Genomic DNA, 230,686 nt, shown 5'->3' with positions numbered 1-230,686 from the left:
CAGCCCTGGCGGCTCAGAGCGGTCCGGAGCGAGTTCGCCGAGCTGCTGGCCGACCCCGACCGGCGGCTCCGGGTCAGCGACCCCCGCGGGCGCTCACTGCACGTAAGCTGTGGCGCCGCCCTCTTCAACCTCCGGCTCGCCCTGCGGACGGCCGGTCACCGGCCGGTGATCTGGCTGCCGAACACCGCGGCGGAACCCCGGCTCCTGGCCGCCGTCCGGGTGTCGCCGGGCGGCCCCGCCTCCTCGCGGACTCGGGAACTGTACGACTCCATCGGCGTGCGCCGGACCAACCGGGAGCCGTTCGGCGAGCGCCCGCTGTCCCGGTACGTGCTCGCCGACCTGCGCCGCGCGGCCGCCGCCGAGGGAGCCGGCCTGGTCCTGCCAGATCCGCGTGCCTCGGCGGACCTCCTGGAGTGCGTCGCCGTCGCCGACGACGAGCTGTCCAAGGACAGCGACTACCGGGCCGAGCTGCGAGCGTGGACGACGGGCGGAAACCGCCACGACGGCCTGCCGTCCTACGCACAGGGGCCTCGCTGCGCCGACGACCCGGCGCCGGTCCGCGACTTCGGACAGCACGGGGAGCGCGGGCCGGTCCACTTCGAGGCCAGTCCGCGGCTGGCGGTGCTCACCACCGCGGGCGACCGCCCCGTCGACTGGCTGCGCGCCGGCCAGGCGTTGCAACGCCTGCTGCTGACCGCGACCCTCCACGGGGTCTCGGCCTCGTTCCTCAACCAGCCGCTCGACCTGCGCGACATGCGTCATCGCAGCGATCCCCGCCACCGGCGCGGGCACATCCAGATGATCATGCGACTCGGGTACGGCCCCACGGTCCCCCGCGCCCCCCGCCGTTCCATCGCGGAACCGGTGTGACCTCGCACCAGCCGGTGGTACGGTGCCAATCCGCGACTGCGAAAAGCAGCGCCCGGGGGCGCGCCGGTTATCCGGTCAGGCGTTCCAGCCACTTGGCGACGCCGTCGTCGTCGTTGGACGCGGTCACCTCGTCGGCCGAGGCGAGCACCGCCGGATGCGCGTTCGCGACGGCTACCGCCGTGCCCGCCCAGGTCAGCATGGGAAGGTCGTTCGGCATGTCGCCGAAGGCGATCACGTCGCCGAAGGCGAAACCGAGGCTCCCCGCCATCAGTTCCAGGGCGGCCGCCTTGGTGACACCGGCGCGCATCACCTCGCAGAACACGTCCGCCGAGATCGTGACCTCGCAGCCGCCGAGCAGTCCGCGCACGCTTTCGTAGTAGTGGCGGGCGGTCCCGTCCAGCTGCACCATGAGTTTGCCGACGGCGCGCCGGTCGAGTGCCTCCTCCAGGCGTGGCACCCGCCGCGCGGTCCACGACAGGGCCGGAGGCACGTAGAACGACTCCTCCAGGACCAGCTCCAGCCGGCACTCCGCCCCCAGGCGGACTCCGGGGAACCGATCGCGCAGAACCGCCAGCGCCTCCACGACATGCGCCTCGGTCAGAGGGCGGAAGGCGACCACCTCGTCCCGGACGAAGTCGAAGGTGATGGAGCCGTTCCCGCAGATCGCGATCGGCGTGCCGCCGAGGGCCATGGCCACGTGCCGGGTGTCCCGCACCGGCCGCGCCGTCGCGATGACGAACACGTGCCCCGCGCCGTGCAGGCGGCGCACCGCCAGGCGGGTGCGTTCCGAGACCAGGCCGTGGGAGTCCAGCAGCGTCCCGTCGAGGTCGCACACGATCATCCGGCGCTCCACGCCCTGAATCCTCCTTCACGGTCCGCATGACGCGCACGGGACGCCTCGGCTTTCGTAAGCGTCCCCGCGCCCGGGGACGGCGGCAAGTGAACCATGGAGGTGGCCGAAGGTGTACTTCGCAGAATCGACCGGGCTCGCATAATGAAAGGGTTCGTCCGGCGGACGACGTCGCCCTCGGATCCGGCGCGGACGTGCGCCGTCCTTCCCGTCGGTTCACGACGCGCCGTGGCGGACAGCCGCTTCCCTCCCCCCGGCGGTCGCGGCCGGCCCTGCCGAGACTCCCCCGAGGTGCCCGAATGCCTGCGCAGTGCCTGGAACTGCTTCCCGCCGTCGACATCCGAGACGGCCAGGCCGTACGCCTGGTACGCGGCGTCTCCGGGTCGGAGACCTGGTACGGCGATCCGCTGGACGCGGCGCTCGCCTGGCAGGAGGCGGGCGCCGAGTGGGTGCACATCGTCGACCTCGACGCGGCGTTCGGCACCGGGACCAACAGGGAGCGGATCGCGGAGGTGATCGCGGCCCTCGACGTCAAGGTCGAACTGTGCGGCGGCATCCGCGGCGACGAGGCTCTGGCCGCGGCGCTCGCCACCGGCTGCGCCCGTGTGGTCCTGGGTACGGGCGCTCTGGAGAGTCCCGAGTGGGTGGCCGACGTCGTCGCCCGGCACGGCGATCGCGTCGCCGTCGAGCTGGACGTCCACGGCACCACCCTGCGGAGCCACGGCTGGACCCGCGACGCCGGCGAGCTCTACGAGACCCTGGCCCGGCTGGACTCGGCGGGATGCGCGCGGTACATCGTCACCGACATCGCCAGGGACGGCACGCTGCGGGGCCCCAATCTGGACCTGCTGAAGAACGTCTGCGCCGCCACCGGCAGACCCGTCGTGGCCTCCGGTGGGGTGTCCAGCCTCGACGACCTCCGTGCCATCGCCTCGCTGGTGCCGCTCGGCGTCGAGGGGGCCATCGTGGGGAAGGCGCTGTACGCGGGGCGGTTCACCCTGCGGGAAGCACTCGGCTCGGTACGCGGCCGGAATCCGTGGCCCGCCGTATCCCCGATGCCGTCTCCGCGCCGGCCGACCGATTGACGAGACCCTGTTCATTGACTAGCGTCAGCTAGCAGTAAAAAACTATGTAAATCAGGCTAATCCGTATTGTTACGGTTGAACTCTAATCAGAGTTATATATCATCCACGGACGGGCACGGATTCTCGTCCCAACGGCGCCGCACCACTTCTCCCGGTACGCCCGCGACAACGTCGACCGACGATGTGACAGAGAGGATGAGGCGATGAGTACCGGCGTCGCGAAGGCCGGAAAGCGGATTCCCGACTTCCGGTCCGGCCGGCCGGCCGGGGACCGCGGCGCGCGACGCCCCGCCGTCTCCGTCCTGTGGATCGCCGAGGACGACGTTTCCTATCACGGGATCCCGGTGCTGCTCATGAAGGTGCCTAATGTGTCCGGGATCGCGGTCGGGCGGGACGTCGCCGAGGCCGGGTCGCTGTACGACGCCGAGCGCTTCGACCTGGTGGTGACGCCGCTCGCCGTACTGCCCGAGTTCCTGGAGCGCGTCGCGCTCAGGATTCGCCAGAAGATACTGGTCACGGTGCGGAAAGAGGAGGTGAGGACCGCCTCGTCGGCCATCCAGACGTACGGCGTGGACGGCTGTCTCCTGTGGGACGAGATCAACGTCGCACGGTTGACCGGAACCTTCGAGCAGGTGATCAGCGGCGACGTGCCCGTACCGTCCTCCGTGCCGCGCGGACCGCTGGCCGCGGGCGAACGCCGCGGGCCGGACCGGAGCGCGCACCCGGCGAGGGTGACGGAACGCGAGCACGCCGTGCTGGCCCTTCTGCTGCAGGGCATGAGCAACAACCAGATCGCCCGGGCCATGGGGATATCCATTCACGGCGTCAAACGCCATGTCTCCAACCTGCTCGTGAAGTTCGGCTGCGCCAACCGCACAGAGGTCGCCCTGGCCGCGCAACGGCTGGGCATGGACGCTCCTTCCCGCGTCCGCCGAACCCGGCGCCGGGCCACCTGAGAACGGTCCTCCGCGTCGGCGGCGCCGTACGGACGGCGATCGCCGCGTCAGGCGCGGCCGTCCGCACATATTCATTCGAAACCCTCGGATAAGCACCATGACCGCGACTCCTTGACCACATCAGTCAAGCCGACAGGACGCCGGAATTCCGGCCGACGAGGAATCGGAGCGACAATGGACGTCACCCCCATGGAACTCAGTGGTCGTGTCCCCAGCATCAGGCTGCACGAACTGGACGCGGATATGCAGTCCGCCGCCGAAGACATCGGGCTCCAATTGACCAAATGGGGCTTCATGGCCGCGGAGGTCCCGGGCATCGGGGAACGCGTCGAGACGATGATGAACCAGTTCGCGTCGGCCTGCGCGTCCACCGAGCCGAGCCTGGCCGATTACGCGTTCGAGGCCGTGCCGCAGTTGTCCGTCGGCGGCACACACGGATTCTTCCCGTACAACTCGGAGATCCCCCGCCTGGCGAACGGCGTGCCCGACCCCAAGGAGTTCATCCACGTCAGCGGAGCGATGATCTCCGATCAGCCGCCCGGGGCGGGAGACGTCCTGCGCGCCTTCCCGGAGTTCGGGGCCTCCGCCACCGAGGTCTTCGGCATCGCCTTCCGGCTGATCTCGCTCTTCGGCGAGGTCGTCCGCGGGATGATGCCTCCCGGGACGCCCGAGCTCGACCTCTCGCGCGACGCGACGAACCTGCGTGTGATCCACTACAGGGACATCGGGGACCGCGAGGTGCTGGCGCACGAGCACTCGGGAATCCAGATGCTCGGTCTCCAGCTTCCCCCCTCCGACCAGGGCCTGCAGTACGTCCTGCACGACGGCACCTGGGTCGAGCCGGTGATCGCCAAGAGCGACGTGGTCCTGTGCAACATCGGCCGCATGCTGACGAGCGCCTCCGACGGACGCTTCCGGCCGTCCACGCACCGCGTGCACACCAAGCCCATGCCCCCCGGCTACAAGCGGCTGTCGTCGGTGCTCTTCGCCTACCCGCCGCACAAGGCCCGGCAGTGGAAGATGGTGGACGGCGAGCTGACGACGTTGAACGCGACGTGGGGCGACTTCATCAACAACAGGTTCCAGGGCCTGGGTAAGCAGGAGCCACAGGAGGCCTGAGCACCCGAATCCGCTTCGGACGACCGCCCGGGGCGAAGACGGCAGGGAGCAGGACGGCGGCGGCGCCGATCAGCCGGAGGCTGGGCGCCGCGCCGCTCTGCTCACCAGCAGCAGCGCGCCGACGGCCGCGAGCGCCCCGACAGCGATGACCAGCACGAGGGCCTGGAAACCGAACCCGCCGGCCACCAGGCCGAACAGCGGAGGGCCGAGCAGCGACCCGAGGCTGCCCGCCTGGGCGACCACGCCGTTGCCGACGTCGGCGTGGTCGAGTCGCTCCAGGACAAGCGGAAGGGCGGCGAAGACGAGCGCCCCCAGAAAACCGTTCTCCAGCGCGATGACCCCCGCGCCCGCCACGGTGGCGGCCAGAGAGGCGCCCGCGGAGTAGGTGAGCCAGGCGGCCGGCACGACCAGCAGCCCGGAGGACGCCATCAGCGCGAGAGGCGCGCCTCGCCGGAACAGGACGCCGACGGCCAGCCCCCCGAGCACGCCGAGCAGAGAGATCACCGAGGTTATGGCGCCCGCGCCGGCGACCGAGCGCCCGTGCTGCTCGATGAGGAGCGTGGGCAGGAGTACGACGACCGGGATCGTCACCAGAGCGGTGAGACAGAAGGCCGCGGCGAGCACTGTCGGCCAGGTCAGCGCCCGCGCCCTGGGGACGGGCCCAGCCGCCGTCTGCCGGGCGGACCCGCGCGGCAGACGCATCCAGACGGCCGGGACCATCGCGAACGTCAGTGCCGCGATCAGCCCGATCCAGCCGCGCCAGCCCAGAGCGGAGCCGAGGGCGCCGCCGGCCAGTGTGCTCGCCCCGAGGCCCACCGGCACGAACGTGGCCCAGAGCGACAGGGCCGCGCCCCGGTCCCGCTCCTGCGCGAGACGGAGGATCAGCGCCGGACAGGAGATCGTGACCAGGAGGTATCCGACGCCTTCCGCTATCCGGGCGGCCAGCAGCCAGCCGAAGTCACCCGCCGTCACACTCGCCGCGCTCGCCGCCGCGATGAGGCCGAGGCCGACGACCAGCGATCTCTCCGTGCCGTAACGGCGGATCAGGTACCCGGCGGGCAGCCCGGCGACCGCTCCGACACCGACAACCGCCGAGATCACCCAGCCCAGTTGCGCCAGCGAAAGGCCGAGCCGCGCCGCCACCTCCGGCCCGACCGAGGAGAACTTGCCGAGGCTCATCGCCGCGACGACCCCGCTGAGGTAGACGACGACGATCGTCCCCCACTGCGAGCGTGGCCGGAGCTGCTCGCCCGGCTCGGAGATGCCTGACAGCGGTCGGGGGTTCAAGAGAACCTTCCTTTCGTACGACGCCGGCGGTCCACCGGATCGATCATGAACGCGGTGATGGCCTGGCGCAAACGATCAGCTCTCCGACTCGGGCAGGCGGGCCCGGATGGCCGCGAGCCGCTCACCCGCGAAGGAGAAGCGCACGATCGCGGGTTGCCGGTGCCGGTGGGCGCGCCGGCCGTCCTGGACGTGGATCCACAGCCACGCCGCGTCCAGGTCGAGTGCGACGGGGTCGCGGCCGCACGACGGGTGCGGGGAGACGGCGTAGCGGCTGAGCGGGGTCAGCAGTTCGGCGGGCAGCCCGATGACGTCGATGTCGAGCACGCGGGAGTGGTCGTCCAGGTCGACGGCGAGCAGGGCGCGGGCCACCGCCTGGACGGGGTCGCCGGGGACCTGCCCGGCGAGACGCAGTTCGAGCGCCCCGGAGGACGCGCGCCAGCCCGCCTCTCGCGCCGGGACGAGCCGGTCGTCCACGGAACGGATCAGCATCATGCCCGCGCCGTGTCCGAGGCGAGCATGCCGACGCCCGACTCGGTCACGTCGAGCGCTCCCGCCGACAGCAGCGCGCCGATCGTCGCCGGCACGTCCTTCTTCTGCAGCACCCCCTGCAGGACGACGGTGTTCTCGTCGGCCAGGCTCGACCCGGCTCGCCACGAGTCCGCCGGCATGGCGAGGGCCGCCTCGGGCAGGCGTTCCGCCGGGACGCGGACCGTGAGCAGGACGTGGGCGGGCCCGACCCAGGCGGCCCGGAGCAGCCGGGCGACATTCCGGATCACATCGCGTTTGCCCTTGTCCTCGTAGGCGACCGGGTTGGCGATCAGCTGGGCACCGCAGGTCTTGATCGTCTCGATGACCCGCAGGTTGTTCTGCCGGAGCGAATGGCCCGTCTCCACGACGTCCACCATCACGTCCGCCAGCTCCGGGATCTTGGCCTCGGTCACGCCGTAGGACACCACCACCTCGGCCCGCCGCCCCGCGGCCTCCAGGAAGCGGCGGCTGGTGTTCGGATACTCGGTGGCCACGCGGACACCGTCGACGAGGTCCGTCACGCAGGTGGCGGCGTGGTCGGTGGGCACCGCCAGCACCAGACGCCACGGCTTCTCACTGTGCCTGGAGTAGTCGAAGGCCTCCACCACCTCGACCTTGGCGCCGCTCTCCTCCACCCAGTCGGCACCGGTCAGCCCCAGGTCGAACGACCCGCTCTCGATCAGCGACGGGATCTCGCGCGGCTTGTAGAACGCCACCCGCGTCATGTTCCCGTAGTCGATGGTGCCGCGGTAGGAACTCTCCGACGGTCGTCGTACGCGGAGCCCCGCGGCCTCGAAGAGCTGCAGGGCCCGCCGCTCCAGCGACCCCTTCGGCAGTGCGAGAGAGATCATTACTCCTCCTTGCAGGCGTGATGAGCCGGCACTCGGTACGCATCCGTGCAGGTGATGGTTTCGATCCGCATCGGGTGGCCGGACTCCGCCGGCAGGAGCATCGTCACGGTACGGTTCCTCCGTGGCGCGCTATACGTGCAGCAGCCGGTCGATGCCGGTGATGGGCGGTTCGGCCAGGTGGGCCGGGCGCACCTCGATCTCTCCCACGACGAGGTCCCTCGGCCAGGAGTCGATGATGGTGCAGACGCAGCGGGCGACCGACCGGGTGCTCATCTTGTACCGCGACTCGTCGCCGTCCAGGTTCGCTATCGCACCGGGCGAGACGAGGCAGGCCCGGACGCCGTTGCGCCGCTCTTCCAGCAGCAGCGTTTCGACCAGCGCCTTCAGCCCTGCCTTGGTGGCGCTGTAGGCGGCGCCGCCCTCGAAGTACCGGGAACCTGCGTGGCTGCCCATCGCGACGAAGATGCCGCGGGCGGCTCTCAGCGCCGGCAGGACGGCCTTTATAAGGTGGAAGGCGGCACTGAGGTTGATCGAGACCAACCGGTCCCAGTCCGCCTCGTCCAGTTCGGCGATCGGGTCGAGGACCCGGTCGACCGCGTTGGAGACGCACACGTCGAGACGCCCGGCCTCCTCCAGCACCTCGCCGACCGCCTTCCTGATCTGGCGGGGGTCGGCCAGGTCGCAGCGGCGCTCCCCGAGCCGGTCCTCCCCTGCCAGAGAGCGGTTCAACGAGAAGACGCGGTAGCCGCGGCAGCGCAGATCCTCCGCGATCGCCTTGCCGCTGCCGCGATTGGTGCCCGTGATCAGGGCGACCGGGGCCTCAGTCGATGACATCGAGGATGCGGCTCCACTGGTTCACGATCTCGTCTCCCTCGACACCGCCACGGAACAGGTCCTTGTCCAGAGGAGAGCCGTCCTGGTGCCGCAACCGCATGCAGTCCTGGGAGATCTCGGAGATGACGCTCAGCTCGCCGTCCTCCGTCTGCCCGAAGATGAGGCAGAAGTCCCAGAGGTCCACCGGGTGCAGCCAGGATCGCAGCACGTCGTTGACCACGAGGGCGCGCTCGCGCATCTCGTCGACCGGCAGCCCGAGGACCCTGAGGTAGTCCTCGCCGATCGGCTGGTCCTCGGGATCGCACCGGTAGTCGAACTTCACCACAGGGCGGGGCAGGGGCGTGCCGTCCTCGAACAGGCCCGGGTACTTCCGCGTGGTCGATCCGGTGGCCCTGTTCTTCACGATGACCTCGAAGGGCGGCGCCGGGACGTAGTCGGCGAGGTACAGGTCGTCGGAGACCCGCTCCCTGAACGCGCACGGAACGCCGGCGGCCGCGACCCGGGCCGCGGCCTTTTCGTAGAATTCGAGACGCAGCGGGCCCGTGCGTTCGACGATTTCGTCACGCTGGTAGGTGAAGCTGCGCAGGCTGGGGATTATCTGCACGAGGCACAGCCCGTCGGGCAGTAGCCACAGACGCTTACTACGCCCGACGATATCGGGTTCTATCCTCGCGGTTAGCTCAAGGACCGGGATTCCTCGCCTGGACTCGTAATCCACATCGCCCCCATATTGGCGCTAGCAGTCCGCCTGGGGCAGACCCGTGACCAATGGCCTCACACACCTTTCTATGCGGATGCAAGGTTGTCAAGACGCCGTGAACGGGCCGAAAATCCGCTTGACTGCCTCAAAACCCACGAGTACGGTCTGTGAAATTAAGCGCAAGATCCGTTATTCCGGACAGGGAGGATCTTTGTCGAAACAAGAGCGGATAGCACACTCTAAGATCACCCGCAAGTTCAAGTCCGCAGGGCAGCAGCTCCTGTTCTCGCAGGGCAAGGGGGGTGAGGTCTCCGACGCGAACGGCGTGACGTACACCGACTTCGTCATGGGTTACGGACCGGTGATTCTCGGTCACTCGGATGACCAATTCAGTGAGATCCTGAGCCGTTATCTGGTCAACGGCGTCATGATGCCGGGCTACACGACCTTTCACCAGGAGTACCTGGAGCGGCTGCTCGGCGACCGTCCGAAAGATCGCGGCGCGTACTTCAAGACCGCTTCCGAGGCCGTAACCGCGGCTTTCCGGCTGGCCGCAATGCGGACCGGACGGCTCGGCGTCGTCCGCAGCGGGTATATCGGCTGGCACGACGCGCAGATCGCCAATTCCCTGAAATGGCACGAGCCGCTGCATTCCCCACTGCGGGAAAAGCTCCGGTACACCGACGCGATGCGCGGGATCGGCGAGACCGAGCCCGCGGCCAACTGGGTCGACCTGCGTCTGGAGTCTCTCGCCGAACTGCTGGACCGGCACAAGGGCCTGCTGGGGTGTTTCGTCTTCGACGCCTATCTGGCGTCGTTCACCACCCCCGAGGTGCTGCGCCAGGCCGTCGCGATGTGCCGCGAGGCCGGCCTGCTCACGGTCTTCGACGAGACCAAGACCGGGGGCCGGATCTCACCGCTCGGCTACGACCACGACAACCGCCTCGGCTCCGATCTGATCGTGATCGGCAAGGCGCTGGCCAACGGGGCTCCGCTGAGCCTTCTGGTGGGCGACGCGGAACTGCTCGCGCAGGCGGAGCGGGCGCGGCTCAGCGGCACCTTCTCCAAGGAGATGATCGCCGTCTACGCCGCGCTGGCGACCAGGGACATCCTCGAGAAGCCGGTCGGGGACTCGCCGGACGGCTGGGCCGAGATCGGCAGGATCGGCACGCAGGTGGCGTCCGTCTTCACCGCGGCCGCGCAGGACGCCGGGGTGGGCTCGCTGGTCGGCGCCCGTCCGGTGCTCGGCGGCGGGATGTTCGAGCTGGTGTACCACGACGACGCGCTCCTCGGCGACAAGGAGCGGCGTGAGGCGCTGCTCGCCGCCCTCACCGGGGCCGGCATCCTCCTGCTCGAAGGCCACCCCTCCTTCGTGAGCCTCGCACACCGCGACACCGACTGGGCCGACCTGCACGACCGTGCCCGCCAGGCATTCGAGGAGTGGAACGCCTCGGCCGGAGCCGGCCGTGGCTGACGCCCTCCGCCTCGCTCTGGTGGGGTGCGGCCGCCAGATGCGACAGAACCTCCTTCCCTTCCTGCAGCGCATCCCCGGCCACCGGGTGGTCGCCTGCGTGGACCCCGACCGGTCCCTCGCCGCGGAGCTCGCGTCCCTGGCCGGCGGTGTGGTCCACGCCGAGTCGGTCGAGGCTCTCGATCTCGAGAACGTGGACGCGGCGGTGCTCGCCGTGCCGCCCGAGCCGTCCTACGTGCTCACCCGCTACCTGGTGGAGCACGGAGTCGACTGCTTCGTGGAGAAGCCCGCCGGGCCGTCCACCGCCGCCCTGCAGGACCTGGACAAGGTGGTGCACAACACCGGCCGGCACGTCCAGGTGGGGTTCAACTTCCGCTACGCCGAAACCCTTCAGCGGCTGCACGAGCTGAGCCGGGACGTCCGGGCCACTCCGTGCTCGGTCACGATCGACTTCTACAGCCGCCACCCGTCGGCTCCCCAGTGGGGTGTCGACACGACGCTGGAGGCCTGGATCCGGCACAACGGGGTGCACGCGCTCGACCTGGCGCGCTGGTTCGTGCCCTCCCCCGTCGTCCAGGTGGACGCGCACGCCATCACCGGCGACGCCGACCGCTTCCAGGGGACCGTCTTCCTGCGTCATGACGACGGATCGCTCTCGACCCTCCGGATGGGCAACCACGTCAGGCGCTTCCTGGTGGGCGTCACCGTGCAGGGCATGGACGGCAGCCGCTACAGCGCCCCGTCCCTCGAACGGGTGACCCTCGACCTGTCCGAGGGCCTGCCGTTCGGCCAGGAACTGCACAGCACGCGCAACCTCGACCACGGCTGGACGCGCAGCGGGTTCGGGCCGGAGCTGGAGGCCTTCCTGGACGCCTGCCGCCGGAAGCCGGCCGGGCACCCCGTGAACGGGAACGGGAACGGGAACGGCCACTCCCCCATGTGGGAGGCGCCGACGGTCGCCGACGCGCTCGCGGCGTCGAAGCTGTGCGACCAGACGATGGACGAGTTGCACGCCACCGGCGGGAGCGGCTTCGGCTCCCTGACGGATCCGGTCCCGGCGTCGGCAGAGGTCGGCTAGTTGACCACGGGAACCAGTCAGGCACCCGAAGACCCCGCGGCCGAGGGGACGCGCCCAGCAGGAGAGCCCGGCGACGGGCCGGGCGCGTCCCCGCGGGTGGGCGGGTGGATCTCCGTCCACCTGCGACGGCACCGGCGCCTGCTGCTGTCGTTCACCGTCGCGGCGGTGGCGGCGAACCTCTGCTCCACCCTGGTTCCCGTCCAGATCGGCTCGGCGTTCGCCGAGGCCGGCGGCGCCCACCCGGACCTCGGCGTGGTCGCGGCCGCGGCGCTCGCCGCCGGTCTGCTGGCGGTCGGCAGGTTCGCCGCCGACCTGCTGTCCAACGGCTCGATGGAGATCATCGCCCAGCGGGTCAAACGGGACCTGCGCGACGATCTGTACCGCAGCCTGCTGAGCAAGCGCATGTCCTTCCACGACCAGCAGCGCATCGGCGACATCCTGGCCCGCGCCATCAACGACGCGAGACTCGTCGACTACATGCTCAGCCCCGGGGTCTCCACCGCGTTCAACGGGATCCTGGCCCTGCTGGTCCCGACCCTGTTCATCGCCTCGCTGCACGGCCGGCTGCTGCTGGCCCCCGGCGTGATGATCCTGGTGTTCGCCTGCGCGCTGAGCTACCACCTGCGGCGGCTGCATCCGCTGACCATGCGGGCCCGGGAGTCCTTCGCGGACCTCAACGAGCGTTTCTCCACCACGCTGTCCGGCATCGCCACGGTCAAGGCGTGCACCCAGGAGGAGCACGAGCGGCTCGCGTTCAGGAGCGCCGCGGCCGCGTACCGGGACGCCTTCGTCAGGCGGGGCCGGGCGCAGGCCGTCTACCTGCCCGCGCTGAGTTTCGCGCTCGGCATGGCGATCGGCTCCATCCACTCCCTCTACCTGTACGCGCAGGGCGAGCTGACCCTCGCCCAGGTCGTCACCTATCTCGGCTGGCTGGTGTTGTTCGCCCAGCCGGTCAGCATGTCCGAGCAGGCCGTACCGGTCATCCAGGAGGGCGTCGTCGCCGCCACCCGGATGAGGCAGATCATCGAGGGCGACCCGGGCGAGCGGGAGGACGTCGAGGGCACCACGGCGGCCATCACCGGCTCGATCACCTTCGACCACGTGACCTTCCGCGCCAACGGCAGGGACGTCCTGCACGACGTCTCCTTCCATGTTCCCGCCGGCCGCACCCTCGCCGTCGTCGGCCCCACCGGCAGCGGCAAGAGCATGCTCGTCAAGCTGGTCAACCGGATGTACGACGCCGCCGAGGGACGGGTGCTGATCGACGGACGGGACGTACGCGACTGGGAGCCGGGCGCGCTTCGCCGCCAGATCGGCCACGTGGACCAGGAGACCTTCCTGTTCTCCAAGAGCGTGCTGGACAACATCGCCTTCGGCTCGCCGGACGGCGCCGGGTACGAGGACGTCCTGCGCGTGTCCAAGCAGGCGTGCGCGGACGAGTTCGTGCAGACGATGGAGAACGGCTACGCCACGGTCCTCAACGAGGGCGGGACGACGCTGTCCGGCGGGCAACGGCAGCGGCTGGCCATCGCGAGGGCGCTGCTCACCGACCCCCGCATCCTCACCCTCGACGACGCGACCAGCGCGGTCGACGCCCGGACCGAGACGACCATCACCGAGGCGATCGAGCGCGCGGCCACCGGCCGTACCACGGTGCTGATCTCGCACCGCCCCGGCCAGATCCGGCGCGCCGACCTGATCCTGCTGCTGGACGCGGGGCGGGTCGTCGACCAGGGAACGCACGAGGAGCTGATGGCGCGCTGCGCGCTCTACCGGGAGATCTACAGTGGCTGACACCCGTACCGCCGAGACGGACCGGCGGCCGTCGTGAGCGACCTGTTCGCGGGCCTGAGCGGCGACACCTACGACCGCGTCTACGGCAACCGCCGCCTCCTCGGCCGCATTCTCCGCTACCTGCGGGCACAGCGCGGCGCGATGCTCGGCTCCGCCGCCCTCGTCGTGGGATCCGCCCTGCTGACCGCCGCGGTGCCGGTGGTCATCTCCCGCATGATCGACCAGGTCGGGGACGGGACCGGGCTGGGCGTGCGGCTGAGCCTGTTCGTCGTCGCGGCCGCGGTGCTGGCCTGGGGCATGAACTGGGCGCGCCAGGCCCTGGCGGCGTGGCTGGTGGGTGGGGTCGTGTACCGGCTGCAGTGCGAGGCCGCCGACGCCGCGCTCGCCAAGGACGTCGCCTTCTACGACGACAACTCGGTCGGGAAGGTGCTCAGCCGGGTCACCGGCGACACCGAGGGCTTCAGCTCGGTCATGACCCTCACCCTGAACCTGATCAGCCAGATGTTCCTGGTGCTGCTGCTCGGCGGCGTGGTGTTCTGGATCGACGTGGACCTCGGCCTGATCATCCTGGCCACGCTTCCGCTCCTGCTCGCCGCGGCGCTGGCCTTCCGCAGGCTCGCCAGGATGGCGGCGTCCGCCACGCGGCGGGTGATGGCCAAGGTCAACGCGACCGTGCACGAGTCGATGCTGGGCATCTCGGTCGCCAAGAGCTTCGGCCGGGAGAAGGCCGTCTACCGCGACTTCGACGAGGTGAACCGCCTGTCCTACGCGGTCTACGTGCGGCAGGGCCTCATCTACGCGGTCATCCTCCCGGTCCTGACGCTGCTGGCCGGTCTGGCGACGGCGGTCGTCGTCTACCAGGGCGGACGCTTCGCGGTGCTCGGCAGGCTCTCCCCCGGCGAGTGGTACTTCGCCCTTCAGGCGCTCGGCATGCTGTGGCAGCCGGTCACCCAGGCGGCGTCCTTCTGGAGCCTGTTCCAGCAGGGTCTCGCCGCCGCCGAGCGGGTCTTCGCGCTCATCGACAGCGACCACGCCGTCGTCCAGCACGGAAACGAGCCGGTGACGCGGCTGGACGGCGAGATCGAGGCGCGCGGACTGCGCTTCGGCTACGCGGCCGGGACCGCCGTGTTCCACGATTTCGACCTGCGGATCGCCGCCCGGGAGACCGTGGCCGTCGTCGGGCACACGGGCGGCGGGAAGTCCACCCTGGCCAAGCTGATCGCCCGCGCCTACGACTTCCAGGGAGGCGAGCTGCTGGTCGACGGCCGCGACGTGCGCTCACTCGACCTCGGGGCGTACCGGGGGCGCGTCGGCGTCGTCCCGCAGCACCCGTTCGTCTTCGCGGGCACGCTCGCGGACAACATCGCCTACGGCAGGCCGGGAGCCGGCCACGCGGACGTCGAACGCGCCATCGAGAGGATCGGTCCCCAGGTGTGGTCCCGCAGTATGCCCATGTCCCTGCACGACACGCTGAGCGCCGGCGGCCAAGGGGTGTCGGTGGGGCAGCGGCAGCTCATCGCTCTCGCCCGGATGTTCCTCAGGGAGCCGGACATCGTGATCCTGGACGAGCCGACGGCCAGCGTCGACCCGCTGACCGAGCGGGACATCCAGAACGCGCTGTCCCGGCTGTTCACCGGCCGCACTGTGCTGGTGATCGCGCACCGGCTCTCCACGATCCGGCGGGCCGACCGCGTCCTGGTCATGCACGAGGGCCGGGTCGCCGAGGACGGCGGATTCGACGAGCTGCTGCGCCGCGGCGGCCGCTTCGCCGGCCTGTACGCGACGTACTACGCCCATCAGGAGCCGGCGTGACCGGGCGGGCGGCCGGCGGCTGCGCTCCGCACCCTCCGGACTTCGAGCGGATCCAGCGGGAGGCGTCGGCCGCGGGCGCGCGGTGCGTCGTCGGCGCCGTCCTCGTCAACCCGCTCGGCGAGGTGTTCCTGCAACGGCGGGCTCCCCACGTACGGCTCTACCCCGACTGCTGGGACATCGTCGGAGGGCACGTCGAAGAGGGCGAGACGCTGTGCACGGCGCTCGCCCGCGAGGTCGAGGAGGAGACGGGCTGGCACCTGCTCCGGGCGGACCGGGTGGTGGACGTCTTCGACTGGAGCGGCGGCGGCGACGGCGAGCGCAGACGCGAGATCGACGTGCTCGCCACGGTCGCGGGTGACCTGGCCCGCCCCCGTATGGAGCGGGACAAGTTCGTCGAGGCACGCTGGCTGGACAAAGCGGCGCTGCGCCGTCTGGCGTCGTCCTCCCGGGAGACCGGCATGATCGACCTCGCGCTGCGGGCCCTCGCCATGTGCGAGCCGCCGCCTTCGTAGAACCCCGCGCGTTCAGGCGGGTGGCAACCCGGGCCCGCCCGGGGCGAGCGTACCGAGGAAGTGCCGGTAGAACCGGTCGGCGTCGACCGTACGAGCACACCTGACGGCGCGGCCGCGGCTGTCCCTGACGGTGCGCCCCTGGCTCTCGCCCTGCGCGACCACGTCGCAGCGCACCGTCTCGAAGGCGCAGATGCCGGGCTCGGCGAGGTAGGAGGCGGTGAGACTGTCCCAGAGGCAGTAGGCCAGCCCGGTGGTCTCCAGCGTTCCGAACGTCAGGGCGAGCAGCGATCCGGCCAGATCGCTGAGGTGGTCGCCGTAACTGCGGCCGAAGGTCCGGGCGAGCTCCGCGGTGACCGGCACGCGGTTGGTCACGTCCAGGGGGAACATCGTGATGGGGACGGCGGAGTCGAAGACGCGTTTGGCGGCGCCGGGGTCCCAGAAGAGGTTCCACTCGGCGGTGCCGTCGTGACCCGGTTGCCTGACGTTGCCGTCGACATCGAGGGCTCCACCCATGAACACCACCTCCTCGATGCGGGACTCGACCTCCGGGTGGTGCTCAAGGCACCAGGCGAGGTTGGTCAGCGGGCCGGTGGCGAGCACGGTGACCGGGTCCGGAGCCCGCGTCAGCCAGGCGGCGAGCTGCTCGTGTGCCGGAGGACCCTCCGCTCCGGCGGTCGTGTGGTCCTTCTGGTTGAGCACGGGTAAGGCGTCCGCCCGCAGGGCGTCGATGCGCCAGGCGAGCGGGAACGGGTTGCGCCCCGGCAGCACTCCCACGGCCGTCGGCACGTCCTCGCCCGTCAGGTCGAGGATCTTGCGGGTGGCCGACAGGGCCGGTGCGGGGAGGCAGTCGGCCGGGGTCACGGCGATTCCCCGCAGGTCGACGTTGTCGTACTGGGTCAGCAGGAGAAGGGCGAGCAGGTCGTCCGGAGCGCCGTCGTGGTCGAACAGGACCCGGCGGGCGCGGGGGGTGGTGTCAGTCACGGCGCCTCACGAGATGGAAGGAGAAGTCGGTGCCCCTGTGGTAGTCCTCCGAATACAGCAGCGGCCGCCCGGCGCTGTCGTGGTGGGTCTGGACCAGCAGCAGCCAGGCGCCGTCGCGGGGGCTCGCGACGCGTTCCGCCTGCGTCTCGTCGAGCGTGACGGCGCGGACCTGGGCGACCGCGTAGGCGACGTTGTGCCCGTGCTCGGCGAGCAGCCGGAACAGCGACCCGGTCCAGTCCACCTCGTCGAGCGGACGGGCGATGAGGGACCGGGGGAACAGGTCGACCGAGTAGAGCAGCGCGTCGTCCTCGTGGCGGCGCAACCGCTCCAGCCGTACGACGGCCTCGCCGGGCGGGAGCTGGAGCAGCTCGCGCTGGTGCCGGTCCGGCTCCGCCGCCGTGATGTCGAGGACCGTGTTGTCGGCCGTGTGCCCCCGGCTGGCCAGCATCTCCGTCACTCCCTCCAGGCGGGTCAGCGGACGGTCGAGGCTGGGCTGGGACGTGAGGTAGCGGCCGTCGCCGTGGCGGGCCTGGATGAGGCCCTCCTGCTCCAGCAGTTTGAGCGCCTCCCTGATGCTGGTGCGGCCGACCTCGAACAGGACGATGAGCTCGTTCTCCGACGGCAGCCGGTCCCCGGGACGCAGTCCCCGTTCGGCGATCAGGGCACGCAGCCGGTCACGTACCTGGACTGCCAGGGTGGGGTGTCGTCTCACCGGGGTTCTCCTGCCCGGACGAGCCTTGGAGCGGGGCGATGCCGAGCTCTGAGGCGGATGGGTAGCTGGGAGCGCAGAAGCGGCGCGTGACCGACACCGCCGCCACCCGGCAGGCGAGCCTGACTCCCTGCGCCACGCTCGCGCCGGCACGCAGCGCCGCCGCCAGGGCTCCGGTGAAGGCGTCACCCGCTCCGGTGGTGTCCACGACGTTCACGCGCGGCACGCCGATCAGCATAGTGCCGTGGTCTCCGGCGATCTCGGCGCCCCGTTCACCAAGGGTGACGACCACGGTCCGCCCTCTGGTCCTGGGCAGCAGGGACTCGGCCGGAGAAACGCCCTCGTCACTCTCTGCAGCCGCCGGGCGCGCCTCGTCCGCGGGCCCGGTCAGCGCGGCCAGCTCGCCGTCGTTCAGCACCAGCACGTCGGCCCGGCGGAGCAGCTCCTCCCCGATCTCGCTGAGGAACGGCCCTGCCGGGCTCGGGTTGAGCAGGACGCGTACGCCGGGCGGGGCCGCGGCGGCCGCCGCGGCGGAGGTCGCCACGGGAATCTCGCCCTGGAGCACGAGCACCGAACCGGGCCGCAGTCCGGCGGCCGCGTCGGCCGCCCGGGAGGGGGGAAGCAGGTCCGCGGCCCCCGGCCACGTCATGACGATCTGCCCGCCCCGCTTGTCGACGTAGACGAAGCTGCGCCCGGTCGCGACGCCGTCGATCGCGGCGCAACCGCCGGTCTCGATCCCGTCTGCCCGCAGCGCGGCCAGCGCCGCCAGGCTGTCGGCGTCGTCTCCCAGGCCGCCGACGAACCTGGTTGGAGCTCCCAGCCGGGCCGACGCGACGGCCACGTTCGCCGCCTTGCCGCCGTGCGCGGTGGCGTAGCCGGAGGCGCCGACGCTCTCGCCCGGCGCCGGCAGGTGGTCGCCGAACATGTAGAGGTCCACGGTGTAGGCGCCGACTGCCAGCACGGTCACGAGCCGAGGCCCAGCGCACAGGGTGCGATGCTGTCGGCGTCCACGGTGACGTGCACGTCGGGATGGCGGTGTGCGAGGGTGACCGGCAGCAGCACGTCGGGCTCGGTGGTGAGCAGCAGGACCCGCACGATGTACCGCTTCCAGGCTCCGCCGTCGGTGACGAGGTGCAGCCTCCGGGCGGAGAGGATCTCCGCCATGCCGACGGTGATGGCCATACGCGGGATGGCCTGGGTGTAGCCGCCGGTCACGCGGTGGGAGTGCGCCACGATCGTGTCCTCCAGCAGCGGGACGATCCGGGTGGTGGAGGCGGCGAACTCCTCCAGGCTGTAGTGGTGCCAGCGGGTCGTGGGGGGTTCGTTGAAGGCCAGGTGCCCGCGGTATCCGAATCCGGCGAAGCAGGTGTCGGCCCCGCCCACCTGTCGCAGCCGTTCGGCGTAGGCGTCGGGGTCGAACACGTCGGGGTAGACGACGTTGCCGGGGTCCGGCCTCAGCTCGGGATCCAGCAACTGGTAGAGGTTGCGGTCGCAATAGCCGCGGAAGCTGAAGGGGTGGGACGGATCCACCGGCCGGCCCTGCCAGTCGAGGAACTCGTCCATGTGGAAGGCGAACACGTCGGCCCAGCTGATGCGTTCCTGGTTGCAGATTTCGGCGAGGATCGGGTAGTGCGCCTTCGGGCCGACGGGGAGGATCCAGCGGGTCGGCTCCCCGCGCAGGTTGTTCTCCCGCAGTTCGTCGGCCATCTGGCGGGCAAGCCGGTGGTAGAGCTCGGTGGTGTCCTTGTACACCGTCAACGGGTGACGGGCGATGGCCGTGAGATCGTCGGCAGGCATGGTCAGTTGCTCGTCGGTCAGCTCGCCGGAGGTGCGGGGGTACGGATAGTCGTCGCGGCGGGCGCTCGCGGCCATGTCGCTGCTCCTCACAAGACGTCGGAAAGCAGGAATCGGGACAGGACGTTCCGGGTGATGCGGCTGATGTCGCCCTCGCGGGCGGCGAGGCTGGCGACCCAGTTGACGGAGCCCACGGAGAAGACCGCGCCGCCGCCGCCGAGCCTGCGCAGGGTCATGTCCGCGCGTACGGTGTCCCCGTCCGGGGAGGCGTCCTCCGCGGCCGGCTGGTAGTAGTGGCCGTGCCCGCCCGCGGACGTGGCGAGCACCAGGGTGCCGGGAGGGGTCCCGAGTTCCGGCGCGGCGCGGTCGATCTCGTCTCCGGCGGCGCCGCCGAGCGCGAGCCCGTAGGCGCCCACGACCTCCGTATCGACACCGTCGAAGATCCAGGCCGCCTCGTCGCGGTAGCTGTCGGGCAGGCGGGTGTATCCGGGCGCCGGGCCCCAGCCCTGGGCGGCGAAGCCCACGCCGAGAAGTTCCTGCGGCGGGAGTCCCTGGAGGCGCCAGAGCCCGCCGGGCTCGCCATTTGAGGTCAGGACGTCCTCGCCGGGCTCGTTGTCCCACCAGTCACCCGTGCCGCGGCGGCGGACCTCGATGGCGTACGGGTAGCGGGGGTCCACGCCCGTGACCCAGTAGAACCCGTTGCCTCCGAGGTACATGAGCCGCCCGCCCCCGGACACGTACGCGCCGACTGCCGCGCGCTCCGGAGCGCTGATGTATTCGGGGTGGCTGCCGGTCATCACCACGCGATAGCCCGCGAGGAGGTCGGCTCCGCCCGCGTGCACGTCCTCGTCGGCGAGGACGTCGAAGGCGAACCCTTCGGACCGCAGCCAGCGCAGCAGCAGGATGTCGGCGGAGAAGTGGCGTGGCGCCCCCGTCATCCACCAGACGTAGTCGGCGGTGTAGTTCAGCACGGGGCGGCGCCTGGAGGAGTAGTAGACGGCCCCGCCCTCCAGCCTGCTGTCGTACAGGGACAGCCCGAGCTCCCGGTGCCGGTTGAGGTAGGCGTCCACCGGGGAGAGCGTGATCCGGCGGGTGGTCACCCGCGAGTAGTCGCCGAAGTACTCGGCCTCGCTGGACTGCCGGTGGTTGGCGTAGGCCGTGTAGGTGAAGGTGGGCAGGACCACCGCGAGCGGGCGGGACGCCGGCTCGTGCGGCGGCCCGGGAGGACGGACGATCAGCGGGGCGACGAACGACCGGCTCCCGCCCCGCAGCCGGATGCCGAGCACGGTCGAGGCGGTGTCGCCGGGGACGGTCAGCGCGCAGGTCTCCGGCCAGCGTGCGTCGTCGAGGTCTTCGGGGCTCAGCTGCACGGCGGTGTGGGCGGGTTTCCCGGCGTCGCCTTCCGGGCCGGCCAGCCCGGCGAGCGGCCGGTTGACCGCCCGGGCGTGGTGCCCGTTCCCGCTGACGTCGGGCACGAGGGGGGCGCCGGGATCCGCGGAGGGGTCCCAGAGAGCCACCACGTCGTCGCCGGCATGCCCGAGCAGGCCGGCTCCCGTGGTCAGGCCGAGCAGGGAAGCGCACGCCTCCCCGGTGAGGAGGCTCCTCGTCAGCAGGGGGAGGGCGATGCGTCCGATGTAGGGCGAGTCGCGCCCGGGGCCCGCGCCGAGCCGGAGCGCCCCGGTCCCGGCGGGCGGAGGCGGTGCGTGTCCCGTCGCGCGCACACTCTCCCCTCCCCCGCCGACGGTGAGATGGACGGTCGTCGTGGCCGGCGTCGCCTCCCAGGCCGCCGCCACCAGGAACCACGAACCCTCCCGGACGCCCGAGGGCGCGCGGCCGTGAAGGCGGCCGGACGGCGTGCCGACGCTCACCTCGGCCCTTCCCTCCTCGTCCAGGGCGAGGAGCAGCCGCCATTCCCCGGCGGTCAGGTCCGCCAGGACCTGCCTCGTGCCCAGCCGGTGCGGGCGGATCCACAGCGCCAGGCTTCCCCTGGCCGGCGTAGGCACGGAGGGGATCTCCAGGTGCGAACCGATCTCCAGGGGCCGCGGCTCGACGGAGACCGGCGAGGCCGGGGTGAGGACGGCGTCCGTGACGAGGTCGACGAGGTCGACGTCCACGGTTCCCCGCGGGCCGCTGCCGTACACGGACACGGTCTGCCCGGGCACGGCCGACCAGACGTCGGCGTACGCCATCAGGTGGGGTTCCGGCTCTTCCGTCATGGGTCAGGCACCTCCTCGTCGGTAGGGGACACCGACGTAGGCCGGCATCCGGAGTCGCTGGGCGGTCGTGACCAGGACCAGGAGGGTGGCGAGGTAGGGCGTGGCGTAGACGAGCTGGGTGGGGACCGCGTCGGTCGTCTGGAAGACCGCGAAGGCGGTCATGCCGAGCAGCGCCATCACCCCCGACAGACGGGGACGGCGGCGCAGGCCGACGATCGCCGCCATCCACAGCAGCACGGCGGCGAGCAGGATCAGCACGTGCACGGCGGTCGACTGGCGCAGTTGCAGGGCGTCGGCGTACCCGAACAGCAGCGCTCCGCCGACGGTGCCCGCCGGCCGCCAGTTGCCGAAGATCATGGCGGCGAGCCCGATGAAGCCCCGGCCGCCGGTCTGACCCTCCCGGTAGACGTTGGAGGCGACGGTGACCAGGTAGGACCCGGCGAGACCGGCGAGCCCCCCGGACACCAGCACCGCCCAGTACCGCATCCGCTGGACCGGGACCCCGAGGGAGTCGGCCGCGGCGGGATGCTCCCCGGCCGCGCGCAACCGCAGCCCGAAGGCGGTGTGCCACAGCACCAGCACGCTGCACAGGACCAGCGCGACGGCGAGCACAGTGAACCAGGAGACGTCGTGGAGGAACCCCCGCAGAATGCCGCCGGCATCGGAGAGCAGGAACCAGTGCGTCTGTTCGAGCCGTCCGAGGAGGTCCGGCGTGCCCCAGCCGCCCGCCAGGACCGGCAGGCTGATCGTGCCGATCGCCCCCCGGACGGGAGGCGACTGGGTGGCGCCCGCCCCGGGCAGGCCGTTGAAGGCGACGACGCACAGGAACCGCGCGACCCCCACCGCCAGGATGTTGACGGCGACTCCGCAGACCACCTGGTCCACGCCGAAGGTCACGGTGACGACGGCGTGGAGCAGGCCGGCCAGCACGCCGCCCACCACGCCGGCCAGGACGCCGGCCCAGACGCCGTACGCGTAACCGGCCCAGGCCCCGCAGACGGTCCCGATGATCATCATGCCCTCGATGCCGAGGTTGGCCACGCCCGCGCGCTCACTCCACAGGCCGCTCAGACCGGCGAGCCCGATCGGAACCGCCAGGCGGAGTGTGGCGCCGACGACGCCGGATCCGGTGAGGGCCTCGGTTCCGGTTAGGGTCCTGACCATCGATACCGCGAGCAGGACGGCGACCACGGCGAGCACCGGGCCCACCACATGAGGGCGGCGCCACCAGGGCCGCGGCGTCGCCGCCCTCATGCGGCGGGTCCGGCCGGCGTGGCGGGGGCGGTCGGCGTGGCGGGGGCGGGGGCCCCTTCGCGGACGAGTCGCGCGGTGCGCCTGCGGTCCATGCGGCGCGCCAGTTCGTGGGCGACCACGACGCTGATCACGATGACGCCTTGCATGATCGTGACGATCTCCTTCGGGATGCCCTCGATGTCGAGGATCAGTGCCGAACGCTCCAGGAACCCGAAGAGCAGGGCGGACAGCGCGATGCCCAGAGGGCTGTTGCGGCCGAGCAGCGCCACGGCGATGCCGGTGAACCCGGCGCCGGAGGGGAAGTCCACGCCGTAGCGATAGGTGTTGCCCAGCAGGTCCGGCAGGCCGGCCAGCCCGGCGAGCCCGCCCGACACGAGCATCGTGATGATGATCATGCGGCGTGGGTCGATGCCGTGGGCGTGGGCCGCCGCCGGGTTCAGTCCGCTCATCCTCAGGTCGTAGCCGTACAGGGTGCGGGTGAGCACCAGGTGCACGCCGACGCCGAGGACGACCGCTCCCAGCACGGCCCCGCCGAGGTGCGCGCCCGCGGGAAGCGAGACCCCGAGAAGGGCGAGCAGCCCGTCGAGTTCGGGCAGGCGCGCCGAGGGCGGCAGCTCAGGGGTCGATCCGGTGGCGCTGCCCGCCGCGAACACCTCGGCCAGCAGGAAGGCGATGACGGCGGTGGCGACGTAGTTCAGCAGGAGCGTGGACAGCACCTCGGAGACGCCGCGCCATGTCTTGAGCACGGCGGCGATGCCGGCCCACAGGGCGCCGGCGAGCACGGCGACCAGGCAGACGACGGCGAGGTGCAGCGGCCCCGGCAGATCGAAGGACGTGCCGGCCGCGGCCGCGAGCAGCGCCGCGAAGCGGTACTGCCCTTCGACGCCGATGTTGAAGAGGTTCATGCGGAAGGAGACGGCGACGGCGAGACCGGCGAAGAAGTAGATGGCCGACCGGTTGACCGCGGAGACGAGCGAGTCAGGCCGTACGCCGAACTCCAGCATCGTCAGGTACGTCCGCGACGGCGAGGCGCCGACCGCGGCGAGAACGGCCGTCGAGACGGTGAGCGCGATCAGCAGTGCGAGCGCGGGGGCGGCGAGCGTGCTCGCCACTCCCCAGCCCGTCCGGGCGGGCCTCATCGGTTCTCCGCGGCCGAGTCGACGGGCTCCGGTTCGGCGCCCGTCATCATCCGGCCGAGGCGCTCCACGGTCAGCTCCCCGACGGGGACGGCGGGGCTCAGCCTGCCGCGCAGCATCACCTGCACCCGGTCGCTCAGGCCGAGCAGCTCGTCGAGATCGGCGCCGACCAGCAGCACCGCCAGACCGTCGTCCCTGGCGTCGCGCAGCCGTTCCCAGATGACGGCCTGGGCACCGACGTCCACGCCGCGGGTGGGGTGGGCGGCCAGCAGCACCTTGGGCCGGCCCCCGAGCTCCCTGCCGACGACCAGCTTCTGCTGGTTGCCTCCCGACAGCGCGGCGGCGGGTACGTCGACAGAGGGCGACCTGATGCCGAACCCGGCGACGAGCCGGCCGGTCGCGTCCCGGGCCGCCTTCCTGTCGACCCGCCACCGGCTGCGCCGGCGCAGATCCTCGCTGCCGAGCATGGCGTTCTCCCAGAGCGTCGCGGGCAGCGCGAGCGCCTGGCGGTGGCGGTCCTCCGGGATGCAGGCGAGCCCCAGCCGGCGGCGGCCCCGCGTGCCGAGGTGGGTCGCCTCCCGGCCCGCAATGTGCAGCGAGCCTCCCGACACCGCGCGGATTCCCATGATCGCCTCGATCAGCTCGGTCTGCCCGTTGCCCTGGACCCCCGCGATGCCGAGGATCTCCCCCTGCGCCACCTCCAGCGTCGCGTCCGCGACGGCGTCGGCCCGCAGGCCGCGCAGCCGCAGGACGACCTCCCCGCCTCCGCCGCGCCGCCGCGCCGCCGGCGCCGGCAGCTCCCCGCCGACGATGAGCCGGGACAGGCGGCGGGGATCGGCCTCCGCGGTCGCGAAGGATCCCACCGAGGTGCCCGCGCGGATGACGGTGATGTGGTCGGAGACGGCGAGCACCTCGTCGAGCTTGTGCGAGATGAAGACGACGGCCAGTCCCTGCGCGCGCAGTCCGGCGAGGCTGCCGAACAGGGCCCGCACCTCGCCGGGCACGAGCACCGCGGTGGGCTCATCGAAGATCAGCACGCGGGCGCCGCGGTAGAGGACCTTGAGGATCTCGACGCGCTGCCGCTGCCCCACGCCCAGGTGCTCGACGGTGGCGTCGGGATCCACGTCGAGGCCGTAGCGCTCGCTCACCTCCCGCACCGCACGCCGGCCTGAGCGTCGGTCGAGCAGGCCCCAGCGGGTGTTCTCGGCTCCGAGGATCACGTTCTCCAGCACGGTCAGGTTCTCGGCGAGCATGAAGTGCTGGTGGACCATGCCGATCCCGGCCGCGATGGCGTCGGCGGGTGACCGCAGCCGGACCGTCTCGCCGTCCAGCAGGAGCTCGCCTTCGTCGGGCTGCTCCTCTCCGTACAGGATCCTCATGAGCGTCGACTTGCCCGCGCCGTTCTCCCCCACCACCGCGTGGATCTGGCCAGGGTGGACGGCGAGGTTCACGTCACGGTTGGCGACGACGCCCGGATAGCGCTTGCCGATGCCGCGGAGCTCGACGAGCGGAGGTGGTTCGTGGATGGCGTGCGGGGACATCGGACCTCCAGACTCGCCCCGTCGCGGTGTCGCCGGCGCGGACGTCAGCTGGGCGAGACGGGCACGGTGATCTCGCCCGCGATGATCTGCTTGCGGAGCTCCTCGATTCGCGGCTCGGCGTCGCCGAGCTCGCCGCCGGTCGTGGTGTAGCCCACTCCGCCTTCCTTGAGCCCGAACTCCTGCAGCCCGTAGACCGGCTTGCCCGCCGCCGCGTCCTCGATGATGCGCAGCACCGCGACGTCGAGCTGTTTGGTGGCGCTGGTGAGGATCACGTCGGCCAGCCCCTGGCCGACCGTCTTGCGCTGGTCCACGTCGACCCCGATCGCCCACTTGCCTGCCGCCTTCGCCGCCTGGAAGACGCCGAGCCCGGACGCGCCGGCGGCGTGGTAGACGATGTCGGCGCCGTCGTCGTACATCCCGCGGGCCGCCTCCTGCGCCTTGTCCGGCGAGGAGAACCCGCTGAAGTCGGGCGGCTGGGAGAGGAACACGCTGGAGATGTGGATGCCGGGTTTGATCTTCCGGGCGCCGGCCGTGTATCCGGCGATGAACTTCTCCTGGGGAGGTGTCTGCACGCCGCCGACGAAGCCGATCCGCCCGGTGGACGACTTGAGGGCCGCCGCGGCTCCCACCAGGTAGCTCGCCTGCTCTTCCCGGAAGGTCACGTTGGTGACGTTGGGCAGCTTCACCGTCGCGTCGTCGATGATGACGAACTGGGTGTGGGGGAAGGCGGGCGCGACCTTCGCCAGCGGCTGGGCGTAGAAGAAGCCGACGGCCAGGACGGGATTGTGTCCTGTTTCGGCCAGCAGGCGCAGGACCTCCTCCAGGTCCGACCCGGCCGCGTTCGGACTGAGCTCCTTGGCGGACACGCCCAGCTTCGCCTTGGCCTGGTCGACTCCGGCCCCGACCGAGTCGTTGAAGGACTTGTCTCCGCGCCCGCCCCGGCTGTAGGCGACCCCGACAGTGATCTTCGCGGCGCCGGCCCGGCTCTCGCCGGAGGCCGGGCCCGCGGTGGTGCCGCCGCCCGTGGCCCCGCAGGCCGCGACCACGGACAACGTCAGACAGGTGGTGAGCAGTCGAGCGGCGAACAGTCGGGGCATGCGTCACCTCATATGTCGTTGCGCCCGCGCCGGGCCACGGGCCCCGGGCCCTGCCTCCCGGGGCGCAAAGGATCTCGACTCCGGCGACACCATGATGGGCACTCGTCAGACAAGCGTCAATACTCATCAGACAAGCCGGAACGCCCTTCGTTCACGCGCAGCTGGGTTGCGCCGGTGCGGGGCGACCTGTCCTCGACGACCCTTCGTTCGGGGTACACGATCCGCAGCAGGACACCGGTCATGGCGGTCGTGACCAGGGCCATCAGGATCATCAGGGAGTACAGCCGCGGCGTCAGCACGCCGAGCTCGAGCCCGACGATCAGCACGATCAGCTCGGTCAGGCCGCGAGTGTTCATCAGGATGCCGAGGACCGCCGAGTGGCGGGGACGTACGCCGGTGATCCGCGCGCCGAGGTACGCACCTCCGAACTTGCCGGTGACCGCCACGAGCAGGATCAGCGCCAGCTCGCCGAACGCGACCGTGTCCAGCCGGGACAGATCGACCTTGAGACCGGCGGCCATGAAGAAGACCGGCAGCAGCATGACGGCGCAGATTCGCTCGATCCACGGCAGGACCCGCTCACGCAGCGCCGAGACGCCCTCACGCGGCATGGCGACGCCGAAGAGGAACGCGCCGAAGATGGCGTGCAGGCCCATCCAGCTGGTCGCCTGAGCCGACAGCAGCAGCCCGGCCGCCCCGGCGACCAGCACGACGCCGGTCAGCGGACCGGACACCGGACGGCGGGCGGCCAGCCGGGCCAGCAGCGGTCGTACCACCCCCAGCAGCACGGCGGCGAAGGGCACCACGAACAGGACGCGCCACGGGTGACCACCGCCACCCGCCAGCGCCGCCACGACGGCGAGGAGCGCCCACGCGAGCACGTCGCCCACCGCTGCGCAGGCCAGTGCCAGCCCGCCGATCGGCGTGTCGATCAGGCCTTTGTCGGTGAGGATCCGGGCCAGGACCGGGAACGCGGTGACCGCCATCGCGACGCCCATGAACAGCACGAACGCGACCCGGTCGCCGGTGCCGCCACCGCCGGCGAGGTAGAGCGCCAGCAGGGCGCCGAGACCGAACGGCAGCAGCATCGCGCATACCGACACGACGGAGGCCGTACGACTCTGGCCGCGCAGCAGCGTGTGGTCCAGGTGCAGGCCGATGAGGAACATGAACAGGCAGACGCCGATGTCGGCCAGCAGGGTCAGCGACGGCCGCACCTCGGCGGGAAAGATCGTCCTGGATACCGCGCCGCCGAACAGCGTCGGCCCGAGCAGGATGCCGCCCACGATCTCGCCGATGACTGCGGGCTGGCCGAGCCGGCGGGCGAGCATGCCGAGCAGCCACGCCGTCACGACGATCACCGCGAGGCCGAGAAGCAGCGGCGCGACGGTGTGCGGGCTCATAGGACCACTTCCTTCCGGGTGTGGGCGCCGTCGAGCACGGCCGTGTCGCCGTGACGAGTACGGCGCGAGCGTGCGGTGCGCGGTGACGCGCACCTGGTCCCCCGTCCGGTCCGGGCGAGGAGTGGAACGTGGCCTGGAACGTGGACTGGAACGCGGACTGGAACGCGCGCGAGACGGAACCGGCGCCCGAGGCCGCGCACATCACCGCGCGTCCGTATCAGGCGCCCCGGACGACCCGGGCGTCGGTTCGACGGGTGACGGGTCGACGGGCAGAGGTTCGACGGGCAGCGGTTCAACGGAGGGCGGTTCGACGCGTGGGAAAGGAGCCGCGAGAGCATTCCCGACCCATTCAGACGGCGGCCTGCCCCTTGGTCGGGTCAGCGGTGCCGGCGGCCGCGGAGAACGGAATGTCCTGGAACTTCCGGTGCACCGGGGTCCCGGCCGGATGGTCCCCGAACGACAGCGTCGTGGTCATGCTTCTCGCTCCTTACTGCCGGATCGATCCAGGGTGCAGTAGCGATACAGCTCGATGACGTGCGGCAGAACGGCCGGGTTCGCGCAGGTGACGGCGAGCTTGGTCAGCGTGCCAAGCGAAGTACTCGCCGCCGTTTCACCCGGAAGTGCGGTTCGATGATGATGCTGAAGTCTTTTGCGGAGATTGTCCATGGCCTGGGGGCGGCGTCGTCCCGTCTCGTCCGGAAGGGGCGAGCGGGCTTTTCACACGAGGCGCCGAAAGTTTCATACGGGGAGAGTTCTCCGCCGGCCGCCGTCGCACGGCTGACCTGAAACGCGACGACTTCCCCTTCAAATGGACTGCACATGCAGTCAGAGCGTGTTTGACGCCTTTACGTGCGCTTTTCTAGCGTCTCGTGACGTCCGGCCCCACCGGTCCCCACCAGATTGGACGCTGCATGAGACGGATCGGCATGAAGCTCATTCGCCTGGCCGTCGCCGCCGGCACCGTCGTCGCCGCGGTCGCGCTCGCGACGCCACCCGGAGCGCAGGCCGCCGCCGGAGACGGGACACCGACCGACCCCAACATCCGCTTCGTCGGCCGCTGGGACACCCGCGACAGCGCCGCCTACGTCCCCGGCTGGGCCGGCGCCTACCTCACCACCGGGTTCACCGGCACCACGGTCAAGCTCAAGCAGCGCAACACCATCGACCTCTACTACAGCATCGACGGCCGCCCCGACGTCTACCTGCAGAACGTACGGGGCACGGTCAACCTCACCGCCACCCCGCTTTCGGCGGGCAACCACACCCTGCGCGTGTCCTACCGGGTGGTGGCCGGCTCCTATCACGGCGACGCGGTGTTCCAGGGGCTGGTGCTCGACTCAGGCGCACGCACCCTGCCCGCCCAACCTGCCAAGGGCATGGTCGAGTTCGTCGGCGACTCGATCACCGTCGGCACCACCACCTCGAAGAACGCCCTCACCGCGTACGGATGGCTGGTCGGCGAGCAGCTCGGACTGGACCACATGCAGGTCGCCGAGGGGGGCGCCTGCCTGGTCAGCACCGCCGACGGCTGCGTCGGCCTGGACCGCCGCTTCGTGAAGGTCAGCGCCGCGGACGGCGCCGTCGACCACGACTTCACCCGATACCAGGCGGACGTCGTCGTGATCAACCTCGGTACCAACGACGCCGGTCACGGGGTGTCCACGACGCAGTTCCAGGACTCCTACGTCGGCCTGCTGCGCACCATCCGGAGCAAATACCCGAAGGCCGCGATCCTGGCCCTGCAGACCTTCCGCGGGCGGTTCGTCCCGCAGACCCAGGCCGCGGTGCAGACCGTCAACAACGCCGGCGACCGCAACGTCTTCTTCGTCGCCACCGACGGATGGGTGCCCTCCGACGGCCTGTCCGACAGCGTCCACCCCAACGACGCCGGACACCGCGCGATCGCGGCCAAACTCGCGCCGATCGTCGCCGCCCACCTCGCTCCGCCCACCTCCCCCACCCCGACGCCGAGCCCGAGCCGGTCGCCGAGCCCGACGCCCTCCGTGTCGCCCAGCCGCACGCCCACTTCCACGCCCTCGGCGACGCCCAGCGCCACCCCGAGCGGCCCGGCCGGCGCGTGCGCCGTGCACTACACCGTGACCAACCAGTGGCCCGGTGGCTTCCAGAGCGAGGTACAGGTGACCAACACCGGCGGCAGCACCCTGAACGGGTGGGCGCTCGGCTGGAGGTTCTCCGACGGCCAGCAGATCAGCCAGGGCTGGAACGGCACATTCACCCAGACCGGCGCGGCCGTCACCGTCACGAACCCCACATGGAGCCCCGCTCTCGCGCCCGGCGCCTCCGCGACGGTCGGCTTCACCGGCACCTCGACCGGCGCCAACTCCACACCGGCCTCCTTCACCCTCAACGGCGCCGCATGCGCGCTGACCTGACGCGACCCGGCTGATCATGCGGCGGCCGTACGACCTCGTTGCAGTCGCCGGCCCGCTGAGAAGCACCCTCGCCCGCTGACCGACCGAGCGCCCGCCCGCCCGAGAAGGAGAGAACCGCAGATGACCATGTTCCGACGGCGCGCCGCCACGGCGATCGCAGCAGCGGTAGCCGCGCTGACGGGGGCGCTGACCTTCGCGGCGGCGCCGAGCGCCGGCGCCGCCACCGGCTGCGCTGTCACCTACCGGATCACCAACCAGTGGACGGGTGGTTTCGGCGCGGACGTCACCGTGACGAACCTCGGCGACACGATCAACGGGTGGACGCTGACCTGGACCTTCTCCACGGGCCAGCAGGTCACCCAGGCCTGGAACGCGACGGTCACGCAGACCGGGGCGAACGTCACCGCCAAGAACGTCGACTACAACCGCACCATCCCGGGCAACGGGTCGGCCAACTTCGGGTTCAACGGGTCGTGGAGCTCCGCCAACCCGGTGCCGGCGAGCTTCGCGCTCAACGGCGTCACCTGCACCGGCGGGGTCACCAGCAGCCCCAGCGCCTCCCCGACCCGCTTCCCCAGCCCGAGCCCCAGTCCGAGCCCCAGCGCGACGCCGAGCGCGAGCCCGAGCGCGACACCCAGCACCACCCCGACCCCCGGGAAGATCACAGTCTGGCTGGCCGGCGACTCCACCGTCGCCAACAGCTCCGGCGACCCCATCGTCGGCTGGGGCCGCGAACTCGGCCAGTACCTCACCGCCAACGCCACCGTGGCGAACAACGCCGTCGGCGGCCGCAGCATCCAGACCTGGCTCTACGAGTCGGCCGTCACCAGCAGCACCAACTCCTCGGGCGAATGCGTCCTCAGCTCGACCGCCTACGCAGCCCGCTGGCAGTCCATGCTCGACGCCTCCACGGGAATGAAGACCGGCGACTACCTCTTCATCCAGTTCGGCATCAACGACGGCTCCCCCACCTGCCCCAGGCACGTCGGCTCCGCCCGCTATCGCGAACTCCTCACCGCCATGGTCCGCGCCGCGAAGCAGCGTGGCGCCAACCCCGTGCTGGTGACTCCCGTTGCCGCCCTGACCTGCAGCGGAAGCACCGCCACGCCCAACCGCGGCTACCTGACCGAGACCTTCGACGTCGGCTCCGCCACCGGCACTCCGGTCATCGACCTGCACAAGCTGAGCTACACCCTCTACAACAGCCTGCGCTTCTGTCCGTACAGCGGCGACTACACCTCGGGCCCGGTGGGCGCGTTCTTCGCCAACGACCACACCCACTTCGAGGCGTACGGCGCCCGGCAGATCGCCGGTCTCGTCGCCGGAGCCGTACGCGACCAACGCCTCGGCCTCGCGGCATACCTCCGGTAACAGCCCGAGCTAGCCAGAACAGCCCGGCGCCGCCACCAACCAGGCGGCGCCGGCTCGTACCGCCCGGACAGGGGCACGGTACAGCCGTACTTCACACCATCGAGGCCGTCGCTGACGTCATCCGCGACTGGGCGGCCAGTTTCGTGATGCCGGTCAGATGGAACACGGCGCGCTCTTCGACGCGCCCGACGAGTATGCGCCGATACTCCGATCGAGCGCCATGCGAGGTGGGGAGGATCAGGTGGTCAGCTCAGGTCGTCGAACTCGCCGTCCTTGACCCCGCCGACGAAGGCATCCCATTCGGACGGCGTAAACGCCAGAACCGGACCGTCCGGATTCTTCGAGTCGCGGACCAGAAACAACCGCCGGGCGTCCGCTTTGTGTTCCGTACCCGCCTCGGCAGCGTCGGCGACGGCGATCTCGACACAGTTCGAGCCGTTGCCGCTACGACGACTCTTTCGCCACGTGACGCGAGACAGGTACACGGACAACCCCTTGGCTTTCTCTCGGCAGGATCGCTCTCAGGACCCCTCGGCCAGCCGCGCGATGAGCCGCCTCGACTCGTCGGGGTCGAGCGCCATCGCTCGAAGATGGTCGAAGGCCAGCGAATACCGGTAGATCTCGGCATCGCTCTCGACGTACAGGTTACTTGTCGTGCCCTCGACGTACACCACATTTGGATCGTAGGTTTCACGGAATTCGAGCAGAGCGAAAGTCCCGGCTGTCGCGGGATGCGCGCCCTTGGCGAAGGGCAGCACCTGGATCGTGACGTTGTCCCGATCCGCGAACTCCAGAAGCCTCGCGTGCTGCTCGCGCATGATCACCTCGGAACCGACCCTGCGGGTGAGCGCGGCCTCGTCGACGACCGTCCAGAACCGCAGCGGGCTCTCGTCCCGGAGCAGCAGCCGCTGCCGGGTCATGCGCACCTCCACCCGTCGCTCGACCTCGGCCGGGGAGGACAGGCCCATCAGGGCGGCGCGGATGATCTCCCGGGCATACTCGTCGGTCTGCAGCAGTCCGTGCACGATCATGCCGTCGTAGCTGCGGATGAACGCCGCGTCGGCTTCGAGCTGGATGTAGGCCGAGTAGTCGCTCGGCAGCGAGTCAGCGTAGGCGTCCCACCAGCCCCGGGTGCGGGCGGTCCTGGCCAGCGCGTGCAGGCCGGCCCGCCTGTCGTCGGCCAGTTCGTACAGGTCGAGCATGCGGGTGAGGTCCGGCGAGGTGATCCCGACGCGAGCCGTCTCGATCCTGGACACCTTCGCCGCCGACCAGCCGAGGCGCTCGGCGGCGTCCTCCAGGGTCAGCTCTTTGCGTTCGCGCAGCCTGCGCAGTTCGCCGGCCAGCCGTCTGCGCCGGACCGTGGGCCCACGCCCGTTCGTCACGGAAACCTCCCTGATCGTCACGCACAGTGTGCCGCCCTAGGAGGGACCACATCAGGGAAACCAACGAAGACGTCACATGGAGCAAATTTGCAATTTCGCTTGCCCCGTCGCTTCCGAAGGATGACCATCAAAGCGAGCCACTCACGTTGCGTTATCTATCGATGACCGAGTGCGCTCAAACGGGTGCCAAGCTGGCGAGAAGGGGTCGAAGATGCGGACGGGCGACCATGGACATCAGGCTGTGAGGTCGGCCTCGTCCCGGCCTTCCACGGGCAGCTGGGTGGCGCCTGAGCCGTACGCCGATCCCGGCTGTGCGGGTCTCCCGCAGCACGCGACGAAGGCGGTGGAACTGCTGGGACAGATCGACCTGCCCGGTGAGGCCGCGTCGGTGCGGAAGGCGCGTCACTACCTCCGGGTGCTCCTGGCCGAGACCGGCCACCCGCAGGCCGACTACGCCGTGCTGCTGGTCAGCGAACTCGTCGCCAACGCCGTACGGCACTCCGACTCGCGCCTGCCCCGCGGACAGGTGACCGTGACCGTCGCCCGACGCTCCGGAACACTCCACGTCGACGTCATCGACGCGGGCTCGGCCACCAGCGCACCCCGCGTACAGGTCGGCACCGACCCGGAGATGTGCACGGGCCGTGGGCTGTGGCTGGTCCAGGAGCTGGCGGTGGCCTGGGGATGGCATGAGAGCAAGGCGGGGCGGGTGGTCTGGTTCCAGCTCGCGCTATCCAACCCCTCGACGCCTTCGTAGCTCTTGACGCGAAAGAAAGTCCGCCTTGCGAATCGCCTCCGGGAGGCGGAATTCACGGCTCAGCTTGAGTGTCAACTCGGTCGCCTGGTCCAGGCCGACTCGATGCCCAACGGATACGAACACCGGTTTGATGCCGTCCTGTGTACGGAGCGCACGACCAAGCACCTCGCCATCGTCAACGATCGGCGACCAGTCACCCCGTCGTGGCCCAGGATCGACAAATTCCATGCCGAAGGGCGACTTCGCCACACCGAACGACGGTAAGCCAGTTGCCACACCTATGTGACAGGCCAATCCAAAGCGCCTCGGATGAGCGACTCCGTAACCATCGCAAACAAGCACATCCGGCTGGCCCGACAGTTTTCCAAGCGCTTCCCGAAGAATAGGAACCTCACGAAACGCCAGCAGCCCTGGGACATAAGGAAAAGTCACCTCACCGTAGGCGATGGCAGTCTCCCTGACCTCAAGTGACCGCAGCTCTATCAGGACCGCCGCAGCGGCAGCGTACCGGCTGTCAACTTCGTATGAGACATCCAACCCTGCCACGAATTCAGGAGCAGTCGGCAGACTGTTGGTCAAGTCGAGTTGATCTCGGAGTGCCGACTGCGCGCGTACGGCTTCGGCGACATCTGGGAACGTCTCATAGAGTTCCATTTCACTCCAGCACAATCCAACCGGCCAGTTCGACCTGCCATGCTCGCGAAGCGCTGAAGTTGCACAGGGACAGAAAGGAACCGCCGAGATGACGTTCGAGGGCCGATTCATCCCCTACCTCATCCTCCCATCGCTCCAGCTTGCGCACGTGATCGAACGCATTCGCACGCCAGACGCCATAGAGGCCCGGCGTCGGTCGCCGCAGTGTGAGAGAGATATTCAATTCCTGCAACCGCATGGTACCGGCCGACCTGCTCCCGGCTCCTCTCTGACCGGCACGGGCCCGTACTGCCCGAGGTCGGTCCTGTTCTCTCCCGAGCCGAGCCCGATTCAGGCCACTTGATCACATAGATGCTGAGCGGCTACGCCTCATTTTCCGGCAATATCTTGTTGATTGCACTAGCCACCGACACTGGCGTTGACTCATCATAAGGATCGTCCATTCCAAGCAGTGGAAGATCGAGAATAACAGAGCAAGAATCCCCGAGATTTTGAAGTATCACTTTCAGGGATTCAAGAATCCCGAAATGAGCCGGACTCATATCCTTGAAATCGGAACGGATCTCGAATTGACCATCCCGCTCAACGACTGGACGGAATGGCGGAATGACAACCCACTCCGGCAGCCTGTCATTACGTATGTTCGGTCGAATCTGAGCGGTTTGCCTATTGGGCACCCCTCCATATCTATCGAAGGCCCATTTACCAGAGACTACGATGACGTCAGCCTGAACCGCCCTCCCGGCTTCATTTACGAGCTCGACACCGAGCGATTGGGGCAGCAGGCGTGCCCATACATCTAGGGTTGCCTGACTACGGGAGGTCACATAGATCTTCATAAACCACCTAAGGAATCGGCATGTATGGCATAATACGGACCCTGCCAATAGCGTTCATTGCATCCTCTCCGAGAGCAAAATCATCGATACCGCCTCCCCCGTCCGCAAGGCTTTCAATCCTACTCTCGGCCGGGATAGCATCCGAGCGGATAACTCCGCGAGTCAGAGTATACGGACCCTCTTGAGGAAACTTCCCATAGGCAGCCTTAGCGTACTGAGCCGCCCCTTCTGGCGTTGACGAGAAATATTTCGATTCAATTCCAGGCACATTCTCATAACGGCGAGTTTTGTGAATCTGCCGACGTTCCTTCTCTTGCACGGCCCGATACACGTGCTGCTCTCCAGGCTTCAGACCGCAGTTGTGAACGAGGACCGGCGTGACACCTGCGAGTACATAATAGGTGTGGAGGTCCGCGACGGTGAGGTTGTGGACCTCTTGCTGCTGACTGGTCCAGGTCTTGATGGCGGAGATCTGGACCCAGGTGCCGGCGGATGTGCGCAACCACATGCCGGGTTGGAGCCGTCCGGCCTGCAGCCAGGCGTGCCGGTTCTGCACCCAGAACGGGTGGTTGTCGGTCGCGGTGATGGTGTCACCGTTCCCGGCCTTGGCTGACTTGGGCTTGATCGAGATCTCGACCATGTGCTTGTCGGCTTTGTAGCCGGTGGTAGCGGTGACCGCATGGGCGCCTTCGACGGAGGTCACCGGATCGGTCGCAAGGACCTTGTCGCCGACCTTGAGCTGTTCGATCGGACGACGTGAGCCGTCCGCCATCAGCACCAAGGTCCCTGGCGGGAAGCTGCAGCGGCTTCCGGAACGCGATTTCGAGCCTCCACGGGTCGACGCGCTGCTCTTGTGGGTGCCCCCGCGCGATCGGGTGGCCTTGCTGGTCGCCTTCGCCTCGGCTCTGGCCTTGCGCCTCGCCGCCGCGGCCGCTCGTCGTTCGGAGGCCGCAGCAGCCGCCTCCGCTCGTCTGGCCGCGGCCTTCTGGGCCGCCTTTCTCGCCGCCAGCTTCTCCGCTTGCTGGGCGGCAAGCCGCTTGGATAGAAACTCCGCTCCTTCCTTGAGCCCCTTCCCGAGGAGGTTCATGACACCGCCGACTCCGGCCCAGGAGATGATCGTCGCAGCGACGCTGCCGACCTTGTAGGCGGTGGAGTTGCGGTTGACGCCGAAGATTCCTTCCAGCTGGGACATCCAGTCCAGCGGGCCGCCCACGCCGAACGCCTGCAGCGCCAGCTGGGCGGCGATCACCGCGGTGTTGTTCTCCAGGAACGACCGCACCGCGCCGAAGAAGCCGTCGATCGCCCACTGGGGGATTGAGTTGAGCATGGTGCACAGCGCCGCCGGCAGCCAGGACGGGCACCGCACCGACAGGCCGGTCGGGTCCGCGAAGGTCTCCGGGTTGTTCCCCGCGTACCCGTACGGGTTGGCCAGCTGCGGCTCGCTCAGCTCCAGGATGGGGTCGGGCGAGAGGAACTTCCCGATCGACGGGTCGTAGAACCGGGCGTCCAGCAGCACGAGGTCGGTGGAGGAGTCCTCGGTCTTGCCGAGGAAACCGCGGTCGGTGACAGAGATGTCGTGCGGTCTGCCGTCGGCGCCAGGGGTCATCGCGCAGAGCTGATCGTTGATGGCCGGTCCCCAACCGACGTGGTAGTAGGCACCTTGGTATGGGGCGAGCTGGCCGATGGTGCCGTAGCACCGCTACAGCAACGCCGACAACCCGCTTCTGCGAGTGGGCTACCTCAACTCCGTCATCAGCCGGGTGCGCGATACCGACGGAAACCAGCGATACGACACCTGGACCGGGCCATGGCGACACCAAGTACCTGTACGACCTGGCCGCCGCCCGCTGGAGTCCCTGAGATCGATCTCGACTCAGCCCGACCGATAGGTGATTGAAGTTCACCCTTGCTATCGACTCAGTCGTGAAATCCCAGATGCCTGGTTGCAGCGGTTGAATGCACAAACGTGTTGATCACAACAAAGCAGCTAGCATAAGCCGGGACTCAACGATCGCGGCGAACGCACAGCTGATTGGGCTTCGCCCTGACCGCCGTGAGCTGCAGAGGAGATGACCGAACTGATCGCGCGCGATGCCCTGCCTCTGGTCCGCCGCGCGTCGTCCGGGGACGCCGGGCACATCGGCGACGTGTTCCTCGCCGCTCGGGCCGGGATGACCTACCTGCCACGCCTGCACTCCGACGAGGAGACCCGGGCCTGGATCACCGACGTTATGCTCCCGGCCTCGCAGGTGTGGGTCGTCGAGCTACACGGTCGGATCGCGGGCTTCGCCTGCCTGAACGGCGACTGGCTGGACCACCTGTACGTCACGCCCGCCGCCCAGGGGCGCGGCATCGGCGCCGCGCTGCTCGACCACGCCAAGGCGGCGCACCCCCACGTGCTCGACCTCCATGTGTTCCAGCAGAATGACGGCGCCCGCCGCTTCTACGAACGGCACGGCTTCGCCCTCATCGAGGAACGGGACGGGAACGACAACGGGGAGAACCTCCCGGACGCCCACTACCGATGGTCTCGGTTTCAGCTGACGTGAACGGCGGCTCATAAATCAGCAGCAGCGACTCAGCAGGCCCGCCGGAGCGAATTCATGCAGCCGATCCACTTCGAACAGCAGCCGCACCTCGATGGCTTCGTGTACGTCTATCTCCCCGCTGACGCTGTTCCGGTCGAGACTCACTGGGCGGGGCTGTACCAGGATTGGCCTGACCACGACCACACGCCCTTCACCGAGTTCGCGATCAACAACAGCGAGCAGGAGGAGATGGCCGTCTACTTCGGGCTCGCCTGGCATCTCACGCGAGGGCTCACCCGCTACGCCGTCCCCCTTTGGCACCGCGATGATGCGGCTCGCGCGATCGGCGGGCAACCCGAGCTCGTCGACTGGGAGTACGTTGTCGACAGCGAGATCCCTGCCGTCGGCGAACGGGTCGTCGGCTTCAGCCGGTCGCAGGTCGCCGATCGCGACCAGCGCCTCTCCGCCGGCCTGTTCGAAGTCCATGCCTTCCGTGACCTCGTCCTGCTGCAACAGGCGCTCTAGGATACGTCCTCGGCGATCAACCTTTTCGCCGTCCGGCCCGGCGTCGGCCGAAAGCGTCGCCTCCTCCACGCGTTGCGATCACCGTCGCCTCCACGCCTCACTGACGTGCTGGACACGGGCGAGGTGCTGATCGACGTCACCATCGGTATGGACCTCGGCACCTGGAGCTCGCTGACCGTCGCCTCACTGTCCGGCCTGCGCGAGCGGCTCGACGAACTCAGCTCCGCCTTCGAAGGCCGCGTCACCGAGTACGAGAACAAGGTGCCGGCGATAGGAGATGTCACCGGCTTCCTCAGCGCGATGCGCGAACTCGCCGCCCTCGATTGACGACCATCACGCCACGGCCTCTGGCGGGCGGGGCGCGCGCGACCATGGTCGCGCGCGCCCCGCAGGCTCTGGCTGCGGCGGGTTCAGCGGAAGCGGCGGAGCCTGAGGCTGTTGCTGACGACGAAGACGCTGGAGAACGCCATCGCCGCACCGGCGATCATCGGGTTGAGCAGGCCCGCGGCGGCCAGCGGCAGGGCCGCCACGTTGTAGGCGAAGGCCCAGAACAGGTTGCCCTTGATCGTGCGCAGCGTGCGCCGCGAGAGCCGGATCGCGTCGGCCGCCACCCGCAGATCGCCCCGCACCAACGTCAGGTCGGCGGCCTCGATGGCCACGTCGGTGCCCGTACCCATGGCGAGCCCCAGGTCGGCCTGCGCCAGCGCCGCAGCGTCGTTGACGCCGTCGCCGACCATCGCGACCGTCCGGCCCTCGGCCTGCAGCCTCTTCACCACGTCGACCTTGCCGGCGGGCAGCACCTCGGCGATCACCTCGTCGATCCCGACCTCACCCGCGACCGTACGCGCGACGGCCTCGTTGTCGCCGGTCAGCAGCACCGGCGTCAGCCCGAGCGCGCGCAGTTCGGCGACGGCGTCGGCGCTGGTGGGCTTGACGACGTCGGCCACCACCAGCACCGCACGTGCCCGGCCGTCCCAGCCGATTGCCACCGCCGTACGGCCCGCGGCCTGTTCCTCCCCCAGTCTCTTCTCCAGCTCCGCGGGAAGATGCTGGGACCATTCCTCCAGCAGGCGGGGCCGTCCGACGAGTACGGCGTGGCCGTCCACGATGCCCTGCACGCCGAGGCCCTCGACGTTCGCGAAGTCCTCCGGCGACGGCAGTGCGCCCACCCGCTCGGCCGCGCCCCGGGCGATCGCCTGCGCGATCGGGTGCTCGGAGGCATGCTCCAGGGCCCCGGCCAGCCGGAGCACCTCGTCGTGGTCCTCCCCTTCGGCCAGGTGGACCCCGGCCAGGGTCATCCTGCCCTCGGTGACAGTGCCGGTCTTGTCGAGCACGACCGTGTCGATCGCGCGGGTCGACTCCAGCACCTCGGGGCCCTTGATCAGGATGCCGAGCTGGGCGCCGCGGCCGGTGCCGACCAGCAGCGCGGTCGGGGTGGCCAGGCCCAGCGCGCAGGGGCAGGCGATGATCAGCACCGCGACCGCGGCGGTGAAGGCCGCCCCTGCCCCCTCCCCCGTACCGAGCCAGTAGCCCAGGGTGGCGACCGACAGGGCGATGACGATCGGCACGAAGATGCCGGAGATGCGGTCGGCGAGGCGCTGCACCTGGGCCTTGCCGGTCTGCGCCTCCTCGACCAGCCGCGCCATCTGGGCGAGCTGGGTGCCGGAGCCGACCCGGGTGGCCCGGACGACCAGCCGGCCGCCCGCGTTGACCGTGGCCCCGGTGACGGCGTCGCCGGGCCGCACCTCGACGGGGACCGACTCGCCGGTGAGCATCGAGGCGTCGACCGCGGAGGCGCCCTCCTCGATCACGCCGTCGGTGGCGATCTTCTCCCCCGGCCGTACGACGAAGTGGTCGCCGGCCTTCAGCTCGCCGACGGGGACGCGCACCTCGCGGCCGTCGCGCAGCACGGCGACGTCCTTGGCGCCCAGTTCCAGCAGGGCCCGCAGCGCCGCGCCGGCGCGCCGCTTGGAACGGGCCTCGAAGTAACGCCCGGCCAGGATGAACGCGGTGACCCCGGCCGCGGCCTCCAGGTAGATGTCACCCGAGCCGTCGCTGCGGGAGATGGTCAGGTCGAAGCCGTGGGTCATGCCGGGCACCCCGGCGTCGCCGAGGAACAGCGCCCACAGCGACCAGCCCAGTGCGGCGATCGTGCCGAGCGACACGAGCGTGTCCATCGTGGCCGTGCCGTGCCGCAGGTTGGCCCAGGCGGCTTTGTGGAACGGCAGGCCGCCCCACACGACGACCGGGGCCGCGAGCGTCAGCGACAGCCACTGCCAGTAGGTGAACTGCAGCACCGGGATCATCGCCAGCGCGATCACCGGCACCGCGAGCACCACGGAGACCAGCAGCCGGGTCCGCAGGGCGGCGAGCTCGTCCGGCTCCGGGGGCGCCTGCTCCGGCCTGAGCGGCTCGGGGAGCTTGGCGGTGTATCCGGCCTTCTCCACCTCCGCCACCAGCGCCTGGGGATCCAGGTCTTCGGGGAAGGTCACCTTCGCCTTCTCCGTGGCGTAGTTGACCGTCGCGGTCACGCCGTCCATCTTGTTGAGCTTGCGCTCGATCCGGTTGGCGCACGACGCGCAGGTCATGCCGCCGATCGAGAGTTCGACCGCGCCTGTCGGCCGGTCACCGGTGATGGAGGCCATCACCCCTCCTTTCCGCGTCATGCCCGGCATCAGTGGCCGGAGTGGGCGTGTTCGGATCCATGGTCCGCCGTGGCGGCGGGAGCGGCCGCCGAGGGTTGCTCCGCCCGTACGGTGAAGGCGGCGGTGTGCACGGTCCCGTCGTGCTTGAAGTCGAGGAAGAGCCGGTAGTCGCCGCGGCTGGGCACCTCGGCGTAGAAGGTGATGCCCGGCCCGGCCGTGGTGACGCCGTCGCCGGGGGCGCCGTCGGGGTGGACGTGCAGGTAGGCCAGGTCGCCCACGCGCAGCGCGACCAGGTGGCCGTAGGCCGCGAGGTACGGCTGCAGGTCGGTCACGGGCCTGCCGTCCTTGCTGATCTCGGCGACGAGCCTGCTCGCCGCGCCCGGAATGAGGGTGCCGTCGAGCCGGACGGTGTATCCGTCCACCGTCACCGTACGGCCGGGCGCCGGCAGCGGCCGGGGCGCGTAGTCGCCGGAGGCGTACAGGTCGGCGCCGAGGGTCAGGCCTTCCCCGCCCTGGGGGACGAAGTCGGCGAAGACCCGGTAGGCGCCGGCCTCGGGCAGCGTCAGCGGCACCGACCAGGTTCCGTCACCGGCGAGCTCGGGGTGCACGTGCCGGAAGACCGTCGCGTCGCGGCTGACCACGATGAGGTGCAGCTTCTTGTCGTGCTGCGTCTCGTAGGCGGTCACCGGGCGGCCGTCCGGGCCGTCCACGGTGAACCGGAACTCGGTCCGCTCGCCGGGAGTGATCGTCGTGGTCCGCGGGGTGAGGGTGTAGCCGTTCTGGGACACCTGGAGCCCTCCCGGCACGTGGTCCGTCTTCGGCGCGGCCTGTGCCGGCGTCGCGTGGCCTCCGTGTCCATTGTTCACGGGCGCCGAGGGTGGAGTCGCGCCGACCGCACCGCCGATGCCGAACGCTCCCGCGAAGACCACGGCGAGGCCGAGGACGTAGGCGCCCATCCGGGCCGGTGTGTTCATGGGTGGTCCACCACTTCGTATCCGGCCTCCTCGACGGCGGCCCTGATCGTGGCCGTGTCGAGGGGGTTGTCGCTTTCCACGGTCAGGAGCCCGGTGGCCAGATCGACCTCGACACCGGTGACACCGGTGACCTCGCCGACCTCTTCCTTCACGGAGCTGACGCAGTGACCGCAGGTCATGCCGCTGACAGTGTAGGTGGCGGTCGTCATGACGCTTCTCCTTCTGTTGTCGATCGATCAGGAACGAACGAGACGGGCGACGGCGCCGGAGGCTTCCTTGACCTTGAAGTCGGCCTCGGCGCCGCCTTGCTCGGAGGTCCGTTGTCCTTCTTGAACACCCTACCCCCCTAGGGTATTTCGCCTTGTCCAGGGTGGACCCGCTCGACCGTCTCACACCTGCACGGACGTCGCTTCGGCGCCCACGGCGGCGGGGGTGGCCGGCTTCGGCCTGCGCATGAGCAGCAGGGTCAGTACGGCCCCTGTCGCCGCCAGGACCGCCGCGCCGACGAATGCGGCCTGGAAGCCGCCGGTGAGCGCGGCCGGGCTGTCGGCACCTCCAGTCGCGGCGAGCGCGGTCGTCACGGCCAGGCCGAGGGCCGAGCCGATCTGGTAGGTGGTGTTGACGATTCCCGAGGCCAGCCCGCTCTCCTCGGGCCGCGCGCCGGAAATCGCCGACATCATCGCGGGGATGTAGGCCAGGGACATGCCGACCGCCGCGGCCAGCGAGGCGGGCAGCACATCGGCGGTGAAAGTGCCGTCCGGCCGGACCAGGGACAGCCAGGCCACCCCCGCCGCCAGCACGGCGAGCCCGATGACGATCAGGGGCTTGGCGCCGAACCGGCCGAGCAGCCGGGCAGTGATCCCGATCATGAAGATCATGATCGCTATCGTCATCGGGAGCAGGGCCGCTCCGCTGGGGAAGGCGCTGTAGCCCAGGACCTGCTGCAGATAGAGGTTGAGGAAGTACCACATCGGGATCCAGGCGGCGCCCAGCAGCGCCATCGCCAGGTTGGCGACGGCCAGCCCGGGGGTGCGCCAGACGGCCGGCGGCATGAGCGGCTCCCGGATCACGCGCTGCACGAGCAGGAACACCGTGAGCAGCACGACCGCCCCCGCCAGTTCCAGCAGCGTGGCGGCCGAGCCCCAGCCCTGCTCTGGCGCCCGGACGATGGCGAACACGGCCAGGGCGATCCCGGCGGTGACGACGAGGCCGCCGAGCACGTCCACCGATCCGCGCCGGCCGGCGACCGCGGGCAACAGCGCGGGCACGGCCAGCAGGGTGGCGATGCCGATCGGGATGTAGACGACGAAGACCCATGGCCAGCTCAGATACTCGATGACGACCCCGCCGAGGAACACTCCGGCGGTGCCGCCGGCCGGCGCGGCCGCGCCGTACAGGGCCATGGCCTTGCCGAGCTCCCGGGAATCGTGGGAGAAGAGCATCATGAGCAGGGTCATCGAGGCGGGGGCGATGAGCGCGCCGCCGACGCCCTGCACGCCCCGGCCGAGGATCTCCACCCAGGGGCTGTTCGCCACGGCGGCCACGGCCGACCCGGCGATCAGGATCAGCCAGCCGGCCGTGAAGATCCTGCGTGCTCCGAAGATGTCGGACAGGCGGCCGCCGAGCAGCAGCAGGCCGCCGAATGCGATGACGTAGGCGTTGAACACCCACTGCAGCGCGCCCGGGGAGAAACCCAGGTCGCGCTGCATGTCGGGCAACGCGACACCGATGATCGAGGTGTCCATGATGACCATGAACTGGGCGGTGGCGAGCACGACCAGTGCCCGCCACCTGGGCGGATTGACGGCGTTCATGCCGCACTCCTGTTCTTCGCATCCGCCCCTCGATGGGAGGATGCGGTAAGGGGGTTGGGTGTGATGCGTGATCGGACCGGCCCCACGGGTGGGCGTGCATGCCGGTGCACGCCCACCGCTCTCTTCCGGGGCCCGGTCGCCTGGGCCTAACTCACCAGCGTGTAGCCGGCCTCTTCCACCGCGGCCCGGATCTCCTCGTCGGTGAACCCAGAGCCGCTGACGGTGACCGCGCCGGTCGGCAGATCGACCGTCACGCCGGCGACGCCGCCGACCTTGCCCATCTCCCCCGACACCGACGAGACGCAGTGACCGCAGGTCATCCCGCTCACCCAATAGACCTTGCCGTCCGCCGTTCCCGTCTCGGTGTCCGTCTCGGCGGCCACCTCGGCCTGAGCCGCCTCCGTGCCGCACGCGCATACCGTGCACATGTCCGCCATCCCTTCGTTTAGTACCCCCAGGGGGTATCGACGCGAGGACCGTAGCATACCCCCTGGGGGTTTGTCTGCCCGGTTCGCTCCCGTAGAGAACCGGGTGGTACGCCCGTCGGCGCGGTGAACCCCGGCGGCAGGGACGGCTCGGGGCTGTCGCCCACCCGCAGGTCAGGTCCAGAAACGATCCATGGGAAAGCCATGGGATGACGTCGCGAGGCGATGCGGGGAACCCACGGATCGCTGGGTAATGTCGCCACTGTCACTACGGGGGTGTGCGCGCAGGCTCGCTCCGCGACTCTTGTGATCCGGGTGTAGAAGACGCGTGCTCGACGGCCGTCCGTCGTCGAGCTTCAGCGAGATGCCCGCACCTGCACACGGAGAGTGTTCAGCCATGAAGCGTCTTGCCGTTCCCGTCGCCGTGCTCTCGACCGGTCTGCTGGCCGGTGCCTGCGGCTCCACAGACACCGCAACTCATGACATGTCGTCGATGTCGTCCATGTCAGCGACGCCGGCTGAATCGCGGGCTCCTGTCACCAGCTCGGCCGCGGATCACAACGAGCGGGACATCTGGTTCGCGCGGATGATGATCCCGCACCACCGCCAGGCCCTGGAGATGGCCAGGCTTGTTGAGGGGCGCGCCGCCGGCGGCAAGGTCAAGGAGCTGGCCAGGAAGATCGAAGCCGCCCAGGATCCCGAGATCCGGACGATGACCGGTTGGCTGGAGAGCTGGGGCGTTCAGGTCCCCGGCGAAGGCGTGCCGATGGACCATATGGACCACGACATGCCCGGAATGATGTCCGGCGAGGACACGAACAAACTCAAGGGCCTCGAAGGCGCCGCCTTCGACAGGGCGTTCCTGACGATGATGATCCAGCACCACGAGGGCGCCGTCACCATGGCCGAGGAGGAGCAGGGCGCCGGCGTCTACGAGCCGGCCAGGCGGCTCGCCGGCTCCATCATCACCAGTCAGTCTGCGGAGATCAGCACCATGAGGAAGCTCCTGAAGTAGGACTTCCGGGCGGGTGGGCGATGATTTCGTCGCCCATCCACCTCTGGTGTCAGCTCGACGTGGGGCACTGCCTGCCGAGCTTGGCGACCTTCTTGGAGAAGGCCTTCGCGTGCCTCAGTTCGTCCTTCGCGGTGCCGTTGAGCACTTCGGCCACCTCGGAGTCACCGGCCGCCGAGGCCTGGCGGGCGTACTCGGGATACATCCGCGTGCCCTCGTACGTCTCCCCCTTGATGGTCGCGCACAGGTTCGTCCCGGTGTCGCGGACCGCGCCGGCGAGGCTCGCGTGCTCGGCGAAATGCTCGGTGCGCTCGACGGCGGCGGTGCGGTGGAACAGCCTGGCGAGCCTGGGCTGCCCGGTCTCTCGCGCCCTGTCTCCGTAGAGGGTGTATTTGGCGTAGGCGAAGGCCTCGCCCTTCATCGCCGCCCGGAGGTTCTCCAGGGTCCTGGACGAGGAGACCTTGGACGGGCCGGCCTGGATCTCCACCGGCTTGGCCCGTACGTCGGTCGGGATCGTCGCCCCCGATGACGGGTCGGTGAGAGCCTTCTGCGCCTGGAGGAACTTCTCCCGGTGCCTGGCCTCGTCCTTGCCCACCTCGGAGAAGAGCCTGGCGGCCTCCCGGTCGCCGTCCGCCCCGGCCTGCTTGGCGAACTTCCGGTACATCGTCGTCGCCTCGTACGACTCACCGCTGACGCTGTCGCGGAGATTCGCCGCGTTGTCGCCGACCAGGCCGATCAACTCCGCCTGCTCGGTGAAGTGCTCGCGTAACTCACTGTGTGCGGTGTGCCGGTACAGGTTCGCGACATCGGGCAGGTTCTCCCGATCGGCCTGCTCGGCATAGGCGCGGTAGGTGACGTTCGCCAGCGCCTCGCCCTTCATCGACTTCGTGACGTTGGTACGCGTGGACGGGTCGACGTCGTCCGAACGAGGAGCGGACGCCGCCCTCGCGCTCCCGGCTCCCACGGACAGGAGGACGACCGTGCCCGCGATCGTGAGAGAGACCTTCCAGCAGACGAGACCTCGGGATTCCATGTGACCCCCCGATGTGCGCGCGGTCGGCATGAGCGGAGCGGTTTCCGCGCGGTCACCGAAGTCGCGACGGAACACCAGCCCTTCTGACGGTGATACCCCGCCGGCCGAATCCCCGGGGCTGGCGGTGGTCAAGGAATCGGACGCCGGTCAGGGCCGCCGGCCGCCGGCGGCGTGTCTCGGGAGGTAGGCGGTGTAGCCGGTGCCCCGGAGCCGGTGGGCCTTCCACGCCTGGGCGTAACCGGGAGGTGGGGAGCGTCTGTCGGCCAGCGCCGCGGTGGGTTCGGTGGCGGCGCGGCGCAGCAGCGCGGCTTCGGTGATGTTCCGGTTGTTGCCGCTGACGTCGGCGGAGGCGCAGCCGGCGTAGTAGCCGATCGGCTGCGAGTGACTGCCGGTGACCAGGCAGGGCGGGTGCAGGCCGAGACGGCGCAGGCCGTCCGCGACAGCCCGGTAGCGGTCGGCGGTGGCCCGCGCACCGGCGGCCCTCTCCTGGAGCACCTGGAACTGCACCGTCAGGTGCGCGACGAGCAGCCCGGCCAGGACACCCGCGACGACGACACGGCCGGGGGCCGGACGGACGGCTCGCACCGTACCCGCCGCCAGCGTGGCGACGGGCAGGGCCAGCAGGGCGTAGACGGGCAGGAAGAAGCGCGGCGCGGAGTAGCCGACGAGGACGAGGTAAGGAACGCTCAGTGCGGCGGCGCAGACAACGGGCAGCACGGTCCCGGCCACCCGCCCGGTACGCAGGGCCACCGCGCACGCCGTCAGCGCGAGCACGGGAAGGGCCAGCCACCACAGCGTGAGCTCCGGGTGCGTCAGCGGGACCGTGCAGGGGCGGCACAGCAGGGGCCCGTTGAGGCTGCGCCAGGCGTCTCCGCCGGCCCAGTGCAGGCCCATGCCGCCCTCGGTCGCGCTGGACGCGTGCAGGCGGGCGCCGATGCCGCCCCATCGCCCGTACGCCTCGGCGATCCACTGGGCGCCACCGGCGGCGAGGCCGCCCGCGACGGCGAGGGCCGGGGCCGGACGCCGCCAGGCGGGCACCACGCCGCAGGCGGCCAGCAGCGGCGCCGCGAGCCAGACGCCGTCGGAGAAGCGGAAGAGCGTGGCCGCCGCGACGGAGCCGCCCAGGCCGAGGAGCACGACTCCGGAGGCGCCGGGCCGCTGGGCGCGCAGGAACCAGCCGGTCGCCGCCACCGCCGGCAGCGCCACCCACAGGTTGGGCATGGCCTGAGGTCCGTACAGCACGGTGACCCACAGGCCCGCGAACAGCAGGGTGGCGAGCGCGGTCCGGCCGGGCCCGAGCAGCGGGCGCCAGACGCGGTACGCCGCATAGAGCGCGACGGCCGACAGCAGCGCCAGAACGACCCTGATCACCGGGGTGGCGCCGGTGACGGCCATCAGGGGGGCCGCCAGGAAGCCGATCCCCCGCGATCGCGGCGCGCTGAAGTAGGCGGCCGGATTGCGTGGATCGACCTGGGACAGGTACACCGTCTCGTCCCAGCCCAGCCCGAGGAGAGGCGTGACGACAGCCAGCTGGACCGCCGCGTAGCCGGCGGCCACGAGGGCGAGCCACGGGATCCGCCCGCGCGCCCGGCCCTCCGCCCCCTCCTGCGGCCGGACCGCGGCCCGGATGGTCATGCGCCGATCACTTCGCCGTACGACCGCCGGATGGCCCCGGCCGGCCACAGGAGAAGGGAAGTGGACATCGTCCCCCCGGAACGCGGGCCCATTCGGATCACAGCAGCCTACCGACCGGCCATGCTTGCCGAGTGGTGACTGTTCGGGGGCCGTTCGGCACTGTCGGCCCGCACGTCGGGGCTGTCGTATGGAGGCGACACTTCCGTGCGTTGGAGGCTCGACATGCCGCGTCCTCTCGGTCAGGCACTGGCCGGTCCCCTCGGCGGAGGAGAGGCGACCGAGACCGTGAGCCGGGAGCACAGCGAGATCGACCGCCTGGCCCGCCGGATCGGCACACACGTGAGAGTCGCCGGCGCCGCCGGCCGGTTGCGGCCCGAGCAGCTGGAGGACCTACGCGCCTGCCTGTACGGGCTGCACTCGGTGCTGCGGCTGCATTTCGTCCAGGAGGAGGAGAAGTACTTCTCCCTCGCCCCCTGACCGTCGGGGCCGTGATTCTTTCATGGAAGGAGAGCCGTCCGACCAGGCCATAGAAAGTTTCGTTTATGCGGTGTTCTTGTTCTCCCCGAAAACGGGTCACTAGTCTCGCGGCAGCGTAGAAGCGCTTCGACGACCTCGAAGGGGACGGCCCCCACCGTGAGACCCGAGCTGAACCGCAGAAGCTTCGTCGCCCTCGCCGCGGCGACTCCCCTGCTCGCCGCCTGCGGCGGCGCGGCGCGGCAGAAGGCCGCCACGAACACCGGGGCGGGCCTGCGAGCGGCGTTGCCGTCCTACGTGCCCAGCGGCTCGGTCAGGCCGGACATCCCGTCCGTGGCGGGCGGAGCCGGAGCCGCCACCGATCCCGCCTTCCTGGCCTACCCCTCCGGCCGGGTCGCCACCGTCCACGGGACTCCGGGCAGGGGCGGGAGCTACACCGCCGTCACACCGCTGTGGGGCACGGTGCCCCCGGCGGGGAACTCCTTCTACGAGGCCGTGAACAAGGCCCTGGGCGTCACCCTCACCATGAAGCCGGCGGACGGCAACAACTACAACACCATCGTCCCGACGATGACGGCCGCCAGGCGCCTGCCCGACTGGATCCAGCTGCCGACCTGGTGGAACGCCGTCTTCGACGTCGGCGGGCTGGCGGGGACACAACTCGCCGACCTCACGCCCCACCTGGCGGGCGACAAGATCAAGAAGTATCCGAACCTCGCCGCCATCCCCACCGGCGCCTGGCAGACCGGGGCGTGGGGCGACAGGTTGTACGGCATTCCCTCCTTCTCCAGCGGCTTCGTCGTCGCCGGCGCGGTCTTCCACCGCCGGGACATCCTGGAGGCGAAGGGGATCACCGCCGGCCAGGTGCGGTCGGCCGACGACCTGATGAACCTGGGCAAGGAGCTGACCGACGCCAGACGCGGCGTCTGGGCCTTCGACGACGTGTGGACCTATCTCTTCCCCGCCTGGAACGTCCCTCTCACCTGGGATGTCCAGGACGGCAGGCTGATCCACAAGTACGAGATGCCACAGTTCTTCGAGGCGCTCGACTGGCACCACCGCATGGCGCGGGCCGGCTACCTGCACCCGGACGCCGCCGCCGGTCAGAACGCGAACGCCGACGCCCGCTTCTACTCCGGAAAGGTGCTGATCAGCGGTGGTGGCACCGGCGCCTGGAGCCTCGCCGACCACCAGTCCGGCACGGCCACCGACAGGGACTACCGCCGCGGCGCGTTCGACTTCTTCGCCGCCGACGGCACGAGCCCGCCTCGCGTCGCCATGGGGCCCTCCACGAACGTCGTCAGCTACCTCAGCAACAGGCTGAAGCCGGACCAGATCGAGGAACTGCTGGCGGTGGCCGACTATCTGGCCGCCCCCTTCGGCTCGGCCGAGTACACGATGGTGAACTTCGGGGTCGAGGGCGTCCACTTCACGATGGAGGACGGGGTTCCGACCGCGACCGAGGACGGCAGGAAGTTCGTCCAGGCGATGACCTTCCCGTTCCTGGCCTCGCCGCCCGCCGTGATCAGCAACCCCGGCGCCGAGGTCGTCACCAGGGACTACGCCGCCTGGCAGACCGCCAACGTCGGGGCGCTCTACAAGCCGGTCTTCTGGAACATGAACATCAGCCTGCCCCGGTCGCTGTCGGCGGCCAGCGCCGCGCAGGCCGTCGAGGACGCCGTCAAGGACTGCTACCACGGGAGAACGAAGGTCTCCGAGGTCCAGGCCGCCGTCTCCACGTGGAAGACCGGCGGCGGGGGCGACCGGCTCAAGCAGTGGATGACCGACAACGTGCTGGACAGGTACGGCACGGGTCGGTGAGCACATCGCACACGCGGCAGGAGCGTCCGGGCCTGCGGATCAGGCTGCGGCGCGACCGCTCTCTGCTGATCATGGTGGTCCCCGCGGTCGTCCTGCTGCTGGTCTTCAACTACGCACCGCTCTTCGGACTGCTCACCGCGTTCCAGTACTACGACCCGCCGGCCGGGGTCTGGAACAGCGAATGGGCGGGCGTCGAGCAGTTCCGCCGGCTGTTCGCCGACCCACTGTTCTGGGGCGCGCTGCGGAACACGCTTTACCTCAGCCTGGTCCAGCTCGTCCTGTTCTTCCCCATCCCGATCGCGCTGGCGCTCCTGCTTAACTCGGTGCTCGGCGTGCGGGTGCGCAACTTCGTCCAGTCCGTCGTCTACCTGCCGCACTTCTTCTCGTGGGTGCTGGTGATCACGATTTTCCAGCAGATGCTGGGCGGTGCGGGCGCGCTCAACCAGTTCCTCCGCTCCCACGACCTGCAGACATGGGACATCACCACCAATCCGGGCACCTTCGTGCTGCTGGTCACCTCTCAGGTGGTCTGGAAGGAGGCCGGCTGGGGGATCGTCGTCTTCCTGGCCGCTCTGTCCGCCATGAATCCCGGGCTCTACGAGGCGGCGGCCGTGGACGGCGCCGGGCCCTTCCGCCGGATGTGGCACATCACCCTTCCGGGCCTGCGCGGAGTGATCGTGCTGATGCTGGTGCTCCGCCTCGGCGGCGCGCTCTCGGTCGGCTTCGAGCAGTTCCTGATCCAGCGCGACGCCGTCGGCCACGAGACCGCGGAGGTGCTCGACACCTACGCCTTCTACTACGGCATCGCCACGGGCGACTACAGCCTGGGTGCGGCGGCCGGGCTCTTCAAGAGCGTGATCTCGCTCCTGCTCATCTGGGGCGCCAACAGGATCGCGCATTCCTTCGGCGAGGACGGGCTGTACCGGAGATGACCAAGGCGTTCACAACCGGCATGAGTGCGGCGACGGCACCGCGGGCGCGGACGGAACGCCCGCCCTGGCAGGAGCGGCCGACCGTCGCCGGCCGGTCCGCGAAGGGCGGCGCCATCGGCGGTGTGCTGGCGGTCATGCTGGTCCCGCTGTGGATCGTCGTGGTGACCAGCCTGTCCGCTCCCGATGTCGTCAACCGGGCCGGCGGCCTCGTCGTCTGGCCGGACGGCCTCACCTTCCAGGCCTACCGGGAGATTCTCACCGACCCGACCGTACGCACCGCGCTGTCGGTCAGCCTGGGCGTCGCCGTCGTCGGCACGGCGCTGTCCATGGTCGTCTCGGTCCTGTGCGCCTACGGGCTGTCGCGGCCGGGTTCGCCCGGGCACCGCCTCATCCTGGTGCTGCTGATCGTCACGATGTTCGTCGGCGGCGGGCTCATCCCCACCTTCCTGGTGGTGACGGGCCTCGGCGGCTACGGGCAGTGGTGGGCGCTGGTCCTCCCGAGCGCGGTCTCGGTCTTCAACATCCTGGTGCTCCGCTCCTTCTACGCGAAGACCTCCGGCGAGCTGATCGACGCGGCGCGGATGGACGGCGCGGGCGACTGGCGCATCCTCTGGTCCGTCGTCCTGCCCACCTCACGCGCGGTGACCGCGGTGATCGCCCTCTTCTACGCCGTCGGCTACTGGAACTCCTTCTTCAACGTCATGCTCTACCTGCCGACCGACAGCGAGAAGTGGCCGCTGCAGTACGTGCTGCTCACCTATGTCAACCGCGGGGCCGGGATGCCGGGATCGGTCAACGCGGGCTTCGGCATGGCGTACGCGCGGACCGCTCCCCTGTCGACGCAGATGGCGGTAGTGGTGCTGACCCTGGTGCCGCTCCTGGTCGTCTACCCGTTCGTCCAGAAGCACCTGCGCACGGGAGTTCTCACGGGCGCCGTCAAGGGGTGAACCACCCGGCCACCATGGGTGCCAGAATGGCTCCAGACCGTCGAAAGGCCGGGTGATCCAGGCGGCCGCCGTGGCGGACGCGCCGTTGACGAGGAAGGGTGAACGTGACGGACAACCGATCGGACGGGCCTGCGGCCGACGAGCAGAGCTCGCAGGGCGGCGGGCCGGGATCGGTCACCATCGCCTATATCGCCGAGTCGGCCGGGGTCTCGATCCCCACCGTGTCGAAAGTGATCAATGGGCGCTCGGGCGTGTCGGCCCAGACGCGCGCCCGGATCGAGGAACTGGTCAACCAGTACGGATACCGCAAGCCGACCGGCAACCGGAGCAACATCGTGGAACTGGTGTTCCGCGAGCTCGAGAGCATGTGGGCCGTGGAGATCATCCGTGGGGTCGAGCGGGTGGCCCGCAAGAACCGCGTCGGAGTCATGGTCTCGGAGTTCGGCCTCCGCGACTCGGTGGGCATGTCCATCGACGACACGGTCGGACGCCGCCCTCAGTGCGTCCTTTCGGTGGCGCAGCTCGCGCAGGCCGAGCGCGACCAGCTGACCGCGAAGGGCATCCCGTTCGTCGTCTTCGACCCGATCGACGAACTGCCGGACGACGTGCCGTTCGTGGGCGCCACCAACTGGAGGGGCGGCCAGGCGGCGACCCGGCACCTGATCGAGCTGGGACACCGCCGCATCGCCATGATCAGCGGCCCTGATCACCCGTTCTGCCGTGCCCGGCTGGCCGGCTACCTCTCCGCGATGGCCGAGGCCGAGCTGCCCGCGGACCCCGGCCTCGTGGTCCGCACCCTGCTGACGCGCGAGCACGGCTACGCCGCAGCGCGCGACCTGCTCTCCCGGCCCGACCGGCCCAGCGCCGTCTTCACCGCGAACGACCTGCAGGCGCTCGGCGTCTACCAGGCCGCTCGCGAGATGGGACTGTCCATCCCCCGGGACCTGAGCGTGGTGGGTTTCGACGATCTGCCGGTCGTGGCCTGGGTCGACCCGCCTCTGACCACGGTCCACCAGCCGTTGAACGAGATGGCGGCGGCCGCGACCGAGCTGGCGCTGGCCCTCGGGCGTGGCGAGGAGATCACCCAGGTCGGACTGGAGATCGCGACCACCCTCACCGTACGGGAGAGCACGGCGCCCCCGAAGGCCTGAGCACCAGGCGCCGGCCGGACGTGTCGTGCACGTCCGGCCGGCGTGGGTGACCCGCGCGCTCGCCGGTCGAAGCGTCAGCTTCGGGTCCACTTCTGGTTGTTCGCGCCGGTGCAGGACCAGATCTGGACCTTCGTGCCGTTGGCGGTGCCGAACGCCGAGACGTCCAGGCACTTGCCGGCGCCGACGGCGGTGACGGTGCCGTCGGAGTTGAGCCGCCACTTCTGGTTGTTCTGGCCGTTGCATTCCCAGATGATCACGCTGGTGCCGTCGGCCGTGCCGGCGCCGTTGACGTCCAGGCACTTGTTGCCGTAGACGCGCAGCTCGCTCGCGCCGGTGGTCGCCCACCGCTGGTTGACGCCACCGTTGCAGTCCCAGATCTGCGTCTGGGCGCCGTTGGTCTGGGAGACGTTGGCGACGTCGAGGCACCTGCCGGAGTTGACGTCGCGCAAGGCGCCGCTCGTCGTGCTGGGAGAGTTCTTCATCGGACCGTTGAAGGTCAGCTTCACCACGTACGCGAGCGCCGAGTACGGCTGGCCGGGCAGGGTGATGCGCAGGCCGGAGGAGTCCTGGGTGCGGGTGGGCAGGTTGACGTAGGTGCCTGCGGTGTCACCGATCAGCTCGGCCTTGCTCAGGTTGGACAGGTCCATCTTCCCGGTGGCCAGCGAGGCGAGGTTGAGGGTGGAGCCGGGCCAGCCGAGCACGGTCGCGTACAGGACGGTGTTGTCCTTGCTGCGGGTGTAGCGGATGTCCTGCGGCGTGCCGGCCCGCGGTTCGACGAAGCTGCCGCCGCCCATCTTGGTCGGGCCCTCGCCGTAGGTGGTCCAGGCGCGGGTGGCGTAGATCGACTCGCCGTTGCGCTTGAGGTAGGCGCCGATGGCGTTCAGCAGGTCCTTCTGGACCTGCGGGATCGAGCCGTCGGCCCTGGGCGAGATGTTGAGCAGCATGTTGCCGTTCTTGCTCACCCGGTCGATCAGCGCGTGGACCAGCGCGGCCGAGCTGTAGTACGTGAGTGTCGGGGTGTAGGACCATGAGGGGTTGCTGACGGAGTCGTCGGTCAGCCAGTAGGGGGAGCGGATGTCGGCGGGGCCGCCGCGCTCGTAGTCGTACACCTCACCGTTGGTGTTGAAGCCGTCCTTGTACGCCGCGACGACCTCCTTACCCCATGAGTTGGCCTGGTTGTAGTAGTACGACAGGAAGTTGAGCCGCTTGGCCTCGTCGACGAGGTAGAGGCCGCCGTCCTGCCAGATCATGTCCGGCCGGTACCTGTCGACGACCTCCTTCAGCTTGTCGTACCAGAGCTGCTGCTCCTGGGCGTTGGGGAGCTGCCCGTACAGCTTCTTCAGCGTGGTGGTCGACTGGGCGGGCACGTGGTCGTAGTAGCCGGTGAAGTTGTACAGGTGGTGCAGCGAGACCATGAACTTCAGGTTCTTGGCGCGGATCGCGTCGGCGAACAGGCCGACCAGGTCGAGCTTGGGCCCGCGGGCGACCGAGTTCCACTCGTTCACCTGGCTGTTCCACATGGAGAAGCCGTCGTGGTGCTCGGCCACGGGACCGGCGAACTTCGCGCCGGAGTCGGAGACCAGTTGCGCGAATTCCGCGGGGTCGAAGTTGCCGCCGGCGGACTTGAGCTTGGGCGTGAACTGCACCCAGTTGCCCGCCTTGTCGCGCGCGCCGTCGATAAAGTTGTGGTACGGCCACGCCGAGGGGTCGCCGTAGACGCTCTTGTGGTGGTTGTTCTCACTTGAGCCGTTGAGGTACATCGTGCGGGGGTACCACTCGGTGCCGTACTCCGGGGTGGCGAAGGCGCCCCAGTGCCAGTAGACGCCGAACTTGGCGTCCTGGAACCACTCCGGAGCGGCCGGGTGCTGGTCCACCGACGCCCAGGTCGGCTCGTAGACGGAGGGGGCGGCCGCGGCCGTGCCGCTCAGAGACGGAGCGGTGAGCAGGGCTCCGGCGAGCAGCGCGGCACCGGCGAGAGCGGTTCGCCGGCGCAGCCCGGGCAGCTTCGAGGGGGGCATGTCGTCTCCTGTCGTGAGAGGGTCGTATCGATTCGATGACGGCGACGCGCGCCGATCGCGAGCGGACAGGTGTTCCTCGTACGGCCATGGGGTGCGGACCGGACGGCCCGCACCCCGGGCGTGTCAGTACGAGTAGGTCGTGGTGCAGACGGTCCCGTTCAGGGTGAAGGAGGCGGGCGGCGGGTTGGCGCCGGTCTGGTCGCCGACGAACCCGAGGCTGACCGTGTTGCCGCCGTTCGGGGCGAGGTAGGTGTTCGAGCCGGCCGGGGTGACGACCACGTGCCGGCCGTCCGTCGAGAAGGTGCCGTTCCAGGTGCTGCCGGAGACGGATTCGGTCGCGGCCGGGAAGGTGAACGCCAGCGTCCATCCCGTGATGGGAGTGGGACCGGTGTTGGTGACGCCGATGTTCGCCACGAAACCGCTGCCCCAGCCCGTGGCGAGGTCGTAGGTGACGGCGCAGGTGCTGTCGCGCGGCGTGCCCGTGACGAAGGTGACCGGCTCCGAGGGCATCGAGAGATGGCCCCTCTGGTCGACGGCGAGCACGTTCAGCGTGTAGGAGGTGCCGGGGACCAGGTTCCGCGCGGTGAACGAGGTCGAGGTCGACTCGCCGAGCAGCACGCTGTTGGTGCCGAACTGCTGGTAGACCGCGTAGCGGGTGATGGCGCCGCCGGTGGACGGCCGCCAGGAGACGGTCGCGGTGTCGGCGGTGACGTCGCTCGCCGCCGGGCTGCCGGGCGCGGTCAGGGTGGTGCTGACCGGGTTGGTGGCCGACGGCGTGAGCTTGAGCGTCACGATCGAGTACGGCGGGATGACCTGCGTGCTCGCGGTGCCCTGCTTCGAGGTGGCTATCGAGGTGTACCCGGAGCCGAGGGTGTGGACCGTCGGCGTGGCGCCGCTGGGAGTCCAGCCGTCGTAGCCGAGATGCACGGTGTAAGCGTTGCCGGGGTCCTGGTTGATCAGCTCGACGCTGAGCCCGCCGTCGGCGCCCCGGGCCGCGTGCACGGTGACGAGCCGGTTGTCGGAGGCGGCCCTGACCAGCGTGTCGCCGGGCAGTGCCACCCTGCTGAGCATCTGCAGCGCGTAGTAGGGCGCGAACGGCGTGTTCAGCGGGGGTTCGCAGACGTTTTCACTGTTGCAGTTGCCGCTCGACAGCAGGCCTCCGTCGCCGTACGACGTCGTCCCATCGGGCGCGGTGGTGACCTCGCCCATCCCGTTGCGGGTGTCCCAGTAATCCACTGTGAAGACGCCGTTCTCCAGCGCGGCGAAGTAGACGTCCGCGGTGAACAGGCCGCCGACCTGGGTGTCCGACTGGTAGTTGGACGAGGTCTCGGTCAGCGCGATGCCGATGTGCGGGCCGTTCCGGCCGGCGTACTGGTCGATCTGCCGCCGCACCTGCTCCAGCTCGCCGGGAAGCAGCCGCACCTGCTGGAGGACGTCCGCGGCGGTGGTGTGGTTCGGGTAGTAGTGCATGATCACGAAGTCGATGTACGGTCCCGCGATCGACAGCACCGTCTGGTTCCAGGCCGCGCTGTCTCCGTCCCCGACGACGCCGTCCGGCCAGTTGCCCGGATCGGTGACCACGGCCCCGATCTTGATCGTGGGGTCGACCGCCTTCATCGCCCGGGCGTACTCCACCACGTTGTTCGCGTACGTGGCCGGCGTCTTGCTCTCGTGGTAGTCGAGTTCCCAGTCGGCGCCGTAGTGACCGTTGCCGAAGATCTCGTTGCCGATCTCCCAGTACTTGACGCCGTAGCCCTTGGTGACGTTCGCGTACTTCACCCAGTCGGCGGCCTCCTGGGCCGTGCCGGAGCCGTAGTTCGCGATGAGGATCGCCTGCGCGTCGATGGCCTTGACCGTGCCCATGAACGAGTCGAAGTCCGTCCCCGGCGCGACGTACCCGCCGCCGGAGACGGTGCTGGTCTTCCAGTGGAAGCCGTCGCCGTACGAGCCGCCGGGATACCGCATCATCCGCACACCGGCCTTGCCGAGAAGGTCCACCGACGCCGGGGTGTTCATGTTTCCGTCCCACACCGCCTGGTTGAGGCCGTACGCGGTGTCGGGCACCGTGCCGAGTCCCTCACGGGCGTTGACGGTGACCTCGACGGCCGGGGTCGCCGCCTGGGCCCCGGTGCCCGGGGTGGTGAGGACGGCCCCGGCGAGCGCCACCGCCACGACCATGGCGAGCCGGCGCCGACGGCCCCGGCCGCGGAGAAACGACAGGTCCACTGGTTCTCGCTTTCTGGAGTTCGCCCGCGCTGGGGACGGGGGCCGCGGCCGATGTGGCCGCGGCCCCCGTGTCGGTGTGGTCAGGTGGTGCTGCCGGTCACGTTGGCGCCGGACTTGGTGATGTAGTAGGTGATCTTCGTTCCACTCCAGAAGTGGAAGGTGAGGGTGACGCGGCCGTCGTTGACCTCGGCGAAGAACTCGGGTTTCAGGATGATGGTGTTCGCGGTGTAGTCGGGCTGGAAGCTCGCCCAGAACTCCTTGTACGAGGTCCAGTTGGCCGGTCCGGCGGGGCTGCCGTCGGCGTACTTGGCCTCCATCGTGGCGAGCTGGTCACCGCGGAACTGTGTGGGGATGGAGAACGAGGAGGTCGTGCCGGTGGCGGCGGCCTGGGTCGGCGGGTCAGAGGTGATGATGCTGATCTGCCAGGGCGCGCCCTGGGAGAAGCGGGCCTCGATGGTGGCGTTCACGCCGTACGCCCGGTTGCCGGCCAGCCGGGTGAGGGCGGCCGCGGTGAGGGTCAGCGTGGTGCCGGACACGGTGTAGTCCGTGCCGTTCGCGAGGTTGGTGCCGCCCTGCCGCAGGCCCTGGAACGAGGTGCCGTTGAGGTTGAGCGTGAGCGACCTGGCGGTGATCGTGCCGCTGCGCGGGAGATACACCTGGTCGGAGGAGGCCGTGCCGGATCGCATGGTCCAGCTGGCCTTCATCATCTCGTAGACGCCCTGGTCCCGCCATCGCAGCTCGTTGCGTTCCAGGAACGAACCCGCGTCCCAGAGCATGGTGGTGAGCTTGCGGATGCGGGCGTTGTAGCCGACGGCCTCGATGTACTTCAGGAACTCGCCGCGTTCGATGATGCCGGGCCGGGTGTAGTCGTAGGCGAGCAGCGCCCACTCTCCGATGATCACCGGGATCCCCCGGGACACGAACGTGTTGTACACCCGGTCGAAGCCGCCGACCAGGTCGCTTTCGACGTTGCTGTCGTAGCGGGTGCCACCGGCGATGTTGGCGCTGAACGGCCACCACCCGTAGAAGTGCACCGTCGCGGCGAGGTTGGGATCGTGCAGCTGGTTGAAGGTGCCCGTCAGCGCGTCCAGCCGGGCCTGCTCGGAGCTGGTGTACAGGGTGGGCAGCACGAGCAGCCGGGTGGCGTTGCCGCCGCCGGACGCGCGCACCAGGCGGACGAACGCGGTGTTGAGCTCGTTCAGCACCTGATCGCTCTCGCCGTCTCCCGAGGTGCCGGTGAACTGCGGCTCGTTGATGCTCTCGAACACCAGCTTCTGCGAGTGGTCACGGAACGCGCCGGCGAGCTGCCGCCACAGCGCGTTGTACCGGTTCATCACGGTCGTACGGTCGCCCGGGTACCCGTTGATCCACTGCCAGGAGTCGTGATGGAGGTTGATCATCACGTAGAAGCCCTCGGCGAGCGACCAGTCGACCACCTGGCGCACGCGGCTCAGCCAGGCGGCGTCGAGGGTGTAGTCCGGCGCCGGGCCGTGGTGGTCGCTCCAGGTGATCGGGATCCGGATGCTGTTGTATCCCTGGGACCGCACGTAGTGCAGCATGGCCTGGGTCGTCGGCGGGTTGCCCCATGACGTCTCGTCGGGGATCGCGTCGAAGGTGTTGCCCAGGTTCCAGCCAGGCTGCATGGCGGCCACCCTGGCCATCGCGTCGCCCGGCTGCGGAGACGCCGACGGCGAGGGGGACGGCGACGGGCTGGGCGACGGAGAGGGAGAGGGTGACGGCGACGGGGACCGCGACGGGCTCGCCGACGGCGACGGCGAGCCGACGTTCCCGGTGCACGTGACGCCGTTGAGCGTGAAGGTGCTCGGCGCGGTGTTGGCACCCGACCACGACCCGTTGAAGCCGAAGGAGACCGACGCGTTGGTCGCGATGGCCGCGTTCCAGCTCACGTTGACGGCAGTGACCTGCGCGCCCGACGAGGTGATCGTGCTGTTCCACGGCTGGGTGACCTGCTGCCCCGAGGGGAACGTCCAGGCGAGCCTCCAGCCGTTGATCGGGTCACCGAGGTTGGTGACGCCCACGTCGGCGGTGAAACCGCCCGGCCACTGGGAGGTGACCGCGTACGCCACGCGGCAGCCCGCGGCCGCCTGGGCGTTGACGGCCGTCATCACCCCCGCCGGCAGCAGCACGGCCAGGGCGCCGGCGACCATGCTCACCCACAGCCGCGCTCTGCGTAAGAGCCGCAGATTCAAGAGTGGCCTCCTTCGTCTTCTTTCACAGGTCCTTGTCGTGGCGGACGGAGGGCCCGCGCTGCGTGGAACCGCTCTCGCCGGTCGCATCAGGACGCACTGATGAACGGTGGAACATGGGTGGAACATTGGTGCGCTACCGTCGAACCGATTCGGATACTTCGGCAACCGAAAGTAGAGCCGTCTTATCTACGCAACAACAACTAAATATGGCGCGAAACATAGCATTGCGCCCTGCGGGAGTCGCCCTCCACCGCATCGACCCCGGGTGGGCACACAGACATCCGCATCAGGGTGATCCATGCGGGAAGGGTCTTACTCCCTCCCGCTCCACGTCAGCGACATGATCGCCACTTCCCTGCCAGTTGTTCGCACGTACTGGAGATAGGGAGCCGGAAAGTTTCGAGGACCGGAAGCTGAAAGTTTCAGTCCAAGGACACCGCGCGGCGAACGACGAACCGGTCCCGCCGCAAACCATCCGCGACGCTCGGGAACGCACCGGCGACGGGTTCCTTCCCTGCCCCGGGCCGCCGCCTAAGATCGGCGGAGTGACCGTTCCCGCCGTGCGGGCCAGCGCCCGCGTTCTGCTGGTCGACCGCGACGATCGGCTCCTGTTGTTCCGTTTCCGGGCCTCCGACGATCTGCCCGCCTCCCACTTCTGGGCCACGCCCGGCGGTGGTGTCGAAGACGGGGAAACCCTCTCTCAGGCGGCGGTGCGCGAACTGTTCGAGGAGACCGGTCACCTCCTCGCTCCGCAGCGGCTGAGTCCGGTGGTGGCGGTCTCCTCCGGTCCTGCCCGATTCGGCGAGTTCACCCTGCACGCTGTCGACTCGTTCTTCTTCACCCGCCTCGACCATCTGACCTTGGCTCCCTCGGACCTGGAGGCCCACGAACTCGAGGCGATCGCCGCACACCGCTGGTGGACCGTCCACGAACTTCAGACCACCTCCGACCTCGTCTTCCCCGTCGGCATCGGCGCGCTTCTGCCCCGGCTGCTCGCCGGTGACCTCCCCGCCGAACCGGTGCACCTGCCCTGGCGGCCGGCCGCTGCCCAGTGAGGTCAGGCGAAGCACCCTCGACCGTCCTGGCGCTATTGCCGTCGGAGAGATGAACAGCGATCATGAACTTCAGGTGACGAAAGGATGAACGCCGAGCAGGCGGCGGCGCCCGATGCGTCGGCTCCGAGAATCGCTCTTCCTTCTGACGTGTAGTCCGGCCCGGCCTTACCTGTTGCCGCGCGCGCTTTCACTCACGAGCACCACTACCCCCGGAGGCAGACGCATGGAAGTGCTCGTACTCTTGCTCGTGCTCCTGCTGGCCGCCGCCAACGGAGCGAACGACGTGCCGAAGGGCGTCGCCACGCTCGCCGGCGCGGGTGTGACGAAGATCCGCACGGCCATCGCATGGGGCACGGTGGCCACCGCCCTCGGCTGCCTCGTCTCGCTGACGTTGGCTTCGAAGATGACCCAGCTCTTCTCCAAAGGCATCGTCTCCGCCACGCCCACCCCGGCTTTCACGGTCGCGGTGCTGATCGGAACCATCTTCTGGGTCGTCCTGGCCACGATCCTGAAACTGCCCGTCTCCACCACCCATGCCCTGGTGGGCTCGCTGCTCGGCGCCGGGAGCCTGTTCGCCGGCTCTGCCGTCGAGTGGGGTGGACTGCTCGGGAAGGTCGTGCAGCCGCTGCTGCTGAGCATCCTGGTGGCCTACGCCATCTCGGCCGTACTGGGAATCCTCACCCGGAAGGTCGTGACGATCCGTACCGCGAGAAGGGAAAGGACCCCGGCTCCGGTCCCGGACCGTGATGCGGCGCAGGTCGCGACCGTGACGGCACAGGTCGAGCCGACCAAGGCGCAGAAAGCCATCGGGGTCGCCCACTGGGCGACAAGCGGGCTGGCGAGCTTCGCCCGAGGCCTCAACGACGCACCCAAGATCGTTGCTATCGGCTCCTTCGCACTGGTGGGCGGGATGACCCCGACCGGCCTGCTGCTCGCCGTGACCGCGGCCATGGCCGTCGGAGGCGTCGTGGCGGGCTCCCGCATCGCCGACCGGCTCGCGTACTCCGTGATCAAGATTCCGCACGTCGAAGGTTTCACCGCCAACCTCACGACCGCGGGCCTCGTCGGACTGGGCGCCATCCTGGGACTGCCCATGTCGACCACCCAGGTGTCGGCGGGGGCCATCTCCGGCATCGCGGCCAACGATCTGTCCAGGCTCAACAAGAAGACGGTCCGCGACCTCCTGATCGCATGGCTGTGCACGCCGCCCGTCGCCGCCGCCGTGGCCGCCGGGGCGTATCTTCTTCTCTCGTGACGGGGGCCGGTCCGCCCCGCTCCCCGACCGATCGAAGGGACCAGCCATGCCCCCGATACCCAGTGTCCTGTTCGTGTGCGTGCACAACGCCGGCCGTTCCCAGATGGCGGCCGGTTGGCTCGCGCATCTGGCCGGCGACCGCGTCCAGGTCCGTTCAGCCGGGTCGGCGCCCGCGGAGCGGGTCAACCCCGCCGCCGTCGACGCCATGCGTGAGGTCGGCATCGACATCAGCGCCGCGACGCCGAAGCTCCTCACCGCCGAGGCCGTCCAGGCGGCCGACGTGATCATCACTATGGGCTGCGGTGACGCCTGCCCGGTCTTCCCCGGCAGGCGGTACGAGGACTGGAAACTCGACGACCCGGCCGGGCAGGGCGTCGAAGCCGTGCGTGTGATCAGAGACGAGATCCACGACCGGGTGAAGGTTCTCCTGGCCGGACTGCTGAAACCCTGACGCGCTCGAACGCCGGGCACCCGGCCTCGTCGGCAGTGTCATCAATCCGCTCAGCGAGCATTTCCAGGCGACGGTCGAGCAGTCGTCCCGGATCTTCTGGGCGTGGTTGCTCGGCGTACTGTTCGGAGCGCCGCGGCGGGCATCGGAGTGCTCGCCGCGGCGACGTCCACGGGCGACAAGGGCCTGGTCCTCGCTGCCACCATGCTGGCGAACGCCGTCGCCACGGGAGCCTGGACGGCCGCCTATCCGACCTTCACCGAACTGTTCCCCACGCACCCGCGGGCCGCCGGAATCGGCACCAGCGTCGTCGTCGGACGGATCGGCGGCCTATCTCCGCGCTGAGCGCCGGGACCCGCGGCCCGGACGGCCGGACCTGGGCATCGGCCTCGCCGGTGCGTCCTTCGGCGGTCGCCTGCCGCCTCCTCCGGTCCGGGAGAATGCAGGCATGGCTGAACAGAGCATCTGGATGCAGAAGGTCGCCGCCGACCCCGATCACTCCACCTGGTTCATCGAGCGCTTCCGGTCCATGGCCCGCGCCGGCGACGACCTCGCCGGGGAAGCCCGCCTTGTGGACTCCATGGTGCCGCGCCATGCCCGCATCCTCGACGCCGGCTGCGGGTCCGGCCGCGTCGGTGGCGCGCTGGCCGAGGCCGGGCACGACGTCGTCGGCGTCGACGTCGACCCGGCTCTGATCAAGGCCGCCGAGCAGGACCACCCGGGGCCGCGATGGCTGGTCGGCGACCTGGCCGAACTCGACCTTCCCTCGCGGGGCATCCCCACGCCGTTCGACGCCGTCGTCTGCGCCGGAAACGTGATGACGTTCCTCGCACCGAGCACTCGTCGTGAGGTGCTGAGGCGCTTCCGTGCGCACCTCGCGCCGGGCGGCCGGGCCGCGATCGGTTTCGGCGGCGGCCGCGGTTACGAGTTCGGCGAGTTCTTCGCGGACGCGGCCGCCGTCGCGCTCGAACCCGACCTGCTGCTGTCCACCTGGGACCTTCGTCCGTTCAGGAACGACGCGGCCTTCCTGGTCGCCCTCCTCCGCCCTGCCTGACAGCGCGTAGCCGTCCGCTCGCCGTGGCTTGTTCCCCGGTGCGATCGCCGCTCCTCACTCGAGCCGGGAGACCTGGTAGTGGGCGATGCGCCAGCCCTCCTCGGTCCGCTTCACCAGCACGCTGAGATGGACGTGGAGGGTGGGCCGGTCGGTGAAGGAGAAGTCGACGGCCAGGTAGCCGAGGACGAGGTCGGCGGCGAGGGATCTGGACTCGACGATGCGGTACGCGGCGGTCAGCCCGGCCGGCTGGGAGTCGTAGTAGGCGGCGACGCCCGGCCTGCCGACGCTGTAGGGGCGCAGCCCCTGGAAGATCGCGTCTTCGGTGAACAGGGCGGCGACCTGCTGCGGCCGGTGCGCGCCGACGCCGGCCCGCCACCGGTCCAGCACGTCCCGCAGAATCGCCTCGGTGTCCGTGTCGGTGTTCATGGGACGCTCAGTGACCGGCGCTCATGCCGCCGTCGACGTGCAGGATCTCGCCGGTGACGAAGGGTGCGTTCTCCAGGAACAGGACCGCGTCCACGACGTCGCTCAGCTCGCCCATCCGGCGTACCGGGTGTAGTGCCGCCAGCGCCTCGTGGGTCTCCTCGGGGTGCATGGGCGTCTTGACGGAGCCGGGCGAGACGGCGTTGACCCGGACGCCGCGCGTGGCGTACTCGATGGCCAGGGACCTGGTGGCCGCCTGCAGGCCGCCCTTGGTCAGCGAGGCCAGCACGGACGGCACCCGCGCGTCGGGGTTGTCGACCAGGCTGGTGGTGATGGTGACCACGTGACCGCCGCCGCCCTGCGCCAGCATGCGGGCGATGGCGAGCTGGGTGACGTGGAAGAAGCCGTCGAGATTCACCCCCCGAATGGCGGCGTAGTCGCCGAGCGTGTAGTCGGTGAACGGCTTGGCGACGAAGATGCCCGCGTTGTTGATCAGCGTGTCCAGGCGGCCGAATCGCTCCACCGCCGCGGCGACCGCGCGCTCGGCGGTGGCCCGGTCGGCGACATCGCCCTGCACGGTGACGACGCCGGGATCAGCCGAGGGAGCGATGGTGCGCGAGACGGCGACGACGGCGTGGCCGAGTCTGCGGTAGCCCTCGACCAGGCCGACACCGATACCCTGCGACGCGCCCGTAACCAGAGCGACCTTCTGCTGCTGGATGCCCATGATGACTCCTTCTAGCCTCTTCACAGTCTGCAATAGACGATCGGTCGTCTATTCATATGTGAAGTTAGGCAGTGGCCAAGGAGAAGTCAAAGCTGGGCCGGGACCGGAATCCTCCTACCTGATAGGCAGAACCTCTTAGCGCTGGTGCATGAGGGAGTCCAGGCGGGTCGAGGGCGGTCAGCGCCGGTGCGGGTCGTCCTCGGGCAGCCAGGCGTCCGCGCCGTGGATGCCGAAGTCGCCGTCGGGGCGCAGGGCCTGCACGACGTCCAGTACGGAGGTGCGGTCCTCACCACGCCGCCACACCAGCGACCAGGTCCAGTACACCTCCGGCGCGACGATCTGCCGCCGCACCAGGTCCGGCGGCAGCGACGCGCTCTGCCCTTTGGGCGAGTTGACGATCGGGCGGTCGCAGCGGCGCACGTGGTCGAAGAAGGCCGGGCCGGTGATACCGCCGTCGGAGACGCGCACCGCGCGGGCCCCGGTCCGACCGGCCAGCTCCTCGGCGTAGACGTTCCACGACGACCAGGAGGTGACGTCGTCGTCGAGCAGGACACCGGTCTCCGCGGCCGGAACGTCACCGGTGTCCCGGCCGGTGGCCACCGCGTACAGCCGGTCGGCGCCGATGAACTGCGCGCGCAGGCCGCGTTGCTGCAGGTCGCGGGCGCGCACCCAGCACACCGCGAGATCGAGACCGCCGTCGGCGACCCGGGCGGCCTGGGTGTGCGACGGCGCGACCCAGGCGTCGACGTGCACCCGGGCCACCGCCGCCGTGCGGGCGCCCAGGTCCGGCGGGAGCCAGTTGACGTAGCCGAGCCGCACCGGCTCCGAGCCGGACAGCCGGCGGGCCCGCTGCCGCAGCTCGTCGGCGCGCTCGACCAAGGCCCGCGCGTCGGCCAGCAGCGCGGCCCCGGCTGGGGTGAGCGACACCGACCGGCGATCCCGGTCGAACAGGCGCACGCCCAGATCCCGTTCCAGCGCCTTGATCTGCTGGGACAGCGAGGGCCCGGCGATCAGCAGCCGGCCGGCGGCGCGGCCGAAGTTCAGCTCCTCGGCGACCGCGACGAAGTATCGCAGCTGGCGCAGCTCCACACCGTCATGCTACTGAGGCGGTGAGAGGCCAGGCCTACCAGCGGGCGGAAGTCAGAGGCCGACGGCCACCTCACTGGGCGCCGGCGCCTCGGCGCCGAGCAGCGCCAGGCAGCCGGCCCACAGGACTCCCATCCGCTGCGGGTCGTTGTAGAGCTTGGCGAACAGCACCTGCCCCTCCATCTGCGCCACCACCGACCGCGCGGCCTGCCGGGTCTCGGCCACCCTGGCCTCCCCCCTGGCGACGGCCTCGGCGATGACGGCCTCGATCATCTCGACGTGCGCGTCGAAGATCTCCTGCAGCCGCGCGCGGATGGCCTCGGTCTGGTTGCTCAGCTCCAGCGTCAGGTTGCCGAACAGACACCCCGCGACGCTGCCGCAGCTGCGCTGCCCGCTGCGCAAGGTGGCCTCCGTCGCCTCGAACAGCTGCCGCAGCCGCTGCAGCGGCGGCGCCTGACCGCCCAGGATCCGCTTCCAGTCGCGCTCCTGGGCCGCCCAGTGCTCGTCGATCACCGCCAGAGCCAGCGCCTCCTTGGAGGCGAAGAAGTAGTAGAAGCTGCCTTTGGGCACGCCGGCCGCCTTGCAGATCTCGGCCACCCCCAGGGCGGAGTAGCCGCGCAGCTCGATGAGCGATCGCGCCGCGTCGAGGATCTTCTCCTTGGCGTCGCTGGTCCGTCCCATACCGCAAGTGTACGACCGATCAACCGTTTGATACCTGACCGGTCGGCTAGCATGGCGCACACGCCCGCTCGGGCGCCCTTCAATACCTGCTGGACCACGAACAGCCCTCTGGCCAGAAAGACGAGGCAGGGCCGTACGTGCATCGAAGAAGCATCAGCTCTCCGATCGGACGTCGATCTCGGCTATCAGAGATTCGATGCGACTTCTGATCTCGTCACGGATCGGGCGGACGGCCTCGACGCCCTTGCCGGCAGGGTCGTCTAGGGCCCAGTCGAGGTACTTCTTGCCGGGGAAGATCGGGCAGGCGTCCCCGCAGCCCATGGTGATGACGTAGTCAGAGGCTTGGACGACCTCGGGAGTGAGCACCCTGGGGGCTTGGCTGGAGATGTCGATGCCGACCTCCTTCATCGCCTCCACTGCGGCCGGGTTGACCTGCTCGGCGGGCAGGGATCCGGCGGAGCGGACCTCGATGCGGTCACCGGCCAGGTGGGAGAGGAAGCCGGCGGCCATCTGGGAGCGGCCGGCGTTGTGCACGCAGACGAACAGCACGGACGCGACAGGAGCGGTCGTGGGCATCTTCGTTCTTCCTTGCTGATGATGGCGGGGACAGGGTGGTGAGCAGGTCGGTGATGTGCGAGTCGATCGCGTCGCGGGTCGCGCGGACCGGCCTCCGGGGAGCGGCGATTTCCGGCTCGATCTCGGCGGCGGGGTCGTTGCCTGCGGAGGAGACGATGACGCCGCCTGCGCGGACGTTCAGTAGGGCCGCGGCCATCTGGGAACGCCCCGCGTTGCGGCTGCGCACGAACAGCACCCTGGGTGTGGCGCTGCCTGCCTGGTCTTCGGTGTGGGCGAGGGCGTCCAGGCGCTCGGCCGTGAGGCGTTCGTCTGGCAGGACAGGCGACGGTGACGTGGTCACGGGAAACCCTCCAGGTCCGGCGGGAGCATGCAGGAGGTGGCAGCCGGGGCGGCAGGTTCGCATCAGCATCGACTGATGTGACAGTATCAGTACATGCTGATGTCAGTCGACACTGATCTATTGCGGGTGCTGGCCGATCCCCTGCGGCTGCAGATCGTGACCCTGCTCGCCCGGGAGACGCTGTGCACCACGCATCTGGTGGAGGAGACCGGTGCGCGCCAGACCAACCTGTCCAACCACCTGAAGGTGCTGCGGGACGCCGGAGTGGTGGACACCGAGCCGTGCGGCCGGTTCACCTACTACCGGCTCAAGCCTGACGTCATCGCCGCTCTGGCGGGGCGGTTCGCCGAATTGGCCGAGACCGCTCACGCCACCGCCTCCACTGACAGGAAGAGGGCCTGCCCATGACAGCCACCGCCTCCGCACGCGCCACGCGCGGGGGCGTGGCGGGGAAGTTGCCGCTGCTGGACCGCTTCCTGGCGGTGTGGATCCTGGCCGCCATGGCCCTGGGCCTCGGCCTGGGCCGTGCCGTCCCGGGCCTGAACGACGTGCTGTCGAAGGTCGCGATCGGCGGCATCTCTCTGCCGATCGCCCTCGGCCTGCTGATCATGATGTATCCAGTGCTGGCAAAGGTCCGCTACGACACGCTGGACGCCGTCACCGGCGACCGCCGCCTGATGATCTCCTCGCTGGTCGTCAACTGGGTCATCGGCCCGGCCGTGATGTTCGCCCTGGCATGGATCTTCCTGCCGGACCTGCCGGAGTACCGCACAGGCCTGATCATTGTCGGCCTGGCCCGCTGCATCGCCATGGTCATCATCTGGAACGACCTGGCCGGCGGCGACCGCGAGGCCGCCGCCGTCCTGGTGGCGCTCAACAGTGTGTTCCAGGTCCTGGCGTTCGGCCTGCTGAGCTGGTTCTACCTCGACCTGCTGCCCGGCCTGCTCGGTCTCGGCCAGGGGCAGCACCTCGACATCTCCGCATGGAAGATCGCTCTGAACGTCGTCATCTTCCTCGGCATCCCACTGCTCGCCGGCTTCCTCACCCGCCGCCTGGGTGAGCGCCGGGTCGGCCGCGAACGCTACGAGAACGTGTTCCTACCGAAGGTCGGCTCCTTCGCGCTGTACGGGCTGCTGTTCACGATCGTGATCCTGTTCGCCCTGCAGGGCGAGACGATCACCTCCGAGCCCGCCGACGTCGCCCGCATCGCCCTGCCGCTGCTGGCCTACTTCGCCCTGATGTGGTTCGGCGCCTTCGCTCTCGGCAAGGCCCTTGGCCTGCCGTACGACCGCACCGCCACGCTGGCCTTCACCGCGGCCGGCAACAACTTCGAGCTCGCGATCGCCGTGGCCATCGCCACCTTCGGCGTCACCTCCGGCCAGGCCCTGTCGGGGGTCGTCGGGCCGCTGATCGAGGTCCCCGTGCTGGTGGCGCTGGTCTACGTCTCCCTTGCCTGGCGTCGTGAATTCACCGGCGCCGGTTAGCAGCCGGCCCATTCCGGCCAGCACGCTCGGCTCGACCCGGTAGTACACCCAGGTGCCCCGCCGCTCGGAGGCCAGCAGACCGGCCTCCTTGAGCTTTTTCAGATGGTGGGAGACGGTCGGCTGGGACACCCCGACGTCGGAGATGTCACACACGCACGCCTCGCCGCTGGGAGCGGAGGCCACGGCGGAGAACAGGCGCAGCCGCACCGGGTCGCTGAGTGCCTTGAACATCGCCGCCGTCCGCTCGGCTTCGGCGGCCGTGAGCGTGCGTTCGGTCAGCGGCGGGCAGCACGGCACCACCACATCAGACTCCAGCACCGGCAGCGTCCGCCTATTCGACATCCATCTATGTTGACATACATCGAACTAATTCGTGAGGACCGGCCGATTCGCTCGTGGGATGGAGAATTGCATCCCAGTCAGCGGCGGAGCCGGGCGGCCGGCCGCCGGACGGTGCGCGCTGCGTCTCGGCCCACTCCTCGCAGCGAGTTGGACGACAGGCTGCGCTGCCACTCAAGCCCCGAACCCTCTCCTTATTTCGATGAGTGTCTATGTTGACGTTCATCGAATCAGGTGCCATGCTGGCCGCGCAACTCATAGACGGATGTCGAAATAGAGGAGACGTCGTGACTATGCCCGCCGCTGAACTGCCCGTTGTCGTGATCGGAGCCGGTCCCATCGGCCTTGCCGCTGCCGCCCACCTGATCGACTGCGGACTGGACCCGCTGGTGCTGGAGGCCGGCCCCGCGGCCGGATCCGCCGTCCGGGAGTGGTCACACGTGCGGCTGTTCTCCACCTGGGGCGAGGTCGTCGACCCTGCCGCCGAAAAGCTGCTCGCCCCGACCGGCTGGGTCCGCCCGGACGCGGCGACGTACCCGACCGGCGGAGACTGGGCCGAGCTGTACCTGCAGCCGCTCGCCGACGCACTCGGCGACAAGGTCCGCTACACCACGACCGTCACCGGCGTGGCCAAGGCCGGCCGCGACCGCGTCGTCGACTCCGGCCGCGACGAGCAGCCCTTCAGCGTGCACGTACGCACCGCCGACGGCCGCGAAGAGCGCATCACCGCCCGCGCGGTCATCGACGCCTCCGGCACCTGGACCACCCCCAACCCGCTCGGCGGCGACGGCCTGCCCGCGCTCGGCGAAAAGAGCGCGGCCGACCGCATCTCCTACCGCGTCCCCGACCTGCGCGACCCCGCCGTACGCGCCCGATACGCCGGTCGCCGCACCGCGGTGGTCGGCTCCGGAGCCTCGGCCTTCACCGCGCTGGCCGCCCTCGCCGACCTGGCCGAGCAGGAGCCCGGCACGCACGCGGTCTGGATCCTGCGACGCGGCATCGGTGCCGGCACCTTCGGCGGCGGCGAGGCCGACCAGCTTCCCGCACGCGGCGCCCTCGGGCTCGCCGCCAAGGCCGCCGTCGAGGCCGGCCACGCCACCACGGTCACCGGCTTCCGCACCGCCGCGATCGAGCATGACGGCACCCGCCTGGTGCTCATCGCCGATGACGGCCGCCGCACCGAGCCGATCGACGAGGTCATCGTGGCGACCGGCTTCCGCCCCGACCTGTCGTTCCTGACCGAGGTCCGCCTCGGCCTGGACGAGCGCCTTCAGGCCCCCCACGCGCTGGCACCGCTGATCGACCCCAACGTGCACTCCTGCGGCACCGTCTACCCCCACGGCGAGGGCGAACTCTCCCACCCCGAGCAGGGGATCTATCTGGTCGGGATGAAGTCCTACGGCCGCGCCCCGACGTTCCTGGCCATGACCGGGTACGAGCAGACCCGCTCCATCGCCGCCGCCCTGGCCGGCGACCGCGAGGCCGCCGAACGCGTCGAACTGGTCCTGCCCGAGACCGGGGTGTGCGGCGGCTCCGGTCTGTTCGACCAGCCCGACGCGGCGCAGGCCTCCGGCGGCTGCTGCGCCGCCCCGGCAACGCTGCAGGTCGCCATCGGCGCTCCCGCCTCCTCCGGTGGCTGCTGACGGCGGGTGCTGACGGCGGTGACCGACCTCCACACCCGCGCGGCCGCGACAGGTGATGAGGACCGGTCGCGGCCGCCGGCCACACGAGTCTTTGACAGCCGCCGGTTCCGCACTGGTGACGTCAGACGGCGGGGCTGCGGCGTTCGATCATGAGGACGTCGCGCCAGACGCCGTGATGGCGGCCGACGCGTTCGCGGGTGCCGATGACGCGGAAGCCGGCCGCCCGGTGCAGCGCCAGACTGGCCGTGTTCTCCGGGAATACGCCCGATTGGATGGTCCAGACGCCGGCGTCCTCGCTCGCGGTGACGAAGGCGTTCAGGAGGGCCCGGCCCAGGCCCCGGGAACCGTAGCCGGGGTGGACGTAGATGCTGTGTTCGACGACGCCGGCGTAGACGGGACGGGCGGAGACGCGGGAGGCGGCCACCCAGGCCACCACCTGATCCGTACGGGTGTCGGTGACGACGTAACGCAGGTTGCCGAGGCGGGCGGAACTGAACGTCTCCCAGGACGGGGCGGTGGTCTCGAAGCTGGCGTGGCCGGTGTCGAGGCCGAGCTGGTAGACGCTCAGGACCTGGCCGGCGTCCTCGGCCCGCATGGGGCGGATCTCGAAGCCGGGGGCGACGGGCGGCTTGCCGGCCTTGACGATGGCCGAGTGGACGCCGTCGCCGTGGTCGGCGGTCGGGGTGATGGTGATGCCGGTGAAGCCGGCGTCCAGGAGCAGGGTGCGGTACTCGCCGACGGTCAGGGAGCCGGCCGTGCACCCGATGCGGGTCTCGGTGCGGCGGCGCAGGTCCTGGTCGGGTACGGAGTCCTCGGTGACGACGTCGCTGACGCCGAAGCGGCCGCCGGGGCGCAGGACCCGGAACGCCTCGGTCAGGGTGGCGGCCTTGTCGTCGGACAGGTTGATGACGCAGTTGGAGATGACCACGTCGACCGTGCGGCCGGGCAGCGGGACGTGCTCGATGGTGCCGTGCAGGAACTCGGTGTTGGTCACGCCGGCCTGTGCGGCGTTGTCGCGGGCGAGGCTCAGCATGTCGGGGCTGGCGTCCAGGCCGTAGACCTTGCCGGTGGGGCCGACGCGGCGGGCGGACAGCAGGACGTCGATTCCGCCGCCGGAGCCGAGGTCGAGCACGACGTCGCCCTCATGGAGGTCGGCGACGGCGACGGGATTGCCGCAGCCCAGACTGGCGCGCAGGGCGCCGTCGGGCAGGGCGGCGGTGTCGTCGTAGCCGGCGGCGCCGAAGCAACCCTCCTCGAAGGAGGAGTCATCCGCTGAGGCGGGGTCGTCGCCGGGCCGGCCGGTCATCGCGGTCCTGGCGAACCTGGAGTAGCGGTCGACGATCTCCTCGTGGGCCACGGCGGCCTCCTTCACGCGCAGGTGGGGGCGGCGGGGACCCCGGCCGCCCCCGTTTCCATCTCATCCTGCCGCGGCGGGAATCCGGTAGGTGGGACGCGGGTAGCCGGGCTTGAACGACGGGACGCCGGCGCTCTGCACGGCCGACGTGCCGGTGGCGGCGGACACCTCCTCCACCGCCTCGGCCACGGCGGCGTCGAGCTCGGCGGGCTCGCACGCGACGCGGGCGTTGAGCCGTGCCTCCGCCCCGGTGAACATCCTCCCCGCGACGGCGTCCACGGTCGGCTCGGCACCGCCGGCGGTCACGCTCACCTTGCTCAGGTCACCGGCGGACTCGAGGCTGACCTTCACGTGGCCGATCATCCAGCCGTTGCGGGCGGCGGTCGCGGACAGGTGCTCCAGCAGCGCACGGGCCCAGGCGTCCGGGTCGAAGCCCTCCACCGCCGTCACGTCGAAGCTGAGGTTCAGCCAGGCCAGCGCTGCCTCGGCGTTGGCGTAGCGGTCGTAGTCGATGTCGAGGCCGCGCACTACGGGCTCCGAGCCGAGCCAGAGGGACACCAGTTGGTCCAGCCCCTCGCCGGTTTTCGCGGAGTAGCCGAGCACGGTGGCCGTGGGGTATCGCTCGCGCAGATCCGCGGTGATGGCGGCGGCTTCCGCCGCGTCGAGCAGGTCGATCTTGTTGAGCGCGATCACGTCGGCTTCCTGTAACTGCTTGCCGAACAGATAGGACATGTCCGACTCCGTGTCGTCCAGCGGCAGCGACGTGCGGAGCGCGTCAAGCCTTTCCGGTTCGACGACAACCAGGAGGGGGGCGGGCGTGAAACGTTCACCGTAGTGGGCGCTGAGTGGCCGGATGACGGTGGCCTGCAGATCGGTGCAACTGCCCACCGCCTCGGCGAGCAGTGTGTCCACCTGGTGGCCGTCGACCAGGCGCTGCGCGACGGTCAGCAGGTCTTCGAACCGGCAGCAGAAACATCCGCCCGTGACCTCGCCGGCCTCAGCGATCGCGGACTTGGCGAGCTGGGTGTCCACCAGTTCGGTTCCCTGGTCGTTGGTGATGACCGCGACTTTGCGGCCCTGCGACTGGAGATGTTTCGCGACCGCGACGAGAGTGGTGGTCTTGCCCGCCCCGAGAAAACCGCTCAAGGTCATGAAGGTGATCAACCGGCGTTCGCCTCACTTCTGGTAACGGTGCTCCGTACAGATATCGCCGCATGGCACGGCACGAGTGAGTATTCGCGTCACAGGGAGTCGAGGTGGTTTCAGTGATCCGCCATCCGCAGTCAGCTAACAGCCTCCGTTCCGCGTGGTCAAGATCCTTGACGCCCGGCAACAAATGATTAACAATGCCGCGGGGCCATACCAAAAAGGGGTATTGATGACCGTCAATACAGGTGCTACAATCGTCACGAAGTTATTCGTGTGCGAAATTGTTCGCGCATCATTTACGCGATGACGGCATCGGTGACCGGCCGCCCGCCGGATCGCCTATCTCGTGGCGACGGAAGGCAGGGCGATGATGCCCGTGAGTGCGGTGAGCGCCTCGGGCACGACCCGGTAGTAGACCCAGGTGCCCCGGCGAGTCGACGTGACGAGCCCGGCGTCCCGGAGAACCCTGAGGTGATGGCTGATGGTCGGCTGGGTGAGGTCGAACGCCCCGACGAGGTCGCACACGCACGCCTCGCCGTCGAGGTGAGAGGCGACGAGGGAGAGCAGCCGCAGCCGTACGGGGTCGCCGAGCGCCTTGAAGCCCGCGGCGAGCGTGATGCTCTGTTCCTGGGTCAGCGGCTCCGTCACCCGCGCCGGGCGGGGCACACCGGGTTCGACCGTGGGAAGGTCCTCATGCGGCAGCAGCACGGGCTCGTCGTGCTCGGCCATGACGATCGGGTCCTCTCCCTAAGCGCCCCGGGCGTGGGTCACCCGGCCGCATCACCCACGAGTCTAGACAACCCTTCCGCGCAGGAGGTCTCGTCATACCGCGTCCCCCGCTGACCCACGCCGAGGCGACGGAGCGTGGCGCCCTGCTGCGCGTGCGGTCCTACGACCTCCACGTCGACCTGAGCCGGACCGGGGAACCGGTGTTCCGGTCCAGGAGCACGATCCGCTTCACCTGCGCCCGGCCGGGCGCCTCCAGCTGGGCGGACGCCCTGCCCCGGCGAGTGCGTTCCGCAATGCTCAACGGGCGGCCGGTCGAGTACGACGGCGCGGGACGGATTCCCTTGCCCGATCTGGCGGCCGTCAACGAGCTGACCGTGGAGGCGGACTACGACTTCTCCACCGGCGGCGAGGGCCTGCACCGGTTCACGGACCCGGCCGATCGGCAGGTGTACGTGTACAGCCACCTGCAGCCCGGCCACGCTCCCCGGGTGTTCGCCTGCTTCGACCAGCCCGACCTCAAGGCGCCCTTCACGATCAGCGTGACCGCTCCCGACGGCTGGACCGTGCTGTCCAACGCTCCGCTCGATCACTGGCCCGGGGCGGGCGTCCACAGGTTCGCGCCGACCCCGCCGATCAGCACGTACGTGGTGGCGGTGGCGGCCGGCCCGTGGGCGTCGTGGACGGTGGACCAGGGCGGCGGCGTGCCCCTGGGGGTGCACTCCCGGCGTTCCCTGGCGGCGCACCTCGACCCGGCCGTGCTGCTGGAGCGGCTCGGGGCGGGGGTGGCGTTCTTCGCCGAGGCGTTCGCGACGCCCTATCCGTTCCGGAAGCTCGACCTGTGCTTCGTCCCCGAGTTCAACTTCGGAGCCATGGAGAACGCCGCGTGCGTGTTCGCGGCTGAGACGTTCGTGTTCGACCGCGCGGTGACCCGGTACGCGCACCGCCGCCGGGACGAGATGATCTTCCACGAGATCTCCCACCAGTGGTTCGGCGACCTCGTCACCCTGCGCTGGTGGGACGACCTGTGGCTGAGCGAGGCGTTCGCCACCTGGGCGGGCGTCCACGCGCTGACCCGGCTCACGGACGACGCCGACGCCTGGGCCGACTTCGCCGCCGGCAAGAAGGCGCACGCGTACCTGCTGGACCAGTCGGCCGCCACCCACCCGGTCGTGACCGGCGTCCCCGACGTGGACGCCGCCGGGTCGGCCTTCGACGCGCTGACCTACCACAAGGGCGCGAGCGTGCTGCGCCAGCTCGTGGCGCGCCTGGGGCTGGACGGGTTCCTGGAGGGCATGCGGCGCTACTTCGCGGACCACTCCCACGGCACCGCCGGCCGGGCCGAGATGCTCGGCGCCCTGGAGAAGGCGGGCGGCCGGGACCTGACCGCCTGGACGGACGCCTGGCTGCTGACGGCCGGGCTCACCGAGGTGCGGGCCGACTTCGACGTCGACGAGGCCGGGTGCTTCACGCGTTTCGACCTGCTCCAGGACGGGTCGCCGAGGCCGCACCGTCTCGCGGTGGGCGTCTACGCGGAGGACCGCCACGGCGATCTGGTCCGGGTGGGGAGGCACGAACTCGACGCGGACGGCCCGCGCACGAGCGTGGACGCGCTCGTCGGCGCCCGCTCCGGCGCGCTGGTGCTGCCCAACGACGGCGACCTGACGTACTGCCGGATCGTGCTGGACCCGCGCTCCACCGAGGAGGTCGTCCACCGGATCGGCCGGCTGGCCGATCCCATGGCCCGCTCGCTCTGCTGGACGGCGGCGTGGGACATGGTCCGGCACGGGGAGCTGCCGCCGCGGCGGTTCCTGACGACGGTCCTCGGCGGGCTGACGGCGGAGACGCAGATCGGCGTGTTCCAGCGGCTCCTCGTCCGGGTCTCCACCGTGCTGACGGCCTACACCGAGCAGGGCTGGGCCCGCGCCCACGGCTGGCCGTCGTACGTGGACCACCTGCTGCATGTCGTCGACAGCCCGGACGGCGACGCGGACCAGAGGCTGGCGGCGGCGCGGGCGATCGCGGACGCGGCGCTGACGGCCGGTCACGTCGACACGGTGCGGAAATGGTTCCACGGAGCGGCCCCGATCGACGTGGACGACGCGTTACGCCGCAGGCTCGCCCGGTCCCTGGTCGCGCATGGCGAGCCCCTGGAGGACGTCACCGGCGCCTTCGCCACCGTGGAGGACCGCCTCGCCGAGCGGCTCGGGGCGTCGGTGCCCACCGCGGAGGCCAAGGAGCGGGCGTGGACGGCCATCCTGGGCAGCGGGAGCGTCGCGCAGGTCCGCGCGCTGGCCGACGGCTTCGCCCACCCCGCGCACTGTCACCTGCTCACGCCGTTCGCGCGGCGCTACGCGCAGGACGTCCCCCCGCTGCTGGCCGCCGCGGGAGACCGGGAACCGGCGCGTACGGTCGCCGTCCGGATGTTCCCCTCCTGGTCGGTCTCACGGCGCACGCTCGGCATGATCGACCGCCTGCCCTCCGATGACCGGTTCGTCAGGCTGACCGGCGCGGCCAGGGCCGAGCTCGCCCTCGCCGTCAACCTGTCCGAGCGGGACGCCGCCGGGTGACAGCCATTCCTCGGCGCCGGCACCGGCGGCGAAGGACTCGAAGAGCTCCCGCATGGCCGGCCCGGCGTCCGGGCCCGCGTACCACCGCTCCCCCGCCCGGCCGGTCAGCTGGTCCCACAGCGTCTCGCTCAGCATGAACGCCTGGTGATACAGCAGCGGGTAGCAGGGCTTGCCCTCCAGGTAGGTCTGCAGCCGATCCCACACGGCCCCCCCATCCACCGCGACGCCGAACTCCCGCTCGTACGAGCGTACGTACTCGGCGGCCGGGTCCGGGTGGCCGTCGTGCACGGCCATCTCGTAGCAGAGGCTGGTCGCCACGAGGCGCCGGACGTGCTCACGCGCGAAGGCCAGGCGCTCCACGGCCTCGGCGTCCACCGTGACGCCGAGGTGGCGCCGCTGCCAGTCCGGCCGCCGGACGACCCGTTCCAGGGTGAAACCGAACGCCTCGGTCAGCGCCGGGTGCGTGCGCCACAGGTCGGCGGGGTGCCGGACGCCTGCGGTGAAGTGCAGCGCGTGCCCGAACTCGTGCAGAAGCGTGGCGTGGTGGCCCAGCGTCGTGCCCGGCGTGACGGACACCCGCACGTCGGCCGGCGGCGCGACCGGCGAGCAGAACGCCGTGCCCGACTTGCCGGGCCGTGCGACGTCGTCGACGACGACGCGTTCCAGGCATCCGCCGAAACCCCACTCGCGCATGGTGGAGCGGACGCCGTCGAGGGCGCCGCCGGCGCCCTCGGGCAGGACGGCGCGTGCGGCGACGAGGCGGGCGTCCCCCATGGACGGCGTCGAGATGGCGTCGCGGGCCCGCCAGTCGTCCCATCGCCTGAGGAACTCGGCCCGGGTGGCGTCCAGCCAGTTCCGGGCGTGGGCGACGAACCGGTCCACCTCGGGGTGCAGCGCCCGCACCAGCGCGGCGTGCGTCGGGAACCCCAGCTCGGCCCGCGCCTCGGCGTACGCGTCGAGCCAGCGCCGCCGGCCCTCGCGCAGCCGCTCCCCGACGTCCGCCAGGGCGGCCCGGACCTCGGCGCGCCGCCGTTCGTCGGTGACGGTCCGCGAGAGGGCGACGAGCTCCCCGTGGGTGAGCGTCCTGCCGCCGGCCTCGGCGGTGACGGTGCGCTGGAGCAGCCGCAGCCGCGCGGTCGCCTCCGTCAGCCGGACGCGGAAGTACCAGAGGACCAGCTCCCCCGCGTAGTGCAGGTCGCCGTGCTCCAGGGCCAGGAGGACGACCCCGCCGTCGGTCAGCCGGCTGAGCCCGCTTTCCGGCAGGGCCGGAGGATCGTCGCCCTGCCCCGTCGCGGCCAGCCAGCGGGCGTGGGCGACCCGGGCCTGGAGCGCCGCGAGGTCTTCGACGTGACCGGCCAGGTAGCCGGGGACGGTGGTCACGACGGGTCCACGGAGGCCGCCGGGGGCAGGCCGAGCACCTCCGAGGCGCCGTCGGCGACCTTCTGCCAGAAGTCACGCCGGTCCTCGGGGAGCCCGGCGAACAGCTCCGAGCAGCGGCGGGTCATCTCCAGCGCCAGCCCGGGATGGGCCAGCACGCCGCGGATCCAGGCGAGCTGGCCGGGCTCCGGCGGATCGATGCGCAGCCCCGCGAGACCCGCGCGGACCTTGCGCCCGACGCGCTCGTCCAGGACGGTCGCGTAGCTCTCCCGGGCCTGCGGAGTGTCGCCGTCCACCGCGAGCGGCACCGTGGCGGCGAGCGTCTCCGCCGCCGCGCAGGCGTCGGTGATGCCCGCGCCGAACAGCGGGTCCTTGTGGCAGTAGGCGTCGCCCGCCAGCCGCCAGCCCGGCCCCGCCGGCTCGCGGTGGAAGTTCCGCAGGCTCTTGGACGCGTACACGGGCGAGACGCGCCGTGCCGCACGCAACCGGTCCGCCATCGCGGGGATCGACCGGAGCAGGCGCTCGTACCCCTCGTCTCCCCGGATCGCCGCGTACTCCCCCATGGGCGCCGACAGCATGACCACCCACCGCCCGCCGTCGCACGGGCCGACCTGGAGCACGCGTCCGCTGTCGTGCCACAGCTCCAGCGCGGGCGAGGGCAGCGGGACGACGCCCTCCCAGTAGGCGTGGAACGTGCAGCGCATGGCTCCCGCGTCGAAGGTCGTGGCCGCACCGGCCTGACGGGCGGTCGGAGATCCCCGCCCGTCCGCCCCCACGACGATCCTGGCCTTCTCCGACCACCCCGCGCCCTCGATCCCGATGACCTGGTCACCGTCCCGGCGCAGGGACCGGACCGGGCTGCGCTCCCTGATCTCGGCCCCGTGCCGGCTCGCGGCGCGCAGCAGGACCCCGCTGAGGGTCTCCCGGCGTACGCACAGGTTGTAGTGGTACGGCGAGCGGGGCAGCATGGGCGCCCCGTAGTAGCCGCCCTCGACCTCCAGGTGCCAGCGCCGGAGCGGTGGCGCGCCGGTGGCGAGCACCTCGTCCAGCACGCCGAGCCGGTCCAGGAAGGACAGCGTCGTCGGGCCGAAGAAGTGGGTGGAGACGGCCGGGGCGGGCAGCCGGGTGCGGTCGCACACCAGGACCCGCAGACCCTCGCGCGCGAGCAGGGCGGCGCTCGCCGCCCCGGTGACGCCGCCGCCGACCACGATCACGTCATACATCGGCCGCTCCTCGCGTCATGTCCCGCCGGCCAGTACGAACGGCATACGGCCCGACCAGATCCTGCTCACGGCCCACCGGCGGTCGCTGACCGCGCGGAAGCGGCGGCCGAGCACCTCACGCAGGTCCAGGGCGATCGGTCGCTGCCGGAGGATCCCGGCCACCCGTCCGTCCCTGATCAGGAACCCGAGCCGCAGCCTGCCCTCGACGACCGGTGAGAGGCCGGCGCGCTGGTGCCCGCCCATCAGCGACTCGACGAGCACCCCCTCGCGGACGCCGGCCAGCAGGTCGTCGAAGGAACCGGCGTCGGCTGGTCCGGCGGACAGCGTCGCGCCGTTGAGCACCGGCGTGGCGGGCTTGAGCACCGTGCGGCGCAGCGCGTTGCCCCGGAACCCGTGCCCGGTGGGCGCCGTCCCGCACGCGGCCGCCGTACGGACGCTGTGGTAGGCCCGGACCGGGACGCCCCGCTCGACCAGCGTGAGGGGCGCGCACGGCACGCCGTCATCGTCGCTGCCCGGCCAGGCCAGCCCGCCGGTGCCCTCCTCGTCCGGCGTGGCCGGCTCCGAGGGATGGTCGCGCAGGCCGATCGAGGGATGCAGGAACGGCTCGCCGAGACGCCCGGCGACGAACGAGCGGCCCGCGGTGACGGCGGTGCCGTTCAGCGCGGTGACCAGCGGGGTGAGCAGGGTGTGCACCGCGGACGGCGCGAGCAGCACGTCGTGGTCGCCGGAGGGCGCGTCGGCGGCGGGCAGCCCGTCCCAGCCGGCCGCGGCCTCCAGCCACGCGGAGAGCGCCGCGGGCAGCTCCGGCGTCCGGGTCCAGCCGGTCCAGGGCAGCTGGACGGCCGACCCCTCCGCCAGCGCGGCGATGTGGAAGAACCGGTCCGAGGTCGTGGTCCGCCCGTCCGGGGCCGCGCGGTGCACCGCCTGTTCGGTCCGGGTCACCGTGCCGTGCACCGTCAGCCCGGACGAGCGTTGCAGCGCGCCCAGCCGCTCGGCCAGGAGCCGTACGGATCGGGTGCCCTGGTCCGCGGCGGGCGTCCCGGCGGCCTCGGGGGAGGCGGTCCTCCCGACGACCGGGTCGCGTGACGCCGGGGGCCCGTGCGCCGCGTTCCGTACGGCCTCGCCGACCAGCCCCCGCACGTCGTCGAGGCGGGTCGTGGTGGCCGTGCCCACCCGGCCGTGGCGGTGCACCCGCAGGCACAGCGCCGTCTCGTGCGCGGACCTGACCAGGTCGGGCACGCCCGAGCCGACCTCCACCACGGTGTCGTCGCGCTCGACGGCAAGGATCTCCCAGTGGTCGGCGCGGACCGCGGCCTCCGCTCCGACCTGTTCCAGCCGGTCAGCCAGAGGTGACACGTATGCCTCGCAATCGCAGCATGGGGGCCCAGGAGCTGACCGGCAGCGCGTTCTGGCCCTGCTTGCCGCAGCTCGCCGAGGTGTCGCCGCGCCACTGCTCACGGCCGATCGCGTCGATGGCCGCGAAGGCACCGAGCACGTCACCGGACAGCACCACGCCTCTGACCCGTCCGCGGACCTCGCCGTCGCGGATCTCCCGGCACTCCGCCGGCAGGAAGGTGAATCCGGCGCGGTCGGTCTGCCCGCCGAGCACGCCCCGGGCCAGCAGCCCGCGCGCCACACCGCCGATCATCTCCTCCTCGGACGCGGCGCCGGGGGCGATGGCGATCGTCCGCAGCCGGGGCAGCGGCGGGTGGCGGAAGTTCAGGGCTCTGGCGTTGCCGGTGGGCTCCTCACGGAAGGCCGCCGCGGTGGAGCGGTCGTGCAGCCGGGGCCGGGTGACGACACCGTCGCGCAGCAGCTCCACCGCAGACCCCGCCGTGCCCTCGTCGTCCACCGGTACGAATCCCCGCGCACCGGGACGTCCAGGGTGATCGGTGATCGTCAGCATGGACGGGCCGAGCCGGCGTCCGGGGGCCAGGGACCGTTGCAGAGGCGCGTCCCCGAGGTGGTGGTCGGCCTCGGCGAGATGCCCGATCGTCTCGTGGGCCCAGATGCCGGCCAGCGGGCCGTCGCAGACCACGTCGTACTCCCCGGGCGCCACGACGGGGGCGGCGCGCAGGTCCACGGCGGTCGCGACGGCGGCCTCCACGTCCGGGGCCAGGCCCCGCACTACGGAGAAGTCGCCGCCGCTGCCGGCCGACACCGAGCCGGCGGTCCTCGCGGCGCCGCCGTCGGCGTAGACGGTGATCTGCAGCGTCAGGTCCCTGCGCCGGTACGAGACGCCGGTCCCCTCACTGGTGAGCAGCTCCACGTCCGCGACCGACTCGCGGTAGTAGACGAGCGCCCCGGTGACGCCGGGATGCGCCGCCAGCGCCGCCGCGTGGTAGGCGCCGAGCAGTTCCACCTTCTCCGCCAGGCCGACCGTCTCCGCGAGCTCACCGGCCTCGCCAGGGTGGTCGTCCCGGTAGGGCCGGTGTGCGGCGAGACGTCCCGCCGCGCATCCCAGCTCGGCGGCGTCACGCGCGGCCCTGCGCAGCACCGGCCCGGCGTCCACGGCGGTGCCCGACGCGAACGCCGACCCCGACCGGCCGATCACCCGGGCACAGCACCCCTCGTCACGGCTGGTCACGCTGCTTTCCAGGCCGTCGCCGCGCCACACCAGGTCGACGGTCCTGGCGCGTTCGACACGGACCTCGGCGTAGTCGTCCGCCCGCAGGCCGGCGTCCCGGAAGAGCGCGGGCGAGCCGCCGGTCAGCAGCACGGTTGCGCGGGGCTGTCGTCCCGGTAGGCGAAGATCATGGCACTGGTGACCTGCGCGCCGTCGCGGTACGGGACGAGCCCGTCGCTGCGCATGTCCACGCTGCCGAAGCCCGCGCCGAGCACCAGGTCGCGGTACTCGCTCTCGGTCATGCCCACCACGCACCGGGCGAAGTCCTCCGCACCGGCGGACTCGCCGGCCGCCACGTCCGCCGGGGGCGGGCCGTCGTCGGAGTACACGACGTCGGAGATCACCGCCACCCCGCCCGGGCGCAGGACCGCCGCGACCGCGTGGAGCACTTCCTTCTTGTCGGGGAACATGCCGAGGACGCAGTTGCTCATCACCACGTCCACGCTGGCCTCGCGCACCGGCGGGCGCCGGATGTCGCCGACCCGCACGTCGATGTTCTTGAGCCCCATCTCCTTCGCCGCGCGGCGAGCCGTCCTGACCATCTGCATCGACGCGTCGACGCCGATGACCCGGCCCGTCTCCCCCACCCGGCGCGCGGCGATCAGCAGATCGAGGCCGGCGCCGCAGCCGAAGTCCACGACCGTCTGCCCGGGGCGCAGGCCGATCGCGTTCATGGGAGAGCCGCAGCCGCTGGACAGCTCCAGGACCCACTCGGGGATCTCGGCGAGTTCCTCCGGGGTGTACACCGATGTCGGAGAGCAGCACAGCGTGCTGGTGCCCTGCACCGCGAGCGCGTCGTAGCGCTTCTTGACGTGCGTCTCGACGGGAACGGGACCCTGGTCGGCCGGGGCCGCTTCCGGGGCCGCGCAGCAGCCCGCCGCCTGGTCCGCGGTCGCCGGGGCGCATCCGCAGGCGTCCGGCTCGGCGACCGTGTCGGCCGCCGTCCGCGGCCGGATCAGCTCATCCAGGGAAACGAACCCACGCGTGTCATCTGCTCCCACGTTCCCTCTTCTCCTTCCGGTCGGTTCGCGTGCTCCTGCCGCCGGCGCAGCGCCATGGGCAGCAGGTAGGCCAACTGGGTCTCGACACGCGTCGTGATGCTGGACACCTTGGGGCAGTAGCAGGTGTTGAAGTCGCCGCCGTTGGCCGCCCACGCCTTGATGGGGCAGCCGCCGCCCCCGCAGAACAACTTCACGTTGCAGTCGCGGCACATGGGCACGGTGTCCACGTGGCGGTGCCGCCAGGGATCCCGATAGCCGGCCGCGTAGCTGAACTCGGGGTAGAACGTCCCGCAGGCGTGCTGGGGGCGGCCCACGGTCTCCGGGCAGCCGTAGATCTTGCCGTTGGGGTCGAAGGCGACGACGCTCGTGCCGGCGCTGCACCCCTGGAGGTTGGGCCGCAGCCGGTCGCCCTCCAGGACGGCCGACCTGATGCGGGCCAGGTCGGGCTGCAGCATGCGGTCCACCAGGGGGTTCTGCTGCACCATTTGCCAGAAGGCCTCCTGGAGCCCGGCCTTGACGTCCCCCCGGACCATGCGCTTGCGCTTCTCCTCGGGGTGGTCGGGGGTCACGTACAGGAACGTGGTGGCCTTGGTGAAGCCGTTGAACAGGCGGATCTTCGGGTGGTCGAGCCACCCCTTGGCCTGCGCGAACTCCGCGAAGCGCGGCATGTCGTCCACGCTGTCCTCGTCGACGAGCACCCGGATCAGCACGCGGATGCCGGCCTCCGCGGCCACGTCGATGCTGCGCTCGATGAGCTCGAACGTCGGCTTGCCGTTGCGGAACACCCGCCGGGTGTCGTGGGTCCTCGGCGTGCCGTCCAGGCTGACCTGGACCTCCTCGCAGCCGTACTTGAGCAGCATCGGCACGTACGCGTCCAGCGCCACGCCGTTGGTGATCGCGGTGACCGGGTAACCGCGATCGTAGGAGCCGCGCAGGATCTGCTCGACGGCGCCGCGCTGGTACGCGGTGTCCAGCAGCGGTTCCCCGCCGAACAGGGTGATGTACGGCGGGCCGGAGTTCTGGTGCCGGTCCTGGATCTCCGGGATGGTGTCGAACGCGGCCTCGATCATCTCCTCGTCCATGCGCGGGCTCTTGGTCGTCAGCTCGCCCTCGAAGCAGTACGGGCACGCCAGGTTGCACACGAACGACGGGATGAACATGAACTGGAACGGCGCTTCCTGGATCGCCTGGAAGTAGCCGTCGACGATGGCGCGGTAGCGCGCCTCCTCCTCGACCGGGTCGGTGCAGACGTACCCGCGCTCCAGCAGGCCGGCCACGAGCTCACGGTCGACGGCATCGTCTCCGGCGCGGACCCGTTCGAGCACGGCGACCTCGGCGGGGGTGACGATGTCCATCGATCCGGACACCGCGTTGGCGAGGACGCTCACCTTGCCGCTCTCGTCGAGATAGGCCGGGTCCAGGGTGCCCTCGGGGAGCTCCACCGAGAAGGTGACGGTGTTCGGGCTCACAAGCATGGTGTGTCTCCCAGAAACGGTGTCCGTGATGCCGCCGGGGGGTGGGTGAGGGGGTGGGCCGGGAATTGGAGGGCGCGGCAGGGGATACCTCTGCCGTACGGTCCGGCGGCCACGGTCACTCGCAGCCGTCGGGGTCGTTGGCCATGATGCTGGTCACGACGTCGAGGTTCTTCCGGCCGCGCATGGCGGTGCAGCAGTCGGTCTGCTTCTCGGACACTTCGGCGTTCTCGATCATGGAAATGGCGATCATAGGTATCACCTCCTCCACTGTGATCTCTGCCGCGCTCTCCGGCCCGCTCCCCGGCGCGACGCGGCGGGGAGAGTCGTTGGTGGGGCGCGTGCCCCAGGTGGCGGGTCACCGCAGGACCTCCCGCACGATGAGCACCGCCACGGTGATCAGGCCCTCGCCGATGATCAGCCCGGAGGCGACGATCTCGGTGGCGCTGCGCCGGCCGGGGTTGCGGCGGGTGAGCAGCCACTGGGTCAGGCCTCCGGCGGCGAGGGTCAGCGAGTAGGCGGGGGGAAGCAGCACCCCGAGGCCGATCATCGTGGGCATGGCCGAGGTGAAGGCCAGGCCCAGGCCCACCGGGCCCGAGACGGCCAGCGCGAGGGCCACGGTGGCGGGGTATTCGGCCGATCCCCGGACGGTGGCGTCCACGAACTGGACCGCGGTGGCCACGGGGGCGGGGAAGGAACGTCCTCCGAGCACACCAGCGCGGCTGAGCACCGCGATCACCAGGACGCCGACCACGGCGCCGGCCAGGCCGCCCGCCAGTTGCGTCCAGCCCGTCAGCCGCCTGGGCGGCTCGGACAGGCCCTCGGGACGGTCGTGCGCGACCTTCACCGAGTAGGTGAAGTAGACGGCGGCGAGGGCCGCGCAGCAGATGGTCGACGCCATGAGCAACGCCGCCGTCTGGTCCGCGCCCGATATGGCGAAGGCCACGACGCTGAAGTAGAGCGCCGGGGACAACGGCACCAGCCCGATCTCACCGCCGGCCCGGGTGAGGAACACGGTCATCACGGCGAGCAGCACGACGCCGAGCAGGCCGTAACCGAGGTAGCGCAGGAGAGACGGGTAGACCAGCGCCAGGAGCGCCGTTCCCACGAGGACGGCGACGGCGAGCCACCGCGTACGGCCCGGGAGCAGGCGGCCCCCCTGGAGGGAACGCGCCAGCGGCCCGCGGACCCGGGCGATCGAGGCGACGGAGTAGCCGAGGATGAGGCCCACACCGGCGGCGAGCACCCAGGGATAGGACAGATGGTCGGTGTAGGCCACGGACCGGCCCGCCGTGCCGTCCTGGACCGCCCACACGACGACGGTGTACGCCGCGCCTGCCGCCAGCCACGCGCACGCGCGCGGGCCGATGAGGAACCCGACCCCGTACAGCAGCGGCGAGAGGGCCAGGGCCAGGTGGGTGCCCGTGACCTCCGGCGTGACGTCGTGCCCCCACAGGGCGACCCCCAGGGCCGACGCGGCGCCCACGCCGGCGGCGATGGGGAGCATGCGGCCGAGCCGGTCGCTCTCCCCGTCCTTGGGGCTGCTGAGCGACGCCATCAGGGTGATGGCCGGCTTCAGGGTCGGGTAGGGCAGCCTCTCGGCGACCACCAGCGTCCGCGCGACGAGCCCGCCGAGGAAGATCCCCAGGGCGTTCGCGGCCATCGCCAGCACCACCAGGAAGCCCCAGGCCGGCAACTCACCGGCCCGCAGGACGACGGCTCCGATGCCGGTGTCCAGCGCGGCCGTCGCCATGTATCCGCTGGACGCGATGGAGAAGACGACGAAGAGGCCCTGCCAGCTGAGCGCCCCCGCCACCCGGAGCAGCGCCGCGCCCAGCGCGGCCACCAGCGCCGACCCTCCGAAGGACGTCCCCGTACGGAACAGGACCAGCACGTTGAGGACGCAGAGCAGCACGCCGATGGCCAGGCCGATGAGCGTCGCCCAGACGTACGACCCCCGCCAGCCGGCAGCGGCGTCCACCGCCGGAGTCGAACGCGATGCGGTGGAGGATGCGGTGCGCTCCCTTCCTCCCACAGAGCGCCCCCCATCTCGACCAGGTGAACTACATTGATAACTATCGATGTAGCCGACGAGTGCACATTAAATTGGACCGACGGCAATGGTCAAGAGTCTTGACAAGATTGCCTATTCGTGCACATGGCTTATGTTACGTGACCATTACGATACTTTTCGTAATTACGCCGTGAGATATGTCGGCTGATTCCGCCGGATCACAGCGTGCGATCGGCGAGCAGTGGGTCTGCGTCCACACGTCCCGTCGTCACCGCACCCGGATCCCGGCCGTACAACCCGGCGACCAGGGCGAGACCGATCACGCCGCCGATCAGTTGGACGACGACGAACCCCGGCACCGAGGACGGGGCGATCCCGGCGAAGGTGTCGGAGAAGGCCCGGCCGATGGTCACGGCCGGGTTCGCGAAGCTGGTCGACGACGTGAACCAGTACGCCGCGCCGATGTAGGAGGCGACCGCGACCGGCGCCAGGCGGGCGTTGTCCGCGCGGACCAGCAGGAAGATGACGAGCACCAGCCCCGCCGTGGCGACCACCTCGCCGAGCAGCAGGTTCCCGGCCGAACGGTCGTGCGTGGACCAGCTGACGGCGGCCTTGCCGAACATCGCGTTGGCCAGCACGGCCCCACTGATGGCGCCGGCGATCTGGGCGGCGGCGTAGACCACCACGTCGGAGAGCGAAAGCTTGCGGTGCACCCACCAGTCGGCCAGCGTGACCACCGGGTTGAAGTGCGCCCCGGAGATCGGGCCGAGAATGAGGATCAACACCCCGAGCCCGAAGACCGTCGCCATCGAGTTCTCCAGCAACTGGAGTCCTACGTCGTCGGGCGAAAGCTCCTGCCCCATGATCCCCGACCCGACCACCACCGTCACCAGCAGCAGCGTGCCCACAAACTCGGCCAGCGCCCGGCGAGGCAACGCCGGGCTCACCAAGAATCACCGATCCGGTCGAGACGGACTGACGAGTCACGCACGTTAGGCCTCCCCTTGACATGACATACCGCATGACGTCCTGCTGCACCGCACCAGCCGACCTGTCGTCACATGACACGAAGCGCCACTTCAAGCACCGTCCGAACCGATATTTACAGATATCAATGTGATTCGGTAGCGCCAATTTCCGGGGAGTACGCCTGTGTCTCGCGCCGGGAGCCCGGCCGCGATGGCCCGTTTCCGGACAGGCCAAGAAGGGCGGAGACACCCAGCAACAGGCAGGCTTGCCCGCGCCGACCAGCGACCGAACAACAGCGACCACCGATCACTTCGTTGGGGGGACACAGCCAGGCTTGCCGCAGGACTCCGACGTGACTTCGACGCCGCCAAAGCCGGCCTGACCCTGCGCCACAGCTCGGGCAAGGTCGAAGGCCACGTCAACCGCATCAAGATGCTCAAGCGGCAGATGTACGGCCGAGCCAACCCCGGCCTCCTGCGCAAACGCATCCTCCTCGCCGACTGAGCCGGTCGACGCACGAAATCAGTGCCACCCGATCCGCCGCGCGGTACCAGGACGTGTACCCGGCATGTATTCGGCCTGTACTCAGGTCGTTGATACTCGCTTTCGCACGCCGATCCCCCGCACGTCCGACCACGGCACGTCGTCCTGTGGCTCTCACGACCCCGGGGGCATGCCCATTCCATTTCAGGATTCGCACGCGAGTTTCACCCAGAACATGATGAGAACCTCCGAGCACACGCCAGTTCAGGCAGGCCTGCTCGGCCTGCGGACCGAAAAGGGGTCATCTTGTCTGCCGGAAAATCCGCCAGGAGGGCCGCCCTGGCTCTCGCCTTGGGCGTTGCCACGCTGGTGATCGTGGCGCCGCCCGCCAGCGCGGGCCATGACGGTACGTGTAATTACGCGATCGAAGACGGAGACGTTTGCCTCTACCGTCTGGCCAACTTCACGGGCGGCATGCTCGACTTCACGAGAAGCGACAGAAATTACACGTCCGCCGCCGATGTCTTCTATTCGTCCGCCGGCGTACCGACGAGCACCAACATCAATGACCAGGCGACCTCCATCGTCAATTACGAGGGCTATTGCGAGTGGTGGTTCTACACCGACGCCGAGTGGGGCGGGTACGGCTTCACGATGGGCAACATCCAGCAGTCGTGGAGCAACATCGGCACATGGGACAACAGGCTCAGCTCGCACTACAAGTGGACCGGATGGACGGAGTGCACGAACGGGTCGACCGGGTGAGTGCCACCGGCAACGCTACAGAAGGTGAATCATGAGAATCCGCATCAGAAGGCCGTTGTCGAGTCTCGCCACCGTCCTGGGCCTGCTCGTCACAACGCAGCTGGTCTCCGCCGCTCCCGCGGTGGCGAACCCGGACGCCGACGGGTGGTGCACGCAGTACGAGGTGTGCGTGTACCGGCTCGCCAACTACATCGACGAGCAGGCGGATTACTACAACGGTGACTACGACTTCACCGACGACAACTTCTGGTTCTGGGGCGGCGCCACCTACTACAAGGCGGCCGAGATCGTCGACAACCGCACCAGCTCTGTCAGGAATTTCGATCCCGGCTGCACCGCGACGCTCTGGCAATATGTCGGTTGGGGCGGCGGGCATATCAACGTGTATCCGAACGGCGCCATCCCCAACCTGGTCAACCTCGGCTTCGACAACAAGGCGAGCTCCCTCACCTGGAGCTGCGGCTGATCCCCCGCATGGCCGATTTCCGCGATATAGATAGCAACGGAGCAGTGGTTACGATGAGCAATCCTAACGGGACCAGGTGGCACCGAGTCGCACTCGTGCTGCTTTCCTCTGCCTCGCTGGCTGCGTGCGGCGCCGGGCAGGCGACCATGTCCGTGCAGGCCGGGGCGGAAGCCGAGGCGTCCGTCCAGATCCCCCGCCTTTTGACGACTCAGGCCACGGTACTACCGCTTGACGCGTACAAGCCCACCGGTGAGCAGATGGCGGACCTGACGAGTGCGGTGCGTCACTCCCTCGCCTCCTGCATGAACGGCTTCGGGTTCATGAACTACACGAAGAAGCGGATTCATAGCGAGACGGCGCCTTTCCCGAAGGACCGGCGCTACCTGTTCATCGATCCCGCCAAGGCCGCCCAGTACGGATATGCCGGCGCGCCGGACGCGGAACTGAGCGCCAAGCCACCGTCCGCTTCGTCCAGCACCAACTCCTCGAAGATCAGCCCCGAGGAGGAGAGCGTCTACACGGGCAAGGGACAGGGCCTCTACAAGGGCCGTCAGGTGCCGGAAGGAGGCTGTCTCGGCGCGGCCAGGCAGACCGTCACCCGCGGAGTCGCCGCGGACGACGAATGGCTGATCACCCAGTTGGAGGGGCAGGCCTTCCAGCGCGCCGAGGACGACCCCAGAGTGGCCGAAGTCACGGCGCAGTGGAGCGCCTGCATGAAGAGGGCCGGTTACGACTACAGCACTCCTGCGGCGGCGTGGGAGGACCCGCAGTGGCGCAGCCGGCGCGATGGCGGCGCGCTCTCGGACAAGGAGAAGGCCACCGCCACCGCCGACATGAACTGCAAGCTCGAGGTGAACTACCTCGGAGTGCGCGTCGCCGCCGAAACCGAGGAGCAGCAGAGAGCCATCGACGCCCGGGGCGATGACCTGAAGAAATTCCAGTCGAATCTGCAGATCAAGTTGGCCAACGCCAGGAAGCTGCTCGGCGACTGACACCAGCCATCACCCACCCGCACAGGAGAGGGCCGGATCTCCGGCCTTCTCCGCCGGCGGCTCACGGAGGTGAGGCGTCCGGACGTCCTCCCATGCCGTGCCGCCACCTCATGTGATGGACCGGCCGAGGACCTGTATCCGCGAGGAAGGGAACAGCGTGTACCTTTTCGGCTACCGGTTCACCACTCGATTAGTCGCACTCCTGGTCGTCCCCGTGCTCGCGACGGCGAACCTCTCCCCTGCGCTGGGGGCAGATCCGGCCACGCCGGAACGGCCCAAGGCCGCGACCGGCGCGTCGGCTGGGTACGTCCGGACCATCGACGACCGGCTTTCGTCGGTCGACAGCGGGAAACGGGACTCGGTTCTGGCGCGCGGATGGCGGACGTCCAAGGACCTCGCGCTGGCGACGGCGGGGGATGCCACCGGATTCCATCTCCTCGTCGCCGAGGCCGGCAAGGGCTACCAGTGGCGGACCCTCGCAACGCTGAACGAGCCCGGCATGGACACCGACCAGTGGATCGGTAACGCCTGCCTCACCGGGTCGGGCAGCCGGGTGATGGCCGTCTACGCGCCGCGCCACTTCACCAACCGGTCCGAGCTCTTCGCGCGGGGGGCATTCGCGGCGGTCATCGACGTCCGCACCGGAGCCGTGACCAAACTTCACGACCAGGTCACTCTGGCGTACTTCAATCCGGGCTGCGGACCGGACGACGTCGTCGCGCTCACCCAGGGCGCCGACGAGAACCACCGCACCAGCCGCCTTCTACGGGTCAAGGCGGGAACGGGCAAGGTCGAGGACCCCCTGGTGATCCAGGGGCAGATCACCTCGGCGGTCCCATACGGCGAGGGGTACGTGGGGGCCCGGGGCAACGCCCTTGTCTCGGTCTCCCGCTCCGGCAAGATGACGACCCTCGCCCGAACGAGCTCTGTGCCCTTCGACATCCGGGTGGACGACCGGGCCGGAGTGGCCTTCGCGCAGGAGAGTGCGGGCCGTGTGACCGTCCGCTACCACCGCGGCGGCAAGACCCAGGACCTGGCCACGGGCGATCTCGGGGAGCTGTCCGTCCGGGCGGGGACATCGGGCCGGGTGTTCGTCGTCGGCGAGGCGCAGAACGTCCGGAATCTGCCCAGCACGGTCGCCGTCCTTGCCGCTTCCGCCACCGGTCAGGTCTCCTCCGAGGGCCAACTAGTCGTCACGGGCGCGGCGCGACGCGGCCTGAAGGCGGGTCCCGGCGGCGACCCACGGGACCCCGGCATCTCCGGCGTGAGCGGAGATCCCGTAGAGGCCGAGCCGATCGACGTGACGACCGAGGTCCCGGCGACCAAGGCCAAGCCGGCCTTCGAGGTCGCCGTGCGGGCGAGGCGGGCCCCGGAGATCGACACGGGCAGCCTCGTGAACCCCCGACTCGCCGCCGTGGCGCGGCAGGCCCCGGCTGGGAGGAGTAGCCCCGGAGTGAGCGCGGCGGCTGAGGATCCGGTCGACGCCGGACACACGTGCGCGGTGCCGCGCAACGACTCCCGGATGCAGACCTACCAGCCTCACTGGCGTCAAGTGGAGTGGGCGGTCGACCAACTGGTGCAGAAGCGGTTGACGCTGATCCGGCCCGCGGGCTGGAAGGGATCCGGGCTGCCGGCGTGGTCGCCGCAGGCGATGTTCCCTGCTGAGGACCTTCAGGGCGGAGGCAGGGTCCCGACGAACATCATGCTCGGCATCCTCGCCCAGGAGTCCAACCTCTGGCAGGCCCAGCGCAGGGTGTTGGAGGGTGAGACGGGGAATCCTCTGGTCGGCAACTACTACGGGGTCGACATCTACGACAGCGATCCCTCCAACGACTGGGCGATCGACTTCTCCAAGGCGGACTGCGGCTACGGCATCTCCCAGCAGACCGACGGCATGCGCAAGGCAGGCTCGGAACGGCCCAGGGAGACGGCCCTTCCGCCGGAGAAGCAGAAGGCCGTGGCCCTCGACTACGTGACCAACATCGCCGCGGGACTGCGGACGCTGACCCAGAAGTGGAACCAGATCTGGAACGACACCGGCGGGCAGGTGATCGCGAACAACGGCAGTTCGTCGAAACTGGAGAGCTGGTACTTCGCGATCTGGGCCTACAACTCGGGCTGGCATCCCAAGGCGGAGGCCGGCGGCAACGACGCCAACGGCCAGCCCAACAACGGTGCCTGGGGACTCGGATGGACCAACAATCCGTCCAGTTCCTACTGGCGGCCGGGACGTCACCCGTTCCTGGACGGGAACACCTACGCGGACGCGGCGACACCACAGTACTGGCCCTACCAGGAGAAGGTCCTGGGCTGGGCGGCGTGGCCCATCACCAAGAGCTACTACGACACCGCCGCCGGCAAGATGCAGGAACAGGCCGGCTACAACGCGGCGTGGTGGAACCACACCGACTACCGTTCCGCCGTGGTCCCGGTGATCCAGAAGGCGAACTTCTTCGCCGTGGACCTGAACGCCTTCTGCGTCCCGTCCCCGGGTAGCGGTACGGCGCACAATGACTGCCGGCCCGGCACGACCAACTACGAGAACCCGGCGGCCAGTACGGGCGGCACCTGCCTGCGGGCCGATTTCAAATGCTGGTGGCATCTGCCGAAACTGTGGAAGGCCGACTGCGCGGCCCAGTGCGGCAACGAGGGCACGATCCGATATTCGGACCCCTCCTGGGCGTCGACCGAACGAGAAGAACCTCGCGACTACTGGTACCCCTGCCAGACCCTTGGACTGCCGCCAGGCGCCCTCATCGTGGACGACGTTCCCCGTTCGGTTCCCGCAGTCCGCGGTGGCTGCGACAACACGGGATGGACGAACTCGGGGACCTTCTCCCTGGAGTTCGGGAAGGACGCCGCCGGCGAAGTGCCGGCGAAGGCCGATTTCCAGCAACTCGGCAACGGTTTCGGCGGACATCAGTGGTTCGCGTACGCACGTAACGCCGCCCACAACGGCATGGTCATGCGGGTCATCGGCACCTGGACCCTGGACCAGCAGGTCAACGGGCTTAGAGAGGTCCTCGTTCATCTACCCGATCACTACGGATACACCAAGCAGGCCCGGTACGACGTGCACACAAGCCAGGGCATCAGGCCACGGGTGATCAGTCAGCGTCCCGTCAAGGCGAACCCGGGCCAGCAGGCGAACCGCTGGGTGTCCCTCGGCGTCTTCGCCTTCTCCGGCACGGCGAAGGTCTCGCTGAGCACCCTCAACGGCAATGGCGTCGGGGACGAGAGCGTGGTCTTCGACGCCGTGGCGTTCGCACCGGCTTCCTGCCCGTAATGCCCCCTCGGGACAGAGGTGTAGATCATGAAATCGCACTGCTTTGGGTCAGGGCGGAAGGCGCTGGCCATCGGCTTGGTGGCGCTCTCGGCCGCCATCTGGCTGCCGCCCACCTCGCCCGGGGCGAGCGCCACGGCGAAATCGACCGCCCGGTCGGCCATCCTCTCCGTTGAGGGCACCTCCGTGCGGGACGATCCGAGGCCGTATCACCGCGTCGAGCGTCAGGAGAGCGAAGTACAGAAGAAGCGGGTCAGAGAGCGGCCCGACTTCGGCCGTGCGGACCCGATCACCCAGGCGTGGTCGAAACACAAGATGTCCGTGGACGACTACATCGATCTGTCCCTGCGGCGCATCGCGAGGCCGGACAGCCTGCCGGAGAAGTACCGCCCATCCGGAGATCTTCCCCCTTCGACCGGCCTCGCGCTGGGATATGCGCTTTCGCTACGCGACCAGGCATCCCCGGCTACGGACGAGGCCATCGCGAAGGCGAAGCTGTCGGTGCTCGCCGATGCTCCATCGAGCACCCCTCCCCACAATTCGCTGCAGGCCGCCTCGTGGCCGGAGTGCGACGCCGGGGATTACAACTACCTGTTCCACGACTTCGACTGCAAGAGAACGCTCTCGCTGTCGCGGCAGGTCAACATCTACTATCGAGTCGACGGGCTCAAACCGCTCGACGGCGTACCGGCCGTCGATACGAACGGCAACGGCTCGCCCGACGCCATCGACACGTTCGTGAACTCGCTGACCGCGGCGTGGAACGCGTACGAGTCGTGGGGATACGGCTGGCCGGAGGACGAGGTCAGCATCTTCTTCGGCTTCGACGAAAACCAGAACCCAGGTCTGACGCTGCCCTTCGGCGACAGCCTCGAAGACGGCGCGATCATCGTCCTTCCTTCGGACCCCGGTATCCAGAGATACACCTATCTTGCCTATCACGAACTGTTTCATGTGTCCCAGTACGCGTTCCTGCCCCTCCTCCAGGTCATCGCCGACCTGCCTTCGGTTAACTGGTGGATGGAGGCGACGGCGGAATGGGCCACCCACCGGATGTACACACAGGTCAACCCGACCGCCCCGGGCTGGGACATATACAGCGTGGCCCTTCCGCTGTTTCTCGGCGACCCGGAGAACGCGGTCAACGCGAGCACCTGGCCCTGGCAGGAGCACAAACGGCAGTACGGAGCCTTCGTCCTGGCCCAGTACCTGACGGAGCAGACCGATACGGACTTCGTCCGGCACACCTGGGAGGAGATCCCCCTCGACGACCCGATCAGCGCGATAGAGCAGGTCGTCCAGGGGTACGGCCGCTATATGCCGGACCTGTTCCAGGGGTTCTCCCTGGCCAACTACCGGTTGGCCGTCGACAGCGGCGACCTGAGCAAGTTCGTCGGGGCCGCGGTCGGATACCGCGACGCCCACGCCCCGGGTCAGTGGAAGTCGCTGCTGGGAAGCTGGAATGGGCGGCCGAAACGGGCGGCCGAACGCACCATGGCCTGGGGAGACTCAGCCGACGGCTCAGTCCAGGTGTATCCAGGCGGCACGGCTTACCTGGAGTTCACCGGACCGTCGAGCGGCCAGAGCAGGTTGACCCTGCAGCTCGCGGCTCAGACGCTGCCGCGCGTCGACGTCCGCTACCTGCTGGTGACCTGGCCCACCGTCGGAGGCGTCCCGTCTTCCATCCCCTCGCGGTGGAGCCGGCCTGACAGCACGGGGCGGGTCAGCATCGCCCTGGCTCCAGGTGAGACCGCAACGCTGATCGCGACACGGACGGACGTGGTGGGAGGTTCCGGTTCCGCCGCGGACCAGATGAACGCGGCACCGGTGGGCTGGACCGCGACCATGACCGACGAGGGTATGGCCCGTCCGGACACCGCGCTCGACGCCATGTGGACCAACCGGGCGACCTCCGCCCACTGCGCCGACTGGAGCGGCGGCGACGCGGTTCAGTCGACGCTTCTGCCCAGCGGGAAGCGAGCGTGGTTCTTCTCCGACACCTTCCTCGGCGACCCGGCCAAGCGGGGAACCAGGGACCAGACCAGTTACCTCCGCAATTCCATCGTGCTGCAGGATGGCTCGGCGTTGCGCACCATAACCGGGGGCAGCACCTGCAAGGAGACCGATCCCAGCACCGACTTCTGGTCCCGGTACGCGAAGACCCCCGTGGGCGAGGGAGGGCAGTACTGGACGGGCGACGCGAAGGTCGTCTCCGGCAGCGAAGTGATCAAGTTCTACTACCAGGGAATCGGGGACGACGACACCCGCGGTGCCTACGCAAGCCTCAGGATCAACGACCTGGAGGCCGACAACATCCTCGAGGTGACCCCGTCCAATCTACAGGACTGCAGCGCCCGGCCACCTCACCCGATCATCTGGGGCGCATCCCTGGTCGATGACAATGGGTACACCTACATCTACGGCTGGGAGGGTGACGGAGCCCACGCCGAGAAGTCCTTGTTCCTCGCTCGCATCCCCACCGGCGGCTCCCTGGACCTCGTCGACCAGGCTTACTGGCGCTATTACGGCGGTACGGCGAGCGACGGATCCGCCCGATGGGTGGACTCGTGCTCGGCCGCGCAGCCGCTTCAGCCGAAGAGCGAGATCGACTTCAGCGTCATCCGTCTCAACGGCCGGTTCTGGCTGGTGTACCACACGCCCGCGTCCCAGGCACCGGGGAAGATCGTCGCAGTGCCTTCCGCTACGCCGTGGGGGTTCACGACATCCAACCAGGTCGACCTCTACACCCCTCCGGAGACCCAGACCAACCCCAGGTACTCCACGGTGTACGGCGCCCGCGTGCACCAGGACATCCTGCCGGACAGCGGCAAGGTCGCCATCTCCTACACGGTGAGCACGAGCGCGGCCAACGCCACCTGCTGGACGCGCGGCTACTACTTCCCCGACAATCAGTATCCGCGCTTCGTCGATGTGCCGGTCACGGCGTTCTTCTCGCCGAAGGTTCCCTAACGGTCCTCGCCGTTGTTCGGCAGGCGGCCCGGGCCGCCTGCCGCTTCGAGAGAGGATGATGGCTCTGCCAGCACACCGTGACAACCGTACGATCGCGACCGCGTTGATGGTCGTGGCGCTTGTTTCCCTGAGCGCCTGCCAGATCGGGCCGGACGAGCTGTTCACCGTGGTCAACGGCACGGAGGACACCGTTGTGGTGACCTGGAACGGCCGCGCGTACGCGACGCTGCCTCCTGAAGAGCAGAAGCAGATCGCGTTGCCGGGCGACCACTGCGACAGCGTTCCTCCACCGGTGGACCGGCTGTCCGCCACGTCGGACAAGGGCGAGCGCTATGACTACCCCGGTCCTGTCTGCAACGGCAGGACGTGGCGGGTGGGTCCGGCGGTCTCCCCCTCGCCGAGGTGAAGGGCTCAGCGGCGGCGGCGCGGGATGGTTGGGCGGTGGGTCTGCGGTGCACAGCCAGGGAGAGATCGGTTTCCACAACCGCTCACCTCTGGCCGAGCAGGAAGCGGGTGTTGAGGGCGAAGGGATGTGCAATTGGTTCGTCTCCCCCTCCGAATTGAACACCCATGTAATGAATTCCAACCGTCCTCGCAGGCACGGGAACGACGCCCCGCCGCGCAGGTATCCAAGGCGGACGTCGGATCTGACAACCTCAGTCACAGGACTGATGAGACATACGCTGCTCCACGACCTGAGAGCCGAGAGATCGCTGTCTCTATGATCAAGCTTCTCGACCTGCCGCCCATTTATACGAGAGCATCGTCTCCCTGGCCGTGGACACCCGGGCTGCCGGTGAGATCCTGAAGGCCGCCTCGGCTTTCTTCGCGGCCTAGCTCGACCGGCCACAGACGCACTCGTGAGTTTCATCGACGAACACCGCGAGGTGTTCGGTGTCGAGCCGATCTGCCGCGTACTGAGCGAGCACGGGCTTGCCATCGCGCCCAGCACCTACTAGGCCGCCAAGGCACGGCCGCGCTCGGTCCGGGATGCCGAACTGGATGAGCACATCCAGCGCATCCACGCCGGCAACTACAGTCGCCGACTTCACCTACGTGCACGCCTGGTCCGGCATCGTCTACGTCGCCTTCGTGGTCGACGTCTACTGCCGGGGCCATCGTCGGCTGGTCGGCCTCGACGTCCAAACGGGCCACGCTGGTACTGGACGCCTGGATATGGCGTTGTGGCGGCGCGGCCGCGCCGGGCACCCCACCGGACCCGGCCTCATCCATTATTACCGGCGGTCATCGCAGATCGGCCTGTACAAGATCGCGCCGAATGGGTCGAGTGGTTCGACACCACCCGCCTGCACTCCTCCATCGGCACCATCCCACCGGACGAATACGAAGCCCTCTATTACGCTCGACACCACCCCAGCGAACCCGCTGGAAATCAACCCCTGAGGTCTCCACCGAAGCCGGGGCGGTTCGAAGTAGGGCGCTGGCGGGCGGTTCCGCGATGGTGCAGGATGGCTAACGTCCGCCACATTTCCTATACGATCCGGGTGGTCGTCGGCATGCAGCAGCGTTGCGAGCGATGTCAACGAGGTTCGCGAAGACGCTAGAAGAGACCTCACGTCACGATGGACGACGAAGCGACGATCGCGCGGGGCCGTGAGGCCAGGACGGGCGGAACGCCGCCGGGAAGATCTCGCGACCGGCTTGCCGACGAGGCGTACAACACACTGCTCGGACAGCCGGAGGACTTCCCGAAACTCGGCTATTACATATGTTGATGTGACGTTCGGTGACTTTGAGGTTGTCGGGGCCGGTCTTGATCAAGGGCAAGTTGACTGGCTGTACGAGTAGTTGGCGCAGATGGTCGAGTGGGAGGCTTCGACGGGTCGGCCCCGGGTGCTGCCGCTGTTATACGGCGTTGGTGATGGTTTTGTTCGCGTTACGGCAGAAACCGGTTTCCGGCGATCACTGGAAGACTTCCCCGCAGTGCTACGCACCGTGACCAAACTGGAGGTCTTCCGAGTTTACGGCCTGTACTGAAACACCATCCAAATTGGTTTTGGGAAGTCCTCCTGATGTCGCTACGGATCGAGCCTGGCTCCCGCGTCACGATCGACGTCCTGGCGCGAGAGCTGGGGGTCTCGCAGACGCCGATCCGAGACGCTCTGACCCGCATGGAGGCCGAGGGCCTGGTCGTGCGTGTGCCCCACGCCGCATCCTGCTGTCCGGCGAGCGGTTCCGGCGGTTGTTCGACGAAGTCAAGGGTTCGGACGGAACGGCGGTAAGGGCTTGACGGGCGGGCCGGGCCGAGGAATGCTGACGCAACCGATCGGATCGGATCGGATCCACCTCACCCGCCCCCGATGCGAGGAGAAGCAGGTGCCTAGAGCACTGCTCCTTACCGGCGATGCCGCCGAGGAGCTCGACACCATGTATCCCTACTATCGGGTGCAGGAGGGCGGCTGGGACGTCGACGTCTCGTCACGGACGCTGCGTGACGTTCAGCTGGTCATCCACGAGTTCGACCCGAACTCCGACGCCTACGTGGAGAAGAACGGCCGGAAGCTGCCGGTCGACGTGCCCTGGGCCGAGGTCGACGTCGAGCGCTACGACGCCCTCATCATCCCCGGGGGGCGTGCCCCCGAGTGGATCCGGGTCGACGCCGACGTCCGGCGCATCACCGAGCACTTCTTCGCCCGCAACCTCCCGATCGCGCTGGTGTGCCACGGTGCGCAGGTGCCGGCGGTGTACGGGCTGCTGAAGGGCCGGAAGACGGCGTGCTTCCCCCCCATCACCGGTGACATGGAGAACGCGGGCGCGACGGTCATCGACGCTCCCGACGTCGTGGACGGAAACCTCGTCTCCTGCCGCGGCTGGCCCGACATGCCGCAGTTCGGCCGGGTGATGATGGAGGTCTTCTCGAAGTCCGTCAACTCCGCCTCGGCATGAGCACACCGGACGTGTCTCGGTGACGGCACTTAGGACCGTCACCGTCGACGGATCCGGAGCCTGGGCCACGACCGCACAGGCCGCTGGCGACCGGCGCATGATGCAGGCGGTGGCGCAGATCGGCCAATGGCTCGGGCTCGGCGGCTCGATCGTGGCCAACCTGTTCAACCCGCGACTGATCGTCATCGGGGGCTACTTCGCCTCGCTGGCCGAGTGGCTGCTGCCCCACGCGCAGGATCAGCTGCAGCGGCTCATGGTGGCCGCCTCCGCCGCCCAGTGCCGATTCGTCGCCTCCACGCTCGGCTTCGGCGCCGCTTCCCGCGGCGCCGCGAGCATGGTGGTCAACCGGATCATCGACGACCCGACCACGATCATGGATTCACTACCCCGGCCGACAGCCTACTGACGGCCCCCACAGACCTGGAGGCGGCACCTCTCCAGCAACCCCCCGTATCCGCAACCAACGCAACAAGCGGCAACAAGCGCGGCGGCGCGCGCCTTGCCTGACGTCCCCCCGGTCAGGAAAGGGTTTCCCATGTCACCACGTCATCGAACGTGGGCCAGGCTGCTCGACGCAGCCCTGCCAGAAAACGGACGACGCCCGAGACGTCGCACCGCGGCCACGATGGCCTTAGCCCTCACCGCCCCTTTCATCACGCTCCTCGCGACGCCGGTGAGCGCCGAGACCCCCACGGCGGCTAAGCCCGCTTTCAGCGCTGCAACGGCGCTGCTGCAGCCGTCCGCGTCTGCCGCCAAGGCCGCACCACCAGACGCCGGCTTCAAGGTACTCGTGGTGCGCAGCACCCAGGACGCGGTGTCGTCGGCCGGCCTGGCCGCGATCCGGGATGCGGCCAGAACCGGTGATTTCACGGTCGTGGCGCCCGAGCCCGCTGACGTGGGCGACCATTTCACGAAGAAGAAGCTGAAGCAGTACCGCGCGGTCGTGTTCTTGGACACGGGTCACGCGAGCCCGCTCACGGACGCGCAACGCACGAACTTCGAGAGCTACTTCCGCGACGGCGGCGGCTTCGTCGGCGTCGGCTCGGCGGTCGAGACCGACGAGTCCTGGTCGTTCCTGACTGACCTCCTGGGGACGCGTGCGTCCGGCAGGACCGACGTGCAATCGGGTGACGTGAAGGTCGCCGACCGCGTCCACGACGCGACCAAGGATCTGCCGCAGCTCTGGTCGCGGACCGACAACTGGTACAACTTCACGAAGAACGTCCGCGGTGTGTCACACGTCCTCGACACCGTCGTCGAGGACCCGTTCGGGCCGCAGCCGCAGGGCGCCGACCTCGACGGGATCGCCGGGGGCACGATGGGCGCCGATCACCCGGTCTCGTGGTGTAAGGACTTCCAGGGCGGCCGCTCGTTCTACACCGGCCTGGGCAACACGGCCGCGAGCTTCGACGCCGGCCTCACCAAGCACCTCAAGGGCGCGATCGGCTGGGCCGCGGGCCAGGCCGACCCGGTCTACAGCGATTGCGGCGCGACCGTGCTGGCCAACTACCAGCAGACGAAGATCGGCTCGCCGCCGAACCTGCAGGAGCCGATCGGCTTCGACCAGCTGCCGGACGGCCGCGTTCTGCAGACGGACCGCCTCGGCTCGCTGCGCATGCACGACTCGACCACGGGCGTCACCACGGTCGTCGCCAACTTCGCCGATCCGAGCCTGCCGATGACGCAGCAGATCTACTCCGCGGGCGAGGACGGGCTCTATGGCCCGGCGGTCGACGCCAACTTCGCGACCAACAAGTGGGTCTACCTCTACTACTCGGCGAAGGAGGTCACCGACGTCAAGCTGAGCGACGGATCGGTCGTCACCCAGATCACGCCGAACACCACCCCGCCGAACGTGGCGGCGTCCAAGACCGCGTGGGATCCGTACGTGGGCTATTTCCAGCTCAGCCGCTTCAAGTTCGTCGACGCCACCGACAGCGCGCCGGCGCACCTCGACATGGGCTCCGAGCAGCAGATCATGCGCGTGCCGGTCAACCGCCAGGAGTGCTGCCACGTCGGGGGCGACATCGACTTCGACAAGCACGGCAACCTCTGGATGGTCACCGGCGATGACACGCCCGCGGGCGGCATCAACGCCGGCGGCTACGGGCCGTACAACTCGCAGAAGACCGACGAGCAGCAGACCGTGCGCGTCACCAACGCGACGGGCGGCACGTTCACGCTGACCTTCGAGGGCCAGACGACGGAGCCGATCGCGTGGAACGCGGATCGCGATGCGATCGACGCGGCGCTCGAGGCGCTCTCGAACATCGAGGCGGATGAGATCCAGACCAGCGGCGGCCCGGTCAACACGTCGAACGTCAACGTGTTCTTCCGCCGCGGCAAGCAGCAGTCCGATCAGCCGCAGATCACCGCCGACGGCGCCGGCCTGACCGGCACCGCCACGCCGGCGATCGCCACCAACACGGCGCAGGCGGGCGGCTGGTACCAGCGGCTCACCGGTGACTCGCGCCGCACCGCGCTGAACACCAACGACCTGCGCGGCAAGGTGCTGCGGATCAAGGTCAAGGACGGCGACATCTCCGCCGCCGACGCCAACAAGGTCGACTTCGGCTCCGGCACGGGCGCCTACTCGATCCCGTCGGGCAACCTGTTCCCGCTGGTCGCGGGCGCGCCGCAGGAAAAGACGCGGCCGGAGGTCTACGCGATGGGTTTCCGCAACCCGTTCCGGATCCAGGTCGACGAGAACGACGTGGCCTACATCGGCGACTACTCGCCCGACGCCCAGACACCGCAGCGCTCGCACGGCCCGGCGGGCACCGGCCGCTACGAGATCGTGCGCAAGCCGTCCAACTACGGCTGGCCGACGTGCTACAAGCGCGACCTCGCGCACTACGAGTGGAACTTCCACGAGTTCGCGCCCGGCACCACCACCGCGGGCACGCCGCTGAACAACCCGCCTAAGAAGTTCGACTGCGACGGGCCGACGCAGCGCAACGACTCGCTGTGGAACATTGAGGGCGGTCCGACGGTCGAGCCGGGCCTGAGGGACGTCCCGCCGGTCACCGACCCGGACATCTGGTACTCCTACCGCGACAACAACACGAGCGCGCCGCTCGGCACCCCTTGCGAGGCCCAGTACGCGCCGACCCCGGGCCCGATCGCGCCCGGCTCGACGACCGAATGCCCGCGGCTGTTCCCCGAGCTCTACACCGGCGGCGTCGGTCCGCACGGGGTCACGAAGTACCACTACGACCCGGAGAACCCGAACCCTCACAAGTTCCCGCCGTACTACGACGACTCGGTGATCATCAGCGAGTGGACGCAGGACACGCTGCGCGAGGTCAAGCTCGACAAGCAGAACAACCACGTCCAGAAGATCAACAACTTCCTGGATTGCGGCAGCCGTGCTAACGCCGGGGCAGGCAGGTTCCGGTTCGAGTGCGACAACCCGATGGACTTGCAGTTCGGTTCTGACGGCGCGTTCTACCTGCTGACCTACGGCAACGGGTTCAACGTCATCAGCCCCGACGCGGGCATGTACAAGTGGGAGTACGTCAAGGGCAAGCGCGCGCCGAAGGCCGTGCTCACCACGGACCGCACCGACGGCTCAACGCCGCTGACCGTGAACTTCTCCAGCGCCGGCTCGCTGGATGAGGATCCCGGTGACTCGATCCGCTACGAGTGGAACTTCGGCGACGGCTCGGCGATCGAGACCGACCCGAACCCGACACACACCTACACGCAGTCCGGCCGCTACACGGCCGTGCTGACCGTGCTCGACTCGTCCGGCAAGCAAACCTCGACCAGCACCGTGATCACCGTGGGCAACACGAGCCCGACGGTGGTCGTCAATACGCCGGTGGAGGGCGGGACGTTCGCGTTCGGCGACGACATCCCGTTCTCGGTCACGGTCACCGACCCCGAGGACGGGACGGTGAATTGCTCCGAGGTGCAGGTGACGTTCGTGCTCGGCCACGACGCGCACGGCCACGCCGAGGAGTCCGTCAACGGCTGCTCGGGCGTGCTCCACACGGAGGCCGACGACGTCTCACACGGCGGCAACGTCTCCGGCGTGGTCCAGGCGCGCTACACCGACCACGGCGGTCCGGGCGGCGTTCCGCAGCTGACCACGACCGGCCAGCACCAGATCCGCCAGAAGCACCAGGAGGTGGAGTTCGTCGTCAACCAGTCCGGCACCAACACGGCGAACAACACCGACGGCGGCGCCGGCGTGCACCGCGGCAGCCTGGGCTCGGGCGACTGGCTCCAGCTCAACGGCCCATTCAACCTGACCAACATCGATTCGATCAGTTTCCGCGTGGCGGACGCGGCGACCGGCCGCACGCCCGGGTCGCCGCTGGCGGCAATCGAGGTCCGTCAGGACTCGATCACCGGGCCGATCCTGACGACGGCCAACCTCGTGTCCACCGGCGGGACGGGAACCTGGACAAGCCAGACGTTCCCAGTCTCGATGTCCGGGACGCATGAGCTGTTCCTGGTGTTCCGCTCGGTCACGGGTGGCGCCACGGGCGGCAACCTGTTCAACCTCAACTGGGCCGAGTTCGTCGGCACGGGCATCGGCACCTAGCGAACCCGCCCGTGCCGGCGAACCCGAGTTCGTCGGCACGGGCATCCGCACCTAGCGAACCCGCACGTGTAGCGGCAAGAGAGAAGACACTCATGCGAAGAAGATTTCGCACATCGGCAGTGGCCGCCTTCCTGACGGCGGCCGCGCTCATCCCCGCGGCACCGTCGTGGGCACAGGAGACGACACCGCCGACGATCAACGTGGCGACGCTGTCGCCCTCCGCGCCGACCGGCCAGAACAACTGGTACCGCGGCCCGGTGACGCTGAACGTGTCGGCGACCGACGACGTCGGCATCGCCAAGTTCCAGTACTCGCTCAACGGTGGCGCCGCCTACATCGACGTGCCCGTCGAGGGGGCGCCGACGTCGGCCACTGCGTCGGCGGTGATCACGCAGGAGGGCAACACCAGCGTCCGGTACCGCGCGGTCGACACGGCCGGAAACGTCGCGGCGTTCCGCTCGATCTCGGTCCGGATCGACACGCGCGCGCCGGCTGCATCGTACCCGGCGATCACCGACGGTCACGTCGGTCACGTCGCCACACTTATCCCGACGCGCACGGACCCCGCCCCCGGCTCGGGCGGAGTGGCTGTGCTGAACATGTACCTCGACGGCAAGCTGGTCCCCCCGTTGCCGGTGCAGACCTCCGACCTGTCGCTCGGCGTGCACACGCTCGCGGTGCATCTCTCTGACGCTGCTTCCAACAGCGCGAAGTACACACAGACGTTCATCGTGACGACATCGTTCGCGGACGTCGGCACGCTGATCACCCGGTTCGTGACCGCTGGCAGCGTCCCGGCGGAGGTCGGCACGGCGCTCCAAGCCAAGCTCGACCAGGCGAAGGCGCTCGCCGACGCCGGTTCGGCCAAGCGCGCGAGCCAGGTCCTGCACGAGTTCGTCTCGATCGCCGGCGACCAGATCGCGCCCGGCTCGGCCCGCAGCACATTCGTGGGCGATGCGCGTTACCTGATCGACCAGCTCAACGGCCGGCTCGCGCCGGAGCCCGCGACGGGCCTCGAGTCTGAGCCCGCGGAGGGCCCGAAGTTCATCCCGGACCCGGTGCTCGCCCCGCTCCCGCACAACCCGGACGCCGACTACAACGTCCTGGTCTTCTCCAAGACGACGGGCTTCCGGCACGACCACATCCCGCACACCGTGGCCGCGATCCAGAAGCTCGGCATCGCGCACAACTTCAACGTCGACGTCTACGACCCGCAACTCCCGACCGTCACGCTGCCCACGAGCCCGTTCCTGAGCCTCGACACGCTCAAGCAGTACGACACGATCGTCTTCGAGTCCAACGTCGGGCACCCGGGCCCGCTCAATCCGATCACCGAGCAGCCGAACTTCGAGGCCTACATGCACCAGGGCGGCGGCTATGTCGGCATCCACGGCGCCGCCGACTCGTTCGAGATCGGCACCTGGCCGTGGTACGGCGACCTCGTGGGCGGGTTCTTCACCAACCATCCGAACGGCCAGAACGGGTTCGGCCAGTGCGGCAGCTGCATCCACACCGAGGTGGTGACCGAGGACAACACGCACCCGGCGACCGCGCATCTCCCTGACCGGTGGATGACGGTCGACGAGCTCTACAACTTCGACCGCAACATGCGGGCCGACGTGCACACGCTGCTGAGCCTCAACGAGGACAGCTACCAGCGCAGCCTCAACAGCGGCAACGCGGCCACCAACCCGCTGCGGCTGATGAACGGCGACCACCCGATCGCGTGGTGCCAGAACTGGGGCGGTGGCAAGGCGTTCTCGAACATCCTCGGCCACTTCCGGACGCAGTACTACGACGACTCGTTCATGCGGATCATCCTCGGCGGGATCGAGACGACCGCCGACCGCACGGGCGCCAACTGCTCGTCCTACCGCGAGACCAGCCTGCTGATCGAGGCCGACCGAGCGGCCGGGCTGCTGACCGCGGCCGCCGCGGACGCCGCCGATGCCGCCCTGGACATCGCGCGGGACAGCTACCTGGCAACCAACTACACCACCGCCATCCCGGCGCTGAACTCGATCGTCGACCTGGCTAACGACAAGGCCTCCGGCGACGCTGCGGCGCGTTCCGAGCTCGCGCGGCAGGCGCGCTTGCTGCGGGAGTGGATGCAGAACCTCAACCGCTGACCCGTTCACGCGGCGGGGGCGGTGGATCGCCGCTCCCGCCGCGCTGACGCTGTGGACCGTCCAACTCGCTGACGGCGCCCCGCCGCGCAGGCATCAAAGGCGGGATGTCGGATCTGACAACCTCAGTCACGGGACTGATGAGACATACGCTGCTGCACGATCTGAGGGCCGAGAGATCGCTGTCTCTATGATCAAGCTTCTCGACCTGCCGCCCATTTATACGAGGGCATCGTCTCTGTTACTCGCCGATCAGCACTGCGCGGTAGACCTGCTGCACGCAATCAAGGCCGGTCCAGGGTGTGAGCTCGAATAGCATTTCGCGCAGGCGCTGCATGTTCCGCTCGGACGCGGTGGCCCGGGTCAAAGCCTCGGCGTCGAGCGCGACCCGACAGGCTTCCTCGATTGCGCGGTCGCGGCAGCCTCGAGGTCCAATTCGGACGGCGGGCGGCAGGCAAACCGGCGAGGCAGTGGCAGGGGAAGCGGGAAGGCCTTGGTTGTCGCTCCGGCTCTCGTGTGCTCGACCATCCTGGCCCTGAGCGGCCCGATCCGAGCCGTGAGATCGTGACGGTCATGGTGATCGAAGATCCTCTGCGCCTTTTGGGACGGCTCCGGCTCGGCCGGGAAGAATTTTGCCAGCGGCTGCTGACCATGCTGATCCTCGGCGGCCCCTATCCGCAGTGGAATACGCCCAACGCTCCCTCGGACCGCGGAGCCCGTTTCCTGCTCGGGCTTGACGCGCTCTCGTTCGGCACCGGCGCCTGGAAAGTCCGGCCGCAGTTCATCGACGAGTTCGATCTCCCACGACGGCATGACGACGAACAGGGCGGAGCACCGGACTACGCGATGCTCTGGCCCGAGCGCCTGTGGATGATCGAACTTAAGACCGAGACCGCAAGTCACCGTCGAGGACAGCTCTCGGGGTACCTCGCCCTCGCCGAACATCATCATCCGGCTCGCCGCATCGACCTCACCTACCTGACTCCGCCGATGCCTCACACACCGCCGGCTGCCCAGGCGCGGACGCGCTTCAACCACCTCACCTGGGCTCAGGTCATCCCGCTGATCACCGCTGTCTGGGGAGACGGCGACCAGGTAGAGCGGCGCGCCGTCGAACTATTGCTGGCCGCCTTAGACAGCATCGGCACCGGCTGGAGCGCCTGGCGCACAGCCCGACTCCAGCACATGCCGGGCGCCGAGCTCGAGGCTCCCGTCGCTGACACGCAGCCTACGGCCGAGCCCTTCACAGAGGCGATGGCGCTGGTCGATGCCACCGCCCGGGACGGACGGCAACGGGCCCTCAGTCACGCGGCGATGGACCTGCAGGATCTGCAGGAGCTGCGCCTGTCCCTACGGCAGGCCATCTGCGCCTTACCCGGCCCCTCCCCCGTGCATCACGTGCTGCCGTGGATCTGGAACGCCACGACCAGCGGCGGCACGGCACTCACCGCGGCTGGTACGGAGACGGGATACGAACTGCGCCTATCCCGATATCGCAAGCCTGTCTGCTGACGGGCTACTCAAGCGACGCTCGTATCAATCGCGCAGGAACGTGAGCGTGCCGGGGTCCGCCGCTACACCGCGGCGTACAAGGCCCGAGTCCTGGAGGAGTACGACCAGCTCGACAAGGCCGGCAAGGGCGCGCAGATGCGCCGGGAAGGCCTGTACTCATCGTTGATCTCCAGTTGGAGAGCGACCCGGGACCATGGCGCGGCTGAGGCGCTGGCCCGGCCGGTCGGTCGCCCGAAGGCCGACCCGCGCGATAAGAAGATCGGGGAACTGGAGGGAGAGGTCGAGCGGCTGCGTGCCGAACTGGGCAAGACCCGCCAGGTGATCGAGGTGCAGGGAAAGCTCTTCGCGCTGCTGGATCAGCTCGCCACCGGCAGCGAGACCTCGACGGCTCGGGGCGAGGCGTGACCGAGATCGTCGAAGCTTCTCAGGCCGAGGCGATCGAGGAACTGACGCCGTTGATCGGGCGGAGCAACGCGTGCGCGGCGGCCGGAGTACCGCGGGCCAACTGGTACCGCAAGAACCGCAAGAGCCCAGCTCCGGCGCGTCCGGTCACCGCGCGAAGGCCGCACCCGGCGACGCTGTCGCAGGGCGAGCGCCACCGCATCCCCACCGCGGGGAACGAGCGGTTCGCCGACGCGGCACCGTCAGCGGGATGGTGATAGCCGATCCCGGAGTGTATTTGGTGATGTCCCACGCCCAGACCCGGTTGGGGGCGTCGGCGAACAGCTCGGGGATGGTCTTGGGCGGGTGGGTGGCCTGACGACGCCGATCTCGGCCGAACGCGCCATGCTCGCGCAGGATCCGGTACATCGTGGAGGTCGACGCCAGGTAGGTGCCCTCGTCCAGCAACGTGAAGTACGCCGTGGACGTGCACTACGGCGAGGCAGGCATCGTCCGCGACCGGCGCGCCAAGGTCCTGGCCGCCGCCCAGACGGCCTATCCCAAACGTTTCGCCAGTGGCAGCACCCCGACCCCGCCCGACCTTCCCGGCCCCGCGTGGATCACCAAGCCCAAGAGGTCACAGCACCGGCGACGTCAGCCCGGGGCAGCGGTCTGCCTGGACGGCCACCAGTTTCGCTCGCCCAGCATCACCGCGAGAGCGGGGACGAGCAGGGCCCGAACGAGGAAGGTGTCGGCGAGCAGGCCCAGGGTGACCACAAAGCCGATCTGAAACAGCGCCTCCATCGGAAGCACCATCAAAGTCGCGAAGGTGGCGGCGAGCACTAGGCCGGCGGAGGTGATCACACCGCCCGTCCGCTCAAGGGCCTCCGTCACCGCGCGGCGGGTCTCGTGCTGTCGACGCCGCTCACTGATCCCGCTGAGGAGAAACACGTTGTAGTCGACGCCCAGGGCGACGAGGAAGATGAACGCGTACATCGGCAGATTCGGGTCTGAGGCCGGCTGGCCGAGGATGTGGGTGAAGATGAGGGAACCGACACCGAGGGCGAAGCCGAAGGAGAGGACCACGGTCGCGATCACGTAGAGCGGCATCACCACCGCGCGCAGGAGCACGGCGAGGACGACGAAGATCAGGGCAAGGCCGACCGGGACGATCAGCCTGGTGTCACGTTCGAGTGCCTGGCGGGCATCGTAGTTCTCGGCCACGGTCCCGCCGATCAGGACGGTCTGGCCGTCGGCCGCGCGCCCAGCGACCTCGCGCAGCACCGGGACGGCGTCGGTGGCCTGCTCCGAGAACGGATCCATCCGCAGGTCCGCGTCGAAGATGAGTAAGTCCGTCGCGGACCTTCGCCGGCCTTGAGCCTCCGCACCCAGGGAGTCGCCGTCCGCCCCGACCGACCTGGCCACCGCGTGCATATCGGCGACGGGTGTGTGCGTGCCTTCGGTGAGAGCGCTCTGGACCTTCCCGCCCACCTCGTGGGCTACGACGATGCGAAGCGGCGCCGCCCTTCCGGGGATGAAGTGGTCGCGGATCACCTGCTGGCCGCGGACCGAGTCCGGCGCCTCGCGGAAGGACTCGGAGAAGTCGAGCGCCGGACGCCCGCCGATGCCGGCCAGCGCGCCCGCGGCGAGGAGAGCGGTGACCGCCGCGGCGATCACTCCCGGGCGTGCGTGAACGAGACCCGCGACGCGCCCCCAAAACGTGACCGCAGGTGCGGACTCGGGCTCGAGGCGGGGAACAGCGGGCCAGAACGCCCGTCGTCCGAGGGTGGTGAGCACCGCGGGCAGAAGGGTCAGGCCGGCACAGACCATGATCGCGACACCGAGGGCGAGGATCGGGCCCATCTCGCGCATGGCGTTGAAGTCGGCAAGGGCGAGGACCAGCATCGCGCCGACGACGATTGCTCCAGCGGAGAAAATCGCCGGGGCGGTGCGCTGGGCGGCGGCGACCATCGCCTCCTCGACGTCCCGCGCCCGGCGCAGCTCGTCGCGAAACCGCGCCACGATCAGCAGACAGTAGTCGGTGCCCGCACCGAACATCAGCACGATCAGGATCGCGGTCGTCTGGCCGCTGACCTCGGTGAGGCCAACGGCGACGAGGCCGTAGGCGAGGCCGGCGGTGACGAGATAGGCGAGGACGACGACGGCCAGCGGCACCAGCGCAACCAGCGGCGAGCGGTAGGTCAGGAGCAGCAGGAGCAGCAGCACGGCGATCGTGACTGCCAAGAGGGTCCCGTTGATCCCTTTGAGCGCAGCTTTTCGATCGGCCTCGAAGCCGGCACGGCCGGTCACGAAGGCCCTCAATCCGCTCTCGTCGCCGGCGGCCGACGGGACTGTCTCGCGGATTGCCGCGACCGCCTGCTCAATGTCGGGCGTCGAGTCGTCGGTCATCAGGACCGTGCTCAAGATGACGGTGTCGTCGGGTGAGGTGAGCAGCGAAGCGCCCGGGCTCATGTCGAGCGGATCGGTTTCGCCGCACGCGCGTTGGTACGGGGTGGCGATCATCGTCAGGTTCGGGATCGCGCCGGACCGGCACAGCGCGAGGGCGTCGGCGTCGGCGCGCCGTCCGTCGTCCGCGGTGATCCCACTCTCGCGGAAGTAGGCGATCACCGCCGCTGTCTCGCTGCCGCGCCGGAACCGCTCGTCGATGATCTGCTTGACCGTCGCCGACTCCGATCCCCGGACGAGGAAGGTCTCGCTCTCGTCGGCGGCCCGCTCGCCGAGCCTGGCTTGTAGCGGCACCGCGAGCATCGCGAGCGCAAGCCACACCGCGATCACGACCCAACGTGAGCGCCGACCGGCGGAGATTACGGAAGCCCTGGTGGGAGGTCGCATCGGGTCGCCGACCTCAGAGCCCACCGCCGACCCCCTCTATATAGCTGACGACGCCATCCGCGACGTAGACGTAGATCCTCGTCGGGTCGATCTCTATCGGCACGGGCCGGCTCTTGTCGTCCTCGCGCGAAACGATGATTTCGCAGTTGTGACGGGCCGCCTTCTCGCGCGCCTCGGCGAGCTCCAACCCGAGCAGCTCCGCCGTATCGAAGGCGTTCTCCGCGGGCCTGTACTGGCTGACGCCACCATTCTGTCCCGTCTCCACCATCGGGCATTGAAGGGCGGTCAGGTCGCGCCCCCGCGTCTTCGCCTCCCCGGACTCGTCGTTACATCCGGTCAGAGCCATTGCTCCGACGGCGATCGCAACCGTGGCCGCAGCGACGCCGAGAAGCCGCCGGTGAACCCTCTGCCCGCTCATAGCGGGGACGCTAGCGGACGAAACTACCTCGATCAAGACAACTAACATCTTTGGTAAACAAAAGGGCGGAATTGCTAGTACTAGCTTTGGTGATTCACTGACGAAAGTCCTTGACATCTAGACAAAAGGCGCAGACGCTACGTCTTGACCTTCAGGCGGTCGAACCACATCGCTCCGGCCGCGGGGCTGGTCGCCGCCGCATTGGGAGAGGAAGTGAGTGGTATGCGGAACGCCGCGCCGCCCGCGCGGAGTGTGAGGCGTTCTTTAGTCGCACTGACCGCGGTCGCTCTGGGGGCTCAGATGCTCGCCCCTGTGACCGCCGCCCAAGCGGAGAGCACCCCCCTGACGGCTGCTGCCCCGGCGACGAGCACCGGGCAAGCGAGTAGAGCCCTCCTTGCGGCCTCTGCCCGGGCGGAGGGCAGCAAGAGGGTCCTCATCTACACCGGCACGACCGGGTATCGGCACGCCGAGGCGATCGACAACGGTCGCCCAGTGGTCCAGGCCGCTCTCCAGGCCGCGGGCTACGAGGTCGACTGGGAGGACTGCGACAACAACGGTGGCGGCACGAACAACTGCAACCACCCGGACAAGAACCCTCGGATCTTCACCGACGATAACCTGGCCCGATACAACGCGGTCCTGTTCCTGAACGCATCGTGGTCGTGGGCCGGCGGCGGTCGCCCCGGACCGCTCTTCGACCAGGCACAGCGCGACGCGTTGATCCGCTTCACCCAGAACCGCGGCGGGATCGCGGCTGTGCACAACATGACCGACGCCGGCGCCGGCGTGTCCGTGTGGGACTGGTGGGACGGCGGGCCGGACAGCGTCATCGGCACGACGATGACCGCCCACTCGAACGGGTCGGCGACCGGCAACGCCGCAACCGTCCAGGTCGCCGACCACAACCACCTCTCCACCAAGGACCTGCCCGACACCTACCAGCTCGCCGACGAGCACTACAACTTTGTCCGCAGCGTCCGGGGGACCCACCACGTGCTCGAGACCTTCGACGAGCGCACCTACAACACCGGCAGCCAGAAAATGGGCCAGGACCACCCCACGACGTGGTGCAAGCTCTACGACGGCGAGAGGGTCAAGGACGGAACCGCCACCCCGCGGCCCTACGACGACGGCCGGACCTGGGTGACCTCGCAGGGTCACTTCGGCGTGCGTTACAGCGAGAACGGCGGCGACAACCCGCTGGTCAAGCAGGTCGTCGGAGGGGTGCGCTGGGTCGCCGGCGAAGGAAACAAGACCGACTGCTCAGGCACCGTGTGGTCGAACTTCACCCGCACGACCCTGGTCGACAATGCGAACGGCCCGATGGCTCTCGACGTGGCGCAGGACGGCAAGCTCTACTGGACCGAGATCGGCCCCACAACGGGCTACCAGTCGCAGGGCTACGTGAAGATGCACGATCCGAACGGCCCGCCGAACAACTCGACCACGGTCGCGACGATCCCGACCCGCGCCGACCACGGCAACTCCGAGGACGGCGTGCTGGGGATGAGCCTGGAGCCGGGCTTCGACCTATCGAACCCGAACAAGCGCGACATCTACGTCTACTATTCCCCGCGCAACCCCGACTGGCCGACCACAGGCAACCAGATAACGGTCGGGTACAACCTGATCAGCCGCTTCACGCTGAACGAGACCGGCACCGCGTTCGAGCCCGCGAAAGCAGGCGGTGACCCGGCACATCCATACGATGAGCGGGAGATCCTGCGCGTGCCCAAGGCGAAGATCTCGGGCAACCCCTCAGGCTTCCCCGGTGGCCCCACCGACAACGGCCCCGGCCATGTCGGCGGCGCGAGCCTGGTGTTCGACTCCGAAGGCAACCTCTACCTCGGAGTCGGCGACGACGTGTCCCCGAACGCGTCCGGCCACAACCGCTACGTGCCGATGGACCATCGCGCCTCCGAGCGCTGGGATTCACGCAAGACGGCGGCCAATACCGCCGACCTGCGCGGAAAGGTCCTGCGCATCAAGCCGATCAAGGACATCCCGGCAGGGCAGGCCGCCGACCCCGGCCTGGACAAGACCTACACGGTTCCGAAGGGCAACATGTTCCCGCCGGGGACCCCGAAGACCCGGCCGGAGATCTATGCCATGGGTTTCCGGCAGCCGTTCACGGTGCACACCGACCCCGCCCACCCGGGTACGGTCGTCGTCGGCGAGTACTGCCACGACAACTCGGTGGACCAGGCCGACCGCAGCCCGGCCGGCACCTGTGAGTGGGATCTGGTCGACGAGCCCGGCTTCCAGGGCTGGCCGTTCTGCGTCGGCGACAACTCGAAGACCAACACCACGTGGCGCTGGGACTACGCGACCAACTCCTCGACCGGTCAGCAGTACGACTGCTCGCTCGACAAGATCCCGGCCGACCTCAACTGGGCCCCGCCGGGCGGTACAAGTTCGCAGCCCACATTCCAAGGCCTCGATGAAATCCCAGGCCCCGCGAAGAAAGCGACGATCTGGCGCAAGTACCCCGGCAACCCCGGCGGTGAGAATCCGATGGACTTCGGCGACCTGGGCGCCGGGGGCATGCAGCCGGTCACCGGTCCGGTCTATCGATACAAGGACAGCTTCGGCCCCGGCGCCTTCCCGGCCTACTACGACGGCTCGTGGCTGATCACCAACCGTGGCGCCGACAACGGGTTCTGGAAGGAGGCGCGCCTGCGGCAGGACAACAACCAGTTGCTCCGGGTCAACGACTGGCTGCCGGTCAACCACTTCGGCACGCCTAACAGCAGCTTCGTGATCCCGACCAAGTTCGGGCCCGACGGCGCCCTCTACATGGGGCGCTGGACCTTCGGCTGCTGCCGCGCTCAGCTCAACTCCACAGCGAAGATGGAGTTGGTCAAGATCGAGTTCAAGCCCTCCAGCAAGTGCACGGAGGACACCCAGGCACCGACGGTCTCGCACCAGATCGAGGGCCGGGCCCACCCCAGCCAGCAGAACGCCTACATCGACTCGGCCACGCTCAAACTCAACGCCACCGATGTCGGCTGTGCCGGCGTGGAAAAGGTCGAGTACCGCGTCAACGGCGGAGCGTGGACCGCCTACGACGCGCCGGTACTGTTCAAGAACCCGGGGAAGTACACGGTCGACTACCGAGCCACCGACTACTCCGGGAACACCTCCGCGTCGCAGAGCGCCGTCTTCACGGTGCTCGACGGCGGCCGGACGCTCCCCACGGCGTGCGACATCTACGCCACGGGCACGGGGTGGAATCCCGATAACTGTGAGATCGCCCGCGGTGGCACCGTCACCTGGCACTTCAACGTGCCCGACGCGGGGATGCCGCATGATGTCTGGCTCGTGCCGCCCGGCGGCAATCCGGACCCGAACGGCGGCGACATCTTCGAGGTCACCAAGGGCGCCGTCTCGCCTGGAGGTCCGCCGGTCTCGTACACCTTCGATCGGGAGGGGACCTGGACCGTCATCTGCAGGCTCCACTCCGGCTACGACGGCAAGAAGTGGGCAGGCATGGTCGCGACAGTCACGGTCGGAGGAGGGGCCAAGGGCGTCTACACCATCTCCCCCAAGAGCAGCGGCAAGTACGTCACGCCGCAGAACGCCTCGACCGCCGACGATGCAAAGATCGTTCAGATGGGCGCGACGCAGGGCAGCGAGCAGCAGTGGGAGGCCGTTCCCTTCACCGCGGGCGCCTACCAGCTCAAGAACGTCAAGAGCGGCAAGTGCCTTGACGTGCCGAGCGGCTCGACCGCGACGGGCACCCAGCTCGTCCAGTACTCCTGCCATCCCGACGGACATAAGGACCAGATCAACCAGCGGTTCTACCTCATCCCGTCCGGAGACGCCTACCAGGTCAATCCGGCGGTGAGTGGCCTGTGCCTCGACATCAACGGCAACTCCAAGGCCGACGGCGCCGCAGTGATCCAGTGGACCTGCAACAACGCCGACAACCAGCGGTTCAGCTTCAGCCCGGTCGCCGCGGCCGACAAGACGCCGCCGGTGACGACCGCGACGACCGACCCGGCGCAGCCGGAGGGCGGCTCGTTCACCGGTCCGGTCACGGTCACGCTGACCGCCGTCGATGAGGACAAGGGCAGCGGGGTCGACCGGACCGAGTACAAGCTGGACGGCGGTGACTGGAAGCTGTACACCGGGCCGGTCGTCGTCTCCGGCGACGGCTCGCACTCGCTGGCCTACCGCTCGACGGACAAGGCGGGCAACATCGAGGACGTCAAGACCCTCACGGTGGCCATTTCCTCTCCGCGGGTTCCGCTGACCGTGACCGCTTCGTCCCGCTGCGTGGGTACGTCGGCGTACGTGGCGGTGACGGCCGTCAACGACGGCGATGTGCCGGCGGACGTGATGTTGACGACCCCGTACGGTTCCAAGACCGTGGCCGACGTGGCCCCGGGCAAGCAGGCCTATCAGTCCTTCAACGCGCGGGCCGGGCAGATCGGCGCGGCCAAGGTGACTGTCAAGGGGACCGCGACGATCGGTGGCAAGCAGGTCACCTCGACCTACGACGCCGACTACAGCGCGATCACCTGCGGCTAGAGCTGTAGCTGGACCAGGCCGGCGGTGGCCACGGTGTAAGCACCCAGCGGTGTACGCACCGGGGCCACCGCCCTACTGAACGAGCCGTACTGAAATGGGGCCGGCCGGTCGGCCGTCTGGACGATCGGCCGGCCGGCCCCGCCCCCATGCCCCCCATAAAATGGAGCGATTACGTGAAGACCACGAGAACTGCCCAGATGCTGGCCGCGTCGGTGCTCGGTCTTGCGCTTGCGGGTGTGGCCGGTCCCGCAATGGCGGACGACGCCCCCGGTGACGGCATCGACGTCTCGGTGAACATCGAGCCCACCACCACTCCCGGTCAGCTGTCGATGACCGTGGCGGACAACGACGGGGTCTCCCTGCAGGAGAACGGCTCCGACGCCGCCGCCCGCCAGTTCACCGGCACCCTGCCGACGGTCACGGTGACCGACACCCGCACCCCCGAGGAGATCCCCGCCGGGGAGTACTGGGCGGTCGTGGGCCAGGCGAGTGCGTTCACCGCGGCCGGCGACCCGGCCAAGGTGATCGGCCCGGAGTACCTGGGCTGGAAGCCGCGCCTGCTGACCGGCTCCTCCACCGGCGCGGTGTCGGCCGGTGAGCCGGTCTCCAGTGTCGTCTCCGACGGCACCGGCGCGCCCGCCGTGGGTCTGGCGGGGCAGGAGCTGCTCGTCTCGACCGCGAACTCCACCGACGAGATCGGCTCCTCGAAGGTCAACGCCGACCTGGCCCTGCGGACCGGGGTCGACGTCGCCGCCGGGGAGTACCACTCGACCCTGACGCTCTCGCTGTTCAACCAGTCCTGAGCCGGAGGCGGGACGCCAGAGAAGAAACGGGTCACCCTTCGCCGAAAGGGTGGCCCACCTCACCCCGTTTCCGTGGACGGGTCTGCGGGCCGAAATTCTGGCTTCAGGGGCCGAGGAAGACGAACCGAGCGCTCAGCGAGGTGGCGGCAGAACGAGCCGCTCAGGACGCGATGTGGGGCCTACAGGAACGCCCCGACGGCACCGGGCCCGCTACGTGTTCGAGGCCGACCTCGCCAGACAGGCCGTTGCCGACGCCGCGGCTGGACGGATGACAGTTCGCCGAACTGTGCGGTGGCCTGGTTGGCCGTTGCCTGCGCGGACCGGGCGGGCTCCGCGAGCGCATGCCGGGCACTGGCGTTGCCCGCTGACGCGGTGAGCTTGGCATGAAGCGAGGCGGCCTCCTGAGCAATGACGCGAGACGCCTGAAGACCGACAGTCCGGAAGAAACCTTGAACGCGGGCGTCTTGCAGGAAGTCCTGAAGGTTACCCTGGCTTCTCTGCATGGTCGTCTGAATGGCGCGGCTCATGTTTTGCAGCGCGTCACCTATGGCCCGGACCGTCCGCCATTGAGCGCTGTCCTGGAATGGACGGTTGTGACGCGCGACATCCTGCAGGGCAGGGGCCGACAGGCATTGACACCGTCCTCTCGCCCGCTGGATCGGCTCCCCCCAGAACACGCCCAATACAACAGCCAGCGCCGATTGTTACAACAGTCAGATATTCAAGTCGATGCCGAGCAACTTGACCGACGCCAGGTGCCGGCTGAGGTGAGCCCTTGCAACTCCCTGCCCTCCAGGGCCCGCCGGCGCACTCCACCAAGTCAGCGATCCTCGCCGCCCTGCCCCCTCTGGGGCGAGGGCCGACGAGCCGGGTCACAGGAAGCGATGGTGGTAGCCGCGCCTCCTAGGCAGGAGGGGACCTGCCGCGAAGCGTCCAGATCCGCTTTGGTCACCTCCACGAGGTCGGCCGTTGCCGCCGGTTCGCGACCTGTTCCGGCGCCGGCTCGCGCGGTCGGCCAGCGGTTCGGGGAAGAGTGCGTCCTGGCAGGGGCCGCACCCGGCCCGGCATGCGCCGGCCATCTTGGCGGCGAGGAGCACCCCAGGTCAGAACGGGTCTGGAGGAACGACCATTCCGACCCGATGACTTACCGATGGACAGGAGTCGCATTTAATCACATTTCGGCGGAGACGATATCGAACTGAAATAAACAGATTCTATGAGCCTGTTTGGCGCTCAATGACGTGGTTATGAAGAACGGCGCCTCCACCCCCCCTACCTAACAAGGTGGTGACGTTCATGCGTCTTGTGAGACGCGGACTCCGAATCCTCGGCTGCGCCGGGGCGGCCGTCATCGTGCTCGCCGGCCCCTCCCCCGCCTCGGCCACCGGCACCGTCAACGCGGCCGTGACGGCCGCGAACATGCAGATCGGTGCAAAGATCCGGCCTTACGAGAAGCTGTACGAGCGGACGACCACGCGGACCCGGGCGCTCCCCGCACAGCCTAAGCAGGCTCTGCTCCAGGCCACCTCGGCCCTGTCCGCCGAGCTGGGACTCGCGCAGAACCCCACCCAGATCCTCGACGCGGACCTGTCGCCGGAGGTTGCGGGACGGCTGGCCAACGTGCTGACCGACCTGCTGGCCTGCCACCGGCTGACCAAGCCCGCCTTCGCGGCGATCCCGCCGGGCCTGCTGCCCGCGGTGCTCACGACCGGCGGCTCCCTCAATCCGGCGGCCTACACCGGGATCCGGCTCTGCGGCGAGTCGGCCTGGCAGTCGACCAACGAGCTGGAGCTGGCCGCGGCGGAGGAGTCGAACGCCGCCGCTCCCGGCTGTCAGGCGCTCGGCCAGGTGGACCTCGACATCTGGCCCGTGCTCCGGGTCGACGGCGCCTGCCGCGACAACCGCTACGACAACGACTACCTGCTCACGCTCGACGTCGGCGGCAACGACACCTACGCCAACAACGCCGGCGGCAACCTCGTCGACGTGAACTTCTCGCCGGCCGGCTCCGCCGTACCCGGATTGCGCGGCACCGGGCCTGCCAAGGGCTGCCAGCGCGCCATTCCCGGTCTCACGGCCCTCGACTGCGTTCCCACCGCGGCGGTCGTCCTCGACCTGCAGGGCAACGACGTCTACGGCGTCAAGCAGAGCCCCGACCACGACACCGGGTGCACCAACGACCCTGTGGTCCGCCGGATGATGACGGGTGGGGCCGGCTTCCTCGGCGTGGGCATCCTGCGCGACGTGGAGGGCGACGACACCTACACCGGCAAGACCGGTGCGCTGGGTGCCGGCCACATCTTCGGTGTCGGCATCCTGTCCGACGGCGCGGGCGACGACGCCTATAGTGCCGTACGCAACAGTGAGGGCTTCGCCCTGGTCGGAGGCGTAGGCGTGCTTCGCGACGAGGCGGGCGACGACAGTTACGGCTTCTACATGCCCGCCCCGATCGACCCGAACGCCCCCAACCAGACCGAGGGCGCGGGCGGCGTGCGCGACGACGAGGGCGAGGGCCTGTGCGACCGCGTTCCCCGCTTCACCCAGGGCACGGGCAACGTGGCCGGTGCGACCGGCATCTTCCTCGACGACACCGGAGGCGACAGCTACCACGGCGCGTTCGTCCTGGAGTTCGCCGGCCCGTTCCAGGTGCCGAGCACCCGCGCGGGAAGCCTCGGCTTCGGCAACAACCAGGGCCTCGGGGTCTTCCTCGACCGCGGCGCCGTCAGCGACCAGTACACGGTCGACGACGAGCCCACCGTGGCCGGGGTGCCGAAGCGCGGCGACAACGTGACCGTCCAGCCCAACAACGAGAGCACGGGCTCGGGCTTCGGCCAGGGCCTCTTCGTCGACCAGTGATCGCGGGCGGCGAGTGATCAGTGCGCGGGTGCCCGGACCGGGCACCCGCGCACGCTTTTCCCCGGCACAGTAGACGCGCTGGACAGGGCCCTCTGAGGAATTGCCGAAGAGCGCCTGGCCCTCCGGCTTCCGCTCTATCCGGAGACGGCGCTGCCATTCGACGCCGACTCCGGCAGGGCTGGGACCCACTGCGCGACGTCGTCCATGCGTATGCCCGCAAGTTCGCCGTCGCCGGGAACGACCTGATCTACATCCCTCACCCCGACCTGACCCACGGCTTCATCCAGTTCACCGGCCACTCCAAGCGCCGCTGCAGGCCGCCCACCGAGGTCAGTGGCGTCGTACGCCTGCACCTCGATCATTCCGCGCCCTCGGGGTCAGGGTGCAGTGGGCGCGCGGCGACCTTTACAACGTAGATTCGTGGCGTCGGATCCCGCCAAAACGGACAGCTTCCTGGAATCAAGAGAAAGTCCATTTGAACACGGCGGCCACGCGCACCTTCGTCGACCGTGGATCCTCTGGTCAGCTCCGGTATCGACGGGCACTGGTCGGCACGTTCGGCTTCACGGTCAAACGACCGTCAGACATCAAAAGAGCCTGATCACTATGATCAGCCCTCTGACCTGCTACAACAGTGTCGGGACGGCGGGATTTGAACCCGCGACCCCTTGACCTAATCTCCCGGTCCTTCACTGCATGCAAGTCGGTTGCGCGCATGCTGGCAATGCTGCGCCCAGCGTCCCAGACCGATTGCTTGATAAAGCTTTTGCGCTGCAGCATAGGATTCGCACGCGTTGGCGCATCGCTCCTGAGTTTCTGCCAACCGAGCCAATGCGAGAAAGACGTTGGCCTGGCCGATCCGGTTCCCGATCTCCTCATGCAGAGCGCGGGCCTGAGCGTAGGCGCTGGCGGCCTGCTCATACTCGCCCCGCATCCGCGCGACGTCCCCCAAGCTCTTCAACGCGTTGGCCTGGCCGAGCCGGCTCCCGACCTCCTCATACAGAGCGCGGGCCTGAGCGTAGGCGCTGGCGGCCTGCTCATACTCGCCCCGTAGCCGCGCGACCTCCCCCAAACTCCTCAGAATGTGCGCCCGCACTGCCCACCGAGGAGGCTCGGCTCCTGGCCGAGACCGCCATCGCATGCGCTGGGGCGAGCTCACCGAGCTCCGCGTCAAGGACCTCGACGTGCTCAGCCGGATCGTCACGGTGAGCCGGACGGTCATCGAGATCAACCCCAAGCATCATCCCGAGGGGAAGCGGTTTCTGATCAAGGAGTATCCGAAAGACCGGGAATTTCGCCGCTTCAAGCTGAGCCCGCAGATCACGGCGAAGCTCGAGCAGCACATCGAAGACAGCAAGCTGGAGCGTGACGACCTGCTCTTCGTCTACCAGCCCGAGGAGTCCGCACCGCAGCCCAAGCTGGAGCCCGCAGAGCATCTGGGCCTGACCGAGCCGAACGCTGCCGGACGGCGATATCGGCATGGCACGCTCAGCGCGTACTCCGCGGGCAAGTGCCGCTGCGCGCACTGCAAGAACGCCTACGCCATTTACCGCGCCGAGCGCCGGTCCTCCGGCAAGGACAACCCGCGCCGGCCCCGCCGGTGGGACACCGACGGGCATATCCCCCGCCGCTGGTTCCGTGACCAGGTCTAGCGACCCGCGCTGGCCGCCTCGGGCCTGGAGTTCAAGGTCAAGATGCACGACCTCCGCCACGCCCACGCCTCCTGGCTGCTGGCCGGCGGCGCCGACCTCCAAGTCGTCAAGGAACGCCTCGGCCATGGCAGCATCTCCACAACCGAGAAGTACCTCCACACCCTTCCTGACGCCGACGAAACAGCCCTCGACGCCCTCGCCCGCACGCGGTCCCGTTCCGCACGTTGACCCGATTGGATGGAAGAAGGACCTGCGTCACGTCGCAAGTGAAGTACGCCGGGAAGCCTGGGCGGCAGGCCGGTCGTGGGCGAGGTAACCCGGCAGGTTGGCCTCCGGAGTCCCGGCCAGGGGCGCCAGCAAGTCGAGTATGAGCACGGCGTCCTTCTCCGGCAGCCGCAGCAGCGCCCGGCGCAGCTTGATGCTCCAGGCCGCCGGGTTGGGGAACGCGTCGAGCCGCGCCACGAGCGGCTGAAGCTCGACGCCGCGCCCCCACGGCGCCAGCCGATCGATATTCAGCTCACACCCGGTCGGGTAGTCGCGCCCGCCAATATGGACTGGCTTGTCGAGCCGTCGGACGTCCGAGGTCACCACGGCATGGCCGATGATCCGGCCGCGATCCCGTGTGGGGTTCCGGTAGGCACCGCGCGTCGTGTAAATCAGCAGCTCATCGCCCGGCCGGACCTGCGCGATCTCCGAGCGTGAGGTCGGCGGGAAGGCCATCCGCTGCTCATGCAGCACCCAGGCGATGGCCTGACGATCTCCCAGGATCAGCAGGTACGACGCGTTCTCTCTCACGCCTACAACGCTAGCGCCAGGCGGCCGTAAAGCTGAAGATCACGCGGCTCCGCTGCTCCAGCCGAACTGTTCGAGGCGGTGCCGGGCGACCTCGATCTCAGTGGGCGTGAACATCTCTGCGAACTGCGGCTGCACGACCAAGGCCTCGACCGTGAGGTCCAGCCGACCCCGTTCCCACAATGCCGCGAAGCCGTCCGACACTGCCGGCGAGCGCAGCAGCTTGCGCGCCGTCGCCAGACTGCCGTGCTCTGCCAGCATGCTCAGGAAATAGGAAGCGTGGTAGTTGGCCTCGCTGCGCGCCTTATCGTAGATGGACCGCATTGCCGCGTCGAACTCGGCGGTCACCGTACCGTTCGCGAACGGTACGGCGAGCCCCTGCGGAACCTGCTCGTCACCCGCAGCCGTCTCGTTGCGGCGCGTCGCATAGCCAAGTAGGGCGTCCACCGAGGTGAAGACCTCATATCCCAGCTCTTCGAGCCTCGGCAGGTCGGCCACTTCGGGATCCAGCTCCAGTACGACTGGCTTGCCCTGGCCTGGCTGTAAGCCGTCGGGCCAGAACGCCTCGGCCATCGCCAGCCCCCGTCCGGTGAAAGGATCGGCGATCTCGCTGTCCAGCGCCGGCTCGGCATAGCCCAGCCGTACCAGTTCCTCGACCATCGCCTTGATCTGTGCGGACCGCACGTCATCTTGCTCGTCCGCCACAACGGCCATCGGCTGCAGTTCCGCGGCGGCAATCGGCGCGACCCCGTCCCGCAGCCCGGCGAGGAAGGACTGCGCCGCCTGCGCCAGCAGCTCACGTCGCGCCTCAAGGAAGTCCAGATACCGGTCCACCCGCCACAGGTCCCGGTCCATCGGGATCCATTGCGAGGCGAGAACGCCGGGGTGCTTCTCCTCCGCCTCGGCGAAGTACTCCTCCGGAGAGCGCTTGCCGATCACGAGGTTCGTATTCTGGGTCAGGAAGCAGAAGTTGGCGACGGCGTTGACGTGCACGCGGTCATAGTCCGCCTTGTACAGCAGCGCCTTCGGGAAGATGTGATGCACCTGCAGGGAGGTCAGCTTGCCCAACATTTCGGCGTGCAGTTCCAGCCCGCTGCCGAAGTCCCTGGCGCCGTGCACCCGGGTGAGCATGTAGAGCAGAGGGTAGAACCGCGAGCCCCGGGTCGAGCCTTCAAAGTCGTGTGGCCGGACCTCCAGGTTGCCACCGCGCCACCGCTCAAGCGACGCGATGAGTCCGTCAATCCCGGAACGCTCCACGGCGTCGTAGTCCTGAGCGAGCACGGTTTCCGTCGAACCGGCGAAGCGGCCCCATAGTGCGGCATGCACGTACCAGAACAGCACACGATCGCGATGCGCGCCGTCGATGAAACTCCCGCTGGGGGTGAGATGGAGCAGGCGGGAGACGACGGGGATCGCGTAACGCCCCATGAGGACCTGGTCGTGGTCGAGTCCCAACCGCCCCGACACCGCGCCCAGCAGCGTGTTGATATATCCGACGGACTTGGCCAGGGCCGTCTCGAACTCCGTGTCCGAAACTGAATCAAGAGCGGCGAAAACGGCACGGCCGGTGGCGACCGCGGCAGCGTTGCGCAGCAGCCAGTCCAATGAGAAGTCGAAGCCCTTGGCCTGCCACTGCTTCAGGTGATGGCGCATGGTCTGACGGGCGGGTGACCACTGGGCGCAGATCTTGGCCAACGCGAGGTCACCCTTGGACAGAGCGGTTCCGCCCGAGTTGACCCGGTTGAAGATGTCGACGACGACGTCGACATTCTTGTCCGGGCCAGTGATCTTCTCTTCGTGGAACTCGCGGTTCTCCAGGTTCTTCAGCCGGTTCAACCGGGCGATGTAGGTCGAGAACCTGTCGGGATACTGCCCGAACGCGTGAATGAACGGCTCCAGCCCTTCGACGAACAGCCGCGTCACGTCCACCCAGCGGAGGTCGTCCCGCATCTTCGCCGGACCGTAGAACTCGAAGGTCTCGTCCTCGACATTGAAGCGCAGACCCGTAAAGACGGAAGGATCGCCCTCGAAGAAGGCCGGAGCGTGGCCGCGCATGATCCCGTACAGCGACGTGATCCGCTGCTGCCCGTCCAGCAGCAGCAGCCGTACCCCTCCGTCGGTGGCGCCGCCGCGTACGGAGGCCATCTCGGGCGTGGTCTCCCAGAGCAACAGGCCGCCGACCGGATATCCCTTGTACAGCGAGCGCATGAGCCCGCGGACCTGATCGCGATTCCACACGTACCCCCGCTGGAATTCCGGCAGGAGAACCGTCCCGTTGTCGATCTGGTGAAGGAGCACCGAGAGAGTGGCCAATTATCCGCTCCAGGTTGGGAATCTCGTGATCCAGGGCATTACTGTACGGCTTGCGCCTGGCATTTCACCGGGTGTCAGGTAACGAATCCGGTCAGGAACTCGCTGGGTGCACCGTGCCACGACACGTACAGCTGCTCTCGCGCCCTGGTGCAGGCGACGAAAAGCAGGCATCGCTCCCGCTGAAGGTCCTGGGCGTGCGTCAGCTCATCCTCTTCGGCCGGCGTCACCGCACTCGACGGTGGCACCTGATGCTCTCCCACGCCGATGACGGCTATGCAGCGGAATTCCAGCCCTTTCATCCGGTGCATCGTCCCGGCACGCACCACGTCCTCGGCATCCGACGCCTTGGCCAGTGAGCGGGCCGGAACTCCCGTGCCCGTCAACATGACAATCGCCGAATCGGCCAGCATGTTGGATCGGGCCGCGATGCCGATCTCGGCTGGCTCTATCCCGGCGTCGATCCACTTGCGGACCTGACGCACCAGCGCGTCCAGCTCGTCCTTCAGCACCCGGAAGCCACGCAGCTCCGGTGGCAGTCCGTGCACCTGTGATCGGTATCCAGCCACCGTGTCGAGCCCGCCGTCCATGTCGTCGATCGGCTCGCCGCGGAGCATGCCGAGGCTCCAGCCAAGGATCTCGGCCGTGGTCCGGTAGTTGATCGTCAACCGGGCGGAGCGTCCTGTGACGTTGATGCCGATCTCGCGGAACGAGACCCGGCTGTTGTAGATCCGCTGGTGGCTGTCCCCCGCGATGAACATGTCATCGGGTCCTTCGGCGACCGCCGCGCGTAAGAGCCGCCACTGAACCGGATGCAGGTCCTGAGCCTCATCGACGATGACGTGCCGATATGGCTTCACCGGCCGCTCGCACAACAGCCTGGTGGCTTCGACACAGATCATCTCGTGTGTCCAGACGTTGCGCCGTTTCAGCTCCTCCTGGAACTCCCATACCGCCTGCCAGAGCTGGGCCTTCTGCCTAGTCCCGAGGCGACGGCCCCGCCCGGCTCTCTTGGCCGTCAGGTACTCGGCCGCACTGGTCACCTGCTGGGCGAGTATGACGTGCCGCCATTCCTCTGCGAGGAACGTCTCGGTGAAGGGAAGATCCAAGCGCTTGACGATCCGGCGCCAGATGTCCCTCTCCTCCTTGTCCCGGAGGATGGCGGCACGGCCGTGGTGTTCGGCGAAGATCTGATAAGAGAGCTGGTCCACGTGCCGGACGTCAATGCGGTCGCGCACCTGCGCCGAGTCGATCAACAGCCGGAGCCCCGCCTCGAGTGAGGTGGAAAGCGTCGAGGTGAACGTGGTCACCAGCACGGGGCCTGCACCCTGCGTGGCGAGGTGGTGCGCGCGGTGCAGGGCGACGACCGTCTTCCCGGTTCCCGGCCCGCCCGTCACGCGCGCCGGGCCGCTGAAGGCCGCGTGCGCCACCTGATACTGCGCCGGGTGAAGATAGATCTTCCACAGCGCGAACGGGTGGCGGAACACCTCCATGAGTTCGCCCGGTCCCTCGACCAACACGACGCGCTCCGGCGTGCGAGCCACCGCGGCCGCGATGTCGTCGGTGTCGTACGCCCCTCCTTCGGAAGGCGCACCGAGCTCGGCCCACACCTCCTCTGGGGTCAGGCCCGCGGCCAGGCCGTACAGTGCGTCCCACTGGTTCTGCGGCAGGAACGCCCGGGATGCCTCCAGTTGGACGACGTCGGTCAGTGCACGCGCGAAGGTCAGTGTCTGCTCATCGACTCCCAGCCGAAGCAGATCGCCGTCGCTGACGTGTCCGAACAACCGTCGCGGTGTCCGATCCGAGGCGACCACGAGCTCGGGCAGCGTAACTTCGATGGCAGCGCTGTCTCGGATCTCTATCCGGCCTGTCGCGGCGTTCACTGATGCACGGTGGCGCTCCGCCCAGGTGTAAGCGTCGTCGTGCGGCAAGACTTTTAGCAGGGTGTAGACGTCACCCGTGTCCGGCGCGAGCACGACGCCGCGCCAGAATCTGTCGATACGAATGGTCCGGAAGCGGTCGTCACGGGCGTTACTCAACTTCTCCAGGTGCAGCCCCGCGTACGTCGCCTGCTCGAACTTCGCGAAGACTTCGGTGACGCGGTCCTGCACAGACCGTTCCAGTCTCCCAAAGTCGCGCAGGAACTCCTTGTCGATTCCCAGTGTCGGCATCTCAGCTCTCACCATCCAGACTGTCCAAGATCTCAATGATCTTGATCACGCTGGCATGGCCGGAGCCGTACCGCCGCTCGAGATCAGGCAACAGGTCCGTCAGAGTCTTCTTCGCTCGGATCCGATCCCCCGCGCCAAGTTCGAGCAGTGCGATCTGGCGCCGCAACTCCAGCACCCGGTCCTCATCAACACCGAACCGCTTCTCGTCCTCCAGCAGCCTGCCGAGCTCCGCGAGCGCGGCGGTGGTTTCGCCGATGGCGGCATGGCAGTTCGCTTCCATCAGCCGAAAGCGCAGGACAAGATCGCTATCAGGCCCGTCCCGCTCGGTGAGGTCCGCGGCGAGCCTGGCGAACTCAGGAGCTGCCCGACGATAATCCCCAGCCAGGAAGAGCACGTCCGCCAGCTCAATGCGCAATGAGATCACGTCGGAGTTGGCCTCACCAAGCGAACGTGCCGCAGGCCCCGCGACTCCGGCAAGCACCTCAGCAGCCTGAGTGAAGCGGGATTCGGCCTTGAGCGCCTGGGCGTCTTTGCGGGCCACCGCCATGTCACTCGGCCTGAAAGGCTCAGGCGAGGCGACAGAGGGTGCGGGCGCGGAACGCACGGGCTCGCCTGCGCCTATCCCGGCCCTCAGACGTTCGCCGATCCGCCCCACGACGCCCGCGTACATGCGAACCGGGTGCGGCGTGGCCGCGTCCACATACCCGGTGAACGAGGGCAGGTGGCGACAGAAATCCAGCAGGCGCTCGTAGACCACGACAGCTGACGTGGGCCGGTTATCCGGCGACTTCTCCAACAGCCACAGGACCAGCCGCTCCAATCCTTCGGGCACATCGCGCCGCCGGTGGCGCAACGGCTGCGGAGGCCGGCCCATATGGTTGTGCATGGACGCCAAGGGTGTGGCTCCGCAGAACTGGTTCTCCCCGGAGAGCATCTCATCCAGAACCACACCGAGGGAGTAGAGATCGCTCTGCGGGCTCGTCACACCCGCCATCGCCTGTTCGGGCGCCATGTACTCTGGTGTGCCTACCGCGACGCCGGTACGAGTGAGCCTGGTGGCCGTTGGCGAGAGCGCGGCGGCGATTCCGAAGTCCAGCACCTTGACCGTGCCATCAGGGCTCAGCATGAGATTGCTCGGCTTCAGGTCCCGGTGGACGAGGGAGCTGGCATGGGCCACCGCCAGCACCGAGCACACTTGGGCGGCGATCGCCGCGGCCCACGCGACTGGGATCTCAGTCTCGTCGAGAAGGGTCGTGACAGAGTAGCCGTTGATCAGCTGCATGACCAGGTAGAGCTCTTCCCCGTGCGTGCCGCAGTCGTAGACGGCGGGGACACCCGGGTGTTCAAGACGCGCGGTGATCCGCGACTCGCGGACGAAGCGCTGTGTGAGCTCCTTGTCCGGTTTGCCATCCGGGAGCCGATCGATTCGGATGAACTTGATCGCGATCGGCCGGTCCAGGCGCTTGTCGTAGCCGAACCAGACTTCGCCCATCCCACCGCCGCGCCACGATAAGGGATCCAGCTCGTAACGCTCGTCGATGGTCCGCCTGCTCAACCCCGCCGCCCTCCACAAGAAGCTCTTCTTTACCCGAGAAATTACAGGATCAGCAATCAGTAGATTGGTTTCTCTGATACGTCCGCATTCCTAGGATCGCATCATGCCTCTCGAGGATGTGGTTGACGCTCAGCGTGACGGCGCCCATGGGCGGGTGGCTGCGCGCAAGTCTCCTTTTGTTGTCGTTCTGAGCGTTATCTGGGCATTTGTCCCGCTTGTCTCGTTCGGCCTGTTGACCTCGGTCGTCATCGCATCCGCCGCGATTCGGCTGAAGAGCCGAAGACAAGGCATCGCAGCCGGGGGTTACCTCGTCCTGTTCGTCGCCTACGTGGCCACGGCCGGGGTTCGGGACTTCGCTCACGACGACTGGCAGAACCAGGTAGCGATGTGGGTTTGGTACCTCGGACCCTGGTGGGGCGGCACTGTGCACGCTTTCGTCCTCAGGGCTCAAGTGTTCCGGCCGCGCGTGACGACGCGGTCGTCGCAGATGCGGTCGTACACCGGTCCGTCTCCCGCGCCTACGCCTTCCGGCACAGCTTCCAAACCGTCTGAACACGAAGCCCCAGCGGTCGCGGTGCCCGCAAGCACCTGGTCCTCTTCCTGGGATCCCTGGGGGACTCCCGCCTCATCCGTCCATAACTACAGCGATCAGTTGCGCAAACTTGGCCCCTTTACGCTCCTTCACAGGTTGGGTGAGGGCGGGCAAGGCGCGGTCTACCTTGGGATGGCGCCTGACGGCCAGCAAGTCGCGATCAAGGTTCTGCACGAGCGGTTCCAGGGTGGGACGAAGGAACGCGCCGACTTCAAGCGCGAGGTAACCGCGGCTCAACGGGTGCCTCCGTTCTCCACGGCGCGAATCATCGACGTGGGCGTCGAGGGCGACACCGCCTACATCGTGAGCGAATTCGTTCCGGGACGATCTCTTGAAAGGCTCGTACGCGAGGACGGTCCCCTTGCGGGCGACAGCCTGATCCGGCTGGCCATCGCGACTTCGGCAGCTCTCAACGCCATCCACTCCGCCGGAATCATCCATCGTGATTTCAAGCCCGCCAACGTGCTGCTCGGGCCGGACGGGCCCCGCGTGATCGACTTCGGGATCGCCAAGGCGCTGGACCAGGTGACGATGACCTCGGGCGGCGTCAAGGGCACACCAGCGTACATGTCGCCGGAGCATGTCTCCGGCCTGCCCATCAGCCCCCAGGCCGACATCTTCAGCTGGGCCTCGACGATGTTCTACGGGGCGACCGGCCGTCTCGCCTTCAGCGGCGCGACGACTTTCCAGGTCTTCCAGGCGGTCCTTCACCATCAACCTGACCTTCGCGTCCTGCCACCGTCATTGCGAGGCCCCGTGGCCGCCTGTCTGGACAAGGACCCCCGGAATCGGCCGACGGCAGCGCAGCTCATGCTGGCCATCGCCCGCTAATCGGCCGGTTTGAGTTCTCCGTCGATAAGGCCTTGAAGGACCTGTGTTGCGAGCACGACCCCCAGCTCGGAGGTCTGGCGTACAGCGGTTTCGAAAGCCTCTAGCTGGCGAAAGACCTCACCGTACCGTCGTTGTTCGGCGATCGGCAGGCGGGGCAGTTGTGCCCGCCGCGCGTCGACCCTATATGTCCCGGACAAGGTGGTTGAGGCTCGCTCCGCGGAGACGCGCAGGAAGCCGGCCACGAAGTGAGGGTCGAGCGTCTCCTGGTCCACGCGGATGACGAAAAGGTGCGGTCCGAGAACCACTTCTTCGGTCATGACTCGCGCCATCACAGCGTGAGTAATCGCCGGGATCACGATGTCGCCGGGGTTGGCGGTTACGGTTTCCCGCCCTACCTGCCCGCGACCCGTCGGGCCGCGGCCGAGCACCAAATCCTTTGCTATGAGCAGCGGCACCTCCCCCGACTCTGTCTCCATCCGCATCGGAGTCTGCTCCAGCTGGACGGTCCCCGCCCGCGCCAGCTCGCCGAGGGTTGTCATGGTCAGGTCCCGAGTCTCCCGGCTTACGGCCGGCAGCAGCCGGGCGAGCGCAGAAGCCCGTTCCTCGAGATCATCTCGAGCCTTGTCGATGTCTCCCATCCGCACGGCGGCTGCCTTCGGAAGGTAGCGCGACGGCGTGAGGTCTACTTCGTCGTCCAGTAGCTCCAGGATCGGTACGGCGCGGCCAACCGACTCCACGCCATCCCCGAACGCCTCGACCGGACCATCGCCCATCAGCACATGCGAGGGAACGGCGCCCTTGCCTTCGGGCCTCCGCAGTAGCCATAGATGGGGCGGCAACGACGACTGCGGGGCCGATCCCGCAGGCAGCCCGATCACGGCCTGCAAAGTCCCTGTCCGCAACAGCTGCGACCGGATCCGACGCCCTGAACGGCGGTTCGCGGCGGCCGGCGGCATCAGTAACACCACCTGGCCGCCCGGCCGCACCCGGGCAAGGCAGTGCTGCGCCCACGCCAGTTCGGACTCACCCCGCGGCGGCAATCCATACTGCCAGCGCGGGTCGTTGGTCAGTTCCTCATATCCCCAGCCCCGTTCGTTGAACGGCGGAATGCACAACGCGCCGTCCACTTCGGCATCCGGAAACGCATCGGCGACCAGCGCGTCGCCGGCGCGGATGTCGACGTCCGCTTGCTGCCCCGCCAGCCGAGCCTCGGCGAAGCGGGCCATGGCGGCATCCCGTTCCTGGCCGAGCAAACGATGCGCGTGCGGCCGGGCGGCCAGCAGCAGGGTTCCGAAACCGCAGAGGGGATCGAGCACTGTGCCGCAGGGGCCGAGCAGCCTGACCATCAACGCGGCGACATCTGGGGAAACGATCTGTACTCGACGTGAATGCGTCTCGATGTAGCGCCGGAACAAGAATTCCACCGTGTCACGCAGACCCCGCTCAGCAGCCAGGCCCGTCACGGCTTTCAGCAATGCCACCGGTACGTCGACGCCCGCTGGGTCTCGCCGCTTCAGCGGGTCGTTCCCCTCAGATTGGACGAGGAACGCCACCACGGAACTCACCAGCGAGGCGAGGTGAAGATCATCCGCCGAGTTGCGGATCTGCTGCCACACTCGCTCGTCTTCAGGCAGCTCTGCCAGCTTCCCTTGTCCACGCAGCCATGCTTCGACCTCGGTCAGCGAAAAGAGCGGGTTTGACGAGGTGCCACCAACTGGATCGGGAAAGTCCTGAAATCTGCGGCGCCAGTTGCTGACGGCCGCCCGGCCCACCCCAGCCAGACGTGCGATGTCGCCCGCCGCCACTCTGGCGTCGTCGTGCATCACATGCATCTCCCATTCCCCGAGTTCAACGATCTAGCGCAGCCGCTCCAGCAGACCTTTCGCGCGCAGCTCAGCGATGTGCTCGGCCGCCCGTTGCGGAGCCGTTCCACCGTGAACGAGCAGCCCGGCCTCGATGTTCTTCGCCACGCCTGACTGGGTCAGGTTGGCGCTGGACACCAACAGCACCCGCCGGTCCGCCACGGCCAGCTTCGCGTGCATCTTCGCACCCTGCTCCATGCGCCTGTTCATCGGCCAATGCCATAGGTCGAGACCGGACACTGACGAAAACGCTGCCGATGGCTCGGCACCGCCCATGGCGGACCCCGCCCCCTGGAGGGTCTCGACGACTACCGTCACTGACACGCCGCGCTCGACGGCCGCGCGAAGCGCCTTCAGCAGCGGAGTGTACGGCTTGGCCGAATAGGTCATCAGCAGAAGTTCGCGTGCCGCCTCGGAGACGAGATCTACGAGAACCTGAGTGGTCGCTCGGACAGGCACGGCATGCGTGCTCGGCCCGCTCCACACGGACTCGACCCGGCTGGCACCCGCATGCTGGGCATGCCCATCGGCCACTCCTCGAAGATATGCGACCGCCTCGGCGTCAGGCACATGCTCCATCTCCTGCGCGTCGAGGACCGCCTGTGCCGCCTCGGCGAAACCCGGCACAGGCACCGTGCCAGGAATCGCACTCCGTGGCCACCCGTCCCCGATCCGGTCCGCGAGGGTACGAAGCCGGGAAGGCCCGAGCAGGGCGGCGGCTTCCGCCACTGCACGCTCGAAGCGCTGCGACGATCTCATGGCAGCTCGGGATAGAGGGCGAGGTCGGGGTCGTCGATGGGCACCACGAACCTGCGGTCGAGGAATCGGTTGCCCCGCTCGCATGTCGTTTCGGAGACGAACAGGCACACGTGGCAGGCGGCGCCGTGGAGGAAGTCGGCGGGTGCCTGCGGAAGACGTTCCGAGCACAGTGGATCGGACGAGCAGCGCATCGCATCGCGCAGTGCCCGACGCGTGAGCCGTACGAGGTTGGCGGGCTCGGCCAGCGAGACGAGGCCGCCCAGGGTTCCCTCGGCGTCGGGCACTGCCGTGTAGATGAGGATGCCGCTACGCCGGTCGTCGTAGCTGCCCGCGTAGATGCGTTCGGAAAGGCTGGCGGAGCTGTACCCACATTCCAGCGCGATGGTGCGGATGAGCAGGTGGGACAGGGTGTGCAGGGCGTAGAACCGAGCTCCCGGCCAGTGCTGCATCTCGTCGAAGGCGCCACGGATGCGGTCACTGTAGCGGTGCGTCCGAAAGCGGCCGTACGCCTCCTTGTGTTCACGCAACGCGAGTGTGTTCTCGACCCGCTTCTCCCAGTCCGCAAGCAGGTCCTCGGGCAGTTTGAGGAAGATGCCCTCGCCCCTGACCTCGCTGGCCGGCACCCACGTGGCCCTGTCTCTGGCGAGGGGGGCCCGGGTGACCAACTCCGGGTCCTCGGGGTCCGGCGCGTCGAGGCGGGTGAATCCGATCAGCGCGCGGACTTCCCGGAGGCGCTCCGCCTGGACGACGTCGGCGTAGACGCCGCGCAGCGGCTCGGGGACTCCCTCAGGATCGCGGCGCAGGGCGAAGTCTTCGTCGGGCTCGGGCAATTCAGGCGCGGACAGCACCTCCCATTCGGCGGTACGCAGGTCGGGGTAGCCCTCGGCCTTCGTTGCCTCCACACCGTCGAGCCGGGCGCGGTGCCGCTCGATCGCGTCCCACACCGCCTGGTCGTCCCACTTGTCGAACTCTCTGAGCGCGGGTACGGCACCACGCATAAAGGGCAGCATGTTCGGGCCGGGAATGCCGTAGAGAGATGTCCAGTGCTGGGCGACCTTGGCGTCCAGCACACTGCCTCCCAGCTCCGGCACCCACAGCGAGGACAGCGTCTGTGCGAACCACTGGTTGGAGGCTCCGACGACGAGCACCCGCACGGGCCGCGTGCACGACTCGAACGTGGACAGGTGCGGATGGCGGCCCCGGCATCCCGGCAGGTTCTGCTCGCCTCGCCGGCCCATGGCTTCGGTGATGTTGCGCCGCAGCCCGCAGCGTTCACATTTGATCTCCACGTTGGCACCCATGTTGCCGCCGCGGTCGTCCATGCTCAGGGGCGGGAAGTCCACCTCACAGGTGCCGCCTCGATGCACGAAGCGCACGTAGGGGAAGTCGTCCAGATGGCCTGCCGTACACGCGAGCACGAAGCGGGCGGCCACGGCCAGGGGGCGGGGACCGGACTTCTTGCGTGGGCAGTTTTTATGGAAGAACCGGGCCTCGTGCGGCGCATGCGCCTTCGGGTTCTCAAAGCCGAAAACGACCTGCGACTCAATGGGCGCCAGCATGTTGCAGGCCGTGCATCTCATCCATGCGGGAAAGGGGACCGTGGGGACGCCCACGCGCGCGGCCATGCCGCTCTGGTCCTGGTCCGGCATCCACGGAGCGGGGCGCAACTGCTCGACGTTCTTGCCGAGGAGGGTCTGGACGGCGGCCAGGAGCCTAGGCTCGGCCAGTGGCTCCCAGTCGGGAATCATGTCGTAGCGCCAGTCGTCCAGCCCTTTGACCAGCACGGAGAAGTTCGGCAGGTCCACCAGCGCGCCGACGCCGCCGGTGAACATCAGGTGGCTGGGACGGACGGCGCCAACCCTGCGCCGGTGCCCTTCTGGCTTGCCGGCCATCACTGCCCCTTTCCGTTCAGCGTGCTCTCACCGAGCTCGTCCCCTTCGGGAGTGTCAGCGTCGTCGTCTTCGGCGCCGGTCGTGGCGAAGGCCCAGTCGGGTGCCCCGTACACAGGAGCGAACATCTCCTCCAAGCGGGGGACCAGAAGGTTGATCTCGTTCTCGGTCTCGCGCATGGACTGGCCGACGGTCATCGTGTCCCATGGGCCGTCTCCCGCGGCACGCAAAAGCCCCGCGAGTGGCTGCTTGGTGGAGGAACTCGCCTGGTAACCCAGCCTGTTCTGCCCGCTCCGTTCCTTGAGCCACTTGTCGGTCACAACATCGAGGCGTTCGCGCAGGTAGTCACGGCCGCGTTCACCCGCGACCGCCTCCGCGCGGGACAGGAATCGTTCCCTGATCCGTCCGGCGATCGGGCCGTCCAGCGGCACGTCGTGGGCGTCGGAATTGCGCGAGTAAGTCTCCTCCGCGTTCCGCAGCGCGGCGACGAACGCCGCCGTGACGCCTCGGTCCAGTGCCCGTCGGGTGTACGGGGTGACCGACAGCGCCTCCACCTGGCGATAGAAGGTGGCGTGGTAGTGCTCGAAGTCCTCGAAATGCGCGAGGTCGCGCGGCCGAGACCAGTTGGACAGCGTGACCACCAACCCGGGCCGTTCAGCGTCACGGCCGATACGGGAGGAAGCCTGGATGTACTCGGCCGTGTTCTTCGGCTGCCCGGTCACCACCATCAGACCGAACCTGGACACGTCGACACCGACCTGCAGCATCGAGGTGGCCAGCACGACATCGACCGGAAGCCTCTTTCTCGCTAGCCGCCTACCCACCAGCGGATGCTCCGGACGTTTGTCACGGAAGGCGAACGCCCGTTCGGCACTGAGGTCGAACTTCCGGCGCGAGGTGTCGAACTCGGGATCGAAACCGACCTCGAGGTTCCTGAGCACCTCGCTGATGTCAGTGGAAGAGATCCGGGAGGTGAGCTCCTGGACGGTGAGCATTTCCAGCCGGGTCGCCAGCCGGTTGGACAGGCCCTTTCGCTTCCCGTGTGTGCGGATACGGGTCGTCACGTCGTCATCGACGTACCGGCGCATGCCGGCTAGCTCTCGGGTGGCGTTGAAGTAGCCGACGAGCGTCATATACGGATCGGCGGGCTTGCCGTACCTGTCGAAGACCGTCTGGCCGGCGATGAGCAGGATCTCGGCGAGCCGGATCTCGGCGGACTTGAGACGAACGCCATGTGCGCAGACGCCCAGATAGCGTCGCCCGGGAGTCTCGGGTGTAATCGGCACCTGACGGGAGAAGAAGGTGTCCGTCACATCGATGACCTGCGGTGGAAAGATGGCGAGCTCGCGGGCGAAGACCCCGAGCACCTGCGCGTCGGCTCGCTTCGTCGTCGCGGTGGAGGCAATGATCTTCGGTCCGCATCCGTCGCCCCAGGTGCACAGCTCGTCCACGGCTGCCTCGAAAAGGCCGACGGTTGTGCCGAGCGCACCGGAGATCAGGTGCAGCTCGTCCTGGATGATCAGGTCCGGCGGACGCAGCCGGGTCACCGGCTGGACTTGGGTCGCGGGGAGCATGCCCTTGGCGTTGTGCTTGGACGTGCATTTGGTCTTGTCATTCAGGTCCTCGTGCCGGTAGCCGTGCCGTGGGCACCATTCCCGGACCCGACCGAACAGGTGGCCGGCGAAGCCACGCCACGGAAGCTGGGCCAGTTTGTCGACGGTGGCGATGACCAGGCTCGGGGTGAGCCGGTAGATCTCCTCGTCCACGGTGAGGATCGGAAGCCCCTCTCCAGGTGACATCCTCCGAGAGAACGGACAGGCGTTCTGCCCCTCACCGTTGGCGCAGTACAGCAAGACACGACGGCGATCGTCGTCGATGTGCAGGTCCTCGTGCCCCCGCAACGTCTGACCGCACCACGGGCACGACAGAGTTTGCAGAACGTTCGGGCGCTTGCCTTCGGGGGCCGCCCGAGCGTCACTCACCTCCTTGGTCGCGCCCTCGAACCAGTTTGGGGAGACGGCTCCGCCGACCCACAGCCCTATCCGGAACGGCGTGCCGCCCCAGGTCTGCTCGTCGCGGCGGCGGAGCATCTCGGCGGCGCACACGAGCGCGGCAGCCCGCTGGAACTGCTGGGCGGTGAGCAACCGCAGGGTGTAGCGCATGAGGACGGCCACGCCGTCCAGCCCACTGCGCGCCTGCTCTGCCGCACCCACCACCTTCTGGAGCCGTCTGATCGCAAATGTATAGGCGGTCAGCCCCAGGTACGCCTCGGTCTTGCCGCCACCGGTCGGGAAGAACAGCAGGTCGGCGGTGGCCGTGTGGTCGGCCGCCCGCTCCGGGTGCGCTGGGTCGGTCAGCGAGGGCAGGTTGAGGAGCACGAAGGCGAGCTGGAACGGGCGCCAGGAGGCCGCCTTGGCTCCCTCATTCTCAACGAGAGCGGTCGCGGCCTCGAATGTCAGGCCCCGCTCCTGCCGGAGCTTGGCGATCGCCGAGTGCCGCCGCTGCGACGCCATCGCCTCGTTGGCGAACCGGAACGCCTTCAGCGCGTCCTCATTCGAGGCCAGCAGATCGATCCCAGCACGAAGGCGCTGGGCCGCCCGGCGCGCCTTGAACACCGCGTTCACGGCCACCGGACGCAGCGCTTCCGGCAAGGTCGGGATCTCGTCGGCGCGCTTCTCCAGCCAGGCCGAGTAGTCGTCGGCGAGTGGTGCGAGCCCGGCGCGCAGCTGATCGATGTCGGCCGAGGCCAGGGCGTCCATCGACAGCTCGACGTCCCCGAGCCCGCTGGTCGGCGCGATGGTCGCGGGCACGTTGTAGACGGGTAGCCATGTCGTCCGCAGCTCGTGCGCGCACCGCTCGTTGTCACGCAGGCTTGCGTGCACGGCGACATTTCGTCCGGAGGCATACCGCCGCTCATTCCGGTAGAGGAGCCGCAGGTGAGCGTCCTCCTCGTCGTATCCTTCCCCACCGCCGTCGAGCGGGTCGTCGATGGGCAGGAAGATCGCCGCGTCGCCGTCGAGCGCCCTGACCCGCAGCTCTGTCTGGAACAGCCAGGCCGCATCCTTGTTGCTGTTTGGCTCCCGCTGGGTGTTGATCAGCGATAACTCCACCACCCTGCGTCCGTGCCGAGGACGTACGGCCACCGCGAGCAGCACGCCGGGGTCGTCGACGGTGGCGCCGGTGAGCGGGATCCGGCAGGTCGACTCCCGGTCGAGCCGGACCTCCTTGTCGTACGTGACCGGCTCACGGGACCAGGTCCGGGCCTTCTTGCCGTCGTCGCGCTCGATCTCCGTCTTGCTGTACCGCCCCCACGAGGCGGTGACCGCGATCACGTCTACGTCGGCGGGGACGGCGAAGGACAACCCCATCGAGGAAGCCCATAAGCGCCCGAGGTTCTGCGACGTGAGAACGTCGGGCAGCTCGGCTTCGGCAGCATCACCCTGGACACCGGTCTCAGTGTCAGGCACCTCGTCGGCCTCGTCGCGCGAGGAAATCGGCGAGTGCTTGGGACCTAACATGCCGACGAGGTAGCGCTCGCGCGGCCCCATCGCCCGCGGCGGGAACTCCTCCAGGTCGCCGTCCCACGGCCCGAGCAGGTCGCGACAGACGAGCTCCTGGAACTCGTCCCGCACCTCGTACGATGATGTCTCGGCGAAGACCTGCGGCACGTCCAACGGGGGGACGGCCTCTTCCTGCTCGGTCGCTGCGGCTTCGGCCACCTCAGCGGATCCCGACGCGGTCAGGTCGAGAGCCTGCTGCCTGTTTCCCAGCTTGGGAAACAGATCCCCCTGGTCACTCGTCATGGCGCTGACCATTCCTTCCGCACTGCGATCGGGTGTCGTCCAGGCCGGCTCGCCGAGTGACAAGCCGCTGCGGGCTGCGGGAGCCGTGTCACCACAGCCGTCCGTCGGACTCCGAGGCGGCCGGGGTGGTCTTCGGCTTCGCCGCCTTCTTACTGGGCTTGTCGTGGAGGCCCTTCGCCACCTCTTCGGCGTAGCGCTCGTGGTTGAGCTCCAGGAGGCAGTCGACGAACTCGCGCTGCACGGCAGGGCCGACCGTGTAGCGCGTCTCGCGGGCGACGGGGTGATGCCCGTGATCGAGCTTGTCGATCAGGTCGACCCAGCCGTACGCCCGGCAGACCGCCTCGTCGATCGCCTTGTGGATCGCGCGCAGCTCGACGATGTCCTCATCGGTGTTGGCGGGGTCATTGACCATGTTGTACGTCGCGGTGAGCCCCGCCTGTCGGGCCAGCATGAGCTCCCGCCGGAACGTGTCCAGCCGGTCCCCCAGCTCCCGCATCTCCTGGGTGAGCTCCGGTAGCGGCAACGTCTCGAACACATCCGAGGGCGTGTAGCGAACCCTCGTCTCCAGCGTCGAGGCCCGTGTGAGCGCCCACCAGTAATGCGGCGCGCTCGACAGCAGTGCCAGCATCGCAGTGTCAGCCGTCGCGAACACACCGAGCATGTGTGAGAAGACCTGCCCGGTCGGCACCATCACCGGCATGACCACCTTACTGACGAGCGTGATCACAACCACCCGCTCAAGCCCCGCAATGGCCTTGACCATCGCAGGGCGCTTGTCCGCGTAGTGCCAATACCGCTCCGGCAATGGATTCCGTAGAGCGAAGTTCCCGTCTGGCTTCCTGCGTTGACGCTCCGGCTTGACCAAACGAAGCACCTGGTCGTATGGCTCCGTGTACGTCCTAGCCTTGGCCTCGTCCCAGTCATGGAAATTGACGACCCAACGACTTGCCGAGGAGTCGGGGCGCGAGTTCAGGTCCTGCCCGTTGAGATACGGGAAAAGCACGTCTTTATTGTTCGAGTTCCGCTCAATCATCGCTTGTGCAGCACCTGGCTCCATCGTGAATCCGAGTCCGAGCACATATGAGCCGATGAATGAGATCCCTGTGCTACCTGCCAGCCGATTGGGATTACCGACGACGCGAGCATCGGGGTCGAGCGACGGAGCGATTCCCGCGACGACTATTCCATCGGAAATTCGCTCGGCCTCTTCACCAGGGATCGCGCGGCTAGTCCACACAGCGCAGTACTCCAGCACCGCGCTCTTTGACGGCCACGGCTTGCTCTTCACCGCCTGGCGAATCGTCACACCACTCGCCACGAGTTGGTCGAGGCTAACTTCACGCGTGTCGCCCTGAGCAAGAGTATTTGTGGCGATCAGCCCGGTTTGGCCCAACGAGTTGAGCACGCCGTGCGCGCGAAGCGCGAAATAGGCCACCAAATCGGCATGCCCTCGCGTCCCTCTCCCGATGGCCTCCACCAGGTATTCCCGGTAGGCCACGCCCAGGGATCCGGTCAACTTCTTACCGCCCAAGAAGGGCGGGTTGCCGATGATGGCGTCGAAGCCGGGGCCGTTTGGGCACTTCTGCTTGTCGTCTTCGAAGACTTCGGGGAAGACCAGCGGCCAGTGGATCGGCTGGCGGTCGAAGGAGCCAGGCACGCGGTCCTTGTTCAGCCATTCCTTGCGCTGCTCGCGAGCCTCGACCTCCGCCCTCGCCGATCCCTCAGTGATACGGCGCACATAGTCGGAGGCGGCGATCGAGCCGTCACGCAGGCCGGCGTCTCCCCTACCCGTGTAGGCGAGCGCCGCACCAACGGCGAGATCGGCGAACAGCCTGGCCTGGGACGTCTTCAGTTCGGCGTCGGCCAGCACGCTGCGCTTCTTCGCGAGGGCCTCCATCGGTTTATCCCCGAGCTGGATGTCGGCGAGCGCACGGCGTTCGGCGGCGACCTCGCGTACCAGCTCGCGGGCGCCGAGGGCGAAGTTTCGCAGGGCACGCTTCTCGTGGATCTCGCGGCCCCGCTTCGGGTTCATGTGCATCACTTCGAGCTGGTCAAGTGAGGTGATGCCGAGCAGCGAGTCACCCGCCACAAGACGGTCGTCGAGGAAGGTGAAGGGCCGTTCCTTGTCCATGGAGACGAGCCATAGCGACAGCTTGGCCATCTCCACGGCCATCGGGTTGATGTCCGCGCCATAGAGGCAGTGCTCGATGATCTGGCGCATCGCCTCGATGACGACCGGATCCTGGTCGGCGTCGGCCGTACGAGCTGTGGACTCGTCGGCGGACAGGTAGGCCGCCGCGCGCTCGTCACCCTCCCGCGACCAGGCCTCGACGAGATGGCGGGCGAGGTAGCGGGCGGCGGCGACCAGGAAGGCGGCCGAGCCCATGGCGATGTCGGCGACCTTGAGCCGCAGGATTTCCTCGCTGGACTTCGGCTGCCATTCGGAGCGGTCCGCCGTCTGGAGCGGCCCAACCCGGTAGACCAGCGGCTCCAGCGCCCCTTCGACGACCTGTTCTGCGAGAAAGCGCGGGGTGTAGTGCGTTCCTGTGTTCTTGCGCAGCGCCGACTCGGTGACATACAGGGCGCCGGGCAGGACGACCGTCGGCAGCTCGCGCAGGTCGTGGCGGATGATGCCGTAGAACGGGAGCAGCCGCTCGGCCAGTTCGCGGTCACCTCCGGTCACAGCCAGCAGCTTCCGGAGCGCCTCGACCTTCTCCGCCTCGGCCATCGGAGCGAGCCGCTTCGCAATGGCGGCGGCCGTACCGATTCCGGAGGGCTTGTAGAGCTCGGCCAGCTTCGCCGCGAGGCCGTCACCGACGGACGTCGCGAGCGGCTCCAGGTGGGACAGCTCGACCTCTTCCTCCAGGCCGGGCTTCCCGACAAGGCCGACCACGGTGTCGGTCGCCCGGTGCCCCTCGAAGGAGAGCAGCCCCTCGTAGACGTAGCCGATCTGCTCGACGTCCAGGGCGCGGAAGCTGAGCTTGCGCCGCTCGCGGGCCTTGCCTGAGCCGATCTGGACGTACTGCACGGCCTTGAGCATGTGCAGCACTGTGCGATCGTCGATGGACAGCGGCAGCCAGGCATAGGCGTCGGGATCGAACATGGAGCCGTCGTGGGCGTGCATCTTCAGGCGGGGATGATCGACCCCCGCGTAGACCGCGTTGAAGAGCGCGAGCAGCCGGTGCCAGGCGGACTGGGTCTGCTCCAGGTCGTTCTCGCTGCCTTCGAGAGCCATCTGCTCCAGCTCGGCGCAGAGCCCTCCGGCCGAGTAGGCAGTGGTGTAGAGCTCGTTGTCGGCCGGCAGCAGGCCGCGTTCCTCGGCGAAAAGCAGGAACACGATCCGCATCATGACGGTCACGGCACCGCGGTAGACGTCGTGCGCGGAGACGTCGCCCACTCCCTCGCCGCCGGCCGCGCGGTCGCGGGCGTCGGCGCGGCCGATGGCGGCGACGAGAAGTTCGACGGCCTGCCGCACCTGGACGCCCAGCGCCTCGGTGATGTCCTCCTGGCTGTCCAGGCTGGCCTTCAGCAGCGCGGGCAGCGTCTCCTCTTCCGGCACCGAGAAGAAACGGGCACGCTTGAGCAGCGAGACGAACGCGCGGACCACGTCGCGCTCGGCCGCCTCATGCCAGGAGATCGCGTCGAAGACGGCGGTCGTGGTGACGCCGCCCCGGGGGGCCCAGACGAGGGTCCACCAGCGACCGTCGGTGACCAGGCCAAGTTCGATGCCGTGGTGCCGGCAGAGCTGGGCCAGCCGGTCGACCGGGGTGGCGGCCCAGTCCTCCCCCTTGATGCGGGCCGTCGGCCGGCCTTCGCAGATCATGCCGATCAGCCGCACGCTGTCGGGCTTGATCTCTTCACCCGGCTCCACCAGGGCGAAGTCGGGGACGAGCTGGGTGTCGTGCTGCGGCACATCGACGGTCAGCACCTCGAGGCCGTGAATATGAACCGCGTCCTTCCAGCCGAGCAGGTGGCGCAGGCCGTACAGGACCCAGTCGTCGACGAGACCCCCTGCTTGCCAGGTGCCGTGTTCGAGGCGCAGCCGTTCGCGGGTCTCCTTGTCGAGCGGGTCGAGCGACGGCCAGGTGCGGCGGAGGACCGGTAGCGACAGGAACGGCCCAGATACCTCGACAAGGCTCAGCCAGTCCTGGTGCATGCGGTTCGCGTCGGGCTGCGTGCGCCAGTTGGATCCCTTGCTCATCGAGAGGCCTCCTGCTTCGGAACAACGAAGATCACGGCTACGGGGAAGACGTGTTCCTGGGGGTCGCGGTAGCGGGCCGCGATGGCGTCATGTTCCCGCTGTCGTTCCTGGGACAGCCGGTCGAGACGCGTCTTCCAGGAATCACGGTCACGTCTGTACTGCCTGAGTTCACGCTCGTCCTTGGTCGCCTCGATCCGGCTGAACAGCGCGTCCTCTTCTTCGTCTTCGGCGAGCTTGGCGCGCAGCGCCGCCGCGAACTGGTCGAGGTTGGCGGCGATCCGGTTCTGCTCGGCCTCCTGACGCTTGGCGAGGAGGTTCTCCAGCGAGTCGCGGCGGGTCTTCACCCGGGCGTCGATGGCGTCGACAAGGCCGGGCCGCATCTTCTCCCAGATGCCGGCGAGGTGCTTGTGAAGGTGCGGCGAGGCGGGCAGTCCCTGAGTGAGAGCCCGGTCGAGGATGCCGCGGAGCGTGCCGAGGGTGTCGAGCCGGCGGAACCGGCCGCTCTGCTGCGCCCAGCCTCCGGCATAGAGCACCTCCTCATGCAAGCGGACACCATCGCCGCCGACGAGGACGTACCGGGCGTACGCGCCGATCAGGGTCATCTCCAGCGCGGGGTCGTCGCTGACCACGGCGGTCACCCGGTGCAGGCCGATGTCCGGGTTGGAGACCGCCGCACGCAGCAGCCGGGTCGACATGGCGACCAGCGGATGGTTGAGGTGTGCGAGCACGGCGTCGTCTCGCAACTCCTTCACCGTTTCGGGATCGAACGTGATCGGACGCTGCCTGGGTGGCTGGCCGTCCTTGGTGATCTTCTCGAGGAGTCCCGCAGCCGCCCTTTCCCAGGAGCCGGTCAACGGAGGGACCTCGAAGAGCCTTTCGGTGAGGTGCTTTTCATCGAGGTACGGCTTCAACGGCTGCTGGCGGGCGAGATCGAGCGCTGTGTCCACGACCCGCTGGATGCTCTGCGGCGTGATCCTCAGCTCGCTGACCGTCTCGTCGAGGTTGGCACGCAGCTTCCTGACCTGCTCGCCGACGTTCGTCTCGACAGGAACGTCTTCCTTGGGGGCGACCTGGTCGATGTCGTCGATGCCGACGTTCTCGCCAAGCATGCGGCGCTGGACGCGCTCGGAGATGACCACGTTGACCGGGCCGAGGTCCTTCCGCTGCTGCGCGACCTTCTCGGCGATCCGGGAGAGGAACTCCAGGTCGGCCTCATAGGAGTCGACGGCTGTGTCCCAGCCGGTGCCGACGAAGTGCCTGATGTCCGGCGTGTGCTGCTGGCCGTACCGGTCGACCCGACCGATGCGCTGTTCGAGCTTGTTGGGGTTGAACGGGATATCGTAGTTGATCAGGCGGTGGCAGAAGTTCTGCAGGTCGATGCCTTCACCCGCCGCGTCGGTGGCGAGGAGGATCCGCACCTTGAACTCGGTGGGATCCTTCTGGAAGGCCTGCCGCACCTGCTCGCGCTCATCGGCAGACATGCCGCCGTGGAGGAGAGCCAGGCGGTCACCGCCGAGGCCCTCCTGGTTGAGGAGGTCGGCGAGCCAGGTCTGCGTGTCGCGGTATTCGGTGAAAACCACGACCCGCTCGTTGGACCAGTGCTGGTCGGGACGGCAGACGGCCTTCAGGTAGGTGATGAGCTCTTGGGCCTTGGCGTCCGGCCGCACCGCGTGCTTCTGAGCCCAGCGCCGCATCTTCTCCAGCAGCTCAATCTCCTGCTCCGTGGCGCCCTCCTGCAGGGGATGCGCCCGGTTCACCGCGTCGTCCTCGGCTTCGGCGAGGAATTCGTCGTCGAGCGTGGCGGTGTACTCGGAGAACTCCTCGATCCACTCGGGAACCTCGTCTGACTCGTCGAGGACGGACGCCGCCTTCGCGTTGACCGTGTCCAGGTAGACGCCGACGGTGTGGAGGAACGCCGCCGGGCTGGAGAAGAGCCGCTTCTTGAGCAGCAGGGTCACGAGGTCGGCGGCCTTCCGGCCCTTGTTCCGGGTGAGGCGCTTCTTTCGGGCTGCCGCGAACTGCTTGAGCAGCTCGTGAATCTCCCGCTCGTCCTGGGGATACAGCACCGGGATGGCTTGTGCGCTGCGTTCCTTGAATCGCTTGGAGCCGTCGCCGTTGACGATGTCCCGCTTGAGCCGCCGGACCACGGTGTCCTCCACTGCGGCGGAGTCGGGGTCGACCCCGCGGGCGAACCGCTGGTCGTCGAGCGTTTCCAGCAGGGCGGTGAACGACGCCTGGTAGCCGTTGTGCGGGGTGGCGGACAGGAAGAGCCGGTGCGTGAAGTGCGGTGCCAGCCGGCGGATGAGCTTGGTCTGCTGGGAGTCCACCGCGTAGACCTGCTTGGGCGCGGCCGGGGCGACATGGTGTGCCTCGTCGAGGATGAGCAGGTCGAACGCGCGCTTCTCCGCGGATGGGTCGAGCACCTCGTCGAGAAGCCGCTGCGCCTTCTGCCCGCGCAGCCATGGAAGGCTGACGATGGTCAGCGGGTAGACCTCGAAGGGATTGGCCGCGCTTCCGCGGGTGCGGCGCACGACCGCGCAACGCTCGGCGTCGATGATCGTGAAGTCGAGGCCGAACTTCTCGGCCATCTCGTCTTTCCATTTGAGCGTGAGTCCCGCCGGACACACGATCATGATCCGCCTGGCGCGGTGCCTGAGCAGCAGCTCCTGGGCGACCAGGCCCGCTTCGATGGTCTTTCCCAGACCGACGTCGTCGGCGAGTAGGAGATTCACGCGAGGCGCGTCGACTGCGCGGGCGACCGGCTCCAACTGGTAGTCCTCGATCGCGACGCCGGAGCGGAACGGCGCCTGGAGCGTCTTGACGTCCGCGGATGTGACCGCCGACCAACGGATCGCATCAAGAAATGCCGCGAGACGCGCAGGGGGATCGAAGTCCGCGACTTCCGGCAAGGAGCCGCCCGGAAGGATCTTGCTGCCGGGCTCGACCTCCCAGATGACATCGAGAGTGTGGCCGTAGCGCCCGTCTTCGACGCTCTGAAGGCTCACCAGAGTGCTGCTCTCGCCGGTCTCGACCTCGCTGACGACCCACCGCTGACCACGGACAGCGACCAGCGCCCCGATGGCCGGCTTCTCCGACGTCGCACTCGTCACCATTCACTCCTCGCCAACGGCCCTTGCCAGCATCAGTTACGGCCCGCTGCGCCCGGAATACAGCAAGGCGGCAGCTCCGCAAGAGTCTGGCAGGAAATAGGGAACGATCCAGATCAAACAGCCCGGGTCCACACCCGGAGTGCGTCGCAAAGCAATCTACGACGCTTTGGCGTTCCCTGTCCATAGCAACAGGTTGCTTGTGCACTGAGTTCACAGTCTGCTCTAATGGAAGCCAGACGCGGCCGCGTTCTCGGTCTCCGGCACGCATGCCAGCCACTCGAGAGACCTACGCGAGTGCAACTGCTGGAACGGCAATTACCAGGCCCCATCCGTACCACGATCAGCGGTCGCTCTGGTGAGCGTTAGCTAGATCGATATGGAGTCGCCGCGTCAACACAGCCTGCCGTACCAGATGAGACGTCTTCGACGATAGGTGAGCGTGACCTCCACCATGCCCCCCAACGTGACACGGCTGTACCAGGCCGTTCTGCGCGACGTAAGAGCTCCGATCTCGATCAGGCTCCGCCGCGTCTTCTCAGAGTGGGCTGCGGAGAAGGGGTTTCCGGCCGCCAATCCCGGAAGTCCGCTGACGGAGCATGAGGTGAATGGTTCCCGGCTGCGAATGGAGCGGCGCGGCGACTGCGGCCGGTACATCCTGGATGAGCCGTGCGACGGCGGGGTGCTCCAGACTCGGGTCATCTATGCCGAGTCCGTGCCCGGCATGACCGGCTGGGTCATGGTCACGGCCGACCAGCGCGGCCATGGGGCGCCGCTGTCCGCACAGGCCCCCGGCTTCGTCCCTGCCTATCTGCGAACCGCGAGGATCACCGATGGCGCGGTGCACCTGGAAGACAGCCCCCTCGTGGTCGATGAGGAAGAGGTCGACCGCTTCCTGCACACCCTGGCGGAGCCCCGTCGGCGCGTGCCCGTCGTCGTCGTCTCGGTCGACTCTTCGAGTTCTGATGCCGCCCCGTCGCGCGCCCGATACCTGTCGGCGGCGACCGCGGGGGTCGCGCTGGTGGCGCGCTTCGGTGACCTGCGCACTCAGGACCGGTTCAACCAGGTGATGGGCCACGAGCTCGGCGTCTTCGGTGGCGGCATCCGCACCTATCTCGCGCCGTTCGATCCCGCAGCGGAGCGCTATCCGTACCGCCACCGGCCCATGGGCGGGGGGATGATTCGTAACGAGGGCGATCGCGCGCTGGATAAGGCGATCGAAGGAGTGATCGGCGCTACCGCGTACATGAGTCTGCCGGACGAGGTGATCGCGACGCTTCGCGTGGTCAATCGGGTGCTGGCCGGCCGCTCTGAGCTGCGCGAGATCGCCGAGGCGGTGCACTCGGCTCGGGCTGTCGCCGACCCCGCCAGGGAAGAGCTTCGCCGCCGGATGATGGCCAAGACGGTGCGCCCCGCTCCTGCCATAGTGATCGAGGACAGCAGGACGGAGATCGCAAGCCAGTCTCCGTCAGCGGAGCCGGAAGCACCGCAACGGGAGAACGCTGAGGCATCTGTTCCGGCTCCCGACCCGTCGGAGCTCGCCCAGAGCGTGGCTGAGTCGGTCGTCAAGGAGCTGCGCGCGGACCTGGAATCGGCACTGTCCTTGGCCGCGACCTCCGGCCCTCTCGTGGACGAGTCACACGGGGTGTCGCGGCAGCTTGCCGTCCTCACCGCCCATGTCGCGGGTCTGCGAGACATCGTCGGCGCACGTTGCGGCAATGAGGAGCCGCTACACGTGACCGGGAGCGATGCCGAGCGGCTCATAGGCGAACTGGAGACGCTGCGCGCCGAGCACAAAGTGCTCCTCGGTGAGTACGAGGAGGCAGTTTCAGACATTCGCCGGATGACGGAACGGGTGCGTCACCTGGAGCGCAAGCTCGCCGAAACCGGGCAATCCGTGTATGGCATAGCGCTCGGAGACGACCTCTTCGAGCCCGCCAGTCTGATGGAGACACTGATTGAGGCCAGGCAGCGGCTCACCCACGTCGTCATCGGCGACACCGACGCGGCTGCCACCCGGCTGGACCTGCACCATCCCGCCCTGTCTCGGATCTGGGCCGCGAAGGCGTGGGACGCGCTGCGTGCGCTGGATGACTTCGCCAGGGCCAGGTCGTCATGTCAATTCGCCGGCGGTTTCTACGACTGGTGCGCCACCGGCTCCGCCGACAGGCTCACCATTCCGGTCGGGATGCTCTCCATGCGCGAGTCCCAGTCAGTGGCGAACCGGCCGAAGTTCAGCGCCCCTCGAACCTTCGCCGTCCCGAGAGAAGTGGACCCGAGCGGCAGGCTGCTCATGGAGGCGCACGTGAAGCTCCGGCCCGTGGGCTATCCCGCACCCCGCCTGTACTTCCATGACGACTCCGGAGGCGCCACCGGCAAAATCTGGGTCGGCTACGTCGGCGACCACCTACCGAACACCCGGACCAACTGACTACCTCTTTTACGACGACGCCGATGTGGAGCCCTCCATGTCAGATGACGATCTGCGATACCGGCCCTCGATTCTTGAGTTGAACTGGCTGAAGGAGCTACAGCCGAAGTCCTGCCTCGTCGTCGGCGAGGTGCCAGACGGATCTCGGGACGCCATCAAGGCGCTCGCCCTTGACGTGCGAAGTACCCCGCCAGTCCCGATGACTAAGCGGCTTCACCGAGGCGCGTATGCGATCAAGAGCGACCTTGGCTGGCAAGCGATGGTGGTCCTCTCCGGGCAAGACCCGGCAGCGCCGGAGACCGCTCGGAGCCGATTCATCGAAGACGGGCACCTGCTCACCGCTTGGGCCGTACAAAGCACGATGTGGGCCAGCGCGCTCCCCTTGACAGGTGACTCGCGCTTTCGGGTCGGCGCCATGGTCCGTCCCGAGGGCGGCGCCGTTGGCCGGGTCGCCGGGCTCAAGGCGACGCCGAGTGGATATGTGTACGAGGTTGACATCCGCGGGGAGATCAAGATCCTTAGCGAGGAGGCCCTGACCGAGGTCGAGGGCGACCCCAGCAGGCCGGAGTTCTGGCTCACTCAGCCGCCGGCGGACGCTGCCGGACTGTCGCTCACGCTCACATGGACAAAGCTGAACCATCCGCTGACCGACACGCTCTACTCGTACGCGTCGAGCAAGACGGTCTTCCGCGCCTACCAGTTCAAGCCTGTGCTCAAGGTTCTCACCGGATCCTCTGGCCGGATTCTCATCGCCGATGAGGTCGGTCTGGGCAAGACCATCGAGGCCGGGCTCATCTGGAGCGAGCTCGAACAGCGTGGCAAGCTCGACCGGGTTCTGGTCGTGGCGCCGTCTGTGCTCAAGTTCAAGTGGCAGGCGGAGATGCGGCGTCGCTTCGATCGCGACCTCGCACTGTTGAAGCCGCGCGATCTGGAGGACTTCGCCGACAGATGGGAGCGAGGGGAGCATCCGAACCTACGGGGCGTCATCTCTCTTGAATCGCTGCGCGGCGCCGACAAGGTGCTGGCCCAGCTCGCGACGCTGCAGCCGCGGTTCGACCTCGTCATCGTGGACGAGGCTCACTACATGCGCAACCGGGAGAGCAAGTCGCACGCGCTCGGACAGCTCCTAGCCGACTGGACGGACTACCTCATCTTGCTGTCCGCCACTCCGCTCAACCTCGGCAACGACGACCTATTCAACCTGATGAGCCTCCTCGACCCGGAGCACTTCTCCGACCGCGAAACGTTCGAGCGCCAGCTCAGGCCAAACGAGGTGCTGAACGAGGTGACCAGGTCCCTAATCGGGAACACAGAGCCGAGGAAACTACTCGTCACCCTCGACCAGCTCAAGGGCATGCGGTTCGGTCGCGATATCACCGACCGACCGGACTACGCGTTGCTCCTCGAATTGCTCAAGGTGGAGCGCCCGCTCACACATGAGGAGAAGGCCCGAGCCCGCCGACTGCTCGCCGACCTGAACGTCCTCAGCGGCGTACTGACCCGGACGCGCAAGGCGGACGTACCTGACCGTAAGGCCGTACGGGAGCCGCGCAACATCCACGTCGAGTGGACCAAGGAAGAGCAGGACTACTACCGAGCGGTCTACCTGTGGGCCTGGCGCCGAGCGTGGAGCATGGGAGTACCTCCCGGTTTCGTCATGCAGATGCCACTCAGGCAGGCGGCCAGCTGCATCCCCGCCTCACAGGAGTCGCTGCGGCTGCGCGATCCAAAGCTGTTCCGCATGGAGATCGACGATGTCGATGATGATGTCGACGAGGTCGATCTCAGCGGGCTGCTGGACGTGTCGGCACAGTTCAAGCCGGTCCAGGTCGATACGAAGTACGACCGGTTGCTGGAGGAGCTGGAACAGCTTCGCGCCCTCGGCATCCGTCAAATGATGATCTTCTCATTCTTCCGAGGAACCCTCTCATACCTGGCACGGCGGCTGCGCGAGCATTTCACAGTCCGAGTGATGGACGGTGGAGTGCCTCCCGAGGAACGCGAAGAGATCATGCGCGACTTCCGCGAGGGCGGCTTCCAGATCCTGCTGCTGAGCGAGGTGGGATCCGAGGGCCTCGACTTCGAGTTCTGCAACGTGCTCGTCAACTACGACCTGCCGTGGAATCCCATGCGCGTCGAGCAGCGGATCGGCCGCCTCGATCGGTTCGGGCAGGAGCACGACAAGATCTTCATCTACAACATGCATGTCCCAGGCACGATCGAGACGGACATCTTCCAGCGCCTCTACGACCGAATCGGCATCTTCCAGAACTCCATTGGGGAGCTCGAACCGATCCTGCGTGACAACTTTTCGAAACTGCTGAATCCCGCGCTCAGTCCCGACCAGGTGGAGGAGCAGATTGAACGCGTCGCGGTCGCTGCCCAGCAGCGGGATCAAGCCACCGAGGAACTGCGCGCGTCTCGGGCTCTACTCTCCGGCCTGGACGGGCTGCTTGTGGAGGGATTCAGCGAGCACGGTCCCGGCAACGGCCGATTCGTCGGCTCGACCGAGATCCGCAGAATGATCGACGAGCTCTTCCGCCGATACAGCGCTCGCCGGACGGAACCAGACCAGAAGGGCATCTTCTATATCGTCGGATCCCACGAACTCGCCACCAAGCTCCGGTGGAGCAGAGCGGACGAGACGGGGAGCAAATACCCTCTTGCCCAGCTCGCCGCCCGCTTGCAGGACAGAACCCGCCTGGAGTGCACCTTCGAGCCAGAGACCGCCAGCAAGTATGACATTGAGCTGCTGTCGGCACGCCACCCCCTGGTCAAGCTGACGCTGGCAGTACTGCAGGAGGAGGACCTGGCCCTACCGCGCTTCGGCTCCGTTACCGTGCCTGGTCTACCTCAAGGGGGCCGATACCTCATGACAGTGGACCTCGCTGAGTCGGGAGGCCTGCGCCCGCAACTTGAGCTATGGATCACAGCCGTCGATCTCGACACGTACGAGGTGCAGCCCGACGCTGGAGAGGCTCTGCTCACCGCGCTGGCCGAGGGCACACTCGGAGACGGCGACTCCATCGTTCCCAAGGACGGCCTGCTGCACGTATGGCATTCCGCTCAGAACCACGTGGCAGCCAGACTTCTCGATACCGAACGAACCCGGCGGCAGGAGAACCAGGCACTCGTCGAGGGTCGTATCCGGGCTCACGAGAGCACGATCGACCTGCAGATCCAGAAGACCCAGGAGCTCCTTGCCAGGATCAGCGAGGCTGGCATCCGGCGACTACACGAAGGTCGGCTCCGCAATCTGAGGGCGAACCGCCAGGCAATCCGGGACAGGCTAAGCGCCAGGAAGGCGCTCAGCATCTCTCTCACCCCTGTCGCGGTAGCCCTCGTCACTGCTCAGGCGGCGCCCAGTCCCTCAATAGATACCACTGGTCGTCGCCCTTCTGAGCCTCGTCTGGCACGCGATTAAGCACAAGCTCCGCGAAGTCCCGCCCGCGGATTACCGGCCAGCGATCCACACGGACCTGAAGCGTACGGCCGGATCCATCCTGGATGATGATGCGGCCGTTGCAATACATTCTGAACAGCATGTCGTCGCCCATACGAAGGAGGATGCTGTCCGTCTGCTTCCCGTCGATCCTCAGGCGGACATACTCTCCCGAGATCGACCGTACTCGAAGTCGCGCATTCCCCTGACGCGGGCCGGGGAAATCTCGGCTTCGCCTCTCGTAAAACAGCGAAGTCATTGAGAGTGCCTGCCAGGCCTCGTAGAGCCGCGTATGTGCTTTGTAGATGATCTCCTGGCGCACACCGGCGCCTTCATCCCACTCCAGTACGAAGTCGAATCCTGGGCGATGCAGGTTGAGCCGCTCGTACTCAGTGGTGTTCGCGAGCCCTGCGACGATCGCCTCGTCAGGGGCAACGCCAACGTCGTCGAACACCTCGGCTTGAGGGAAGAGCGAGCCGATCCGCCGCCCGACGTACGGGATGCGGCTCATCCCACCGACGAGAAGCACATACTTGATCTCCTCGGCCAGCTTCTCCGGCCCCATCGCACAGAGGTCCGCCGGCGAGTTCGTTGTCCGACGGCCGTCCCACGTGAGCGCGTCCTCGGTCATCTTCGCCTCCCGGACGGCCGCCCAGACGAGTTGCTCGGCGGAGTCCATTTGCGGAGCGAAGGCCTCCTCCAGTTGTTCCCGGAGGTAGGGCACGACCGGTAGTTTACCCATGCTCCGAAAGACGACCAAATGCTCACGGTCGACTGAAAGCCTGATTTTCGCCTCTCTTGCTTCTCGAAGCAGCAGTGCCTGGACGCGCTGCTGGTTGGGCAGGCTGTGCAGGTCGAAGCCCTTGCGCCTGAGCCCGTCACTGAGGTCCCGAGCAATGGCGACGTCTAGAACGTCTCCAGCCTGAGTGCTGCCGATGGCGGACAGCACCGAGATCTCGGGACTCTCCCCTCCCACGATGTCGAGGACGGCGATATCGAGAGTTCCGCCGCCCATGTCGAAGACCAGGAGCCTTCCCACTGGCCGTTCGCCATGGGCAAGGAACCTGTTGGTCACCCAGGCGATTCCGGCCGCGATAGGTTCGTCAATGAGTGCGGCGTCATCGACTGGTAGACCTGCCTTTCCCGCCAGGCGGAGCAGTCGCGCTCGCTGGTCGCCGGTCCACATCGCAGGGCAGCCAAGGCGGAACTCCTCGATGGAACCGAGTGGGTGACCAGCAGTCGCCGCTCGATTCGCCATCTCCGCCAGCACTGCGACGATCACATCATCGGCACCGACCTCGGTTGCGCCGACCCGGACCTTTCCACGGTCCTCCGTGATCGCACGCTTCACCGAGCGAATCACCTGGTCCGCAGGAAGGACGTCGGCGTCCTCCCCCACGAGAAGAGCATGTCCTCGATAGCCGGCAATCGACGGGAACCATTTGGTGCTCCGGCCAAGGGGGATAATCTCCACGGGGAGTCGCCCGATCTGCTCAGCCACGAGCGAAGTCGAGGTACCAAAATCGATGCCGATCGCTCGCCCCGCCGATCCACCTCCATCGGGGTGGACTAAGGGTTGAGGGCCGGAATCACCTGATGAGGTTTCCGAACTACCGTTCAAAGTCGTGTGGGGTGTCGATCCCGCCACCGGTCCTCCTCCGTCAACGTGAACCCAGGGACTTGTTCAAGAACCGGCGTCACCCCGACTGGCTCCGGAATCAGGGATCACGCTAGGACATCGGACCGACAATTTTTGAGGGCTTCTTAGAACGTGGCCGAATCCACATCAAGCAGGCTCGACCAGTGCTTTCTGCAGGAGCACCTCCTCTGTCGCCGCTGACCAACGATAACCAGGGCGAATGACAACCACGGGCGTGCCAGCCTCAGGATCGCCGACCAGCGGATCATGCACAGCCGGATCGAAGCTCGCTTCGTCACCCACCGCGCCTATGGCTTTCACCCCTTGGCTGGCAATGAGGCCGCGGACCCTGTCGACAATGAGCCCGGGATCGGCTCTGCCGACCAGCAATTCTTCGACCTCCGCAGCGAGGTCGGCCAGGGAACGGACAACGTCGATCTTGATTTGACGTTCCTGCGCGCCCCGTACGCTGATCGCGTGGCTGTGTGCGCCCTGCAGATCTCGCTCCAATCGCGCGCAGCGCTCAGCCAGTTCAACGGCTTTGCGTTCGGCGGCTTCGGCCAGCTCGACGGCCGTCTCGGCTTCGCCCCGTGCTCGGCGGAGTTCACCCCGGAGCGCGTCCAACTGCTGCCGCCCGCTCAGCCTGCTCATCCAGGAGGTGGCGACCCGATCTTGATCGGCAACCCTTCGGAAAGCTTCTGCCATTTCAGCCGGCGCGAGATGCTCGGCTAACACGACGGGCAGGCCGTAGAAGAAAGCTAGCCTGGCGCGAGTGGTGACAAGGGACAACTCACGGGCTAGGAGCGGCCGGACAACATGTTCTATGACGTCAGGTAAGGCGATGACTCTGCCCAACGGACCGCGTCCGCATTCGCTGAGAGCCTGTACGGTCACCCCGTCCCACCACCTGATATCGGACACTGCGTCAGGGCGTACCTGCTCAACCGCCGCGATCAGATCGACGCGACCGCCCTTGCCATGAAAGGGCAGCGGACGCGCGATGCGCGCGAGAATGTCCACGTCGATAGTGTCACCTGGAAGATCAGGGAGCATCCTGGCCAGGACACGGGCGGCTGTGTCCAGGACTTCGAACTCACCTTTCTGCGGGCTCACGGACAGGTGGGCGACCAACTCGATATAGGACGCGAAAGACTCATTTAGCAGCGTCCGCGACGACGAAACTCGCCGCACAAGCCATACAATCGCCGCTCGCATGGCGGAGCCGGGAGCCGGCCTCCTGCTCACTTCTTCCACGGCGGCAGCGACGAGTGGTCCCACCATGGCCGCATCTAGGCTGGCCAAGTGCTCTGGAGCATCAACGGCCTCGACAGGTTTCGGAACCGCGAGGAACATGACCTTCAGGAGCGTGCGCTCATGCTCTTTCGCTGCGGCGAAGAGGTGCTCGATCTCTGCGTCATCCTGTGCTGCAAGTTTCGCGCCTACCCGCAGGGGTGTCACCAGGTACCGATGGACCGGCTGAGGCAGCTTGCTGCCGAGAACCTCCGCCAGAACCTCGCGGAGCCCTCGTTCGGCGCTCGCGTCGCAGTCCACGTCAACGGAGGGGATCCGCTTAAGTTGAGAGGCTTTTTCGGCGTGATCGGTGGACTGCTTCTCAGCAGGAGCAGGGATATCTAGCACATGCTTCGGGCCGTCTTGGACGACTGGGGTCGGGACACCACTCAGTGGCTCCACCAACTCGAGGCCCCGGGAATCATGCGCCTTGGTCGTAGCCGCTCCGTTCGCAGAGACGTCCGGCCGATTTGTGACCGGTCCGGCCCATCCATAGAGGCCGGAGTCAGCGCGTACGCCATCATGTTTAGCGAGTTTGCTGTACGTGGACTTCCATGCCTTGTCCACGGCGTCTTTCTCGAGCCCGAACTCGACGAGTTGCTCCTTGATGTGTGTGGCCCTAAGTGGCTTGGAAGTCTCCCGTAGGAGCTCAAGGATGACTGTCATCGGATCGCGTTTGAAGCGCTCGGCGAAGGCCAGGCGATCGACTAGGGACTGATAGCGCAGTGTTCCCGCAACGGCTAGAAGGGTATGCACCCCAAGTCGTACGTTCTCCTCCACGGTTCCATCGTCTTCCCATCGGACCGTGGCGAGAGTGCCGGACCGCGACAGCACGGTGCCTACTCGAAGTTTTCCATCAGCATGCTGCGGTCTGCGCACCGCAACTTCGGCTCGATCCACGGCTGCAACTGTAGAGGCAGGGAGGAGGACGTGGTGGACGCAAAACCGGCGAACAGCTCGACTCTCGCCGAACCTGCCCTCGCTACCACGACCACGGCTATCGGCTGCCTCTGATGGACACCGGCATCAGGGGTGAGAGTCCCCCGTCAATACCGCAGTCGACACCCTACATATATGTGGAGGTCTACGCACACGTCACTAGGATTCGCGTCATGTCCACAGAGAGCGATCAGCGGCGCGATCCTGCAGGGCCGACCGACATCCGTCCCCCGCTCCTGGACGCATTTAGCATTGTCTGGACGGTCGTTCCGCTTATCTCGCTCGGCTTTCTGACCTCGCTCGTCTTCGGTTTCGCCGCCTACCGGCTCAGGAGCCGGGCGATGGCGATCGCCGCCGGCTGCTACCTGGCCGTGCTTGTCGCCCTCGTGTCGACCGCCGGGATTCGCAGCTTCGGGCCGGACGACTGGCAGAACCAGGCTGCCATGTGGACGTGGATTCTCGGGCCCTGGTGGGGTGGCACCCTGCATGCGCTCTTCGCGAGAAAACGTGTATTCCCGCCGAAGGCCATGACCGTTCCCGGAACCTCGCGCCCGGCACCCGGGTACGGGGGGTGGTCATGGGACCCGTGGAGCAGCTCGGAACCTGCCCACCCTCCCGGCGAAGAACGGGAGACTGTGGCCGGGCCTACCGGGGTTGCTGTCCCCGTGAGCTACATCTGGGCGCTGGTGCCTCTATTCACGCTCGGGTTCGCCACATGCCTGGTGATCGGCTCTGCCGCGATGCGGCTTCGAAGCCGGAAACAGGGTCTGGCCGCGGCTGGTTACCTGGTCCTGCTCGCGGTCTTCGTCATCGCAAATGAACCGCTCGGCCAACTGCCGAGCATGGACTGGCGGGCACAGCTGTACTTTTGGAGTTGGTCGCTGGGGCCGTGGTGGGGTGGCACGTTCCATGCCCTCGTTCTGAGGCAGGCCATGTTCCGGCAACGCCTTCCTGTCGACTCGCATCAGTCGAACCCTCGAATGAGTGCCCCGCCCATAGCGACCCCACCGATGCGTGCCCTTGGACCATACAGATTGATCGACCGGATTGGTGGCGGCGGGCAGGGAATCGTCTATCTCGGTCTCGCACCCTCCGGCAGACGCGTCGCGATCAAGGTGCTACACACCCTGATGGGAACAGGGGTTGCCGAACGCGAGGGCTTTCTGCGGGAGGTCACCGCGGCGCAGCGGGTTCCGCCGTTCGCTACCGCGCCGATCATCGATGTCGGGATCACGGGTGACGTCGCGTACATCGTGAGCGAATACGTCGACGGACCGTCGCTAGAGACATACATCCACCGCGGGCGGCCCATGGACGGAGACAGCATCACACGCCTGGCCATCTCGACCGCTGCCGCCCTCAGAGGAATCCACAGCACTAACATCGTCCACCGGGATTTCAAGCCGGCCAACGTCCTGCTCGCACCCGACGGCCCTCGCGTGATCGACTTCGGTATCGCCAAAGCCCTGGACAACGTCACCATGACGACCGGAGGCTTTAAGGGGACCCCCGCGTACATGTCCCCTGAGCAGGTCTCCGGGCAGCCGGTCGGCCCGCCCTCCGACATATTCAGCTGGGCGTCCACGATCTACTTCGCGGCCACCGGTCGTCTGGCGTTCGACGGCCTCACCGTACACGCCGTTTCCCATCAGATCCTGAGCCACCATCCCGACGTATCCGTCCTACCCCGGCCACTTCGAGATGCGGTGGCGGCCTCCTTCAGCAAGGACCCGTGCAACCGCCCGACGCCCGCCCAGCTCATGCTCGCGATCACTCAATAGCTTGCTCATCCACCAGGCATCTGTCTCTCTCGCTTGAAGACGAGCACGCGCTCTTGCCCGGAGGGGCGGATCGGCCTGTGTGGCACCGTTGCGACCTCCGCTGGGTCCGGACGCGACGGACCGGCCGTCGACCTTGTAGCTCGTCCGATGTCGAGACCGACGCCTGCCCCCTGGTGGGCGTACAAAGACCACCTCGGGCGGACGCGTGCAACGCAACGCATCGCGGAAATGATTGTGCGCTGGATTCACAATCTGCTCTAATAGACACTCGGTACACGAGGTTGTCGCGCCGCAAGGCCTCCGCCGTCTTGGCTCGACGTACCCAGCCTTCTGCCGCGCCTGTTTATCCCCCATCTGGAGATTCCTGTGCATAGCACCCCTCAGAACTCTGCCTCGTACGGCCACGGGCAGCCCTACCCCCAGACGGTGATCGTGCAGAAGAAGGGCGGCGGTTGCCTGAAAGCGCTGCTCATCGGCGCCGCCGTACTCATGGGGCTGACCGTCCTCGGCACGGTGCTCAAGGGTGGCGGCGGCGACACCCAGGTGAGCCTGACCAGCACACCTGGACGGACCAGCGAGGCCGCCAAGCCCGAAAAGCCTCAGGCCCCCGGCCTGGGAGACGTGGTCAAGGACGGCAAGTTCGCCTTCAAAGTCACCAAGGTCGAGAAGGGACTGTCACAGGTCGGCGAGGGCTTCACGGTGTCTAAGGCCCAGGGCCAGTACGTGCTGATCCACCTGACCGTGAAGAACATCGGCGACGAGGCCCAGATGTTCACAGACTCGGCGCAGAAGCTCATCGACACCAAGGGCCGCCAGTTCGACGCCGACTCCGGTGCCGCCGCGCTCGGCCTGGACGGTTCCAATGCGTTCCTCAACAACATCAACCCCGGCAACAGCGTCAAGGGGATCCTGCTCTTCGACGTGCCGAGGAACCTGACCCTCAAGGCCGTCGAACTGCACGACTCGATCTTCTCCAACGGCGTCACCGTGTCCCTGGCTCGGTGAGCCATGGGTACTACTCCTGCGTCATGGGCTGCATGCTCGGCGGCGCCATCGGAGACGCCCTGGGCAAGCCGATCGAGTTCATGTCGCTGGAACAGATCCGCACGACCTACGGGCCGGACGGACTGCGCTACATGGTCTCGACCGAGGTCACCGACGACACGCAGATGACCCTGTTCACCGCCGAAGGGCCGATCCGGGCACGCCTCCACCGCACCGACCCCGTCGCCGCCCGGAACGCCTACCTGCGCTGGCTCGACACCCAGCAGTTCCCCGATCCGCCGGCCCCGGACGACAGCCTGCGCAACGGCTGGCTCCGGCAGGAGAACTGGCTGTACGCGCGACGGGCGCCGGGCACGGCCTGCCTGTCAGGGCTCTACGCGAGCAGACGGCACCGGGACGTATCCGCCCCCGGTTCCATCGGTGAGATCAACCCACTCTCCAAGAGCTGCGGCAGCGTCATGCGCTCCGCGCCGTTCAGACTCGCGGTATTCGATCCGTTCGAGACGGCGGCCCGCTGCTCCTACCTCACCCAAGGGCATCCGACAGCCTCGCTGTCCGCCGGCGCGTTTGCCTCGATCATCCACGACCTGGTCCATGGCGACTCCCTCGAGCACGCCGTACAGCAGGCACTCACCGTCTCCCCGGCTACCCCGCGCACGAGGAGACCCTTGGCGTACTGCGCGCCGCCGTCGAACTGGCCTCCGGGCCCCGGCCAACCCCCGAAGCGGTCGAATCACTCGCCGGATGGGTCGCGGACGAGGCACTCGCGATCGCCGTCTACTGCGCGCTCGCCGAACCCGACCCCACCCAGCAAGGCACTCCTCCTGGCCGTCAATCAGTCCGGCGACTCCGACTCAGCCAGGGCCATCTGCGGCAACAACCTCAGCGCCCAGCACGGATTCAGACTGCTGCCCGCCGACTGGGTCGACGCCGTGGAAGGCCGCCAGACCATCGTCAAGATCACCTACGACCTCTTGGCAGAACCCACCTCACACAGCTACCGGACCGACCACTACCCCCTCCTGAGGAGAACGCTCCTGTTCCGCCCTGCTCGTCGTACTGGCCCTGACCGCCGCCGCGCATGGACACGACATTCCGCGGCGAGGGCGACGACGTCGTGCGCCTGCACACCACCCGGCGATCAGGTGCTCAAGCTCTTCCCCACCCGCGGATTGCGCACCATGCGCGCCGCGCACAAGGACGAATCCAACTTCATCGTCCCCACCTACAGCCGCGTCGGCAGCCCTTGACTGCCTCATCAACAAGATTGGCCGCTATCGCGGCAAGATTCTGCTCCCCGCGGGCACCCGCCTGGTCACCCTCCGCGCCGACGGTGCTTGGACGCGGCCGGACAGCGCAGTCCGCGGAAGATCACATGCCGGTTGCGATTTTAGATCTGTCCATTCCTACCCTTACCGGCTGTTACTAGCATCACCACAGCCGTGAATGCTCCACAAAGGAAAGCGATGCTCCCCCGCATTGCCGTTTGCCCGTCTCATGCCCGTGATCGGGGTCGCTGATGGCAGCCGGTCGCGAGCGCAGGCTGATCACCGTCGTTCAGGAAGCGTTGTCCGCCGGTCCGGTGCCCCGGGATGCCCTGCTCACGGCAGTACACGACGCCGGTCTGCGGCGTGTCGACGCTGGCGTGCTGTGGGAGACCTGTATCACCCACGGAATCGCTGATCTTCGCGACGAACTGTGGATCCCCAGAGGATGGGCACCACCCTTCTCAAGTGGCGTAGCCGAAAGGGTGCCATCTCCCGCACAGCCGACGCCCACAAGGACTGTTACGGAACGCTCGATGGAGGAACGGGCGGCTGCCCAAGTCAGGCGACTGGCGGCGGCAGTGGGCCTTCCCGCGGTGGAGCCGACGCCGCCCTTGGGACCCGTACCCGCGCGCTGGGCTGAAGTGGCGGCTGGGGCGTCCCGTGCTTTCCATGACGAGCTACACGCGGTCACGAAGAGCCGGACCCAGACCGACGTGCCGCTGTCTGACGGAACCGAAGCCGGCAGGGCGCGCAGCCGACGGAAGCTGATGCGGTTCGAGGCACAGGGCGATCTGGGCATCCAGGAAGGCACACCGGCCACCCTCATCATGGAGGATGTGCAGGTAGCCGTCGAAGTCATCTCCGTCTTCGGCAACGTCGTTACCCTCTCGATGCCTCCGGATGCCCCTGCGGTGCGGGAGGCGGCCCTGCGGCTCGACCTATCCTGGCTACTCACCGCACAAAGCCGACGGCTGCACGAGCTCACTCATGGTGGACCCGGGTTCAACGCCAAGGCAGCCCTCGCCGTGGTCACACCTCCGAGGGCCAAGGTGTCTCCGTCGCGGGGGAGGCTGGCCTACGCCGATTTGAAAGTTCTCAACGAGGGTCAGCGCAACGCAGTCGAGCTCGCCCTTGCACCGGGAGTCACCTGGTTGTGGGGGCCGCCGGGGACGGGAAAGACGACAACGGTCTCCGCGCTTGTGGCGAAGCTGTTCGAGCGCGGGAAGCGCGTTTTGCTCGCCGCCCCGACGAACGCGGCGCTGGACGTGGCGGTTCAGGCGGTATTGAAGCGTCTGCCGAATGTTGCGGGAGGCCGGGTGGTCCGGCTCGGTCAGCCAGCGGATCCGTCGCTGGTCGACCGCGCGGCCGGCAGGGTTCTCGTGGACGAGATCGCGGCCGAGCGCGGCGCTCCCCTCGCTCAGCACCGCGTGAAGGTGGGTGAGCGACTCCGCGATTGCCGCAAGGGGCTTGTCGCCCTGCGGCGTCGTAAGGACCGGCTCACGCCTAACCAAGAAGCGAGGCGACTCAAGCTGGAGATTGAGATCACCGAACTTGAGGCTGTGAAGCAGGAGCTGGACGACAAGCTGCTCGCAGTACGTCGTCAGGTCTGCCGGGAGGCCACGGTCGTGGCGGCAACGGCCCATCAGGTCGTCCTCGAAACGCTCAAGCACATCACCTTCGATGTAGTCGTTCTCGACGAGGCGAGCATGACCAGCGCCGCTCTGGCCATGCTCGTGGCCGGGATGGGGAGCGGGCACACCGTCATCGCGGGGGACTTCCGCCAGTTGCCGCCGATCGCCGTCGCCGACACCCCACTGGCCCACGAGTGGTTGCGGCGCAGCGTCTTCGAGAAGGCGGGCATCGACACTGCCGTGTCAGCGCGACGTCCGCCTGCCCGTCTGGCCGCCCTGACCGAGCAATACCGCATGCGTCAGCGCATCGGAGACATCGTCAGTGCCGCCTTCTATCCCGAAAGCCCACTCGTCACGGCCTCGAGTGTGGGGATCAGAGCGGCAAGGAGCCGGGCTCCATGGGCGACCGGCCAGCTCGTGGTGGTGGACACATCGGACATGCAGGCGCGGACAGCGCGCAAACAAGGCATCTTCTCGCGTTACAACCTGATGCACGCTCAGCTGGTCGCCGCGCTGGTCGGCAGTGCGACGAACAAGGCCCACGACGTCGCCTTAATCAGCCCGTTCGCCCCCCAGGCCCGCCTGCTGGAGGCTCTCCTTCCCGAATCGCGCTCAGAGGAATGGGCCGCCTCCACCGTTCACCGCTTCCAGGGGGGCGAACGCGACATCGTCGTCTATGACTCGGTCGACACCGGCCACGGCATCACGCGACTGCACCCGTGGTTCACCGAGGGCGGCAGTGGAAGTGAAGGTGCAAGGCTACTCAACGTCGCGGCGAGCCGCGCCCGTGACAATCTGATCGTCATCGGTGCCTTCGACGCGCTCAACCGCCATCGCTCCTCGGGAGATGCGGTGTCGACATTCATCGCGCACCTGCTCGATCGCGCAGAACGTCTGTCGTGGGAGGAAGCCGTCGCCCTTTCTTTCGGCGGCACCCAGCACGTGGAAGGCAGCGTCGTTGAGCGATTGAACGACGACATCACCAGAGCGGGAACGGTCGAGATGTGGCTGCCCGCAGCACCGCTGAGGGCTCTGCCCGCTCTTGTGCCAGCATTGCGACTCCTTCCAGACAACGACGCCGACAAGGAGGCGGTGACCATCTGGGTCGAACCGGAGCCGGACGGCCACTTATCCGTGGCAGGCCTCCAGGCCCTGAGGGAGGGAATCAACATCCGCCCGTGCCAGCCCATCCGGGAATCCCTCGCCGTGATCGGCGATGTCGTCTGGTCCTCGTCCGCATCGCTTCTCGGGCCGAAGCCGGGAGTAGTGCTCCGTACCGAAGACCGCGCGTTCGCCGACGCGGTACGCCGCGCACAACGACGCCGTCCCGGGGCGGCGCCGGGAAGCGGGCAACCGGGCGACGACTGCGGACGTTGCCAGCGAACGCTGATCCGCTACGAGCATGAACGCTGGGGACAGACGGATCTCCGGTACGAATGCGCTGCCTGCGATCGTCCGATCAGGACAGGCAAGGGCAAGTCCTCGGCGTAGGAACTGATGATCTCTGGGAATTTGTCGTCACAGGAGCGAACGCATCCGCAGGGATACGTCACGACCGAAGTCGACGAGCGCCGTAGCGGCATCATCGAGTTCTGGCGCGCCGGTGAACTGTTCACCCCCATAGCAGTCCGGAGATCGATCCGGCCGATCCGCGTGGCCGTGCAGCAAGGCAGCCGCAGGATGACCAGGAATGGTAGGCATTTCACGGCTACTTGTCGGTGCTCCGGTTTATCGTCAGTGCGAGGGTTCAGGAGGGGCAATGGATGATCTCCTCGCAATGTCCAGACGGCAGCTGGATGGATGGGCGTCCGAGTTTGCCCGGAAGCGGGTGCTGCCTGACGAGACACTGCGACTCCGGCCGTCGCTACACCTGGATGAGGCCAATGGTCTGGCGTTGGCAAGAGGCGCTGGACTTGTGGAGGTGCAGGCCGACGGGGCGTTCCGGCTCGCCGGGGCAGCGCCGAACAAGGGGCCTTACAACCTCTTCTCACGCGGGCCGGCCCCGTTACTGAATCGTGAGTACCTGGTCCAGATCGCAGCGTTCGCCGAGATCGTTATCGAGCACCGATGGCCGGCACGACAGGTTGCGTTCGAGTACGACGCGCTCGATCTGGCGGTCCTTGACGACCGCGGACGCCCACTCGTCGTGGCCGAGACCAAGCGCGATACCAAGTCACTAGAGGTGATGCTCGCCGCAATCGGCAGCGCTTCCCTCGACCAGGTCACCAATCCGGCAACCACAATACATAGGAAAATCGCGGCCCTCGCGAGATACGGCCCTGTAGTGTTCTGGGCGGTAGCACCAGGCGTACGACGCACCTTCGACGTCGAGATCGACCCTACGGGCATGCCGCGACTGCGCACTCGCGACGCCCTGCCGAGAGGGCCATTAGCGGAGCTAGACTGCCGGATCTGCGGTTCCGAAGAAGACGTTCGTGGCCACTCGCTGCCTGGTGGACGCATCGGCCTGGTGTGCACCTCCTGCGATCACCACTGGTCGCGGACGCCCCGCACTGCCTGCCGACGGTGCGGATCCGCGGACGTCGAGGTGGGCGCCTACCAGGGATGGGCCTACGACGAACCTGAGGCCGCCGCTGACGACACGATGGCGTCATGGCACTACGTCGACTGGGACGTGTACCGCTGCCAAAAATGCCACCACGTTTGGCAGGTGGGCCGCCGTGCCGACTGAAGGCGGTCGGGCTGACTGGGCCAACCTCACCGCATTCCTATCCGCCCGTCCCGAAGACCAGGTGACCCTGTCGTGGAGCGAGCTGATCCGGATCGTCGGAACGATCCCCGCCTCCGCGACCCGCCACCACCCGCAGTGGTGGCACGGCGACTGTTCCCACGTCCGCGCATGGCGCGCCGCCGGCTACACCCTCGAATGGGTGAAACCAGGACGAACAGTCAGCTTCCGCCGCAGCAGCCCGACCACGCCTTACGAACCCATCCCGACACGACAGCCAGCGGCACCGACCGCGACAGCCACGTCGCCCGGCAGCGACGTACGAGCGCTGCAACAGATCGACCCCCGCAGCACGCTGCTGGTGATCCCCTGCTCGAAACGCAAGCGTGACGGCGGCCAGCCTTGGACCGAAGGTGCACCGCGGTGGCCCGCTGCACTCCTGTCAGCCCGCGCACGCAACCAGGAGGCGGCGCGGCTGGACGAACGCCATGCACTGCCTGCCTGGCGTCGCTACATCGGAGAGTTCTACACGGCCGCCCAGGACCCTCTCACATGTGCCGTGATCGAAAAGGCGCCGCTGCTCATCCTGAGCGGCGGATATGGCCTGGTACGCGGCGACGAACCCATAGGCACATACAACAAGATCATGAATCTGGCCGATTGGCCGCGTGGCCTACTGGAAGACCTCCTGATCGCGGAGGCCCGCAACGCCGGTGTGCCCTACGTCGTGGCCTTCGCCGCGGCAAGTACTGACTACGCCCGACTGATCCGACGCGTGCCCTGGCGGCGTGCCAGCCTGAGCGCGCTGCTAGTCACCGTCACAGGCGTGGCCGGCGGAGGGGCCATGCGGGAAACGCCTCGTCGACTCGGCCACGCGTTCGCCTGCTATTGGACGAAACAGGCCGCCGAGCAGTACCCCGTCGGTATCACCGTGGAGCATGTGACATGACCGACGTCACAGCACGACGACAAGACACCGACCGGTTCTATGCCTTGCTCGACGAGCTGGCCGAACGCGTCGGTGGGCCACGCCGCCTCTATCAGTGTTCCGCGGCCAGCGGATGGCCACCGCACGGCGTCTATTTCTTCTTCCAGGACGGCGAAACTCGCGCCGACGGGGCCCGGCCCCGCGTCGTGAGAGTTGGCACTCATGCGCTGACCCCCACTTCACGCACAACTCTGTGGACCCGGCTCGCTCAACATCGTGGCCAGATCAGCGGAACCAACCCCGGCGGCGGCAACCAGCGCGGCTCGATATTCCGTCGCCACGTCGGCTACGCGCTCCTCGCTAGCGGCGACTGGCCCTCGGAGATAGCGCAATCCTGGCCGAAGACCCACGTCACCGCCCGGCAGCGACAAGCCGAAAGTCCACTCGAGCTCGCGGTGACGGCACTCATTGCCGCCATGCCGCTGCTCTGGCTGGACGTACCGGACCGCGACATACGCCGCAAGATCGAAGCGAACTCGATCGCGCTTCTTTCCCGACGTATCGGAGGTATCGACCCTCCCTCCCCCACATGGCTGGGCCTACACGCCGCCAACGATAAAGTACGCAGCTCCGGCCTCTGGAACAGCAACCACGTGGACGACGAATACGACCCGGCTTTCCTCGACGACATGGACGTCTGCGTCACCTCGCATCGGCAATCATCACTGCCGTGAGCCAACGACCATGTAGCAATCTGGGGCGAGCGTGTACTGATAGGCGGGCATGTGAGCCGTAGGTGGGCGGACGAGCCCGACGAACCGAGGCTGCAAAAATCGGTGGAACGCGCCGAAAGCGGACCCCGGCCACGCATCCGAGCGGACGGTTCGTCCCTGGCCCGGCTTCACTTCCTACGCTGGTGGCCACACACTGCGGAACACCAGGCTTCGCAGCCCCTGCACCTACTGCGCTGCTATCGGCAGATCAATCCCGAGAAGTTTCAGCAGCTCAGCGGTTGGTACGAGGTAGGCGACGCCGACGCGGATGATGCGGCAGGGGAACTCTCCCTTCTTGGCCAGCTCGTACGCCTTGGTTCGCCCCAGGCTGAGAGCCCGGGCGGCGGTGAGCAGGTCGACCGTGGCTGGCAGTTGCTGCAGCTCGGCCAGGGTGAGGCCCTTCATTTCTTCTCCATCAAGCTTGCCGGCTGGGTGAACCCGACCACGTCAGAACGAGCCGAATAGGACGCGTAGCGCACGACGTCTCCGGTGTGTGGCGCGTGAATCATCTGGCCGGGAGCGACGACGATCCCGACGTGCCCGGGCCCGCCGGCTCCCGGGTGCATGAAGACCAGGTCGCCTGGCTGCTCCTGGCCGCGAGTGACAGCGGGCCCCTGGCGCCACTGGTCGGCGGCGACGCGCGGCAGCAGGATCCCCGCGTACTGATAGGCGCGCATGGTCAGCCCCGAGCAGTCGAACGCGCCGGGCCCCTCGGCTCCCCACGCGTACGGCTTGCCAAGCTGCATCCGCGCGTAGGCGAGGACACGGCCGGCCACGGCAGTCGGCGCCGAGGGAAGCGCGCACAGCTCCTCCCCCACGCCAGCCGAGCCCGAAGAGTAACCGCGGGCGAAGTCGAGGACCCGGCGGACGTACCAGTCGGCGTGGTTGTAGCGCCAAATGGCCCGGTACATGTCCGCCGGCGCTCCGCTCGCCTTCAGGTACTTCGCCGTCGACGGGATCGCGTCGGCCGGGTCGTAGACGTCGGTCCGCCCGTCGCCGTTCCCGTCTACGCCGTACGCCGCCCAGGTCATACCAAGGGACTGCATGGGCCCCATAGCGCCAGCGCGGTTCGCACCATCCCGGATCCCGACACCGGTACCGCGCCCGTGGTCGCTTTCGGCCTTGCCGATCCCCGCGAGCACCTGCCAGGGGACGCCATACTTCTGCCCGGCCTGCTGATACGGCCGTAGGTAGTTCGGCGGGATGTCACCGTCCTGCCCCTGACCGCAACCGGCGGAGCCGCTCAAGGCGGTGAACGCCAGGATCAGCCCAAGCGGCATCGCGATGAGCAGACCGGCGGCCGCCACGAGCAGCCGCACGGTCATCGAGACCGGCCGGTGTCACGACTCCCGCGCAGCTCGGTCCCGAGCCTGCTGCGTGGCCAGCCGTCCGGCGCCCGGCCTGCTCTCCTCATTTCCACTGCCCCCTGCTATGGGATGGGGCTGTCGAAGCACGTCGAGGACCGCGTTCCACGAGTAGCGGTAGTCCTTGCCGGTCCGCAGCGCCGGGATCTGGCCGGCGCTGGCCATGCGGCGGACGGTCTGGGCCGACAGCCCGAGCTTGGCGGCCAGCTCCTTGGTGGTCAGCACGTCCGGGTCACGGCCAAGCGGATCGGTCATGGTCACTCCTCGTGGTCAGCGGTCACCGTTCAGTTTCCCCCACGCGACTGCGACAGCACGTCTTATGAATACCTGAAGACGGATGCAGCGGTTTGAGACTGCTTGCGCTCTGGAATACCCACGGATCGTGACAGTCACGCTACCAATCGCGACAATCCATCCACCCCACGTCAGCAAAGGGAGGGCAATCTATGCTGGTCAGCGCAGTTGCCGACATGCTTCAGGCGGGGCCGGTGCTGAATCCGGCGCCGGTCGCACTGCCGGGCCTGGGAGGGCCGATCACGACCATCCTCGGCTGGGGCAAGTGGGGCGTCATCGTCGCGGGCGTTGCCGGCCTGCTGATCTGCGGCGCGCAGATGGCGATCGGCCGCAAGAACCGCTCCTCCTTCGCCGCCGACGGCGCGTCCGGCATCCCCTGGGTGCTCGGCGGGCGTCGAGGTGGAGACGATGACACAATCCCGGGCTTGCGCGAACGCCTCCTCCGAGCGTCTTCGCTCGTCGGTGGACAGGGATGCGTGCGAAAGGAACACGGTGGCGAGAAACGCCTGGTCTTCCGCGATTCCAAGCAGCTTGTCGAGGAGCTGGGGCACGCCCTCCGTGGTCCGGGCATCGACTCCTTGAGCCGATCAATGCAGCGCTCAGCGGTGTTGCGTTCGTACAGGTCCCAGTTGCGGCTGACCGCGCAGCCAGCGCGATTCAGGCATGCAAGTCAACCAAAGGGACTCCACGAAAGCCGGTACGTACTAGAGCCTCCACCGAAGCCGGGACCGCTTTACTCAGCGGATCCGTTCTTGATTCGATCTGTCAACCCGCGTGCTGGTTTGAGCGTCCTGAGTCACGCTAAGCATTCCCAGCACCCCCAGAATCTCCAGGCGGCAGTAGATGAGCGAGCATCAAACCGACCCGTTATCCGATGCGGAGCACTCCACCGAGTCGGCTACGGCCGATCCCACGCCACTTGAGCGCCTCGGCAGCAAGGCCAAGGAGGTCATCGACAAGATCCTCAACGTCGGCGTCGACGGTGGGGGCCCGTGGAAGGGATCCATCCAGGTCGCGGAGGAACACCTCACGAAGCACGGCGACGTCGAGAAGGCCATCCAGCGCCTTATCGCGACGCACGTTCGCATCACCTCTAGCACCGGATTTCTGACCGGTCTCGGCGGGCTGATCACTCTGCCCGTCACGATGCCCGCCGACCTCACAGCGCTGTGGCTCACCCAGGCGCGCCTATCCGGCGCGATCGCGCACCTGCGCGGGTATGACCTCCGCTCCGAAGAGGTGCGCTCCGTCGTCCTCATCTCGCTGATCGGGTCCTCAGCAGCCGAGGCTCTGTCGCAGGCGGGCGTCCAGATCGGCACGAAGTCCGCCATCAGCGCCATCAAGCAGGTTCCCGGCCGCGTTCTCATCCAGATCAACAAGACGGTCGGCTTCCGACTGATCACCAAGGCAGGCACCAAGGGCATCGTGAACTTGACCAAACTGGCACCCGTCGTGGGCGGGGTGATCGGCGGTGGCATCAACTTCACCAGCACCCGCGCGGTCGGTGCGTGGGCGAAGAAGAACTTCCCGGCCACGGACGACGGCAGCCACAGGCGCACTCACTGATCCTAACAGACTACAAAAACGCGCATGAGCCAGGGATCGGGCACGCGACTAACATTACACTCAACGCAACTTGACCGACGCCTTCTATGAGCACGGCGTTCTCTTTCCTACTCCGCCGATGACTTGTCGTTGGTGGAGTAGGAAAGAGAAGTCCTTTGTCCTGCGTGCCCTGGGTAATCCGCCACCCGCAATGTCGACGTGCTTACATCGCGATTGCGCTCCAGCGAGTTGTGGATCAGGGATGACAGGGGTCCAGCTGGCCATCTCCGACGCCTGTCGGTTCCGGTTGAAGACTGGTTCTGGCACTAAGACCTCCTAACGCAATGAGCTGAGGCGACGCCAGCAGATGAGGGCGCAGCCGATGCTAAGGAAGGCGCGGTGGATGTCCTCGCGTACTTCCCAGCGGATGCGCAGTCTGCGGAAGCTGTGCAGCAGTGCGGGCTTGCTCGACGAGCCAGCGCTGTTTGCCCAGGCCGGAGCCGTGCTCGGTGCTGCGTCGGGCGATCTGCGGGCGCACGCCCAGTGCCCGGACGAGCCTGCGGTACTTGTCGTGGTCGTAGCCGCGGTCACCGAGGACGACGTCAGGGCGTCGGCGGGGCCGACCGCGCTTGCCGCATACGGGCGGGATGGCCTCCAGCAGCGGCACGAGCTGGGTGACGTCGTTGCGGTTGCCGCCGGTCAGGGTGAACGCCAAGGGAATGCCGGTGGCGTCGGTGATCAGGTGGTGCTTGCTGCCCAGACGGCCTCGATCGACCGGGCTCGGGCCGGTCTGCGCCCCCCTTTTAGCGCTCTGAGTGGGAGGAGTCCACGACAGCGTGGGAGAAGTCGAGTGCGTCAGCAGCACGGAGGCGATCGAGCAGGACCTCGTGCAGGCGCTGCCACACCCCCGCACGTTGCCACTCGGCCAGACGCCGCCAGCAGGTCATGCCCGAGCCGTAGCCCAGTTCCTGCGGCAGGTGCTCCCAGGCGATCCCGGTGTGCAGGCCGAACAAGATGCCCTGCAGCACCTGGCGATCATCCAGCCGCTTACGGCCCGGATAGCGGGTCCGGCGCTGATGCTTCGGCAGCAACGGCTCGATGACCGCCCATAACTCGTCGCCGACCTCCCACGGCTTCAGCCGCGCCACCTGCCACTCCTCTCGCCCGGCTACAGCGAGAGATCAAACCACAACGGAGATCATTCTGTTAGGAGGTCTAAGACCACCATCGCCCTGCCGCCGCCATCCCCGCCTACCGTCCGCCAGGCCACCAGCTGGTTCCTCCGCCACCCCGACAGCCTCGACGCCGACGAACACCAGCACCTGCAGGCCTTAAGCCCTGGCCGCGCTCGGCGAGCACGTCCGCGCCTTCGCCAAGATGATGGCCCACCTCACCGGCGACGGGCTGGAACAGTGGATGAAGCGAGTTCAGGCCGACGACCTGCCGGAACTGCACTCCTTCATCACGGGGCTACGGCGCGACTTCGACGCCGCCAAAGCCGGCCTGACCCTGCCCCACAGTTCAGGCAAGGTCGAAGGCAACGTCAACCGCATCAAGATGCTCAAGCGGCAGATGTTCGGCCGAGACAACCCCGACCTCCTGCGCAAACGCATCCTCCTCACCGGCTGAGACGGGTCAACGCAGGAAGTCAGTGCCAGAGCCACGATCGAGCCGGAATTGACCGACGCCCACGCCGGCCTGGTTGGCTGCGTTGCGGGCGGTCTTCCTCGGCACCTCCTGGCAGCGCTGCCGCGTCCAATTCATGCGCAACGTACTGGCCCGCGGGGAAGGTGATGTGAGATAGCGGCCGGTCGCGGAAGGCGACCACTTCGCTGTCCAGTCGGCGCAGATGCGCCAGACCTCGCTTTTGGAGATCCCGGTCTCGGCGCCGAGTGCTTTGACCAGGTCATCGACTCTGCGGGCAGACACCCCGTGCAGGTAGGCCTCCATGACCACGGCGAACAGCGCCTGGTCGATGCGGCGGCGGCGTTCAGCGCTTGGCGGATGACGTCGGCGGCGTCGGCGGCTTTCAAAGGCTCCAGCAGGTTGAGCAGGGCAGACTGGTTCAGAGCCATCGTGTGGTGTCCTCCGCGAGAACCTTTGGTCGGGAACTCGCTGACCGTCACACGATGGCTCGCCCCATGTCTGGGGCTTGCATCAACAGCTTGGAGTTACACCACCCGAGGGGACGTCACCCATGGGAACGGGCGGGTTGGCATGTGAGTGCATCTTCCGCGTTGGCGTGGATGGGCGAGTCAGCAGTGTGGATCTAATCCGCATTTGGACACGACATCTGTCACCGGGCAGCACGGTACGGGAGCGGGACTCTCGATGACACCTGGGTGACCTAACACAGAAAAGCCACAATCCCCGATCTTGGGAACTGTGGCTCTGACCTGCTAAAGCTCTGTCGGGACGGCGGTGTTCTGGTTCAGGACATAGGAAACGGGTGTCTCGAGACATAGGAAACCCCGCCGGAGCATGTGTCCAGAGATAGGAAACACGGAGAGTTAGGACCTACGGGCGGTCGACAGTCGGCCCGTGTCGAAGGCCAGACTCATCATCACGGCGGTCGACGTCGAGGGCCGCTCACAGGCAGACGTCACCCGCTCCTACGGCGTCTCCAAAGGCTGGATCTCCAAGCTCGTTGCCCGATACCGACAGCAGGGCGAGGACGCCTTCGAGCCCCGATCCAGACGACCCAAAACCTCACCGACCGCGATCGACGCCGCCATCGTCGAACTGATCGTCGGCCTCCGCAAGGAAGTGTCCGGTCAGGGCCTGCACGCCGGGCCGGACATCATCGCCTGGCACCTACAACATCATCACCAGGTCACCGTGTCCCGGGCGACGATCAGCCGCTACCTGATGCGGGCCGGCCTGGTCACCCCCGAGCCGAACAAACGGCCACGATCCTCCTACATCCGCTTCCAAGCCGAGCAGCCAAACGAGACCTGGCAGGCCGACTTCACCCACTACCGGCTCACCGACGGCACCGACGCCGAGATCCTCACCTGGCTGGACGACCACTCCCGCTACGCCCTGTCGGTGACGGCCTGGCCCCGCGTCACCGGCCCGATCGTTCGCGACACCTTCCGCCACGCGGTGGCCGCCCACGGCGTGCCCGCCTCCACACTGACCGACAACAGCATGGTGTTCACCACCCGCCTGGCCGGCGGCCGCGGCGGCCGCAACGCCTTCGAACACGAACTACGCCGCCTGCACGTGACACAGAAGAACTCCACCCCCAACCACCCCACCACCTGCGGAAAAGTCGAACGGTTCCAGCAGACGATGAAGAAATGGCTGCGCGCGCAGCCCGACACCATCACCGACTTACAGACCCTCCTCGACTGCTTCGTCGACGCCTACAACCACCACCGCCCCCACCGCTCCCTGCCCCACCGGGCCACCCCCGTCGCGGCCTACAACAACCGGCCCAAGGCCCAACCAGCCAGCAGCCGCGCCAGCGACACCCACACCCGGGTCCGACACGACCGCGTCGACCACAGCAGCATCGTCACCCTGCGGATCGGCGGCCGCCTCCACCACATCGGCATCGGACGAACCCACACCCGAACCCACGTCATCCTTCTCGTCGACGATCTCCACGTCCGGGTGGTCGCCGCCACCACCGGAGAACTTCTCCGCGAGCTGACCATCGACCCCACCCGCGACTACCAACCCCAGTACACAAAGAAACCCCCGAACCCGTAGGTTCGAGGGTTTCCGATGTCTTGCGACATCACACTGTCGGGACGGCGGGATTTGAACCCACGACCCCTTGACCCCCAGTCAAGTGCGCTGCCAAACTGCGCTACGTCCCGTGGCCCGGTCACCCGGGCACATGCAAACCTTAGCGCAGTTTCCGGCTGTGTGCGTACATGACCGGCCGGGTGCGCCTAGGCTGGTGATCATGGGGAGGAAGACGCGCATCGACCAGGAGGAGCTCGCACGGCTGGCCGCTGAGGGATGGACGAACGCACGCCTCGCCGACCACTTCGGCGTGACGGAGTCGGGCATCCTGCAGGCGAAGCGGGCAGCGGGGCTGTCGAAGCGCATGACGGACCATAGCCGCGCTCTACCGTGGACGCTCCGGCGTGAGCACAGCCAGAGCGGCCCCGCCACCAACCTGCGCAATCTTTCGGCTGTGGCCCAGGGCCGCCATATCCCAGCGGACAAGCTCAACACCGCCGTACGGTGGGCCAGCCGGCTGGTCGGCAACGGACTCGACATCGCCTACGACCCCGAGCGGGGCTTCCACGAGGTGCCCGCCGGAGCCGACTCCCACATCGCCCGGGTTCTCGCCGAGGCCCGCCGCGCCACCGAGCAGGCCCAGGAAGCGTCGGGCCAGACCCGCTGAGCGATCGGCCGGGCCCGGGAGGCGGGGACCAGGCCGGCAAGGGACCGTGACATCCGTGCGTCCATGCACGCGTCCCGACAGGTCCTCGAGTACGGCTCACACGCCGTCGCGCGGAAGGGGTGTGGTCTCCTCGCGCACGTGTACGCGGCGCTCCCCCGGGTGGACGGTGCTGTGCGTCTCGGTCTCGCGCACGTGGGTGGTGTGCGGCTCGGCGGCCGGATCCACGGTGTACATCGTGTCCGGCTCGATGGTCTCCACCGTCTCCTCGGCCACCCGCGGCCGGCGGGTGTAGCGACTGGTGAGCACCATTCCGGCGATGCCCACGAGCATGAGAATCCACCCGATCATCTGCAGGTCGATTCCAGGAACGTCCCATTTGACGGCGAACGCGAGAACCGCGCCGACCGCGATGAAGGCGAGACTGGCCCCGAAGCCCATGGCAACCTCCTCTGCTGGTCAACGGCCCTTTACCCGCAGAATCCGCGATTACGCAATGCGTGAAGCGCGTATTCCCGGGCAGTGCGGATGAACAACGCACTCACCCCTGGAGGCAGATATGACCGCCGTAGCATGGGTGGCCGTCGCGATCGTCGCCGTGCTGGTGATCCTGGCAGTCGGCTACCTGGTGTCCGCGCGCAACCGCCGGCGCCACCTGCAGGACCGCTTCGGCCCCGAGTACGACCGGGCCGTACGGGAGAGCGACAGCCGCAAGGAGGCCGAGCAGGAGCTGCGCGCCCGCGAGGAGCGCCACGCCGAGCTGGACATCCGCCCGCTCGACCCGCAGACCCGGAACGAGTACTCGCGGAAGTGGACCGACGTGCAGGAGCACTTCGTCGACGCTCCCGGGTTCGCCGTGACCGAGGCGGACGCCCTGGTCACCGCGGTCATGGCCGAGCGCGGCTACCCCACCGACGACTTCGAGCAGCGGCTGAGCGACCTGTCGGTGGCCCACGCGACCACGCTGGACCACTACCGCAACGCTCACGAGATCAGCAGCCGGGCCGCCCGCCAGGACGCCACCACCGAAGAGCTTCGTCAGGCGATGGTCCACTACCGGGCGCTCTTCCAGGAGCTTCTCGGCGACGGCGCCGACGCCCCTGTCAACGGCCGCGCGAACGGCCGCATCGACACCCGTGTGAACGGCCACGGGGACGACGCCGCGGGGAACGACACCGCCCGCACGACCGACGAGTACGACGACTACGACGGCGTCCGGGTGAACGGCCGCCGGACCGACGTGCGGAATGCGGGGCGATGACCATGCGGACGAACCGGTACGACCAGCGCGACGAAGTCACCGAGCAGCGCGACGAGATCACCGAGCAGCCGACTCCCGAGACCCCCGAGCCCCTGGAGGAGGAGGCCCGCCGCGAGCGGGCTCTCGATGACGCCAGGCGGGACGAGCACGAGGGTCCCGGCCCGGTCTACGCGCCCAGCGACGCCTACGTCGCCGGCTACCGGGACGGCTCGGTCCAGGACACCACCGACGACGCCGCGTACGGCGACGGCACGGTGCGGGACACCGTCGACGACCCTGACTACGCGAACCATGCGGACAGGGACGAAGCGGACCGCGCCGACGACCGCTACCGGGACGCGCACGGCCGGGCGGGCGACGACGTCCTCACGTCGTCCGACGAGTCGCTCCGTGACTCGCACCACGACTCGCACCGTGACTCACACCGTGACTCGCGCCGGGACGGCGTCGAGGGCGACGTCCTCGTCGCGGGCACCCCGGCCGGGTACGAGCCCGCCGACGGCGACCACACGGCCGGAGCCCACGAAGACCGGCGGAGTCACGACGACGTGGACCACGGCGTCACCGGCGACGTGACCACCCCCGGCGCGGACCGGGACGCCCTGACGCCCACGGGCACCGCCGCCGACGGGCCGGTGGCCTACCCCACCGGCACCACCTCGGACGGCACCACCCCGGACACCGCCGGAACCCTCGACGGCCCGGTGGCCTACCCCGCCGCGACCACGAACGCCTCCGGCACGGCGGCCGTTCTGGACGACGCGCTGGAAGGCCGGTGGCGTGAGATCAAGTCGGGGTTCGTCGACGATCCCCGTCAGTCGGTCGAGCAGGCGGACGCGCTGGTGGAGGAGGCCCTGTCGGCCTTCACCTCCCGTCGTGAGGCACTGCTCGGCCAGTGGAAGGACAACGAGCGGGGCGACACCGAGGCGCTGCGCCTGGCCCTGCACGAGTACCGCACGTTACTTGCCCAGTTGACCCGGAAGTGAGGTAACTATGCTCGCCATCGCCGCGGCGGTCGTCTTCGGGATCGCCTTCCTCCTCGACCTCCTCAACGCGAGTATCGGCATCGGCATGACCGCGCTGATCGCCCTCGGCCTGTGCCTGCTCGCCCTGCACCAGGCCGGCGTCGGCACCGCGGGCGTCAACTCCTGGCGCGGCGGCTGGCGCGGCGGGCGCGTCCGCCGCTGACCCGGGCGCCCGCCCCTGGCCATTCCTCTGTGAAGGACTCGGCGGGTCTCGCGGGAGACACTCCCGCGAGACCCGCCGGAGACCCGGTCGGTGACGGCCGGCCTGGACCTCGACAGCGCCCCGTCCGAGAGCGCCCGGACGGCCCCGCCTTCTTCGCGGCAGACGAGCGATGGCCCTGTCCGCCCCTGCCGGAAAACCAGGCGTGAGCGAACCAGCTGCTCATATACCGTGTTGCGGGTGATCTCGCCCATCCTGCGCCGCGCCCTCCCGCCTGGACCACAGCCGTGCTGAACCGGCTGCTCCGCGCATACCTGCGGCCCTACTCGCCCGCACTCACCGCGGTCGTGCTGTTCCAGCTCGTCGGCACCATCGCCTCCCTCTACCTGCCGAGCCTGAACGCCGACATCATCGACCACGGGGTGGCCACCGGCGACACCGGTTACATCCTGGCCACCGGCGGCTGGATGCTGACCGTGTCCCTCGTGCAGATCGCCTGCTCGATCGCGGCGGTCTACTACGGCGCCCGGGTGGCGGCCCGGTTCGGCCGGGACGTCCGATCGGCGGTCTTCCACCGCGTGAGCGGCTTCTCCGCCCGGGAGGTCTCCCAGTTCGGCGCCCCCTCGCTGATCACCCGTAACACCAACGACGTGCAGCAGATCCAGATGCTCGTGGTGATGACCTGCACGATGCTGGTCGCCGCGCCCATCATGGGGGTCGGCGGCATCATCATGGCCCTGCGTCAGGACGTCGGGCTGTCGTGGCTCATGCTGATCTGCGTCCCGGTGCTGCTGGTCTCGATCGGTTCCATCGTCTTCCGCATGGTCCCGCAGTTCCGCGCCATGCAGACCCGGATCGACACGGTCAACCAGGTGCTCCGTGAGCAGCTTTCCGGCATCCGCGTGGTGCGCGCCTTCGTCCGGGAGCGTGAGGAGACCCGCCGCTTCGCCGAGGCGAACGACGCGTTGACGGGGACGGCGCTGCGTGTCGGGCGGCTGACCGCGCTCATCTTCCCCACCGTGATGCTGATACTCAACGCCTCCAGCGTCGCGGTGCTGTGGTTCGGCGCCGCCCGGGTGGACAGCGGCGAGATGCAGGTGGGCGCCCTCACCGCGTTCCTCATGTACCTGATGCAGATCCTCATGTCGATGATGATGGCCACCTTCATCTCGATCATGATCCCGCGGGCCGCGGTCTGCGCGGAGCGCGTCACCGAGGTGCTGGACACCGAGTCGTCGGTGCGCCCGCCCGAGCGGCCCGTACGGCACGTGGACCGCCGGGCCGAGCTGGAGTTGCGTGATGTGGAGTTCCGTTATCCGGGCGCGGCGGCATCGGTGTTGTCCGGTGTCTCCTTCCGGGTGACGGCGGGACGGACCACCGCCGTCGTCGGCAGCACCGGATCGGGGAAGACGACCCTGGTCTCCCTGGTGCCCCGGCTGTTCGACGTGACCTCCGGCGCCGTGCTGATCGACGGCGCCGACGTGCGCGACCTCGACCCGCGGATGCTCTGGACGCGCATCGGCCTGGTGCCGCAGAAGCCGTACCTGTTCACCGGCACGGTCGCGAGCAACCTGCGCTACGGCAAGCCGGACGCCACCGACGAGGAGCTGTGGGAGGCTCTGGAGGTCGCCCAGGCACGCGACTTCGTCGAGGCGATGCCCGAGGGCCTGCAGGCGCCGATCTCCCAGGGTGGCACGAACGTGTCCGGCGGGCAGCGGCAGCGCCTGTCCATCGCCCGCGCGCTGGTCGCCAAACCGGAGATCTACCTGTTCGACGACTCGTTCTCGGCTCTCGACCTCACCACCGACGCCCGGCTGCGCGCCGCGCTCCGCCCGTACACGGCCGGCGCGGCGGTGGTGATCGTCGCCCAGCGGGTCTCCACCATCGCCGACGCCGACGAGATCGTCGTCCTGGACGACGGTGTCGTCGCCGGTGTCGGCACCCATGACGAGCTGCTCGGCTCCTGCCCGACGTACCTCGAGATCGTCGAGTCCCAACTCACCGCGGGGAGTGCGGCATGAGCGACCGGCCCACGGCACCCGTACGACCGCGACCGATGGGAGGCGGCGGTTTCGGGCCCTTCGGCGGCGGTCAGATGCCGGCGGAGAAGTCGCTCGACTTCGGCCCTTCCGCCCGGCGGCTGCTGCGGCGGCTGAACCCGGAACGGCCGAGGATCCTGGCCGTCGTCGGCCTCGCGGTGGTCAGCGTGGCGTTCTCCGTCATCGGCCCGAAGCTGCTCGGCCGCGCGACGGATGTGATCTTCAGCGGGGTGATCGGCGCCCGGCTGCCCGCGGGGGCGACCAAGGAGCAGACCGTGCGGGCGCTGCGCGCCTCGGGCCACGGCGACTTCGCCGACATGCTCGCGGGGATGGACGTGGTGCCCGGTCACGGCATCGACTTCGGCGCGCTCGCCACGGTCCTCACGTGGGTCCTGGCGCTCTACGTGGCGGCGTCGCTGTTCATGTGGCTGCAGGGCCGGCTGCTGAACGATGTGACGCAGCGCACGGTGTTCCGCCTCCGGGCCGACGTCGAGGACAAACTGCACCGGCTTCCGCTGAGGTTCTTCGACGGTCAGCCGCGCGGCGAGCTGCTCAGCCGGGTCACCAACGACATCGACAACGTGTCCCAGACCCTGCAGCAGACGCTGAGCCAGTTGCTGACCTCGCTGCTCACCGTGGTCGGCGTGGTGGTCATGATGTTCCTCATCTCACCGCTGCTCGCGGTGATCGCCCTCGTGACGATCCCGGTCACGATGATCGTCACTGCGCAGATCGCCAAGCGCTCGCAGAAGCAGTTCGTCGCCCAGTGGGCGCACACCGGCACGATGAACGCCCACATCGAGGAGGCGTTCACCGGTCACGAGCTGGTGCGGGTCTTCGGGCGGGGCCCGGAGGTCGAGGAGGTGTTCCGGGAGCGGAACGAGGCCCTGTACAAGGCGAGCTTCGGCGCCCAGTTCATCTCCGGGATCATCATGCCGACGATGATGTTCATCGGGAACCTGAACTACGTCGCCATCGCGGTCGTCGGCGCCGTGCGGGTCGCCGGCGGGTCCATGAGCCTCGGCGACGTCCAGGCCTTCATCCAGTACTCCCGGCAGTTCACCCAGCCGCTGACCCAGGTCGCCTCGATGGCCAACCTGCTGCAGTCGGGGGTGGCCTCCGCCGAGCGGGTCTTCGAGCTGCTGGACGCCGAGGAGCAGGAGCCCGACCCCGCCGCCCCGGTGCTGCCCGGCACCCGGCGGGGACGCGTCGAGTTCGAGCACGTGTCCTTCAGGTACGACCCCGAGCAGCCCCTCATCGAGGATCTCTCGCTGGTGGCCGAACCCGGGCACACGATCGCGATCGTCGGCCCGACCGGCGCGGGGAAGACCACGCTGGTCAACCTGATCATGCGCTTCTACGAGCTGGACGCGGGCCGCATCACCCTCGACGGCGCCGACATCACCGCGATGCGCCGCCACGACCTGCGCGCCCAGATCGGCATGGTGCTTCAGGACACCTGGCTGTTCGGCGGGACGATCCGCGACAACATCGCCTACGGCGACCCCCGGGCCACCGACGAGGAGATCCAGGCGGCCGCGCGGGCGACGTACGTCGACCGGTTCGTCCGCACCCTGCCCGACGGGTACGACACCGTGATCGACGAGGAGGGCGGCAACGTCAGCGCCGGCGAGAAGCAGCTGATCACCATCGCCCGCGCCTTCCTCGCCAACCCGTCCCTGCTCATCCTGGACGAGGCCACCAGCTCGGTCGACACCCGCACCGAGGTCCTGGTGCAGCACGCGATGGCCGCGCTGCGCAGCGACAGGACGAGTTTCGTCATCGCCCATCGGCTGTCCACCATCCGCGACGCCGACCTCATCCTGGTGATGGAGGCGGGGAGCATCGTCGAGCACGGCACCCACGACGAGCTGCTCGCCGCCCGGGGCGCCTACCACCGGCTGTACGCCGCGCAGTTCGCCGGCGCCCTGGCCGGTGACGACGCCACCGCCGCCGAAGTGGGGTGACCGGTCCCGGCGCGCTCCGCGCCTCACATCACCGCTCGGCCACCGGTTCGCGGTCAGGCACGGCGGGCTCGGCGGGCACGGGCGCCTCGACCGGCACGGCCGCCTCCGGGGCGCCTTCGAGCCCGCGCAGCGTGGCACTCGTCGCGGCCAGGGCGCAGCACACGACGAGCGCGCCGCCGATGGCGAGCAGCGCGCCGACGCCGCCGGCCCGGTCCGCCAGGACACCGCCCAGCAACGGCCCGAGCGGGGCGAGGCCCATGGTCGCCACCCGGAGGAGCGAGGTCAGCCGGCCCATCATCGCGTCCGGGACGAGCGTCGCCACGAGTACGCGCAGAACCACGTTGAGCGCCGGAGCCGCGATCATCGCCAGGATGAGCGGGACCGCCGGCCAGTAGGCGCCGAACGGGAGGGTGGTCGCGCAGACGGCGAGCGCGAACACGCCGACCACCACCAGCATCAGCTTGCCGGGCGGCAGCAGGGCGCCGATCTTCGCCGACAGGGCGGCGCCGAGCAGACCGCCCAGCCCCAGGCCCGCGAGAACCATCCCGGTCACCGCGGGGTCGCCGCCGCGGGAGCCGACCAGCACGACCACCGGTAGCAGCAGCGCGTTGGCGGCGAGGTTGGAGACCAGGGAGAAGATCAGCCCCGCCCGCAGCGCGGGACGACTCCACAGCCAGCGGCCCGCCTCCGCGATGTCCGCCCGCATCCGGGTCCTGCCGGAGCTCTCGACGTTCCCGGGCCGTCGCGGGACCCCGGCCAGCAGCACGCACACCATGGAGACCACGTAGGTGACCGCGTCCACGGCGAAGGGGACGACCCGGCCCAGGCCGAACAGGAGCCCGCCGAGCGGCGGCCCCGCGAGGACCGTCGCGTGGCCGCGCGCCTCGTCCTGCGCGTACGCCGACATGAGCCGGCTCGCGGGGACGACCGCGCGGATCGCCGCGTCGCGGGCGGGCCGGAAGAACGCGTCCGCGGCCCCGTTGGTCATGGCCACGGCGATCAGGTGCCCCATCGTCACCCGGTCGGCGAGGACCGCCGCCGCGAGGGTGGCCAGAGCCACCGCCCGCACCCCCTCGCTGCAGAGCAGGATCCGGCGCCTGTCCCACCGGTCCACCCACACCCCCGCGGGGAGCGAGACGAGGATCCCGGTGGCGATGCGGCAGGCGGCGGTGAGCCCGGCCAGCGCGGCGGAGCCGGTGACGGCCAGGATCAGCAGCGGCAGGGCGAGCCCGGTCAGCGAGGAGCCCAGCTCCGACGTCACCGAGCCCAGCCACAGGAACTGGAACCGCAGGTTGCGCCGCAGGGGCGGGGGTTCGCTCATGGGCCACCTCTGCCGGTGCCGACATCGACGGGAGAATCGAGGGCGGGAGTCCACGCGCCGCCCCGGACAGGTACCGGCATGGTGGACGCGACGCCGGTTGGGACCGCGCCGGAATACGCGGCACCGGTATGCGCGGCACCGGTATGCGCGGCATTGGGCGCGACCGCCCGCTCCGACGAGGCGGCGGCGACCACCGCGTCGGCGGCGGCCGCGGCGCCTCCTGATGCGTTCAGGCGCGCGCCGAGCGCCCGCACGCGCTCGCCCAGGCCGCCCGCGTACGCGGTGCCGAGCGCCGCGACTCCGTCGCCCGCCGGTCCCGGGCCCGGGGGAAACCCGACCGCCACCCCGGCCCGTACGCACGCCTCGGACAGCAGCGGCTGCTCCGAGCCGATCGGCGCGACCGCCAGGGGCTTTTCCCGCATGAGCGCGGCGAGGACCGGAGACGAGGTGCCGTTCGTCAGCACCAGGTCCGACAGCTCGATCAGGGGGCCCATCCAGGGTTCGCGCACCACGACGACGTCCGCTACCGGGGCGGGCCGCGGCTCGCCGGAACGGCCCCGCTCGACCACCGCCTGGAACGGGCCGCCGGTGAACGTCGTGTTCAGCCGGGGCCACATGCTCTCCCCGCCGAACACCCGGCCCAGATGCACGTACACGACGGGTTTGCCGATCCGGCGCACCCGCGCGGTGAGCCAGTGCAGTGCGGCCGGGTCGGCGGCGGGCTCCCACGGGCACGGCCCCACGTGGCGCACGCCCTCGGGCAGCTCCGCCCCCGGATGCTCCAGCGCCGGGTCGCCGCGGAGCAGCAGGCCCGAACCGATCAGCGGGAGGTCCCGCCGCCGGTCCCGGCGGGGCGGCAGCCCGGCCCGCTCCCGCGCGAGCTCGTATCGGCGCAGCAGCTCCAGCAGCCGCTGCTCCCGCATGGCGGCGCGCCCGTGCCGCTCCCCCTCGCCACCCCGGCCGTACGTCCACAGGTGGGCCGCGAAGCCCAGCACCACCACCGGCAGGTCGAGCGCCTCGGCGGCGAGGAGCGCGCCGTGGCACAGGATCGAGGTGACCAGCGCGTCGGCCCGGACCTCGCGGGCCGCGCGGACCACGGCCCGATACTGGGCGGCGCCGGTCTCGCCCCACCAGGCGACCGAGAAGGCGCGGGCTCCGCCGTACTCGTGCGCGTCCAGCGCGGCGAAGCCCGCCTCGCCCACGACGCCGGCCGCACCGGGCCGGACGAGGGGGAAGACGGCGTGCCCGCGCCGGCGGAGCCGCCGGCCGACCGCGAGGGCGGGGTAGAGGTAGCCGGCGTCGCTGAACGGGCAGAGGAGGACGTTCATGGCAGGCCCACCGGGTCGAGGCCGCAGTGCCGCGCGAGGAAGGCGACGACGTCGGCGAGCAGCCCGAGCTTCGCCGACACCGACCTGGCGCCGTGACCGACGCCCCGGTCCAGCCGGTGCAGTACGGGGCCCGGACCGGCCGACGCGTGCTGCAGCAGCGCGCACATCTTGCGCGAGTGGCCCGGGTCCACCCGGGTGTCGCCGTCGGCGACGGCGAACAGCACCGGCGGGTACGGCAGGCCCTCCCGCACCCGGTGGTAGGGCGAGTAGGCCAGCAGCGCGCGGAACTCCGCGGGGTCGCGCACGGTGCCGTACTCCGCCCGCCAGCTCGGGCCCATGCCCAGCCGCTCGTTGGCGAGCATGTCCAGCAGCGGCGCGACGCAGACGACCGCAGCGTACTTGTCCGGATGCTGGGTGAGCGCCGCGGCGGCCAGCAGGCCCCCGTTGGACTCCCCCAGGACGCCGAGGCGGTCGGGGGCGGTCCAGCCCTGCCCGATCAGCAGGTCGGTGGCGGCGTCGAAGTCGTCGAAGACGTTCTGCTTGCGTACGCCCGTCCCGGCGCGGTGCCACTCCTCGCCCTCCTCTCCCCCGCCGCGCAGGCACGCGATCGCGTAGACCCCGCCGGCCCGGACCCAGGCCAGCGCCTGCGGCGTGTAGGCGGGGGTCATGGAGGTGCCGAAACCGCCGTACCCGGTGAGGATCGCCGGGCGCCTGCGGTCCGGCACGCCGTGCGGCGAGAGGACGAACATCCGCACCATGACGCCGTCCCGGGACGGGAACGCGACCTGCGTGGTCGTCACCGAACCCGGCTCCGGCGACGGGAGAGGGGCCACGCGACAAGCCGCGGGAGAACCCGGGACGGACGCCGGGGAGACACCCGGCGCACCAGACAGGACGGGTGCCCGCGACGGAGAGGCCATGGTGGGCGCCGCCAGGCACGGCCAGACCTCCAGCGTCCCCGTCCGGGCGTCGTAGCGCAGCACCGTCGGCGGCGTGACGTGGTCGTGGTAGCCGAACCACACCTCGTGCCCGCCCTCGGGCCGCGTGCCGAACCGGCCGAGGGTGCCCCTGCCCGGCAACGGCACCTCGGCCAGTTCCCGGCCGTCGGCGAGGTCGTGCAGGGTGATCTCGGACACGGCGTGACGGGTCCAGGAGACCAGCGCGAGCGGACGCGGCAGCGCCGGGCCGCGCAGCGGCGCGAAGTCCTCCAGCACCGCGTCCGGCCGCTCCGGGATGAGCGTGCGCCACCGTTCCGCGCCGGTCTCGGCGCCGGCGGTGTCTCCGACGGTGCCGGTTACGGTGCCGGCGGGGGTGGTCACCACGATCCGTCCCCGGGGAGCGTCCAGATCGGTACGCAGCCAGATCGGGTCGCCGGGCGCCGTGCCCGGGGCGATGCGAAGCCTGCTGCGGGCCGGGCTCCCTACCCGCACGACGCGCAGCCGGGGCCGGTCGAGTGCGCCGTCCAAGCCGTCCACGTCTGTCAGGTCGGCCAGCCACAGATCGGTCGCGGGACGGGTGCCGACGGTCGACGAGACGCTCAGCCAGCGGCCGTCCGAGGTGAGGGCGACGGTGTGGAAGCTCGTCTTCTCCCGGCCCTCGCCGAAGACGAGCACGTCGTCGTCCGGGTCGGCGCCCACCCGGTGCAGAAAGACGCGCCGGTGGTAGCGCTCCTCCCCCGGATTCAGGCGGGGATGCAGCCGGCGCACGTAGTAGTAGGCCCGGCCGCCCGGCAGCCACGCGACCGGGGTCCGCCGCACCCGGTCGACGGGGCCGTCGACCACGGCGCCGGTGGCGACGTCGATCACCCGGAGCACGCAGTCCTCCATGCCGGCGGCGGACACCTGGAAGGCGAGCAGGTCGCCCTCGACGGAGGGATGCCACGCCTCCAGCACCGTGCGCCCGCCGGGGTCCAGGGCGAGCGGGTCCACCAGGGGCCGTACGGCGCCGTGTTCGGCGACCAGCAGCACCGGGTGTTCCGCGCCGGGCTCCCGGTGGGTGAAGAAGACGCGGTCACCGCGGGGGCGGGGCACCGAGAACAACGGGAACGCGTGCAGGCGGGCCAGCGCCACCTGCCACTTCTCCAGGTGCGGCCACGCGGCCCGCTCGGCGTCGAACAGCGCGTCCTGGGCCGCGACCCACGCGCGGGTCCGCTCGTCGCCCGAGTCCTCCAGCCAGCGGTACGGGTCCACCACCACGTGACCGTGGAACACCTCGGTCCGGTCCTCCCGGGGAGCCGTGGGGTACTCCCCCGTACGGCCCTCGGTCATGCCCGCAGCCGGCCGGTCGCGCTGAGGTGGTCGAGGTGCGCCGCGTCCACCCGGTCGCGGAACCCCGCCGCCGCCCGCGTGTCGTCGGCCCGCCCGTACGTGTCCTCGCAGGTGAACCAGCGGTCGTCGGTCCGCTCGCGGGGCAGGTAGCCGTCGCGGGCCGTGCCCACCCGCCACTCGGGCCTGCCCGCGGTGGTCCAGGAGCTGTACAGCGCGCCGTCGGGGTTGACGACCGCGCCGTACTTGCCGTCGCGGTAGGAGCACGCTTTGCAGGGCCGCCGGACGCGGGGACGGGGTACGGCGAAGCCGAGGTCGATCGCGCGGCGCTGCCAGCGGATGAACCGGTCCGCCAGATCGTCGGAGTACGCCAGCGTGTCCTCGTAACCGACGCCGGCGTCGCCGACGCGGGCGAAGTGGATGGAACACCGGGACGGGTCCAGCGCGGCGGCCAGCCGCTCGACCAGCGTGTCGATTCCCGCCACGTTCCGGGCGGAGACGTTGACCCGCAGGTCGCATCTGAGCGAGGTGGTCTCCGTCATCGCGGCCATGGCGTCCACGATGGCGTCGAACGTGCCGCCGCCCGTCCTGCGCACCCGGATCCGGTCGTGGTCGGGCCGGTCGCCGTCGAAGGTCACCTGTACGTACCGCAGCCCCAGGTCGGCGAGCTGCCGGGCCAGCCGCGGGGTCAGCAGCGTTCCGTTGGAGATCATGCCCGCGCGGCGCAGCCCGTAGCGGGCGGCGCGTTCGAGCAGCTCACGGCAGCCTCGCGGGTTCATCAGCGGCTCTCCCCCGAAGATGGTGAGGACGAGGCCGTCCAGCCCCGACTCCGCCTGCCGCCGCCCCACGAACGTGAGGATCTCGGCGATGACGCCGGGGGTCAGCCTGACCGAGGCGATGCGCGGCGGCTTGGTGCCGCCGCCGTCCTGGTCCAGGTTCTGGAAGCAGTAGGCACAGCCCAGGTTGCACGCGGTGGCCGTCAGCACGGTCAGGGAGTAGCTGCGGCTGGGCCGTACGGTGAACAGCCCCTGCTCGCGGAGCCCGCGCTCGACGTCCGGGCGCAGCGTGCGCGCCGGGGTCAGATGCCCGTCCCCGAGCCGGGCGATGCCGCCCGGGCCCAGGAGCCACCAGCCGCGCTCGCCCCGGATCAGCCGCGGGGGCGCCTCGCCCTCGCGGTTGCTCCCTTCGATCACCGGATCCTCCAAGCGGGGACGACGAGGATGCCCGGCCCTCACGGAGGACCGGGCCGAGACGTGCCCGGGCGGCGTGACGGGCGCCGGGGCGTCCGGAGGATGTCCGGCCGCGCCGGTCGGCCCGGCCGCCGGCTCACCTAAGTCGTGTCTGACAAATCAAGCCCTGCTGCGCGTGGCCCAGGCGGCGCCTCGCTGCGTTGTCGTCGTCGCCGATAACGCTGTTATCGGCTCCTCCTCCGCCTTGCGATGCATCCACCTGGATCCCCGCTCGCGACGGGCAGCATTTGTCAGACACTCCCTAGCCCTGCTCGATGTGGATCCCGTAGCAGTCGGGACCGTCTTCGGACTCCTCGTCGGAGTGCGCGACGACCTCGGGGGCCTCCTCGTCGGTGATCTCCGGCTCGACGCTCGGATTGTCGCTCGCCTCGGGCATGGCTACTCCTCGCCTTCCAGGGGGCCGAAGCCGCTCACCAGGGACGACCCCTAAAGTAGGGAAGGCCAGTTCGGCGCTGGTATGGCGACGGCATGGAGCCGCCATGGCACCGCTCGTGAGCGGCTCGGAGGCGGCGACGCTCAGGAGCGGGCCGACAGGGTGAACTCCTTGCGCGGTTCCTCGATGGCCCCCAGCGACACGATCTCCCTGGGGAAGAACATCCCGAGCGTCCAGTCCATGAGGATCCGGGTCTTCTTGTTGAAGGTCGGCATCCGCGTCAGGTGGTACGTGCGGTGCATGAACCACGCGGGGAACCCCCGGAGCTCCCGCCCGTAGATCTGCGCGACGCCCTTGTAGAGCCCCAAGCTCGCCACCGACCCCGCGTACTTGTGCCGGTACGGCCGCCGGGGCTGCCCGCGCAGCGTCGCCAGCACGTTGTCGGCGAGCGTCCTGGCCTGCCGTACGGCGTGCTGGGCGTTGGGCGGGCAGAACTCCCCCGGCCGGGTGAGGTCGGGGACGGCGGCGCAGTCTCCGGCGGCGAAGGCGAAGTCGGTCCCGTGCATGCGCATCGCGGCGTCGACCCTGACCCGGCCCTTCTCGTCGACCGGCAGGTCTCCGGCGCGCACCAGCGGGTGCGGCTTGACGCCGGCGGTCCAGACGAGGGTGTCGGTGTCGAACTCCTCGCCGTCGCTGAGCACGATGTGGCAGCCCTCGGCCGACTTGAGCATCGTCTTCATGCGGACCTCGATGCCCCGCTCACGCAACTGCTGGGCCGTCCACCTGCCCATGTCCGGCCCCACCTCGGGCAGGATCCGGTCGGTCGCCTCCACGAGCACCCAGCGCATGTCCGCGCGGCTGATCCCCTCGAAGTACTTGCAGGCGTCGGCGGCCATGTCCTCCAGCTCCGCCAGGGCCTCCACCCCGGCGTATCCCCCGCCGACGAAGACGAAGGTCAGCGCCCGGCGCCGGACCTCGGGGTCGGGTGTGGAGGCGGCCACGTCGAGCCTGCCGAGCACGTGGTTGCGCAGCGCGATGGCCTCTTCGATGGTCTTGAACCCGATGCCGTTGTCGGCCAGGCCGGGCACCGGCAGGAGCCGTGAGATCGACCCGGGGGCCATGACCAGGTAGTCGTACGCGATGGTGAGAGCGGGTCCCTCGTGCGGCTCGAACTCCGCCTTGCGGTCGGCCAGCCGCACCTGGGTGATCCGTCCGCTGAGGATCTGGCACCGGTTCAGCACCCGCCGGAGCGGGACGACGACGTGCCGGGCCTCGATGTTGCCGGCCGCGGCCTCCGGCAGGAAGGGCTGGTAGGTCATGTAGGAGTCGAGGTCCGCGACGGTGACGAGCGCCTCGCCGCGGCGGAGTCTGCGCTGCAGGCGCAGTGCGGTGTACATGCCGACGTATCCGCCGCCGACGATCAGAATCCGTGGGACAGCCATGGCCGTCCCCTACCCTCACTCCAGGAGGAAACGCATCACCACGGTGCTCCCACCGGGTCCGGCGGTGACGCGGAGGTCGTCGCTCAGCAGGCGGGCCACCCACAGGCCCATGCCGCTGGTCGCGTTCTCGGGCGGCGGGTCGTGGCCCGGCACGGCCGGCGGACGCCACTCGCGGCCGTCGTCGTGGACCGCCACCACCAGGGCCGGCCCTTCACGCCACAGTCCCAGCCGGGCCTTCGTCGACCCGTGTGTGACCGCGTTCGTGGCGACCTCGTTGAGCGCCACGAGGAAATCGCCCAGCGCGTCTTCCGGCATGCCGCGGCGCTGCGCCTCGGCGGCGGCGAACTCCCGCAGATCAGGAAGATCGGCTAAGGAGAAGGTACGCTCCCTCGCCGCTCCGGTGACGTGCGCGGGAACGCCGTCATCTTTCACGCGGTACACGCCTCCCGCCGCCAATTCGGGCTATCTAAGGACCTGTGGGCTGTGGGCAGGACGAAGATACCTCGGAGCACCGCCTGAACACAGGCGGTGCTCCGGGTATCGTCGCGATCTCCTCATCCCGCGACGAGCTCCGCCCGAAGCTGGTCGAGGGTCTTACGGAGGATCCGCGACACGTGCATCTGCGAGATGCCGAACTCCGCCGCGATCTCGGCCTGCGTCATGTTGCCGTAGAACCGCAGCAGGAGGATGTTCTTCTCCCGTTCGGGGAGAAGGTCGATGAGAGGCTTCAGCGCTTCCTTGTCCACGAGGGTGTCGAGCGCGTCGTCCTCTTCGGGGATCACGTCGCCGAGCGCGGCGGCGTCGTCGTCCGCGCCGATCGGCGCGTCCAGGGAGAGGGTGCTGTACGCCGCGGAGGCGTCCATGGTGAGGAGCATGTCCTCCTCGGACAGACCCATCTTCTTCGCGAGTTCGGCGACGGTGGGGAACCGGCCGAGCTCCTGGGTCATGTCGGCGACGTGCCGGTTCAGCTCGGCGCGGCGCTCCTGGTAGAGGCGGGGCACCCGGACGGCCCAGGTGCGGTCGCGGAAGTGCCGCTTGACCTCACCCGTCATGGTGACCATGGCGTACCCGCGGAAGCTGTGACCCAGGGTGGGGTCGAAGCCGTTGATGGCCTTCATGAGGCCGACGTACGCGGCCTGAAGGAGGTCTTCCATCGGCTCGCCCCGATTGAGGTACCGCCGGGCGATGTCCCTCGCCATCGGGCGGTGCATTTCGACGATCATTTCACGGAGGCGTTCCCGCCGGGCCTCGGACACGTCGTCCCGGGTGAGCTCGTCCAGGAGCTCCTCGGCGGTCGGATTGCTGGCGGTCTCTGCACGGACCTCGGCAGCCATCTGCGCAGTCCCCTCGTATTTCTTCTCGCGAGGGCGCCTACGCGGCTGGGGTGACCAGGCAGAAGGCACGCCTCGCTACAGTATCGAGACGAGGCCCTCTGCTGGACCTCTGCTTCAGTATATTGCCGCAAAGTCGGGAGTTTCACCACCCCTTCCGCGCCAGTAATGTTGCGGCAGAGGAGGCGCGAGGTGTCGAACAACGGATTGCTGTCCCTGTCGTCGAGCATGGCGGGAGACATCGTGGTGATCCACGTGAACGGCGTTCTCGACGCCACCACACGTGATCAGTTCTCGGACTTCCTGGACGCGGCGGCCGACGACCACGGCCCCGACATGGTCCTCGACCTGGGCGGCGTCACGTTCATGGACTCCCGGGCGCTCGGCCTGATCGTGCATCACTGGCAGCGCTCCACCACCGCGGGCGGCAACTTCGCGCTGGTCTCCGTGCAGTACCCGAACTCCAAGGTGATGTGGGTGACGGGCCTGTCCCAGCGACTGCCGCTGTTCGACACGCTCGACGAGGCCCTGGCCGCGTTCGCCGCCTGAACCGCCGGACCACCCGAGCCACCCGAGCCGTTCGCACCGCTGGGCCGTTCGCGCCGGCGGGGCGCCGGAGGGCCGGCGGCCCGCCGCCCAGCGCCCGTGCCGGGCCGCGGGAACGTCGGGACAGGTGATCACTCCGGCGCCGCTCCCCCGTGCTTCTGCTGGTGCTCGGTGACGAGGAGCCGGGCCAGGTCGGCCACCTTGACCTGGTGGTGCTGGGACACCCGCCGGAGCTCCTCGAACGCCTCCTCGGCCGAGCAGCCGCTCTTGGACATGATGATCCCCTTGGCCTGGTCGATCACCGAGCGGCCGGCCAGCGCCTCCTGCATCTGCGCCGCGCCGGTCAGCACGTCGTCGAACTCCCAGATGTTGGCCAGCGCCACGGTCACCTGCTCGCGCAGCAGGGCCATCAGCGAGCCCCCGGAGGTGAAGACGCCGGGACGCACGCCGTACAGGCCGATGATCGCGACGGCGTTGTCGACCGCGACGGGCACGACGAGGACCGAGCGCACGCCGTGCCGTACGGCGGTGGCGGCGTAACGGGACCAGCGCGACTCGCGCATCACGTCGGGGATCGACACCGGGCGTCCGCTCGTCAGCGCCTCCCTCGACGGGCCTTCCCGCAGGTCGCGCTCGCGGTCGATGAGCGTGGTGAGCTCGCTGTGGGAGGCGGCGAGCAGCACCCGCTCCTCCATCCACAGCTCGGCGGTGCCGCCCGCGCAGCCGGGCACGCCCCGCGCGACCGCTTCGGTGATCCCGCGCAGGACGCTCTCCGCGGACGTGCCTTCCGTCACACGGCCGAGGGCCGCGAGGTCACGCGCGAGGATGGACGTTGTCTCCATGGTTGAAAGACCATTCCCATAGGTTCGGGGTTAATCCACGCCGGCCCGACATGCCGGCCGGGCGCCGGCAAGCGGCGTAATCCATGCCTGGGCTGCACGGGTCCAAGTGTACCGTTGGGACCATGGCTGAACGTATGAGCGTCCGGGAACTCCGGGACAACCTGGGCCGCCGCATCGACCTCGCCCACTACACCGGCGAAGCGACCATCGTGGAGCGGAACGGCGAACCACGTGCCGTCCTCGTCTCCTACGCCTCGTGGGTCGAGCAGCAGAACCGTCCCGCCTCGGCCAGGTGACGCCGATCCGCCGCTGCGCCGAATCGCTGTTCCCGCCCCGGTAGTCGATAGAGTCCGCTTCACCCCGGCGTGAAGGCCGCGGAGCACTGTGGACGAATCCGGTAGCGTCTACGTCGAGAGAGGGGGGCAGCTTGCCCGACACCGCCGAACTCGAGCGCGCGCTGAGCGGGCTCGCCGACCGCATCGCCACGCTGCGGGAGGATCCCGACCCGGCCGCGATGCTACGCGAGCTGGACGCCGCGGAGGAGCTGCTGCGCAAGGCCGTGGCCGAGGTGGCACGCAGCCGCAGGCGCAGGGACGGCGGCAGTCAGCGCGAGCAGAAGCTGCTGCGCCAGGTGTTCCGCGCACTGCCGATCCCCGTGATCATCATGGACACGGGCGGCACCGTGCGCCGCATCAACAACGAGACCACCCGCCTGCTCGGCAGCCCGGCCGGCTACCTCATCGGCCGCGCCTTCCCGCTCCTCATCGACGTGGCCGCCCGCGCGGCGTTCCGCCAGCGTCTCGCCGCCGTGCTGCACGGCGAGGACAGCGTCTCGTTCCCGACCCGTCTGGCACACCAGGGCCGCGCCCACAACGTACGGCTGGTGCTGAGCCGCCTGCGGATGCCGGGCGAGCCGCAGGAGATGCTCGCCGGAGTCGTGCTGCCGACGGAGGTCCAGCTTCCGGAGCCGGCGGCGGAGGCGGACGTCCCCGACGACACGGACCTTCTGGCGGCGGCGCGGCGGCACGAACTGCTGTCGCGGCTCACCCGGCTGCTGCTCGACGAGGAGAGCCTGCGCGAGCCGGTCGCCCTGCTGCGCGCGGCGCGGCTGCTGGCCGCGGAGACGGCCGACTGGGTGATCGCGGACGTCGCCAGGGACGGCGAGCAGGTCAGGTCGGTCGTCATCGGGCCGAGCGACCAGCCGGTCGGGCGGCTGCAGCGCACGGTCGAGGAGGCCCCGCCCGCCGCGGCGCCGGTCGTCGGACAGGTGCTGACCACGCACAGCGGCGTCGTCCACGAGATGCTGAGCGACGACTCGCTGCTCGGCGGCGACGTGCTGCAGGCGATGCGCGCCGGCTCCCTGCTCAGCGTGCCGATCCGGACCGAGGAGGAGGTGCGCGGTGTGCTCACGCTGGTGCGCCTGCGCGAGCGGCCTCCGTTCGGCCTGGCCGACCTCGGCCTGCTGGAGGAGGTGGGCCTGCACCTCGGCCTGGCGATGCAGGCGCAGCGGGGCTTCCAGCGCCGCTCGCAGGCAGCCGACACCTTGCAGACCGGGGTGCTCCCCCGGACGCTGCCCGACATCCCCGGCTTCGAGATCGCGGCGGTCTACCACCCCGGCTCCGGCATGCGGGCGATCGGCGGGGAGTTCTACGACGTGTTCCCGGTCAAGAACGGCTGGGGCTTCGTCGTCGGCAGCGCGGCCGGGCGCGGCGAGGAGGCGGCGTCGGTGACCGCGATGGTCCGCAACGGGCTGCGCGTGCTGAGCGTGTGGGAGGACGACCCCGGAGAGGCGCTGCGCAAGGTCAGCGACGCGCTCGTCGCACAGAACACGGGCCTGTTCGTGATGGCCGCGGCGGGCTTCGTACGCGGCCGGAAGGTGCGGCTGGCCTCCGCGGGCCACCACCCGGCGGCGCTGGTCCAGCCGGGCGGCGGCGTCCGCTTCTCGGAGGGCGGCGGCGTGCCGCTGGGCTTCGAGGAGGGATCGGTGCCCGCGACCGAGGACCTCACGCTGTCGGCCGGGGAGACGCTGGTGCTCTACAGCGACGGCCTGGTGGGCTCGCAGAGCCCCGCCGGGGACAACTACGGCGAGGATCGGCTCACCGAGGTCCTCGCCCGCTGCGCCGGCCAGCCGCCGAGCACGGTCGTCAAGGCGATCGAGGAGGACCACCGGGGCTTCTGCGGCACGCACGCCGTCGACGAGATCACCGTGCTCACGCTGCGCCGATCCCGCTGAGCCGGACATCCCCGGGGCACGGGAGATCTCATGATTTTTCCCGATTAGGTGTTTAGCGCGAATCGGAGTAAGGTAAACATCATCTACATCGATCGTGCCTAGGACGCAGGCACACCTTTTCAAGCGCCTTCCTGTCTTGAGGTGTGCCATGGATATCGCGATCGTCTCCGCGCACGAACTTACTCCCGACACGCCCGCCATCGCGCGTGAGCTGGCCAGGGGCCACCGGGTGACCGTCTACACGCGGTCGAGGACGAAGGTCGACGGCGTCGAGCACGTGCCCGCCGGACCCGACATGGAGCTGTCCGAAAGCGACCTCCTCCCCTACATCCCCGACTTCAGCGCCGGCCTGGCCCAGCGGTGGCGGGAGCACCGGCCGGACATCATCCACGCGTACTCGTGGTCGAGCGGCCTGGCCGCGATCGCGGGCTCGGAGGGCCTGGACGTGCCGGTCACCCAGACCTTCCACAGCCACTACGACGACAGCCGGACCCCCGCGCCGGTGCGCCGGCTGGAGTGCGCGATCGGCCGCCGGGCCAGGGCGGTCATCGCCGCCTGCGCCGACGAGGAGTCCGAGCTGATCCGGATGGGCGTGCCCCGCCGCAACATCTCGGTCGTCCCCCACGGCATCGACGTCGAGCGCTTCCGCCGTCAGGGCCCGGCCTTCCCCCGGGGCGAGCGGCCCCGCCTGCTGCACGTGGGTCACGTGGGAGCGGAGTACGCGGTGCACGCGCTGCGGGCCGTGCCGGAGGCCGACCTGGTGATCGCCGGCGGCGACGACCAGAGCATCGAGCGGCTGCGGGTCCTCGCGGGCGAGCACGGTCTGGCGGACCGCGTGCAGATGCTCGGCATGGTCCCGCACACGGCGATGCCCAAGCTCATGCGCAGCGTCGACCTGGTGCTGTCGCTGCCGCCGACCGTCCCCACGGGCACGGCGGCGCTGGAGGCCATGGCGTGCGGCATCCCCGTCATCGCCTCGGCGTCCGGAGCCCACCTCGACTCGGTGGTGGACGGCGTGACCGGTTTCCTGACCCGGCCCGACCGCCCGCTGGAGATCGCGCACCGCATCCGCCGCCTGCTCGGCGACGCCACGCTGCGCACGGCCATCGGGTACGCGGCGGCCGACCGCGCCCGTTCCCGCTATTCGGTCGAGCGCATCAGCATGGAACTGCTCCGCGTGTACGAGAAGACGTGCGCCTGACCGGCAAGCGGCATTACCAGTTCCATCCCGTTATAAATGTCAATTCCTGTGGTTAACTCGGCTCATGTCACTTCATGGACCTGGTTCAGCTGTGGCGGCGGCGATGCTCATCGTCGCCGCCACGGCATGTTCGAGCGGGGACTCCACGAAGGTGTTCAACGCGGGCGGTGAGTCCGCGGCGCGGCCCCCCGCCTCCTCCCCCGACCTTCCCGGCTCGGCGCCCAACGCGGCCGGAGCGGGCGCCACCCGGACCTCCGGCCCCGGCGCCGCCGGATCCGGCGACGAGGCCTCCACGGGCGACAGTGCCTCCACGGGCACCTCCAGAACCTCCTCCGGCGCCTCGGCGGAGGCCGACGGCCGGTCCGTGCACGAACTGGGCGACGAGGCCGCGGAGACGGCCGCCGAGAAGATCGCGGACGAGCCGGTCGGCCTCGGCGACCCCGCGCCCTCGACCGGTCCGGCGCCGCGCCCGTCGGTCGTCCAGCGGGCGACGCCCCCGCCCACGGCCGCGCCGGGGGCCAGGAGCACCGGTAAGACCACCGGCAAGACCTCGGACGAGACCGATCACCCGATGCGCCCCGCCCAGCCGGCGCACACCGGCCCCCGGCAGGTGGACATCGTCCAGCCGCACGACGCCTCCGACGATCCAGTGATCACCGACCGGACGGGCGGGACCGCCACGGGGAGGCGGAGCTCCGACGACGGCACGGCGGCCGGGTGGAGCGGCCCGGTCCTCACCGAGGACTTCGGCGACCAGCTCGACCCGTCCGGCTGGACGGCCACCGGCTCGCGCGGAGCGGGCGGCATCGGCGGCGGGGCGCTGCGCCTGACCGGCGGGACCGGCCTGGCCGGCAGACTCACCCAGCAGTACGGCCGCTGGGAGGTGCGCCTGCGCGCCACGGAGGGCTCGGGCACCCCGGTGGTGTCGCTGCGGCCGGGTGGCGGCGGCGCGGAGATAGGCCTGGCCGCGATCGGCGACCCGGGCCGGCAGGCGGCCGACGCCTTCGTCACCGTGGACGGCGGAGACCGCACCCACGGCGCGCTGCGGGCCGACTTCACGCGCTGGCACACGGTCGCCGTCGACTGGCTGCCCGACCGGGTGAGCGTCTGGCTGGACGGCGCCCGGGTCTGGGACCACACCGGCCGCGTCCCCGCACAGCGGATGGGCCTGTCGCTGCGCAACGTCTGCGAGGGCTCGGCGGCCTGCGGCGGGACGCTGTTCGTCGACTGGCTGCGCGTCTACCGGGCCGCCCAGCGCTGACGCCCTGGCCGCGTACGCCACCGGCGGCGCCCCGGCTGCCAACCCCTGGCTCAGCCCGGGACGCGGAAGGCGCCTCGGGAACCGGAGGCGCCGCGCGGGACCGGTGGTGCGACGTGCGGCGTGACGTGGAACGACCGGCGCGACGGCAGGACGCGGCGGTGCGGGCGGGTCAGCCGCCGCCGAGGAGGGCGGCGGCCTTCAGCGACAGGTGGAGCAGCAGGCGGTCCTCGCCGTCGGCGAGGTCGAGCCCGGTGAGGTGGCTCGCCTTGTCGAGCCGGTAGTACAGCGTCTGCCGGTGCACGCCGAGCGCGGCCGCGGTCTCACCGGCGTGGCCCGCGTGGTCGAGGTACGCCTCGACGCTGGCCGCGATCCGGGGCGTGAGGGCGGCCGACTCGGCGGCGAGGCCGGCGAGGTCGCGCGGGGACAGCCGGACCAGCAGCCGGTAGACGCCGAGCGTGGCCCAGTCGGCGACCGGGGCGTGCCGCTCGGCGTGCTCGGCCACCCGCAGGGCCAGCAGCGCTTCGCGCCAGCTCTCCCACGCCTCGCGGGGGTCGTCGCGGGGGCCTCCGATCCCGGCGGCGAGGCCGTACAGGCCGTGCAGCAGCCCCGCGACCCGGGCCGCCTGCGCGGCGGGCGCGAGGATCGCGAGGACCGCCCCGCCCATGCCCGGCACTCCCGCCCCCGGCACGCCCGGCCCCCGCACGGCAGACCCGAACACGGCCGCCCCCGGTTCGCCCGTTCCCGCCCCGCCCGTCTCCGGCCCACCGATCTCCGGCCCGCCTGTCCCGAACGCGCCCACCCCGAGTTCCCCTGTTCCGGGCCCACCTGTTCCGGGCTCGATCACGTCGGGGTCGGCGAGCACGCCGCGCGGCAGCGTCCGCGGCAGGGTGGGCGGCAGGCCCGCGTCCTGCGCCGGAGTCCGGACCGCGACGGCCGTCACCGGCCCTTCGGCCATCACCCCGGCGGCGGCGCGGGCCGCGGGGTCGGCGGAGAAGAACTGGCGCAGCGGGGCGTACCGGCCCCGGGCCTGCGCCGCCAGCAGCGCGGCCACCCGGCCGACCAGTGGCCCGGCCGCGGCCAGCCGCTCGTCGGTGAGCTCTCCCGACTCCAGCGCCCACAGGTATCCGTAGGTCACCCCGTCGTGCCGCAGCGGCACGCACACCCGGCCGAGCACGCCGGGCAGCCCGGGGATCCGCACCGGCCCGGTCGCCGTCGCGATGCCGTACGCCTCGAAGTGGGCGCGCACCTCGTCGGAGGCGCGCCTGCGCAGGATCGACTCCTGCCGGACGCTGTCGATGTCCCCGCTCTGCGCGCCGTACGCCAGGAGGTTGAACGATCGGTCCTCAAGCGTCACCGACGCGCCGAGCAGCCGGGAGATCTCATCGACGATGTCTTGCATACTGACATTGTTGTGCATTTGTCCAAAAATGCTGTGGCGGATGTCCGTGGAACTTTGGTGACGTGCGGATTTAGCCTGTGGCCATGCTCGGTTCCCTGCTTCTCGCGGGCTCACGCAGCCCGCTCGCCCGCCGGGCCGTGTCGGGCCTCCCGCTCACGCGCAAGGTCGTGGACCGCTTCGTGGCCGGGGAGTCCGCCGCGGACGCCGTCGAGGCGGCGCGCCGCCTGACCGGTTCGGGGCTCTCCGTCACCATCGACCATCTGGGCGAGGAGGTCCGCGACTCCGGGGCCGCCGTCGCCGCCGCCAAGGCCTACGTCTCGCTGCTGGAGGCGCTGCGGCCACTCGGCCTTCGGGACCGCGCCGAGGCGTCGGTCAAGCTGTCGGCCGTCGGGCAGGCCCTCGATCCCGGCCTGGCCCTGGAGAACGCGCGGCAGATCTGTGCCGCGGCGCGGGAGTGCGGCTCCACCGTCACCCTGGACATGGAGGACCACACCACCGTCGACGCGACGCTCGGCGCGCTGCGCACGCTGCGGGAGGACTTCCCGGAGACGGGCGTCGCGATCCAGGCGTACCTGTTCCGCAGCGAGGCCGACTGCCGCGACCTCGCCGGGTCGCGGGTGCGCCTGGTGAAGGGCGCCTACGCCGAACCCGCCTCCGTGGCCCACCAGCGCAGGACCGACGTGGACCGCGCGTACGTGCGGTGCCTGCGGGTGCTGATGGCGGGCAGCGGTTATCCCATGGTGGCCACGCACGACGACCGGCTGATGGCGATCGCCGAGTCGCTCGCGGTGAGCGCCGGGCGCGGCCCGGACGACTACGAGTTCCAGATGCTCTACGGCATCCGGGCCGACAGGCAGGCGGCGCTGGCCGCGGCCGGGTCGCGGGTGCGCGTCTACGTCCCCTACGGCGACGACTGGTACGGCTACTTCATGCGCCGCCTCGCCGAGCGCCCGGCCAACGTCGCCTTCTTCCTTCGCGCTCTGAGGGGTGGATGATGGATTCGATCACCGAGGTCCCGGTGCCGGCGAACGAGCCGGTGCACGGGTACGGGCCCGGCAGCGCCGAGCGCACTGCCCTGGAGACCCGGATCAAGGAGCTGGCCGGGGCGTCCCTCGACCTCACGATGACGATCGGCGGCGAGCGGCGCATGGCCGGCGGCGCCCCCATCGACGTCGTGCAGCCGCACAACCACGCCGCCGTGCTCGGCCGTACGGCCGACGCGACCGCGGCCGACGTCCGGGCGGCGGTGGACGCGGCGCTGGAGGCGGCGCCGCGCTGGCGGGCCCTGCCGTTCGAGGAGCGCGCGGCGGTCTTCCTGCGGGCCGCCGAACTGCTGAGCGGCCCGTGGCGGGCCACGCTGAACGCGTCGACCATCCTCGGCCAGTCGAAGTCGGCGCAGCAGGCCGAGATCGACGCCGCCTGCGAGCTGATCGACTTCTTCCGGTTCAACGTCTCCTACGCCCGCCGGCTGCTCGCCGAGCAGCCGCAGTCGTCGCCGGGGGTGTGGAACCGGATGGAGTACCGCCCGCTGGAGGGCTTCGTCCTGGCGATCACACCGTTCAACTTCACCTCCATCGCGGCCAACCTGCCGGCCGCGGCGGCGCTGATGGGCAACGTGGTGGTGTGGAAGCCGTCTCCGACGCAGCAGTTCTCGGCGCACTTCACGATGCGGCTGCTGGAGGCGGCCGGGCTGCCGCCCGGTGTGATCAACATGGTCACGGGCAACGGCGCGGCCGTGTCCGAGGTCGCGCTGCCGCATCCGGAGCTGGCCGGGATCCACTTCACCGGGTCGACGGCCACCTTCCAGCACCTGTGGCGCACGGTCGGGGAGAACATCGCGGGCTACCGCGGCTACCCGCGGCTCGTCGGCGAGACGGGCGGCAAGGACTTCGTCCTCGCCCACCCCTCCGCGGAGCCCGGGGCGCTGGCGACCGCGCTGCTGCGGGGGGCGTTCGAGTACCAGGGCCAGAAGTGCTCGGCGGCGTCCCGGGCGTACGTGCCGCGCTCGCTGTGGGCGCGCATGCGCGACGACTTCGTCTCGGCCGCCGAGTCGCTCACCATCGGCGACGTGTCGGGCGACCTGTCCACGTTCATGGGCGCGGTGATCGACGCGCGGGCGTTCGCCAAGCACCGCGAGGCGATCGACCGGGCCCGCTCGACGGACTCGATCGAGGTCCTGACCGGCTCCTACGACGACTCGGCCGGCTACTTCGTGCGGCCGGCGGTGCTGGAGTGCGCCGACCCGGCCGACGAGGTCTTCGTGAAGGAGTACTTCGGCCCGATCCTCGCCGTCCACGTCTACGACGACGCCGCCTACGACGCCGTGCTCGACCAGATGGAGAGTGCCAGCCCGTACGCGCTGACGGGGTCGGTCATCGCCCAGGACCGGTACGCCGTGGAGGCGGCCACGGAGCGGCTGCGCTTCGCGGCGGGCAACTTCTACGTCAACGACAAGCCCACCGGGGCGGTCGTCGGGCAGCAGCCCTTCGGCGGGGCCAGGGCCTCGGGCACCAACGACAAGGCGGGCTCGATCTTCAACCTGATCCGGTGGGTCAACGTCCGCACGGTCAAGGAGACCTTCGTGCCGCCGGTGGTCGGCGGGCCCTACCGGGGTGACGTGCCGCAGGGCGGCTGGCAGCAGCCCGACCTGGGTACCCTCGGTTACTGACCGCGCCGCCCTCCCCCGCCGCCGCTACAACGCCGGCGGGGGATACCGGTGGATCTCCGCCCGATGGCCCGTGGATCCGGCGAACTTGGCGTCGTCCGTGAGAAGCGGGACCTCCAGCGCCTCGGCGAGTGCCACGTACATCGCGTCGTACGCGGTGAGGTTGTCGCGGAGCTCCAGTGCCCTGGGCTGCAGCGGCAGCATCGGGTGCCGGACGATCTTGAGCTGCGCGTAGCGCTCCAGCATCGTCCGAGCCCGTGCCTCCGAGATGCGCACCTCCGGCTTGCCGATCAGATGCCCCCGTACGACACTGGCGATCTCGACGTCGATCAGCGCGGGCGCGTGCAGTTTTCGGGCCAGCCTCTGCCGGAGCAGGTCGTCGCCTTTCACGTTGGCCAGCAGGCGGAAGACGATCGAGGTGTCCACCACGAGGCTCACGGGCGGCCCTCGCGCAGGATCTCACGCACGAAGTCCGGGTCGTACGCCACCGGCTCGTCGTCGGCGATCCGCGCCATCACCTCGTCGAGGGTGGGGGTGGCGGCCTCCTCGTTCAGCAGGTCACGCACATACGCGGTGAGCGACTTGCCCTCCCGCTCCGCCCTCTCCTTGAGCGTGCGCTCGGTCCCGTCCGGCACGTCTCGAACCTGAATGATCCCCATCCCCACACACTAGCATGCAACTTGCATGCACTCCCAGGACTCCGGCGGACTGGAGAGGCGGGCCGAGGGGCGCTGCCGGAGATTGGGTGTTTCGGGAGGTAGGAGGCGCGTTTTCGGGTACCGAGGGCGAAAGACGCTCCGCGAGCGAGCCGAGGTCGACATGCGTAAGTTCCTGGCAGCTCTTCTCATCGGGGCCGTGGCCCTGACCGCCGCCTGCTCCGACATCAAGCAGGACTGGTACACCCAGACGATGCCGCAGAACGACGGGGCGAACGCGAACCTGCCCGGGCTGCTGCTCCGCAACGCGTTCGTCATCGGCCCGCAGACACCGGCCTCGCCCGGCGCCGACATGCCGATGTACCTGATGCTGCTGAACGAGAGCGGGCGCTCCGACCGGCTCGTGTCGGTGGACACCGGCGGCGTCTTCCGGGAGGCCCGCCTGCCGGCCGGCGGCCTGGAGATCCCCGGCGGGAGGTACGTCGGCGGCACGGCGCTCCCCCAGGTGCTGCTCGCCGGCCTCACCCGCCCGCTGACCGCGGGCACCGCGATCCCCGTCACGTTCCGCTTCCAGAACGGGGGCGAGACGCGGGTGAACGTCCCGATCCTGCCGCCGGGACAGTGGAGGGCGACCTACTCCCCCTGGCCAGGAGTGCCGGAGCCGTCGCCCGCCCCCTCTCCCACCCGTTCGCCGACCCCGCTGCCCACGGGCGCGCCGCCCACGTCGGGCTGACCGGTCAGCGGATCGCCGGATTCGCGACGATGATCTCCTCGGCGATGGCGCGCAGGCGGGGAAGGTAGGCCGTCACCTCGCGGGCCCGGTGCCGCAGCGCGTCAGGCGACCCGGCGCCCAGGTCGGCCGCGAGATCCGCGAACCCCGCCGCGTGCCCCGTCTCCCCCGGCGCGTCCACTGCGAGGATCTTCAGGCACCGGGCGTACGTCGCGGCGATCCAGAAGACGGCCTCGCGGTGCAGGCCCCGCAGGAGGAGGTCGCGGCTGCCGTCGACGGCCACCGGCCGGGCCGCCCCGGTGATGTCGGAGGAGAAGGGGAACGGCGTGCGGGCCACGGCCGCCGCCGCGTCGAACGCGCTCGTCATCGAGGCGAGGTGGCCGCCGATCCGCTCGCGGGTCAGGTGCGCGCAGCCGAGCAGGCCCAGCAGTTCCTCGTAGACGTCCATCCGGCCGTACGCCTGGAGCAGGTCGCGGACGGCCGGGTAGCGCAGCCGTACGGTGGGGTTGCGCAGACCGGCGGTGAGAAGCACGTGCGTCGTGATCCCGGCGGGGAACAGCCAGGCCGTGACCTGGTCGTGGAACGGCCGGTCCGGGTCGAGCGACGCGAGGCCGCCGGTGATCCTGCGCTCGGCGTCCTCGCACCGCAGGCGGACCCACCGCCGTTCGGCGAAGCCGGCCGACACGGCGGCCCGGAGGCGGGCCAGCCGTCCGGTCGGGTCGGCGATCAGGGTCGCGGGGTCGTCGGCGCGGAAGGCGCCCGCCAGGTGGCAGGAGGCCAGCACGTCCGCCGCCGAGGCGATCTGGTTCCAGGACAGGTACGTGACCTCCACGAGCACCCCCTCGAACGCGATCTTTCCGAGCTTGGGGGGCGCGACGGGATCGGTGACGACCACCGTCACGTCGACGTCCGACGTGGGCGGCAGCACCGCGCCGGGGTCCGCCCAGGCGGCCGACCCGGTCAGGAAGGCCCCGGCGAAGTTCGCGGCGGAGGCGGCCTCGGCGGCGACCCATCGGGCCGCGGCGGCCCGCGCCTCCCGGACCCGTGTCCCTCGCATGATCCACAGTGAACCACAGGGACGGACGGACGGGGTCAGGTGGGGATCTTGAGCACCATGACGGCGATGTCGTCGCGGGGCAGCCCGGACTGGAAGGCGACGGCCTCGTTCACGATCGCCTCGGCGATTCCCGCCGCCCCCATCGCGCGGGAGGCGCCGAGCAGGCGCCGCAGCCGTTCCTCGCCGTACATCTCCTTGTCCCTGCGTCCCTCGACGACGCCGTCGGTGAAGAAGAGGACCGCGTCGCCGGGGGCGAGGTCGACGTCGGTGAGCCTGACCCTGGGCAGCAGGCCGAGGACGTTGCCGGGCCGCCCGATCTCGCCGACCGCGTCCCCGCTCGCCCACTGAGCTCCAGCAGCGTCCGGTTGACCCGGATGATCGTCCCGTCGGGGAGGGTGGACAGGTATCCGCACGGCGCGTGCTCGTAGAGCTCCTCGAAGTCGTCCTCGACGCCGCCCGCACCGGCACCCGGGACAGGTCGGCGCGGTTGTCGGACATGAACGTCACCGTCGCGAACCGCCTGGCGATCTCCGGATCGGTCCGGCAGAAGCTGTTGGTCAGCTCGGCCCCCAGCTCGGGACGGCCGGGGTTGCCCATGATCACCGGAGCCATGGCGCCGGACCAGCCGAGGTAGTTGCTGTCGAGGGACTCCAGCAGTTCCTCGATGTCGGCCGCGCTGAAGCCGCCGACGTAGCCCTCGTCGTCGATGTAGCGGGGCGAGGGCCCGACCATCACCAGCGCCCCGAAGCGCGCCGGCTCCCTGATGGCCGCCAGCGCGCCGATCATCGCGCTCACCGAGTGGCCGACGAAGACCGCGCCGGTCAGGCCGAGCTCGGCACAGATGTCCAGGACGTCCTGCGGCCACCCCTGGAGGTACAAAACAATCCCATCGCGGGCGATTTGGGGGGCGGCCGTGTACGTGGCGCGGTCACGGGTAGGCGGCGTGAATCCCCTAGGCAACGGAGGCGTCATGGACACCATCTCCTCCAGGACCACCGCACGCACGCCCGTGCAGACGGCCGCCCTGGTCGTGGGCGTCGTGTTCCTCCTGGTCGGCGTCCTGGGCTTCATCCCCGGGATCACCCGGAACGTGGACCAGCTGCAGCTCGCCGGGCACCACTCCGACGCCATGCTGCTCGGCGTCTTCGAGGTGTCGATCCTGCACAACATCGTGCACCTGCTGTTCGGCGTGGCCGGTGTGACGCTGGCCCGCACCTGGTCGGGCGCCCGCTCCTACCTGATCGGCGGCGGCGCCGTCTACCTGGTGCTGTGGCTTTACGGCCTGCTGGTGGGCCACGACAGCGCGGCCAACTTCGTCCCGGTCAACAACGCCGACAACTGGCTGCACCTGTTCCTCGGCCTCGGGATGGCCGCCCTCGGCTTCCTGCTGACCCGCCGCGCGGTCCACGACCGCATCTGAGCATCGCTCCGCGGCCGGCCTCCCGGCCGCACCCGACACCGCACCCGACACACACGGAAGAGAGGAGAAGGCATGACGACCGCTCGCGACATCATGACTCCCTGGGCGGAGTTCGTGCGCGCCGACGAGACCGTCTACGACGCCGCCGAGAAGATGGCCCGCCTCGACGTGGGCTCGCTGCCGATCTGCGGCACCGACGACCGGCTCAAGGGCGTGCTGACCGACCGCGACATCGTCGTGAAGGTGCTGGCCCGGGGCAAGGACCCCAAGTCGTGCCAGGCCGGTGATCTCGCCCAGGGCGAGGCCGTCACGATCGGCGCCGACGACGACGCGGCGGAGATCCTCGACACGATGGCCTCGCACAAGGTCCGCCGCCTGCCCGTCATCGACGGCAACAAGCTGGTGGGCATCATCGCGCTGGCCGACGTGGCCCGCGCTCTGCCCGACGTGCCCGTCGGCGACCTCGTCGACGCGATCAGCACCGACTGACACAGGCCGCCGTACGGCGGACGATCGCGAGCCCCGGCTCTGTGAGCCGGGGCTCCGTGTGTCTGGCACGCCTCCGGCCCGCCCGCGACCGAACGGCGCGCCGAGGGAGAGATCGGTGCCTCAGCGGGGCACGCCGTACGCCTCGTCGCTCACGAGCCTGGCCGCGCCGATGACCGCGGCGTGCTCGCCCACGTCGCTCAGCACGATGGGCAGGTTCTTCGTCGCCAGGGGCAGCGAGCGCCGGTAGATGACGCTCCGGATCTCGGCGAGCAGGACGTGGCCCAGCACGGCGAGCCCGCCGCCCAGCACGATGAGGCTCGGGTTGAAGAACGACACCAGGCCCGACAGCACCTCGCCCACGCGCCGTCCGCCGGTGCGCACCAGCTGGAGGGACGTCGCGTCGCCGGCCGCGACCGCCTCGGCCACCGCGGCGGCGTTCAGCGTTCCGTCACGTTCGAGAAGCTCCCCGAGCATGGGCGAACGCCCCGACCTGACCGCTTCGAGGGCGTCACGGGCCAGCGCCTCGCCGCCGAAGGTCGCCTCCAGGCATCCGCTGTTGCCGCACGCGCAGACCGCGTCGGAGTCGGCGACCTGGATATGCCCGATGTCTCCCGCGCAGCCGTCCATGCCGCGATAGAGCTCGCCTTTCGCCACGATTCCGCACCCGACGCCGGCGCCGATTTTGACGAACAGGAAGTTCTCGACCGTGCGCGCCGCGCCCGCGTGTTGTTCGCCGAGTGCCATGACATTGACGTCGTTGTCCAGCACGACTGGGCATTCGAACCACCGGCCGAGAAGATCGCGAACGGGGTATCCGTCCCATCCCGGCATGACCGGCGTCGCCACGGTGATTCCGCGGCGGAAGTCGACCGGGCAGGGGACGCCGACTCCGACTCCGAGCGGCCGGTCCACTCCCGCCTTGGCGAGCAGCCCGCGAGCGCGCTCCGCCGCGAGTTCGAGCACCGGTTCGGGACCTTGGCGCACGTCGCACTCGGTGCGTTCGAACGCGACGATCCGCAGCCTGCCGTCGGTGATCGCGACGGACACCGCGCCGGTGTCCACGGCGATCGCGACGAATCTGATGTCGCCCGCGATATCGATGACGGTCGAACGCCGCCCTCCGCGGGATGCGGCCGGGCCGATTTCGGCAATAAGGCCCATGGCCGTCAGCCGGCCGAGTTCCGCCCCCATCGTCGTACGCGACACTTCGAAGTGGTCCACCAGCTCAATGCGGGATCGAGGACCGGCATCACGTAATCGCGTGAGTATTCTGGCCTGCAGTTTCGTTTCGGGGCGGCCTGGGACCGATGTATCCACCCGATAAGTTTCTCACCAGGCGCGCGTGGCTTGTCACTCGGCGGGAACGGGAATTCGCGCGTCAATGCGGGACGCGGGACCCATTCCGGCGTGATCGTCAGCCCGCCTCGCCGTGCTCGGCGACCTGGCCGAAGGTCCTGTCGCGGGCCAGGTCCGACAGGCGCACCGTGTCCACTCCGTCGCAGACCAGTTCGGTCGAGGCGATCGCGGCCCGCACCGCGGGCGTGTCCGGCCCCGGCAGGGCCACGGTCGCGGTCTGCAGGTACGTCCACTCACGAAGCGCCTTCAGCGACGCCTCGGGCAGCCGGGCCGAGTATTCGATCACCAGGGCGTCGTCCTTGACGAGCAGGTGATCGAGGCTCGTCCTGGTGGGGATGTCCTCGTCGGACGGTTCGTAGAAGGACTTGGCCGGATGGGTCCAGGAGGTCACCTCGCCGGGGGCCGTCCGCGGCCGCAGGTCGCACGTCACCGGAGACCCCGCCGTACCGGCCGCGGGCCCGCTCGCGGCACCGGCCGCGGACGCGTCGGCGGAGGGGGCGGCGGAGGTGGCGCCTCCGCACCCGGCGCAGAACGCGAGCGACGTCACGGCGAGTGCGACCCCGGTGAGGGCCTGGCGCATGGATCACTCCTGGTTCTCGTCGGAAAGGCGCCGGTGGCCCGGGTGCGTCGCGCGCCCGGGCCACCGGGAGGGGGTCAGCGCCCGCTGACCTTGAGGGAGGCCGAGCGGGAGACGACCTCGCCGGTCGGGTCGGTGATGCGGACCCGGTACTCGGAGTCCGCGACCTCCGGCGCCGCCGTGACGGCGATGGCGAAGGACTTCTCGCCGGTCATGTCGGTCCAGTCGGCCGAGCCCGGCGACTTCACCTGCCACTGGTAGGCGACGTTCCGGCCCTCGGCCGGCGCGGAGAAGACCGCGAGCTCGCCGGCGCCCACGGCCGTCGTCTTCGGCTGGGACACGAAGCCCAGGTGGACGCTCTTGCCGTCGAGGGTCCTCATCCAGGTGACGAGCTCGTGGGCCCGGTCCCGGAGCACGCTGTGCGCGCGCCCGCCCTGGCTGGAGTCGATCAGCCGGCGAAGGGTGGTCGCCTGCGTGAGCGCGTCGGCGTAGTCCTTCACCAGGTAGGCGTCGTACGACGCGGTGAGCGCCTGGTTCAGGTCGGCGGCCAGACCGGCGTCGATGGAACCGTCGGCGGTGCCGGCGGCGACGAGCTTGCGCACTTCGTCGTGGCTGACGCAGTTCGCCTCGGTCCGGCCCGCGGCCCACTTGATGCCCTCGAGCATGTTCTTCTGGAACAGCGGGTCGAGGGTGTTCTGCCAGTTGTGGAGGAGCGCCTGGGTGAAGGAGCGTCCGCCGTCGTAGTTCTGGCACCAGGAGATCGGGTGGTCCGCGCCCTCGACCCGGCCCGCGCTGGCGCCGATGCTGCCGACGTACGTCGACTCGTTCAGTGTCTGCAGGACGTGCGTCTTCTGGCGCGGCAGGCCGACCCAGTTGTAGAGCTCGTCGACGATCTTCAGCCGCTCCGGGAACTGGCTGGTGGCCGGGTTGGTGTCGTCCTCGGTCACCAGCTCGCCGATGTTGCAGGCCCCACAGGTGTTCTGGAGACCGCTGCCGTTGGAGCCGTGGTTGTCGAACTCGCCGCCGGCCAGGCCCTTGTACCAGTCCCACCCGTGCATGGAGTCGGTGGCGCCGTGCAGCGCGACGAAGCCGCCGCCCTGGTTGACGAACTGCTTGAGCACGGCCTGCTCGTCGACCTTGACGTTCGGGTCCGCCTGAGTGGGGCGGGCCGTGGAGAACACGCCGTTGCCGACGCTGGAGACGCCGATGACCACGTCGTACTTCGACAGGCGCTCGATGCTCTCGAACGGGTTCGGCACCGACACGTCGGGGCTGAGGTAGTCGTAGACGTCGACGTCGAAGTTGTTGGCCCGGCCCATGTCCTGGATCACGGCCATGGTCAGCGGGATGTGCTCGTGCCGGAAGGCGCCCGGCTGGTTGCCGAAGAGGAGGACCCGGAACTTCGGCTTCTTGTTGACCACGGACGCGGTCGGGAGCCGGAAGGGGGCGCGCTCCATGCCCGGCGCCGCGCTCACGGTGACGCCGGTGGCGACGTCGGGGTGCTTGACCCCGCGCAGTTCCTCCACCAGGTAGGCGGCGTCCTGCACGAGGGAGTCGCGCATGTAGCCCTCGGGCACGACCTGCGCGGCCAGCGCGCCGAAGCTCGTCAGGGCGGACACCGCGGCGTCGCCGCCGGCGTCGGCCTGGGCGAGCAGCGCGAGCAGGCGGTCGCCGTTCGACGCCGAGACCTTGCCGGCGGAGACGTACCGCTGGACCAGGGCCCGGACGTCCCCGACCGAGGTGGTGATCTGGAAGGTCAGGGTGTACTTCGCGCCGTTGCCGGCGGCGTCTCCGAGCGCGACCGCCCAGGTGTGCACGCCGACGGACAGGGTGGCCGGGTCCAGCGGCAGGGGGTAGGCCCACTTGCCGTCGATCCACATGTCCCGCACCGCGGCGCCGCCCGACCCGGGGGTGGGGTCGGTGCGCGTCGGGGTGATGGAGGCGGCGGCCGCGCTGTGCGCCACCTTGCCGCCGGAGACGCCCGGCCAGGCCGCGACCGGCGGCTTGGTGTCGATCCGCACGCTGATCGTCTTGGCCGCCGAGGCGTTGCCGGCGGCGTCGACCGCGACGTAGCGGACCGTGCTGTTGCGGTCGCCCTTGACGACGTAGGTGGCCGTGCCACGGTTGCCGCTACGCACAGCCGGCACCGTGACGGCGGCCTCCGTGCCCACCGTCACGACGAACGACGCGACGGCGTCGTCGTCGGTCGCGGACAGGTTCAGCGTCACCTCGTCGTTGATGAACCAGCCACCGGCGCCGGTGGTGGTCGACGGGGTGTAGGCGGTGTTCGTCGCGCCGTTGTAGTTCGGCTCGGCGATCGGCGACAACGTGGCCGTGTCGAGGACGGGCGCCGCTCCGGACTCCGCGGCGGCGGCGGGGCCCGTGGAGCCGAGCACCAGGGCCGGCACCGCAAGCGCAGCGGTGGCGAGGGCCGCTCGCGACCGCAGTCCGGATCGTGTGCGTGAGGACATGTCACTCCTATGTCGGGACAGAAGTGTCGCGCCTTCGGACGCCGACCCCACGAGCGCCGACCCGGTGAGGTGGTGATCTACGGTTAACGCGACGACTCTCGGAAGTGTGAGCTGCGCCTCACATCTTTGTCAATAACACGTCCTAACTTTCGACGATTTCAAGGAAAGTAACGAGCGCCAGTGAAATAGTTCATTGGAACGTGTCAAATTTCTCCTCCTGCGCCGAACGGAAGAGGCCCCGCGGCCCCCATCGGTGGCGAGCCGACTCCTGTTTGAGGCCCCCCATGGGGGTATGTCGGCTCTGCGGCGAGGACCGCGGCAGGTGTCCAGCCCGCCGGCCCTGGCACGACGCGGGAGGGGAAGCGATGACCGACGACACCGGCGCGGGCGCGCCGCGCCGTTTCACGTTCGACTTCGATCCCCGGTTCGCTCCCCTGCTGTCCGTCGTGGGCGTCCGCCCGGAGACCGCCGGAGTCCTGGTAGGGCCCGGCACACTGCGCGTGCGCTTCGGGCCCTGGGCGGTCGAGACCCCGCTGACCAACGTCGCGGGCGTGGAGACCACCGGGCCCTACTCGCCGCTGCGGGTGATCGGGGTCCACGTGTCGCTCGCCGACCGCGGGCTCAGCTTCGGCACGAACGCCCGCCGGGGCCTGTGCGTACGGTTCCACGAGCCGATCCGCGGCGGCGAGCCGTCCGGGCTGCTGCGCCACCCCGGGCTGACGGTGACGGTCGACGACCCCGAGGCGCTGGCGGACCGGCTCTCCCAGCGCCTGTGACACACCCCCGGAAGGAGACTCCGTGATCCGCCGACTCGTCCGGGGCGCCGCCGCCGGCGCGCTGTCCACGCTCACCATGAGCGCGGTCATGCTCGCCGGGCAGCGCGCCGGGCTCATGCCGGGCCAGCCGCCCCGGCACATCGTCAGGGCGGCCCTGCCGGGCCACCGGCACCGGCCCAAACGCGGGGAGAAAGCTCTCGGCGCCCTCGCGCACCTGGGCTTCGGCGCCGCCACCGGCGCGGCGTTCGGCCTGCTGACCGGGAACCGGAGGCCCACGGTGCGGCTCGGGGTGGGCTACGCCCTGCTGGTCTGGCTGGGCGCCTACCAGGGCTGGGTGCCCGCGCTGAACATCCTGCCGCCGGCCTCGCACGACCCCGCGCCCGGCCGTCCGGCCGTCATGGTCGCGGCCCATGTCGTGTACGGCGCCACGCTCGCGCTCGCGGTCGACGCGATGCGCCGGGCGGGCGGAACAGCAACCAAGGAGGACAGATGACGACGCCGGACAGGCAGCTCGCACTCGTGACGGGCGCCTCCAGTGGCATCGGATACGAGCTCGCCAGGCAGTTCGCCCAGCACGGCTTCGACGTGGTGGTCACCGCGGAGGACGCGGAGCTGGCGAGCGCCGCCGAGTCCCTGCGGGAGTACGGCGGGCAGGTGATCGCGGTACGCGCCGACCTCACGCGGTACGACGAGGTCGAGCGGCTGTGGACGGAGACCGTCGCGGTCGGACGCCCGCTCGACGCCGTGGCGGTCAACGCGGGCGTCGGGGTGGGCGGCGAGTTCGCCCGCGGCACGTCGCTGGAGGCCGAGCTCGGGCTCATCGAGCTGAACGTCGTCTCCTCGGTCCACCTGGCCAAGCGCGCCGTCGCCGCCATGACCTCCCGGGGCGCGGGGAGGATCCTGTTCACCTCCTCGATCGCCGCGCTCATGCCGGGGCCGTTCGAGGCCGTGTACGCGGCCAGCAAGGCGTTCCTCCACTCGTTCGCGGAGGCGCTGCGGAACGAGCTGAAGGACTCGGGCGTCACCGTCACCTCGCTCATGCCGGGACCGACGGACACCGAGTTCTTCGAGCGGGCGGGCATGCAGGACACGAAGGTGGGCGCGGGCCCGAAGGACGACCCGGCCGAGGTCGCCAGGCAGGGCTTCGACGCGCTGATGAAGGGCGACGACAAGGTCATCGCCGGTTCGTTCACGAACAAGGTCCAGGGCGTGGCGAGCAGGATCGCCCCCGACCGGGCCAAGGCCGCCATGCACCGCCGCATGGCCGAGCCCGGCACGGGCGACGCGTCCGGGGACGAGGAGTAGAGGACCCCGGGGCGCGGTGAGGCCGCGGTGCGGGATCGGACGTTCCGTCCCGGCACCGCGGCCTCACGGCGTCTTCCACCACGCCTGCCGGCGTCGGTACGGGTCCGTCCGGGGCGGCGGGGCCGGCGCTCCGCGTCAGAGGGCCGCGGCCACCGGGACGACCCGCTCGCCGAGGATCCGCAGCGGGTCCAGCCGGTGGACGTCCACGACCGCACCGAGCGCCTCGCTGAACCCGAGCTCGGCGAAACGCCCCAGGTCGTCGATGACGCGCTGGACGTTCTCCCCCTTCTCCCCCACGTCGTACCGGTAGTAGACGGTCTTGACGATCTCGTCGTAGTCGCGGCCCTCGGCGTCGCAGTGGGCCCGCAGCACGTCGAGCTTCCTGGCCAGGTCGGCGGTGGGGAACAGGTTGCACGCCTGGGCGTACCGCGCGACCAGGCGCAGGGTCTTCTTCTCGCCCCCGCCCCCGACGAGGATCGGCGGGTGCGGCCTCGACAACGCCTGGGGCGAGTTGAGCGGGCGCTCCAGCCGGTAGTGCCTGCCGTCGTAGGGCTTCTCGTCGCCGCCCCACATGCGAAGGCAGATCTGGATCGTCTCCTCCAGCCGTTCGAACCGCTCGGCCAGCGGCGGGAACGGCAGGCCCAGGCCGCGCGACTCCTCCTCGTTCCAGGCCGCGCCGATGCCGAGCCAGGCCCGCCCGCCCGACAGCACGTCGAGCGTGGTGACGATCTTCGCGAGCAGCCCGGGCTCGCGGTACACGGTCCCGGTGACGAGCGTCAGCAGCTTGGCCCGGGACGTGTGCCCGGCCAGGTAGCCGAGCGTCGTGTAGGCCTCCAGCATGTCGTGCTCGGTCGGCCCGACGACGCCGATCTGGAAGAAGTGGTCCATCACCGCGACAGTGGCGAAGCCCGCGTCGTCGGCCGTCCTGGCGATCTCGGCCAGGTCCGTGCCCAGGGTCGCGGGACCCCCGGGGTAGGTGAAATCAGGGATCTGCAGTCCGATCTTCACAAGCACCTCCTGTTACATGCTTACACCGATGCATCGCACTGTGCGCCGGAAGCGGCGGCGGTGCGTCGCGCGTGGTCGGGTAAGCGCTGGTGCCAGGAGGGTCAGGCCGTCATCTCCTTGTACGCGACGACCTTGCGCACGCTCAGGCGCACGAGGACGGCGCCGGGGACGCTGTAGCGCTCGCCGAGCTCCTCCGCCTGCTCCTTGCCCACGTAACGGCCGCCGATCTCGGCCGCCCACCGCCGCACCTCGTCCAGGTCGTCCGACAGCGACGCCTCGCCCTCGAACATCACGAACGAGTACGGCGGACGCTGGTCGTCCACGCAGAGGGCGGCCCGGGGGTCGCGGCGCAGTTCCCTGGCCTTGACGCTGCTCTCATGGGTGGTGAAGACCACGTCGCCGCCGTCCAGGGTGAACCAGACGGGGGTCGCGTGCGGACGCCCGTCCAGCCTGGTGATCGCGAGCGTGCCCGTGCGCGTCTCCGCCGTCGCGAACTCGCGCCACTCCGCCTCGGTCATCTGGTCCATGGTCCGAAAGTAACGTCCGCCGGACCGTCCGGGTATCAGCGCGCTCTCACCGCACGGTGCCCCTCTCACGGACCCGTCTCGCCGCACCGTGCCCACTCATCGCACCATGCTCACCCCTTTCCCGGCTTTCCGTATATGTACGGATACTTCTACGGATATTCAGGCGCTGATCACGGCTCTAGCGTCACGGCAGAGGCCGCCACCCCCCAGCCGGACCCCGGCCCACCACCACGGACCGACACCACGGACCACCGCCCCGGACCATCAGGGACCGACACCAGGGACCACCGCCCCGGACCACCGCCCCGGACCGCCACTCCGGCCGCGACGACAGAGCAAGGAGCACCGTGACGTGACCTCTTCCTAGGTCCCGGATGACGCGGGCGGGCCATCCTCGCCCCGGCTCCCCGGAACCACGCGTTTCTCTCCTCACCCCCCGAATCCCACCGTGTCCGCCGCCCGGCCTCTCCCCCGGCGGCGCGACCGCCGTCGCCCGCCCACCCAAGCGGACACGGCGTGGGAGGCAGAGAAAGGACGACGCCCATGAGGCGTGGAGCACTGCTCGCAACGGCCGCCGCGCTGGCCCTGGCGGGCCTGGCCGCCCCCACCACCGAAGCGGCCGCCAAACCCCCTCCAGGCAGCCAGGAGCAGGTGCGGTCGGCCGCCGCCGACCCGGCGCAGCGCGCCGCGGCCGCGGCCGACCAGGCCGTCGCGAGCGGCCTGGACGACCTGCGCGTGACCCCCAACGAGAGCTATCGGCGCAGCGCCGTGACGGCGGGCGCCGGCGGCATGTACTACGTCAGCTACGAGCGCACCTACAAGGGCCTGCCGATGGTGGGCGGCGACGCAGTGGTGGTCGCCGACGGCAACGGACGCGTCCGCGACACCACGGCGGCCTCCGGCGCCACGACCCTGGGTGTGCCGACCTCGCCGTCGGTGAGCGCCGCGAGCGCCACGGAGAAGGCGAAGACCGTGCTGACCCGGGTCGACGACAGCGCCGCCCCGCGCCTGGTGGTCCTCGCCTGGGGCCACAAGCCGCGCCTGGCCTGGGAGGCCGTGGTCTCCGGCCTCGCCTCCGGCCGGCCGAGCATCCAGCACGTGTTCGTCGACGCGGCCACCGGTGAGATCGCCGACTCCTACGACCAGGTCAGGGAGGGCAGCGGCACCGGTTACTACTACGGTGCGGTGACCATCAACACCAGCGGCTCCGGCACGTCGTACTCGATGACCGACTCCACCCGCAGCGGCCTCAAGTGCGGCGGGCAGAACGGGTCGGCCTACACCGGCACCGACGACGCGTGGGGCACCGGCAGCGGGACGAACCTGGAGACCGCCTGCGTGGACGCGTTGTACGCCGTCCAGCGCGAGTGGGACATGCTCTCCAGCTGGCTCGGCCGCAACGGCATCAACGGCAGCGGCGGCGGCTTCCCCACCCGTGTGGGCCTGTCCGACGTGAACGCGTACTGGAACGGCAGCTACACCAACTTCGGCCACTCGCAGGACAACGCCCGCCAGGCCACCTCGATCGACGTGGTGGCGCACGAGTTCGGCCACGCCATCTTCCAGACCACCCCGGGCGGCGCCGGTTCCGGCAACGAGAACGGCGGCATCAACGAGGCCACCGGCGACATCTTCGGCGCCCTCACCGAGGCGTACGCCAACAACCCGAACGACGCGCCGGACTACCAGGTGGGCGAGCTGGTCAACCTCGTCGGCAGCGGGCCGATCCGGTACATGTACAACCCGTCGCTCGCCGGCGACCCCAACTGCTACTCCTCCTCGATCCCCAGCACCGAGGTGCACGCCGCGGCCGGCCCGCTGAACCACTGGTTCTACCTGCTCGCCGAGGGCTCCTCGCCGGGCGGCGGCAAGCCGAACAGCCCGATCTGCTCCGGCGGCCCCTCGTCGGTGACCGGCATCTCCATCCAGAAGGCCGGCAAGATCTACATGGGCGCGCTGCAGCGCAAGACCTCGACCTGGAAGTACGCGGGCATCCGGTCGGCGTCGCTGGCGGCGGCGGTCGAGCTGTACGGCGCGAGCAGCGCCGAGTGCGCGGCCACCAAGGCGGCCTGGAACGCGGTCGGCGTCCCGGTGCAGTCGGGCGAGCCGAGCTGCAGCGCCTCGGGCAACGACTTCTCCCTGTCGCTCAGCCCCACCGCGGGCACCGTGACCGCCGGCCAGTCGGCCACCACGACCGTCTCGACGTCGACCACCTCGGGTAGCGCGCAGACCGTCGCCCTCACCGCCTCCGGGCTTCCGTCCGGGGCGACCGCGTCCTTCAGCCCGTCCTCGGTGACCTCGGGCGGCTCCTCCACCCTGACCATCGCCACCAGCGCGTCGACGCCCGGCGGCACCTATCCGGTGACGATCACGGGCACCGGCTCGTCGGGCGGCCACACCGCGACGTACACCCTCACCGTGTCGGGCACCTCCGGCGGACGCACGTTCACCAACGGCACGGACTACACCATCAACGACCTCACGACGATCACCAGCCCGGTCACGTCGAACGCGAGCGGTAACGCGGTGTCCCCGGTCCAGCTCAGCGTGACCATCTCGCACACCTGCGCCGAGGACCTGCGGATCAGGCTCCAGGGCCCGAACGGCACCTGGTACACCGTCAAGTCGAGCGGCGGCGTCAGCTGCACGTCGTTCGGCACCCGCACCTACTCGGTCGCGGTCACCCAGCCCGCGGCGGGCACCTGGACCCTGGAGGTCAGGGACCAGTACACCCTCGACACGGGTTATCTCGACTCGTGGAGCATCACCGTCTGAGCGACGGCCATGAGGACCCCCGGGACCGGCTCCACCGGTCCCGGGGGTTCCCGCGTTCCGTGGCCTCGACGGCGAGGCTCGCGCGGTTCGTGCCGGGCCGGACGTGGTCAGGCGGGCGGCGCGATCTGGGTCCGCGAGCGGACGCCGAGCTTGCGCAGCACGGTGGCGACGTGGGTCTCCACCGTGCGCGTCGACAGGAAGAGCACATCGGCGATCTCCCGGTTGGTCCGGCCGAGCGCGACGAGCCGGGCCACCTCCTTCTCCCGCTGCGACAGCCCGCCGGCCTTCCTCCCCCGCCCGCCCGGCAGCCGGACCTCCACGCCGATCTCGCGCAGCAGCCGCCGGCAGCGGGCGGCGTCGTGCGTCGCGCCGAGGCGGGCGTACCGCTCGGCCGTCTCCCTGAGTGCGGGGGTGGCGGCTCCGTCCCCGAGGGCGAGCCGGGCCCGCGCCTCGCCCTCCGCCGCCCGCGCCGCGGCGTACGGCTGGGGCAGGACCCCGTACGCCCGGCGGGCCCGGGCGAACAGGCCGGCGGCGTCGGCGTGCCGGCCCTCCGCGGACGCGAGCGCGGCCAGCGCGGCGTCGAGCGCGGCGTGCGCGGCGGGGGCGACCCGGCCCGCGACTCCTCCGGCGTACTCGGTCGCCAGGTCGTGCGCCGCACGCAGCCGGCCGGCCGCGGCGAACGCGGTCACGGCGGACGGCACCAGCGTCGCGCCCCACACCCACACGCCTTTGCGGCGCAGCCGGACGACCGCCCGCTCGGCCTCCGTCACCGCGGCGTCCACCCTGCCGCGGGCGAGGTGCAGCTCGACGAGGCCACCGGCGGCGGCCGCCACGACCGGGGCGTGCCGCGACTCCGGCGCGTCCAGCCCCGCGTTGTGGAAGTGCTTGAGTGCCTCCTCCCACTCGCCCGTCGCCAGGGCGAGCAGGCCGAGCACCAGCCAGAGGTCCACCGCGATCAGCGGGGTCTCGGTCGCCAGCTCCCCCAGGGACGCCGCCCGGTCGCGGAGCCCGTCCCAGCGTCCGGTGAGCCACTCCCTGCGGATCGTGGAGGCCTCGACGAGATAGGCGGGATACTGCGCGCCGGTCTCCAGCGCGAGCCGCCGGCCCTCCCGGGCGAACCGCTCGGCCGCACCGTAGAGCCCCAGCGTGGTCGCCGAGTCGTGCAGGTTGCAGAACGCCCGGGCGGCCTCCCGCCGCACCTCCGTGACGGGGTCGGCGACCGGAAGCCGGGCGGCGACGGCGAAGGCGTCGGCGGACCCGATCGTCATCTCGAAGGAGGCCCGGTTGGCCAGCACCGCCGCCGCGAGCTCCGGGTTGTCGGCGGCGGCGACGAGCGCCTCGGCGCGGGCCATCCATCCCGCGTGCTCCGACACCGGTTCGTCACCCCACTCCGGCATCGCCAGGCTGGCCCAGCCGCGCGCCGCCAGCGTCGGGCGGTCGCTCAGCTCGGCGAGGGCGGCCGTCATCTCCGGCCGACCGGCGGCGACGTCGCCGGCCTGGTTGGACAGCACCAGGCCGAGGTTCAGGCGCACCTCGCCGCGTACGTCGCCGGACAGGAACTCGCCGCGCAGCAGGTGACGGAGCAGCCGTACCACCCGCTGGTGCGACAGGCCGGTCGCGGCGAGCCGGCTCAGCATGAGGGCGAGCGGGCCGCGGGCCGGGGCGGGCAGGCCGGGATCGTCGAGCATCCCCTCGATGACCTCCACGGCCAGGGCGGTGTCACCGAGCGCGGCGGCCTGCCGGGCGGCGGCCGTGCCGTGGCCGATCCAGGCCGCGGTGTCCCCGGCGTGCCTGGCGTGGAACGCGAGCTGCACCAGCGGCGGCGACTCCATCGCCCCGAGCGCGGTCATCGCCCGGTCGTGCGCCGACCTGCGGTCCGGGCCGGGAACGGCGTCGTAGACGGCCTGCTGGGCCAGCGCGTGGCGGAAGCCGTACCGGCCGCCGGGGTGCTCGTGCAACACTCCGGCGCGCAGCGCCTCGCCCAGCCCGGCGGAATCGCCGCTCACCGCCGCGATCAGATGCTCGTCCGCGGGGAGCCCCAGCACCGCCGCCGCCTGCACCGCGCCCACCGCCGCCGGGGACAGGCAGGCCATCCGCTCCGCCATGGCCTCACGCAGCAGCAGCGGCACACCGGCACGTTCCAGGGCGTCGGGCTCCTCGACGCCGGGCAGCGACCGGACCATCTCCTCCACCACGAACGGGATGCCGGCCGTGCGCTCGTACAGCCGCGCGACGAACCCGGCCGGCAGGTCGGAGCGCTCCAGCAGCGCGCCGGCCAGGCTGCCCACGCCGGACACGTCCAGCGGGGTCAGCCGGACCGTCAGGTGCGCGGTGTCGGGCTGGTGCCGGTAGGCGAGGCCGAGCGGCGGCCCGGGCGGGCCGCCCTCCTCGCGCCTGCGGGTCACCACGATCGCGAGACCCTCTGGCGGCTGGCCGCTCAGGAACCGCAGCAGGTCGCGGGTGCCGTCGTCGGCCCAGTGCAGGTCCTCGATCACCAGCACGGCCGGTCCGACGGCCGTCAGCAGGGCGCGTATCCCCCGGAACACCCGGTGCCGTTCGGCCCGCGGATCGTTCAGCGGCTGCGGCGACGGCGGCAGCGCGCCGGCCAGCTCGGGCAGGTGCCCGCGCAGCGCCCCGGTGACCGGGTTGAGCCGGTGCGCCGCCGGGAGCCGTCCCCTGATGTCCCGCAGCGCCTCGAAGACCGGCCCGTACGGGAAGGGCTCGCGGATCTGGTGGCAGTAGCCGAGCAGGACGGCGCGGTCGCCGCGCGGGAGCCGGTCCAGCGCGGCGCGGACGAGCCGGGTCTTGCCGATGCCCGCCTCGCCCTCCACCAGGACCACCGCGGGCGGGCGGGCCATCGCGTCGATCAGGGTCGCCAGCTCGGGTGCGCGCCCGACCAGCGGGGACGAGGGCACGATGCTCATGCACGGCTCCAAGGTGACGGTTGCGAGGCCCCCGAGCCAGTTATCCCCGCCCCTTGACCCATGGTCAAGCCTTGTACGTAACAGCCTTGTTGCGGAAGCGGTCATATCCCGCGCAGCGGTGTCACACCGGCGGGCGGGCCCGCCGGTGACGGCGAGCCTCGGGCTACCTCCGCCGGGAGCGGTCGGCGGCGTCGAGCGCGGCGGCCTCCTCGGGGGTGGGGGCGGTGCCGCCGAGATGGGCCGGCTGCCACCACACGCCCTCCGGCCGGTCGGGATAGGTCCGCTGGGCCTCGTCGAGCAGGTCCGCCATCCGCCGCCGCAGGTCCGCGGTGAGCCCGGCGATGTCGTCGCCGATGCCGGGGTGCAGGGGCTCGCCGACCAGGATCGTGATCGGGACGTGCCGCTGCAGCAGCCGGCGGGGCCGCCCCTTGGTCCACAGCCGCTGGCCGCCCCACAGGGCGACCGGGATCACCGGCACACCGGCCTCGGCCGCCATCCGGATCGGGCCGCTCTTGATCTCCTTGAGCGTGAACGACCGGCTGATCGTCGCCTCGGCGAAGTTGCCGACGATCTCGCCGTCCTTCAGGGCGCGTACGGCGGCGTCGTAGGCGCCCGCGCCGGCCGACCGGTCCACCGGGATGTGGTGCATGCCGCGCATCAGCGGACCCGACACGGGGTGCTCGAAGACCTCCTTCTTCGCCATGAACCGGACCAGCCGCCCGGCGGGGTGGGCCGCGAAGCCGGCGAAGACGAAGTCGAGGTAGCTGACGTGGTTGCTCACCAGGACCGCGCCGCCGCCGCGAGGGATCCGCTCCGTGCCCTCCATGTGAAACCTGAGGTCGAGCAGTCTGAAGGCGGTCAGGGCGGTCCGCAGAACCGGCGGGTACACGATCTCGGCCATGCCTGAAACCGTAACCTACTCACGCGTAACTTCTACGGCCGCCCGTTCTCCTCGGACGTGTCACGCGGGACCGCGCCTCAGTGCCCGCGGAACGCCTCCTCCAGCCACCACGCGGGGGTGTCGGCGGTGACCTTCGCGTGGACGACGAGCGGCTTGTCGCGCGGGCCCTTCAGCCAGGCGGCGACGCCGGCCAGGTCCTCCTCCGTCCGCACGGTCACCGCCTCGCACCCGAAGCCCCGGCCGATCCCGGCGATGTCCACGGGCGGGAAGGTGACGACGCCGAGCGGGAGCCCGTGCGGGGCGAAGTGGTGCACCTCCGCGCCGTACTCCTCGTCGTCGTAGACGACGATCATCATCGGCAGGCCGAGCCGTACGACCGTCTCCAGTTCGGCGATGCCCATCAGGGCGCCGCCGTCGCCCAGCGCGGCGACCGTCACGCGGTCGGGCCGCGCGAGGGCCGCCCCGATCGCGGTGGCGAGGCCCAGCCCGATCGACTGGAACGCCTGCGTGAAGCAGAACGCGCTGCCGTCGGGCACGGTGAGGAACATCGAGGGATAGCCCATGAAGTTGCCCGAGTCGACGGCCACCAGGCGCTCCTCCGGGAGCAGGTCGTCGAGCCCGATCGTCAGCGTGCGGGGGTCGATGCGCCCCCCCGCGCTGGTGTCCTCGTACGGGACATCGCGCCAGCGCCCTTCCCGGGCGATCCGTGCGGCGATCTCGGGGGTGCGGTAGCCGGTCGCGGGCTCACCGCGGCCCCCGGGCCCGGCGAGCAGGGCGCCGACCGCCCGCGCGGTCTCGCGGACGTCGCCGACGACGCCGAGGTCCACCTCGCGGTGCACGCCGAGGGCGTCGGGGTCGAGGTCGACCTGGACCACCTTGGCCTCCGGCCCGATGAGCGTGCCGTGCCGGGTGGTCCACATGGTGAACGAGCACCCCCAGCCGACGACGAGGTCGGCCTCACGGATCAGCTCGGCCGCGAGCGGGGTGGCGAACCCGCCGCTCACGTCGAGATCCCAGGGGCTGCCGTGGAAGTGGCCCTTGGCGACCGCCGAGGTGGCGAACAGCGCGCCGACGTGCTCGCCGAGCGCCTCCAGTTCGCGGCGGGCGCCCCGCGCGCCCCGCCCGGCCACGAAGACCGGGCGGCTCGCCCCGGCCAGCAGCCGCGCGAACCGGGTGAGCGCGTCGGACGGCTCCGCCGCGAGCCCCTCGGGCTCCCCCTCCTCCGCCTCCGCGGCCGCCTCGGCGGGCGGCTCCAGGGGGAACGTGAGCCCCCAGGGCGCGGGGACGCGGCTCGCCACGCCGCGGTGCGCGCCGCCCCGGCCCGCCACCAGTTCGCGTACGGACCCGGCGACCTCCTCGGGAAGCTCCTCGGCCTGCACGCCCAGCGGCAGGTTGAGCACCACGGTGCGCCGCCCGAGCAGGGCGGCGAGGAAGGCCATCACGGTGTCGTCCACGACCGTCTCGGCCGACCCGATCCGGGCGCAGTGCGCGCCCACGGCCTCGGCGAGCGCGGTCTGGTCGATCCGGAAGTTGGAGGTGGGCGAGGTCACCTCCGGGGCGAGCACCAGCAGCGGCGTCCGGCTCTTGGCCGCCTCGGTGACGCCGGTCAGCGCGTTGGTCAGGCCGGGCCCCTGGTGGACCGACACGACCGTGACCGTGCCGCTCATCCGCGCGTACGCGTCGGCCATCGTGGCGGCGCCGCACTCGTGCCGCGCCGCGACGTACCGCACGCCGTGCTCGGCGAGCGCGTTGGTGACGTGGAAGTTGCCGCTGCCGACGACGCCGAAGGCCGCCCTCACGCCGAGGGAGGCGAGGACCGCGCCGACGGCCTCCGCGACGTTCACCGCTCCACCAGCGCCAGCACGCGGACCGGGCTGCCCGAGCCGCCGACGATCGGCAGCGGGCCCGCGATCACCACCGCGCCGACCGGCGGCAGCCGGTCGAGGTTGCGCAGCTGGGTCAGGCCGTACTTGCCCGCGCCGAGCAGGTACGAGTGGCAGGGGAACGCGGGGTCGAAGGAGTGCGCGGCGCCCGCGTCGGTGCCCACGGTCTCCACGCCGATGCCCGCGATCGGCGTCTCCTCGGCGAGGAACCGGGCGCAGTCGGCCGACATGCCGGGCGTGTGCGGGCCCGTCTCGTCGGCGTTGAGGAACTCCCCCTGGTCGTGGGCGCGTACGTCCCAGCCGGTGCGGTAGAGCAGCCATCCGCCGTCGGGCAGCGGGCCGTGCTCGGACTCCCACGCCTTGACGTGGTCGATCTCCAGCAGGAAGTCGGGGTTCTCCGCCGACTGAGCGCTGAAGTCCAGCACGACCGCGGGGGCGATCAGCCGGGCGGGGGCGACCTGCGACACGTCCTCGCCGTCACGCCCGGTCACCCAGTGGACCGGGGCGTCGAAGTGCGTGCCGGTGTGCTCGCCGGTCGTGAAGTTGTTCCAGTACCAGGCCGGGCCGCGGTCGTCGTACCGGCTGATCTCCTGGAGCGTGAACGGCACCGTCTGGCCGAACGGCTCCGGCAGGGCGAGGATCGGTGTCCGCTCGCTCAACGGCGCGGTGAGGTCCAGGACGTCGATCCCCCCTCCCCGGATGCCGTCCACCAGATCCCGCAACACCGACATTCCGCCTCCCCAACAGTCAGGACACCCCCTGCCGATCCTCCTACACCGCCACCCCCGAACGCCATATGACGCTCTTTACACAAGCGGAGCCGTACGGACGACGGCCCTTGACGCGGCCGGTCCGCGCGGACGAAGGTCGAGGACGGGCCGATCAGGCCTGCGGCGGCGCGAGGAAGCGCGTGGAGGAACGAGGGAGACGTCTGTGAAGAAGCTGATCAACAGCGCCGGCTCGCTCGTCTCCGACGCGCTGCGCGGCATGGCCGCGGCCCACCCCTCACTCCGTGTGGACCTGGAGAACGCCGTCGTCTTCCGCGCGGAGGGCCCCCGTCCCGGCAAGGTCGGGCTGGTCTCCGGCGGCGGCTCAGGGCACGAGCCCCTGCACGCCGGGTTCGTCGGGCACGGCATGCTCGACGCGGCCTGTCCCGGGGAGGTCTTCACCTCGCCCGTGCCCGACCAGCTCGTCGAGGCCACCAAGGGCGTGGACGGCGGGGCGGGCGTGCTGCACATCGTGAAGAACTACACCGGCGACGTGCTGAACTTCGAGATGGCCGCCGAGCTCAGCGGCGACGAGGGCGTCGAGGTCGCCACCGTGCTGGTGAACGACGACGTGGCCGTGCGCGACTCCCTCTACACGGCGGGCCGCCGGGGCACCGGCGCCACGCTGTTCGTGGAGAAGATCGCCGGTGCGCTGGCGGAGACCGGCGCGCCCCTCGCCGAGGTGGCGCGGGTGGCCCGGGAGGTCAACGAGCGGAGCCGGTCCTTCGGCGTGGCGCTGACGCCCTGCACCGTGCCGGCGGCGGGCAAGCCCACCTTCGAGCTCGGCGAGACGGAGATCGAGCTCGGCATCGGCATCCACGGCGAGCCCGGCCGCGCCCGCGCCGCGATGGGCGAGGCCCGGGAGATCGCCCGCATCGCCGTGGACGCGATCGCCGACGACCTGCCGCCGTCCGGCGAGACGCTGGTGATGGTCAACGGCATGGGCGGGACGCCGCTCATCGAGCTGTACGTCGTCTTCGCCGAGGTGGAGGCGTACCTTCGGGAGAAGGGCGCGACGGTCGTGCGCAGCCTGGTCGGCAACTACGTGACCAGCCTCGACATGCAGGGCTTCATGGTGACGACCTGCGCGCTGACCGGCGAGCTCACCCGGCTGTGGGACGCGCCGGTGGAGACGCCCGCGCTGCGCTGGGGCCGCTGACCGCCGCCCGGCCGGGAGGTGTGCCCCGGAACACGCCTTCAGCTCGGTCCCGAGATCCCCTCTGAGATCCGCCCTGAGATCCGTCCCGAGATCCGCCCTGGGAGCCGCTTCGTGAACACCGAGTTCTTCGCCGCCTGGATCGAGGAGATCACTTCCGCCGTACGGGCCGGGCGCGACCACCTCACCGAGCTGGACGCCGCGATCGGCGACGCCGACCACGGGACGAACCTCGACCGCGGGTTCACCGCGGTCGGTGAGGCGCTGGCCGCCGCCCCGCCGGGGACTCCCGGCGCGCTCCTCGTGCTGACGGGCACCACCCTGATCCGCAAGGTGGGCGGCGCCTCCGGCCCCCTCTACGGCACCGCCTTCCGGGAGATGGGCAAGGCGTTCGGCGAGGCCACCGAGATCTCGCCGGCCGAGCTGAGCGCGGGCGTGGACGCGGCCCTGGCCGGCGTACGGCGCCTCGGCTCGGCGGCGGAGGGCGACAAGACGATGGTCGACGCCCTCGCCCCCGCCGCCGCGGCGCTGTCCCGGGCCGTACGGGACGGACTGAAGCCGGAGGAGGCCCTGGAGGCGGCGGCCACGGCGGCGGCGGAGGGGGCGAGGGCCACGGTGCCGCTGCAGGCGCGCAAGGGCAGGGCGAGCTACCTGGGACAACGCAGCGTCGGGCACGAGGACCCGGGCGCGGCCTCGACCGCTCTCGTCTTCGGCGCGCTCAGGGCCGCCGCCTCCCGATGACCGGGAGGTGGGCGCGGCGTTTCCGGGGAGGGCGTGGCGCGCCCGGCTCACGTTCCGATCACGCAGCACGGCAGGAGTGACGAATGGTCGGCATCGTACTGATCTCGCACAGTGGCGGCCTGGCCGCGGAGACGGCCGCGCTGGCCAGGCAGATCGGCGGGGCGAAGGTGCCACTGGCGGCGGCCGGGGGCACCGAGGACGGCGGTCTCGGCACCAGCCCCGACCGGGTGAGCGCGGCGGTCGAGGAGGTGGACCAGGGGGACGGTGTCGTGCTGATCCCCGACCTGGGCAGCTCGGTGCTGACCGCCCGGCTGCTGGAGAGCCCCGGCCGGGTGGTGATCGCCGATGTGCCGTTCGTGGAGGGCGCCGTCTCCGCGGTCGTGGCCGCGGGCGGCGGAGCGTCTCTCGACGGCGTGCTGGCCGCCGCCGAGGAGGCATGGCACTTCCGCAAGCTCTGAGCCTCCGGCCCGGGCCCGCGCTCGGCGGCTGACCGGCCACCGCCGCTCCCGCCGACGGTGCGAGGGCCCTTTCGGCCGCTCCGGGAGGTCGCGGATCTCGCCGGTCTCCGGCGGCCTCAGCGACTCCGCGTGCGCCGGGTGCGGGGCACGCCGGCGTGCTCGTCGCGCCGGATCTCCTCCAGATACGTCCGCATGAGGTCGCCCGCGCGGGTGAACCAGTCGGACAGCACGGCGATCTCGCCGGGCGTGTAGCCGGCGAACAGCTCGTTGAGCCTCCGGTAGAAGGGTTCGTACACGGCCGTCACCGTGACGACCGCGGCCGGGTTGGCGACGACCCGCACCCGCCGCCGGTCCGCCGGGTCCGCCTCCCGATGCGCGTACCCGGCCCGTTCGAGGCGGTTCAGCACGCCGGTCACCGCGCCCGTGGTGAGACCGGCCTGCCGGGCGAGCGCGCCCGCGCTGATCGGGTCGTCCCCCGCCGCCAGGACGAAGCCGAGACAGGTCAGGTCGGTGACGTTCAGCCCGAGCCGCTGGGCGATGTCCTGCTGCCCGACCAGACTGAGCGCGATCAGCTGGTCCATGCCGGCGAGGGCCTGCTCGTGCGTCGCCTCCGGGCGCGGCTTGCCCTCCATCGGCAGTCTCCTTAGTATCTAAGATGTTTAGTAGGTAAGATACTTCTTCCCCGCATCGAGGAGAATCATGAGCGGCCTGCACGACGACGTCGATCTCGGGCACACGATCGCGGGCTGGACCGGCTGCGCCGTCGTGCTGGCTGGCTGCACGACGGTGGGGGTGGCGATGTGCGCGGCCTGGCCGCTCGGCATCCGCCTCGGCCTCGCCGTGATCGTCCTGGGTGGTCTGGTCACCTGGGCGCTGCACCTCGCGGGGTGGGGCAAGCCCAGTGGCCCCCGGCCTCCGGAGCAGTGGGACTGGCGGGTGAAGGACCCGATGACGGGCCACGACCGCTGCCTCGCGTGCCGTCTCGCGGGCAGCCCGAGCGCCCCGGCGACCAGCCCGGAGATCAGCCCGGTGCACCGGTCCGCGTACGGCGCCGAAGTCCTACGCGGGAGCGGGAGCGGAATCGGCCGGGAGTCCGCCACCGGCGGTGCCGTGGCCCCCGGTGCCGCCGTCCCCGGCCGGGTGCGAGTCCCGTCGTCCGACGCCGTCCCGGTCGCGGTGGAGGTCACGCGCGCGCCCGTGACCGTGCCGCCACGGCGATGACGACCAGCCCGGCGCCGGGCGTCCGGGGCCGGTGGCGGCGCGGCCTCTCCTCCCCGGGGATCCATCGAGTCATGTTCTGATCTTCGCTTGCCCGAGTCCACCGGCCATCAGGAGCACGACGACGGGCAGGACAACGGCCGGCACCACGATGGAGATCGTCTGGACCGCCGCTCCGGCGGCACTCAAGTGGTGCAGGTGGAGGCCGTGAAACGCCGACCTGGGCGGTGTTCGGCTGGTCCGGGTCGCGGCCGCTGACGAGGGGCGGGCGACCGCGCGGATATTCGGTGGCCCCCGGAGTCCACATGGCCGAGGATGCTGTGGTGACCACCTCTGACGCGGGCGAACCCCTTCTCACGCGCTGGACGAAGTCGACCGTGTACCGCGACATGTGGGTCGACCCGGACGACGACCCGCGCGAAACCGATGTCGCGGCGATCGACGAACGAGGCGTACTGCTCGACTATCTGCGCCACTACCGCCTGACCATGGAAATGAAATGCGCGGGCCTGGATGCCGAACAGCTTGCCCAGCGGTCCGTACCACCGTCCACGATGTCCCTGCTCGGGCTGGTGCGGCACCTGACCGAGGGGGAGAGACACCTGCGCCGGGTCATGGCCGGCGAGGACGCGCCGCACCTGTACCGCACCGACGAGGACCGCGACGGCGACTGGAACGGCGCGATCGCCGACCCGGCGGTCGTGGAGGACGCCTGGCGGCAGTGGCGCACCGAGGTGGAGCGCACCGACCAGTTCGTGGCCGGAGTCGCCGACCTCGGCACCTGGAACGCCGGCGTCTCCGACCTCGGCCCAGACGGGGCTGACCTGCAGCTTCGCGACATCCTGGTGGCGCACATCGTGGAGTACGCGCGGCACTGCGGCCACGCCGACCTCCTGCGCGAGCGCATCGACGGCCGCGTCGGCCAATAACCGATGAGCGCCCGAGCCACGGCACGCGCAGCGGTCAATTCGTAGAGTGCCCGCAACGATCACGCGTCGGGCCCCCACTTCCACGGGAAGTGCTCGTCCGTCGCTCTGGCCTGCGGTAACTGTGATGACCACCTCGATGACCTGGAATGGTCGTCGCAGTGGCGCTCGGTGTTTCAGAGATCTTGCATGCTCCGGCGGAACAGCGACGGAACAGCTGGCGGACTGGACGACGGGTCCTTGTCATCGATGCCGCACCGCTTAACCACCGGAGGGTGACATATTCGTAGAAGCCAATCGGGAAGGGAGCCTCGCGTCCATACAGCTCGTTGAACGACGCGACGGTCCCCTCTCGGAGGTGCGCATGGACGGCACGGTTTGGGTCGCGGTTCTTACCGGCGCGACGGCGGTTATCGCGAGCTGGGTCACCAGCCACGGCAACCGCCGAGCTGCCACGGCCCAGGAGGAGCTGTCGGCGCGCGCGCAGTTTGTGCGGGAGCAGCGAGAGGCACGCAAGGCGGCGTATCTGGAATTCATGCGTCAGGCGGGCGTCACTGAGGAACTTTACTTCCGCCTAGATGGCATCCTGTTCCCGTCGGGCGGGAACGATCAAGCAGACGTCGACGCGCATATCAAACGGACCAGAGACGCGCTGAGGAACGCTTTCGAACCGCTCAAGCACGGGACTCGCGTAGTCGTCCTGGAGGGACCCGCAGGTGTCGCCGAGTGTGCGGAGGCTGTGCTCCAGGCCGCCTTCTCAGGCAACCGCTGTCTCTACGAACTGGCCAACGGCCGAGACGAAGGGCGCGCCCGCTTCGAGGAGGCTCGGGACGCGTACCGTAAGTGCGTTCGGGACTTCGCCGCCGCCGCGAGCGTCAGTATGGACCGCCATATCTGACGTGACGGCTGCGGCAAGCGCACTGTGGCGAGCTGCGCTCATACGAGGGCGCTGAACGGTAGTCACTCAACGAGCAGAACACCGGTCCCGCGATACAGTCGCGGAATACCTCGGACACGCCAACCCGGGTTTCACGCTCCGGACGTACACCCACCTCATGCCGAACGCAGCAGATCGAGCGCTCAAGGCTATGGACGCGTTCTTCACCCAGGAGCAGACCAGGCCGAGTGCCCTGGTTGTGCCCTAGCGGAGATCAACAGGGCGTTTACGCCGGCAGATGAGAGATGCCCTTACTTCCACTGGAAGTAGACGAACAGACGGCCGTGGTTCTTGGCGTCCTTGTCGATCCGGTGGTAGAGCGCCTTGATCTCCTTCTGCTCCAGGAAGCGCAGCACCTTCTTCTTGAGCTGGCCGGACCCCTTGCCGGGGATGATCTCCACCTGGGTCGCCTTCTTGCGTACGGCCTCCTGGATGATGCCGTGCAGCGCCCGGTCGATCTCGCTGCCCTTGTTGTAGATGTCGTGGAGGTCCAGCTTCAGCTTCACACGAGCCAGTCTAGATCGCCGTACGCGCGGCGGCACGGGGCGAGGCGGCCGAGGGCGGCCCCGCCCCGCGGGGGGCCGTCAGCCGTTGATGTAGCCGACCAGGGCCTCCCGTTCGCTCTCCAGTTCCTGGATCGAGCTCTTGACCACGTCGCCGATGCTGACGATGCCCGCCAGGCGGCCGTCGCGGACCACCGGCACGTGCCGGATCCGGTGGTTGGTCATCGTGCGGCGCAGGTCGTCCACGTTGGCGTCCGGGCCGCAGGTGCGCACCTCCGAGGTCATGATCGACGAGACGGGCCGGCCGAGCAGCGCGGCCCCGTCCTCGTGCAGCCGCCGGACGACGTCGCGTTCCGACACGATGCCGTCGATGGACAGGCCATCCTCCGACACCACCACCGCACCGATGTTCAGCTCCGCCAGCCGGGCGAGAAGCTCTGACACCGTGGCGTGCGGTGGAACGGTCGCCACGCCTGTTCCCTTACTCTGCAAGATCGTCCCGATGAGCATCGACACCGCCTTCCCAGGGGCACCCGGGGGACTCGTCCCCGTCTTTCCCGCGCCGGCCGCCCGGCGCGGCGCATCCTGTTTCCCCAGGCAACAGCGACCGTCTTCCCTCGTCAAGGGCCTACGCCCCTACGATGGTCAAATATCGCCGCCACCTGGAGATGATCGATGACGGACAAGCAGCTCAACACGGGAAGTCACGATCTCCCGATCCCGGCGGCGCTCGCGGAGTTCATGCGGGGCGGCTGGGCCGGCGCCGCGGAGACCGCGCCGGCGCCGCTGCCCGTCGCCGCGTACGCCGCCAAGCGGCGGGCCCGGCTCGCCGAACGCCTGCCCGGCGAGCGGCTGGTCATCCCCTCCGGCACCCTGGTCGCGCGCAGCAACGACGACGACCACCGGTTCCGGGCGCACAGCGCGTTCGCCTACCTGACGGGAGCTCAGCAGCCCGACGAGGTCCTCGTCATCGAGCCGTCCGGCGAGGCGCGGCTCTTCCTGCGCCCCCGCCCGTCCCGCGCCGATTCGCAGGAGTTCTACCGCGACCGGCGGTACGGCGAGTTCTGGGTGGGCCGCCGGCCCGGTCTCGCCGAGACCGAGGCGGCGTACCAGATCGAGTGCGCGCCCATCGACAGCCTGCCGGCGGCGCTGCGCGGCCCGGCCCGGGTGCTGCGCGGGGTGGACGCCTCGGTCGACGCGCTGGTCTCCCCTGCGGACGGCGACGCCGAACTGGCCGCGGTCCTGGCGGAGCTGCGGCTGGTCAAGGACGAGTGGGAGATCGCGGAGCTGCAGCAGGCGGTGGACGCGACCGTGCGCGGGTTCGAGGACGTCGTGCGCGCGCTGCCCGCGGCGATCGCGCATCCACGCGGCGAGCGGTACGTCGAGGGCGTCTTCGGGCTGCGCTCGCGTCTGGAGGGCAACGCGGTGGGCTACCAGTCCATCGTGGCCTCCGGGGCGCACGCCTGTGTGCTGCACTGGATCCGCAACGACGGCCGGCTCGACCCCGCGGAGACGCTGCTGCTGGACGCCGGGGTCGAGGGCGACAACCTCTACACGGCTGACGTCACCCGCACGCTGCCGTTGTCGGGCCGGTTCGACCCGGTGCAGCGGCAGGTGTACGACCTGGTGTACGAGGCGCAGACGGCGGCCATCGCCGCGCTGCGCCCGGGGGCGCGCTTCCGCGACTTCCACGAGACCGCGATGCGGGTCATCTCCGACGGGCTGGTCGAATGGGGGCTGCTGACGCGGGCGCAGGCCGGGGCGGGGCTGCACCGGCGCTACACGTTGTGCAGCAGCGGCCACATGCTCGGCCTCGACGTGCACGACTGCGCGCGGGCGCGGGCGGAGACCTACCTCGACGGCGTGCTGGAGGAGGGCCAGGTGCTGACCGTCGAACCGGGCCTCTATCTCCAGCCCGACGACCTGACGCTGCCGCCCGAACTGCGCGGGATCGGCGTCCGCATCGAGGACGACCTGGTGATCACGGCCGGCGGAGCCCGGTTGATGTCGTCCGCGCTGCCGCGCCAGGCGGACGACATCGAGGAATGGATGTCCGCGCTCGCCGGGTGAGCGCGGGCGAGGCGCGGACAGGCGGCTCCGGCGGCCGGTTGAGGGCGGTCAGCGGCGGGTGAGCGCGGCGGGAACCGTCCGGAGCACCCAGTTCACTTGATCGTCACATCGCTGTCCTACAGTGACGGTGTGCGCCCTCCACTGGCCGTGGCCGGCCACACCGACGACGTGCTCGAACTGGCCGGCGGCACCCTGACCCCGGCCGAGCGCGAACGCGCCGAACGCTTCACCCGCAGCGGGGACCGCCGCGACTTCGTCGCCGCCCACCTGCTCGTACGGCACTGCGCCGCCGAACTGCTGGGCACCCGCGCGTGCATGCTGACCGTGGTGCAGCGCTGCGAGGAGTGCGGGCAGGCGCACGGGCGGCCCTGGCTGGCCGAGGCCCCCGAGGTGTCGATCAGCCTCGCGCACACCTCCGGATACGTCTGCGCGGTCGCCGGCTATGGCCGGGTCGGGGTGGACGCCGAGCACGTCACGGGTGGCCCGGCCGACGAGAACCTCGTGGCGCTCGCGCTCACCCCCGCCGAGGCGAAGCTGGTGGGCGACGACAACCGCGGCCTCATCCGCCAGTGGGTGCGCAAGGAGGCGCTGGTCAAGCGGGGCGAGCTGACACTCGGGCGGTTGCGCGAGGCGGACCTGTCGGCCCTGCCGCTGGTGGACGGGCTGACGGTGCCGCTGGAGTGGCAGGGCCGTCACTTCCTCGAGTGGACGGCCGGCACCGTGATCGCCTCGGCCGTCACCGACGAGCCCGCCAAGCTACACCTCCTCGGCGGCTGACCGGCCGGGTGTGGGGTCGAGGAACACCTGCTTGATCTCCGGGAAGCGCTCGGTGAGCCGTCGCTCTACCTGGTCGGCGGCGAGCTCCAGCCGCTCCCCCGTCGTCTCGTCCATGAAGTCGATCTTCGCGGCGACGAGGATCTGGCCGGGGCCCATCAGGACGGCGGCGAGCTCGACCACCCCCTCGACCTCCGGCTGCTCGGCCAGCACGTCCTTGATCTTCTCCTGCAGCGAGGCCGGAGGCGCCTGCCCGATCAGCAGCGACGCGTTGGTCCTGATCAGGGTCAGCGCCACCCAGAGCAGCAGCAGCCCGATGACGATCGACGCGGCGCCGTCCCACACGGCCGATCCGGTGAGCTGCGACAGCACCAGGCCGACGGCCGCCACCGCGATGCCGATCAGGGCGGCCGCGTCCTCCAGCACGACCGCCTTGAGCATGGTGTCGGAGGTGCGCTCCAGCAACCGGCCGGGGCTCACCCGCCAGCGCCGGGCCTCGCCGCGCAACTGGCGCAGGGCCCGCCAGAGGGAGACCGACTCGATCGCGAACGACACCGCGAGCACGATGTAGGAGACACCGATGTCGCCGAGGTCCTCGCCCCTGGTGATGGTCTGCCAGCCGTGCGTGAGCGAGAAGCCCGCCCCCACGACCAGGGTGAAGCAGGCGGCCACGATCGCCCACAGATAGGCGGCGCGGCCGTGCCCGAGAGGGTGACGGGCGTCGGCGGGCCGCTCGCCGTGCCGGATCGCGGCGAACAGCACGACCTCCGTGGCGGTGTCGGCGGCCGAGTGGGCGGCCTCCGACAGCATCGCCGAGGAGGAGCTGATCAGACCGGCCACGAGCTTGGCCAGCGCGATCGCGAGATTGGCCGCACCCGCTACCACCACGGTGCCCAGGCTCTCGCCGTTCTCGCCGTCAGGCATACCCGCTCCATCCGTTCACTTGATCTTATGCTGGTCGATATGGACCACCACCGCTGGCTGACCCCGCACGAGCAACGCGCCTGGCGGGCCCACCTGGCTGCGCACCGACTCCTCTTCCTCCAACTCGATCGAGAGCTCCAAGGGAGCGGCCTTTCGCTGAACGACTACGAGATCCTGGTCAACCTCTCCGAGAGCCCCGGCCGCCGCATGCGGATGAGCGAGCTCGCCGACGCGACCATCCAGTCGCGCAGCCGCCTGTCCCACCAGATCTCCCGGATGGAGGCGGCCGGTCTGGTCACCCGTGAAGAGTGCGAGGACGACCGGCGGGGCACCTTCGCCGTCCTGACCGATCAGGGGTGGGAGACGATAAGACGGGTGGCGCCGGACCACGTGGACAGCGTCCGGCGGCACTTCATCGACCTGATGACCCCGGAGCAGGTGTCCGAGCTGGAACAGATCTACGCGCCTGTCATCGACCATCTGCAGGGGGTCCGCGGCGTCCGGCGAACCGACTAGTGATGACGACGGGGTGGCGGGGGAAGCGCACCGGTCCCGAGTTCCCCTGACATGGTGCGTCAAACCGATTCCCGCGGGAACGCGTGCCACCCCCGCCCGCTCGCTACGATCCGGCTGTGCGAACAATCCTCGGGCTGGTCGTGGCCGGCCTCCTGCTCGTGACCGCCTGCGACGCGAAGAGCGAGACGGCCCTGCCGGACGGCCCCGCCCTGATGAAGCGGTCGGCCGAGGCGATGCGGGGGGTCAAGACGGTGGCCTTCACGATCGAGACGAAGGACAAGCCCGCCGTGCCCGTACGGCACGCCGAGGGCAGCCTCACCAAGGAGGGCGACGCCAAGGGCACCGTGCAGATCGAGATGCTGGGCCTGCAGGAGATCGACTTCGTGCTCGTCGGCGACACGGTCTACTTCAAGGGCCCGACCGGCGGCTACCAGACGATGACCCGGCAGCAGCTCGCGGCGATCTACGACCCCTCCGCCGTGCTCACCGGCGTGCCCGGCCTGCTGTCGGCGGCCCAGGACGTGCGGACGCAGGCGGAGGAGATGGTGGGTGACACCGCCGCCTACCGGGTGGCGGCCACCCTGCCGCAGGACGCGCTGGCCGCGCTGGTCCCCGGCGTCCAGCAGAAGGTCGCGGGCACGCTCTGGATCGACAAGGCCACCAACCGCCTGCTCAAGATCGACCTGCCGCTCGGCGGCGGCTCGGCCGCCGTCACCCTCGGGGACTACGACGCCCCCGTGACCATCACCCCGCCCAAGCCGTGACCGGCCCCGCCGACACCACCGTGCGGCGCCGGCGCCTGGCGCTGGCCGTCGGCGGCGCCGCCGTGCTGCTCGCCGCGCTCGACGCGTACGTCGTCGTGACCATCCTGGTGGACATCGCCTCCGACGTCGG

Annotated in this window: 193 protein-coding genes, 1 tRNA gene and 4 pseudogenes (2 of these 198 cut by a window edge); 97 read left to right on the top strand and 101 right to left on the bottom strand. The window is 69.4% G+C overall.

Annotated features, from left to right (window positions below; translation table 11 throughout):
- Window positions 1-870: the 3' portion of an Acg family FMN-binding oxidoreductase gene (locus HHX37_RS10350; RefSeq protein WP_182885262.1), read on the top strand. The gene continues 81 nt to the left of window position 1, outside the view; the window shows 870 of its 951 coding nt (coding positions 82-951); the start codon falls outside the window, past its left edge; it ends in the stop codon at window positions 868-870.
- 67 nt (window positions 871-937) lie between these two features.
- Here HHX37_RS10350 and HHX37_RS10345 read toward each other — a convergent pair whose 3' ends face one another.
- Window positions 938-1,723, bottom strand: coding sequence for an HAD family hydrolase (locus HHX37_RS10345; RefSeq protein WP_138462478.1), 786 nt, complete (start codon window positions 1,721-1,723; stop codon window positions 938-940).
- Window positions 1,724-2,019: 296 nt separating this feature from the next.
- Here HHX37_RS10345 and priA point away from each other — a divergent pair, with 296 nt between their 5' ends.
- The 3 genes from priA (at window position 2,020) to HHX37_RS10330 (ending at window position 4,880) form a co-directional block, all read left to right on the top strand.
- Window positions 2,020-2,805, top strand: coding sequence for a bifunctional 1-(5-phosphoribosyl)-5-((5-phosphoribosylamino)methylideneamino)imidazole-4-carboxamide isomerase/phosphoribosylanthranilate isomerase PriA (gene priA / locus HHX37_RS10340; RefSeq protein ID WP_182885261.1), 786 nt, complete (start codon window positions 2,020-2,022; stop codon window positions 2,803-2,805).
- Window positions 2,806-3,008: 203 nt separating this feature from the next.
- Window positions 3,009-3,761, top strand: coding sequence for a response regulator transcription factor (locus tag HHX37_RS10335; RefSeq protein WP_182885260.1), 753 nt, complete (start codon window positions 3,009-3,011; stop codon window positions 3,759-3,761).
- 174 nt (window positions 3,762-3,935) lie between these two features.
- A complete protein-coding gene (locus tag HHX37_RS10330; protein WP_133306139.1) occupies window positions 3,936-4,880 on the top strand; it encodes an isopenicillin N synthase family oxygenase in 945 nt (314 codons plus the stop codon).
- Window positions 4,881-4,949: 69 nt separating this feature from the next.
- On the opposite strand, the gene HHX37_RS10325 is transcribed toward HHX37_RS10330, so the two are convergent.
- The 5 genes from HHX37_RS10325 to HHX37_RS10305 form a co-directional block, all read right to left on the bottom strand.
- The gene (locus HHX37_RS10325) at window positions 4,950-6,167 is read right to left on the bottom strand and encodes a CynX/NimT family MFS transporter (protein ID WP_182885259.1); all 1,218 of its coding nucleotides are present in this window, start codon (window positions 6,165-6,167) and stop codon (window positions 4,950-4,952) included.
- A gap of 75 nt (window positions 6,168-6,242) precedes the next feature.
- Window positions 6,243-6,659, bottom strand: coding sequence for a hypothetical protein (locus HHX37_RS10320; RefSeq protein WP_182885258.1), 417 nt, complete (start codon window positions 6,657-6,659; stop codon window positions 6,243-6,245).
- A complete protein-coding gene (gene hisG / locus HHX37_RS10315) occupies window positions 6,656-7,546 on the bottom strand; it encodes an ATP phosphoribosyltransferase (protein ID WP_182885257.1) in 891 nt (296 codons plus the stop codon). The genes HHX37_RS10320 and hisG overlap by 4 nt, the downstream gene beginning before the upstream one ends.
- A 129-nt stretch (window positions 7,547-7,675) precedes the next feature.
- Window positions 7,676-8,380, bottom strand: a complete 705-nt coding sequence (locus HHX37_RS10310; protein WP_182876403.1) for an SDR family oxidoreductase — start codon at window positions 8,378-8,380, stop codon at window positions 7,676-7,678.
- Entirely contained in the window at window positions 8,367-9,098 is a 732-nt protein-coding gene (locus HHX37_RS10305; RefSeq protein WP_368856955.1) for a phosphoribosylaminoimidazolesuccinocarboxamide synthase, read from the bottom strand. Before HHX37_RS10305 ends, HHX37_RS10310 begins: the two co-directional genes overlap by 14 nt.
- A 97-nt stretch (window positions 9,099-9,195) precedes the next feature.
- On the opposite strand from HHX37_RS10305, the gene HHX37_RS10300 reads away from it, so the two are divergent.
- Genes HHX37_RS10300 through HHX37_RS10280 form a run of 5 tightly spaced genes read left to right on the top strand, consistent with a single transcriptional unit; the run spans window position 9,196 to window position 15,747 of the window.
- Complete coding sequence (locus HHX37_RS10300) at window positions 9,196-10,554, top strand: aminotransferase class III-fold pyridoxal phosphate-dependent enzyme (protein ID WP_182885256.1); 1,359 nt, start codon at window positions 9,196-9,198, stop codon at window positions 10,552-10,554.
- Window positions 10,547-11,629, top strand: coding sequence for a Gfo/Idh/MocA family protein (locus HHX37_RS10295; RefSeq protein WP_182885255.1), 1,083 nt, complete (start codon window positions 10,547-10,549; stop codon window positions 11,627-11,629). The genes HHX37_RS10300 and HHX37_RS10295 overlap by 8 nt, the downstream gene beginning before the upstream one ends.
- Window positions 11,630-13,423: an ABC transporter ATP-binding protein gene (locus HHX37_RS10290; RefSeq protein WP_182876406.1), complete on the top strand. Its 1,794-nt coding sequence runs from the start codon at window positions 11,630-11,632 to the stop codon at window positions 13,421-13,423.
- Between the two features lie 33 nt (window positions 13,424-13,456).
- Window positions 13,457-15,235, top strand: coding sequence for an ABC transporter ATP-binding protein (locus tag HHX37_RS10285; RefSeq protein ID WP_220502751.1), 1,779 nt, complete (start codon window positions 13,457-13,459; stop codon window positions 15,233-15,235).
- Window positions 15,232-15,747, top strand: a complete 516-nt coding sequence (locus HHX37_RS10280; protein ID WP_220502750.1) for an NUDIX hydrolase — start codon at window positions 15,232-15,234, stop codon at window positions 15,745-15,747. Before HHX37_RS10285 ends, HHX37_RS10280 begins: the two co-directional genes overlap by 4 nt.
- Before the next feature lie 12 nt (window positions 15,748-15,759).
- Here the strand turns inward: HHX37_RS10280 and HHX37_RS10275 are convergent, their stop codons facing one another.
- The 11 genes from HHX37_RS10275 to HHX37_RS36495 all read right to left on the bottom strand — a co-directional run bounded on the left by HHX37_RS10275 (window position 15,760) and on the right by HHX37_RS36495 (window position 28,353).
- Complete coding sequence (locus HHX37_RS10275; protein WP_182876407.1) at window positions 15,760-16,728, bottom strand: nucleoside hydrolase; 969 nt, start codon at window positions 16,726-16,728, stop codon at window positions 15,760-15,762.
- Window positions 16,721-17,440, bottom strand: a complete 720-nt coding sequence (locus HHX37_RS10270) for a GntR family transcriptional regulator (protein WP_182885254.1) — start codon at window positions 17,438-17,440, stop codon at window positions 16,721-16,723. Before HHX37_RS10270 ends, HHX37_RS10275 begins: the two co-directional genes overlap by 8 nt.
- Window positions 17,403-18,404: a PfkB family carbohydrate kinase gene (locus tag HHX37_RS10265; protein WP_182885253.1), complete on the bottom strand. Its 1,002-nt coding sequence runs from the start codon at window positions 18,402-18,404 to the stop codon at window positions 17,403-17,405. Before HHX37_RS10265 ends, HHX37_RS10270 begins: the two co-directional genes overlap by 38 nt.
- On the bottom strand, window positions 18,401-19,309 hold the full coding sequence (locus HHX37_RS10260) for a 6-phosphogluconolactonase (protein WP_182882139.1): 909 nt from the start codon (window positions 19,307-19,309) through the stop codon (window positions 18,401-18,403). The genes HHX37_RS10265 and HHX37_RS10260 overlap by 4 nt, the downstream gene beginning before the upstream one ends.
- Window positions 19,310-19,320: 11 nt before the next feature.
- Window positions 19,321-21,447, bottom strand: a complete 2,127-nt coding sequence (locus HHX37_RS10255; protein ID WP_182885252.1) for a N,N-dimethylformamidase beta subunit family domain-containing protein — start codon at window positions 21,445-21,447, stop codon at window positions 19,321-19,323.
- Window positions 21,448-21,450: 3 nt separating this feature from the next.
- On the bottom strand, window positions 21,451-22,701 hold the full coding sequence (locus HHX37_RS10250; RefSeq protein WP_182882137.1) for an ABC transporter permease: 1,251 nt from the start codon (window positions 22,699-22,701) through the stop codon (window positions 21,451-21,453).
- Window positions 22,698-23,840 carry an ABC transporter permease gene (locus HHX37_RS10245; protein ID WP_182882136.1) on the bottom strand — a complete coding sequence of 381 codons (1,143 nt, stop codon included), beginning with the start codon at window positions 23,838-23,840 and terminating at the stop codon, window positions 22,698-22,700. Before HHX37_RS10245 ends, HHX37_RS10250 begins: the two co-directional genes overlap by 4 nt.
- Window positions 23,837-25,378 carry an ABC transporter ATP-binding protein gene (locus HHX37_RS10240; RefSeq protein ID WP_182885251.1) on the bottom strand — a complete coding sequence of 514 codons (1,542 nt, stop codon included), beginning with the start codon at window positions 25,376-25,378 and terminating at the stop codon, window positions 23,837-23,839. Before HHX37_RS10240 ends, HHX37_RS10245 begins: the two co-directional genes overlap by 4 nt.
- Window positions 25,379-25,422: 44 nt before the next feature.
- Entirely contained in the window at window positions 25,423-26,475 is a 1,053-nt protein-coding gene (locus tag HHX37_RS10235) for a BMP family lipoprotein (protein WP_182882134.1), read from the bottom strand.
- A gap of 116 nt (window positions 26,476-26,591) precedes the next feature.
- Window positions 26,592-27,878: a cation:proton antiporter gene (locus HHX37_RS10230; RefSeq protein ID WP_182885250.1), complete on the bottom strand. Its 1,287-nt coding sequence runs from the start codon at window positions 27,876-27,878 to the stop codon at window positions 26,592-26,594.
- 349 nt (window positions 27,879-28,227) lie between these two features.
- Window positions 28,228-28,353 (bottom strand): hypothetical protein, encoded by a 126-nt coding sequence (locus tag HHX37_RS36495; RefSeq protein ID WP_259403831.1) that lies wholly within the window; start codon window positions 28,351-28,353, stop codon window positions 28,228-28,230.
- A gap of 451 nt (window positions 28,354-28,804) precedes the next feature.
- On the opposite strand from HHX37_RS36495, the gene HHX37_RS10225 reads away from it, so the two are divergent.
- Together HHX37_RS10225 and HHX37_RS10220 are read left to right on the top strand one after the other, a co-directional pair.
- On the top strand, window positions 28,805-30,271 hold the full coding sequence (locus HHX37_RS10225) for a cellulose binding domain-containing protein (protein ID WP_220502749.1): 1,467 nt from the start codon (window positions 28,805-28,807) through the stop codon (window positions 30,269-30,271).
- 120 nt (window positions 30,272-30,391) lie between these two features.
- Entirely contained in the window at window positions 30,392-31,642 is a 1,251-nt protein-coding gene (locus HHX37_RS10220) for a cellulose binding domain-containing protein (RefSeq protein ID WP_220502748.1), read from the top strand.
- A 245-nt stretch (window positions 31,643-31,887) separates the two neighbouring features.
- Here HHX37_RS10220 and HHX37_RS10215 read toward each other — a convergent pair whose 3' ends face one another.
- The gene (locus HHX37_RS10215) at window positions 31,888-32,127 is read right to left on the bottom strand and encodes a DUF397 domain-containing protein (protein WP_182882131.1); all 240 of its coding nucleotides are present in this window, start codon (window positions 32,125-32,127) and stop codon (window positions 31,888-31,890) included.
- A 36-nt stretch (window positions 32,128-32,163) separates the two neighbouring features.
- A complete protein-coding gene (locus tag HHX37_RS10210; protein ID WP_182885248.1) occupies window positions 32,164-33,024 on the bottom strand; it encodes a helix-turn-helix domain-containing protein in 861 nt (286 codons plus the stop codon).
- A gap of 280 nt (window positions 33,025-33,304) precedes the next feature.
- Between HHX37_RS10210 and HHX37_RS10205 the strand changes: the two genes are divergently transcribed.
- Window positions 33,305-33,781, top strand: coding sequence for an ATP-binding protein (locus HHX37_RS10205; protein WP_182885247.1), 477 nt, complete (start codon window positions 33,305-33,307; stop codon window positions 33,779-33,781).
- On the opposite strand, the gene HHX37_RS10200 is transcribed toward HHX37_RS10205, so the two are convergent.
- The 4 genes from HHX37_RS10200 to HHX37_RS10185 form a co-directional block, all read right to left on the bottom strand.
- The gene (locus HHX37_RS10200; protein ID WP_182885246.1) at window positions 33,755-34,435 is read right to left on the bottom strand and encodes an endonuclease V; all 681 of its coding nucleotides are present in this window, start codon (window positions 34,433-34,435) and stop codon (window positions 33,755-33,757) included. The two genes, HHX37_RS10205 and HHX37_RS10200, sit on opposite strands and share 27 nt — an antisense overlap.
- Before the next feature lies 1 nt (window position 34,436).
- Complete coding sequence (locus tag HHX37_RS10195) at window positions 34,437-34,673, bottom strand: hypothetical protein (RefSeq protein WP_182885245.1); 237 nt, start codon at window positions 34,671-34,673, stop codon at window positions 34,437-34,439.
- A gap of 124 nt (window positions 34,674-34,797) precedes the next feature.
- Window positions 34,798-35,274, bottom strand: a complete 477-nt coding sequence (locus HHX37_RS10190) for a hypothetical protein (protein WP_182885244.1) — start codon at window positions 35,272-35,274, stop codon at window positions 34,798-34,800.
- A 7-nt stretch (window positions 35,275-35,281) separates the two neighbouring features.
- Window positions 35,282-36,880: a polymorphic toxin-type HINT domain-containing protein gene (locus HHX37_RS10185; protein WP_182885243.1), complete on the bottom strand. Its 1,599-nt coding sequence runs from the start codon at window positions 36,878-36,880 to the stop codon at window positions 35,282-35,284.
- Between the two features lie 463 nt (window positions 36,881-37,343).
- Here HHX37_RS10185 and HHX37_RS10180 point away from each other — a divergent pair, with 463 nt between their 5' ends.
- From HHX37_RS10180 to HHX37_RS10170, 3 genes are all read left to right on the top strand, one after another.
- A complete protein-coding gene (locus tag HHX37_RS10180) occupies window positions 37,344-37,823 on the top strand; it encodes a GNAT family N-acetyltransferase (RefSeq protein ID WP_182885242.1) in 480 nt (159 codons plus the stop codon).
- 54 nt (window positions 37,824-37,877) lie between these two features.
- The gene (locus HHX37_RS10175) at window positions 37,878-38,327 is read left to right on the top strand and encodes a hypothetical protein (RefSeq protein WP_182885241.1); all 450 of its coding nucleotides are present in this window, start codon (window positions 37,878-37,880) and stop codon (window positions 38,325-38,327) included.
- A gap of 105 nt (window positions 38,328-38,432) precedes the next feature.
- The gene (locus tag HHX37_RS10170) at window positions 38,433-38,654 is read left to right on the top strand and encodes a hypothetical protein (protein ID WP_182885240.1); all 222 of its coding nucleotides are present in this window, start codon (window positions 38,433-38,435) and stop codon (window positions 38,652-38,654) included.
- 83 nt (window positions 38,655-38,737) lie between these two features.
- Here HHX37_RS10170 and HHX37_RS10165 read toward each other — a convergent pair whose 3' ends face one another.
- The 5 genes from HHX37_RS10165 to HHX37_RS10145 all read right to left on the bottom strand — a co-directional run bounded on the left by HHX37_RS10165 (window position 38,738) and on the right by HHX37_RS10145 (window position 44,188).
- Window positions 38,738-40,972: a heavy metal translocating P-type ATPase gene (locus HHX37_RS10165; RefSeq protein ID WP_182885239.1), complete on the bottom strand. Its 2,235-nt coding sequence runs from the start codon at window positions 40,970-40,972 to the stop codon at window positions 38,738-38,740.
- Between the two features lie 29 nt (window positions 40,973-41,001).
- Window positions 41,002-41,946, bottom strand: coding sequence for a hypothetical protein (locus HHX37_RS10160; protein WP_182885238.1), 945 nt, complete (start codon window positions 41,944-41,946; stop codon window positions 41,002-41,004).
- Entirely contained in the window at window positions 41,943-42,155 is a 213-nt protein-coding gene (locus HHX37_RS10155) for a heavy-metal-associated domain-containing protein (RefSeq protein WP_117409694.1), read from the bottom strand. The genes HHX37_RS10160 and HHX37_RS10155 overlap by 4 nt, the downstream gene beginning before the upstream one ends.
- 180 nt (window positions 42,156-42,335) lie before the next feature.
- Entirely contained in the window at window positions 42,336-43,760 is a 1,425-nt protein-coding gene (locus tag HHX37_RS10150) for an MFS transporter (protein WP_182885237.1), read from the bottom strand.
- A 146-nt stretch (window positions 43,761-43,906) separates the two neighbouring features.
- Window positions 43,907-44,188 carry a heavy-metal-associated domain-containing protein gene (locus HHX37_RS10145; protein WP_182885236.1) on the bottom strand — a complete coding sequence of 94 codons (282 nt, stop codon included), beginning with the start codon at window positions 44,186-44,188 and terminating at the stop codon, window positions 43,907-43,909.
- Between the two features lie 394 nt (window positions 44,189-44,582).
- Here HHX37_RS10145 and HHX37_RS10140 point away from each other — a divergent pair, with 394 nt between their 5' ends.
- Entirely contained in the window at window positions 44,583-45,200 is a 618-nt protein-coding gene (locus tag HHX37_RS10140) for a DUF305 domain-containing protein (protein ID WP_182885235.1), read from the top strand.
- A gap of 49 nt (window positions 45,201-45,249) precedes the next feature.
- Here the strand turns inward: HHX37_RS10140 and HHX37_RS10135 are convergent, their stop codons facing one another.
- Window positions 45,250-46,230: a rubrerythrin family protein gene (locus HHX37_RS10135; protein ID WP_220502747.1), complete on the bottom strand. Its 981-nt coding sequence runs from the start codon at window positions 46,228-46,230 to the stop codon at window positions 45,250-45,252.
- A gap of 147 nt (window positions 46,231-46,377) precedes the next feature.
- Window positions 46,378-47,865, bottom strand: a complete 1,488-nt coding sequence (locus HHX37_RS10130; RefSeq protein ID WP_182885234.1) for a hypothetical protein — start codon at window positions 47,863-47,865, stop codon at window positions 46,378-46,380.
- A 222-nt stretch (window positions 47,866-48,087) separates the two neighbouring features.
- Between HHX37_RS10130 and HHX37_RS10125 the strand changes: the two genes are divergently transcribed.
- The 5 genes from HHX37_RS10125 to HHX37_RS10105 all read left to right on the top strand — a co-directional run bounded on the left by HHX37_RS10125 (window position 48,088) and on the right by HHX37_RS10105 (window position 53,190).
- Window positions 48,088-48,342: a hemerythrin domain-containing protein gene (locus tag HHX37_RS10125; protein ID WP_220502746.1), complete on the top strand. Its 255-nt coding sequence runs from the start codon at window positions 48,088-48,090 to the stop codon at window positions 48,340-48,342.
- A gap of 156 nt (window positions 48,343-48,498) precedes the next feature.
- Window positions 48,499-50,160, top strand: a complete 1,662-nt coding sequence (locus HHX37_RS10120) for an ABC transporter substrate-binding protein (protein ID WP_182885233.1) — start codon at window positions 48,499-48,501, stop codon at window positions 50,158-50,160.
- Window positions 50,157-51,092, top strand: a complete 936-nt coding sequence (locus tag HHX37_RS10115; RefSeq protein ID WP_310740324.1) for an ABC transporter permease — start codon at window positions 50,157-50,159, stop codon at window positions 51,090-51,092. Before HHX37_RS10120 ends, HHX37_RS10115 begins: the two co-directional genes overlap by 4 nt.
- Before the next feature lie 20 nt (window positions 51,093-51,112).
- Window positions 51,113-52,039 (top strand): carbohydrate ABC transporter permease, encoded by a 927-nt coding sequence (locus HHX37_RS10110; RefSeq protein ID WP_220502745.1) that lies wholly within the window; start codon window positions 51,113-51,115, stop codon window positions 52,037-52,039.
- A gap of 104 nt (window positions 52,040-52,143) precedes the next feature.
- On the top strand, window positions 52,144-53,190 hold the full coding sequence (locus HHX37_RS10105; protein WP_182885231.1) for a LacI family DNA-binding transcriptional regulator: 1,047 nt from the start codon (window positions 52,144-52,146) through the stop codon (window positions 53,188-53,190).
- A 74-nt stretch (window positions 53,191-53,264) separates the two neighbouring features.
- Here the strand turns inward: HHX37_RS10105 and HHX37_RS36490 are convergent, their stop codons facing one another.
- The 3 genes from HHX37_RS36490 to HHX37_RS10090 form a co-directional block, all read right to left on the bottom strand.
- Window positions 53,265-55,208 (bottom strand): alpha-L-fucosidase, encoded by a 1,944-nt coding sequence (locus HHX37_RS36490; protein ID WP_182885230.1) that lies wholly within the window; start codon window positions 55,206-55,208, stop codon window positions 53,265-53,267.
- A gap of 123 nt (window positions 55,209-55,331) precedes the next feature.
- Window positions 55,332-57,434, bottom strand: a complete 2,103-nt coding sequence (locus HHX37_RS10095) for a cellulose binding domain-containing protein (protein ID WP_220502744.1) — start codon at window positions 57,432-57,434, stop codon at window positions 55,332-55,334.
- 80 nt (window positions 57,435-57,514) lie between these two features.
- A complete protein-coding gene (locus HHX37_RS10090; protein WP_220502743.1) occupies window positions 57,515-59,644 on the bottom strand; it encodes a cellulase family glycosylhydrolase in 2,130 nt (709 codons plus the stop codon).
- Between the two features lie 545 nt (window positions 59,645-60,189).
- Between HHX37_RS10090 and HHX37_RS10085 the strand changes: the two genes are divergently transcribed.
- From HHX37_RS10085 to HHX37_RS10065, 5 genes are all read left to right on the top strand, one after another.
- Window positions 60,190-60,699: an NUDIX hydrolase gene (locus HHX37_RS10085; protein ID WP_220499435.1), complete on the top strand. Its 510-nt coding sequence runs from the start codon at window positions 60,190-60,192 to the stop codon at window positions 60,697-60,699.
- Window positions 60,700-60,922: 223 nt separating this feature from the next.
- Window positions 60,923-61,954, top strand: coding sequence for an inorganic phosphate transporter (locus HHX37_RS10080; RefSeq protein WP_182885229.1), 1,032 nt, complete (start codon window positions 60,923-60,925; stop codon window positions 61,952-61,954).
- A 46-nt stretch (window positions 61,955-62,000) separates the two neighbouring features.
- On the top strand, window positions 62,001-62,405 hold the full coding sequence (locus HHX37_RS10075; protein WP_182882118.1) for an arsenate reductase ArsC: 405 nt from the start codon (window positions 62,001-62,003) through the stop codon (window positions 62,403-62,405).
- A gap of 102 nt (window positions 62,406-62,507) precedes the next feature.
- The gene (locus tag HHX37_RS10070; protein ID WP_182885228.1) at window positions 62,508-62,747 is read left to right on the top strand and encodes a hypothetical protein; all 240 of its coding nucleotides are present in this window, start codon (window positions 62,508-62,510) and stop codon (window positions 62,745-62,747) included.
- A 103-nt stretch (window positions 62,748-62,850) separates the two neighbouring features.
- Window positions 62,851-63,456: a class I SAM-dependent methyltransferase gene (locus HHX37_RS10065; protein WP_182885227.1), complete on the top strand. Its 606-nt coding sequence runs from the start codon at window positions 62,851-62,853 to the stop codon at window positions 63,454-63,456.
- 54 nt (window positions 63,457-63,510) lie between these two features.
- On the opposite strand, the gene HHX37_RS10060 is transcribed toward HHX37_RS10065, so the two are convergent.
- The 5 genes from HHX37_RS10060 to HHX37_RS10040 form a co-directional block, all read right to left on the bottom strand.
- Window positions 63,511-63,882, bottom strand: a complete 372-nt coding sequence (locus tag HHX37_RS10060; RefSeq protein ID WP_182885226.1) for an SgcJ/EcaC family oxidoreductase — start codon at window positions 63,880-63,882, stop codon at window positions 63,511-63,513.
- Window positions 63,883-63,889: 7 nt separating this feature from the next.
- On the bottom strand, window positions 63,890-64,606 hold the full coding sequence (locus HHX37_RS10055; protein ID WP_182885225.1) for an SDR family NAD(P)-dependent oxidoreductase: 717 nt from the start codon (window positions 64,604-64,606) through the stop codon (window positions 63,890-63,892).
- Window positions 64,607-64,783: 177 nt separating this feature from the next.
- Complete coding sequence (locus tag HHX37_RS37675) at window positions 64,784-65,695, bottom strand: LysR family transcriptional regulator (protein ID WP_182882112.1); 912 nt, start codon at window positions 65,693-65,695, stop codon at window positions 64,784-64,786.
- 51 nt (window positions 65,696-65,746) lie between these two features.
- Complete coding sequence (locus tag HHX37_RS10045) at window positions 65,747-66,373, bottom strand: TetR/AcrR family transcriptional regulator (protein WP_182885224.1); 627 nt, start codon at window positions 66,371-66,373, stop codon at window positions 65,747-65,749.
- Window positions 66,374-66,526: 153 nt separating this feature from the next.
- Complete coding sequence (locus HHX37_RS10040; protein ID WP_182885223.1) at window positions 66,527-66,949, bottom strand: arsenate reductase ArsC; 423 nt, start codon at window positions 66,947-66,949, stop codon at window positions 66,527-66,529.
- A 433-nt stretch (window positions 66,950-67,382) separates the two neighbouring features.
- Between HHX37_RS10040 and HHX37_RS10035 the strand changes: the two genes are divergently transcribed.
- Both HHX37_RS10035 and arsB read left to right on the top strand, forming a co-directional pair.
- Window positions 67,383-67,697, top strand: a complete 315-nt coding sequence (locus tag HHX37_RS10035; protein ID WP_182876443.1) for an ArsR/SmtB family transcription factor — start codon at window positions 67,383-67,385, stop codon at window positions 67,695-67,697.
- Window positions 67,694-68,773 (top strand): ACR3 family arsenite efflux transporter, encoded by a 1,080-nt coding sequence (arsB, locus tag HHX37_RS10030; protein WP_182885222.1) that lies wholly within the window; start codon window positions 67,694-67,696, stop codon window positions 68,771-68,773. The genes HHX37_RS10035 and arsB overlap by 4 nt, the downstream gene beginning before the upstream one ends.
- 75 nt (window positions 68,774-68,848) lie before the next feature.
- Here arsB and HHX37_RS37670 read toward each other — a convergent pair.
- Window positions 68,849-69,004: pseudogene (locus HHX37_RS37670) on the bottom strand (ArsR/SmtB family transcription factor); the annotation flags it as partial.
- Between the two features lie 401 nt (window positions 69,005-69,405).
- Here HHX37_RS37670 and HHX37_RS10020 point away from each other — a divergent pair.
- The gene (locus HHX37_RS10020; protein ID WP_220502796.1) at window positions 69,406-70,755 is read left to right on the top strand and encodes an NAD(P)-binding domain-containing protein; all 1,350 of its coding nucleotides are present in this window, start codon (window positions 69,406-69,408) and stop codon (window positions 70,753-70,755) included.
- A gap of 121 nt (window positions 70,756-70,876) precedes the next feature.
- Here the strand turns inward: HHX37_RS10020 and HHX37_RS10015 are convergent, their stop codons facing one another.
- The 3 genes from HHX37_RS10015 to HHX37_RS10005 form a co-directional block, all read right to left on the bottom strand.
- Window positions 70,877-72,112, bottom strand: coding sequence for a GNAT family N-acetyltransferase (locus HHX37_RS10015; protein WP_220502742.1), 1,236 nt, complete (start codon window positions 72,110-72,112; stop codon window positions 70,877-70,879).
- Between the two features lie 60 nt (window positions 72,113-72,172).
- The gene (locus HHX37_RS10010) at window positions 72,173-73,273 is read right to left on the bottom strand and encodes a GTP-binding protein (RefSeq protein ID WP_259406340.1); all 1,101 of its coding nucleotides are present in this window, start codon (window positions 73,271-73,273) and stop codon (window positions 72,173-72,175) included.
- A gap of 324 nt (window positions 73,274-73,597) precedes the next feature.
- A complete protein-coding gene (locus HHX37_RS10005; RefSeq protein ID WP_182882108.1) occupies window positions 73,598-73,987 on the bottom strand; it encodes an ArsR/SmtB family transcription factor in 390 nt (129 codons plus the stop codon).
- Window positions 73,988-74,139: 152 nt separating this feature from the next.
- Here HHX37_RS10005 and pepN point away from each other — a divergent pair, with 152 nt between their 5' ends.
- A complete protein-coding gene (gene pepN, locus HHX37_RS10000) occupies window positions 74,140-76,554 on the top strand; it encodes an aminopeptidase N (protein ID WP_310740322.1) in 2,415 nt (804 codons plus the stop codon).
- Between the two features lie 1,376 nt (window positions 76,555-77,930).
- Here the strand turns inward: pepN and HHX37_RS09995 are convergent.
- From HHX37_RS09995 to HHX37_RS09965, 8 genes are all read right to left on the bottom strand, one after another.
- The gene (locus tag HHX37_RS09995; protein ID WP_182885220.1) at window positions 77,931-79,154 is read right to left on the bottom strand and encodes an NAD(P)/FAD-dependent oxidoreductase; all 1,224 of its coding nucleotides are present in this window, start codon (window positions 79,152-79,154) and stop codon (window positions 77,931-77,933) included.
- A gap of 15 nt (window positions 79,155-79,169) precedes the next feature.
- On the bottom strand, window positions 79,170-80,510 hold the full coding sequence (locus HHX37_RS09990; RefSeq protein ID WP_182885219.1) for a metallopeptidase TldD-related protein: 1,341 nt from the start codon (window positions 80,508-80,510) through the stop codon (window positions 79,170-79,172).
- The gene (locus tag HHX37_RS09985) at window positions 80,494-81,873 is read right to left on the bottom strand and encodes a TldD/PmbA family protein (protein ID WP_182885218.1); all 1,380 of its coding nucleotides are present in this window, start codon (window positions 81,871-81,873) and stop codon (window positions 80,494-80,496) included. The genes HHX37_RS09990 and HHX37_RS09985 overlap by 17 nt, the downstream gene beginning before the upstream one ends.
- The gene (locus HHX37_RS37665) at window positions 81,864-82,781 is read right to left on the bottom strand and encodes a methyltransferase domain-containing protein (RefSeq protein ID WP_182882104.1); all 918 of its coding nucleotides are present in this window, start codon (window positions 82,779-82,781) and stop codon (window positions 81,864-81,866) included. Before HHX37_RS37665 ends, HHX37_RS09985 begins: the two co-directional genes overlap by 10 nt.
- On the bottom strand, window positions 82,736-84,256 hold the full coding sequence (locus tag HHX37_RS09975) for a radical SAM/SPASM domain-containing protein (RefSeq protein ID WP_182885217.1): 1,521 nt from the start codon (window positions 84,254-84,256) through the stop codon (window positions 82,736-82,738). The genes HHX37_RS37665 and HHX37_RS09975 overlap by 46 nt, the downstream gene beginning before the upstream one ends.
- A 115-nt stretch (window positions 84,257-84,371) precedes the next feature.
- Entirely contained in the window at window positions 84,372-84,506 is a 135-nt protein-coding gene (locus HHX37_RS36475) for a hypothetical protein (RefSeq protein ID WP_259402773.1), read from the bottom strand.
- Window positions 84,507-84,611: 105 nt separating this feature from the next.
- Window positions 84,612-86,234, bottom strand: coding sequence for an OPT/YSL family transporter (locus HHX37_RS37660; protein WP_182882102.1), 1,623 nt, complete (start codon window positions 86,232-86,234; stop codon window positions 84,612-84,614).
- A gap of 251 nt (window positions 86,235-86,485) precedes the next feature.
- Window positions 86,486-87,214: an MIP/aquaporin family protein gene (locus HHX37_RS09965; protein ID WP_220502740.1), complete on the bottom strand. Its 729-nt coding sequence runs from the start codon at window positions 87,212-87,214 to the stop codon at window positions 86,486-86,488.
- A gap of 232 nt (window positions 87,215-87,446) precedes the next feature.
- Between HHX37_RS09965 and HHX37_RS38155 the strand changes: the two genes are divergently transcribed.
- From HHX37_RS38155 to HHX37_RS09885, 16 genes are all read left to right on the top strand, one after another.
- Window positions 87,447-87,740 carry a hypothetical protein gene (locus tag HHX37_RS38155; protein WP_220502739.1) on the top strand — a complete coding sequence of 98 codons (294 nt, stop codon included), beginning with the start codon at window positions 87,447-87,449 and terminating at the stop codon, window positions 87,738-87,740.
- Between the two features lie 285 nt (window positions 87,741-88,025).
- Window positions 88,026-88,484 carry a peptidase inhibitor family I36 protein gene (locus HHX37_RS09955; RefSeq protein WP_182885215.1) on the top strand — a complete coding sequence of 153 codons (459 nt, stop codon included), beginning with the start codon at window positions 88,026-88,028 and terminating at the stop codon, window positions 88,482-88,484.
- Window positions 88,485-88,515: 31 nt separating this feature from the next.
- Window positions 88,516-88,950 (top strand): hypothetical protein, encoded by a 435-nt coding sequence (locus tag HHX37_RS09950; RefSeq protein WP_182885214.1) that lies wholly within the window; start codon window positions 88,516-88,518, stop codon window positions 88,948-88,950.
- A gap of 95 nt (window positions 88,951-89,045) precedes the next feature.
- Entirely contained in the window at window positions 89,046-89,942 is an 897-nt protein-coding gene (locus HHX37_RS09945) for a hypothetical protein (RefSeq protein ID WP_182885213.1), read from the top strand.
- A 157-nt stretch (window positions 89,943-90,099) separates the two neighbouring features.
- Complete coding sequence (locus HHX37_RS09940) at window positions 90,100-93,228, top strand: hypothetical protein (RefSeq protein ID WP_182885212.1); 3,129 nt, start codon at window positions 90,100-90,102, stop codon at window positions 93,226-93,228.
- 27 nt (window positions 93,229-93,255) lie between these two features.
- A complete protein-coding gene (locus HHX37_RS09935; protein WP_182885211.1) occupies window positions 93,256-96,195 on the top strand; it encodes a hypothetical protein in 2,940 nt (979 codons plus the stop codon).
- Between the two features lie 58 nt (window positions 96,196-96,253).
- Complete coding sequence (locus tag HHX37_RS09930; RefSeq protein ID WP_182885210.1) at window positions 96,254-96,601, top strand: hypothetical protein; 348 nt, start codon at window positions 96,254-96,256, stop codon at window positions 96,599-96,601.
- 596 nt (window positions 96,602-97,197) lie between these two features.
- A complete protein-coding gene (locus tag HHX37_RS38150; RefSeq protein ID WP_182885209.1) occupies window positions 97,198-97,599 on the top strand; it encodes a hypothetical protein in 402 nt (133 codons plus the stop codon).
- Window positions 97,600-98,228: 629 nt separating this feature from the next.
- Window positions 98,229-98,438 (top strand): GntR family transcriptional regulator, encoded by a 210-nt coding sequence (locus tag HHX37_RS35575; protein WP_220502738.1) that lies wholly within the window; start codon window positions 98,229-98,231, stop codon window positions 98,436-98,438.
- A gap of 94 nt (window positions 98,439-98,532) precedes the next feature.
- Window positions 98,533-99,102 (top strand): DJ-1/PfpI family protein, encoded by a 570-nt coding sequence (locus HHX37_RS09915; protein ID WP_138460690.1) that lies wholly within the window; start codon window positions 98,533-98,535, stop codon window positions 99,100-99,102.
- 19 nt (window positions 99,103-99,121) lie between these two features.
- Window positions 99,122-99,508: an ROK family protein gene (locus tag HHX37_RS09910; RefSeq protein WP_182885208.1), complete on the top strand. Its 387-nt coding sequence runs from the start codon at window positions 99,122-99,124 to the stop codon at window positions 99,506-99,508.
- 387 nt (window positions 99,509-99,895) lie between these two features.
- Window positions 99,896-103,654, top strand: coding sequence for a ThuA domain-containing protein (locus tag HHX37_RS09905; RefSeq protein ID WP_182885207.1), 3,759 nt, complete (start codon window positions 99,896-99,898; stop codon window positions 103,652-103,654).
- Window positions 103,655-103,746: 92 nt separating this feature from the next.
- Window positions 103,747-105,783 carry a ThuA domain-containing protein gene (locus HHX37_RS09900; protein WP_182885206.1) on the top strand — a complete coding sequence of 679 codons (2,037 nt, stop codon included), beginning with the start codon at window positions 103,747-103,749 and terminating at the stop codon, window positions 105,781-105,783.
- A gap of 570 nt (window positions 105,784-106,353) precedes the next feature.
- On the top strand, window positions 106,354-107,292 hold the full coding sequence (locus HHX37_RS09895) for a hypothetical protein (protein WP_182885205.1): 939 nt from the start codon (window positions 106,354-106,356) through the stop codon (window positions 107,290-107,292).
- A gap of 135 nt (window positions 107,293-107,427) precedes the next feature.
- Complete coding sequence (locus HHX37_RS09890; RefSeq protein WP_182885204.1) at window positions 107,428-107,697, top strand: transposase; 270 nt, start codon at window positions 107,428-107,430, stop codon at window positions 107,695-107,697.
- Window positions 107,694-107,951, top strand: a complete 258-nt coding sequence (locus HHX37_RS09885) for a hypothetical protein (RefSeq protein ID WP_182885203.1) — start codon at window positions 107,694-107,696, stop codon at window positions 107,949-107,951. The genes HHX37_RS09890 and HHX37_RS09885 overlap by 4 nt, the downstream gene beginning before the upstream one ends.
- A gap of 376 nt (window positions 107,952-108,327) precedes the next feature.
- Here HHX37_RS09885 and HHX37_RS09880 read toward each other — a convergent pair whose 3' ends face one another.
- Window positions 108,328-110,469: an MMPL family transporter gene (locus tag HHX37_RS09880; RefSeq protein ID WP_182885202.1), complete on the bottom strand. Its 2,142-nt coding sequence runs from the start codon at window positions 110,467-110,469 to the stop codon at window positions 108,328-108,330.
- A 70-nt stretch (window positions 110,470-110,539) separates the two neighbouring features.
- Entirely contained in the window at window positions 110,540-110,944 is a 405-nt protein-coding gene (locus HHX37_RS09875; protein WP_182882089.1) for a hypothetical protein, read from the bottom strand.
- A gap of 312 nt (window positions 110,945-111,256) precedes the next feature.
- On the opposite strand from HHX37_RS09875, the gene HHX37_RS09870 reads away from it, so the two are divergent.
- The 3 genes from HHX37_RS09870 to HHX37_RS09860 all read left to right on the top strand — a co-directional run bounded on the left by HHX37_RS09870 (window position 111,257) and on the right by HHX37_RS09860 (window position 119,136).
- Window positions 111,257-115,477, top strand: coding sequence for an OmpL47-type beta-barrel domain-containing protein (locus tag HHX37_RS09870; protein WP_182885201.1), 4,221 nt, complete (start codon window positions 111,257-111,259; stop codon window positions 115,475-115,477).
- Window positions 115,478-115,650: 173 nt separating this feature from the next.
- Window positions 115,651-116,280 carry a hypothetical protein gene (locus HHX37_RS09865; RefSeq protein ID WP_220502737.1) on the top strand — a complete coding sequence of 210 codons (630 nt, stop codon included), beginning with the start codon at window positions 115,651-115,653 and terminating at the stop codon, window positions 116,278-116,280.
- 1,296 nt (window positions 116,281-117,576) lie between these two features.
- Window positions 117,577-119,136, top strand: a complete 1,560-nt coding sequence (locus HHX37_RS09860; RefSeq protein ID WP_182885200.1) for a hypothetical protein — start codon at window positions 117,577-117,579, stop codon at window positions 119,134-119,136.
- 134 nt (window positions 119,137-119,270) lie between these two features.
- Here the strand turns inward: HHX37_RS09860 and HHX37_RS09855 are convergent, their stop codons facing one another.
- On the bottom strand, window positions 119,271-119,498 hold the full coding sequence (locus tag HHX37_RS09855) for a hypothetical protein (protein ID WP_182885199.1): 228 nt from the start codon (window positions 119,496-119,498) through the stop codon (window positions 119,271-119,273).
- Between the two features lie 311 nt (window positions 119,499-119,809).
- A complete protein-coding gene (locus HHX37_RS09850) occupies window positions 119,810-120,208 on the bottom strand; it encodes a tetratricopeptide repeat protein (protein WP_182885198.1) in 399 nt (132 codons plus the stop codon).
- Between the two features lie 67 nt (window positions 120,209-120,275).
- Between HHX37_RS09850 and HHX37_RS35570 the strand changes: the two genes are divergently transcribed.
- Together HHX37_RS35570 and HHX37_RS35565 are read left to right on the top strand one after the other, a co-directional pair.
- A complete protein-coding gene (locus tag HHX37_RS35570) occupies window positions 120,276-120,788 on the top strand; it encodes a hypothetical protein (protein WP_220502736.1) in 513 nt (170 codons plus the stop codon).
- A 42-nt stretch (window positions 120,789-120,830) separates the two neighbouring features.
- Complete coding sequence (locus HHX37_RS35565) at window positions 120,831-121,016, top strand: tyrosine-type recombinase/integrase (protein WP_220499427.1); 186 nt, start codon at window positions 120,831-120,833, stop codon at window positions 121,014-121,016.
- Window positions 121,017-121,043: 27 nt separating this feature from the next.
- Here the strand turns inward: HHX37_RS35565 and HHX37_RS09840 are convergent, their stop codons facing one another.
- The 4 genes from HHX37_RS09840 to HHX37_RS09825 form a co-directional block, all read right to left on the bottom strand.
- On the bottom strand, window positions 121,044-121,583 hold the full coding sequence (locus tag HHX37_RS09840) for a hypothetical protein (RefSeq protein WP_182885197.1): 540 nt from the start codon (window positions 121,581-121,583) through the stop codon (window positions 121,044-121,046).
- A gap of 39 nt (window positions 121,584-121,622) precedes the next feature.
- On the bottom strand, window positions 121,623-123,893 hold the full coding sequence (locus HHX37_RS09835; RefSeq protein ID WP_182885196.1) for a GmrSD restriction endonuclease domain-containing protein: 2,271 nt from the start codon (window positions 123,891-123,893) through the stop codon (window positions 121,623-121,625).
- Between the two features lie 74 nt (window positions 123,894-123,967).
- The gene (locus HHX37_RS09830; RefSeq protein WP_182885195.1) at window positions 123,968-126,061 is read right to left on the bottom strand and encodes a UvrD-helicase domain-containing protein; all 2,094 of its coding nucleotides are present in this window, start codon (window positions 126,059-126,061) and stop codon (window positions 123,968-123,970) included.
- A 1-nt stretch (window position 126,062) separates the two neighbouring features.
- Window positions 126,063-127,616 carry a serine/threonine-protein kinase gene (locus tag HHX37_RS09825; protein WP_259406336.1) on the bottom strand — a complete coding sequence of 518 codons (1,554 nt, stop codon included), beginning with the start codon at window positions 127,614-127,616 and terminating at the stop codon, window positions 126,063-126,065.
- Window positions 127,617-127,719: 103 nt separating this feature from the next.
- Between HHX37_RS09825 and HHX37_RS09820 the strand changes: the two genes are divergently transcribed.
- Window positions 127,720-129,039: a serine/threonine-protein kinase gene (locus tag HHX37_RS09820; RefSeq protein WP_182885194.1), complete on the top strand. Its 1,320-nt coding sequence runs from the start codon at window positions 127,720-127,722 to the stop codon at window positions 129,037-129,039.
- Here the strand turns inward: HHX37_RS09820 and HHX37_RS09815 are convergent.
- The 6 genes from HHX37_RS09815 to drmD form a co-directional block, all read right to left on the bottom strand.
- Window positions 129,036-130,862: an N-6 DNA methylase gene (locus HHX37_RS09815; RefSeq protein ID WP_182885358.1), complete on the bottom strand. Its 1,827-nt coding sequence runs from the start codon at window positions 130,860-130,862 to the stop codon at window positions 129,036-129,038. The genes HHX37_RS09820 and HHX37_RS09815 overlap by 4 nt on opposite strands.
- Before the next feature lie 33 nt (window positions 130,863-130,895).
- Window positions 130,896-131,660: a DISARM system phospholipase D-like protein DrmC gene (gene drmC, locus HHX37_RS09810; RefSeq protein ID WP_182885193.1), complete on the bottom strand. Its 765-nt coding sequence runs from the start codon at window positions 131,658-131,660 to the stop codon at window positions 130,896-130,898.
- Window positions 131,657-133,552, bottom strand: coding sequence for a DUF1998 domain-containing protein (gene drmB, locus HHX37_RS09805; protein ID WP_182882079.1), 1,896 nt, complete (start codon window positions 133,550-133,552; stop codon window positions 131,657-131,659). The genes drmC and drmB overlap by 4 nt, the downstream gene beginning before the upstream one ends.
- A complete protein-coding gene (drmA, locus tag HHX37_RS09800; RefSeq protein WP_182885192.1) occupies window positions 133,552-137,352 on the bottom strand; it encodes a DISARM system helicase DrmA in 3,801 nt (1,266 codons plus the stop codon). The genes drmB and drmA overlap by 1 nt, the downstream gene beginning before the upstream one ends.
- 88 nt (window positions 137,353-137,440) lie before the next feature.
- Window positions 137,441-141,553 (bottom strand): Eco57I restriction-modification methylase domain-containing protein, encoded by a 4,113-nt coding sequence (locus HHX37_RS09795; protein ID WP_182885191.1) that lies wholly within the window; start codon window positions 141,551-141,553, stop codon window positions 137,441-137,443.
- Window positions 141,550-144,666: a DISARM system SNF2-like helicase DrmD gene (drmD, locus tag HHX37_RS09790; RefSeq protein WP_182882076.1), complete on the bottom strand. Its 3,117-nt coding sequence runs from the start codon at window positions 144,664-144,666 to the stop codon at window positions 141,550-141,552. The genes HHX37_RS09795 and drmD overlap by 4 nt, the downstream gene beginning before the upstream one ends.
- Before the next feature lie 436 nt (window positions 144,667-145,102).
- Between drmD and HHX37_RS09785 the strand changes: the two genes are divergently transcribed.
- Both HHX37_RS09785 and HHX37_RS09780 read left to right on the top strand, forming a co-directional pair.
- Window positions 145,103-147,091 carry a hypothetical protein gene (locus tag HHX37_RS09785; RefSeq protein ID WP_182885190.1) on the top strand — a complete coding sequence of 663 codons (1,989 nt, stop codon included), beginning with the start codon at window positions 145,103-145,105 and terminating at the stop codon, window positions 147,089-147,091.
- 37 nt (window positions 147,092-147,128) lie between these two features.
- Entirely contained in the window at window positions 147,129-150,515 is a 3,387-nt protein-coding gene (locus HHX37_RS09780; RefSeq protein WP_182885189.1) for a helicase-related protein, read from the top strand.
- On the opposite strand, the gene HHX37_RS09775 is transcribed toward HHX37_RS09780, so the two are convergent.
- Window positions 150,436-152,034, bottom strand: a complete 1,599-nt coding sequence (locus HHX37_RS09775) for an Hsp70 family protein (protein WP_182885188.1) — start codon at window positions 152,032-152,034, stop codon at window positions 150,436-150,438. The two genes, HHX37_RS09780 and HHX37_RS09775, sit on opposite strands and share 80 nt — an antisense overlap.
- Window positions 152,035-152,319: 285 nt before the next feature.
- Window positions 152,320-154,362, bottom strand: a complete 2,043-nt coding sequence (locus tag HHX37_RS09770) for a hypothetical protein (RefSeq protein ID WP_182885187.1) — start codon at window positions 154,360-154,362, stop codon at window positions 152,320-152,322.
- A 212-nt stretch (window positions 154,363-154,574) separates the two neighbouring features.
- On the opposite strand from HHX37_RS09770, the gene HHX37_RS09765 reads away from it, so the two are divergent.
- The 7 genes from HHX37_RS09765 to HHX37_RS09735 all read left to right on the top strand — a co-directional run bounded on the left by HHX37_RS09765 (window position 154,575) and on the right by HHX37_RS09735 (window position 164,437).
- Entirely contained in the window at window positions 154,575-156,182 is a 1,608-nt protein-coding gene (locus HHX37_RS09765; protein ID WP_182885186.1) for a serine/threonine-protein kinase, read from the top strand.
- Between the two features lie 366 nt (window positions 156,183-156,548).
- Window positions 156,549-157,187 carry a DUF4352 domain-containing protein gene (locus HHX37_RS09760; RefSeq protein ID WP_182882070.1) on the top strand — a complete coding sequence of 213 codons (639 nt, stop codon included), beginning with the start codon at window positions 156,549-156,551 and terminating at the stop codon, window positions 157,185-157,187.
- A 23-nt stretch (window positions 157,188-157,210) separates the two neighbouring features.
- On the top strand, window positions 157,211-158,437 hold the full coding sequence (locus HHX37_RS09755) for an ADP-ribosylglycohydrolase family protein (RefSeq protein ID WP_182885185.1): 1,227 nt from the start codon (window positions 157,211-157,213) through the stop codon (window positions 158,435-158,437).
- A 785-nt stretch (window positions 158,438-159,222) separates the two neighbouring features.
- Window positions 159,223-161,577 (top strand): DEAD/DEAH box helicase, encoded by a 2,355-nt coding sequence (locus tag HHX37_RS09750; protein WP_182885184.1) that lies wholly within the window; start codon window positions 159,223-159,225, stop codon window positions 161,575-161,577.
- Window positions 161,578-161,845: 268 nt separating this feature from the next.
- Entirely contained in the window at window positions 161,846-162,778 is a 933-nt protein-coding gene (locus HHX37_RS09745) for a hypothetical protein (protein WP_182882068.1), read from the top strand.
- Complete coding sequence (locus tag HHX37_RS09740; protein ID WP_182882067.1) at window positions 162,768-163,724, top strand: hypothetical protein; 957 nt, start codon at window positions 162,768-162,770, stop codon at window positions 163,722-163,724. Before HHX37_RS09745 ends, HHX37_RS09740 begins: the two co-directional genes overlap by 11 nt.
- Window positions 163,721-164,437: a hypothetical protein gene (locus HHX37_RS09735; RefSeq protein WP_182882066.1), complete on the top strand. Its 717-nt coding sequence runs from the start codon at window positions 163,721-163,723 to the stop codon at window positions 164,435-164,437. Before HHX37_RS09740 ends, HHX37_RS09735 begins: the two co-directional genes overlap by 4 nt.
- 225 nt (window positions 164,438-164,662) lie before the next feature.
- On the opposite strand, the gene HHX37_RS09730 is transcribed toward HHX37_RS09735, so the two are convergent.
- From HHX37_RS09730 to HHX37_RS09715, 4 genes are all read right to left on the bottom strand, one after another.
- Entirely contained in the window at window positions 164,663-164,881 is a 219-nt protein-coding gene (locus HHX37_RS09730) for a DNA-binding protein (RefSeq protein WP_182882065.1), read from the bottom strand.
- Entirely contained in the window at window positions 164,878-165,801 is a 924-nt protein-coding gene (locus tag HHX37_RS09725; protein WP_182885183.1) for an NlpC/P60 family protein, read from the bottom strand. The genes HHX37_RS09730 and HHX37_RS09725 overlap by 4 nt, the downstream gene beginning before the upstream one ends.
- Before the next feature lie 15 nt (window positions 165,802-165,816).
- Window positions 165,817-166,095: a helix-turn-helix domain-containing protein gene (locus HHX37_RS09720; protein WP_182885182.1), complete on the bottom strand. Its 279-nt coding sequence runs from the start codon at window positions 166,093-166,095 to the stop codon at window positions 165,817-165,819.
- A gap of 170 nt (window positions 166,096-166,265) precedes the next feature.
- The gene (locus tag HHX37_RS09715; RefSeq protein WP_182885382.1) at window positions 166,266-166,685 is read right to left on the bottom strand and encodes a hypothetical protein; all 420 of its coding nucleotides are present in this window, start codon (window positions 166,683-166,685) and stop codon (window positions 166,266-166,268) included.
- Window positions 166,686-166,977: 292 nt separating this feature from the next.
- On the opposite strand from HHX37_RS09715, the gene HHX37_RS09710 reads away from it, so the two are divergent.
- Window positions 166,978-167,700 carry an EcsC family protein gene (locus HHX37_RS09710; RefSeq protein WP_182885181.1) on the top strand — a complete coding sequence of 241 codons (723 nt, stop codon included), beginning with the start codon at window positions 166,978-166,980 and terminating at the stop codon, window positions 167,698-167,700.
- Window positions 167,701-168,015: 315 nt separating this feature from the next.
- Here the strand turns inward: HHX37_RS09710 and HHX37_RS09705 are convergent.
- A pseudogene (locus HHX37_RS09705) lies at window positions 168,016-168,827 on the bottom strand (IS5 family transposase).
- Window positions 168,828-169,056: 229 nt separating this feature from the next.
- Between HHX37_RS09705 and HHX37_RS09700 the strand changes: the two are divergent.
- The gene (locus HHX37_RS09700) at window positions 169,057-169,308 is read left to right on the top strand and encodes a transposase (protein ID WP_182882062.1); all 252 of its coding nucleotides are present in this window, start codon (window positions 169,057-169,059) and stop codon (window positions 169,306-169,308) included.
- Window positions 169,309-169,356: 48 nt separating this feature from the next.
- Window positions 169,357-169,462: pseudogene (locus HHX37_RS38145) on the top strand (transposase); the annotation flags it as partial.
- Here the strand turns inward: HHX37_RS38145 and HHX37_RS09690 are convergent.
- Window positions 169,463-169,677, bottom strand: a pseudogene (locus HHX37_RS09690) (transposase); the annotation flags it as partial.
- A gap of 543 nt (window positions 169,678-170,220) precedes the next feature.
- On the opposite strand from HHX37_RS09690, the gene HHX37_RS09685 reads away from it, so the two are divergent.
- Complete coding sequence (locus HHX37_RS09685) at window positions 170,221-171,396, top strand: IS481 family transposase (RefSeq protein WP_182885180.1); 1,176 nt, start codon at window positions 170,221-170,223, stop codon at window positions 171,394-171,396.
- A 36-nt stretch (window positions 171,397-171,432) separates the two neighbouring features.
- On the opposite strand, the gene HHX37_RS09680 is transcribed toward HHX37_RS09685, so the two are convergent.
- Window positions 171,433-171,506: transfer RNA gene (locus tag HHX37_RS09680), tRNA-Pro, on the bottom strand.
- An 89-nt stretch (window positions 171,507-171,595) separates the two neighbouring features.
- On the opposite strand from HHX37_RS09680, the gene HHX37_RS09675 reads away from it, so the two are divergent.
- Entirely contained in the window at window positions 171,596-172,042 is a 447-nt protein-coding gene (locus tag HHX37_RS09675) for a hypothetical protein (protein ID WP_182885179.1), read from the top strand.
- 96 nt (window positions 172,043-172,138) lie between these two features.
- Here HHX37_RS09675 and HHX37_RS09670 read toward each other — a convergent pair whose 3' ends face one another.
- Window positions 172,139-172,480, bottom strand: a complete 342-nt coding sequence (locus tag HHX37_RS09670; protein ID WP_111700664.1) for a DUF6458 family protein — start codon at window positions 172,478-172,480, stop codon at window positions 172,139-172,141.
- A 118-nt stretch (window positions 172,481-172,598) separates the two neighbouring features.
- Between HHX37_RS09670 and HHX37_RS09665 the strand changes: the two genes are divergently transcribed.
- The 5 genes from HHX37_RS09665 to HHX37_RS09645 all read left to right on the top strand — a co-directional run bounded on the left by HHX37_RS09665 (window position 172,599) and on the right by HHX37_RS09645 (window position 178,491).
- Window positions 172,599-173,300: a hypothetical protein gene (locus HHX37_RS09665; RefSeq protein ID WP_220502735.1), complete on the top strand. Its 702-nt coding sequence runs from the start codon at window positions 172,599-172,601 to the stop codon at window positions 173,298-173,300.
- Window positions 173,297-174,286 carry a hypothetical protein gene (locus HHX37_RS09660; RefSeq protein ID WP_182885178.1) on the top strand — a complete coding sequence of 330 codons (990 nt, stop codon included), beginning with the start codon at window positions 173,297-173,299 and terminating at the stop codon, window positions 174,284-174,286. Before HHX37_RS09665 ends, HHX37_RS09660 begins: the two co-directional genes overlap by 4 nt.
- A gap of 7 nt (window positions 174,287-174,293) precedes the next feature.
- Window positions 174,294-174,488: a hypothetical protein gene (locus HHX37_RS09655; RefSeq protein WP_111700666.1), complete on the top strand. Its 195-nt coding sequence runs from the start codon at window positions 174,294-174,296 to the stop codon at window positions 174,486-174,488.
- Window positions 174,489-174,772: 284 nt separating this feature from the next.
- Complete coding sequence (locus HHX37_RS09650; RefSeq protein ID WP_182885177.1) at window positions 174,773-176,506, top strand: ABC transporter ATP-binding protein; 1,734 nt, start codon at window positions 174,773-174,775, stop codon at window positions 176,504-176,506.
- On the top strand, window positions 176,503-178,491 hold the full coding sequence (locus HHX37_RS09645) for an ABC transporter ATP-binding protein (protein WP_182885176.1): 1,989 nt from the start codon (window positions 176,503-176,505) through the stop codon (window positions 178,489-178,491). Before HHX37_RS09650 ends, HHX37_RS09645 begins: the two co-directional genes overlap by 4 nt.
- A 28-nt stretch (window positions 178,492-178,519) precedes the next feature.
- On the opposite strand, the gene HHX37_RS09640 is transcribed toward HHX37_RS09645, so the two are convergent.
- The 8 genes from HHX37_RS09640 to HHX37_RS09610 form a co-directional block, all read right to left on the bottom strand.
- Entirely contained in the window at window positions 178,520-179,812 is a 1,293-nt protein-coding gene (locus tag HHX37_RS09640) for an MFS transporter (protein WP_182885175.1), read from the bottom strand.
- Window positions 179,809-181,140 (bottom strand): glycosyltransferase, encoded by a 1,332-nt coding sequence (locus HHX37_RS09635; protein ID WP_182885174.1) that lies wholly within the window; start codon window positions 181,138-181,140, stop codon window positions 179,809-179,811. The genes HHX37_RS09640 and HHX37_RS09635 overlap by 4 nt, the downstream gene beginning before the upstream one ends.
- Window positions 181,137-183,407: a prolyl oligopeptidase family serine peptidase gene (locus HHX37_RS09630; RefSeq protein WP_182885173.1), complete on the bottom strand. Its 2,271-nt coding sequence runs from the start codon at window positions 183,405-183,407 to the stop codon at window positions 181,137-181,139. The genes HHX37_RS09635 and HHX37_RS09630 overlap by 4 nt, the downstream gene beginning before the upstream one ends.
- Window positions 183,404-184,597 carry a radical SAM protein gene (locus HHX37_RS09625; RefSeq protein WP_220498513.1) on the bottom strand — a complete coding sequence of 398 codons (1,194 nt, stop codon included), beginning with the start codon at window positions 184,595-184,597 and terminating at the stop codon, window positions 183,404-183,406. Before HHX37_RS09625 ends, HHX37_RS09630 begins: the two co-directional genes overlap by 4 nt.
- A gap of 298 nt (window positions 184,598-184,895) precedes the next feature.
- Window positions 184,896-185,030, bottom strand: a complete 135-nt coding sequence (locus HHX37_RS36440; protein WP_259403188.1) for a hypothetical protein — start codon at window positions 185,028-185,030, stop codon at window positions 184,896-184,898.
- Between the two features lie 140 nt (window positions 185,031-185,170).
- A complete protein-coding gene (locus HHX37_RS09620; protein WP_182877386.1) occupies window positions 185,171-186,469 on the bottom strand; it encodes an NAD(P)/FAD-dependent oxidoreductase in 1,299 nt (432 codons plus the stop codon).
- Window positions 186,470-186,484: 15 nt separating this feature from the next.
- Entirely contained in the window at window positions 186,485-186,901 is a 417-nt protein-coding gene (locus HHX37_RS09615) for an ATP-binding protein (protein ID WP_225311330.1), read from the bottom strand.
- Window positions 186,902-187,023: 122 nt separating this feature from the next.
- The gene (locus HHX37_RS09610; RefSeq protein WP_117409372.1) at window positions 187,024-187,803 is read right to left on the bottom strand and encodes a SigB/SigF/SigG family RNA polymerase sigma factor; all 780 of its coding nucleotides are present in this window, start codon (window positions 187,801-187,803) and stop codon (window positions 187,024-187,026) included.
- A gap of 189 nt (window positions 187,804-187,992) precedes the next feature.
- On the opposite strand from HHX37_RS09610, the gene HHX37_RS09605 reads away from it, so the two are divergent.
- Window positions 187,993-188,349: an STAS domain-containing protein gene (locus HHX37_RS09605; protein ID WP_310737877.1), complete on the top strand. Its 357-nt coding sequence runs from the start codon at window positions 187,993-187,995 to the stop codon at window positions 188,347-188,349.
- A 128-nt stretch (window positions 188,350-188,477) separates the two neighbouring features.
- Here HHX37_RS09605 and HHX37_RS09600 read toward each other — a convergent pair whose 3' ends face one another.
- On the bottom strand, window positions 188,478-189,188 hold the full coding sequence (locus HHX37_RS09600; protein ID WP_117409374.1) for a GAF and ANTAR domain-containing protein: 711 nt from the start codon (window positions 189,186-189,188) through the stop codon (window positions 188,478-188,480).
- 122 nt (window positions 189,189-189,310) lie between these two features.
- Here HHX37_RS09600 and HHX37_RS09595 point away from each other — a divergent pair, with 122 nt between their 5' ends.
- The 4 genes from HHX37_RS09595 to HHX37_RS09580 all read left to right on the top strand — a co-directional run bounded on the left by HHX37_RS09595 (window position 189,311) and on the right by HHX37_RS09580 (window position 193,883).
- Window positions 189,311-189,484 (top strand): type II toxin-antitoxin system Phd/YefM family antitoxin, encoded by a 174-nt coding sequence (locus HHX37_RS09595; protein ID WP_165900861.1) that lies wholly within the window; start codon window positions 189,311-189,313, stop codon window positions 189,482-189,484.
- Window positions 189,485-189,615: 131 nt separating this feature from the next.
- Window positions 189,616-191,421 carry a SpoIIE family protein phosphatase gene (locus HHX37_RS09590; protein ID WP_259402977.1) on the top strand — a complete coding sequence of 602 codons (1,806 nt, stop codon included), beginning with the start codon at window positions 189,616-189,618 and terminating at the stop codon, window positions 191,419-191,421.
- A 148-nt stretch (window positions 191,422-191,569) separates the two neighbouring features.
- Window positions 191,570-192,622: a glycosyltransferase gene (locus HHX37_RS09585; RefSeq protein WP_182885172.1), complete on the top strand. Its 1,053-nt coding sequence runs from the start codon at window positions 191,570-191,572 to the stop codon at window positions 192,620-192,622.
- A gap of 103 nt (window positions 192,623-192,725) precedes the next feature.
- Window positions 192,726-193,883 carry a glycoside hydrolase family 16 protein gene (locus HHX37_RS09580; RefSeq protein ID WP_182885171.1) on the top strand — a complete coding sequence of 386 codons (1,158 nt, stop codon included), beginning with the start codon at window positions 192,726-192,728 and terminating at the stop codon, window positions 193,881-193,883.
- A 169-nt stretch (window positions 193,884-194,052) separates the two neighbouring features.
- Here the strand turns inward: HHX37_RS09580 and HHX37_RS36435 are convergent, their stop codons facing one another.
- Window positions 194,053-195,282 carry a PucR family transcriptional regulator gene (locus HHX37_RS36435; protein ID WP_182885170.1) on the bottom strand — a complete coding sequence of 410 codons (1,230 nt, stop codon included), beginning with the start codon at window positions 195,280-195,282 and terminating at the stop codon, window positions 194,053-194,055.
- A gap of 83 nt (window positions 195,283-195,365) precedes the next feature.
- Between HHX37_RS36435 and HHX37_RS09570 the strand changes: the two genes are divergently transcribed.
- Together HHX37_RS09570 and pruA are read left to right on the top strand one after the other, a co-directional pair.
- Entirely contained in the window at window positions 195,366-196,277 is a 912-nt protein-coding gene (locus HHX37_RS09570; RefSeq protein WP_182885169.1) for a proline dehydrogenase family protein, read from the top strand.
- Window positions 196,277-197,950 carry an L-glutamate gamma-semialdehyde dehydrogenase gene (gene pruA, locus HHX37_RS09565; RefSeq protein ID WP_182885168.1) on the top strand — a complete coding sequence of 558 codons (1,674 nt, stop codon included), beginning with the start codon at window positions 196,277-196,279 and terminating at the stop codon, window positions 197,948-197,950. The genes HHX37_RS09570 and pruA overlap by 1 nt, the downstream gene beginning before the upstream one ends.
- 24 nt (window positions 197,951-197,974) lie before the next feature.
- Here the strand turns inward: pruA and HHX37_RS09560 are convergent, their stop codons facing one another.
- Window positions 197,975-198,385: a type II toxin-antitoxin system VapC family toxin gene (locus HHX37_RS09560; RefSeq protein ID WP_182878965.1), complete on the bottom strand. Its 411-nt coding sequence runs from the start codon at window positions 198,383-198,385 to the stop codon at window positions 197,975-197,977.
- A complete protein-coding gene (locus tag HHX37_RS09555) occupies window positions 198,382-198,606 on the bottom strand; it encodes a FitA-like ribbon-helix-helix domain-containing protein (protein WP_182878966.1) in 225 nt (74 codons plus the stop codon). The genes HHX37_RS09560 and HHX37_RS09555 overlap by 4 nt, the downstream gene beginning before the upstream one ends.
- A gap of 160 nt (window positions 198,607-198,766) precedes the next feature.
- On the opposite strand from HHX37_RS09555, the gene HHX37_RS09550 reads away from it, so the two are divergent.
- Window positions 198,767-199,336, top strand: a complete 570-nt coding sequence (locus tag HHX37_RS09550; protein WP_182885167.1) for a hypothetical protein — start codon at window positions 198,767-198,769, stop codon at window positions 199,334-199,336.
- Between the two features lie 4 nt (window positions 199,337-199,340).
- Here HHX37_RS09550 and HHX37_RS09545 read toward each other — a convergent pair whose 3' ends face one another.
- Window positions 199,341-200,390 carry a hypothetical protein gene (locus tag HHX37_RS09545; protein WP_182885166.1) on the bottom strand — a complete coding sequence of 350 codons (1,050 nt, stop codon included), beginning with the start codon at window positions 200,388-200,390 and terminating at the stop codon, window positions 199,341-199,343.
- 35 nt (window positions 200,391-200,425) lie between these two features.
- Complete coding sequence (locus HHX37_RS09540; protein WP_182885165.1) at window positions 200,426-200,803, bottom strand: PP2C family protein-serine/threonine phosphatase; 378 nt, start codon at window positions 200,801-200,803, stop codon at window positions 200,426-200,428.
- A gap of 5 nt (window positions 200,804-200,808) precedes the next feature.
- Here HHX37_RS09540 and HHX37_RS09535 point away from each other — a divergent pair, with 5 nt between their 5' ends.
- The 3 genes from HHX37_RS09535 to HHX37_RS09525 all read left to right on the top strand — a co-directional run bounded on the left by HHX37_RS09535 (window position 200,809) and on the right by HHX37_RS09525 (window position 202,299).
- Window positions 200,809-201,024, top strand: a complete 216-nt coding sequence (locus HHX37_RS09535) for a hypothetical protein (protein WP_182885164.1) — start codon at window positions 200,809-200,811, stop codon at window positions 201,022-201,024.
- Between the two features lie 336 nt (window positions 201,025-201,360).
- Window positions 201,361-201,810 carry a DUF4383 domain-containing protein gene (locus HHX37_RS09530; protein WP_182885163.1) on the top strand — a complete coding sequence of 150 codons (450 nt, stop codon included), beginning with the start codon at window positions 201,361-201,363 and terminating at the stop codon, window positions 201,808-201,810.
- A gap of 72 nt (window positions 201,811-201,882) precedes the next feature.
- Window positions 201,883-202,299: a CBS domain-containing protein gene (locus HHX37_RS09525; protein WP_117409384.1), complete on the top strand. Its 417-nt coding sequence runs from the start codon at window positions 201,883-201,885 to the stop codon at window positions 202,297-202,299.
- A gap of 120 nt (window positions 202,300-202,419) precedes the next feature.
- On the opposite strand, the gene HHX37_RS09520 is transcribed toward HHX37_RS09525, so the two are convergent.
- The 3 genes from HHX37_RS09520 to HHX37_RS09510 form a co-directional block, all read right to left on the bottom strand.
- A complete protein-coding gene (locus HHX37_RS09520; protein ID WP_244302276.1) occupies window positions 202,420-203,520 on the bottom strand; it encodes an ROK family protein in 1,101 nt (366 codons plus the stop codon).
- Between the two features lie 193 nt (window positions 203,521-203,713).
- On the bottom strand, window positions 203,714-204,235 hold the full coding sequence (locus tag HHX37_RS09515; protein ID WP_182885162.1) for a hypothetical protein: 522 nt from the start codon (window positions 204,233-204,235) through the stop codon (window positions 203,714-203,716).
- A gap of 74 nt (window positions 204,236-204,309) precedes the next feature.
- Window positions 204,310-206,703, bottom strand: a complete 2,394-nt coding sequence (locus HHX37_RS09510) for a ThuA domain-containing protein (protein WP_182878973.1) — start codon at window positions 206,701-206,703, stop codon at window positions 204,310-204,312.
- A gap of 365 nt (window positions 206,704-207,068) precedes the next feature.
- Between HHX37_RS09510 and HHX37_RS09505 the strand changes: the two genes are divergently transcribed.
- Genes HHX37_RS09505 through HHX37_RS09495 form a run of 3 tightly spaced genes read left to right on the top strand, consistent with a single transcriptional unit; the run spans window position 207,069 to window position 208,784 of the window.
- Window positions 207,069-207,479: a hypothetical protein gene (locus tag HHX37_RS09505; protein ID WP_182885161.1), complete on the top strand. Its 411-nt coding sequence runs from the start codon at window positions 207,069-207,071 to the stop codon at window positions 207,477-207,479.
- 22 nt (window positions 207,480-207,501) lie between these two features.
- Window positions 207,502-207,972: a DUF6789 family protein gene (locus tag HHX37_RS09500; RefSeq protein WP_182885160.1), complete on the top strand. Its 471-nt coding sequence runs from the start codon at window positions 207,502-207,504 to the stop codon at window positions 207,970-207,972.
- On the top strand, window positions 207,969-208,784 hold the full coding sequence (locus HHX37_RS09495; protein WP_182878976.1) for an SDR family NAD(P)-dependent oxidoreductase: 816 nt from the start codon (window positions 207,969-207,971) through the stop codon (window positions 208,782-208,784). Before HHX37_RS09500 ends, HHX37_RS09495 begins: the two co-directional genes overlap by 4 nt.
- 135 nt (window positions 208,785-208,919) lie before the next feature.
- Here HHX37_RS09495 and HHX37_RS09490 read toward each other — a convergent pair whose 3' ends face one another.
- Window positions 208,920-209,792, bottom strand: a complete 873-nt coding sequence (locus HHX37_RS09490) for an LLM class F420-dependent oxidoreductase (RefSeq protein WP_117410324.1) — start codon at window positions 209,790-209,792, stop codon at window positions 208,920-208,922.
- A gap of 101 nt (window positions 209,793-209,893) precedes the next feature.
- The gene (locus tag HHX37_RS09485; RefSeq protein ID WP_182885159.1) at window positions 209,894-210,319 is read right to left on the bottom strand and encodes a PPOX class F420-dependent oxidoreductase; all 426 of its coding nucleotides are present in this window, start codon (window positions 210,317-210,319) and stop codon (window positions 209,894-209,896) included.
- A 543-nt stretch (window positions 210,320-210,862) separates the two neighbouring features.
- Between HHX37_RS09485 and HHX37_RS09480 the strand changes: the two genes are divergently transcribed.
- The gene (locus tag HHX37_RS09480) at window positions 210,863-213,094 is read left to right on the top strand and encodes a M4 family metallopeptidase (RefSeq protein WP_182885158.1); all 2,232 of its coding nucleotides are present in this window, start codon (window positions 210,863-210,865) and stop codon (window positions 213,092-213,094) included.
- Window positions 213,095-213,201: 107 nt separating this feature from the next.
- On the opposite strand, the gene HHX37_RS09475 is transcribed toward HHX37_RS09480, so the two are convergent.
- The 4 genes from HHX37_RS09475 to HHX37_RS09460 form a co-directional block, all read right to left on the bottom strand.
- Window positions 213,202-216,018, bottom strand: a complete 2,817-nt coding sequence (locus HHX37_RS09475; RefSeq protein WP_182885157.1) for an ATP-binding protein — start codon at window positions 216,016-216,018, stop codon at window positions 213,202-213,204.
- 163 nt (window positions 216,019-216,181) lie between these two features.
- The gene (locus tag HHX37_RS09470) at window positions 216,182-216,919 is read right to left on the bottom strand and encodes a lysophospholipid acyltransferase family protein (protein WP_182885156.1); all 738 of its coding nucleotides are present in this window, start codon (window positions 216,917-216,919) and stop codon (window positions 216,182-216,184) included.
- 77 nt (window positions 216,920-216,996) lie between these two features.
- Window positions 216,997-218,763: a thiamine pyrophosphate-binding protein gene (locus tag HHX37_RS37655; RefSeq protein ID WP_182885155.1), complete on the bottom strand. Its 1,767-nt coding sequence runs from the start codon at window positions 218,761-218,763 to the stop codon at window positions 216,997-216,999.
- A complete protein-coding gene (locus HHX37_RS09460) occupies window positions 218,760-219,533 on the bottom strand; it encodes a cyclase family protein (RefSeq protein ID WP_182885154.1) in 774 nt (257 codons plus the stop codon). The genes HHX37_RS37655 and HHX37_RS09460 overlap by 4 nt, the downstream gene beginning before the upstream one ends.
- 202 nt (window positions 219,534-219,735) lie before the next feature.
- Here HHX37_RS09460 and dhaK point away from each other — a divergent pair, with 202 nt between their 5' ends.
- The 3 genes from dhaK (at window position 219,736) to dhaM (ending at window position 221,924) form a co-directional block, all read left to right on the top strand.
- Entirely contained in the window at window positions 219,736-220,728 is a 993-nt protein-coding gene (gene dhaK, locus HHX37_RS09455; protein WP_182885153.1) for a dihydroxyacetone kinase subunit DhaK, read from the top strand.
- Window positions 220,729-220,839: 111 nt separating this feature from the next.
- A complete protein-coding gene (dhaL, locus tag HHX37_RS09450) occupies window positions 220,840-221,466 on the top strand; it encodes a dihydroxyacetone kinase subunit DhaL (protein WP_182885152.1) in 627 nt (208 codons plus the stop codon).
- A gap of 83 nt (window positions 221,467-221,549) precedes the next feature.
- On the top strand, window positions 221,550-221,924 hold the full coding sequence (gene dhaM, locus HHX37_RS09445) for a dihydroxyacetone kinase phosphoryl donor subunit DhaM (protein WP_138462380.1): 375 nt from the start codon (window positions 221,550-221,552) through the stop codon (window positions 221,922-221,924).
- A gap of 116 nt (window positions 221,925-222,040) precedes the next feature.
- Here the strand turns inward: dhaM and HHX37_RS09440 are convergent, their stop codons facing one another.
- Window positions 222,041-222,556 carry a MarR family winged helix-turn-helix transcriptional regulator gene (locus tag HHX37_RS09440; protein ID WP_182885151.1) on the bottom strand — a complete coding sequence of 172 codons (516 nt, stop codon included), beginning with the start codon at window positions 222,554-222,556 and terminating at the stop codon, window positions 222,041-222,043.
- Window positions 222,557-222,623: 67 nt separating this feature from the next.
- On the opposite strand from HHX37_RS09440, the gene HHX37_RS09435 reads away from it, so the two are divergent.
- The 3 genes from HHX37_RS09435 to HHX37_RS09425 all read left to right on the top strand — a co-directional run bounded on the left by HHX37_RS09435 (window position 222,624) and on the right by HHX37_RS09425 (window position 224,966).
- The gene (locus HHX37_RS09435; RefSeq protein WP_182885150.1) at window positions 222,624-223,145 is read left to right on the top strand and encodes an HGxxPAAW family protein; all 522 of its coding nucleotides are present in this window, start codon (window positions 222,624-222,626) and stop codon (window positions 223,143-223,145) included.
- Window positions 223,146-223,465: 320 nt separating this feature from the next.
- On the top strand, window positions 223,466-224,071 hold the full coding sequence (locus tag HHX37_RS09430; protein ID WP_208759174.1) for a DinB family protein: 606 nt from the start codon (window positions 223,466-223,468) through the stop codon (window positions 224,069-224,071).
- Window positions 224,072-224,432: 361 nt separating this feature from the next.
- Window positions 224,433-224,966 (top strand): hypothetical protein, encoded by a 534-nt coding sequence (locus tag HHX37_RS09425; RefSeq protein WP_182878988.1) that lies wholly within the window; start codon window positions 224,433-224,435, stop codon window positions 224,964-224,966.
- A gap of 290 nt (window positions 224,967-225,256) precedes the next feature.
- On the opposite strand, the gene HHX37_RS09420 is transcribed toward HHX37_RS09425, so the two are convergent.
- Entirely contained in the window at window positions 225,257-225,511 is a 255-nt protein-coding gene (locus HHX37_RS09420) for a Smr/MutS family protein (protein WP_036321177.1), read from the bottom strand.
- A 78-nt stretch (window positions 225,512-225,589) separates the two neighbouring features.
- Complete coding sequence (locus HHX37_RS09415) at window positions 225,590-226,018, bottom strand: CBS domain-containing protein (protein ID WP_182878989.1); 429 nt, start codon at window positions 226,016-226,018, stop codon at window positions 225,590-225,592.
- 165 nt (window positions 226,019-226,183) lie between these two features.
- Between HHX37_RS09415 and HHX37_RS09410 the strand changes: the two genes are divergently transcribed.
- Complete coding sequence (locus tag HHX37_RS09410) at window positions 226,184-227,578, top strand: aminopeptidase P family protein (protein ID WP_182885149.1); 1,395 nt, start codon at window positions 226,184-226,186, stop codon at window positions 227,576-227,578.
- A gap of 129 nt (window positions 227,579-227,707) precedes the next feature.
- Complete coding sequence (locus tag HHX37_RS09405; RefSeq protein WP_182877418.1) at window positions 227,708-228,355, top strand: 4'-phosphopantetheinyl transferase family protein; 648 nt, start codon at window positions 227,708-227,710, stop codon at window positions 228,353-228,355.
- Here HHX37_RS09405 and HHX37_RS09400 read toward each other — a convergent pair.
- Complete coding sequence (locus HHX37_RS09400; protein ID WP_117409031.1) at window positions 228,335-229,276, bottom strand: cation diffusion facilitator family transporter; 942 nt, start codon at window positions 229,274-229,276, stop codon at window positions 228,335-228,337. The genes HHX37_RS09405 and HHX37_RS09400 overlap by 21 nt on opposite strands.
- 39 nt (window positions 229,277-229,315) lie before the next feature.
- Here HHX37_RS09400 and HHX37_RS09395 point away from each other — a divergent pair, with 39 nt between their 5' ends.
- From HHX37_RS09395 to HHX37_RS09385, 3 genes are all read left to right on the top strand, one after another.
- Window positions 229,316-229,792 (top strand): MarR family winged helix-turn-helix transcriptional regulator, encoded by a 477-nt coding sequence (locus HHX37_RS09395; RefSeq protein WP_259402978.1) that lies wholly within the window; start codon window positions 229,316-229,318, stop codon window positions 229,790-229,792.
- 116 nt (window positions 229,793-229,908) lie between these two features.
- The gene (locus HHX37_RS09390; RefSeq protein ID WP_182885148.1) at window positions 229,909-230,556 is read left to right on the top strand and encodes an LppX_LprAFG lipoprotein; all 648 of its coding nucleotides are present in this window, start codon (window positions 229,909-229,911) and stop codon (window positions 230,554-230,556) included.
- Window positions 230,553-230,686 carry the start of an MFS transporter gene (locus tag HHX37_RS09385; RefSeq protein WP_310740318.1) on the top strand. 1,546 nt of this gene lie beyond the right edge of the window, so the window shows 134 of its 1,680 coding nt (coding positions 1-134); the start codon lies at window positions 230,553-230,555; its stop codon lies beyond the right edge, outside the window. Before HHX37_RS09390 ends, HHX37_RS09385 begins: the two co-directional genes overlap by 4 nt.

The organism is Microbispora sp. H10885 (assembly GCF_014161415.1).
GTDB classification, from domain to species: Bacteria; Actinomycetota; Actinomycetes; order Streptosporangiales; family Streptosporangiaceae; genus Microbispora; species Microbispora triticiradicis.
The sequence above is the reverse complement of the archived record's forward strand: the minus strand, read 5'-3'. Positions and strand labels throughout refer to the sequence as shown.

Bases quoted from the DNA above. Each gene is read 5' to 3' on its own strand.
- HHX37_RS10155 (WP_117409694.1), bottom strand. From the start codon at position 42,155: ATGACGACCGCCACCTACACTGTCAGCGGCATGACCTGCGGTCACTGC.
- HHX37_RS10255 (WP_182885252.1), bottom strand. From the start codon at position 21,447: ATGACGGAAGAGCCGGAACCCCACCTGATGGCGTACGCCGACGTCTGG.
- HHX37_RS09610 (WP_117409372.1), bottom strand. From the start codon at position 187,803: ATGGCTGCCGAGGTCCGTGCAGAGACCGCCAGCAATCCGACCGCCGAG.
- HHX37_RS09505 (WP_182885161.1), top strand. From the start codon at position 207,069: ATGACCGACGACACCGGCGCGGGCGCGCCGCGCCGTTTCACGTTCGAC.
- HHX37_RS10130 (WP_182885234.1), bottom strand. From the start codon at position 47,865: ATGACCATCCGGGCCGCGGTCCGGCCGCAGGAGGGGGCGGAGGGCCGG.
- drmB (WP_182882079.1), bottom strand. From the start codon at position 133,552: ATGGCCGGCAAGCCAGAAGGGCACCGGCGCAGGGTTGGCGCCGTCCGT.
- HHX37_RS09730 (WP_182882065.1), bottom strand. From the start codon at position 164,881: ATGAAGGGCCTCACCCTGGCCGAGCTGCAGCAACTGCCAGCCACGGTC.
- HHX37_RS10230 (WP_182885250.1), bottom strand. From the start codon at position 27,878: ATGAGCCCGCACACCGTCGCGCCGCTGCTTCTCGGCCTCGCGGTGATC.
- HHX37_RS09620 (WP_182877386.1), bottom strand. From the start codon at position 186,469: ATGGCTGTCCCACGGATTCTGATCGTCGGCGGCGGATACGTCGGCATG.
- HHX37_RS09745 (WP_182882068.1), top strand. From the start codon at position 161,846: ATGGATGATCTCCTCGCAATGTCCAGACGGCAGCTGGATGGATGGGCG.
- HHX37_RS09480 (WP_182885158.1), top strand. From the start codon at position 210,863: ATGAGGCGTGGAGCACTGCTCGCAACGGCCGCCGCGCTGGCCCTGGCG.
- HHX37_RS10020 (WP_220502796.1), top strand. From the start codon at position 69,406: ATGCCCGCCGCTGAACTGCCCGTTGTCGTGATCGGAGCCGGTCCCATC.
- HHX37_RS36440 (WP_259403188.1), bottom strand. From the start codon at position 185,030: ATGCCCGAGGCGAGCGACAATCCGAGCGTCGAGCCGGAGATCACCGAC.
- HHX37_RS09470 (WP_182885156.1), bottom strand. From the start codon at position 216,919: ATGGCCGAGATCGTGTACCCGCCGGTTCTGCGGACCGCCCTGACCGCC.
- HHX37_RS35575 (WP_220502738.1), top strand. From the start codon at position 98,229: ATGTCGCTACGGATCGAGCCTGGCTCCCGCGTCACGATCGACGTCCTG.
- HHX37_RS09710 (WP_182885181.1), top strand. From the start codon at position 166,978: ATGAGCGAGCATCAAACCGACCCGTTATCCGATGCGGAGCACTCCACC.
- HHX37_RS10125 (WP_220502746.1), top strand. From the start codon at position 48,088: ATGCCGCGTCCTCTCGGTCAGGCACTGGCCGGTCCCCTCGGCGGAGGA.
- HHX37_RS10320 (WP_182885258.1), bottom strand. From the start codon at position 6,659: ATGATGCTGATCCGTTCCGTGGACGACCGGCTCGTCCCGGCGCGAGAG.
- HHX37_RS10055 (WP_182885225.1), bottom strand. From the start codon at position 64,606: ATGGGCATCCAGCAGCAGAAGGTCGCTCTGGTTACGGGCGCGTCGCAG.
- HHX37_RS09820 (WP_182885194.1), top strand. From the start codon at position 127,720: ATGCCTCTCGAGGATGTGGTTGACGCTCAGCGTGACGGCGCCCATGGG.
- HHX37_RS09995 (WP_182885220.1), bottom strand. From the start codon at position 79,154: ATGTATGACGTGATCGTGGTCGGCGGCGGCGTCACCGGGGCGGCGAGC.
- HHX37_RS09670 (WP_111700664.1), bottom strand. From the start codon at position 172,480: ATGGGCTTCGGGGCCAGTCTCGCCTTCATCGCGGTCGGCGCGGTTCTC.
- HHX37_RS09950 (WP_182885214.1), top strand. From the start codon at position 88,516: ATGAGAATCCGCATCAGAAGGCCGTTGTCGAGTCTCGCCACCGTCCTG.
- HHX37_RS09550 (WP_182885167.1), top strand. From the start codon at position 198,767: ATGCGTAAGTTCCTGGCAGCTCTTCTCATCGGGGCCGTGGCCCTGACC.
- HHX37_RS09415 (WP_182878989.1), bottom strand. From the start codon at position 226,018: ATGCTCATCGGGACGATCTTGCAGAGTAAGGGAACAGGCGTGGCGACC.
- HHX37_RS09525 (WP_117409384.1), top strand. From the start codon at position 201,883: ATGACGACCGCTCGCGACATCATGACTCCCTGGGCGGAGTTCGTGCGC.
- HHX37_RS10250 (WP_182882137.1), bottom strand. From the start codon at position 22,701: ATGAGGGCGGCGACGCCGCGGCCCTGGTGGCGCCGCCCTCATGTGGTG.
- pruA (WP_182885168.1), top strand. From the start codon at position 196,277: ATGGATTCGATCACCGAGGTCCCGGTGCCGGCGAACGAGCCGGTGCAC.
- HHX37_RS10330 (WP_133306139.1), top strand. From the start codon at position 3,936: ATGGACGTCACCCCCATGGAACTCAGTGGTCGTGTCCCCAGCATCAGG.
- HHX37_RS10110 (WP_220502745.1), top strand. From the start codon at position 51,113: ATGAGTGCGGCGACGGCACCGCGGGCGCGGACGGAACGCCCGCCCTGG.
- HHX37_RS10335 (WP_182885260.1), top strand. From the start codon at position 3,009: ATGAGTACCGGCGTCGCGAAGGCCGGAAAGCGGATTCCCGACTTCCGG.
- dhaM (WP_138462380.1), top strand. From the start codon at position 221,550: ATGGTCGGCATCGTACTGATCTCGCACAGTGGCGGCCTGGCCGCGGAG.
- HHX37_RS09395 (WP_259402978.1), top strand. From the start codon at position 229,316: ATGGACCACCACCGCTGGCTGACCCCGCACGAGCAACGCGCCTGGCGG.
- HHX37_RS10195 (WP_182885245.1), bottom strand. From the start codon at position 34,673: ATGCGGTTGCAGGAATTGAATATCTCTCTCACACTGCGGCGACCGACG.
- HHX37_RS10200 (WP_182885246.1), bottom strand. From the start codon at position 34,435: ATGGAACTCTATGAGACGTTCCCAGATGTCGCCGAAGCCGTACGCGCG.
- HHX37_RS10035 (WP_182876443.1), top strand. From the start codon at position 67,383: ATGCTGATGTCAGTCGACACTGATCTATTGCGGGTGCTGGCCGATCCC.
- HHX37_RS09595 (WP_165900861.1), top strand. From the start codon at position 189,311: ATGGCTGAACGTATGAGCGTCCGGGAACTCCGGGACAACCTGGGCCGC.
- HHX37_RS09815 (WP_182885358.1), bottom strand. From the start codon at position 130,862: ATGCACGACGACGCCAGAGTGGCGGCGGGCGACATCGCACGTCTGGCT.
- HHX37_RS09440 (WP_182885151.1), bottom strand. From the start codon at position 222,556: ATGGAGGGCAAGCCGCGCCCGGAGGCGACGCACGAGCAGGCCCTCGCC.
- HHX37_RS10260 (WP_182882139.1), bottom strand. From the start codon at position 19,309: ATGGCCGCGAGCGCCCGCCGCGACGACTATCCGTACCCCCGCACCTCC.
- HHX37_RS09630 (WP_182885173.1), bottom strand. From the start codon at position 183,407: ATGACCGAGGGCCGTACGGGGGAGTACCCCACGGCTCCCCGGGAGGAC.
- HHX37_RS09585 (WP_182885172.1), top strand. From the start codon at position 191,570: ATGGATATCGCGATCGTCTCCGCGCACGAACTTACTCCCGACACGCCC.
- HHX37_RS09410 (WP_182885149.1), top strand. From the start codon at position 226,184: ATGACGGACAAGCAGCTCAACACGGGAAGTCACGATCTCCCGATCCCG.
- HHX37_RS09860 (WP_182885200.1), top strand. From the start codon at position 117,577: ATGCGTCTTGTGAGACGCGGACTCCGAATCCTCGGCTGCGCCGGGGCG.
- HHX37_RS09975 (WP_182885217.1), bottom strand. From the start codon at position 84,256: ATGCTTGTGAGCCCGAACACCGTCACCTTCTCGGTGGAGCTCCCCGAG.
- HHX37_RS09890 (WP_182885204.1), top strand. From the start codon at position 107,428: ATGCGCCGGGAAGGCCTGTACTCATCGTTGATCTCCAGTTGGAGAGCG.
- HHX37_RS10235 (WP_182882134.1), bottom strand. From the start codon at position 26,475: ATGCCCCGACTGTTCGCCGCTCGACTGCTCACCACCTGTCTGACGTTG.
- HHX37_RS09895 (WP_182885205.1), top strand. From the start codon at position 106,354: ATGGTGATCGAAGATCCTCTGCGCCTTTTGGGACGGCTCCGGCTCGGC.
- HHX37_RS10240 (WP_182885251.1), bottom strand. From the start codon at position 25,378: ATGTCCCCGCACGCCATCCACGAACCACCTCCGCTCGTCGAGCTCCGC.
- HHX37_RS10225 (WP_220502749.1), top strand. From the start codon at position 28,805: ATGAAGCTCATTCGCCTGGCCGTCGCCGCCGGCACCGTCGTCGCCGCG.
- HHX37_RS09425 (WP_182878988.1), top strand. From the start codon at position 224,433: ATGGACGGCACGGTTTGGGTCGCGGTTCTTACCGGCGCGACGGCGGTT.
- HHX37_RS09660 (WP_182885178.1), top strand. From the start codon at position 173,297: ATGACCATGCGGACGAACCGGTACGACCAGCGCGACGAAGTCACCGAG.
- HHX37_RS10165 (WP_182885239.1), bottom strand. From the start codon at position 40,972: ATGGCCTCCATCACCGGTGACCGGCCGACAGGCGCGGTCGAACTCTCG.
- HHX37_RS09530 (WP_182885163.1), top strand. From the start codon at position 201,361: ATGGACACCATCTCCTCCAGGACCACCGCACGCACGCCCGTGCAGACG.
- HHX37_RS09555 (WP_182878966.1), bottom strand. From the start codon at position 198,606: ATGGGGATCATTCAGGTTCGAGACGTGCCGGACGGGACCGAGCGCACG.
- HHX37_RS10040 (WP_182885223.1), bottom strand. From the start codon at position 66,949: ATGCCCACGACCGCTCCTGTCGCGTCCGTGCTGTTCGTCTGCGTGCAC.
- HHX37_RS09510 (WP_182878973.1), bottom strand. From the start codon at position 206,703: ATGTCCTCACGCACACGATCCGGACTGCGGTCGCGAGCGGCCCTCGCC.
- HHX37_RS10140 (WP_182885235.1), top strand. From the start codon at position 44,583: ATGAAGCGTCTTGCCGTTCCCGTCGCCGTGCTCTCGACCGGTCTGCTG.
- drmD (WP_182882076.1), bottom strand. From the start codon at position 144,666: ATGGTGACGAGTGCGACGTCGGAGAAGCCGGCCATCGGGGCGCTGGTC.
- HHX37_RS10245 (WP_182882136.1), bottom strand. From the start codon at position 23,840: ATGAGGCCCGCCCGGACGGGCTGGGGAGTGGCGAGCACGCTCGCCGCC.
- HHX37_RS36475 (WP_259402773.1), bottom strand. From the start codon at position 84,506: ATGATCGCCATTTCCATGATCGAGAACGCCGAAGTGTCCGAGAAGCAG.
- HHX37_RS09580 (WP_182885171.1), top strand. From the start codon at position 192,726: ATGCTCATCGTCGCCGCCACGGCATGTTCGAGCGGGGACTCCACGAAG.
- HHX37_RS09495 (WP_182878976.1), top strand. From the start codon at position 207,969: ATGACGACGCCGGACAGGCAGCTCGCACTCGTGACGGGCGCCTCCAGT.
- HHX37_RS09485 (WP_182885159.1), bottom strand. From the start codon at position 210,319: ATGGACCAGATGACCGAGGCGGAGTGGCGCGAGTTCGCGACGGCGGAG.
- HHX37_RS09765 (WP_182885186.1), top strand. From the start codon at position 154,575: ATGTCCACAGAGAGCGATCAGCGGCGCGATCCTGCAGGGCCGACCGAC.
- HHX37_RS10185 (WP_182885243.1), bottom strand. From the start codon at position 36,880: ATGACCCCTGGCGCCGACGGCAGACCGCACGACATCTCTGTCACCGAC.
- HHX37_RS35565 (WP_220499427.1), top strand. From the start codon at position 120,831: ATGCACGACCTCCGCCACGCCCACGCCTCCTGGCTGCTGGCCGGCGGC.
- HHX37_RS09475 (WP_182885157.1), bottom strand. From the start codon at position 216,018: ATGAGCATCGTGCCCTCGTCCCCGCTGGTCGGGCGCGCACCCGAGCTG.
- HHX37_RS10220 (WP_220502748.1), top strand. From the start codon at position 30,392: ATGACCATGTTCCGACGGCGCGCCGCCACGGCGATCGCAGCAGCGGTA.
- HHX37_RS09665 (WP_220502735.1), top strand. From the start codon at position 172,599: ATGACCGCCGTAGCATGGGTGGCCGTCGCGATCGTCGCCGTGCTGGTG.
- HHX37_RS09935 (WP_182885211.1), top strand. From the start codon at position 93,256: ATGAAATCGCACTGCTTTGGGTCAGGGCGGAAGGCGCTGGCCATCGGC.
- HHX37_RS10180 (WP_182885242.1), top strand. From the start codon at position 37,344: ATGACCGAACTGATCGCGCGCGATGCCCTGCCTCTGGTCCGCCGCGCG.
- HHX37_RS10145 (WP_182885236.1), bottom strand. From the start codon at position 44,188: ATGTGCACGGTATGCGCGTGCGGCACGGAGGCGGCTCAGGCCGAGGTG.
- hisG (WP_182885257.1), bottom strand. From the start codon at position 7,546: ATGATCTCTCTCGCACTGCCGAAGGGGTCGCTGGAGCGGCGGGCCCTG.
- HHX37_RS09635 (WP_182885174.1), bottom strand. From the start codon at position 181,140: ATGAACGTCCTCCTCTGCCCGTTCAGCGACGCCGGCTACCTCTACCCC.
- HHX37_RS10190 (WP_182885244.1), bottom strand. From the start codon at position 35,274: ATGAAGATCTATGTGACCTCCCGTAGTCAGGCAACCCTAGATGTATGG.
- HHX37_RS09725 (WP_182885183.1), bottom strand. From the start codon at position 165,801: ATGACCGTGCGGCTGCTCGTGGCGGCCGCCGGTCTGCTCATCGCGATG.
- HHX37_RS09545 (WP_182885166.1), bottom strand. From the start codon at position 200,390: ATGCGAGGGACACGGGTCCGGGAGGCGCGGGCCGCCGCGGCCCGATGG.
- HHX37_RS10065 (WP_182885227.1), top strand. From the start codon at position 62,851: ATGGCTGAACAGAGCATCTGGATGCAGAAGGTCGCCGCCGACCCCGAT.
- drmA (WP_182885192.1), bottom strand. From the start codon at position 137,352: ATGACGAGTGACCAGGGGGATCTGTTTCCCAAGCTGGGAAACAGGCAG.
- HHX37_RS09750 (WP_182885184.1), top strand. From the start codon at position 159,223: ATGCGGTTCGAGGCACAGGGCGATCTGGGCATCCAGGAAGGCACACCG.
- HHX37_RS09400 (WP_117409031.1), bottom strand. From the start codon at position 229,276: ATGCCTGACGGCGAGAACGGCGAGAGCCTGGGCACCGTGGTGGTAGCG.
- HHX37_RS10175 (WP_182885241.1), top strand. From the start codon at position 37,878: ATGCAGCCGATCCACTTCGAACAGCAGCCGCACCTCGATGGCTTCGTG.
- HHX37_RS09460 (WP_182885154.1), bottom strand. From the start codon at position 219,533: ATGTCGGTGTTGCGGGATCTGGTGGACGGCATCCGGGGAGGGGGGATC.
- HHX37_RS38150 (WP_182885209.1), top strand. From the start codon at position 97,198: ATGAGCACATCCAGCGCATCCACGCCGGCAACTACAGTCGCCGACTTC.
- HHX37_RS10075 (WP_182882118.1), top strand. From the start codon at position 62,001: ATGCCCCCGATACCCAGTGTCCTGTTCGTGTGCGTGCACAACGCCGGC.
- HHX37_RS10310 (WP_182876403.1), bottom strand. From the start codon at position 8,380: ATGTCATCGACTGAGGCCCCGGTCGCCCTGATCACGGGCACCAATCGC.
- HHX37_RS10045 (WP_182885224.1), bottom strand. From the start codon at position 66,373: ATGGGACGGACCAGCGACGCCAAGGAGAAGATCCTCGACGCGGCGCGA.
- HHX37_RS10150 (WP_182885237.1), bottom strand. From the start codon at position 43,760: ATGAACGCCGTCAATCCGCCCAGGTGGCGGGCACTGGTCGTGCTCGCC.
- HHX37_RS36495 (WP_259403831.1), bottom strand. From the start codon at position 28,353: ATGACCACGACGCTGTCGTTCGGGGACCATCCGGCCGGGACCCCGGTG.
- drmC (WP_182885193.1), bottom strand. From the start codon at position 131,660: ATGAGATCGTCGCAGCGCTTCGAGCGTGCAGTGGCGGAAGCCGCCGCC.
- HHX37_RS10005 (WP_182882108.1), bottom strand. From the start codon at position 73,987: ATGGCCGAGCACGACGAGCCCGTGCTGCTGCCGCATGAGGACCTTCCC.
- HHX37_RS10135 (WP_220502747.1), bottom strand. From the start codon at position 46,230: ATGGAATCCCGAGGTCTCGTCTGCTGGAAGGTCTCTCTCACGATCGCG.
- HHX37_RS09640 (WP_182885175.1), bottom strand. From the start codon at position 179,812: ATGAGCGAACCCCCGCCCCTGCGGCGCAACCTGCGGTTCCAGTTCCTG.
- priA (WP_182885261.1), top strand. From the start codon at position 2,020: ATGCCTGCGCAGTGCCTGGAACTGCTTCCCGCCGTCGACATCCGAGAC.
- HHX37_RS09655 (WP_111700666.1), top strand. From the start codon at position 174,294: ATGCTCGCCATCGCCGCGGCGGTCGTCTTCGGGATCGCCTTCCTCCTC.
- HHX37_RS10060 (WP_182885226.1), bottom strand. From the start codon at position 63,882: ATGAACACCGACACGGACACCGAGGCGATTCTGCGGGACGTGCTGGAC.
- HHX37_RS09855 (WP_182885199.1), bottom strand. From the start codon at position 119,498: ATGATCGAGGTGCAGGCGTACGACGCCACTGACCTCGGTGGGCGGCCT.
- HHX37_RS09930 (WP_182885210.1), top strand. From the start codon at position 96,254: ATGGCTCTGCCAGCACACCGTGACAACCGTACGATCGCGACCGCGTTG.
- HHX37_RS09795 (WP_182885191.1), bottom strand. From the start codon at position 141,553: ATGAGCAAGGGATCCAACTGGCGCACGCAGCCCGACGCGAACCGCATG.
- HHX37_RS09780 (WP_182885189.1), top strand. From the start codon at position 147,129: ATGTCAGATGACGATCTGCGATACCGGCCCTCGATTCTTGAGTTGAAC.
- arsB (WP_182885222.1), top strand. From the start codon at position 67,694: ATGACAGCCACCGCCTCCGCACGCGCCACGCGCGGGGGCGTGGCGGGG.
- HHX37_RS09435 (WP_182885150.1), top strand. From the start codon at position 222,624: ATGAGCGGCCTGCACGACGACGTCGATCTCGGGCACACGATCGCGGGC.
- HHX37_RS38155 (WP_220502739.1), top strand. From the start codon at position 87,447: ATGGCCCGTTTCCGGACAGGCCAAGAAGGGCGGAGACACCCAGCAACA.
- HHX37_RS09830 (WP_182885195.1), bottom strand. From the start codon at position 126,061: ATGCCGACACTGGGAATCGACAAGGAGTTCCTGCGCGACTTTGGGAGA.
- HHX37_RS09755 (WP_182885185.1), top strand. From the start codon at position 157,211: ATGGGCTGCATGCTCGGCGGCGCCATCGGAGACGCCCTGGGCAAGCCG.
- HHX37_RS36490 (WP_182885230.1), bottom strand. From the start codon at position 55,208: ATGCCCCCCTCGAAGCTGCCCGGGCTGCGCCGGCGAACCGCTCTCGCC.
- HHX37_RS10160 (WP_182885238.1), bottom strand. From the start codon at position 41,946: ATGAACACACCGGCCCGGATGGGCGCCTACGTCCTCGGCCTCGCCGTG.
- HHX37_RS09515 (WP_182885162.1), bottom strand. From the start codon at position 204,235: ATGCGCCAGGCCCTCACCGGGGTCGCACTCGCCGTGACGTCGCTCGCG.
- HHX37_RS09875 (WP_182882089.1), bottom strand. From the start codon at position 110,944: ATGAGCGGGCAGAGGGTTCACCGGCGGCTTCTCGGCGTCGCTGCGGCC.
- HHX37_RS09735 (WP_182882066.1), top strand. From the start codon at position 163,721: ATGACCGACGTCACAGCACGACGACAAGACACCGACCGGTTCTATGCC.
- HHX37_RS09600 (WP_117409374.1), bottom strand. From the start codon at position 189,188: ATGGAGACAACGTCCATCCTCGCGCGTGACCTCGCGGCCCTCGGCCGT.
- HHX37_RS09675 (WP_182885179.1), top strand. From the start codon at position 171,596: ATGGGGAGGAAGACGCGCATCGACCAGGAGGAGCTCGCACGGCTGGCC.
- HHX37_RS36435 (WP_182885170.1), bottom strand. From the start codon at position 195,282: ATGCAAGACATCGTCGATGAGATCTCCCGGCTGCTCGGCGCGTCGGTG.
- HHX37_RS09700 (WP_182882062.1), top strand. From the start codon at position 169,057: ATGATGGCCCACCTCACCGGCGACGGGCTGGAACAGTGGATGAAGCGA.
- HHX37_RS09900 (WP_182885206.1), top strand. From the start codon at position 103,747: ATGCGAAGAAGATTTCGCACATCGGCAGTGGCCGCCTTCCTGACGGCG.
- HHX37_RS09645 (WP_182885176.1), top strand. From the start codon at position 176,503: ATGAGCGACCGGCCCACGGCACCCGTACGACCGCGACCGATGGGAGGC.
- HHX37_RS10080 (WP_182885229.1), top strand. From the start codon at position 60,923: ATGGAAGTGCTCGTACTCTTGCTCGTGCTCCTGCTGGCCGCCGCCAAC.
- HHX37_RS09570 (WP_182885169.1), top strand. From the start codon at position 195,366: ATGCTCGGTTCCCTGCTTCTCGCGGGCTCACGCAGCCCGCTCGCCCGC.
- HHX37_RS35570 (WP_220502736.1), top strand. From the start codon at position 120,276: ATGCGCTGGGGCGAGCTCACCGAGCTCCGCGTCAAGGACCTCGACGTG.
- HHX37_RS09720 (WP_182885182.1), bottom strand. From the start codon at position 166,095: ATGACCGATCCGCTTGGCCGTGACCCGGACGTGCTGACCACCAAGGAG.